The 228,930-nt window shown below is 63.9% G+C and carries 195 protein-coding genes, 5 tRNA genes, 2 other RNA genes and 2 pseudogenes (2 of these 204 cut by a window edge); 100 read left to right on the forward strand and 104 right to left on the reverse strand.

Annotated features, from left to right (window positions below; translation table 11 throughout):
• From K9F62_15205 to K9F62_15215, 3 genes are all read left to right on the forward strand, one after another.
• Positions 1 to 277, forward strand: the 3' portion of a protein-coding gene (locus K9F62_15205; protein UJX40046.1) for a hypothetical protein. 20 nt of this gene lie to the left of the window's left edge; only the last 277 of its 297 coding nucleotides appear in the window; its start codon lies off the left edge, out of view; it ends in the stop codon at positions 275 to 277.
• 52 nt (positions 278 to 329) lie between these two features.
• Positions 330 to 3,179 carry an FAD-binding oxidoreductase gene (locus tag K9F62_15210; GenBank protein UJX40047.1) on the forward strand — a complete coding sequence of 950 codons (2,850 nt, stop codon included), beginning with the start codon at positions 330 to 332 and terminating at the stop codon, positions 3,177 to 3,179.
• Between the two features lie 315 nt (positions 3,180 to 3,494).
• Positions 3,495 to 3,740, forward strand: a complete 246-nt coding sequence (locus K9F62_15215; protein UJX40048.1) for a hypothetical protein — start codon at positions 3,495 to 3,497, stop codon at positions 3,738 to 3,740.
• An 85-nt stretch (positions 3,741 to 3,825) separates the two neighbouring features.
• Here the strand turns inward: K9F62_15215 and K9F62_15220 are convergent, their stop codons facing one another.
• The gene (locus K9F62_15220) at positions 3,826 to 4,611 is read right to left on the reverse strand and encodes a methyltransferase (GenBank protein ID UJX40049.1); all 786 of its coding nucleotides are present in this window, start codon (positions 4,609 to 4,611) and stop codon (positions 3,826 to 3,828) included.
• A 75-nt stretch (positions 4,612 to 4,686) separates the two neighbouring features.
• Between K9F62_15220 and K9F62_15225 the strand changes: the two genes are divergently transcribed.
• A complete protein-coding gene (locus K9F62_15225) occupies positions 4,687 to 4,848 on the forward strand; it encodes a hypothetical protein (protein UJX40050.1) in 162 nt (53 codons plus the stop codon).
• Positions 4,849 to 5,275: 427 nt separating this feature from the next.
• Here K9F62_15225 and K9F62_15230 read toward each other — a convergent pair whose 3' ends face one another.
• The 7 genes from K9F62_15230 to K9F62_15260 form a co-directional block, all read right to left on the reverse strand.
• Positions 5,276 to 5,998 (reverse strand): TerC family protein, encoded by a 723-nt coding sequence (locus K9F62_15230; protein UJX40051.1) that lies wholly within the window; start codon positions 5,996 to 5,998, stop codon positions 5,276 to 5,278.
• A 49-nt stretch (positions 5,999 to 6,047) separates the two neighbouring features.
• A complete protein-coding gene (gene murJ / locus K9F62_15235; protein UJX40052.1) occupies positions 6,048 to 7,589 on the reverse strand; it encodes a murein biosynthesis integral membrane protein MurJ in 1,542 nt (513 codons plus the stop codon).
• Between the two features lie 12 nt (positions 7,590 to 7,601).
• Positions 7,602 to 8,447 carry a bifunctional DNA-formamidopyrimidine glycosylase/DNA-(apurinic or apyrimidinic site) lyase gene (gene mutM / locus K9F62_15240; GenBank protein UJX40053.1) on the reverse strand — a complete coding sequence of 282 codons (846 nt, stop codon included), beginning with the start codon at positions 8,445 to 8,447 and terminating at the stop codon, positions 7,602 to 7,604.
• Positions 8,448 to 8,451: 4 nt separating this feature from the next.
• Positions 8,452 to 9,741 carry a ChaN family lipoprotein gene (locus K9F62_15245; protein ID UJX40054.1) on the reverse strand — a complete coding sequence of 430 codons (1,290 nt, stop codon included), beginning with the start codon at positions 9,739 to 9,741 and terminating at the stop codon, positions 8,452 to 8,454.
• Positions 9,742 to 9,822: 81 nt separating this feature from the next.
• On the reverse strand, positions 9,823 to 11,088 hold the full coding sequence (locus K9F62_15250) for an AMP-binding protein (GenBank protein ID UJX40055.1): 1,266 nt from the start codon (positions 11,086 to 11,088) through the stop codon (positions 9,823 to 9,825).
• A 57-nt stretch (positions 11,089 to 11,145) separates the two neighbouring features.
• Positions 11,146 to 12,795, reverse strand: a complete 1,650-nt coding sequence (locus K9F62_15255; GenBank protein ID UJX40056.1) for a response regulator — start codon at positions 12,793 to 12,795, stop codon at positions 11,146 to 11,148.
• Between the two features lie 32 nt (positions 12,796 to 12,827).
• On the reverse strand, positions 12,828 to 13,721 hold the full coding sequence (locus K9F62_15260; protein ID UJX40057.1) for a tRNA (adenine-N1)-methyltransferase: 894 nt from the start codon (positions 13,719 to 13,721) through the stop codon (positions 12,828 to 12,830).
• 12 nt (positions 13,722 to 13,733) lie between these two features.
• On the opposite strand from K9F62_15260, the gene K9F62_15265 reads away from it, so the two are divergent.
• The 5 genes from K9F62_15265 (at position 13,734) to K9F62_15285 (ending at position 18,596) form a co-directional block, all read left to right on the forward strand.
• Positions 13,734 to 14,789 carry a radical SAM protein gene (locus tag K9F62_15265; protein ID UJX40058.1) on the forward strand — a complete coding sequence of 352 codons (1,056 nt, stop codon included), beginning with the start codon at positions 13,734 to 13,736 and terminating at the stop codon, positions 14,787 to 14,789.
• A 52-nt stretch (positions 14,790 to 14,841) separates the two neighbouring features.
• Positions 14,842 to 16,302, forward strand: a complete 1,461-nt coding sequence (locus K9F62_15270) for an Rne/Rng family ribonuclease (GenBank protein ID UJX40059.1) — start codon at positions 14,842 to 14,844, stop codon at positions 16,300 to 16,302.
• Positions 16,303 to 16,306: 4 nt separating this feature from the next.
• Entirely contained in the window at positions 16,307 to 16,867 is a 561-nt protein-coding gene (locus tag K9F62_15275) for an epoxyqueuosine reductase QueH (protein ID UJX40060.1), read from the forward strand.
• 436 nt (positions 16,868 to 17,303) lie between these two features.
• A complete protein-coding gene (cbiB, locus tag K9F62_15280; GenBank protein ID UJX40061.1) occupies positions 17,304 to 18,221 on the forward strand; it encodes an adenosylcobinamide-phosphate synthase CbiB in 918 nt (305 codons plus the stop codon).
• Between the two features lie 168 nt (positions 18,222 to 18,389).
• Complete coding sequence (locus K9F62_15285) at positions 18,390 to 18,596, forward strand: cold shock domain-containing protein (GenBank protein ID UJX43220.1); 207 nt, start codon at positions 18,390 to 18,392, stop codon at positions 18,594 to 18,596.
• Between the two features lie 81 nt (positions 18,597 to 18,677).
• On the opposite strand, the gene proC is transcribed toward K9F62_15285, so the two are convergent.
• From proC to K9F62_15305, 4 genes are all read right to left on the reverse strand, one after another.
• Complete coding sequence (gene proC / locus K9F62_15290; protein ID UJX40062.1) at positions 18,678 to 19,478, reverse strand: pyrroline-5-carboxylate reductase; 801 nt, start codon at positions 19,476 to 19,478, stop codon at positions 18,678 to 18,680.
• Between the two features lie 4 nt (positions 19,479 to 19,482).
• On the reverse strand, positions 19,483 to 19,899 hold the full coding sequence (gene ndk, locus K9F62_15295; protein ID UJX40063.1) for a nucleoside-diphosphate kinase: 417 nt from the start codon (positions 19,897 to 19,899) through the stop codon (positions 19,483 to 19,485).
• Between the two features lie 257 nt (positions 19,900 to 20,156).
• A complete protein-coding gene (locus K9F62_15300) occupies positions 20,157 to 21,395 on the reverse strand; it encodes a DUF190 domain-containing protein (protein UJX40064.1) in 1,239 nt (412 codons plus the stop codon).
• 62 nt (positions 21,396 to 21,457) lie between these two features.
• Positions 21,458 to 21,835: a CrcB family protein gene (locus K9F62_15305; protein ID UJX40065.1), complete on the reverse strand. Its 378-nt coding sequence runs from the start codon at positions 21,833 to 21,835 to the stop codon at positions 21,458 to 21,460.
• A gap of 273 nt (positions 21,836 to 22,108) precedes the next feature.
• Between K9F62_15305 and nifU the strand changes: the two genes are divergently transcribed.
• Positions 22,109 to 22,960, forward strand: a complete 852-nt coding sequence (gene nifU / locus K9F62_15310; GenBank protein UJX40066.1) for a Fe-S cluster assembly protein NifU — start codon at positions 22,109 to 22,111, stop codon at positions 22,958 to 22,960.
• Entirely contained in the window at positions 22,957 to 24,141 is a 1,185-nt protein-coding gene (gene nifS / locus K9F62_15315) for a cysteine desulfurase NifS (GenBank protein ID UJX40067.1), read from the forward strand. The genes nifU and nifS overlap by 4 nt, the downstream gene beginning before the upstream one ends.
• Positions 24,142 to 24,338: 197 nt before the next feature.
• Here nifS and K9F62_15320 read toward each other — a convergent pair whose 3' ends face one another.
• The gene (locus tag K9F62_15320; GenBank protein ID UJX43221.1) at positions 24,339 to 24,665 is read right to left on the reverse strand and encodes a hypothetical protein; all 327 of its coding nucleotides are present in this window, start codon (positions 24,663 to 24,665) and stop codon (positions 24,339 to 24,341) included.
• 43 nt (positions 24,666 to 24,708) lie between these two features.
• Positions 24,709 to 25,959: a UDP-N-acetylglucosamine 1-carboxyvinyltransferase gene (gene murA / locus K9F62_15325; protein ID UJX40068.1), complete on the reverse strand. Its 1,251-nt coding sequence runs from the start codon at positions 25,957 to 25,959 to the stop codon at positions 24,709 to 24,711.
• Positions 25,960 to 26,114: 155 nt separating this feature from the next.
• Here murA and K9F62_15330 point away from each other — a divergent pair.
• The 4 genes from K9F62_15330 (at position 26,115) to K9F62_15345 (ending at position 28,468) form a co-directional block, all read left to right on the forward strand.
• Positions 26,115 to 26,190 (forward strand) — tRNA-His (locus K9F62_15330).
• A gap of 306 nt (positions 26,191 to 26,496) precedes the next feature.
• Entirely contained in the window at positions 26,497 to 27,483 is a 987-nt protein-coding gene (locus tag K9F62_15335; GenBank protein ID UJX40069.1) for a glycosyltransferase, read from the forward strand.
• Positions 27,484 to 27,894: 411 nt separating this feature from the next.
• Positions 27,895 to 28,218 (forward strand): carboxymuconolactone decarboxylase family protein, encoded by a 324-nt coding sequence (locus K9F62_15340; GenBank protein ID UJX40070.1) that lies wholly within the window; start codon positions 27,895 to 27,897, stop codon positions 28,216 to 28,218.
• Positions 28,219 to 28,237: 19 nt separating this feature from the next.
• Positions 28,238 to 28,468, forward strand: coding sequence for a thioredoxin family protein (locus K9F62_15345; protein UJX40071.1), 231 nt, complete (start codon positions 28,238 to 28,240; stop codon positions 28,466 to 28,468).
• 50 nt (positions 28,469 to 28,518) lie between these two features.
• Here K9F62_15345 and ftsY read toward each other — a convergent pair whose 3' ends face one another.
• Positions 28,519 to 29,931, reverse strand: a complete 1,413-nt coding sequence (gene ftsY, locus K9F62_15350) for a signal recognition particle-docking protein FtsY (GenBank protein ID UJX43222.1) — start codon at positions 29,929 to 29,931, stop codon at positions 28,519 to 28,521.
• 541 nt (positions 29,932 to 30,472) lie between these two features.
• On the opposite strand from ftsY, the gene K9F62_15355 reads away from it, so the two are divergent.
• Positions 30,473 to 30,964 (forward strand): L-2-amino-thiazoline-4-carboxylic acid hydrolase, encoded by a 492-nt coding sequence (locus K9F62_15355; GenBank protein UJX40072.1) that lies wholly within the window; start codon positions 30,473 to 30,475, stop codon positions 30,962 to 30,964.
• A complete protein-coding gene (gene asnS, locus K9F62_15360; GenBank protein UJX40073.1) occupies positions 30,961 to 32,349 on the forward strand; it encodes an asparagine--tRNA ligase in 1,389 nt (462 codons plus the stop codon). Before K9F62_15355 ends, asnS begins: the two co-directional genes overlap by 4 nt.
• A 30-nt stretch (positions 32,350 to 32,379) precedes the next feature.
• Here the strand turns inward: asnS and K9F62_15365 are convergent, their stop codons facing one another.
• The 3 genes from K9F62_15365 to K9F62_15375 form a co-directional block, all read right to left on the reverse strand.
• Positions 32,380 to 34,710 (reverse strand): PocR ligand-binding domain-containing protein, encoded by a 2,331-nt coding sequence (locus K9F62_15365; protein UJX40074.1) that lies wholly within the window; start codon positions 34,708 to 34,710, stop codon positions 32,380 to 32,382.
• Positions 34,711 to 34,937: 227 nt separating this feature from the next.
• Positions 34,938 to 35,295: a transfer-messenger RNA gene (gene ssrA / locus K9F62_15370) on the reverse strand.
• 51 nt (positions 35,296 to 35,346) lie between these two features.
• A complete protein-coding gene (locus K9F62_15375) occupies positions 35,347 to 35,592 on the reverse strand; it encodes a hypothetical protein (protein ID UJX40075.1) in 246 nt (81 codons plus the stop codon).
• A 627-nt stretch (positions 35,593 to 36,219) separates the two neighbouring features.
• Between K9F62_15375 and K9F62_15380 the strand changes: the two genes are divergently transcribed.
• Positions 36,220 to 38,250, forward strand: a complete 2,031-nt coding sequence (locus K9F62_15380) for a methyl-accepting chemotaxis protein (protein ID UJX40076.1) — start codon at positions 36,220 to 36,222, stop codon at positions 38,248 to 38,250.
• A gap of 92 nt (positions 38,251 to 38,342) precedes the next feature.
• Here K9F62_15380 and K9F62_15385 read toward each other — a convergent pair whose 3' ends face one another.
• Positions 38,343 to 38,822: a cyclic nucleotide-binding domain-containing protein gene (locus tag K9F62_15385; GenBank protein UJX40077.1), complete on the reverse strand. Its 480-nt coding sequence runs from the start codon at positions 38,820 to 38,822 to the stop codon at positions 38,343 to 38,345.
• Between the two features lie 360 nt (positions 38,823 to 39,182).
• Here K9F62_15385 and K9F62_15390 point away from each other — a divergent pair, with 360 nt between their 5' ends.
• On the forward strand, positions 39,183 to 40,391 hold the full coding sequence (locus tag K9F62_15390; GenBank protein ID UJX40078.1) for a patatin-like phospholipase family protein: 1,209 nt from the start codon (positions 39,183 to 39,185) through the stop codon (positions 40,389 to 40,391).
• Between the two features lie 222 nt (positions 40,392 to 40,613).
• Here K9F62_15390 and K9F62_15395 read toward each other — a convergent pair whose 3' ends face one another.
• The gene (locus tag K9F62_15395; protein ID UJX40079.1) at positions 40,614 to 41,066 is read right to left on the reverse strand and encodes a hypothetical protein; all 453 of its coding nucleotides are present in this window, start codon (positions 41,064 to 41,066) and stop codon (positions 40,614 to 40,616) included.
• 195 nt (positions 41,067 to 41,261) lie between these two features.
• Positions 41,262 to 41,328 (reverse strand) — tRNA-Leu (locus K9F62_15400).
• A gap of 118 nt (positions 41,329 to 41,446) precedes the next feature.
• On the opposite strand from K9F62_15400, the pseudogene K9F62_15405 reads away from it, so the two are divergent.
• The 5 genes and pseudogenes from K9F62_15405 (at position 41,447) to K9F62_15425 (ending at position 47,203) form a co-directional block, all read left to right on the forward strand.
• Positions 41,447 to 41,755: pseudogene (locus tag K9F62_15405) on the forward strand (transposase).
• 205 nt (positions 41,756 to 41,960) lie between these two features.
• Positions 41,961 to 44,054 carry a copper-translocating P-type ATPase gene (locus tag K9F62_15410; GenBank protein ID UJX43223.1) on the forward strand — a complete coding sequence of 698 codons (2,094 nt, stop codon included), beginning with the start codon at positions 41,961 to 41,963 and terminating at the stop codon, positions 44,052 to 44,054.
• A gap of 218 nt (positions 44,055 to 44,272) precedes the next feature.
• Complete coding sequence (locus K9F62_15415) at positions 44,273 to 44,554, forward strand: SHOCT domain-containing protein (GenBank protein UJX40080.1); 282 nt, start codon at positions 44,273 to 44,275, stop codon at positions 44,552 to 44,554.
• Positions 44,555 to 44,680: 126 nt separating this feature from the next.
• Positions 44,681 to 46,474, forward strand: coding sequence for a protein kinase (locus K9F62_15420; protein ID UJX40081.1), 1,794 nt, complete (start codon positions 44,681 to 44,683; stop codon positions 46,472 to 46,474).
• Positions 46,475 to 46,495: 21 nt separating this feature from the next.
• Positions 46,496 to 47,203, forward strand: a complete 708-nt coding sequence (locus K9F62_15425) for a protein phosphatase 2C domain-containing protein (GenBank protein ID UJX40082.1) — start codon at positions 46,496 to 46,498, stop codon at positions 47,201 to 47,203.
• A gap of 594 nt (positions 47,204 to 47,797) precedes the next feature.
• Here the strand turns inward: K9F62_15425 and K9F62_15430 are convergent.
• The 8 genes from K9F62_15430 to K9F62_15465 all read right to left on the reverse strand — a co-directional run bounded on the left by K9F62_15430 (position 47,798) and on the right by K9F62_15465 (position 59,013).
• The gene (locus K9F62_15430) at positions 47,798 to 48,073 is read right to left on the reverse strand and encodes a calcium-binding protein (GenBank protein ID UJX40083.1); all 276 of its coding nucleotides are present in this window, start codon (positions 48,071 to 48,073) and stop codon (positions 47,798 to 47,800) included.
• A 33-nt stretch (positions 48,074 to 48,106) separates the two neighbouring features.
• Entirely contained in the window at positions 48,107 to 49,132 is a 1,026-nt protein-coding gene (locus K9F62_15435) for a histidine kinase (protein UJX40084.1), read from the reverse strand.
• 4 nt (positions 49,133 to 49,136) lie between these two features.
• Positions 49,137 to 53,063 (reverse strand): efflux RND transporter permease subunit, encoded by a 3,927-nt coding sequence (locus K9F62_15440; protein UJX43224.1) that lies wholly within the window; start codon positions 53,061 to 53,063, stop codon positions 49,137 to 49,139.
• A gap of 18 nt (positions 53,064 to 53,081) precedes the next feature.
• Entirely contained in the window at positions 53,082 to 55,370 is a 2,289-nt protein-coding gene (locus K9F62_15445) for an efflux RND transporter periplasmic adaptor subunit (protein ID UJX40085.1), read from the reverse strand.
• 23 nt (positions 55,371 to 55,393) lie between these two features.
• Positions 55,394 to 56,749 carry a TolC family protein gene (locus K9F62_15450; protein UJX40086.1) on the reverse strand — a complete coding sequence of 452 codons (1,356 nt, stop codon included), beginning with the start codon at positions 56,747 to 56,749 and terminating at the stop codon, positions 55,394 to 55,396.
• A gap of 422 nt (positions 56,750 to 57,171) precedes the next feature.
• Complete coding sequence (locus K9F62_15455) at positions 57,172 to 57,840, reverse strand: type II toxin-antitoxin system RelE/ParE family toxin (protein UJX40087.1); 669 nt, start codon at positions 57,838 to 57,840, stop codon at positions 57,172 to 57,174.
• A 214-nt stretch (positions 57,841 to 58,054) separates the two neighbouring features.
• A tRNA-Met gene (locus K9F62_15460) sits at positions 58,055 to 58,131 on the reverse strand.
• Positions 58,132 to 58,215: 84 nt separating this feature from the next.
• The gene (locus K9F62_15465; protein ID UJX40088.1) at positions 58,216 to 59,013 is read right to left on the reverse strand and encodes an undecaprenyl-diphosphate phosphatase; all 798 of its coding nucleotides are present in this window, start codon (positions 59,011 to 59,013) and stop codon (positions 58,216 to 58,218) included.
• 117 nt (positions 59,014 to 59,130) lie between these two features.
• Here K9F62_15465 and K9F62_15470 point away from each other — a divergent pair, with 117 nt between their 5' ends.
• Positions 59,131 to 59,322, forward strand: coding sequence for a hypothetical protein (locus K9F62_15470; GenBank protein UJX40089.1), 192 nt, complete (start codon positions 59,131 to 59,133; stop codon positions 59,320 to 59,322).
• On the opposite strand, the gene yihA is transcribed toward K9F62_15470, so the two are convergent.
• Positions 59,291 to 59,923: a ribosome biogenesis GTP-binding protein YihA/YsxC gene (gene yihA / locus K9F62_15475; GenBank protein ID UJX40090.1), complete on the reverse strand. Its 633-nt coding sequence runs from the start codon at positions 59,921 to 59,923 to the stop codon at positions 59,291 to 59,293. The two genes, K9F62_15470 and yihA, sit on opposite strands and share 32 nt — an antisense overlap.
• Before the next feature lie 71 nt (positions 59,924 to 59,994).
• On the opposite strand from yihA, the gene K9F62_15480 reads away from it, so the two are divergent.
• The 4 genes from K9F62_15480 (at position 59,995) to K9F62_15495 (ending at position 64,328) form a co-directional block, all read left to right on the forward strand.
• Positions 59,995 to 60,468 (forward strand): 3-dehydroquinate dehydratase, encoded by a 474-nt coding sequence (locus tag K9F62_15480; GenBank protein UJX40091.1) that lies wholly within the window; start codon positions 59,995 to 59,997, stop codon positions 60,466 to 60,468.
• Between the two features lie 9 nt (positions 60,469 to 60,477).
• The gene (efp, locus tag K9F62_15485; GenBank protein ID UJX40092.1) at positions 60,478 to 61,035 is read left to right on the forward strand and encodes an elongation factor P; all 558 of its coding nucleotides are present in this window, start codon (positions 60,478 to 60,480) and stop codon (positions 61,033 to 61,035) included.
• Positions 61,022 to 63,433 (forward strand): DNA translocase FtsK 4TM domain-containing protein, encoded by a 2,412-nt coding sequence (locus K9F62_15490; GenBank protein UJX40093.1) that lies wholly within the window; start codon positions 61,022 to 61,024, stop codon positions 63,431 to 63,433. The genes efp and K9F62_15490 overlap by 14 nt, the downstream gene beginning before the upstream one ends.
• Positions 63,434 to 63,650: 217 nt before the next feature.
• A complete protein-coding gene (locus K9F62_15495) occupies positions 63,651 to 64,328 on the forward strand; it encodes an outer membrane lipoprotein carrier protein LolA (GenBank protein UJX40094.1) in 678 nt (225 codons plus the stop codon).
• Here the strand turns inward: K9F62_15495 and K9F62_15500 are convergent.
• From K9F62_15500 to K9F62_15540, 9 genes are all read right to left on the reverse strand, one after another.
• Positions 64,321 to 65,121: an rRNA pseudouridine synthase gene (locus tag K9F62_15500; GenBank protein UJX40095.1), complete on the reverse strand. Its 801-nt coding sequence runs from the start codon at positions 65,119 to 65,121 to the stop codon at positions 64,321 to 64,323. The two genes, K9F62_15495 and K9F62_15500, sit on opposite strands and share 8 nt — an antisense overlap.
• Positions 65,122 to 65,124: 3 nt before the next feature.
• The gene (locus tag K9F62_15505; GenBank protein UJX40096.1) at positions 65,125 to 66,261 is read right to left on the reverse strand and encodes a HAMP domain-containing histidine kinase; all 1,137 of its coding nucleotides are present in this window, start codon (positions 66,259 to 66,261) and stop codon (positions 65,125 to 65,127) included.
• A gap of 119 nt (positions 66,262 to 66,380) precedes the next feature.
• Complete coding sequence (yedF, locus tag K9F62_15510; GenBank protein UJX40097.1) at positions 66,381 to 66,995, reverse strand: sulfurtransferase-like selenium metabolism protein YedF; 615 nt, start codon at positions 66,993 to 66,995, stop codon at positions 66,381 to 66,383.
• A gap of 271 nt (positions 66,996 to 67,266) precedes the next feature.
• On the reverse strand, positions 67,267 to 70,140 hold the full coding sequence (locus K9F62_15515) for a fused MFS/spermidine synthase (protein ID UJX40098.1): 2,874 nt from the start codon (positions 70,138 to 70,140) through the stop codon (positions 67,267 to 67,269).
• Positions 70,141 to 70,205: 65 nt separating this feature from the next.
• Positions 70,206 to 70,838 carry an endonuclease III gene (gene nth, locus K9F62_15520; protein UJX40099.1) on the reverse strand — a complete coding sequence of 211 codons (633 nt, stop codon included), beginning with the start codon at positions 70,836 to 70,838 and terminating at the stop codon, positions 70,206 to 70,208.
• Positions 70,839 to 70,904: 66 nt separating this feature from the next.
• Positions 70,905 to 71,459, reverse strand: a complete 555-nt coding sequence (locus K9F62_15525; protein ID UJX40100.1) for an arginine decarboxylase, pyruvoyl-dependent — start codon at positions 71,457 to 71,459, stop codon at positions 70,905 to 70,907.
• Between the two features lie 44 nt (positions 71,460 to 71,503).
• Complete coding sequence (locus tag K9F62_15530; GenBank protein UJX43225.1) at positions 71,504 to 72,307, reverse strand: SPOR domain-containing protein; 804 nt, start codon at positions 72,305 to 72,307, stop codon at positions 71,504 to 71,506.
• A 58-nt stretch (positions 72,308 to 72,365) separates the two neighbouring features.
• The gene (gene argS / locus K9F62_15535; protein UJX40101.1) at positions 72,366 to 74,024 is read right to left on the reverse strand and encodes an arginine--tRNA ligase; all 1,659 of its coding nucleotides are present in this window, start codon (positions 74,022 to 74,024) and stop codon (positions 72,366 to 72,368) included.
• A gap of 3 nt (positions 74,025 to 74,027) precedes the next feature.
• Entirely contained in the window at positions 74,028 to 74,978 is a 951-nt protein-coding gene (locus K9F62_15540; protein UJX40102.1) for an ACP S-malonyltransferase, read from the reverse strand.
• 96 nt (positions 74,979 to 75,074) lie between these two features.
• Between K9F62_15540 and K9F62_15545 the strand changes: the two genes are divergently transcribed.
• Positions 75,075 to 75,773 carry a class I SAM-dependent methyltransferase gene (locus K9F62_15545; GenBank protein ID UJX40103.1) on the forward strand — a complete coding sequence of 233 codons (699 nt, stop codon included), beginning with the start codon at positions 75,075 to 75,077 and terminating at the stop codon, positions 75,771 to 75,773.
• On the opposite strand, the gene K9F62_15550 is transcribed toward K9F62_15545, so the two are convergent.
• Both K9F62_15550 and K9F62_15555 read right to left on the reverse strand, forming a co-directional pair.
• Positions 75,734 to 75,964, reverse strand: a complete 231-nt coding sequence (locus K9F62_15550; GenBank protein UJX40104.1) for a hypothetical protein — start codon at positions 75,962 to 75,964, stop codon at positions 75,734 to 75,736. The two genes, K9F62_15545 and K9F62_15550, sit on opposite strands and share 40 nt — an antisense overlap.
• Positions 75,965 to 75,992: 28 nt before the next feature.
• Entirely contained in the window at positions 75,993 to 76,457 is a 465-nt protein-coding gene (locus K9F62_15555) for a 23S rRNA (pseudouridine(1915)-N(3))-methyltransferase RlmH (protein ID UJX40105.1), read from the reverse strand.
• A 128-nt stretch (positions 76,458 to 76,585) separates the two neighbouring features.
• Here K9F62_15555 and K9F62_15560 point away from each other — a divergent pair, with 128 nt between their 5' ends.
• The 3 genes from K9F62_15560 to K9F62_15570 all read left to right on the forward strand — a co-directional run bounded on the left by K9F62_15560 (position 76,586) and on the right by K9F62_15570 (position 79,547).
• Complete coding sequence (locus K9F62_15560; GenBank protein UJX40106.1) at positions 76,586 to 77,170, forward strand: DUF4390 domain-containing protein; 585 nt, start codon at positions 76,586 to 76,588, stop codon at positions 77,168 to 77,170.
• 84 nt (positions 77,171 to 77,254) lie between these two features.
• Entirely contained in the window at positions 77,255 to 78,187 is a 933-nt protein-coding gene (locus K9F62_15565) for a TIGR01777 family oxidoreductase (protein ID UJX40107.1), read from the forward strand.
• Positions 78,188 to 78,197: 10 nt separating this feature from the next.
• Positions 78,198 to 79,547 carry a response regulator gene (locus K9F62_15570; GenBank protein UJX40108.1) on the forward strand — a complete coding sequence of 450 codons (1,350 nt, stop codon included), beginning with the start codon at positions 78,198 to 78,200 and terminating at the stop codon, positions 79,545 to 79,547.
• A 186-nt stretch (positions 79,548 to 79,733) separates the two neighbouring features.
• Here the strand turns inward: K9F62_15570 and K9F62_15575 are convergent, their stop codons facing one another.
• Complete coding sequence (locus tag K9F62_15575; GenBank protein UJX40109.1) at positions 79,734 to 80,450, reverse strand: polyphenol oxidase family protein; 717 nt, start codon at positions 80,448 to 80,450, stop codon at positions 79,734 to 79,736.
• On the reverse strand, positions 80,447 to 81,049 hold the full coding sequence (locus K9F62_15580; protein ID UJX40110.1) for a 5-formyltetrahydrofolate cyclo-ligase: 603 nt from the start codon (positions 81,047 to 81,049) through the stop codon (positions 80,447 to 80,449). Before K9F62_15580 ends, K9F62_15575 begins: the two co-directional genes overlap by 4 nt.
• 81 nt (positions 81,050 to 81,130) lie before the next feature.
• On the opposite strand from K9F62_15580, the gene K9F62_15585 reads away from it, so the two are divergent.
• From K9F62_15585 to K9F62_15610, 6 genes are all read left to right on the forward strand, one after another.
• Positions 81,131 to 81,799: a metallophosphoesterase family protein gene (locus tag K9F62_15585; protein UJX40111.1), complete on the forward strand. Its 669-nt coding sequence runs from the start codon at positions 81,131 to 81,133 to the stop codon at positions 81,797 to 81,799.
• 96 nt (positions 81,800 to 81,895) lie between these two features.
• Positions 81,896 to 83,650: a response regulator gene (locus K9F62_15590; GenBank protein UJX40112.1), complete on the forward strand. Its 1,755-nt coding sequence runs from the start codon at positions 81,896 to 81,898 to the stop codon at positions 83,648 to 83,650.
• Positions 83,647 to 84,411, forward strand: a complete 765-nt coding sequence (xth, locus tag K9F62_15595) for an exodeoxyribonuclease III (GenBank protein ID UJX40113.1) — start codon at positions 83,647 to 83,649, stop codon at positions 84,409 to 84,411. Before K9F62_15590 ends, xth begins: the two co-directional genes overlap by 4 nt.
• A 99-nt stretch (positions 84,412 to 84,510) precedes the next feature.
• A complete protein-coding gene (locus tag K9F62_15600; GenBank protein UJX43226.1) occupies positions 84,511 to 85,224 on the forward strand; it encodes a carbonic anhydrase in 714 nt (237 codons plus the stop codon).
• A 207-nt stretch (positions 85,225 to 85,431) separates the two neighbouring features.
• A complete protein-coding gene (locus K9F62_15605) occupies positions 85,432 to 86,637 on the forward strand; it encodes a DUF1646 family protein (protein UJX40114.1) in 1,206 nt (401 codons plus the stop codon).
• Between the two features lie 26 nt (positions 86,638 to 86,663).
• Positions 86,664 to 87,944: a diaminopimelate decarboxylase gene (locus K9F62_15610; protein ID UJX40115.1), complete on the forward strand. Its 1,281-nt coding sequence runs from the start codon at positions 86,664 to 86,666 to the stop codon at positions 87,942 to 87,944.
• 51 nt (positions 87,945 to 87,995) lie between these two features.
• Here the strand turns inward: K9F62_15610 and K9F62_15615 are convergent, their stop codons facing one another.
• A complete protein-coding gene (locus K9F62_15615; GenBank protein ID UJX40116.1) occupies positions 87,996 to 88,808 on the reverse strand; it encodes a tetratricopeptide repeat protein in 813 nt (270 codons plus the stop codon).
• 34 nt (positions 88,809 to 88,842) lie between these two features.
• Positions 88,843 to 89,445 carry a LysM peptidoglycan-binding domain-containing protein gene (locus K9F62_15620; protein ID UJX40117.1) on the reverse strand — a complete coding sequence of 201 codons (603 nt, stop codon included), beginning with the start codon at positions 89,443 to 89,445 and terminating at the stop codon, positions 88,843 to 88,845.
• A 243-nt stretch (positions 89,446 to 89,688) separates the two neighbouring features.
• Here K9F62_15620 and K9F62_15625 point away from each other — a divergent pair, with 243 nt between their 5' ends.
• The gene (locus tag K9F62_15625; GenBank protein UJX40118.1) at positions 89,689 to 90,720 is read left to right on the forward strand and encodes an alpha-hydroxy-acid oxidizing protein; all 1,032 of its coding nucleotides are present in this window, start codon (positions 89,689 to 89,691) and stop codon (positions 90,718 to 90,720) included.
• 160 nt (positions 90,721 to 90,880) lie between these two features.
• Here the strand turns inward: K9F62_15625 and K9F62_15630 are convergent, their stop codons facing one another.
• From K9F62_15630 to K9F62_15665, 8 genes are all read right to left on the reverse strand, one after another.
• The gene (locus tag K9F62_15630) at positions 90,881 to 91,144 is read right to left on the reverse strand and encodes an amphi-Trp domain-containing protein (protein ID UJX40119.1); all 264 of its coding nucleotides are present in this window, start codon (positions 91,142 to 91,144) and stop codon (positions 90,881 to 90,883) included.
• Positions 91,145 to 91,263: 119 nt separating this feature from the next.
• Complete coding sequence (locus K9F62_15635; protein ID UJX40120.1) at positions 91,264 to 91,587, reverse strand: cupin domain-containing protein; 324 nt, start codon at positions 91,585 to 91,587, stop codon at positions 91,264 to 91,266.
• 78 nt (positions 91,588 to 91,665) lie between these two features.
• Positions 91,666 to 92,202, reverse strand: a complete 537-nt coding sequence (locus tag K9F62_15640) for a lysophospholipase (protein UJX40121.1) — start codon at positions 92,200 to 92,202, stop codon at positions 91,666 to 91,668.
• A gap of 189 nt (positions 92,203 to 92,391) precedes the next feature.
• Entirely contained in the window at positions 92,392 to 93,630 is a 1,239-nt protein-coding gene (lysA, locus tag K9F62_15645; GenBank protein ID UJX40122.1) for a diaminopimelate decarboxylase, read from the reverse strand.
• Between the two features lie 3 nt (positions 93,631 to 93,633).
• Entirely contained in the window at positions 93,634 to 96,273 is a 2,640-nt protein-coding gene (gene mutS / locus K9F62_15650; GenBank protein UJX40123.1) for a DNA mismatch repair protein MutS, read from the reverse strand.
• A gap of 36 nt (positions 96,274 to 96,309) precedes the next feature.
• Positions 96,310 to 96,711: a LapA family protein gene (locus K9F62_15655; protein UJX40124.1), complete on the reverse strand. Its 402-nt coding sequence runs from the start codon at positions 96,709 to 96,711 to the stop codon at positions 96,310 to 96,312.
• A gap of 13 nt (positions 96,712 to 96,724) precedes the next feature.
• Complete coding sequence (locus tag K9F62_15660) at positions 96,725 to 97,225, reverse strand: HIT domain-containing protein (protein ID UJX40125.1); 501 nt, start codon at positions 97,223 to 97,225, stop codon at positions 96,725 to 96,727.
• A gap of 22 nt (positions 97,226 to 97,247) precedes the next feature.
• The gene (locus K9F62_15665; GenBank protein UJX40126.1) at positions 97,248 to 97,718 is read right to left on the reverse strand and encodes a TIGR00725 family protein; all 471 of its coding nucleotides are present in this window, start codon (positions 97,716 to 97,718) and stop codon (positions 97,248 to 97,250) included.
• A gap of 118 nt (positions 97,719 to 97,836) precedes the next feature.
• Between K9F62_15665 and uvrC the strand changes: the two genes are divergently transcribed.
• The 3 genes from uvrC to K9F62_15680 are packed head-to-tail and all read left to right on the forward strand — an operon-like array spanning position 97,837 to position 100,676.
• Positions 97,837 to 99,717 (forward strand): excinuclease ABC subunit UvrC, encoded by a 1,881-nt coding sequence (gene uvrC / locus K9F62_15670; protein ID UJX40127.1) that lies wholly within the window; start codon positions 97,837 to 97,839, stop codon positions 99,715 to 99,717.
• 54 nt (positions 99,718 to 99,771) lie between these two features.
• Positions 99,772 to 100,461, forward strand: a complete 690-nt coding sequence (locus tag K9F62_15675; GenBank protein ID UJX40128.1) for a class I SAM-dependent methyltransferase — start codon at positions 99,772 to 99,774, stop codon at positions 100,459 to 100,461.
• Positions 100,462 to 100,472: 11 nt separating this feature from the next.
• Positions 100,473 to 100,676: a YwbE family protein gene (locus tag K9F62_15680; protein ID UJX40129.1), complete on the forward strand. Its 204-nt coding sequence runs from the start codon at positions 100,473 to 100,475 to the stop codon at positions 100,674 to 100,676.
• A 189-nt stretch (positions 100,677 to 100,865) separates the two neighbouring features.
• Here the strand turns inward: K9F62_15680 and ettA are convergent, their stop codons facing one another.
• A complete protein-coding gene (ettA, locus tag K9F62_15685) occupies positions 100,866 to 102,551 on the reverse strand; it encodes an energy-dependent translational throttle protein EttA (GenBank protein ID UJX40130.1) in 1,686 nt (561 codons plus the stop codon).
• 214 nt (positions 102,552 to 102,765) lie between these two features.
• On the reverse strand, positions 102,766 to 104,280 hold the full coding sequence (locus K9F62_15690) for a 30S ribosomal protein S1 (protein UJX40131.1): 1,515 nt from the start codon (positions 104,278 to 104,280) through the stop codon (positions 102,766 to 102,768).
• A 136-nt stretch (positions 104,281 to 104,416) separates the two neighbouring features.
• Between K9F62_15690 and K9F62_15695 the strand changes: the two genes are divergently transcribed.
• The gene (locus K9F62_15695) at positions 104,417 to 105,421 is read left to right on the forward strand and encodes a metal-dependent hydrolase (protein ID UJX40132.1); all 1,005 of its coding nucleotides are present in this window, start codon (positions 104,417 to 104,419) and stop codon (positions 105,419 to 105,421) included.
• On the opposite strand, the gene K9F62_15700 is transcribed toward K9F62_15695, so the two are convergent.
• Together K9F62_15700 and K9F62_15705 are read right to left on the reverse strand one after the other, a co-directional pair.
• Positions 105,405 to 105,908 carry a GNAT family N-acetyltransferase gene (locus K9F62_15700; GenBank protein ID UJX40133.1) on the reverse strand — a complete coding sequence of 168 codons (504 nt, stop codon included), beginning with the start codon at positions 105,906 to 105,908 and terminating at the stop codon, positions 105,405 to 105,407. The genes K9F62_15695 and K9F62_15700 overlap by 17 nt on opposite strands.
• 79 nt (positions 105,909 to 105,987) lie before the next feature.
• Positions 105,988 to 106,866, reverse strand: a complete 879-nt coding sequence (locus tag K9F62_15705; protein UJX40134.1) for an AraC family transcriptional regulator — start codon at positions 106,864 to 106,866, stop codon at positions 105,988 to 105,990.
• Between the two features lie 218 nt (positions 106,867 to 107,084).
• Between K9F62_15705 and K9F62_15710 the strand changes: the two genes are divergently transcribed.
• From K9F62_15710 to K9F62_15725, 4 genes are read left to right on the forward strand one after another with little or no spacing between them, the layout of a single operon-like run.
• The gene (locus tag K9F62_15710; GenBank protein ID UJX40135.1) at positions 107,085 to 107,630 is read left to right on the forward strand and encodes a DUF2975 domain-containing protein; all 546 of its coding nucleotides are present in this window, start codon (positions 107,085 to 107,087) and stop codon (positions 107,628 to 107,630) included.
• A gap of 8 nt (positions 107,631 to 107,638) precedes the next feature.
• A complete protein-coding gene (locus K9F62_15715) occupies positions 107,639 to 107,860 on the forward strand; it encodes a helix-turn-helix transcriptional regulator (protein ID UJX40136.1) in 222 nt (73 codons plus the stop codon).
• Positions 107,861 to 107,870: 10 nt separating this feature from the next.
• On the forward strand, positions 107,871 to 108,467 hold the full coding sequence (locus tag K9F62_15720; protein ID UJX40137.1) for an NAD(P)H-dependent oxidoreductase: 597 nt from the start codon (positions 107,871 to 107,873) through the stop codon (positions 108,465 to 108,467).
• A 21-nt stretch (positions 108,468 to 108,488) separates the two neighbouring features.
• The gene (locus K9F62_15725) at positions 108,489 to 108,689 is read left to right on the forward strand and encodes a 4-oxalocrotonate tautomerase family protein (GenBank protein ID UJX40138.1); all 201 of its coding nucleotides are present in this window, start codon (positions 108,489 to 108,491) and stop codon (positions 108,687 to 108,689) included.
• 44 nt (positions 108,690 to 108,733) lie between these two features.
• Here the strand turns inward: K9F62_15725 and K9F62_15730 are convergent, their stop codons facing one another.
• Genes K9F62_15730 through K9F62_15740 form a run of 3 tightly spaced genes read right to left on the reverse strand, consistent with a single transcriptional unit; the run spans position 108,734 to position 110,455 of the window.
• Positions 108,734 to 109,174: a DMT family transporter gene (locus K9F62_15730; GenBank protein UJX40139.1), complete on the reverse strand. Its 441-nt coding sequence runs from the start codon at positions 109,172 to 109,174 to the stop codon at positions 108,734 to 108,736.
• Between the two features lie 15 nt (positions 109,175 to 109,189).
• Positions 109,190 to 109,597, reverse strand: a complete 408-nt coding sequence (locus tag K9F62_15735) for a YccF domain-containing protein (GenBank protein UJX40140.1) — start codon at positions 109,595 to 109,597, stop codon at positions 109,190 to 109,192.
• 15 nt (positions 109,598 to 109,612) lie between these two features.
• A complete protein-coding gene (locus K9F62_15740) occupies positions 109,613 to 110,455 on the reverse strand; it encodes a sulfurtransferase (protein UJX40141.1) in 843 nt (280 codons plus the stop codon).
• Positions 110,456 to 110,567: 112 nt separating this feature from the next.
• Here K9F62_15740 and K9F62_15745 point away from each other — a divergent pair, with 112 nt between their 5' ends.
• From K9F62_15745 to K9F62_15800, 12 genes are all read left to right on the forward strand, one after another.
• Positions 110,568 to 111,068, forward strand: a complete 501-nt coding sequence (locus K9F62_15745; protein UJX40142.1) for a rhodanese-like domain-containing protein — start codon at positions 110,568 to 110,570, stop codon at positions 111,066 to 111,068.
• Positions 111,065 to 111,484: a DoxX family membrane protein gene (locus K9F62_15750; protein ID UJX40143.1), complete on the forward strand. Its 420-nt coding sequence runs from the start codon at positions 111,065 to 111,067 to the stop codon at positions 111,482 to 111,484. The genes K9F62_15745 and K9F62_15750 overlap by 4 nt, the downstream gene beginning before the upstream one ends.
• A 10-nt stretch (positions 111,485 to 111,494) precedes the next feature.
• Positions 111,495 to 112,130 (forward strand): TetR/AcrR family transcriptional regulator, encoded by a 636-nt coding sequence (locus K9F62_15755; GenBank protein UJX40144.1) that lies wholly within the window; start codon positions 111,495 to 111,497, stop codon positions 112,128 to 112,130.
• 142 nt (positions 112,131 to 112,272) lie between these two features.
• Positions 112,273 to 113,037, forward strand: coding sequence for an enoyl-ACP reductase (locus K9F62_15760; GenBank protein UJX40145.1), 765 nt, complete (start codon positions 112,273 to 112,275; stop codon positions 113,035 to 113,037).
• An 8-nt stretch (positions 113,038 to 113,045) separates the two neighbouring features.
• A complete protein-coding gene (locus tag K9F62_15765) occupies positions 113,046 to 113,564 on the forward strand; it encodes a DUF2867 domain-containing protein (protein ID UJX40146.1) in 519 nt (172 codons plus the stop codon).
• Between the two features lie 174 nt (positions 113,565 to 113,738).
• Complete coding sequence (locus K9F62_15770) at positions 113,739 to 114,386, forward strand: CerR family C-terminal domain-containing protein (GenBank protein ID UJX40147.1); 648 nt, start codon at positions 113,739 to 113,741, stop codon at positions 114,384 to 114,386.
• A 43-nt stretch (positions 114,387 to 114,429) separates the two neighbouring features.
• On the forward strand, positions 114,430 to 115,599 hold the full coding sequence (locus K9F62_15775; GenBank protein ID UJX40148.1) for an acyltransferase family protein: 1,170 nt from the start codon (positions 114,430 to 114,432) through the stop codon (positions 115,597 to 115,599).
• A gap of 117 nt (positions 115,600 to 115,716) precedes the next feature.
• On the forward strand, positions 115,717 to 116,160 hold the full coding sequence (locus K9F62_15780; protein UJX40149.1) for a DUF3795 domain-containing protein: 444 nt from the start codon (positions 115,717 to 115,719) through the stop codon (positions 116,158 to 116,160).
• 242 nt (positions 116,161 to 116,402) lie between these two features.
• The gene (gene ehuB / locus K9F62_15785) at positions 116,403 to 117,242 is read left to right on the forward strand and encodes an ectoine/hydroxyectoine ABC transporter substrate-binding protein EhuB (protein ID UJX43227.1); all 840 of its coding nucleotides are present in this window, start codon (positions 116,403 to 116,405) and stop codon (positions 117,240 to 117,242) included.
• The gene (locus tag K9F62_15790) at positions 117,239 to 119,845 is read left to right on the forward strand and encodes a response regulator (protein UJX40150.1); all 2,607 of its coding nucleotides are present in this window, start codon (positions 117,239 to 117,241) and stop codon (positions 119,843 to 119,845) included. The genes ehuB and K9F62_15790 overlap by 4 nt, the downstream gene beginning before the upstream one ends.
• Before the next feature lie 86 nt (positions 119,846 to 119,931).
• Positions 119,932 to 121,578, forward strand: coding sequence for an alpha-keto acid decarboxylase family protein (locus K9F62_15795; protein ID UJX40151.1), 1,647 nt, complete (start codon positions 119,932 to 119,934; stop codon positions 121,576 to 121,578).
• A 175-nt stretch (positions 121,579 to 121,753) separates the two neighbouring features.
• On the forward strand, positions 121,754 to 122,170 hold the full coding sequence (locus K9F62_15800; GenBank protein UJX40152.1) for a secondary thiamine-phosphate synthase enzyme YjbQ: 417 nt from the start codon (positions 121,754 to 121,756) through the stop codon (positions 122,168 to 122,170).
• A 125-nt stretch (positions 122,171 to 122,295) separates the two neighbouring features.
• Here K9F62_15800 and K9F62_15805 read toward each other — a convergent pair whose 3' ends face one another.
• The 3 genes from K9F62_15805 to K9F62_15815 form a co-directional block, all read right to left on the reverse strand.
• Positions 122,296 to 123,990, reverse strand: coding sequence for an FAD-dependent oxidoreductase (locus K9F62_15805; protein UJX40153.1), 1,695 nt, complete (start codon positions 123,988 to 123,990; stop codon positions 122,296 to 122,298).
• 252 nt (positions 123,991 to 124,242) lie between these two features.
• A complete protein-coding gene (locus K9F62_15810; protein UJX40154.1) occupies positions 124,243 to 125,349 on the reverse strand; it encodes a glycosyltransferase family 4 protein in 1,107 nt (368 codons plus the stop codon).
• Positions 125,350 to 125,353: 4 nt separating this feature from the next.
• Positions 125,354 to 127,348, reverse strand: coding sequence for a glycosyltransferase (locus K9F62_15815; GenBank protein UJX40155.1), 1,995 nt, complete (start codon positions 127,346 to 127,348; stop codon positions 125,354 to 125,356).
• Between the two features lie 112 nt (positions 127,349 to 127,460).
• Between K9F62_15815 and K9F62_15820 the strand changes: the two genes are divergently transcribed.
• The 15 genes and pseudogenes from K9F62_15820 (at position 127,461) to K9F62_15890 (ending at position 146,459) form a co-directional block, all read left to right on the forward strand.
• On the forward strand, positions 127,461 to 128,327 hold the full coding sequence (locus K9F62_15820) for an ABC transporter permease (GenBank protein UJX43228.1): 867 nt from the start codon (positions 127,461 to 127,463) through the stop codon (positions 128,325 to 128,327).
• Positions 128,317 to 129,690, forward strand: a pseudogene (locus K9F62_15825) (ABC transporter ATP-binding protein). The gene K9F62_15820 and the pseudogene K9F62_15825 overlap by 11 nt, the downstream one beginning before the upstream one ends.
• A gap of 421 nt (positions 129,691 to 130,111) precedes the next feature.
• Entirely contained in the window at positions 130,112 to 132,703 is a 2,592-nt protein-coding gene (locus tag K9F62_15830) for a glycosyltransferase (GenBank protein ID UJX40156.1), read from the forward strand.
• Positions 132,697 to 133,584 carry a glycosyltransferase gene (locus K9F62_15835; protein UJX40157.1) on the forward strand — a complete coding sequence of 296 codons (888 nt, stop codon included), beginning with the start codon at positions 132,697 to 132,699 and terminating at the stop codon, positions 133,582 to 133,584. The genes K9F62_15830 and K9F62_15835 overlap by 7 nt, the downstream gene beginning before the upstream one ends.
• Positions 133,581 to 134,735: a glycosyltransferase family 4 protein gene (locus K9F62_15840; protein ID UJX40158.1), complete on the forward strand. Its 1,155-nt coding sequence runs from the start codon at positions 133,581 to 133,583 to the stop codon at positions 134,733 to 134,735. Before K9F62_15835 ends, K9F62_15840 begins: the two co-directional genes overlap by 4 nt.
• Before the next feature lie 163 nt (positions 134,736 to 134,898).
• Complete coding sequence (locus K9F62_15845; protein ID UJX40159.1) at positions 134,899 to 135,852, forward strand: zinc ABC transporter substrate-binding protein; 954 nt, start codon at positions 134,899 to 134,901, stop codon at positions 135,850 to 135,852.
• Positions 135,849 to 136,640, forward strand: a complete 792-nt coding sequence (locus tag K9F62_15850) for an ABC transporter ATP-binding protein (GenBank protein UJX40160.1) — start codon at positions 135,849 to 135,851, stop codon at positions 136,638 to 136,640. Before K9F62_15845 ends, K9F62_15850 begins: the two co-directional genes overlap by 4 nt.
• The gene (locus K9F62_15855) at positions 136,637 to 137,455 is read left to right on the forward strand and encodes a metal ABC transporter permease (GenBank protein ID UJX40161.1); all 819 of its coding nucleotides are present in this window, start codon (positions 136,637 to 136,639) and stop codon (positions 137,453 to 137,455) included. The genes K9F62_15850 and K9F62_15855 overlap by 4 nt, the downstream gene beginning before the upstream one ends.
• Positions 137,456 to 137,463: 8 nt before the next feature.
• On the forward strand, positions 137,464 to 137,958 hold the full coding sequence (locus K9F62_15860) for a transcriptional repressor (protein UJX40162.1): 495 nt from the start codon (positions 137,464 to 137,466) through the stop codon (positions 137,956 to 137,958).
• A gap of 63 nt (positions 137,959 to 138,021) precedes the next feature.
• Positions 138,022 to 139,002, forward strand: coding sequence for a GDP-mannose 4,6-dehydratase (locus K9F62_15865; GenBank protein ID UJX40163.1), 981 nt, complete (start codon positions 138,022 to 138,024; stop codon positions 139,000 to 139,002).
• Positions 138,999 to 140,090, forward strand: a complete 1,092-nt coding sequence (gene gmd / locus K9F62_15870; GenBank protein ID UJX40164.1) for a GDP-mannose 4,6-dehydratase — start codon at positions 138,999 to 139,001, stop codon at positions 140,088 to 140,090. Before K9F62_15865 ends, gmd begins: the two co-directional genes overlap by 4 nt.
• A 90-nt stretch (positions 140,091 to 140,180) precedes the next feature.
• Positions 140,181 to 140,528, forward strand: coding sequence for a hypothetical protein (locus tag K9F62_15875; protein UJX40165.1), 348 nt, complete (start codon positions 140,181 to 140,183; stop codon positions 140,526 to 140,528).
• 131 nt (positions 140,529 to 140,659) lie between these two features.
• Entirely contained in the window at positions 140,660 to 143,233 is a 2,574-nt protein-coding gene (locus K9F62_15880; GenBank protein ID UJX40166.1) for a TIGR03960 family B12-binding radical SAM protein, read from the forward strand.
• Between the two features lie 92 nt (positions 143,234 to 143,325).
• Positions 143,326 to 145,959: an insulinase family protein gene (locus K9F62_15885; protein UJX40167.1), complete on the forward strand. Its 2,634-nt coding sequence runs from the start codon at positions 143,326 to 143,328 to the stop codon at positions 145,957 to 145,959.
• A gap of 119 nt (positions 145,960 to 146,078) precedes the next feature.
• Entirely contained in the window at positions 146,079 to 146,459 is a 381-nt protein-coding gene (locus tag K9F62_15890; GenBank protein UJX40168.1) for an OsmC family protein, read from the forward strand.
• A gap of 190 nt (positions 146,460 to 146,649) precedes the next feature.
• Here the strand turns inward: K9F62_15890 and K9F62_15895 are convergent, their stop codons facing one another.
• The 11 genes from K9F62_15895 to K9F62_15945 form a co-directional block, all read right to left on the reverse strand.
• Positions 146,650 to 147,129, reverse strand: coding sequence for an Ion channel (locus K9F62_15895; GenBank protein UJX40169.1), 480 nt, complete (start codon positions 147,127 to 147,129; stop codon positions 146,650 to 146,652).
• Between the two features lie 106 nt (positions 147,130 to 147,235).
• Entirely contained in the window at positions 147,236 to 148,969 is a 1,734-nt protein-coding gene (locus tag K9F62_15900; protein UJX40170.1) for a phosphoenolpyruvate carboxykinase (ATP), read from the reverse strand.
• A gap of 76 nt (positions 148,970 to 149,045) precedes the next feature.
• A complete protein-coding gene (locus tag K9F62_15905) occupies positions 149,046 to 150,653 on the reverse strand; it encodes a sigma 54-interacting transcriptional regulator (protein ID UJX40171.1) in 1,608 nt (535 codons plus the stop codon).
• The gene (locus K9F62_15910) at positions 150,650 to 151,252 is read right to left on the reverse strand and encodes an indolepyruvate oxidoreductase subunit beta (GenBank protein ID UJX40172.1); all 603 of its coding nucleotides are present in this window, start codon (positions 151,250 to 151,252) and stop codon (positions 150,650 to 150,652) included. The genes K9F62_15905 and K9F62_15910 overlap by 4 nt, the downstream gene beginning before the upstream one ends.
• Complete coding sequence (gene iorA, locus K9F62_15915) at positions 151,249 to 153,090, reverse strand: indolepyruvate ferredoxin oxidoreductase subunit alpha (protein ID UJX40173.1); 1,842 nt, start codon at positions 153,088 to 153,090, stop codon at positions 151,249 to 151,251. Before iorA ends, K9F62_15910 begins: the two co-directional genes overlap by 4 nt.
• Positions 153,091 to 153,273: 183 nt before the next feature.
• The gene (locus tag K9F62_15920) at positions 153,274 to 153,936 is read right to left on the reverse strand and encodes a tetratricopeptide repeat protein (protein ID UJX40174.1); all 663 of its coding nucleotides are present in this window, start codon (positions 153,934 to 153,936) and stop codon (positions 153,274 to 153,276) included.
• A 134-nt stretch (positions 153,937 to 154,070) separates the two neighbouring features.
• Positions 154,071 to 155,588 (reverse strand): hypothetical protein, encoded by a 1,518-nt coding sequence (locus K9F62_15925; protein ID UJX40175.1) that lies wholly within the window; start codon positions 155,586 to 155,588, stop codon positions 154,071 to 154,073.
• A gap of 223 nt (positions 155,589 to 155,811) precedes the next feature.
• Complete coding sequence (locus tag K9F62_15930) at positions 155,812 to 156,801, reverse strand: chemotaxis protein (GenBank protein ID UJX40176.1); 990 nt, start codon at positions 156,799 to 156,801, stop codon at positions 155,812 to 155,814.
• Between the two features lie 28 nt (positions 156,802 to 156,829).
• Positions 156,830 to 157,699 carry a 4-hydroxy-3-methylbut-2-enyl diphosphate reductase gene (ispH, locus tag K9F62_15935; protein UJX40177.1) on the reverse strand — a complete coding sequence of 290 codons (870 nt, stop codon included), beginning with the start codon at positions 157,697 to 157,699 and terminating at the stop codon, positions 156,830 to 156,832.
• Positions 157,696 to 158,691 carry a tRNA-dihydrouridine synthase family protein gene (locus K9F62_15940; GenBank protein ID UJX40178.1) on the reverse strand — a complete coding sequence of 332 codons (996 nt, stop codon included), beginning with the start codon at positions 158,689 to 158,691 and terminating at the stop codon, positions 157,696 to 157,698. The genes ispH and K9F62_15940 overlap by 4 nt, the downstream gene beginning before the upstream one ends.
• A gap of 57 nt (positions 158,692 to 158,748) precedes the next feature.
• On the reverse strand, positions 158,749 to 158,892 hold the full coding sequence (locus K9F62_15945) for a DUF3096 domain-containing protein (GenBank protein ID UJX40179.1): 144 nt from the start codon (positions 158,890 to 158,892) through the stop codon (positions 158,749 to 158,751).
• Positions 158,893 to 159,090: 198 nt separating this feature from the next.
• Here K9F62_15945 and nhaA point away from each other — a divergent pair, with 198 nt between their 5' ends.
• Positions 159,091 to 160,494, forward strand: coding sequence for a Na+/H+ antiporter NhaA (gene nhaA / locus K9F62_15950; GenBank protein UJX40180.1), 1,404 nt, complete (start codon positions 159,091 to 159,093; stop codon positions 160,492 to 160,494).
• Between the two features lie 105 nt (positions 160,495 to 160,599).
• Here the strand turns inward: nhaA and K9F62_15955 are convergent, their stop codons facing one another.
• From K9F62_15955 to K9F62_15965, 3 genes are all read right to left on the reverse strand, one after another.
• Entirely contained in the window at positions 160,600 to 161,358 is a 759-nt protein-coding gene (locus K9F62_15955) for a hypothetical protein (GenBank protein ID UJX40181.1), read from the reverse strand.
• A gap of 283 nt (positions 161,359 to 161,641) precedes the next feature.
• Positions 161,642 to 162,226: a TIGR00730 family Rossman fold protein gene (locus K9F62_15960; GenBank protein ID UJX40182.1), complete on the reverse strand. Its 585-nt coding sequence runs from the start codon at positions 162,224 to 162,226 to the stop codon at positions 161,642 to 161,644.
• 73 nt (positions 162,227 to 162,299) lie between these two features.
• Positions 162,300 to 162,785: a hypothetical protein gene (locus K9F62_15965; GenBank protein ID UJX40183.1), complete on the reverse strand. Its 486-nt coding sequence runs from the start codon at positions 162,783 to 162,785 to the stop codon at positions 162,300 to 162,302.
• A gap of 118 nt (positions 162,786 to 162,903) precedes the next feature.
• Between K9F62_15965 and uvrB the strand changes: the two genes are divergently transcribed.
• The 5 genes from uvrB to ligA are packed head-to-tail and all read left to right on the forward strand — an operon-like array spanning position 162,904 to position 170,395.
• A complete protein-coding gene (gene uvrB, locus K9F62_15970) occupies positions 162,904 to 164,934 on the forward strand; it encodes an excinuclease ABC subunit UvrB (protein ID UJX40184.1) in 2,031 nt (676 codons plus the stop codon).
• A 22-nt stretch (positions 164,935 to 164,956) separates the two neighbouring features.
• Positions 164,957 to 165,991 (forward strand): potassium channel protein, encoded by a 1,035-nt coding sequence (locus K9F62_15975; GenBank protein ID UJX40185.1) that lies wholly within the window; start codon positions 164,957 to 164,959, stop codon positions 165,989 to 165,991.
• On the forward strand, positions 165,988 to 166,737 hold the full coding sequence (locus K9F62_15980; GenBank protein UJX40186.1) for a hypothetical protein: 750 nt from the start codon (positions 165,988 to 165,990) through the stop codon (positions 166,735 to 166,737). The genes K9F62_15975 and K9F62_15980 overlap by 4 nt, the downstream gene beginning before the upstream one ends.
• An 11-nt stretch (positions 166,738 to 166,748) precedes the next feature.
• On the forward strand, positions 166,749 to 168,317 hold the full coding sequence (locus K9F62_15985; protein UJX40187.1) for a glycosyltransferase: 1,569 nt from the start codon (positions 166,749 to 166,751) through the stop codon (positions 168,315 to 168,317).
• On the forward strand, positions 168,314 to 170,395 hold the full coding sequence (ligA, locus tag K9F62_15990; GenBank protein ID UJX40188.1) for an NAD-dependent DNA ligase LigA: 2,082 nt from the start codon (positions 168,314 to 168,316) through the stop codon (positions 170,393 to 170,395). Before K9F62_15985 ends, ligA begins: the two co-directional genes overlap by 4 nt.
• 122 nt (positions 170,396 to 170,517) lie before the next feature.
• Here the strand turns inward: ligA and K9F62_15995 are convergent, their stop codons facing one another.
• Positions 170,518 to 171,507, reverse strand: a complete 990-nt coding sequence (locus K9F62_15995; protein ID UJX40189.1) for an alcohol dehydrogenase catalytic domain-containing protein — start codon at positions 171,505 to 171,507, stop codon at positions 170,518 to 170,520.
• Between the two features lie 129 nt (positions 171,508 to 171,636).
• On the opposite strand from K9F62_15995, the gene coaE reads away from it, so the two are divergent.
• Together coaE and K9F62_16005 are read left to right on the forward strand one after the other, a co-directional pair.
• Complete coding sequence (coaE, locus tag K9F62_16000; GenBank protein UJX40190.1) at positions 171,637 to 173,289, forward strand: dephospho-CoA kinase; 1,653 nt, start codon at positions 171,637 to 171,639, stop codon at positions 173,287 to 173,289.
• Between the two features lies 1 nt (position 173,290).
• Positions 173,291 to 174,016: a rhomboid family intramembrane serine protease gene (locus K9F62_16005; GenBank protein ID UJX40191.1), complete on the forward strand. Its 726-nt coding sequence runs from the start codon at positions 173,291 to 173,293 to the stop codon at positions 174,014 to 174,016.
• A 28-nt stretch (positions 174,017 to 174,044) separates the two neighbouring features.
• Here the strand turns inward: K9F62_16005 and K9F62_16010 are convergent, their stop codons facing one another.
• The 9 genes from K9F62_16010 to K9F62_16050 form a co-directional block, all read right to left on the reverse strand.
• A complete protein-coding gene (locus K9F62_16010) occupies positions 174,045 to 174,698 on the reverse strand; it encodes a hypothetical protein (GenBank protein ID UJX40192.1) in 654 nt (217 codons plus the stop codon).
• A gap of 194 nt (positions 174,699 to 174,892) precedes the next feature.
• Positions 174,893 to 175,573, reverse strand: coding sequence for a helix-turn-helix domain-containing protein (locus K9F62_16015; GenBank protein UJX40193.1), 681 nt, complete (start codon positions 175,571 to 175,573; stop codon positions 174,893 to 174,895).
• Between the two features lie 245 nt (positions 175,574 to 175,818).
• Positions 175,819 to 176,517 carry a helix-turn-helix domain-containing protein gene (locus K9F62_16020; protein ID UJX40194.1) on the reverse strand — a complete coding sequence of 233 codons (699 nt, stop codon included), beginning with the start codon at positions 176,515 to 176,517 and terminating at the stop codon, positions 175,819 to 175,821.
• Positions 176,518 to 177,368: 851 nt separating this feature from the next.
• Positions 177,369 to 179,711, reverse strand: coding sequence for a carbamoyltransferase HypF (gene hypF, locus K9F62_16025; protein ID UJX40195.1), 2,343 nt, complete (start codon positions 179,709 to 179,711; stop codon positions 177,369 to 177,371).
• Between the two features lie 32 nt (positions 179,712 to 179,743).
• Complete coding sequence (locus tag K9F62_16030) at positions 179,744 to 180,682, reverse strand: DUF362 domain-containing protein (GenBank protein ID UJX40196.1); 939 nt, start codon at positions 180,680 to 180,682, stop codon at positions 179,744 to 179,746.
• Positions 180,683 to 181,105: 423 nt separating this feature from the next.
• The gene (locus K9F62_16035; protein UJX40197.1) at positions 181,106 to 181,624 is read right to left on the reverse strand and encodes a type 1 glutamine amidotransferase; all 519 of its coding nucleotides are present in this window, start codon (positions 181,622 to 181,624) and stop codon (positions 181,106 to 181,108) included.
• A 161-nt stretch (positions 181,625 to 181,785) separates the two neighbouring features.
• Positions 181,786 to 183,231, reverse strand: coding sequence for a transferase (locus K9F62_16040; GenBank protein UJX40198.1), 1,446 nt, complete (start codon positions 183,229 to 183,231; stop codon positions 181,786 to 181,788).
• The gene (locus tag K9F62_16045; protein ID UJX40199.1) at positions 183,228 to 183,662 is read right to left on the reverse strand and encodes a response regulator; all 435 of its coding nucleotides are present in this window, start codon (positions 183,660 to 183,662) and stop codon (positions 183,228 to 183,230) included. Before K9F62_16045 ends, K9F62_16040 begins: the two co-directional genes overlap by 4 nt.
• Before the next feature lie 12 nt (positions 183,663 to 183,674).
• Positions 183,675 to 184,055, reverse strand: a complete 381-nt coding sequence (locus K9F62_16050) for a response regulator (protein UJX40200.1) — start codon at positions 184,053 to 184,055, stop codon at positions 183,675 to 183,677.
• A gap of 154 nt (positions 184,056 to 184,209) precedes the next feature.
• Between K9F62_16050 and K9F62_16055 the strand changes: the two genes are divergently transcribed.
• Complete coding sequence (locus K9F62_16055; protein ID UJX40201.1) at positions 184,210 to 186,321, forward strand: thioredoxin domain-containing protein; 2,112 nt, start codon at positions 184,210 to 184,212, stop codon at positions 186,319 to 186,321.
• Positions 186,322 to 186,351: 30 nt separating this feature from the next.
• Complete coding sequence (locus K9F62_16060; protein UJX40202.1) at positions 186,352 to 186,858, forward strand: hypothetical protein; 507 nt, start codon at positions 186,352 to 186,354, stop codon at positions 186,856 to 186,858.
• A gap of 187 nt (positions 186,859 to 187,045) precedes the next feature.
• Here the strand turns inward: K9F62_16060 and K9F62_16065 are convergent, their stop codons facing one another.
• Positions 187,046 to 188,866, reverse strand: coding sequence for a methyl-accepting chemotaxis protein (locus K9F62_16065; protein UJX40203.1), 1,821 nt, complete (start codon positions 188,864 to 188,866; stop codon positions 187,046 to 187,048).
• A 304-nt stretch (positions 188,867 to 189,170) separates the two neighbouring features.
• Here K9F62_16065 and K9F62_16070 point away from each other — a divergent pair, with 304 nt between their 5' ends.
• Together K9F62_16070 and K9F62_16075 are read left to right on the forward strand one after the other, a co-directional pair.
• On the forward strand, positions 189,171 to 189,713 hold the full coding sequence (locus K9F62_16070) for a hypothetical protein (GenBank protein ID UJX40204.1): 543 nt from the start codon (positions 189,171 to 189,173) through the stop codon (positions 189,711 to 189,713).
• A gap of 156 nt (positions 189,714 to 189,869) precedes the next feature.
• On the forward strand, positions 189,870 to 190,820 hold the full coding sequence (locus K9F62_16075; GenBank protein ID UJX40205.1) for an IS1595 family transposase: 951 nt from the start codon (positions 189,870 to 189,872) through the stop codon (positions 190,818 to 190,820).
• A 106-nt stretch (positions 190,821 to 190,926) separates the two neighbouring features.
• Here the strand turns inward: K9F62_16075 and K9F62_16080 are convergent, their stop codons facing one another.
• The 11 genes from K9F62_16080 to K9F62_16130 all read right to left on the reverse strand — a co-directional run bounded on the left by K9F62_16080 (position 190,927) and on the right by K9F62_16130 (position 211,607).
• Positions 190,927 to 191,838, reverse strand: a complete 912-nt coding sequence (locus K9F62_16080; protein UJX40206.1) for a hypothetical protein — start codon at positions 191,836 to 191,838, stop codon at positions 190,927 to 190,929.
• A 143-nt stretch (positions 191,839 to 191,981) separates the two neighbouring features.
• Complete coding sequence (locus tag K9F62_16085; GenBank protein ID UJX40207.1) at positions 191,982 to 194,141, reverse strand: LUD domain-containing protein; 2,160 nt, start codon at positions 194,139 to 194,141, stop codon at positions 191,982 to 191,984.
• Entirely contained in the window at positions 194,142 to 194,768 is a 627-nt protein-coding gene (locus K9F62_16090; GenBank protein UJX40208.1) for a lactate utilization protein, read from the reverse strand.
• Positions 194,769 to 194,851: 83 nt separating this feature from the next.
• Positions 194,852 to 196,483, reverse strand: a complete 1,632-nt coding sequence (locus tag K9F62_16095; protein UJX40209.1) for a lactate permease LctP family transporter — start codon at positions 196,481 to 196,483, stop codon at positions 194,852 to 194,854.
• 150 nt (positions 196,484 to 196,633) lie between these two features.
• Positions 196,634 to 197,698, reverse strand: coding sequence for an AAA family ATPase (locus tag K9F62_16100; GenBank protein UJX40210.1), 1,065 nt, complete (start codon positions 197,696 to 197,698; stop codon positions 196,634 to 196,636).
• Between the two features lie 24 nt (positions 197,699 to 197,722).
• Complete coding sequence (locus K9F62_16105; protein ID UJX40211.1) at positions 197,723 to 199,834, reverse strand: acetate--CoA ligase family protein; 2,112 nt, start codon at positions 199,832 to 199,834, stop codon at positions 197,723 to 197,725.
• A gap of 37 nt (positions 199,835 to 199,871) precedes the next feature.
• Positions 199,872 to 201,176, reverse strand: coding sequence for a (Fe-S)-binding protein (locus K9F62_16110; GenBank protein UJX40212.1), 1,305 nt, complete (start codon positions 201,174 to 201,176; stop codon positions 199,872 to 199,874).
• 1 nt (position 201,177) lies between these two features.
• Entirely contained in the window at positions 201,178 to 202,557 is a 1,380-nt protein-coding gene (locus K9F62_16115; protein UJX40213.1) for an FAD-binding protein, read from the reverse strand.
• A gap of 21 nt (positions 202,558 to 202,578) precedes the next feature.
• Complete coding sequence (gene nifJ / locus K9F62_16120; protein ID UJX40214.1) at positions 202,579 to 206,220, reverse strand: pyruvate:ferredoxin (flavodoxin) oxidoreductase; 3,642 nt, start codon at positions 206,218 to 206,220, stop codon at positions 202,579 to 202,581.
• A gap of 561 nt (positions 206,221 to 206,781) precedes the next feature.
• Positions 206,782 to 208,197, reverse strand: coding sequence for a sigma-54 dependent transcriptional regulator (locus K9F62_16125; GenBank protein UJX40215.1), 1,416 nt, complete (start codon positions 208,195 to 208,197; stop codon positions 206,782 to 206,784).
• Complete coding sequence (locus K9F62_16130) at positions 208,194 to 211,607, reverse strand: PAS domain S-box protein (GenBank protein ID UJX40216.1); 3,414 nt, start codon at positions 211,605 to 211,607, stop codon at positions 208,194 to 208,196. The genes K9F62_16125 and K9F62_16130 overlap by 4 nt, the downstream gene beginning before the upstream one ends.
• A 40-nt stretch (positions 211,608 to 211,647) precedes the next feature.
• On the opposite strand from K9F62_16130, the gene K9F62_16135 reads away from it, so the two are divergent.
• The 7 genes from K9F62_16135 to K9F62_16165 all read left to right on the forward strand — a co-directional run bounded on the left by K9F62_16135 (position 211,648) and on the right by K9F62_16165 (position 218,020).
• A complete protein-coding gene (locus tag K9F62_16135; protein UJX40217.1) occupies positions 211,648 to 211,938 on the forward strand; it encodes a hypothetical protein in 291 nt (96 codons plus the stop codon).
• Positions 211,916 to 212,323: a bacteriohemerythrin gene (locus tag K9F62_16140; GenBank protein ID UJX40218.1), complete on the forward strand. Its 408-nt coding sequence runs from the start codon at positions 211,916 to 211,918 to the stop codon at positions 212,321 to 212,323. Before K9F62_16135 ends, K9F62_16140 begins: the two co-directional genes overlap by 23 nt.
• A 235-nt stretch (positions 212,324 to 212,558) precedes the next feature.
• Positions 212,559 to 213,863 carry a hypothetical protein gene (locus K9F62_16145; GenBank protein ID UJX40219.1) on the forward strand — a complete coding sequence of 435 codons (1,305 nt, stop codon included), beginning with the start codon at positions 212,559 to 212,561 and terminating at the stop codon, positions 213,861 to 213,863.
• 190 nt (positions 213,864 to 214,053) lie between these two features.
• Positions 214,054 to 214,147 (forward strand) — tRNA-Sec (locus K9F62_16150).
• A gap of 108 nt (positions 214,148 to 214,255) precedes the next feature.
• On the forward strand, positions 214,256 to 215,320 hold the full coding sequence (locus K9F62_16155; protein ID UJX40220.1) for a site-specific integrase: 1,065 nt from the start codon (positions 214,256 to 214,258) through the stop codon (positions 215,318 to 215,320).
• 20 nt (positions 215,321 to 215,340) lie between these two features.
• Positions 215,341 to 216,966, forward strand: coding sequence for a sigma 54-interacting transcriptional regulator (locus tag K9F62_16160; GenBank protein UJX40221.1), 1,626 nt, complete (start codon positions 215,341 to 215,343; stop codon positions 216,964 to 216,966).
• Positions 216,967 to 217,069: 103 nt separating this feature from the next.
• Positions 217,070 to 218,020, forward strand: coding sequence for an HPP family protein (locus tag K9F62_16165; GenBank protein UJX40222.1), 951 nt, complete (start codon positions 217,070 to 217,072; stop codon positions 218,018 to 218,020).
• Between the two features lie 148 nt (positions 218,021 to 218,168).
• On the opposite strand, the gene K9F62_16170 is transcribed toward K9F62_16165, so the two are convergent.
• Positions 218,169 to 218,864, reverse strand: a complete 696-nt coding sequence (locus tag K9F62_16170; protein UJX40223.1) for an LrgB family protein — start codon at positions 218,862 to 218,864, stop codon at positions 218,169 to 218,171.
• Complete coding sequence (locus tag K9F62_16175; protein UJX40224.1) at positions 218,864 to 219,358, reverse strand: CidA/LrgA family protein; 495 nt, start codon at positions 219,356 to 219,358, stop codon at positions 218,864 to 218,866. Before K9F62_16175 ends, K9F62_16170 begins: the two co-directional genes overlap by 1 nt.
• 491 nt (positions 219,359 to 219,849) lie before the next feature.
• Here K9F62_16175 and dsrA point away from each other — a divergent pair, with 491 nt between their 5' ends.
• The 6 genes from dsrA to K9F62_16205 all read left to right on the forward strand — a co-directional run bounded on the left by dsrA (position 219,850) and on the right by K9F62_16205 (position 227,551).
• On the forward strand, positions 219,850 to 221,163 hold the full coding sequence (gene dsrA / locus K9F62_16180) for a dissimilatory-type sulfite reductase subunit alpha (protein UJX40225.1): 1,314 nt from the start codon (positions 219,850 to 219,852) through the stop codon (positions 221,161 to 221,163).
• 16 nt (positions 221,164 to 221,179) lie between these two features.
• The gene (gene dsrB / locus K9F62_16185; protein UJX40226.1) at positions 221,180 to 222,343 is read left to right on the forward strand and encodes a dissimilatory-type sulfite reductase subunit beta; all 1,164 of its coding nucleotides are present in this window, start codon (positions 221,180 to 221,182) and stop codon (positions 222,341 to 222,343) included.
• A gap of 242 nt (positions 222,344 to 222,585) precedes the next feature.
• Positions 222,586 to 223,332, forward strand: coding sequence for a class I SAM-dependent methyltransferase (locus K9F62_16190; GenBank protein ID UJX40227.1), 747 nt, complete (start codon positions 222,586 to 222,588; stop codon positions 223,330 to 223,332).
• 369 nt (positions 223,333 to 223,701) lie between these two features.
• Entirely contained in the window at positions 223,702 to 225,555 is a 1,854-nt protein-coding gene (locus K9F62_16195; protein ID UJX40228.1) for an alkaline phosphatase family protein, read from the forward strand.
• A gap of 57 nt (positions 225,556 to 225,612) precedes the next feature.
• Complete coding sequence (locus tag K9F62_16200) at positions 225,613 to 226,116, forward strand: MarR family transcriptional regulator (GenBank protein ID UJX40229.1); 504 nt, start codon at positions 225,613 to 225,615, stop codon at positions 226,114 to 226,116.
• Positions 226,117 to 226,261: 145 nt separating this feature from the next.
• Positions 226,262 to 227,551, forward strand: a complete 1,290-nt coding sequence (locus K9F62_16205; GenBank protein ID UJX40230.1) for an MFS transporter — start codon at positions 226,262 to 226,264, stop codon at positions 227,549 to 227,551.
• Between the two features lie 245 nt (positions 227,552 to 227,796).
• Here the strand turns inward: K9F62_16205 and ffs are convergent.
• The 3 genes from ffs to K9F62_16220 form a co-directional block, all read right to left on the reverse strand.
• An RNA gene (gene ffs, locus K9F62_16210) (signal recognition particle sRNA small type) lies at positions 227,797 to 227,892 on the reverse strand.
• A 6-nt stretch (positions 227,893 to 227,898) separates the two neighbouring features.
• Positions 227,899 to 227,988, reverse strand: a tRNA-Ser gene (locus K9F62_16215).
• Between the two features lie 56 nt (positions 227,989 to 228,044).
• Positions 228,045 to 228,930, reverse strand: partial view of a phosphoribosylaminoimidazolesuccinocarboxamide synthase gene (locus K9F62_16220; protein UJX40231.1) — the 3' portion only. 8 nt of this gene lie beyond the right edge of the window; the window shows 886 of its 894 coding nt (coding positions 9-894); the start codon falls outside the window, past its right edge — the gene reads right to left on this strand; its stop codon occupies positions 228,045 to 228,047.

Here is a 228,930-nt window from a genome sequence, read left to right on the forward strand (position 1 = left end):
GGTTTCCGTGGAGGGCTGCAACGCGGGTGGCAGTGGATCCGTGACGGGTGTAAGCAGATTGAAAACCAAGCAACTCTCCTTACAAATCAACCCGGCCGCGTTGGTGGCGATAATTCTGCTCTACAGTAGAATTATTTTGCCTGTTTTGTCATCCGTTTTGCTCGGCGGCGTATTCTTCAAAGAAAACCAAAATGATAGGAAATTGTCGCACGTCACGCCGCGACGGGCCGTGGCCTTTGGCCCGCCCATTGCCCAACCCCGGAGAAAGGTGGCATAAGAAACCTTCATTCCCACCCGGCGACGCGCCGGGCCGCCAAGGAGCCTCAACCATGACCTATACCGGCCACGACAGCACGTTGCCTCCGGCGCATAAGACATTTTACGACCGCATTGCCGCGTTCATCCCGGCGGACCGCATTTTCCTCGGGCCCTTTCACACCCTGGCCCTGGGCGACGACGCCAGTTTCTATCGACTGGTGCCTAAAATCGTGGTCAAGGCCACGACCGAGGCGGAGGTGTCGCATATCCTGAGCGCCGCCTCGGACGCCAAGGTGGCCGTCACCTTCCGCACCGCCGGCACCAGCCTGTCCGGACAGGCGCTCACCGACTCGGTGCTGGTCTATCTTGCCGGCAACTTCCGGGGCTTGCGCATCCACCCCGGCGCGTCCCACGTCAGCATCGAGCCCGGCGTCATCGGGGCCGAGGCCAATTTCCGCCTGGCCCCCTACGGCCGTAAGATCGGCCCGGACCCGGCGTCGATTAACGCCTGCATGATCGGCGGCATCGCGGCCAACAACTCCTCTGGCATGTGTTGCGGCACGGCGGAGAACAGTTACAAGACCGTGGAGTCCATGAAGCTCCTTTTTGTCGACGGCGACGCCCTGGACACAGCCGACCCCATATCCCGGGCGCGTTTCGAGAAGACCCACGCCGGGCTCTTGGCCGAGCTGGCCGCCATCCGCGACGAGGTCGCCGCCGATGCGGAACTTTCCGAGCGCATCCGCCGCAAATTCAAGATCAAGAACACCACCGGCTACAGCCTGAATGCCTTTGTGGATTTCACCGATCCCTTCGACATCCTGCTCCACCTCGTCGTCGGCTCCGAAGGCACCCTGGCCTTTATCAGCGAGGTCACCTACCGCACGGTCGTCGAGCACCCCCACAAGGCCTCGTCGCTGATGCTCTACCCGAGCATCGCCGACGCCTGCCGGGCCGCCGCGCTGCTCAAGTCCCTGCCTGTGGCCGCGGCCGAACTCATGGACCGGGCCTCCTTGCGCTCCGTCGAGGACAAGCCCGGCATGCCGTCCTATCTCAAGGGACTGGGCGAGGATGCCGCCGCCGTGCTGGTCGAGGTGCGCGCGGCGGACAAGCCGGGGCTGCTTGACCAGATCGAAGCCGCCCTGGCCCGGGTATCGGAGCTTTCGCCCCTCTTTCCGCTCCTTTTTATGGACAAGAAGGAGGACTACGAGAAGCTCTGGAACATCCGGCGCGGGCTTTTCACTTCCGTCGGCGGCGCGCGCAAGCCCGGTTCCGCCGTCATCATCGAAGACGTGGTCTTCCCCATCGACAAGCTGGCCGAGGGCACGGTGGAGGTCCAGCGCCTCATGCGCCACCACGGCTTCGCCGAGGGCATCATTTTCGGCCATGCCCTGGAAGGCAACATCCACTTCGTCTTCTGCCCCGATTTCGGCGACCCGGCCTCGGTCGCCAACTACAAGAACCTGATCGACGACGTGACGGGCATGGTGGTCGGCCGCTACGACGGGTCGCTCAAGGGCGAACACGGCACCGGCCGCAACATGGCTCCCTTTGTGGAAATGGAGTGGGGGGCCACGGCCTATGCCTTCATGAAGCGCCTGAAGCGCGCCTTCGACCCGGACAACCTGCTGAACCCCGGCGTGATTCTCACCGACGATCCGCAGGTGCACATGAAGAATTTGAAACCCCTGCCCCAGGTGAACCCGCTGATCGATCCCTGCATCGAGTGCGGCTACTGCGAGTCCATCTGCCCCTCGCGAAACGTCACCACCACCCCGCGCCAGCGCATCACCCTCCAGCGCCACATGGCGCTGGCCGCCGCCAAGGGGGACAAGACGGATTTCGACCTCTTTCACGAAGACTACCGATATTTCGGCAACCAGACCTGCGCCGCCGACGGGCTGTGCGCCACGGTCTGCCCGGTGTCCGTGGATACGGGCGTTTTCACCAAGGATTACCGCCGCCGCGAAGCGACCGAACGCGGGCGCAGGATCGGCCGATGGGTGGCCGACCATTACGGCCTGGTCACGGCCCTTTCCGCCAAGGGGCTTTGGCTCTCGAACGTCGTGCACCGCCTGCTCGGCACGTCGGCCATGACCGCCATGACCCACGGGCTGCGCAAACTGAGCCGGGGTCTTGTCCCGTACTGGACGCCGTACACGCCCAAGGCAGCGCCCAAGGCCGTCTTTCGCCCCACCGCCCAGGGTAAGGGGCGCAAAGTGGTCTATTTCCCGAGCTGCACCACCCGGTCCATGGGCCCCTCGGCCCTGGACCCCGACCAGCGCGGGCTCTTCGACGCCACCATGTCGGTTCTGGCCAAGGCCGGCTACGACGTCATTTTTCCGGAAGGGATGCGCGAGCTGTGCTGCGGGCTCACGCTCGAGTCCAAGGGCATGCACGGCGAGGCCGACCGCAAATCCAGGGAGCTCGAGGCAGCCTTGCGCAAGGCCAGCAATGACGGGGCCATCCCGATCCTGTGTGACGCCAGCCCCTGCCTCTACACCATGCGCACCCACATGGAACCGGGACTCAAACTGCACGAGCCCGTGGAATTTGTGACTGACTATTGCCTGCCGTACCTCGACATCACGCCCGTGGCTGAGACCGTCGCCGTTCACGTCTCCTGCACCTCGGTCAAGATGGGGCTTACGGCCAAGTTCACGGCCCTGGCCGAGCGTTGCGCCCGCGAGGTCGTCGTGCCGCGCGGCATCCACTGCTGCGGCTTTGCCGGCGACCGGGGCTTTTTCTATCCCGAACTCAACGCGTCCGCCCTGGCCGACCTGCGCGACAAGCTGCCGGCCACCACGACATCGGGCTACAGCAACAGCCGCACCTGCGAAATCGGCCTGTCCTTCCACGGCGGCGTGCCCTACCAGTCCATCGTCTACCTCGTGGATCGTGTCAGCCGGGCTGCGCAGTAAAGGGAGAAGACCTTCGGCGGTAGGGAAAAAACGCCTTGCGGCCTTGTGGCAAGCCGGACGGTGAACCCCAGGCGCCGGTTGTCTGTTGCGCCCGAAGCGCCAGTCGCCGCATCGACGAGTTGCCGAAATATGGGCAGAGTGACGGCCCGCTGCGTCCAGATAATGGGCTGGAGCGGCCGTCGCTCTGCCCTGCTTTTGTATGGGGCTGTATTTCAATGCTTTTTTTACGATGGATGCCTGGCATGGTTTTGGCTTGAGCAGAGGATGTGTTGAAAAAACGCCGCCTCGGGCGGCCAGGCGCAATGAGGAATCGCCATGAAACGTATGCTGGGCGTTGTCGGCGTGGCGCTTCTCGGGGCGGGGGTGTACGTCTGCGATCCGCCCACGCTTCCGGCCTTGGACATCGCTCCTGCCGCCGCGACCGTGGAAGCGGTCACCAGCCAAGGCATGGTGGCGCGGTTGGCCGAAGCGGACATGGTTTTGCGGTACTCGCCGTCGCAACGGCCTGGGGACACTGCGCCCGATCCGGACCCGGAGAGACTTTTCCAAAAGAAGAAATAGGCGGTTGTCCGGAGGCGGCAGTGGGAAAACGGGAGCGTGTCGCGTCCGGTCGGGAAAGGGGGGGAGGCCCCTTTCCCAACCGCCGTTATTCCGCCGTATCGGCGGATGTTCCGGGGCCGGCGTTACAGGCCAGGAACGGACAGTAACGCAAGGCTTGTTGCGACAGACGCGTTTCCGCTCCCTCGCCTTCATAGAGGGCCAGGGGCGGGTCCAGACGCAGGCCCGGACGACCGTTTTTGCGGGCCAGGACGAGCATCTGTCTGGCCGGGGCGTCCCGGCGCGGGGTGATGGGGAGAATCCGCTTGATTTCCAGATTGCGGGCTGCAAGGCTTGTCACGACATGGGCCAACCGTTCGGCCAGATGCACGCAGGCGAAGCTCCCCCTGTTGACCAGGGCATACGCGGCCGCGGCGGCAAACGCCTCCAGGCCGCCGTCCGTCTCGAACCGGGCGGCATCGCGTCCCGGAGATGGGGGGCGGCGACCCGAGTCGGGATGCCGATACGGCGGATTGGCGACCACCAGGTCCATGGATTCCGGGGCGATGCCGTCCGGATGGCCGCGCAGTTCCCGCACGTCGAGGAGCCGCGCCGCGAACCGGTCGGAAAAGCCCAGCGCGTCGGCATTGGCATTGGCCGCCGCAACCATTTGCGGGTCCTTGTCCAGGCCGAGCACCGTGCGCTGGGTGTCTTCGCCGGAAAGCAGCATGCCAAGGCCCACCGGGCCGCAACCGGTGCCGCAGTCGAGCACGCGGCGGCCGGGCAGAGCGGCGGCGAAGCAGGCCAGCAGCAGGGCGTCCGCGCCGAAGCGGAATCCGTCCGACGGCTGGACCAGACCGCGCGGAAAGTGTTGCCGGGCCGATTCCTGCGTCATGATTCGTGGCCTCTTGACGCGTCTCCGCTCCGATGCAAAATGCGCCAGGAGCTGCTCGGGAGAGGAGGCATGCATGTGGACGTGTTCATCTTGTTAACCAAATTCGGCAAAAGGCAAGCCTGGGCGCTTTTGCTGGCCATCGAGGCAGCGGAGCCGGGAAATGTGGAAAAACGCTTGCCGTTTCCATACAGGGCAAGTACGTTTAAAATTACTACCGGTGACAGGAGGGCTCCATGAGGTCACACATGCGATTGGCCGTGGTGGCGTGCATCCTCATTGGCGCCAGTTTCGTTTTGGGGGACACGAATGCATTCGCGCAATGCCCGCCCGGAACGCACTGGTCCAACCGTTATTGGCAATGCGTGCGCAACAGGCAGCCACCGCCTCCTCCCGCGCCATGTCCGCCCGGTACGCACTGGTCCGATCGTTACGGGCAATGCGTCCGGAACAGGCAGCCGCCGCCACCGCCACCACCAGTGCGTGGTTGCAACAGGAGCTATCAAAATTGCCTGATGGTCTGTGGCGGTGTCCCGGCATGCGTTCAAAACTGCAATATTGGCTATAACGCCTGTCGGCAACAACGCCGGGGCTGGTAGCGTTTTTTCGCTACCTGGCCAAGACGCATCGAAATCCACTTTATAACCGTCCGTAAGGCGAAAGCGCCTTACGGACGGTTTTGTTTGGCTTCCGCCTTGCGCGCCCGCATATTGAGCAACTCCACCAGGAGCGAAAAGGCCATGGCGAAATAGATGTAGCCACGGTCGATGGCTTTGCCCAGTCCCTCGGCGACGAGAAAGACGCCGATAAGGATCAGAAACGACAGGGCCAGCATCTGCACGGTGGGGTGCCGGGACACGAAATGGCTGACCGGGTCGGCAAAGCGCATCATGACCAGGACCGCCGCGATCACCGCCGCCGCCATGACGACGATTTCCCCGGACATGCCCACGGCGGTTATGACCGAATCGAGGGAGAAGACGATGTCGAGCAAGGCGATCTGGGTCACGGCCGGCCAGAATGCCCGGACCTTTTTCACGTGGAGTTCCCCGCCTGGGTCTGGTTCGATTTTTTCGTGAATCTCGAAGGTCGATTTGGCGATGAGAAAAAGGCCCCCAGCCAAGAGCACGATGTCGCGGCCCGTGACGGCATGGCCGAGCACGGCGAAAAGCGGCGCGGTGAGCCCCATGATCCAGGTGATGCCGAAAAGCAGCAACAGGCGCGTGCCCATGGCCAGAAGCAGGCCGATCTTGCGCGCCTTGGACTGGATGGCCTCGGGCAGGGTGTTGGTGATGATGGCGATAAAGACGATGTTGTCGATGCCGAGGATGATCTCGAGGGCGGCCAACGTCAGGAAGGCGATCAGGTTTTCCACGGTGAAAAGCGCCATGTGCGTTCCTCCTTATCGCCTTATGAGAGCCTGAAAACGCGCCTTGGCATCAGGCCCGGGCCTTGCGACGAAGCCTCCGGCGCACGAAATCCGTCAGCATCCGGGCTTCCTCGACCCGCAATAGCGAGGCGAGGCCCATGTAGGCAACGGCCCAGACGAAAATGAGCGCCAGGGCCAGAAGCGGCCGGTCGGCCGTGGCGTACGCGCCAAGTCCCACGCCGCAGCTTAAGAGCGCCCCGATGACGGTCGTGCGTCCGGGCCGAAACCAGGAGCCGCCCAGGCGCTTGCGTAAAATGACGCCCAGGACCGCCACATTGACCCAGGACGAGATGGACGTGGCCAACGCCAACCCGACATGGGCCGTCGGCCCCATGAGGGTCAGGCCCGCGATGACGTAGACCACCAGGCACACGGCGGCGGTGATGGCCGGGGTGCGGGTGTCGGTCAGGGCGAAATAGGCGGAATAGAGCGGTCGCACGCAGGCGAAGGCCGGCAGGCCCACGCCGTAGGCCACCAGTGCCGCCGCCGTGGCGGACACGGCATGGGGGCCGAAGGCGCCCCGGCCGAACAGCACATGCACCATGGGTGCGGCCAGGGCGATGAGCCCGGCCGCCGCCGGCAGGCAGATGAAAAGGGTCAGTCGCAACGAGGCGTTGAGCGTTTCCGTAAACTCCCCGGTGTTGCCGCTCGAGGCCAGCTTGGACAGGCTGGGCAACGCCACCGTGCCCACGGCCACGCCGAAAACGCCGAGGGGAAACTGCACCAGCCGGTCGGCGTAGTAGAGGTAGGAGATGCTGCCGGTGGGGAGATAGGAGGCAAGCAGGGTGCCGAGCACGATGTTGAGCTGGTAGACCGCCGCGCCAAAGGCCGTCGGCACCATGAGCCGGCCCATGCGGATCACGCCCTTGTCCTTGAGCTTCCAGGGGCCGCGCCAGGAAAAGCCGTACTTGCGCATCTGCGGCTGCTGCATGAGCACCTGGCCGAAGCCGCCGACGACCACGGCCCAGGCAAGGGTATGGGGGACATTGAGCCCGAAAAGCCAGGCCACGCCCGCGCCGAGGATGATGATGGTGTTGAGCTCGGACGTGGCGAGGGCGGGGGCCAGGAAGTGGCCGAAGGAGTTGAGCACGCCCATGCACAAGGCCACCACCGAAATTTCGATGATGTAGGGGAAGACGATGCGGGTGAGTTCCACCGTCAGGTCGAAAAGCGCCGGGTCGTTGGCGAAGCCCGGGGTGATAAGGCGTGTGAGCGGCCGGGCGAAGACGATGGCGAGCGTCGTCAGCACGCCCAGAATGATTAGCAGCCAGACCAGGGCCGACCGCGGCATGGCAAAGGCGCGCCGGTCGCCTTCCTCCTCGCGCAGCCGGGTGAAGACCGGCACGAAGGCCATGGTCATGGAGCCTTCGGCGAAAAGCCGTCGCATCATGTTGGGGAGCCGGTAGGCCACGTAAAAGGCGTCGGCGGATATGCCGGCCCCGAGCACATAGGCCAGGATCATGTCGCGGAAAAAACCCAGGATGCGCGAGAGGAGCGTCGCGCCGCCGACGATGGAAGCGTCCTTGGCGATCTGTCTGACATGCTGCGGCATGATTTCCCTTACTTACTTTTGGCAGGTGGGGCAAAACGTGGAGGTGCGGCCGGCGACCTTGACCGCGACGAGTTTCGTGCCGCAGCCCGGACAGGGCTGGCCGGCCTTGCCGTAGACGGCAAACTCGTTTTGGAAGCCGCCTTCCACCCCATCCGGGGTGCGGTAATCGCGGATGGTGCTGCCGCCGGCGGCGATGGCCCGGGTGATGACGGCCTGGATGGCGGCCAGCAGTTTTTCGGCCCGGCTCGGGGAAATGTCCCTGGCCCGGGTTTCGGGGTGGATGCCGGCGGCGTGCAGTGACTCGTCGGCGTAGATGTTGCCGATGCCGGCAATGAGCGTCTGGTCGAGCAGGGCCGCCTTGATGCGGGTCGCACGCCCGGACAGGGCGGTAGCGAACGCCCCGGGCGTCATGTCCCAGGGTTCGGGGCCAAGGGAGGCGTAAAAATCCCAGGCGGCAAGCCCCGCCGGCGAGAGCAGCCGGGCCGTGCCGAAACGGCGCACGTCCGAAAACACCAGGGCGTGGCCGTCGTCGAGACCGACCAGCAGCCGGGCCCGGTCCGGGACGGGGGCATCCGGCAAGGCGATGTGAAACCGGCCGGTCATCTTGAGGTGGAAGGCGAGCACGGCGGCCGCGTCGTCGGCAAGGTCCGGCTTCGGGCCAAGGCGCACCAGCAACAGCTTGGCCCGGCGGTCCACGGCCGTGATCGGCCGTCCGACAAGTCCCTTGGCAAAGGCCGCCTTGGTCCGGGGACCGGCTAGGACCTTGGGGTCGGGCACCGCAAGCCCCGTGACCATGCGCCCCGTCAGCCCCGGGGCCAGGGCGCGGGCAATGGTTTCCACCTCGGGCAGTTCGGGCATGGGCTTACTTCTTGGCGGCCGGGGGCATTTTCAAGGGGATGGCGATGTCTATGGTCTCGCCGGCCCGGGAGACGGTGAGCGTCAGCGCCTTTCCGGCCATGAGCGCCTCCATGGCGGCGGTGTGGAGTACGGAGAGCGCGGTCGCTTCATGGCCTCCGGCGGCGGTGACGGCGTCGCCCGGCAAAAGCCCGGCCTTGGCGGCGGGAGAACCCGGGGCCACGGCGGTCACGAGCAGCGGTGCGGGCTTTTCGCCGGCGGCCGGTTCCTCCCGGGACAGGGTCATGCCAAGGCGGCTTCGGTGCACGGCCGGGCAGGCGTAAAAGGTGCGGGCGAGATCGGCTTCGGGTTTTTCGCCGCCGCGCCAGGGCATGACGGTTGCGACCGTGGCCCCGGGATCGAGCGTGGCCAGGCGGCGGGCGATGCCCCAGCCGCGCTCCACATGGCCGCCGCCGGCGATAATAACCACCGGCCGTTTGCTTGCGGCATGGGCGTACACGGCGCGGGAGGCCATCTGCGTGTCCCAAAGCGACTGGACGGTCATGAAATCGGCGAAGCGGTCGCGGTCGTCGGTCTTTTTCTTGCCGGCCTGGCCCATTTTCTCGAGCCTGGCGGCATGCTCGTCGTAAATCTCGCGCAGTTCCTTCACCTGGGCCGGGTCGGGGGGCTGAATGGTCCCGGGCAGGGAGGCCCGCTCGGTCGGGGTGAGGCTGTCCAAACCATGACGGCCGACTTTGCGGGCCAGCCCCCGGGGGGCATTGAGGGCGTAGACGGGCAGATGGTGCGCGCGCGCCGTTTCGAAGATCGGTTCGTACAGGGCGAAATCGTAGCCCCAGGTCTTTTTCCAATCCAGCGCCCGGGGCAGGTCGGCTACGGCCAGCTTGCCGGTATTGAACGCATCGAGGACGGGCTGGGCCTCGACCGGCAGCATTTCCAGGCCGATGGCCGGACGCATGCCGGCGGCGACGAGGCGACGGATGAGCGCATCCTGGGCCAGGTGGTCGCAGGGATTGGGATGCTCCTCGCCGGCTAAAATATAGTCGGCGGAAAGAAACTCGGCGGCGAACGCCCGGGGGGAAAGGGGCTGGCCCAACGCGCCGACCAGGGTCTCCGGGGCGACATGCTCCGCCGTCATGGGAGGCGTGACACTTTTTCCGGCGCAGCCGGCCAGGAGGAGTGAAGAGAAGAGGAAAAAGACAGGAAGATGCGAGAGGGGAAACCCTTTCAAAAGGGTTCTCCCCTCTCGCGCTCTCCCCTTCCTAAAGTTTATGGCGGTGAGGGTAGTTATGCGTAACATCCCATTACTATTGAAAGTCTTTGGAAAGGGGGTCCGGGGGAAAACTTTTCTTCAGAAAAGTTTTCCCCCGGTTCTTCTTCTCTAATCCCACTTGCGCTTGTCCTCGATGGGACGGATCTGCGGCGGCAGGGTGCCGGGCGCGACCACGGTGAGCCCGGGACGCAGCTTGATCTTCTCCCGGAACTTGTGGAGCAGGTCTTCTTCGCGCTTGAAGTTGGAGGCTTCGACGATGAGGTTCATCTCGTCGATGCCGCCAGGGTTGGTGACCTCGATCTGCCAGCGCTTGATTTCCTCGAACCGGGTGATGACCTGTTCGACCTGGTGCGGGTAAACGAACATGCCCTTGATGCGGGCGGTGGTGTCCACGCGGCCGACGATGGAGCCCAGGCGCGGCGAGGTGCGGCCGCAGGGGCAGGGGGCGCGCTCGATGTAGGACAGGTCGCCGGTGGCCAGCCGGATCAGCGGATAGGTCTTGTTGAAGGCCGTGACCACGATCTCGCCCACTTCGCCGTCCTTGAGCGGAATGCCGGTGTCGGGGTGGCAGATCTCGACAAAGGCGCGGTTGGCGATGTGCAGGCCCGTCTTGTGGAAGCATTCGTAGCCCACGCAACCGACGTCGGCCGTGCCGTAGCCCTGGCGCATGATGATGTCGAACTTCTTTTCCAGGTTGGAGCGCAGCTTCTCGGAGAACTTCTCGCCCGTGACGAAGGCCACTTCCAGGTAGAGGTCCTTGCGCAGGTTCAGCCCCATTTCCTCGCCCTTCTGGGCCAGGTGCATGAGGTAGCTCGGCGTGCCCACGTAGCCTGTGGCGCGCAGCTTCTGCATGATCTCGAGCTGGGTGGTGGAGTTGCCCGGACCGGCCGGCACCACGGCGCAACCGAGGTTTTTAAGCGGCTCTTCGAACATGAGCCCGGCCGGGGTGAGGTGGTAGTTGAAGGTGACCTGGACCAGATCCCCGGAACGGAAGCCGCTGGCGTAAAAGCCCTCGGTCCAGCCCCAGTAGTCGTCCTCACGGTCCTCGGGGTCGAAGATGGGGCCCGGGGACAGGAAGATGCGGCGCAGTTCGCCCATGTCCTTGGTCAAAAGTCCGCCCAGGCGGGGGCCCATGGACTGGAGGAAGATGAGCTCTTTTTTCTTGAGAATGGGGATGTGCTTGAGGTCCGAGAGCGTCTTGAACTTGGACGCCTGGAACTGGGCGCGGTCAAAACGTTTCTTGACGTCCTCGGAATAACGATAGGCGTACGAAAGCAGGTCCTTGATTTGGATCTGGTAGTATTGCCGGCGTTCGGATTCGTCGAGCACTTCCCGGCGGGAATAGATGCCCTCGGTACGGTCCTTTCGGGTCATGACTGATCTCCTTATGAAGGCGAAATCCCGAGGCGGGAAAAAGGAAGGCTTTATAACCTAGGCGGCTGGGAATTTCAAGCAGTCCGTTCCCCGGGGCCCCGGCATGGCGCGTTTAACGGCGGCAAGCAGGCTTTGGCGGGTGACGGGCTTGGTTATGGCGTAGCTCAGGCCGGCGGAAAGGACGCGCGGGCGCTCCTCGCCGGCGGCCTGGGCGCACAGACCGATGATGGGGATGTCGTCCGCAACACCCTCGATTCTCCCGGAACGGATGCGCGCGATGCACTCCAGGCCCTCCGCGCCGGTCATCTGGATATCCAGGAGGATCATGTCCACCGGGCGACCGGGCAGAATATCGCGCAGCTTGTCGATGGTGTCGACCAGAAGGACGCTATAGCCGTGGTCTTCCAGGATGCGGCGCACGAGCAATTGGCTGACGGGCTCGCTTTCGACAAAGGCGATGGCCGCGCCCTGGCAGCGCAGGGGGGATTGGCGGGAGAGCCCGGCATCGTGCGCGTTCGGGAGCGGCTCGGGGTGGCGAAAAACAGTCGTGAAGGAAAAGGCGCTTCCCTGGCCGGGCACGCTGCGCAGCCGCATGGTCCCGCCCATTTTTTCCACGATCTCCTTGGAGATGGACAGGCCAAGCCCGGTGGCGCCGTAGCGTTTGCTCAAAAAATTTTCCGCAATGGCGAAGCGTTCGAAGATCACATGCTGTTTTTCCTGGGGAATGCCGATGCCGGTGTCGACCACGGTGAACTGCAGGGTGGAGCTTTCCCCGTCGGTCGTCGTGGACTGCCGGGAAACATGCACCGCCACCGAGCCCTCGTCCGTGAATTTTACGGCGTTGCCGATGATGTTGAGCAGTACCTGGCGCAGCCGGGCCACGTCGCCGACCAGGACTTCCGGGACGTCCGCGTCCACCACGACCGAGAAGGCCAGACCCCGCCTCGCCGCATCCTCGTCGCAGGCCTCGAAAAGGTCGGCCAGCCCCAGGCGCAGTTCGAAGGCTTCCTCGACCAGCTCCAGGCGGCCCATGGAAATGTTGGTCATTTCCAGCAGATCGTTGACCACGCCGAGCAACTGGTTGGAGGCGTCCATGGCCAGTTCCAGGAACTGGCGCTGCCGTGGCCCCATTTCGCCCTGGAGTAGCAGGCTTAACATGCCCATGATACCGTTTAAGGGCGTGCGCAGTTCGTGGCTCATGTTGGCCAAAAACGTTTGCTTGGCCGCGCCGGCCTTGGCGGCCGAACCGATAAAGGCGGTGAATTCCCTGTAAAAGGCCTTGAGCGTGGCATGACGGTCGGCCGGTACGCAGGGAATCTGGGCCAGGGCGGCGTCGGCGGCGGTGGAGCGCCCGCGCAGGCGTTCCCGGTCTCCGGCATGGAGGAAATACGGCCCGAGGGTGAGTACGCCCGTGTGCTCGTCGTCAAAGGGCACGGCGAATCGCCGTACCGTCATCCCGAGCGGGCAGGCCGCGGTGGGCAGGCCCCCGTCCAGGGGAATCCGCTCCGGAAAAGTCAGCAGGGGGCAGACGCCGCGTTCGGCGAATTCCCGGTGCAAAATGGCATGGGCCTCCTGCCCGGGGTCGGGCCAGACGGGAATATCGGCCGCCGATTGGACGGCCACGGGGATGCCAAGCAACGATGACAGTGGATCGAGCAGGCGTTTGAGGGATTGGGGCGGCTCGGCGCAGAGCACAATCTGGGGCATGGTATGAGTCTTAGCTGTTGGCACTGCCGAGGTCAATCGCCTTCGCCACTTTCCTGCGTTGTTCCGTTTTCCGGGTCGGGCTCCCAGCCTTCGGGCACGGCAGGCAGCGGCTGCGGGCGTTTGTAGGCCTCGCGACCGCCGTGGCGCGCGAAAACCAGAAAGCCCGTGTGGGCCACCATGCGATCCTCCGGCCGCAGCCGATCGGCCACGGGCTTGTAATGGCGCACAAGGATTTCAAGAACCTCGACGTCATCGAAGGGGGACGTTTCCAAGGCGCGCAAAAGATCGCTGATCTGGTTGACCGTGGGCAGCAAAAAGCCCACCGGCGCTCCCGGGCGCACCACCTCGGCGGCGGCGTCAAGATGGTCCCAAGGCGTACGCACGTCGAGAAAAAGCGCGTCCGCGCCCGACGGATCGGTCAGCGGATTGCCGGGAATGTGCGTTTCCGGATAGAATCCGGTACTGATGTCGTGGTGGAACCGGCTGACCCGGTCGCCAAGTCCCACGGCCTCGAGGTTTTCGCCGGAGAGTTCGTAAAATTCCGGACGCCGTTCGAATGTATAGACCCGGCCCGTCTCGCCCACGTGCCAGGCCAGGGCCAGGGTCAGGCCGCCGGAGCCGCTGCCGGCCTCGATGACGCGCACCCCCGGCCCGATGCCCAATTTGAGCAGGACATAGCCGATTTCCTTGGGGTACATGATCTGGGTGGAACGCTTGACGCCTTTGACCAGATCGTAGGTCGACGGGCGCAGGATACGAAACGTGTGGCCGAGGTGGGTCGTGACCGCGCCGCCGCAGCCCGCGGCGTCCACGTCCGTAAACCGGATCATGCCTTCCTGGGTATGCAGGACCATATCCGGCGTAAACCGCTTCAGATATCGCTTGCCCTTGGGAGAGACCAGAAGTATCAAATCGCCTTGTTTCACGGTATGCTCCGTATGCCGTATGATCGATGGCCCTTGTCCACGCCCGGGGCTGCCCTGTCAAGCTGTCTGCGACGCGACAAGGAGGATCGCGCCACGAACGCACATAAATTCATTTTTGGCCCGGTTCGCTCGGGCCGCCTCGGGTTGTCACTGGGGTTGGATCTGCTTGGCGCAAGAATTTGCACCTTCGACTGCCTCTATTGCGAGGTGGGTCCGACCGACACGTTGACCGTTTCCCGCAAGCCCTATATCCCGGCCGCGCGTCTCCTTGAGGAACTGGCGGCCGTGAAGGCGGCGGGCTGCGGCCCTATCGACGCCGTTACCCTCGGCGGGCTCGGCGAGCCGACGCTCAATAGCGAGTGCGCCGCGATTATCGCCGGAGCCAAGGAACTTTTCCCGGATGTCCCCGTGGCCGTGCTCACCAATTCGAGCCTGCTGTCCGATCCGCAGGTGCGCCGCGACATCGCCGGGGCCGATATTGTGCTGCCCTCCATGGATACCCTTGTCGCGGCCGAGTACCGCCGCGTCAACCGCCCCCATCCGTCCATGGATCTGGCCGCCATCCGCCGGGGGCTGCTCGAGTTCCGGTCCGGGTACGCCGGCCGGCTGTACCTGGAAATCCTGCTTCTGGCCGGCCGAAACGATACGGAAGAAAACCTGGAATTGTTGCGGGGATTTTGCCGGGAACTGGCCCCGGACCGGGTGGATGTGGTCACCATGTCCCGCCCGGGAGCGCATCCGGGAGCTGCCGCCGCCGCGTCCGAGGTCCTGGCCCGTTTCCGGCAGGCGCTTGGCGTTACGGCGCCTTCCCACGCCGGGGATGCGTCCGAAGGCCATGGACCGGCCGCCCTGCGCGCCCGGGTCCCTGCCGCCGGTCAGGCGGACGATCTCGCGGCCCGTATCGCCGCATCCGTCACCCGGCGTCCCCAGACGGCCCAGGGCCTGAGCCTCGCCCTGGGGCAAACGCTTGCCGACGTGCAGGCGGCCCTCGATGCCCTGGAGCGGGACGGCGCGGTGCGCCGTGAGCGCGCGGGCGAGGAAATTTTTTACTCCGGCCAAACCGGATAATAGCAAATTTCGCCCCGGCGGACCTCCGCCGGCGGCAAGGAGTTTTTGTGTGATGAGCAGAGGAAAGAAACGCAAGCAGAAGATGTTTATCAGCGTGCTGCCCGGTGAACAGGTCGAAGTGGCCGTGTCCGAGGATGGCCTGCTGTTGGAATATTACGTCGAGATGGTGCACCAGGCCAAGACGCGGGGGCACATTTACAAGGGCCGCATCCACAACATCGATCCGGCCTTGCAGGCGGCGTTCATCAATTACGGCGCGGAGCGCAACGGTTTTCTGCAGATCGACGAGGTGCACCCCGAATATTACCAGATCGTCCACGCCGGGGAGCGCCGCCCCAAGTATCCGCCCATCCAAAAGGCGCTCAAAAAGAACCAGGAGCTGCTCGTCCAGGTGGTCAAGGAGCCGACCGGCCACAAGGGCGCGTTTCTCACCACCTACCTGTCGCTGCCGGGCCGCTATTTCGTGCTGACGCCCGGGCGCGAGCAGCGCGGCGTTTCGCGCAAGATCGAGGACGAGGCCGAACGCAAGCGGCTCAAGGAAGCCATCTCCGGGCTCAAGCTGGAGGAGGGGCTCGGCATCATCGTGCGCACCGCCGCCCTGTCCCAGTCCAAGACCGCCCTGGAGCGCGATCTGTCCTATCTGAAGCGCCTGTGGAAGGACGTGCGCCAGCGCGGCACCACGGCCGAGACGCCAAGCCTCATCTACCAGGAGCTGGACCTGGCTTCCCGGGCCGTGCGGGACTACCTGACAGACGATGTGGGCGAGATCTGGGTGGACGAGCCGGAAACCGCCGACCGGGTGGCGGAGATGGCGTCCCTGATCTACCCGCGCCGCCCGAGCATCGTCAAACAGCACACCGACATGGACGTGCCGCTTTGGGACCGCTTCAACCTGCGCAAGCAGATCGAACAGCTCTACGGCCGCGAGGTGACGTTGCCGAGCGGCGGCGTGCTGGCCTTCGACCATGCCGAGGCGCTGACCGCCGTGGACATCAACTCCGGCAAGATCGGCGGCGAATCCAATTTCCGCGAAATGGCGCTCAAGACCAATGCCGAGGCGGCCGAGGAAGTGGCCCGCCAGCTGCGCCTGCGCGACATCGGCGGCCAGGTGGTCATCGACTTCATCGAGATGAAGGACCGCAAGCACGTGGCCGAGGTGGAAAAGACCCTGCGCGCGGCCTTTAAAAGCGACCGGGCCCGCACCGACGTCGGCCGCATTTCGCGTTTCGGGCTTCTCGAGATCGTGCGCCAGCGCCTGGGCTCCTCGGCCCTGTCCATCACCTCCGAGACCTGTCCGCACTGCAAGGGTTCGGGCCAGCGGCGCAACCACGAATGGCAGGCGCTGACCGTGCTCAAGGATATCTACCGCCAGATGCGCAAGGATTCCGGCCAGGAGTGCGTCACGGCCAAGGTGTCCGAGGAACTGGCCCTGTACCTGCTCAATTACAAGCGGGCCCGGCTCTCGGCCATGGAAGAGGAATTCAAGAAAAAGATCATCATCGCCGCCTTGTAAGACCATGCCCGAACGCCTGTTGCTGCATATCTGCTGCGGGCCTTGCGCCATCGCGCCCTTATTGCGCCTCCACGAGGCCGGACTGCATGTGGCGGGGCTTTTTTACAACCCCAACATCCAGCCGGTGATGGAATATCTGCGCCGCCGCGATGCCTTGGCCGAGGTGGCGGCGCGGCTCGACGTGGACGTGCTCTACGACGATTACGACCCGCTGCCGCATCTGCGCCGGTCGGTCGCCGACCCGGGTGCGCGCTGCCGGCCCTGCTGGGACGAGCGGCTGGCCCGCACGGCCGAAACAGCCCGGCGCATGGGCTGCGATGCCTACTCCTCTTCGCTGCTCTACAGCAAATACCAGGACCATGGCGTGCTCAAGTCCCTGGGCGAGAAGCAGGCCTCCGCCCACGGCGTCCCGTTTTACTACCGCGATTTTCGCGTCGATTGGGACGAGGGGGTGGCCCTTTCCAAGGAATGGGGCATCTACCGACAGCCGTACTGCGGCTGCGTCCTGAGCGAATTCGACCGCTTCTCCAAAAAACTGCGCCGCCCGCCTGTGGTGGCGCGGTAGCTTTCTTTTTTTTGCCTCCGGCGGCCAGGGGGAAACTTTTTGGAAAAAGTTTCCCCCTGGACCCCCTTCAAAAACGTTCAAAGGGGATTGTGCGGCTCTCCCGATGCGGGGGAAATGACGGTTTCTTTTTGTGGGAAATGACGGGACGTTTTCTTTCCAACGGGGCAAGGTGGTATCGTTTAGGGGCGGACGGTTCCCGAATGTTCGGGGGCGCTGTTTCGTGCTGACGGGTTAGGATTGCTGTTGGGTATGAGAAGCGTGTGTGCAGGGCAGGCGGGGGCAGGACGGACGCGAAGGCGTATTCTTCGAATATGCGCCGCACGTGGCCGTCCTGCCCCCGCCTGCCTGCCCGCAAAATGATCGTATAACCGCAAGTGGTGTTCCTGCCCCCTCCGCCGGCCTGTCGGTCGAATAACCACTCTTACGGGAATATGGCATGAGTGATGCGACGTGGATGATTATCCTGGCCGTCGGGCTCGATCTGGCCCTGGCCGATCCGCTCTGGCTGCCGCATCCGGTGCGGGCCATCGGCGCGGCTTATGCGGCCCTGGACGCGCTGGCCGACCGGTCGGGCCTGCGCACGCGCCTTTTCGGGGCCTGCTGCGTGGCCGTGGTTGCGGCGGCGAGCGGTGGCGTCGTCTGGCTGGCCGGCCGGATACCGGGCATCGGTTTTTTGTGCGCGCTCTATTTCGCCTATGCCGGCCTGGCCCTGGGCGGACTTTTGCGCGAAGGCCGCAAGGCAGCGGCGTTGCTCAAAAAAAATCAGGTGGAAGCGGCCCGGACGGTCGTTGCCGGGCTGGTCAGCCGGGACGTGACCGCCCTCGATGCGGCCGGTCTGTGGCGGGCCCTGGCCGAAACCGTGGCTGAAAACGCCAACGATGCGTTCGTTGCGCCGTTTTTTTGGCTGGCCGTGGCCGGACTGCCCGGACTTTGGGCATACAAGGCCATAAGCACCGCCGACTCCATGTGGGGCTACCGCACCCCGCGCTACCGCGACCTGGGCTGGTTTGGGGCCAGGGCCGACGATGTACTGGCCTGGCTGCCGGCGAGGATAACCACCCTTGGCATGTGGGTTGCAGCCAGGATCATGGGGCTGGGCAGGGGCGTGCGCTTCGGTGCTGTCGCCGCCGACGCGGAAAAAAGCGCCAGTCCAAACGCCGGCTGGCCCATGGCCGCCGCGGCCTGGCTCTGTGGCGCGTCCATGGGAGGACCGTCCGTGTACTTTGGCCAACTGATGCGCAAGCCGACCTTTGGACCTGTCGGCAGACCCTGGGATGCAAAGCGGTTTGCAATGCTGCTGCGACTGGTATTGTTTGCAAGCGGAATTGTTGTCGTAGTAACTGTTTTATTGTAACAGCAACGGCATGTGGACAATTTGGAAAAATTTCCCCTGTGCGTATTTCGAGCCCTGCCGGGTGATGGTGTGTTTCGGATTTTTATCGGGCGAGATGGATTTTTTGTTGACGCAAACGAAACTCCGGTGCTAAAAAATAAGGTACGAGTTTTTCAGGAGGGCAGACGTATGGGATTTGAAGGCACCGTCAAGTGGTTCAGTGACAAGAAGGGCTATGGTTTCATCATGCGCGAAGGTGAGGACGACGTGTTTGTTCATTACTCGTCCATTGAGGGAGATGGGTTTCGCACCTTGCGCGAAGGCGAACTTGTGCAATTCGAAATCATCCAGGGTGAGCGGGGGCCCAAAGCCACCAATGTGGTGAAAAACGCCTGACCGCCGTTCTATACTCCCGCGAAAAAAGCCCCCGGCGCCGCATGGCGCCGGGGGCTTTTGATTTGGTTGGAGACGGGTCGGTCAGGCGCCGAGGGCCTTGGAGCGGTCACGCGAGGCGGCCACGGCGTCGATGACTGCCGCCCGCACGGCCTTGCGGTCGAGGTGCATGAGCGCCTCGATGGTGGTGCCGGCCGGCGAGGTGACCATCTCGCGCAGGACGCTCGGATGGAGCCCGGACTCGGCGGCCAGCTTGGCCGTGCCCTCGATGAGCCCGGAAACGATATCCGTGGCCTTGTCCCGGGGAAAGCCCACGAGCACCCCGGATTCGATGAGCGCCTCCATGAAATAGAGGACGTAGGCCGGGCCGGAGCCGGCAAGGCCGGTGAAGGCGTCGAAGAGTTTTTCCTCGAGCACGTAGGTGCGGCCAAGCTTGTTGAAAAGCCCGTGGACGAAGGCCCGGTGCGTCTCGCCCAGCTTCGGGTCCTCCAGGCACAGGGCGAACTGGCCCGCGCCGACCAGGGCCGGGGTGTTGGGCATGATGCGCACCACCGGGCACTTGCCGGATGTCAGCTCCCGCAGCCGGGTCATGGTCACGCCGGCGACGATGGAGCAGACCACCGTCTCGGGCCGCAGATACGGCGCCAGGGCCGACATGGCCGCAGCGAGGTACTGGGGCTTGACGCACAGGATCAGGTAATCGGCCCCCGCCGCCAGCGCCTCGGGGGTCGCGGCGGGCGCGGCCAGATTCTTGTCGGCCAGGGCCTTCACCTTGGCCGGGTCCACGTCGTAGGCCAGGGCCGAGACGTCGGGAACGGCGGCAAGGCCCTTGATGATGGCCCCGCCCATGTTCCCCGCACCGAGAAAACCGATGACGGCGGCCATGGCCCTAACCCACCATTTCCAGGGCGCTGAAGAAGTAGGACGTCTCGAAGGCGGCGGTTTCCGGGGCGTCGGAGCCGTGGACGGAGTTCTTCTCGATGTCCAGGGCATAGGTCTTGCGGATGGTGCCTTCCTCGGCGTTGGCCGGGTTGGTGGCGCCCATGAGCTTGCGGTAGCGGGCGATGGCGTCGTCGCCTTCGAGGATGGAGACGACCACCGGGCCGGAGATCATGAAGTCCACCAGGCTGCCGAAGAACGGGCGTTCCTTGTGCACGGCGTAAAAGCCCTCGGCCTCGGCCTTGGACAACTGGATCATCTTCATGGCCACGACCTTAAGCCCCGTGTCCTGGATCATTTTGAGGATGGCTCCGGCCAGATTGCGGGAGACGGCGTCGGGCTTGATGATGGAAAGGGTACGTTCCATGGGTGTTGCTCCTTGCGTTTTGTGGAATGTCCGGCCTTGGTTGGATGGTGCCATGTCATGGCACGGCCGGGCAGGGCGGATTTATCGTGAATCGCCTGCCATGGCAAAGGGTGAATCCAAGTCGCACCCGCCTGCCTGGCCGCGGGCCGTATGCGGCGACTAATCCTCGTGCGGGGATGTATCGTTTGAAATTTCGAAAGGGGAGCGCGAGAGGGGAGGCCCCTTTGTAACGGGCTTCCCCTCCCGCTTTTTTTCCCTCAATGCGCGCCGGCGATGACCCGCAAAATCGCTTCGCGGTCGACCATGCCGAGCAGCTTGCCCGCGTCGTCCACGACCACCAGCCGCTTGACCTTGGTCGCGAGCATTTTTTGCAACACTTCCATCAGGGGCGCGTCTTCGTGGATGGTCAGGACGTTCGGTTCCATGACCTCGGCCGCCGAACCGGTGGGGCAGGCGCCGGTCTCCTCGGGCTTGCCGAAGGAGAAAAGGGCTTCCACGAGGCCGGGTTTTCGGGCCGGACCGCAACGCCTGAGCAGGTCGCTGTCGAGAACGATGCCGCGCACCGTTCCGTCCGCGTCCACGACGACCGCGCGCCGCAGCGGCGAAGCGACGATGGCGGCCACAACCTGGTGCAGCGGCGTGTCCGGGAAGGCCGTGGGCACGTCGGTGATCATCACGTCCCGGGCCTGCTGGAAAAGTCCGGCCGTGAAGCGCGGCAACGCCTGGGCCGAGGGGGCCAGGTCCGAGGCCGCGCGCAGGATGTCCACCCGGCTGACCAGCCCCACGAGCTCGCCCGCGGCGTCCACCACCGGCAGCCGTTTGAGGCCTTTTCCGGTCATGAGCTGGGCCGCGTCGCGAAGGCTCATCCGGTCATTGATCGTCACAACCGGGCTGGTCATGACCTCGCCGGCGGTGCGTCCCGAAATCTTGTCGCGCTCGTTTTTGCGGATATCCTCGGGCAGGATGTCCTGTAGGGAAAGCCGCGCCGCCATGCCGCCGCGCATGAGGACGTCCCCGCCCGTGACGATGCCGGCTACCGCGCCGTCGGGTTCGATGACCAGCACCGCTTTGTTGTCGTGGGAAACGAGCATGTCCATGACCACCGGCAGTGGGGTGTCCCGACTCGCCGTGGCCACGGTGGTGGCCATGACGTCGCGCACCCGGACCGGACAATGAAAACGCGCGGTGATCCCGCGCTGGCGAGTGATGAGCCCGCCCCTGATCACGGCCTCGATGCGGGGCAGCACGGCATCGAGACGCTCGGGGCGGTCGACGATCTCCACCACCATGGGCAGGTCCTCGGACAGGCGTAACAGCTTGGCCGTGTGGACGAGGCTTCCGGCTCCGAACCCGAGCACCCCGCGCAGCACGGTGGCTCCGGCCGCGCCGTGCCGGCGGGCTTCCTCCACGATCACCTCATAGACAGGCCGCCCGTCGCTGCGGTCGGATTCGCCGCAATACACGCGCAACACTTCCACCTCGGCGTATTCCGTCATGGCTTTCTCCCAAAAGCGGGCGTCGGCATCCCGTCGCGGACGCCGCTCCCCCGCATTCTACGCTACAACATCCGGCCGAGCATCAGCCCGCCGAAAAGGGCGGCAAAGCCGAGCACGGTCTGGAAACCGACATTGGCCAGGGCTACCAGGTAGCGGCCTTCCTCGATCAGGCCGCCGCTTTCGAAAATGAAAGTGGAAAAGGTGGTGAACGCGCCCATGAATCCCGTGAGGATGATGGCCCGGGTTTCGGCGCGAATGAGCATCCGGCCTTCGCCAAGCTGCCAGATAAAGCCGAACAGGAAACAGCCGAGGATGTTGGCGGCCGCCGTGCCCCAGGGGAATTGCCGGCCGGCCAGGCCGTAGACAAGCCCGGAAATCCAATAGCGGGCCAGGGTGCCGGCCGCGCCGGCCAGGGCGATAAGGCCCAGTTTTTCCAGCATCGCGCCTCTCCGGAGGCGACGGTATCGCCCCCATGTGTGGTTGCCTCGTGTCCCGGGCGTCGTCAGCGGCGACGAGGGTGATTCGAGACGATTTTCAATCGGATTGATAGCGCAGGGGACAAAAAGGGTAAAGCGGGCGATTGACTTCATTATTCCTATCGTTAAAGTAGGAAATTGTATGGGCGCTCAAAGCGTCAAAAACCCTTTTCGCGGCACGGCAAGCGGCCTATACTGGTGCGTCGCCTGCAACCGCCAGGGCGATCGGAGGAAACTATGTGGGAATATACCGATAAAGTCAGGGATCATTTTCTCAATCCCCGCAACGTGGGCAGCCTCGATGATGCCAACGCCGTGGGCGAGGTGGGATCGCTGGCGTGCGGGGACGCGCTCAAGCTGTATCTCAAGATAAGCGACGCCGGCGTCATCGAGGACGCCCGCTTCCAGACCTTCGGCTGCGCCTCGGCCATCGCCTCCAGTTCGGTCCTGACCGAACTGCTCAAGGGCAAGACCATCGAGGAGGCGAAAAAACTGACCAACAAGGATATTGCCGATTACCTCGGCGGGCTGCCCAAGGAAAAGATGCACTGCTCGGTCATGGGACAGGAGGCCCTGGAGGCGGCCCTGGCCGGGTATCTGGGCGAAAAGGCCCCGGAGCACGAACCCGAGGGCGAGCTGGTGTGCAAGTGCTTCGGCGTCTACGAAGGCCAGATCCGCCGGGCCATCCGCGAAAACGCCCTGACCAGCGTGGAGGAGATCACCGACTTCACCAAGGCCGGCGGCGGTTGCGGCGATTGCCAGGAACGGCTGCAAGCCATCCTGGACGAGGAGCGCGGTCGGCAAGCCGACGCCACCGCCGGCGCGGCGAAAGCGCCGGCCAAGGGGCTCACCAACCTGGAACGGGTCAAACGCGTGACCGAGGTCATGGACGAGGAGATCCGGCCCAACCTCAAAAAGGACGGCGGCGACATCGAATTGGTGGACATCGAAGGCAAGACGGTGCTCGTCGCCCTTCGCGGGGCGTGCAAGGGCTGTCCGGTCAGCAACGTGACGCTGACCGAATTCGTGCAAAAGCGCCTGCGGGAACTGGTGGAGCCTGATATCACGGTCAAGGAGGCTGGCAAATGAACCCGGTGTATCTCGACAACAACGCCACGACCATGGTCGCGCCGGAAGTGCTTGAGGAAATGCTGCCCTTTTTCGGGGAACTCTACGGCAACCCTTCGAGCATGCACACCTTCGGCGGCGAAGTGGGCCACCGCCTGAAAAAGGCCCGGGCCGACGTGGCCGAAATCCTCGGCTGCGCGCCCGAGGAGATCATCTTCACCTCCTGCGGCTCGGAATCCGACAATACGGCCATCCGCAGCGCCCTGGCCGCCCAGCCGGACAAACGCCACCTCATCACCACCCGGGTGGAGCATCCGGCCGTGTTGAGCCTGGCCAAGCATCTCGAGGAAAAAGGCTACGAGGTCACCTATCTGGGCGTGGACGAGAAGGGCCGGCTCGATATGGGTGAACTGTCCCGCGCCATCCGCAAGGACACGGCGCTGGTCTCGGTCATGTACGCCAACAATGAAACCGGGACCATTTTCCCCGTCCCGGAGATCGCCGCCCTGTGCAAGGAACGCGGCGTGCTGGTCCATACCGACGCCGTCCAGGCCGTGGGCAAGGTGGAGATCGACCTGGCCAAACTCCCCGTGGACATGCTGGCCCTCTCCGGCCACAAGCTCCATGCCCAAAAGGGCGTGGGCCTGCTCTACGTGCGCAAGGGAACGCCCTACCGGCCGTTTCTTATCGGCGGACACCAGGAGCACGGCCGCCGGGCCGGCACCGAAAATACCGCCGGCATCATCGGCCTGGCCAAGGCCATGCGCCTTGCCCACGACAACATGGCCGAGGAAAATACGCGCGTCAAAGCACTGCGCGACCGGCTGGAGCAGGGCATCCTGGCCAGCGTTCCCGACACCATCGTCAACGGCGATCCGGACAACCGGCTGCCCAATACCGCCAGCATCGCCTTCAAATACGTGGAAGGCGAGGCCATCCTGCTCATGCTCGACCAGTACGGCATCTGCGCCAGCTCGGGCTCGGCCTGCACCTCGGGCAGCCTGGAGCCGTCCCACGTGCTGCGGGCCATGGGCGTGCCCTTCACCTTCGCCCACGGTTCCATCCGCTTCAGCCTCTCGCGCTATACTACCGACAAGGACGTGGACCTGGTGCTGGAAGTGATGCCCAAAGTCATCGATACCCTGCGCCGTATGTCGCCCTTCAACGAAAAAACACCCCCCAAACAAGCTTGTACGTGTTGAAAGGGAAAATTTGAGGAAAAGAAAGTGCGAGAGGGGAACCCTTTTTGAAAAAAGGGTTCCCCTCTCGCGCTCTCCCTTCCCAAAAATTTTAACGGTGATGGGATGTTATCGTTAAAAGTCTTGGGAAGGGGGGCCTGGGGGGAGAACCTTTCTTCAAGAAAGGTTTCCCCCCAGGTTCATTCTCCCCCTTCTTTCTTTCAATTACCCACAAGGCCTTCGTTGCGGATTTTTTGGGCGTCCCGGTGCAGATCGGGGCCGGGCTTCATGATGTTGTTTTCCATACCGGGCGCGACCTGCCACCGTTTTTCCCAATGGCCGGTTTTGGGGGGATAGTAGGGTGCGCCGTCGCAACGGCCGGCGCAGGCCGGGCAGGAGGTGTTGCACAGGCGCGACGGGGTGAATTCGGTCATGTTGCCGGTATCCACCACGCAGACCTGCCGTCCGGCTCCGTCCACGCAGACGAAAAGTCCCACCGCGCTGGCGGGGGTGGTGGTGAGGAAGAGTCCCGCCAGGAAAAACGCCATTGCCGCAACGATGCGAGCCCGTGCCATGATCTGCCTCCGTGCGTCAGGCGAGGCGTTCGATATCCGCCCCGACGTTGCGCAGTTTGACTTCCACCGCCTCGTAGCCGCGATCCAGGTGGTAGACGCGTTGGATCAGCGTTTCGCCCTTGGCGGCCAGGCCGGCCAGGACCAGCGAGGCGCTGGCCCGCAGGTCCGAGGCCATGACCGGCGCGCCGGTTAGGCTTTTCACCCCGCGAATAAAGGCGCTTTGGGCCGAGATGCGAATCTGCGCGCCGAGGCGCACCAGCTCCTGGACGTGCATGAAGCGATTCTCGAAAATGGTTTCGCGCACCGAGCCCGCGCCCATGGCCACGCACATAAGCGCCATGATTTGCGCCTGCACGTCGGTGGGAAAGCCGGGATAGGGCTGGGTGGCCACGTCCACGCCCACGAGCTGCTCCCGGCGGCGCACCAGCACCCCGGCGTTGGTGGCCTCGAAGTGCAGGCCCATTTCCCGTAGTTTGGACACCACGGCGTCGAGCTCCATGAACGGGCAGCATTCGAGCTTGAGTTCGCCGTCGGTGATGGCTGCGGCCATCATGTAGGTGGCCGCCTCGATACGGTCGGGCATGACGCTGTACGAGCCGCCCCCAAGCCGGGGGACCCCCTCGATGGTGATGATCGCGGTGCCGTGGCCGGAGATCTTCGCGCCCATGGCATTGAGGAAATCGGCCAGGTCGGCGACTTCCGGCTCGCGGGCGGCATTCTCGAGCACCGTCGTGCCTTCGGCCAGGCTTGCGGCCATAAGCAGGTTTTCCGTGCCACCGACGGTGGGGAAATCGAAGACGATGTGCGCGCCGGTCAGCTTGTCGCAGCGCCCCTCGATGTAGCCGGCCTCCAGGTTGAAGGTCGCGCCCATTTTTTCCAGGGCGGTCAGGTGCAAATTGACGGGCCGCGCGCCGATGGCGCAACCGCCGGGCAGCGCCACCCGGGCCTGTCCGACCCTGGCCAAAAGCGGCCCGAGGACCAGCACCGAGGCGCGCATGGTGCGGACGAGGTCGTAGGGGGCCTCGGGATTGAGCTCTTGGCTCGGTTCCAGGGTGACGGTGTTGCCGTCGAAGGTGGACGGGCAGCCGAGCATGTCGAGGAGCCGCAGCGTGGTGTGGATGTCGCGCAGCCGGGGCACGTTTTCGATGACCGTCGGTTTGGTGAGCAGGGGCGCGGCGAGCAGGATGGGCAGGGCCGCGTTTTTCGAGCCGCTGATGCGCACGGAGCCGTGAAGGGGTTTGCCGCCCCGGATAAGCAGTTTGTCCATGTATGGGATCCTTGGCTGAATTGCGTGATGGTGGCAAGGGCGACGGCGCGCTTGCACTAACCACGATACCCTGGGGGAAGGATATGGGCAAGAGAATGAAAAAGATGTTGACGGGACGGTGGGGTGGGGCTAAAGAAATCGTTCTCCAGTCGATGGTGGCTGTAGCTCAGTTGGTAGAGTCCCAGGTTGTGGCCCTGGTTGCCGTGGGTTCGAGTCCCACCAGTCACCCCATCAAATTTTCGGAAAAAGGCCCGGTTTTGCCGGGCCTTTTATTTTTTGTCGCCTGTTTACGGCGTGCCGGGGGCGCGTGTCGCGGGGAGAGGTTTCGAATCCGGCCGCTTCCCCGGACCGCGAGCGGACGTCCGGAGCGGGGCTTTTGGACTGCCCGGACCAGCCCCGAGGTTTCGACCACCGTTCAGGATGGCGGCGTCGATCCGTTTCGGGCCTGTTTCGTCCCGGCCCGCAACAGGGTAGTATGCCGCAGGCGACGCTTCGGGGCGCGAGGCGGAAGGGACGCGCTGCCTATGGGGACAGGCCATGAAACGCATCTATTACCATGTGAGCCGCTACATCAGCCATAAGCGTGCCGGCGAGGATTTCATCGCCGCGCTCGGGGCTGTGGGAATCGCCTGCGTAGCCGATCCGGCCGCGGCCGACGTGCTCCTTTTGCACGACGAACCCATGGCCCTGGCCGAAATCATCCCGCGCTACAGGGACAAATACCGCATTGCCTATTCGGTCTGGGAAACGCAGACGCTTTCCGATTCCTATGCCAAGGCGCTTTGCGGCGTGGACCGGGTCTGGACCTGTTCGCCCTTTTCCGCGACCGCCTTTGCCGCGGCCGGATTCCCCGTGGATGTCGTGCCGCATGTGGTGCGCGTCGATCCGCCGACGGCAGGCGACCTTGACGCCATCAAGGCGCAGATCGCCTATGACCCGGGCAAGTTCTACTTTTACACCATGGTCGACTCGGTCAATCCCCGCAAAAACCTGGAAGCCTTGCTGCAAACGTTTGTGGCCACGTTCGGCAACGTCGGCGACGTGAAACTCGTGGTCAAGCAGTACAGAAATTCCTGGGACCTTGCCGGGTTGCCCAATGTCGTCAGCCTGGACGCCTTCTTGAGCCCCGGGCAGATCGCGGCCCTGCATGGCCTGCTCGATTGCTATGTCAGCGCGCATCACGCCGAAGCCTGGGGACTGTCACTTTCCGACGCCATGTTTTGCGGCAAACCGGTCATCGCGACCGGTTTTTCCGGCAACATGTCGTACATGAACCCGCAAAACAGCTTTCCGGTCCAGTACACCCTGGTCCCTGTTTCCGGACGCATGTGCGACCTTATCCCCCTGTATACGCGGGACATGGTCTGGGCGGAAATCGACCGCCGCCATCTCGCCTATCTGCTGCGCAAGGTGCGGCGACACAAGTACGCCTTGGATCTCCCGGCCCGGGCGCGGCAGGACATGGAGCGTTTCAGCCCCTTGCAGGTTGGGCGGCGCATGCGGGACCTGCTGGAGCGTATCTGATCCGGCCGTTTGCCCGACCTGCGCTCTTGTATCCGGGGCCTGCCGGGCTTCGCGCATCGTTGCGGCGTCTCCCCACTCACGGCCGCGCCTGATGCTCTTTTGCTTCTGACATTACCCGCTTGGCGATCTTTCCGCCGCATCCCGTTTTCATGGAAACCTGCCGCGTCAGGTGGTATGTGTGTCTATTTGGCGTAATGGCCAAATTTCAACTTGCCAATTCCCGAATGGGTCTCTATTTTCATTCTTGGTCAAATTGCCAATAATGATGTCTGTCCTCGCCTGGTCGCTGCCGGCGATGGTCATTTTGCGCAAGGTGTCGCTGCTGGTGGCCGTTGCCGCCATTGTCGGCCGCGGTATTTTGCTTGTGGGGTAGGTGATTAACGCTCTGTTGTAACGCACAAGGAGGTTGCCATGCGGTTTTTGGCCCAGCTCTTCCCGGAATTCGCGTCCTCGCTCGATGCCATGGACGCGCTCTATGCCGAAAAGCGGCTCATCGACGAAAAGACCTATCAATTCATTTGCTTTGCCGTCTCCATCAAGGCCCGGTCCAAACCCTGCGTGCTCAAGCACTTCAAGGGAGCCCTCGAAGCCGGGGCGAGCCTTAAGGAACTGGCCTACATCCTGGCCTTGGTCATGCGCGAGGCGGCCGGGGCCGACGACTGCTGGACCCACGACGTGCTCGGCGACGTGGCCGATATCGTGGCCGGCAACATTGACTGCGCCTGCAAGAAATAGGCGCGCGGAGGAACATACGATGTTGATTCAGGTGCTCGGCACGGGCTGCGCCAAGTGCAAGGAGCTGGAAAAGCTGGTGCGGGAGACGGTCGCGGAAAAAGGCAGCGACGCACAAGTCGAAAAGGTGACCGACCTCAAGCAGATCGCCATGATGGGCGTTTTCACCACGCCGGCGGTGGTCGTCGACGGGGTCATCAAGTCCGTGGGGGCGATTCCGCCGAAAGCGGATATCGCGGCCTGGATTTCCTGATTGTACCGTATGGCTCCGGGAGAGGCCACGCCCTCCCGGAGCCGTGATATTTATTCCACGCCGAGTAGCGCCTGGGCGAAGTCCTGGCCCACGAAGGGGCGCAAGTCCTCCATCTTTTCCCCCAGCCCCACATAGGTGATGGGCACGCCGAAGGATAGCGCGATGCCGACCACCACCCCGCCCTTGGCCGTGCCGTCGAGCTTGGTCAGGATGATCTCGTCCACGCCCGCCGCCTCGTTGAAAAGCTTGGTCTGGGACAAGGCGTTCTGGCCGGTGGTGGCGTCGAGCACGAGCACCGAGCGGTGGGGCGCTCCGGGGTGTTTCTTGGCCACGACCCGGCGGATTTTGCGCAATTCTTCCATGAGGTTGGTCTTGGTGTGCAACCGGCCGGCGGTGTCGAGGTAGAGCACGTCGAAGCCTTCGGACAGGGCCTTGTCCATGGCCTCGAAGGCCACCGCCGCCGGGTCGGCGTTCTCGCCCTTGGTGTAAAATGCCGCGCCGACCCGGTCGGCCCAGATTTTGAGCTGTTCGATGGCCGCGGCCCGGAAGGTGTCGCCGGCGGCGATGAGCACCTTTTTGCCCTGCATGATGTCGCGGTGGGCCAGCTTGGCGATGGTGGTGGTCTTGCCCACGCCGTTGACGCCGATCATCATGACCACTTCCGGCGGGTTGATGGCCTTGATGGTCTTTTGGACCTGGAAGATTTCCGCCAATTCCTCGCGCAGGATGTCCTTGAACACGGCCGGGTCGGTGGTGCCGCGTTTTCTGACCTTTTCGCGCAGGTTGTCCATGAGCTTGGCCGCCGGCTCGAAGCCGACGTCGGCCATGATGAGGATTTCCTCGAGCTCCTCCCAGAACGCCTCGTCGATGACGGCATGGTTGCCGAGCAGTCCGTCGATGCGCTTGACGATCTGTTCCTTGGTCTTGGCCAGCCCTTCGGAGAGCTTGAGGAAAAGCCGGTTGCGCTCGTCCTCCTCGTCCTCGAGCTCAAGGGCCAAAGCCAGGCGGTATTGCAGTTCCGAACGGAACAGCTCCACCTCGTCGTATTCCATGAGCGCGACCCAGTCCGCGAACTTGGCCACGAACGCGTCGGCCTCGTCGGCCGGGGCCTGCAAGCTCGCGAACAAAAAGCGTAGCCGGTCCCACAGGTCCGGCCCGGCCTCGGTGACGTCGGCCAGGAGAATATCGAGCCAGGCCGAGAGCTTGGGTTCGGCTTGTCGCAACTCGAGAATCAGCGCGTCGCGCCAGGGCGCGTTTTCTCCCGGCACAGCCGAAGCCTGGGGCGCGGCGGTGACCGGTTTGGCCGCCGGGGCCGGGGCTGCGGGAGCGGCCGGCTGCGCCGCAGGGGCAACCGGAGTCGGTTTGGATTCGATCACCGGTTGCGCGGGCTCGGCTTTTGCCTGGGGCGCTTCGGGCTTGGGTGAAACGCCTTCGTCGATGGTCGCGGCCGGCTTTTCGGCCATGGCGGCGGGTTCGGGAGAAGGGGCTGGTTCGGGAGCGACAGACGGTGAAAGAGCTTCCTCATGCTGCGGGAGGCCCGGGGCCACGGGAGGCGCGAGGTCGATGCTGTCTTCGTCCTGCGACGATGGAGCGGCTTCCTGCTCCGGCAGGGCGTCCGTATCCGCCATGTGCGGCTCGGGCTGCCGGGCGGTTGGCGCGACGGCAGGCCGGTCCGTCGGCTCTGGCTCCTCAGGCGTGGGCGCGACGGCGGGAGCGTCGGTTTCCTCCGGGGACGGGGCGGCGGTCTGTGTTTCCTCGTCCGTCTTCCAGAATTTCTTGATCTTCGAAAAAAAACCCATGAACGGCATCCTTGTGTTCGGGTGGAAATCGGTGTGGCGGGAGCGCGCAAGGCAGCGCGCGGCCTCAATGTATAGCCGGGCGCAGGGTTGGGCGCAACCGCCCGGGCACGGAGGGGCGAAGGGCGGTTGTGGTTGGTTGTCGCCTTGTGGCAAAAGACCCGCAGGCGGGAGACGCGCCATGCGTTCCCGAAAGGAGTCTGCCGCAATGAAACCGGAAGAGGGAAGTGCCCCGGTCACGACGATGCTCACGCAACGTTGCATCGAGGCGGCCATGCTGGCCGATGTCTATGCCGTACTGGTGGATAAAATCGGCAAGGACGCCGCCCTGGACGTGGTCGAGGAAACCATCGAGAGGGCGGCGCGCAAGGCGGGGCAGGATTTTGCCGCCAAAGCGCCGGGCGGGCCGAGCCTGACGCATTTCGCGGCCGTCACCGACATGTGGCGGGCCGGCGGGGCGCTTGCCATCGAAAACGTGCGCCGCCAGCCGGACAGCCTTTCCTTCGACGTGACCCGCTGCCGCTACGCCGAAAGCTACCGTGAGATGGGCCTGCCCGAGGAACTGGTCACACGCATCTCCTGCCTGCGCGACGGCGCGTTCGTGGCCGGCTACTGCGACAGATTGCGGCTCACCCGCCCCGGCACCATCGCCTCGGGCGAAAGCCGCTGTCCGTTCACCTTCACCTGGGAAAAACGATGAGCATGCGCCGCACCACCGTCCAGGCGGCCCTGCAAGGCGTCGGCAGCGGGGCCGAGGCCCGCGTCATGGGTTGGGTGCGCACCCGCCGTGACGCCAAGGGGTTTTCGTTCCTGGAAATAAACGACGGTTCCTGTTTGACCAACCTGCAAGTGATCGTGGATGCGGGCGTGCACGGCGCCGACGTCCTCAAGGATCTCGGCACGGGCGCGGCGGTGGCCGTGACCGGCGAGCTGGTTCCCTCGCCCGGCAAGGGGCAGCGCTTCGAGCTGCGGGCAACGGGCCTGGAACTGCTCGGCGCGGCCGATCCCGAAGCCTATCCGCTCCAGAAAAAACGCCACTCCGACGAATTCCTGCGCACCATCGCCCATTTGCGACCGCGCACCAACAAGTACGGGGCCATGCTGCGCCTGCGCTCGGCCCTGGGCCAGGCCGTGCACGCCTTTTTCGCCGCGCGCGGCTTCGCCTGGGTCCAGACGCCCATCATCACCGGTTCGGATTGCGAGGGCGCGGGCGAGATGTTCCGGGTCACGGCGCTTTCCGACGCCGAGGCCTGCCTGCCGTCCGGGGAACGGGCCAGCCGGGATTTTTTCGGCAAGGACGCCTACCTCACCGTTTCGGGTCAGCTTTCGGCCGAACCGCTCGCCCTGGCCCTGGGGCAAGTCTACACCTTTGGCCCCACCTTTCGGGCCGAGCACTCCGACACCTCGCGCCATGCCGCCGAATTCTGGATGCTCGAGCCTGAGATGGCCTTTGCCGACCTGGACGATGACATGGACCTGGGCGAGGCCCTGCTCAAGCATCTGGTCGGGGTGGCTGTAAACGACTGTGCCGAGGATTTCGGGCTGTTCGCCAAATACGTGGACCCGTCCCTGCCCGAAACGCTGGGGGCGATCCTCGAGAAGCCTTTCGTGCGCCTGCCCTACGCCGAGGCCGTGGATATTTTGTCCAGGGCGGAGGCCAAGTTCCAGTTTCCGGTCGGGTTCGGCTGCGATCTGCAAAGCGAGCACGAGCGGTACCTGACCGAGAAGCATTTCAAGCGGCCGGTGGTGGTCTACGACTATCCCAAGGAGATCAAGGCGTTTTACATGCGCCAAAATGACGACGGCCAAACGGTCGCGGCCATGGACGTGCTGGTTCCGGGTATCGGCGAGATTATCGGCGGCAGCGCCCGCGAGGAGCGCCTGGACGTGCTGACCGAGCGCATCCGCGAGTTGTCGCTGCCCATGGAGAGCTACTGGTGGTACCTGGACACGCGTCGTTTCGGTACCGTGCCCCATGCCGGTTTTGGGCTGGGCTTCGAGCGGCTGGTCATGCTCGTCACCGGCATCGGCAACATCCGCGACGTCATGGCCTTTGCCCGCACCTGGCGGCATCTGGAGTTTTAACGGTATGGCCGCGGCCCCGGGATGGCGGGGTCAGGCGGTCGCCATCTTGGCCGGCGCTTCGGGCCGGGCGGCGTCGCAACCGGGCAGGAGCACGTAAAAGACGCTGCCCTGGCCGGGCTGTGACTCCGCCCAGATCCGGCCGCCGTAATGGTGCACGATCTGCCGGCAGATGGCCAGGCCAAGCCCCGTTCCTTTGGTCGTTTCCCGCATGGTGTCGCCGCGGCCGACCTGATGGAACTTGCCGAAAATGGCTTCCAGTTCCTCGGCCGGAATCCCGATCCCGGAATCGGCGATGGCGAGCAAAAGCGACTCGCCTTCGCGCCGGACCGTCATGCACACCGTGCCTTCCCGGGTGAATTTCACCGCGTTTTGCAGCAAGTTGGTTGCGACCTGAATCAGCTGGTCCGGGTCCATGCAGACTTCCGGGACATCCTCATCCGCCTCGAGGACAAAGGAGAGTTCCGGCCGCTGGGCCAGGAGGCCTTTGATATTGCGGGCTGTTGTCCCGAGCACTTCCATGGGGTTGAAGCGCGTGTCGCGCCAGAGCATGTTGCCGGACTCGATGCGGTTGAGGTCCAGGACGTCGTTGATCAGGCGCGTGAGGCGCTCGGCCTCGCCGTAGACCACGCCCAGGTTGGCGGCGATGCGCCGGCCCCTAGCTTGCAAGGCCGGGGTGCCTTCGGCCAGAGGCAGGAACTGCTCGTTGAAATCGCGCCCTATCAACTTGGCGAAGCCCAGGATGGAGGTCAGGGGGGTGCGCAGTTCGTGGGACACCGTGGACAAGAAGGCCGACTTGAGGCGGTCGAGTTCGCTGAGGCGTATGTTGGCCTCGGCCAGTTCCAGTGCTTGCAGGCGCAGGTCGCGGGTGCGTTCCTCCACTTGGGCCTCGAGGCGCTGACGGCTTTCGGCCAACTCCTCCTCGATTTTTTTTCTGGCCGTGATGTCCGTGAACATGCCGAGCGCGCCGATGTAGTTGCCCGAGGCGTCGTAGAGGGGACTTGCCGACACCATGACCCAGAGCGATGCATCCGTAACGGTCCGGAGCTCGTGTTCGAACACCGGGCTTTGTCCCTGGCGCAGTTTTTCCAGATGCTCCCGGACAGTGACCAGGGATTTTCCCGTCAGGTAGGGATCCATCGGGCGGCCGGGCATTTCTTCCGGCGCGCAGCCGAGCATGGCGGCCATGCGACGGTTGACGAAGGCCGTCTTGTGGTCGGCATCGAGCACCCAGACCCCTTCGTTGGCGGTTTCCACGATGCGGCGGAATTTCTCCTCGCTCTCCCGCAAGGCCAGATTGGCCCGCTGCTTGTCCGTAATGTCCCGGATGACTTCGATGCCGCCGGTGATCCTGCCCGTCTCGTCGCGAAGGGCCACGGCCTTGGCCCAGATATGGCGGGGCCCCCGGGGCAGGGCCGCCACGGCGACCTCCGCGATGATGGAATCCACGCCCAAGTCCGCCACGGCGTAGCGTGCGTCCGGCTGGCCCACGGCGCCCCGGGCATAGTCGATCAAAAGGGGCGTCGGGGTTCCGTAAAAAGGCGTCCCGTATTCGAAATGCGATTTGCCGAGCATGTCCACGGCCGAGATGCCGGTGAGCTTTTCCATGGCCTTGTTCCAGAAAATCACGGAACCCTGCGCATCGACGACCATGGTCGGGTCGGGGAGGAACTCGATGATGTCGGCCAGGTTACGGTCGCGGATTTTGAGCCCCGCCTGGGCCTGGCGCAGATCGTCGATGAAAAGCGACTGCTGGTGGTTGGTCAGCGCCAGGGTGGAGAGATGTTCGGCAAAGCGGTGCAGGGCCGTACAGACCTTGGTGAACCGTTCCCGGGACATGTGGGGCACCTTTTGTAGTGCCTGGCGGAAGGCGTCCTCGTCGGCGCCGATTTCCCGGGCGTAGGCCATGGCGGCCGCGGCATCGAAGGATTCGTCGGCCACTTGGCCGATCAGCCAGGTGGCGATATGGCGCTGGCCGAAATAGATGGGGGTTGCCCCGTCGAGCAGCCCGCCGCTTAGGCAATTGGCCACAGCCGGGCCATGGAGGCAGGCCTGACCGAGGGTGACGTCCGAGCGGGTGCAGTTGGCGCGCCCTTTGGGCGTGCTGCGGATGCAATCACGGCAAAAGGTTGTGAAATTGCTTGGCTTGGTCAGGGGACGGCCGTCGGGAGTGGTGATGAGGGAGGCGACATCGGCGGCGGCGGCAAAGGCGTCCTGGATGCGCTGGATATCTTCCAGGGAAAAGATGTCCTCGAAACGAGGGACCCCGGGGGAGTTTTCCCGCCGGCCGAGCTCAGGGGCGTCGCTGCCTGCCTGCCGGCCATGTTGTTCCGGGGGCGTGTCGGTGGGTCTGTCGCGTTGCATATCCCCTCAAGAGCGTTCATGGTTTTTGCCACTATAAGCCAACGCGGTTTTTTTTTACAACAACTATTTCCGCAAGCGAGGGGGGGGGCGGCCTTCCGGGGAGGCCGGGAATAACGGGAGAGTCCAATGCGGTGTCCCGGCGCGTGCGCGCCGCAACACCGCAAAAAACAAGCCCCCGGGCCGTCGGGTCCAGGGGCTTGTTTGCACAGGGTGCGTGGAAAAGTTGGTGGTGGAGGCGGGGGGAATCGAACCCCCGTCCGAGAATGCTCCGCTCCTAGCGTCTACAGGCTTAGACCGAAAAACAATCTCGCCTCGGGCAGGCCTTCCGGCCGGGCCGCCTTCGGCCAGTCCGTCTGTTGTCTCGCGCGCCCCTCAACGGACGAAGGTTTGCGCCAGCCTGATGGGGGTTGGCGTCCCGGTTCAGCGTATCAGGCGTCAGCTGAGGGGACGCTGACTGTCATTAAGCAGCCAGAGCGTAATCGTAATCGTTGGCAGTTAACCAGTTGCCGCGTGTTTTACGAGGCCTCGCGGCACCTCGACCTGCAACCAGGGCTTCACTATCCCCGTCGAAACCAGGGCGCCCCCGTCGAAATTATATTGTAACGCATTGCGGCCGAAAGGCAAGGGGCACTTCGGCTAAAACATCTGGAGATGGCCTTGGTAGCCGCGCTCCTTCATGCAAGCCTCGGTGTCCTGCTTGCGCTGCCCGATGGGGCTGTCCGGAAAGGGCGGCGTGTTGACCTCAAGCGACGCCTTGCTGAAGCAATCGGAATAATCGTTTTCCACCGTGGCCTGCTCCACGCCCGGCTTGGAATAGGGGGCACGGGTGCAGCCGGCGACAAGGCCAAAAATGACAAGGAACGCCAAGATGGTGGGGCGCATAACGAGCCTCCTCGCGTCGACAGGGCAGAGAGCGACGCGGCGCATGAGAGTGACGAAAAGACGCTGTTGCGACGATATCCCGACGAACAGGCCCGAACCGCATGCCTTTTGGCTTACCGTGTGCCGCCGGTTTCGGGAAGCGTTTTTTCAGTCCGAGCCCCCGCAGACGCGCGTCGAACCCATCTGGAATACGGGCTTCGACCATCCTGCCTACCCCCTTTCGCGCGACACGTGGTCCAAGGCTTGGGCAGAAGCGCGCTTCGCGGCGGCTCCTTGGTCATGATGCCCGTCTTTTTCCAGCCGAATGCTCCGCCAGTGTCGCCAGGCCAATATCCTCGCAAGAAGGAAAGCGGAGAATCGCTTGCCGCTGTTGCGCCCGGGCAATGATACGGTTAGTGATTGTTACTTTTATCACAAAATGATGCACTAGCTTATCGTGGATTACACTTTACTTGTGACAATTTTCGCAAAAAAGTGATCTTTATGACGAGAATGACATCTTTTGCTTGCTATTCAGCTATGTGAAAAATAGAATAGTCACGCTTTTGAAAAAAATGTCTCTGTCGGGGCAACCCCGGGGAGACTCTTTAACACGAAAGGCGTTTCACTTTTGCACTGGAGATTATCATGCGGCGAATGAGTATAAAATGGTTGTTAATGACACTGGGTATAGCAAGCGTCATAGGTGCAGCGCTCACCATCTTTCTTCTCTATTTGCAGCAAGGAAGGATGTTCGGTTATTTGGAAAAAATCGGGAATGTTGACAGCCCGTTGCTCTTTCATCTCCAGGATGTTTATGCCCAGGGGCTGCAAACGGAACAGGCCACCCGCAATGTGATTCTCAATCCCAACGATCAAAAGGCCAAAGATAATTTCGCCGCTGCCGACAAAAAGTTCCGCAAAGCCCTCGCGGCGGCCGCTTCACTGGCCCGTGGGGACATGGCCCGACAACTCTCCGGTATTGAACCGCAATGGAACAAGAGTCACGACCTCAAGCTGCAATTGATGGAAATGGCCACCGCCGGCGATGTGAAGAAAGCCGTGACCATGCTCAACACCGAGGAAACGCCCTTGTGGCGGGCCATAAAGAATACGGTGCTTTCCCTCGTCAGCGTGCAGCAACGTGTCGCGGCGGACAACCTCAAGGCCATCGAGGCCGGAGAAACCTCCGTTTTTCATATGTTCCTGGGCATGGCCATTGTTTCGGTGATCCTGCTCATGGCGCTGATCGTCTTTTTGATTCGCGGCCTTGGCCGGGGCGCGGCGGCCATTATCGATTACGCCAAGACCATCGGAGGCGGGGATTTCAGCACCAAGCCGATCTCGGGCCTGCCCCGAGAGTTCGCCCAGATCGCCGCGTCCTTGCAGGAGATGGTCTGTTATCTGGAAACCTCGCTTGGGTATTACCAGGGCATCGTGCGCGGCATCGCAACGCCCTACGTCGTGGTGGACACCGAGGAAAAGCTGCAGCTTACCAACGACAGCCTCATGATGCTGATCGAGCAATCCGGCACTCCGCAGCAGCATTACGGGGAAAACGTGGCCGGCTTTTTTTACGGGGATTCCTCGCGCAAGACCGTACTCGCCACCGCCATGGCCGAGAACAAAAACATCCGCAAGGAAGTCGTGATGACCTCTCGCAAAGGAAATGCGCGCAATGTCCTTATTGACGCGTCCCCGCTTTACAACACCATCAACGGCCAATTGATGGGCTCGCTTTGCGTGTACCTGGACTTCACCGAACTGCGTCGGGGCGAGGCCGCCATGCAGGCCCAGTCCAACCGCATGCGCGAAACGGCCCGGGAAGCCCAGGCCATCGCCGACAGCCTGGCTCGGGAAATCGAGGATCTGACCCAGCGTGTGAACATGGTCGAAAGCGGCGCCATGCAGCAAAAGGACCGCATCGGCGAGACCGCCTCGGCCATGGACGCCATGGCCGAAGCCGTGACGGAAGTGGCGCAAAACGCCGCCGTCGCCGATTCCCTGGCCGAAGCGGCCAAGGAAAAGGCGGAGACCGGGGCCGGGATGGTGGCCGGTGTGGTGGAGGCCATCCGCAACGTCAACCGGCTTGCCGACGAACTGCGGCGGGACATGGACGAGCTTGGCGGGCAGGCCGAGGGCATCGGCAAGATCATGGGCGTCATCGCCGACATCGCCGACCAGACCAATCTGCTGGCGCTCAATGCCGCCATCGAGGCGGCCCGGGCCGGGGACGCCGGCCGGGGGTTCGCCGTGGTGGCCGACGAGGTGCGGAAGCTGGCCGAAAAAACCATGACCGCCACCAAGGATGTGGCCGGGTTTATCACCACCATGCAGCAAAGCACGCGCAAGAACATCGAAAAGACCGAACAGACCAGCCTCGCCATTCAGGACGGTACGAAAAAAGCCAACGATTCAGGTGAAATGTTGCAGGAGATCGTGGGCATCGTGGTCAAAACGTCCGACCAGATCCGCTCCATGGCCACCGCCGCCGAGGAGCAGTCCGCCACATCCGAGGAGATTCGCCGGGCCACGGAGGAGATCAACCGCATCGCCATCGATACCCTGGAGGCCATGGCCGCCTCGGCCAAGGCCGTGGCCGAACTGGGCGGACAGGCGCGGAGCCTGGAGACCGTGGTTTCGGGCCTGGAATCCGGCAAGGAAGCCATCGCGGCCTAGCGGGCGTTCGTTCGGGAAAGGAATCCGGAAGATGCTGCGAGAGGGGAAGCCTTTGAAAAGGGGCGTTGCCCCTCTTGCAGTTTCCCCTTTTCCTAGGCCAGCAAACCCACGAAGCGCCCCGTCACCTGGCGCAGGCGGCGGCTGAGGACCTGGCCCACGGCGAAAAGGACCTTGATGGCCAGTTGCGGCTGTTCGGCGGCCAGGGCGTCGAACTGCTCGCGGGTCAGGACCAGGAGGCGCACGTCGGTCTTGGCCACCACCGTGGCCGAACGCGGCTCGTTGTCGAAAAAGGCGATCTCCCCGATGACGGCGTCACGGCTCAGGTCGATGATGTGCCGTTCGGGCGCGCCGGTATCCTCTTTCTGGATGGTCACCACGCCCTCTTCCATGAAGGCCAGGGAATTGGCCTTGCGGCCTTCCTGAATAACGACCGTGCCGGCCGGAAAGGCGCTTTCCTGAAGGTAGGCGGCAAGGAGCCGGACTTCCTCGGCGGTGAAACCGGCCGCGAGTTTGAGGCTGCCGAGGTGCGTGGCGATGGTGGCGATTTCCGCTTCCCGTTGTCCCTGTTCCACATGGGCCTCCCCGACGGCCGCCATGCCGGCGACGTGTTTCGCGAGTTTTTGCCAGCCGTCCGCTGGGGCATCGTATACTCCTTTGCGGCAAGAAAAAAGGTCGAAAGGGCCGGTTGTGGTTCTTTACGCCGCTGGCATGCGACGATGGGGCTAGAGCGTGCACGGACTGTTACAACGCCGTCACATGGCGCAATCACGACCCGACCGGCTACCGCCGGTGAAAATGGGATAATACGGCATCAGGCGCTTGGCGAGACGGACTCTGTTATCGCGTTGTGACAGGGGGCGTTGTATTGTTGTGCCTTCGGTTGCCTCGGCGAACCTTCTCATGTACGGAGGGGAACCTATAACGGAGGATTCATGGTCAAGCGCATCGTCGGCTGGTTTTTGGTTTTCGTCTGCATGGTTTCCCTGGCCGGTTGCGGTGCGGCGCGGAAACGGCATCCGCTTATCGACCCCAATGCCCAGGAATTGTCCGTCATGGGCATGCGCAACGTGCGGGATTGGGGGGATGCGCTTTCGCCCATGCTCCAGAAAAGCCTCATTACGGGGGCGCGCCAATACGCCGCCTGGCGCAAGGCCAACAACCTTGGCCCGGAAAAGGATTTGTACCTGCTGGCCCTGTCCGGCGGTGGTGCGGACGGCGCTTTTGGCGCGGGTGTGTTGTGCGGCTGGACGGACAAGGGGGACCGGCCCGAATTTCGTGTGGTGACGGGCGTCTCCACGGGAGCTTTGTCCGCGCCGTTCGCCTTTTTGGGCAAAAAATACGACTCGGTTTTGCGCAAGCTGTATACCAATATCCAAACCAAGGATATTTTCTTTCTCAAAAGCATCTGGGACATCATCCGGGGTGATTCGGTGGCGGATACCGGACCGCTCAAGAAATTGGTCGAAACCGCTGTCACGCCGGAAATGATGGCCGAACTGGCCCGGGAACATGCCCGGGGCCGCCGGCTTTTCATCGCCACTACCAACCTGGACGCCCAGCGCAACGTGGTCTGGGATATCGGGGCCATCGCCTCCTCGGGCAATCCCAATGCCCTCGAGTTGATCCACAAGGTCCTGATCGCCTCGGCTTCCATTCCGGTGGCCTTCCCGCCGGTGTATATCCCGGTGGAGAAAAACGGCGAAACCTTCGACGAAATGCACGTGGACGGCGGGGTGATTTCGCAGTTCATCGTCTACGACGCGTATCTGCTGCCCAAGGAGATCGCGGAGGATACCCATGCCATGGCGGCCTACGATGCGCTGCACAAGCATGTCTGCATCATCGTCAACAACAAGCTCGGCCCGGTCAGCGAATCCGTACGGCCGCGCCTTGCCCCCATCGCGTTGCGTTCCATTTCCACGTTGATCAAGTCCCAGGCCAAGGGCTCGCTTGCCTACAGCTATCTGCTGACCAAGCGTGACGGTATGACGCTTGATTACATCGTCATTCCGGAAAATTTCGACAGCCCCAACAAGGAGCCCTTCGACCCTGCGGCCATGCGCAAGACCTTCGACATGGGCTATGCCCTGGGCAAGGAAGGCAAGGGCTGGCAATCCCTGCCCCCGGGCTACGTGGAGTAGCAGGGCGGCGCGCCTGGTCGATGCCTGAGGCGCTCATCGTTACAGACGGAAAAGGCCCGGAGGTTTGCCTCCGGGCCTTTTTTTGTCGGGGAGCAAAAAAGCTATGGCAAGTGTGGCTCAATCCCCGTCTTTCAGGCTGGAAGGGCCACAGCCGTCCCCGGATCATGGCGCAGGCCGGATTGCAACCGGCGTCGCGATGGTCGGCCGCGTTCCGGGCCGTATTCAGGGAGCGGGCTTGACGTCGCGGGTCACCGAGACGCCCGCCAGTTCGCGGTCCTTCGCGTCGAGGGCCGTCACCTTGACCTGCATCTTTTTCGGCATCTCCTTGGGGCAGGGCATCTGGTTCGGGCCGTAGAGCGACCCCTTGGGGACCATGGCCTGGGCTCCGTTGATGTACAGGCCCCTGTCGGTGGTCTGGAACCCGAAATCCTGGTTGAAGATTTCCGTCCCGAAATCGAAGTCCAGCACCTTCACATTGAGCTTCTTGGTCTTGGGCGGAACGCCGTGGATGCGCATCTCGGGCGAAACGTTCTGGCACATGTCCACCGCCTTGAAGCCGACATCCACGCCGAAGCCCTTGGCGAAATCCATGCCGTCGCTCGATTTGGGCGCGCAGCCCGCCATGATCGGCAACATCGTCAAGGCCGCAATGAGCAGCAGTCGCAACGGGTTCATGAAGTCTCCTTGTTGTCGTCGTTTTGGGCCTTCGACCGCGTCGTGGCAACGGATACGGCCAGGCCGGTCGTGGAGACGATAGCACGGGGCGGCGTGTTTTTGAACTCCGGAAACGGGGGCGTCGGGCCAAACCTTTTCGGCCCGCAAAAGAAAAAGCGGCCCAAGGGGGTGCCTTGAGCCGCGTTGTTGTCTGGTAGCGGAGGGAGGGAATTGAACCCCCGACACTGCGGATATGAGCCGCAGTAACCTTGCTTATTTCCCCAACAATGCTAGGTTCTATGCGGGTTGACTATTTTTCAACTACCATGGATTAAAGGATAATAGGGAATTTTGGGGAAGACTGAGAAAGGAACGGGGACCAAAAAATTTGGCCCACCTCACTGGAGGACGGTCGGCTGCGCCCGGACAACAACCTGGCAGAAAACGCTATCCGCCCCTTTGCCGTGGGTCGCAAGAACTGGCTCTTCTCAGGCCACCCACGCAGGGCCGACGCCTCGGCCACCCTGTACTCCCTCATCAAGACCACCAAGGCCAGCGACCTGGAGCCGTACCGTTATCTGCGTCACCTCTTCGAGCTCTTGCCTACGGCAACTTCCGACGCCCAGCGCAAGGCCCTTCTGCCACAGTATATCGATCCCAATAGCCTGATTATCCCTGCCTTAACTTCTGCCGTCTTCCGATTGCCCTGACAAGATGCGCCTTATTGAGCGCTTACGGGTCAAGCTTGACCGCGTCAGGCAAAGGGGGTGTTATATAAAAAACTTTTCGCTTTTCTGGACATCCCCAGGGAAGCGGTAGGCCAAGGAGGCGGACATGCCTGCGACCCCTCATGACGGCTACGGCCATACAGTGCCTCCCAGGAGTGGAGGAACGACTCTCGAATACACGTGCCCCATGCACCCGGAAGTGCGCCAGTCCGGCCCTGGGACCTGCCCCAAATGCGGTATGGCTTTGGAGCCGGTCCAGCCTGTCTCCGCGGAAGAGCCCGACCCGGAATACCACGACATGGCGCGTCGATTCGTGGTGGCGGCCATCCTGGCCGTTCCGGTCCTGGCACTGGCCATGGGCAACATGCTGCCGGGGCGCCCCATTGACAGGCTGCTGTCGCCACGGGTCCAGCAATGGTTGGAACTGGTCCTGGCCACGCCGGCCATCCTCTGGGCCGGCTGGCCCTTCTACCAACGGGCTTGGGATTCTCTCCTCCGTCGCAACCTCAACATGTTTACCCTGATCAGTCTGGGGGTGACGGCGGCGTACGGCTACAGCCTGGTGGCCCTGTTCTTTCCTGAGGTCTTTCCCCCCTCCATGCGCGTGAATGGTCTGGTGGAGGTGTATTTCGAGGCCGGGACGGTCATCGTGGCCCTGGTGCTCATGGGGCAAGTCCTGGAGCTTCGCGCCCGGCGTCGCACGGGTTCGGCAATGCGCGCTCTGCTTGAACTGGCCCCGGCCACGGCCCGGCGCATTGGCTCGGACGGCTCCGAAGAGGAGGTCCTTCTGGAGATGGTGGCTGCGGGCGACCAGCTGCGGGTCCGGCCCGGGGAAAAGGTGCCGGTGGATGGGGTCGTTCTCGAAGGCAAGAGCCAGGTGGACGAGTCCATGATCACCGGCGAACCTGTTCCCGTGGCCAAGGCCCCCGGGGATGCACTGGTGGGGGCCACGGTCAACGGCACCGGCAGCCTGGTCATGGAGGCCCGCAAGGTTGGATCGGAAACGCTGCTGGCTCGGATCGTTGCCATGGTCTCCGAGGCCCAGCGCAGCCGGGCGCCGATCCAGAACCTGGCCGATGCCGTGTCCGGCTATTTCGTGCCCACGGTCATCGGCGTGGCCGTACTGGCGTTTGTCGCCTGGATGCTTTGGGGCCCGGACCCCAGGTTGTCCCATGCCCTGGTGGCGGCGGTGTCCGTGCTCATCATCGCCTGTCCCTGCGCCCTGGGCCTGGCCACGCCGGTGTCCATCATGGTGGCCACGGGCAAGGGGGCCAGCCTGGGGGTGCTTTTCCGAGACGCAACCGCCATCGAAACCCTGCGAAAAGTCGATGTTCTGGTGGTGGATAAAACCGGAACCCTGACCGAGGGCAAACCCAGGCTGACGGAAGTTATCCCGACCGGGAATCGGGAGGAAGCGGATCTGCTTCGTTTTGCCGCCAGCTTGGAGCGCGGCAGCGAACACCCGCTCGCCGAGGCCGTGCTCGCCGGGGCCAAAGAGCGTGGCGTGACCCTGGCCGAGATGCGGGACTGGGAGTATCGGATCGGGATGGGCGTGACCGGGGTGGTCGAGGACAAGCGGGTGGCCCTGGGCAACCAGGCCCTGCTCGCGGAATTAGGTGTGGACGCCTCCAGTCTGGAAGGAAAAGCGGAATACTTGCGTACCCAAGGCCGCACTGTGGTCTATTTGGTGGCGGACAAGGAACTGGTCGGGCTTTTGGGTGTGGCCGATCCCGTCAAGACGACGTCGGCCGAGGCCGTGCGGGACTTAACCATAGCGGGGGTGCGCGTATTCATGCTCACGGGCGACACCCAGGCAACGGCCAAGGCAGTGGCGAATCAGCTCGGGATCAAGGACGTCCTGGCCGGGGTGCTTCCCGGGCAAAAGGCCGACAAAGTCCGGGAGCTCATGGCCCAGGGGCACATGGTGGCCATGGCCGGCGATGGCATAAACGATGCCCCGGCCTTGGCGGCGGCCCATGTGGGCATCGCCATGGGCACGGGCACGGACGTGGCCATGGAGAGCGCTGGGGTAACCCTGGTCAAGGGCGATTTGCGCGGCATCGTCCGGGCCAGACACTTAAGCCAGGCCACCATGCGCAATATCCGTCAAAACCTGTTTTTCGCTTTCGTTTACAACGCGCTGGGAGTTCCTTTGGCTGCGGGTGTCCTCTTCCCGAGCCTGGGAATCCTGCTCAGTCCTATGATCGCGGCTGCGGCTATGAGTGTGAGTTCGGTGTCGGTGTTGGCCAATGCCCTGCGTCTACGAAGCCTGAAATTTTGACCTCAGCCCGAGCAGGTCTTTTCCTGGGATGACGTGGAAGAGACGAGTCCGTTGCCGATGGAAAGCCCATGGCGCCCTGCGCCGCAGGCGACAGCGCTACGGCGTCCGCGTGATCTTGCCCATGAGAAAAGAGGATCGCCGACCAGATGTAAAGGAGGCGTTTTGAATGACGAATGCGGCGCGCCACAGGGACGATCATAAAGTCAAGGAGACTGTTAATGAATGAAATTACAGAGCTTTTATCAGGGCATCTCCCCACTGCCCAGTTCGGAAGCATGCCAGGTGGGGGCGGGTATGGCGGCTGGAACATGATGTCGGGGTCGTTTGGAGGATTGACAATGATTGTTCTTCTCATTGTGGCCATCCTTGTCATTTACCTCTTGGTACGGGGAAAGAATGGCAATACCGAGACCCCTGTGGACATCCTGAAAAAGCGCTATGCCAGGGGAGAACTCAGTAAAGAGGAGTATGAAAGACTTCGTAAAGACATCGAGGACTAAGACCTTTGGCCACGTGCTGTTGTATCGCTTGCGTGAACCGAAGAACTCGTCCATTAACCGATAAACCGAACAACATGCCACCAGTGGAGACCTCCTCACGATTATTGCAATGCGTAAGGTGCGACCATGTCACATGAGTACGAAGTTGAGGAATTGAAGAAGGATCCGCTCCTCGAAGAACATACCGTGATAAACGGTAAATGGGAAATCCTTGGCCACATCGCCACAGGCGGAAAAGGCGAAGTCTACTTGGCGAACCAAGTCAATTTGGATCGCAAGGTTGCACTTAAAATTATGTCCAGAGCGTTTCTAGAAAGTCTGGAGGGCAATGAGGAGGAATTAAAGGCTGAATTGGATCGCTTTCGGCGCGAGGTCAAAGTCATGGCCCGGCTTCGCCATGCCAACGTGCTTCAAGTTTTCGATTTCGATCATGTGATTATCGACGGAAACCCGCTCGATTATATCGCCATGGAATACGTTCCGGGCTCGACGCTCAAGCTGACCATGCCCGAAGAGGGGTTTGGCGACGATGAAAACCGCATCAAGCACTGGATCAGGCAGTATTTCATCTCAGTTTTGGACGGGGTAGAAGCCATTCACGCCGCAGGTATCATTCATCGGGACCTCAAGCCGACCAATGTGCTCCTGGACGATGAAGTTCCCAAAATCGCCGATTTTGGCTTGGCCGGAGGAAATTTCGCGGACGATATCACCCGGACGCATCATATCCTCGGTACCATGCCTTACATGCCCGAGGAACAGTTCATGGATTTGGCCATGACCGATGCACGGGCCGACGTCTACGCCCTCGGGAAGATCCTTTATGAAGCCGTCATCGGTAAACTGAACCGGGATAACAGCCCACCGTTCAAGACAGCGTCCCTGCCTTCTCCACAGACGCCATTCATGAAGCATCTGGATAGACTGATCCAGCAAGCCACGGCGAAAGACAAGAATATACGAACCCCATCGGTCAAAGTTTTGCGTGCAAGTTTGCGGGAGCTTATCGGCGAGCAAGGACAGGAGCTTCCAAGAAGAACAGGCGTACGGATCTGGATTGGGGCGACGGTTCTACTCCTTCTCTGCCTGGGGGCCGGACTTTGGTATCATTTCGCGGCGATGCAGCCGTCGAATGAGGGGCCGTCACCTGCCTTCGTTTCCATGAAGTCGATTCCCGGGACGCAAGGAATGACTGTCCAACAAGAACCTCCGATATTTAAAAAGGGAAAACCGCTTCCGAAAATTCTCCTGGGACTGGACGAGGCGAATCTGCGCCTTATTCCGGGAACGAGTGCTCCAGCTCCGTTCTATATAGGAGAAACCCAGGTCACCAACCATCAATTTGTCGAATTTTTGCGCAAAGTCCAAAATATCAGCGTGCAAGATGGCGCTGTTATGCATGACGGTGAAATATGGCTTCTTCTTGGAGAAGTGTTGGAAGGTTACGAGCCGATCATGTACCATGATGGTAACTTTGTTATGTCTCCAACAGCCGCCTCGAATCCTGTCGTTCGTGTCACCGCCTTTGGCGCGGCAGCGTATGCCCGGTTTTATGGGCGTACATTGCCGAAAAAATCGCAATGGGAATATGCAAAAAAAGAAGGAGACAGGATTGCCGGAGCTTCTTCGGGCGGCACAGCGAATCCTGTCGCAAGGCGGATTGCACCGACCACCGATGCAGCAAAAAGAACGTTGTTCCCGGTGGGGGATTTGCAGCCTGATACATTAGGCGTGCGTGGACTGGGGCAAAATGTACGAGAGTGGGTCACTGTCACCGGGCAAGCGGGTGATCTTGAGTACCATATCGTCGGCTTGGAACAGGAAACAAATGTGCCGGAGACGCATTACAGACGCCAGCCCTGGGAGGCGTTTGCCGATGTTGGTTTTCGTACGGCCGTGACACCGCGTTGGCACGATTGAACGGTCAATCAGGGAGATGGCGTGGAAGTTTTTGCTGCGACCGATATAGGCCTCACGCGGAAGCGGAATGAAGACCGTTATCTCGTGATGCATCTGCAAAGTGGGGGGCTGCTGGCGGCCGTGGCCGACGGCATGGGTGGCGAGGCGAGCGGGGACAAGGCAGCCCAAGTCGCCGTGGATATCCTCAAGCAACAAAGCAGCCTGCCTGAGCCCATAGATGTCAGTCTGGCGTCAGTTCTCAAGGAGGCCGATGCCGCAATCGTTCGGTTGGTTGTCGCGAATCCAGCGTTGGAAGGAATGGGAGCGACGGTTACGAGCGCCGTTGTTGCGGATGGTAAAGTGTATTGGGCGCATGTCGGTGACAGCCGCCTTTATCTGTTGCGCAACAATATGCTCAAGCAGATTACAACCGATCATAGCTTCCTTCAGACATTTCTCGATGAAGGCACCATGACACCGGAGCAGGTCGCAAAACACCCCTTTCGCAATGTTCTCGATCAGTGCGTCGGGTGCTCGGAATGCTCGCCGGACCACGGCATTTTTGAAGCTATTCAAGGAGATTGTATTCTGCTTAGCAGTGACGGTCTTCATAGGTATGTCCCTGAAAAAGAAATCTTATCGATCCTTCGTTTGGGCGATACATCGAAAAAGTGTGTTTCAATGTTGATTGCCGCTGCGCTCAAGCACGGCGGAAATGATAATATCACTGCTCTTGTTGTTAAGATGTAGCATCCGGCTTGCAAAAAATAAAAATGCTGCAAATTTCGTAGAATGAACTATGTAGTACAAATGCAAGAGCCTGCACTTCGGATAGATATATCGAAAAATTATGCTCGCTGCTTGCACAAAGCAGCACAGGGGCCACTGGGTGGACAAGGTCCGGTGGGAAAATAGATTTTTCTCCCATACCCCCCCCCAGTTGGTTTGGCCGGGAAAGACCCCAGTGCCGTGCTATGCGTCTGCGCAGCGGTCCTCTCCTACAGGCCGTACCCGTTTCACGCAGGCGAGCGTTTCTCGTATTTTCGTCACGCGGGAAGTCTTGGCTCGCTGCATACGTTGGCAACCTACACAGGCATGGCTGGCTCATTCATATCAGCCAACATAGCCAACTTCAATTGCTTGTTCTGGCAGGGCATAAGACCACATGATTGTCATAGATACAGTTATGTAAGCCTTCTCCTGTTGTCTACTAGGTGATGTAAACACGCCATGAGGCGTTCATCGAGCTCCATGCGCTCTTCTGTGATCGCTTCCGCCAAACCGCCAAGACACTTCCCGCGTGATCAAATAGTATTAACGTGACTGTTAGCTAGCTTCCTTTTCTCACATCTTCATGCCTGTCTTTCCCTTGGCCTCGTAGGCCTTCCACTCTTCGGGACTGAGTTTGCCGTCATGATTGGTGTCAGCCTCGTCGAACTGTTTGTCGGCGTCGGGCCCCATCATTTTGTATTCGTCCTTGGTCAGGACGCCATCCTTGTTCTTGTCCATGTACTTGAAGTGGGCGTCGGGCTTGGCCGTATTCTGGGCGTGAGCCAGCGGGGCCACGGCCAGAAGGCCCAGGGCCAGGGCCGGCACGAGCGCTTTCATGATTTCCTTCATGGGATGGTCTCCTTTGCGTTGCAACGTGATGCGCTATTTGCGGGCAGCGGCGTCAAAGCCTTCCAGAGGCTCGTCCCCCGCCCGTTCCCTGGGGATATGCAGATGGAAGGCGGCTCCTTGGCCAAGTTTGCTCTCCACCGCGATGTCCCCTCCGATGTCCTTGAGGAACTTCTTTGTCGAGGCCAGGGTCAGGCCGTGGCCGCCCGGCTTCGTGCTAAAAAAAGGCAGGAATATCTTCGTCAAATGTTCCGGCGGGATGCCGCGTCCGTTGTCGCGCACTGTGAGTCGGCACATCTGCCCCTGGTGGGAAACGTCGATGGTCACGCTGCCCCCGGAGGACGAGGCCTCGATGGCGTTTTTCACCAGGGCGTCAAGGATCCCGCCAAAATCCTCGGACACGGCGCGGGTGCGGCATCCCGATGGCCCCGTGGCAGCCGTCAGCCCGACGCCGGCCTTGCGCGCCGTCTCCTGAAGCCGGGCCACGCTTTTTTCCGCCAGTTCGCCCAGGTCGAGGGAGATGGGGGAAAGTTGGGTCGTTGGCACAAAGCGCATCAGGGCATAGAGCAGATGATCCAACCGGTCGATTTCACCCAGGATATCGGCTCGAGGCTCAGGTGTCGCGAAACAGTTCTCCGTGCGGGAGAGCCGGCGCAGGGAAGCGGCCACGTCCTGCACCTCCAGGCCGATGGCCGAGGCGGCCCGCCCGAGCAAGGCCATCTTCTCGGCCGCGAGCTTTCGTTCCTGCTCCCTGGCCCGTCGGTCCTCCACCCAGCCCACCATCAAAGCCACCACGTTGAACATGAGAAGCTGGGCCACCACCGTGTACGGCGTGTCGTGGACCATTTTGCCGGCCAGGATGGGCGGCAGGTACAACAGCGTGATGCACAAAGAGGTGGCCAGGGCCACACGCAGACCGAACCAGAAGCCGGCCAGCAGAATGGGGATGAAATAGAGTTCGCGATGCAGCAGGTGCACGGCGGGATGGCCTCCGGCCGTGCCGTAGTGCAGAGCCGTAATGACGGCCACCAGCAAGGCAAGGGTGATTATTTTTGCGCGCATGGCTTCAATCTTCCTCGTCTGCCCCGTTGGTTTCAGCTCGGGGAGGGCTCCGCTTTTTGAGGTTGCGCTCCTCCACCCAGCAATAAAGGATGGGAACGATGAACACGGACAGGATGGCGATGGTCATGCCGCCAAAAGACGGAATGGCCATGGGCACCATGATGTCCGCGCCCCGTCCCCGGGAGGTGAGAATCGGCAGCAACGCCAGGATGGTGGTGGCTGCGGTCATAAGCGCCGGCCGAATGCGTCGTTTGGCCCCTTCCAGCACGGCCAGGCGCACCTCGGCCACGGATTCGTGCCGGTGTCCGGTCAGGCTCTGGTCCAGGTAGGTGGCCATGAGCACGCCATCGTCGGCGGCGATGCCGAAAAGCGCCAGGAATCCCACCCAGATGGCGACACTGAGGTTGATGGGGCGCACCTGGAAGAGTTCCCGCATGGACGTGCCGAACACATGGAAATTGAGGAACCAGTCCTGACCGTAGAACCAGATCATGAGAAAACCGCCCGACCAGGCCACCAGGATGCCCGAAAAGACGAACAAAGCCGTGCGTGTGGAGCGGAACTGGAAATAGAGGATGAGGAAGATGACGGCGAGCGACAAAGGCAGAACGATGGAGAGGCGTTTCTGGGCCCGAATCTGGTTTTCGTAATTACCGGCGAACACGTAAGACACGCCGGAGGGAAGATTCAACTCGCCGGTCTGGCGCATGTGATCGAGGTAGGCCTTGGCCTGCTCCACCACGTCCACCTCGGCGAAACCGGGTTTCTTGTCGAAGAGCACATAACCGGTCAGGAACGTGTCCTCGCTTTTGATCACCTGGGGGCCGCGCACGTAGCGGATCGAGGCAAGTTGCTCGAGGGGGATCTCCTGGCCGCCCGGAGCGGAGACCAGGATTTTTTTCAGGTCCGGGAAATCGTCGCGAAGCTCCCGCATGTAGCGCACCCGCACCGGATAGCGTTCCCGCCCTTCCACGGTGGAGGTCAGGGGCATGCCGCCGATGGCCGTCTGGATGACGTCTTGTACCTGACCGATCATGATGCCGTAGCGGGAGATGGCATCGCGGTCGATGACGATCTCCAGGTAGGGCTTGCCCACGATGCGGTCGGCGATGACCGCGTCGGCGGCCACGGAGGGCACCTGCTTGAGCAGGCGTTCGATCTGCAGGCCCACGCCCTCGATGGCTTCGAGGTTGGGGCCGTGGATCTTGATGCCCATGGGGGCGCGCATGCCGGACTGGAGCATGACCAGGCGGGCGGCGATGGGCTGGAGCTTGGGAGCCGAGGTCATGCCGGGGACGCGGGCGGCGGCGACGATGGCCTCCCAGATGTCGTTTGGCGTCTTGACGCCCGGCCAAGCCTTGCGGTTGGGATTGAGCTGCGGGTCGAGGGCCGGCCGCCAGAGGCGAAACGGCCTGCCGCCTTCTTCCGGGATGAGTTTCCCGGCCGCGTCGCGCACGAAGGTGCCGTGGACGAGATACGGCAGGCCGTCCGGCCCGGACTGGGGACGGCCCTCCACGCTACGAAAATAATCCACCCGATCGGGGTCGAACTTGAACTGGAGTCGGTTGCCCGAGGCGTCCTCCAGGTATTCGGGCTTATAATTGATGACCGTCTCGATCATGGAGATGGGCGCCGGGTCCAGGGGCGTTTCGGCCCGGCCGAGCTTGCCCACGGCCATTTCCACTTCCGGCAGGGCCAGGATGGATTTATCCTGCATGGCCAGCATGGTCTCGACCTCGGACAGGGCGGCATGGGGCATGGTGGTCGGCATGTACAGGAACGCCCCTTCGTCCAAGGGCGGCATGAATTCCTTGCCGAGCCCCGGGAAAATCCGGGCCAGGGCCGCGCCCGGCCCCGAGAGCCGGAGCGGCTCGGGCAGCCAGCCGAACACCGTGGGGAAGCCCATCCAGGTGACGGCTCCCAGAATGACCACGGCGGCCGGCAGCAGGAGGAAGGTCCGCTTGTGGTGCAAAAAAACGGCCAAAAGCAGCGGATAAACGTGCTGGAAGGCCTGGAAGCACAGCATGATGCCAAGGATCACCCCGGCGGTGAAAAGCACATTGAGGAAGGTTCCCTTTTCAGGTCCCAGCGGCAGCCAGTGTTCGGCCAGGACCGTGGTCACGGCCAGCACGACGATGGCGTTGTCCAGAATGCGCAGGACCTTGCCCAGGCGCGGCAGGCGGTCTTCCAGGACGAGACGTGCGGCCAGGTAGAAAAAGAGCAACCCCACCCACCATTTGACGACGACGAGCGCGGCCAGCCCCACGGCGGCGAAAACGGCCGGCCAGGCCAGACGCCGGGCCAGCGGCCGTTTGCCGGCCGGCCTGGCATGCCGGAACAGAACATGGGCCAGCACCGGCAGCACGGTCACGGCCACCACGATGGAGGCGAGCAGGGCGTAGGTCTTGGTGAAGGCCAGGGGCTTGAAGAGCTTGCCCTCGGCCCCTTGCATGGAAAAGACCGGCAAGAAGCTGATGATGGTCATGGACACGGCCGTCAGCACCGCCCCGCCGACCTCGGCGGCAGCCCGCGCAACCAGGTCCAGCTTGTCGGCCCCGGGCGGGGCTTCGTCGAAATGCTTGAGGATGTTCTCGCAAACGATGATGCCGACGTCGACCATGACGCCGATGGCGATGGCGATGCCGGAAAGGGCCACGATGTTGGCGTCGACCCCGGTCAGCTTCATGGCGATGAAGGTCATGAGGATGGCCAGGGGAAGCAGCGAGGAGATGACCAGGGAACTGGCCAGGTGCATGACCGAGACCACCACCACGATGACCGCCACCAGGGTCTCTTCCACCAGGGCGCTGTTCAAGGTGCCAAGTGTCTCGTGGATAAGCCCGGTGCGGTCGTAAAACGGCACGATGGTCACCTTGCTGACCCGGCCGTCGGGCAGGACCTTGGACGGCAGGCCCGGGGTGATCTCCGCGATCTTCTCCTTGACGTTCTTGATGGTGGTGAGCGGATTGGCCCCGTAACGCACCACCGCCACGCCGCCGACGGCCTCGCTGCCGCCCTTGTCCAGCGCTCCCCGGCGCAGGGCCGGCCCCTCGTGGACATGGGCCACGTCCCGCAGGCGGATGGGCTTGTTGTCGCGAGCGGTGACGACGGAATTTTCCAGGTCTTTTACGCCCTTTAAAAAGCCGATGCCCCGGATCACGTATTCCGCGCCGTTGCGTTCGATGGTGCGCGCCCCGACGTCGAGGTTGGACATGCGCACCGCCCCGAGCACGGCCTCCAGGCTCACCCCGGCGGCGCGCAACGCGTCGGGGTCCACGTCCACCTGGTACTCCTTGACGTAGCCGCCAACCGAGGCCGCCTCGCTCACCCCTTCGGCCGAGGCCAGGGCGTAGCGCACGTACCAGTCCTGGATGGAGCGCAGCTCGGCCGGGTCCCAGCCCCCGGCGGGATTGCCGTCCTTGTCCCGGCCTTCCAGGGTGTACCAGAAGATCTGGCCCAAGGCCGTGGCGTCCGGTCCGAGCATGGGGGTGACGCCCGTGGGCAGGGTGCCGGGCGGCAGGCTGGAGAGTTTTTCCAGCAGCCGCGAGCGCGACCAGTAGAACTCCACGGAATCCTGGAAGATGACGTAGATGCTGGAAAAGCCGAACATGGAGAAGCTGCGCACGGTCTTGACGCCCGGGATGCCGAGCAGGGCCACGGTCAGCGGGTAGGTGATCTGGTCCTCCACGTCCTGGGGGGAACGCCCCGACCATTGGGTGAAGACGATCTGCTGGTTTTCGCCGATGTCCGGAATGGCGTCCACGGGCACCGGATTGCGCGGCACGCCGAGCAGATCCCAGTCAAACGGGGCCACCATAGCGCCCCAGGCCACAACGAGGACGACGAAGAGCAGCACCGGCAGCCGGTTATGCAGACAAAGACGAATGATCCGTTCCATGAGGCCGGGACGGTCGTCCGGACGAGGCGGCATGGGCGTCGTGGTCATGGCCTACTTTCCCGGGGCGATCTGCCCTTTGACCTCGCCGCAATCGCCCATTTCCGGCCCGAGGTAGGGGTTCTTCACGGTCTTGTCCGGGGAAATCCAGGTCGCGCCCTGGCCGTCGAAGGCCATGGGGCAATAGATTTCGAAGTACGGTCCCTTGGCCGCGCCCAAATGAGCCAGGGCCTGGGTCAGCCCCTTGGAGAACGGCTTGAAGCCCTTGCGGACGCCTTCCAGGTCCTTTGCCTTGGCCATCTCGGCCAGGCCCGCGTCGATATCGGTCTTGTCCGCCATCCAGGCCTTATGGGCGTCTCCGGACAGGGCTTCCATGGGCACGGCCGGCACGGCCTTGCCCAACTCCTGGACCGCCGCCCGTGATTTGACCAGATCATTTCGGGCCAGGGCCAGTTGCAGCTTCGTGTAGGCGGCCATGACCGTGTCGAACGCCTTACGGAAGGCCGGTGGGGCCTCGATCACGGCTTTCGGCGCTTGGGGCGCGGCTGCCGGGAGGGGCGGCGGAGGGGTTCCGGTCGACGACACGTTTTCCTGTGTCGTCCCCGACGCCTTGGTAGCGCCATGCGTCATGGGCAAGGGGAACATGTCCATGGTCCGTTTCCAGTCGGCGGCCAGTTCCGCCAGACGGCGCTTGACTTCGTCCAGGGAGACAGACTCTCCCCCGACCACGGCATCGTTGCCGAGCAGCATGGACAGCTCCGACCACATGCCGGCAGCAGGACCGGTGAGAGAACGCGGGTCGACCTCCAACACGGCCTGCTTGAAGTCGCCGAAGGCCTCCTTGGCCTTGGCCAGATCGCCGGAGGCCGTCGCCTTGCCCAGTGCGTCGTAGGCCGCGCCCACGGGCGCAAGTTGCTCCAGGAAGGCCGGCACAACGGTCGCAGCCGCCTTAGCCTCGCCCTGCGCCGGTTGCATGCCGCCGGCCGCGCCGCCTTCGGGATTCATCATGCTCGGCTTGGCCTCAATCTGGGCCGCGCTGTCGATCATGAAACTTCCCCGGGTCACCACCCGCTCGCCTTCCGGCAGGCCGTTTTGCACCACGTAATAGGCTCCGGCCCGGGGGCCGAGCACGACCTCCCGGCCGGTAAAGACGCCCTCCTTGCCGGGGTCGGCCACGTAGACTACCGCCCGCTTGCCCGTGACCAGGGGCGCGGATTCGGGAATGACCAGGGGCTGTTGTCCACGCGCCGCCGGAGTCTGCTGCAGGCCGTGGACCAGCATGCCGGGCTTGAGCGCGCCATCGGGATTGGGGACTTCCAGGCGTACCCGCACGGTGCGGGTCGTGTTGTTGAGGAATGGATCGATGAAGACCACCTTACCGGTGAAGACCCGCCCCGGCAGGGCCTCGGCCTCGAACCGGGCCACATCGCCCACATGCACCCAGGGCAGGTCCTTTTCATAGGCGTCGAGTTCCACCCAGACCGTGCGCAGGTCGGCGATGGAGAAAAGCCGCGCCCCAGTAGCGACGTAAGCCCCTTCCACCACGTCCTTGCGCACGACCACGCCACCCACGGGCGCGGTGAGCAGCACATGGTCCATGGGCGCACCGCGCGAAACAGCGGCCGCGATCTGGGCCGGGGACAGGCCGAGCAGGCGCAACTTCTCCCGGGCGGCCCGTTCGGTGGCGGCCGCCGCCTCGCGAATGGCAGCGTTGTCGCTCGATCCGAACCGGGCCGAGGCCTTGCCGGCCTCTACCAGTTCGCTTTGGGCGGCCAAAAGTTCCGGGCTGTAGATCTCCGCCATCTTCTGGCCCTTGGCCACGGTCACGCCGGTCTGGTCCACATAGAGCTTGTCCAGCCGGCCGGGTACCCAGGCGGTAATGGTGGCCATGGTGGATTCGTCGTAAGCCACCTTGCCGAAAAGCCGTGTGTCCACGTCCACGCCAAGACGCCTGACCGGGACCGTCTCCACCTGGGCCAGGGCCAGGGCGCTCGGACTCAGCGTCACTTGGCGCAGGCTGGCGGCAACGCCCGAACCGGTTTCGGATTTGTGGGCCGGCACAAGGTCCATGCCGCAGATAGGGCACTTGCCGGGCTTGGGCAGGCGTATCCAAGGATGCATGACGCAGGTCCATTCCACGGCCTTTTGCCCCGTGCCTTCGCCATGGTCGTGTCCGGCGGCAGGCGTCGTTGCGGGCACCGCGTCCGTTGGCGTCGGGGGCGTCGTCGGCGACCGGCCGGAACCGCGAAGCAGATAGCCGAGCGCGAAGGCCACAAGGAAGACAACTCCGAGTGCAATGGCCAGGGTACGGAATTTAGGCTTTCTGTCGGCGTCGACGGACATGGATGTTCTCTCCCTGGCCGAGGTTATTTGACGGACCCCGAATAGGCGCTCAGCGATTGCAGGGAACCATAGACCGTGTAGGACACGTCCTCGCCCACGAGCATGTCGATCTCGGCCAGGCGTTGGGCCTGGGTAGCCAGGGCACGGATGTGGTTGAGTTCGAATTCGAGAAGGCTGCGCTGGGTGTTGACGAGGTCGGCGAATCCGGCCCGGCCGGCCTGGTAGGACGCCAACATGGCGGCCAGGGTCTGCTGGGCTTTGGGGATCAGAACCTTTTGGTACAGCTCGATTTTGCGGGCGGCGTCGCGGTAGTTGTACAGGGCGAGCTTGAGATCGGCCGCAAGCTTCTCGGCCAAACCCTCCCGATCGGCCACGGCGGCTGTCTCCCGGGCCTTGGCCTCCCGGATGGCGGCCCTTCGCTTGCCAATCCACAAGGGAATATTCAGCGACACCGAGGCCACCCAGGCGTCCTTGCCCGAGTCGCGCGGCGGCGGGGAGGGCGAGGTCATCTTCTGGCTGCTCGCGTCGTAGCGGGAGACGTAATAACTGTAGGGACCGGTGATGATGGTCTCGATGCCGAAGGTCAGATCCGGGATGAAGTCCATCCGGGCCAGTGAACCGCCGATCTTTTCTTTCTTGGCCAGGTAGTCGTAGACCTTGAGCTGCGGATTGCGGTCATTGAGGGCCGCCAGCAGCTTTGTGTCGTCAAGCGTGACCCGCATGACCGGAATGTCCGGCGCGTCGGGAAGCGGAGCCTCCACGGGCCGGTTCATGACGGCATTCAAGGCTGCGGCCAGGGGATGTCGCAAGTCTTCCTGGGAGCGGTAGCGATCATCGAGTTTGTCGCGTTCCATCTGGATGCCGAGGAGGTCGCCATAGCCGGCAAGGCCCGCCGTGTAACGGGCCTTGACCACGCCTTCCAGGTAATCGAGCAGATCCCTGTTCTCCTTGGTCAGGGCAATGGCCCGTAGCAGGTAGGCGTATTCGAAATAGGTCTTTTTTACCTCATAAAACAGTGAAAGGCGCAGTGCGTCGAACCGGGCTTTTTCGGCATCAGCCAAAGCGGCCGCCGCGTCGCCCTTGGCGATCAGCTTGCCGATCCAGGGCAAAGTCTGGGTCAGGCCCAGGCGGGCATTTTGCGGGCCGACCCTGGTTTCCACGGGCACGATGAAATAGCCGAAGGTGAACCGGGGATCGGGCAGGGACATCTCCTGGGGAACGCGCTCCAGGGCGGCTTGGACACGCTGAAATGCGGCCTTGAGCCGTGTGTTTTTTTCAGCTGTTTCCTTGAGATAGACGCCGATGTCGGCCTCGGCTTTTTCCCCGGCGGCCTGGGCTCCAGCAGGGAGGACCGGCCCGGAGTCCCTCGTCTCACGCACCGGATGCGTCTTCGCGGCGTGGGCGGGCAAGACAAACGCCGCGAGAAGAAGGATTGCAAGCCCTTGCAGCCCTCTCAAGGCCGGTCGAAAAATTGCTTCTGCGAGATGGGGCATTGTCATTTCCCGGCGCGGCAGCGCCCATCCTGTCGGTTCTTGGCAAGACAAGAAAGACTCTTACTATGTTATATCCTTTTTTGTACAAACGTCCATCCTCCTGACCTGCCAGCGAATGACAATCAGGGATCAAAGAGTGCCATTCTCGGCCATCAGGGTGGTTAGCAGGGGACGATGTGTCTGACCTGGGATGAGATTCCCCGGGACCGGAGACTGCTTACTTCAGTCATTGTATGTCCCGAGCTAGGTATGTCTTTCCGAGGTCTAGGTGGTTTCTCTTGCTCCGAGCCTCGAAAAATAAATGAGCATTACACCGTGCAGCTTTCCCCGAAATCAAAACGAACAGGCTTTCCCACGATCTTACCAACTTTCAGTATAGTGGACAGAGTAATAGAAGTATTCTTTTCGTCCAAAATCTTATCTACGAATGAACGACTTATACCCATCATTTTGGCAACAGCAGTCTTGCTGATGTTGCGTGATTCCTTGTAATTTTGAAGCTTCCAAGCGATAACGCGCTTGATTGCGGTAGCTTCGCACTCTTCGTAGATTTCTTCCTCTTTCAAAAAATCGTCAAAAGATGAGCCGATACAGTTATTGTTTTCGGTTGTCATAATAGCTGCCCTCCAGTTTAAGAGATGCCAAGATTTTTTTCTTCTGTCTTTGGCAAGCTCCAAATTCGATTGAGGTGTCTTTTGCGTCTTTTTGACAAACCCATCTAGCAAATACATGCAACCACTTTCGACACAAAAAAGAACCCTGGCAATCGTACCGTTGGGAAAATCGGTGCGGACCTCGAAAATCCCGCTGCCCATGGGCCGGCATGTGGGCATACCGATGGGCCATCCGACCTCGACGGTAAAAATATCGTCGCCGGCAAGCCGCTGATGATCCTTGTTCAAGCCCTTGAGCCAGTCCCAAACGGGTTCATTGCCCGACGGGGTCCGATAGAAGTGGGCTTGAAGTCGCTTGTCCATGAAGAGAGGTGTACTTTTTTTAGTACAACAGCCAAGGGGGCTGGCAGGGGAGCCCAAAAGAAAAACGGGCCACCCCAGCCCGTTTTTTTATCCCAGCGCCCGAGCCGGCCATTTTCGCCAGCCCATTTGGCCCACTTTTGGCCAACTAACTCAGGAATAAATATGGGAAAAAGAAAAAAGGGGCTTACGATTTCTCGTAAGCCCCTGATTTTCTTGGTAGCGAGGGAGGGAATTGAACCCCCGACACTGCGGATATGAGCCGCATGCTCTAACCGTCTGAGCTACCTCGCCAGATGTCTCCGGCAGCGGAGAAAGGAGTCTTTAGCCGATCCGGCATGCCTTGGCAAGCCTTTTTCGTGGAAAATTTCGCAACCCCTATTTCGGCCAGAAGAAAAAGACCGTCGCCGCCAGGGCCAACCGGTACCAGGCAAAGGGCCGAAGCGACATGTGCTTGACCAGCACGATAAAGCCCTTGACCGCGACCAGGGCGGAGAGAAACGACACCACAAAGCCGATGCCTAGAATCCACAGATCGTCGGCGGAAAAAAGGGCCGCGCTCTTGTAGAAGTCGTACAGCGTGGCCGCGAACATCAGCGGCACGGCGGCGATGAAGGAATATTCCGCGGCCAGACCGCGCTTGGCCCCGAGCAGCATGCCGCCCATGATGGTGGCCGCCGAGCGCGAGAATCCCGGCCAGAGCGCCAGACATTGGAAGCAGCCGATGCCAAGCGCCAGTCCCGGCGTCATCTCGTCGAGGGTATAGAAGCGGTCCCGCTTCTTGCGGCTTTCCACCCAGAAGATCATGAGCGCGCCCACGGCCAGGGCCATGGCCACGGTGGTCGGCCCGAAGAGATAGGTCTTGATGGCCTTGCGGCTGGCCAGCCCCAAAAGCCCGGCCGGCAGCGACGTCAGAAAAAGCATCCACAAGCCGCGCGGGCCGGAAAAGGCGTGCAGCGGCTTGGGCGAAAGCAGCCACCAGAAGCGTTTCCAGTAGAGCACCACCACGGCCAGAATGGCCCCGAGCTGGATAATGACGTCGAAACTGTCGGCCTTGGCTCCGGTGAACCCGATGAGATGGCCGACGAGAATGAGATGGCCGGTGGAGGACACGGGCAAAAACTCGGTCGCTCCCTCGACAAGGCCGAGGATGGTGGCGGCAAGGGATTCGGTCATGGGAAAAGCTGCTCCTGGCGGGGAATATCCTGTATCCGGGCGGCTCTACCCGATGGCCGGGCAAGTTGCAAGCCGGCTTGTGCTCGTGTATGTCTTGGGACCGAGCAAGGAGGCTTCATGGCCACGATCATGCCCCAGGGCGAACTCATGCGACGCGCGGTCAAATGGGTCGACGCAAAACGTGCCGAAACCGATGAACCCTTGGCCGCGCTTTGCGAAAAGGCGGCCATACAGTTCAATCTCGGTCCCAAGAACGCGGCGTTCTTGGACGATTTTTTCAAGGAACGCAAGGAGCCGGGTCGGGACTAAGGGCGGCTTCGGCCAGGACGCGGCAAAGCGCCTCCCGGCCAAGCCCGGTCTTGCCGGAAAAAAGAATCGGCGGGAAGGCGGGTCGCGCCAGTTCCCGCCACTCTTTTTTTCGGGCTTCCCGGTCGCGCTGCTTGCATTTGTCGGCCTTTGTCAGCACCAGGAGCACAGGTATGTGCCGGGACCGTAGCCAGTCGACCAGCTCCACATCCAGGCGCTGGGGCGGCAGGCGGCAGTCGACAAGGGCGGTCACGGCCCGTAACTGACTGGTCTTTTTGAGATAGGCATCGATGAGCTTGGCCCATTTTGCCCGCTCGGCCAAGGAGCAGCGGGCGTAGCCGTAACCCGGCAGATCGACCAGGCAATAGCCGGCGGCCTGGGCCATGTAGAAGTTGAGGCTTCGGGTCTTGCCCGGCGTGGCGCTGATTTTGGCCAGCCCCTTGCGGCCGGCCAGACAGTTGACCAACGTCGATTTGCCGACGTTGGACCGGCCGGCCAGGGCGACCTGGGGCGCATCGACCACAGGGATCTGGTCGGTCAGGTAGGCGGTGGCCAGAAGGGCGAGACTGAGTTCCGTACGTGTTTTTTCCGTGGCGTTGTCCATCCGTGCCTTGTGACCGGCCCGGTTGCCCCCGTCAAGGCGGAGGATGCGCCCAACAGAATGAAGGAAGCAGCATGCGCAAGGTCCGATTGCTGGTGTTAAACGGTCCCAATCTTGGGTTTATTGGCGTGCGGCAGCCGGAAATCTACGGCCATCGCACCATCGAGGACCTGCCGGAAATGGTCCGGGAAATGCTTGGCGATAGCGTCCAGCGCCTGGAATTGCAGTTTCATCAGGCCAACAGCGAAGGGCATTGCATCGACCGGCTGGAGCAGGCCTGGAAGGACGGGCTGGACGGCATCGTCTTAAACGCCGGGGCCTACACCCATACGAGCCTTGCCCTGGCCGACTGCCTGGCCTGGATCGGCATTCCCTGCGTCGAGGTGCACATTTCCAATATTTTTGCCCGCACCGACGAGCCGTTGCGCCACAAGAGCCTGATCGGCCGCAACTGCATCGGCTGCATCGCCGGTTTCGGGCTGACCAGTTACGCCCTGGCCGTCATCGCCCTGTGGCGGCACATCACCGAAAATCCCAACTTCATCTAAGGAGATACGATGCTTTCCACTACCGACTTCCGTCGCGGACTCAAAATCGAAATGGACGGCGTGCCCTACGAAATCGTGGACTTCCTGCACGTCAAGCCCGGCAAGGGTGGGGCGTTTATCCGCACCAAGCTCAAGAATATGATCAACGGCCGGGTGGTGGAAAACACCTTCCGGTCCGGCGAAAAGATGATCAAGCCCGACCTCGAGAGCAAGGACATGCAGTACCTCTACCATGACGGCGAGGAATTCGTGTTCATGGACATGGAGAGCTACGAGCAGCTGCACGTGGGCAACGATCACCTGGGCGAGAAGGGCGGCTACCTCAAGGACGGCATGGAACTCAAGATGCTCCTCTACAAGGGCCAGCCCCTGGACATCGACCTGCCGGCCTCGGTGACGCTCGAGGTGACCGACACCGAGCCCGGGGTCAAGGGCGACACCGTCAGCGGCGCCAGCAAGCCGGCCGCTCTCGAAACGGGCATCTCGGTCAACGTGCCGCTGTTCGTCAACACCGGCGACAGGATCAAGGTGGATACCCGCACGGGCGAGTACATTGGCCGGGAATAACAAGGACGCCGGGAAGGATGCTCCCGGCGGTTTTCGCCTCTCCCGCGAGCTTGTCGGGTTGGCCGCGCTTTTCGTGGCCGCCTTTCTGTGCGTCGCGCTCTATACCATGAGCGACGGCGACCCCGGGTTCAACCAGTCCGTCACCCGTCGTGTCGTGGCCAACAAGGCCGGGCTGGTGGGAGCGTACGTGGGGGGGGCTCTGGCCGACTTGTTCGGCCTGTGGGCCTATCTGGTCCCCCTGGCCATCGCCTGGCGGGGACTGCGGTTCTTGGCCCCGGGCCTCAAGGTCCCGTTCTGGCGTGGGCTCGGGGCTTTTTTCCTGAGCCTTGTGCTGCTGGCCTTTCTGGGGTCGCCCTGGGGACTTTTCGGCCTAAGCCTCGGCAATGTGCGGGGCGGCGGCGGCGCCGGGCAGCATCTGTTCGGATTCTTGAATCGTTACTTGAGCTCGTTTGGCGCCTACTTTTTCCTGACGTTCGCCCTGATCGCCGCGATCCAGGTGACCTTCGGCCTCACCTGGACCAATTTCTGGCGGCCGGTGCTGGATGTGGCCAAGGAAAAAGGCTGGCAGCTTTATGATGCCTGGCAGGCTTGGCGCGAGGCGCGAGTCCAGGCTCGGGAGGCCGCGCGGGAGGAACGTCTGGCCCGGGAAGAGGCCTCACCGTCCCCTGGGCGCGAGAAAAAGCCGGCCAGGGAAAAACGTCCGCCCGCCCCGAAGAATGCGCCGGCCGTCGATGCCACGGCCGCACAGGCTCCGACCGAGGCCGTGGACCGCTTTCTCGACGCCATTGTCGGGCAGGTCGCCCGGCATGACGAACCGCCCGCCGCGCCACCGGCCGTCCCCAGGCCGGCTCCTTCGCCGCAGCCTGCGGAGCCGGTCATCCCTGCCGCGCCCAAGCCCGCGCCGGCTCGTGCGGCCAAGGCCCCGGCCAGGAAGTCCACTGCGGACGACAATCCCATGCCGCCGCTGGACCTGCTCTCCGTGCCGCCGCCGGCCGAGGCCGCGCCGGCCGACCCGGAAGTCTGCCGCCGACAGGCCGAAAGCCTTATCACGTGCCTGAGTGACTTCGGCATCCAGTGCGAGGTCACCCGGGTCATCCCCGGGCCGGTCGTCACCATGTTCGAGGTCAAGCCCGCGCCCGGGGTCAAGATCAGCCGTATCGTGGGCCTTTCGGTGGATCTGGCTTTGGCCATGAAGGCCCTGGCCGTTCGCATCGAGCCCCTCTCGGGCAAGGATACCGTCGGCGTCGAGATCCCCAACGCCCGGCGGCAGACCGTCTATTTCCGCGATGTGCTCGACACCGAGGCCTTCCGCGCCTCGCCCTCGAAATTGACCCTGGCCATCGGCAAGGACATCCAGGGGCGGCCGCAGGTGGCCGACCTGGCCCGCATGCCGCATCTGCTCGTGGCCGGCGCGACCGGCTCGGGTAAGAGCGTGTGCATCAACGGCATCCTGCTTTCGATTCTCTACAAGGCCACGCCCGACGAGGTGAAGCTGCTCCTGGTCGACCCCAAGCGCATCGAGCTTTCGGTCTACAACGACCTGCCCCATCTGGTGCATCCGGTGGTGACCGAGACGGCCATGGCCAAATCCGCCCTGGACTGGGCCGTGGCCGATATGGACCGCCGCTACGAGGCCATGGCGCTTCTGGGCGTGCGCAACATCGCCGGTTACAACGAAAAGCTGGCCAAGCTCGGGGACAACCGGCCCGAGGAGTTGGCGGGACTCGAACCGCTGCCCTATCTCGTCATCGTCATCGACGAACTGGCCGACCTCATGATGACCGCGGCCAAGGAAGTGGAAGTGAGCATCGTGCGCCTGGCCCAGCTGGCCCGGGCCGCCGGCATCCATCTTATTTTGGCCACCCAGCGCCCAAGCGTGGACGTGGTCACGGGGCTCATCAAGGCCAACTTCCCCACCCGCATCGCCTTCCAGGTGACGAGCAAGCACGATTCGCGCACCATTCTCGACGCCGTGGGCGCGGAATATTTGCTCGGGCGCGGCGACATGCTCTATAAGCCGAGCGGCGGCAAGACCACACGCATGCACGGCGCGTTCGTCTCGGACGAGGAAGCGGCGGCGGTGATCGAGCATTGGAAGAGCAAGGCCGCGCCCAATTACGCCCTGGATTTCAGCGACTGGCAAAAAAGCGCCGACGGCAATGGCGGCGGCGACTTCGGCGGCGGCGAGGGCGGCGACGACACCGCTTCGGACGCCGTCTATCCCCAGGCCGTGGAATTCGTCATGGAGCAGGGCAAGGCCTCCATTTCGCTCATCCAGCGCCGTTTTCGCATCGGTTTCAACCGGGCGGCACGGTTCATCGAACAGATGGAGCGTGACGGGCTGCTCGGCCCCCAGGAGGGCAGCAAACCCCGGGCCGTTATTCGGAATAAGGAATAGGGGAATGCCTCCGGCGGCCAGGGGGAAACTTTTTGAAAAAAGTTTCCCCCTGGACCCCCTTCAAAAAACTTTTAAAAGTGCGACCGGGTCCTCATGGGAACGGAGAGCACACAGCCCCCTTGAAGAGTTTTGGGGGAGGGTGGGGGTCTGGGGGAGGGAACCCCTTTTTGCAAAAAGGGGTTCCCTCCCCCAGTTCCCCCTCCACCACGGACACACCATGAAAAAACGCGCCTTGTTCCTTGCCGCCTGTTTCGTATTGGCCACCGCCGCCACGGCCCGGGCCGTGGACCCGACGGAGCTGGCCGGTCGCATCCAGAAGAAATACGCCACGATAAACGCCTTTTCCGCCTCGTTCACCCAGGCCATCCGCAACGCGGCCAGCGGCGACACCGAGCACCGGTCGGGCTCGTTTTTCTTCAAGAAGCCTGTGCTGGTGCGCTGGGAGACGGTCAAGCCCGAAAAAGAGCTGCTCATCGTCGGCAAGGATGCCGTCTGGGATTATTTCGAGGAGGACAAGGAGGCCTACCGCTATGCGGTCAAGGAGATCATCAGCTCCAAGACCATGCTGCGGTTTCTGACGGGCAAGGCCAACCTGACCGAGGATTTCTTTGTGGCCGCCGGCAAGGCGTCGGATGCCGGCCCGGGACAGGCCGTGCTGGATCTGGCCCCGCGCGAGCCCGAACCGGGGCTGGTCATGGCCCGGGTCTGGGTCGATCTGTCAACGGACATGATCGCCCGCATTTTCATTCAGGATTTCTACGCCAACACCAACGACCTGACGCTCACCGGCGTGGCGGTCAACCCCAAGCTCGCCGACAGCCTCTTCACCTTCACGCCGCCCAGGGACGCCAAGGTCCACGACAACGCCCCGGCCAAGGAGCGCGACCTCAAGTAGCCTGGCGAGGCGTCCGGGGGGGGGCTTTGGCGGCGTCGAGGGGCAGACCGACGGAGCGGCGCAATGCGGCCAGTTCCTCCCCGGTCAGTTCCCGGCATTTTCCCGGAGCCAGCCTCCCCAGTTCCAGGGGGCCCTGGGCGACGCGCACGAGCGTCAGGACGGTGAGCCCCAGGTCGCGGCACATGCGGCGGATCTGGCGGTTGATTCCCTGGCGCAGTTCCATCTCCAGGATAAAGCGATCGGCGGCCAGCCGCTTGGTGATGCGGGCCCGGATCGGGGCAAGCTCTTCCCCCTCGGCCAGCCGCATGCCGCGTCCCATGGCCTTGATCGCATCGGGGACGATGTGGCCGCGCACGGTGACCATGTAGCGCTTGGGCGCGTGCCAGCGGGGATGGGCCAGCCGGTAGGCCAGTTCCCCGTCGGTGGTCAAAAGCAGCAGTCCTTCGGAAAAAAAATCCAATCGGCCCACGGAAAAGAGGCGCCTTTTACGGTACGCTTCCGGCAGGGCGTCGAAGACGGTGGGACGTCCCTCGGGATCGCGGGCGGTGGTGACGCAGCCCGGCCGCTTGTGGAGCATGATGGTCAGGGGCGCGGCATTGTCCGGCTTGCTGATGTCCTTGCCGTCCACGGTCAGGCGCGTCCGGGAAGGATCGATCTTGCGTCCGAGTTCCGTGACCACGCTGCCGTCGACCGCGACTCGGCCGGCGGCGATCAGCGCGTCGGCCTGCCGCCTGGAGCAGACTCCGGCCTCGGCCAGCGCCTTGTTGAGGCGCACACCCGTGTCGTCAGCCATGGGTCAGCCCGGAAGCCGCAGGAAAACCCGGGTTCCCGCACCCGGAGCGGAGGTGAAATCCACGTCGCCGCCCAGACATTCCTGGGCGAAAAGCCGCATGCCGTAGGTGCCGAAACCACGGCCCACGCCCTTGGTCGTATATCCCCGCTGAAAAAGACGCATGCGGGTCTCTTCGGGCATGACGGCCGGATTGTGGACCCAGAAAACCACGCCGCCATCCTCGCCGGGCGCGCAGCCAAGCGTCACGCATTCGCCCGGAGCCGAGGCCTCCAGGGCATTTTTGATCATGTTGACCATGATGCGCTGGATGATGCGGGAATCCGAGGCAAAGGCAAGCGAGGGCGAATCGGGATCGACGGACAGGACGCGCTTGGGCTCGTGGTTGAACGACTGGCAATAGGCAGCCAGATAATGCAGGATTTCCAGCGTCTCGAGGCCGGTGCGGGCATAGTGGTATTCCTTGGCTTCCACGGCCAGGAAGTCCCGCTGGGTTTCCACGATGTCCTGGATGTCGTTTATGGCCCGGCGCAGCAGATCGAGGTCCTGGGTTTGGTTGTCCGGCAGTTCCAGGGTGATAAGGTCGTGGATGCCCTTGATGCCGGACACGGCGTTCAGGATATCATGGAAAAAGAGGCGCTCGAAATTGCGCAAGGCCTTTTCATGCGCGATGTCGAGGGCGGACGTCAGCACCAGCTGGTGTTGCCCCTGTGCCATGGGGGCCGTCCAGACCTGCAGGTTGAGGGCCTCGAGATGCGACGGCGTCAAACGGTCTATGGAACACTCCTGGGTGGCGTGTTCGCCTTCAAGGCCTTTGACGATGGCCCTGGCCGCGCCGCAATACTGGCAGAAGCGGGTGGTGCCGCAACCGCCGGGAAGCTCGACGGCATGGGCGCAGCCAAGAGCCTCCCCCAGGCGCATGCCGAGGATTTCACCGGTGTCCTGGACGCCGACCAAACGGACGAACCGCATGTTGGCATAAACGATCTGCCGGGTGTCGTTTAGAATAGTCACCGCCAGCGGCACGAGCGCCAGGGAGATGGCGGCCGGAGAATTGGCGATCTCCTGGGCGATGCGCAAAATCGCGTCCTGCCCCAGACGCTCTGGCGGCAAAAAATATGTCGTTGCTGCGTCTTCCTGCATGGACTTTCCGATAGGCGTTATGTCGCTACAAGATGGACGGATGCGCAAACGGCCGGCCTGCGTCCGCACGCGCCGCATGGGGCGGGAAGCTGTGGTGGGCGGTGACACCGCCCAAGCGACTATATCTGGATGACCTTGTCGGCCAGATCGAGGCTTGTGACCACGTCGAGCATGTTCGTTGTCTCACCGACCTCCTTTTGCTCCAGGATGCCGAAAAAGTCCAGGCAGGTGCCGCAGACCAGGATGGAGACCCCAGCCTCGGCCAAGGCCTTGAGCTTGGGCAGGACCGGGCTGCCGGCGACCGCCAGCTTGACCCCGCCGTTGACCAGGATGATGCGCCAAAGGCCCTCGCCCAGTTCCGGCAGGGTGGCGATAAAATTGACCATGAGCTTGGCGCCGAGTTCCGGATCGCCCCGGCCCACGGTGTCGGCCGTGATGAAGACGGCGGTCTTGGGATTGTCGACTTTTTCCCGGGGCGTGCCGGCGGTGGCGGGTTGGGGCGGCGGCACGGCCTCGCCCGTGGACGTGGCCCGCAATACGAAAAGACCGTCCTTTTCGGTCGCCGTGACGGCGTAGCCGCGCATGCCCAGAAAACGGGTGACGTTTTCCCGGGCCGCTTGATTGTCCACGGTGACGGCAAGCGTCTGCGGCCGGTCTTCCGCCTCCACGCATTCCTTGCAGCGCAATACCGGTCCCGGACAGGCCAATCCCCGGCAGTCGAGCGTGATTTCCATGGCAATGCTCCTTTTGGCGAGGAGCATAGCCCCGTCGGCCCCGGGCTGGTCAAATCGAATGATATAATCTTTCTGCGGCGTTGTAATAGATTCTGTCTATGAGTGATGCGGACGGAAGGCGGATCAAGTCTGGTGCGCTCGTTTCTGGCGACAGGGCACTTTTGCAGGGTGCGGTCCGGATGCCGCCGGTAGTGGCCGCGAGGCGTTTCTCGGGCAGAACCCGCAAACGCGATGGCGGCCCGTCAGCGGATCGGCGTGACGGGCCGCCCGGTCAAAACGGGCTTTTGAAGCCGAAGGTCTGGGCCAGCCACTCCATGTACCGGCGCGCCCCGGCCGTGGCTTTCGCGGTCTGGAAGGCCCTGCCGGCCAGGTCCTCGGCTTCGGAGAGTTGCCCGGCCATGCACAGCACGTAGACCCGGGCCGGGGCCAGATTGCTCGGATAGCCCATCTCCTGGGCGCGCTTGAGCTTGGCATCGGCCAGCAGGTAATCGCGGTCGGCCAGGGCCTTGATGCCGAGCTGGAATTCCGTCTCCGCTGTGGGCTCCATGCCGTGTTCCAGCACCCGGGCGACGATGGCCTGCTTCTTGGCGTCGGATTTCATGAGCCACAAGGGCAGCACGCGCAGGTCCGTCCCGGACAGGACGTAGTTGACGGCCGGCAGCGGCGGCGGCGGGGTGAGCATGTTGTTCAAGTAGGTATTCATGACCTGCTGGGTCTCGAACCAGCCGTCGGCCTTCTCCCGTATTGCCTGGGGCAAAAGCAGCGCCGCCTCGGCGGAATGCTCGAAACGTTCCTTGGAGGCCAGGGCGTCGAGGAGCTTGTTGTGGTCGGCCAGGTATTGCTGCTGCATCTGCGGGCTTTCGGGATAGCCGCGCAGCCGCTTGGGATAGTTGTCGGTCAGCGGCTTGGCGCCGCCGAGATAGTCGGCGAGGGCTTTGCCGTCGAGCATAAAAAGCGCGCCGAGCTGGCCCGGCTTTTCCACGGCGATGTGGCGCAGCCCCGGTCCGGTGCCCGGCGCTTCCCAGGGCTTGGCAAAATCCGCGGCCGGCTTGGGGCCTTTGGGCTTTTTGACGCCCACCATCATCCAGTTGAAGTTGTCGCCGGTCCAAAGCGAGGTATGCTCGAAGACGTCGGCAAAGGCCTTGAGAATGGCCTTGGCGTCGGCAGGCGAAATCTCGAACACCGGCAGCCAATAGGTGACCATGCCGCCGTCGTTTAGGCGGTCGCGCATGAGCTGGAAGTATTCCCGGGAATAGAGGTTGACCACGCCGGCCATCATGGGCGGCGGCGGCTCGGCCGTGATGATGTCGTATTTCTTCGGGGTGGCCAGCAGATAAAAGCGGCCGTCCTCCACGTGGCTGGCCACGCGGGGGTCCTCCAGGGGATTTCGCTCCGGCTTGGGGTAGACGATACTCGCCCCGCGCAGCACGTCGCGGGAGATGTCCACCACGTCGATGGAGGTGAGCCGGCGATCCTCGACCAGGGCCGAGGCCGTGGAGCCCGTGCCGAAGCAGATGAGCAGCGCCGTTTTCGGGTTCGGCAAAGTAGCTTCCGGGAAATAACCGAAAAGCTTCATGTAGCGCTTGGCGCTGCGGTCCGTGGAGGACATGGAGTAGCCGTCGGTGACGAGCCTGTAGGCGTAGGGCTCGCCCAGGTAGTCCTGACGGAGGTATTGCAGCGTGCCGGTGACGCCCTCGATGGTGGCCACCACCTTCTCCCCGTCCTTGATGAAGTCGGCGCAGGCGCGGTTCAAATAGCCGCGCATGGCCCCGAAGGGAAAAATGGCCAGGAAAAGCACGAAGGCGAATCCGGACGCCAGCAGGAAGCGGCTGGTGCGCGGCGACGGCCAAGGCTCGACCCGCCCGGCGCAAAGGAGCGCCGGCAGGATGTAAAGGGCGCACAGGATAAAAAGACTCAGTTCCATGCCCACGGCCGGAATGAGGATGAACCCGGCCACCAGCGGCCCGGCCATGGCCCCGAGCGTGTTGGCCATGGCCACCAGCCCGGCCGAGCGGGCCCGGTCGCCGACCTCCCGGTGGAAGGCCTCGCCGAGTGTGGTGAAGACCATGCCCGAGACAAACGCGGCCGGAAACATCAAGGCCAGGGACAGCGCCGTCACATAGCGCCAGTCCAGAGTCTGGTAGACGCTAAACGACAGGTCGGCGGCGGATTCGAACAGGCGAAAGGAGAGCAGGGCGGCCGCTCCGACAAGCAGGACCAACGGCGCGGTGACCCGGCGTCCGTCGGCCTCGCGGCGTAGCCACCAGCCGGCGAACATGCCGCCAAGGCCGATGCCGGCCAGGATCACGGCCAGCATCACGGCAAAAGCCAGACTGGTCGAGCGCACGAAGAGTTGGAGAAACCGCGTCCAGACGACCTCGAGGGCCAAAAAGGCCCCTCCGGCCAGAAACCCGGCGGCGAGAAGTCGTTTGGCCCGGCCGGTCAGCGGTCTGATCGCCGGCCTGTCGTCTGCGGTCTCCCGGGCCGGTTCCTCCCGGAAGTGCCGGGCTACGCCGAGCGCGCCGGCCGCGGCCAGCACGTTGAGCCCGGTCGCGACCATGCCGGTGCCGGAAAGGCCCAGGGGGGCGATGAGCAGCGTTTCACCGGCCAACGCCCCAAGACAGGCCCCGAGCGTGTTGACGCCGTAGAGCCGGCCGAGCACCCGGCCGAACTCCCCGGGACGGCGGGTGAGGGCCTTGACCAAAAGCGGCAGCGTCGCGCCCATGGCCGTGGCCGGCAGCAAAAAGAGCAGGAAGGAAAAGGAAAAGCGCAGGGTATTGAGCAAAAAGGGCTTGCCCAGCGCCGGGCTCAGCATGGCCCCGAGCCAGACCGACAGCATGGGGAAGCACAAAACGAGCAGAAGCCCCCACACCCCGACCAGCAGTTCCATGGCGGCGTAAAAGCGTACCGGGTCGAGCACGTCGCGGCCGAAGCGGGAAATGAGCGCGTTGCCGAGGGCCAGACCGCCCATGAAGCTCGAAAGGACCAGGGCGCTGGCGTAGACGCTGACGCCGAAAACCAGTCCGGCCAGATGCAGCCACAGCGTTTCGAAAAGCAGGGCCGATGCGCCGGAGAGGAGAAACACGACGCCGAGAATCAGGCGATCGCGTCCGGAGGATGGCGGAAGCACGGTTGCGGCTGGCATGTTGCGCCTCGGACGTCCCGTCCCGCCGCACGCAAAAGGAGGCGGCGGCAAGCGGACGCGTTGGGTCAAAGTCCCATTTTGGGGCAGATGGTATCAAGGACGCAGGCGTCGCAAAGCGGTTTGCGGGCCTTGCATACCGCCCGGCCGTGCAGGACGAGCAGGTGGTTGACGTCCCCCCAGTCCTTGCGGTCGAAAAGCGGCATCAGATCTTTTTCAATGATGATCGGGTTGTCCGAGGACGTCAAGCCCAGGCGAAAGGACAGCCGGCGGACGTGGGTGTCCACGGCGATGCCCTCGTGTTTGCCCAGGGCGTTGGAGAGCACGATGTTGGCGGTCTTGCGGGCAACGCCCGGAAGCGAGGTCAGGGTTTCCATGGTGTCGGGAACGCTCCCGCCATAGTGCTCGACCATGCGCTTCGCCGCAGCCACCAGATTCTTGGCTTTCTGGCGGAAAAAGCCGGTGGAGCGCACGACCTCCTCCACCGTGGCCACTTCGGCCCGGGCCAGACTGGCCGGATCGGGCCAGCGGTCGAAAAAGTCCGGGGTGACCAGATTGACGCGGGCGTCCGTGCATTGGGCGGCCAGAACCGTGGCCACCAGCAACTCGTAGGCGCTGACGTAGTGCAGGGCCGGCGTCAGGCCGGGGTAGAGAGGGCGCAGCCGGCGGAGAATTTCCCGAGCCCGGGCGGCCGTGTCCATCACCGGATCTCCAGTGAGGGCGCGACCGCCGGCCCGGAGGGATATATTCCCAGGGAGCGCATGGGGTTAGGGAATGAACACCACCGCCGAGATGGTCGTGGTCCACATGCCGGTGTCACCGGTGGTCACGCAGGGCATGGAGGCCGAATCGATGATCTTGCCGCTCATGAGGTAGATCTGGCGGCGTTCGTCGTAGGCGGTCTCCGGATCGAAGTCGATGCCGAGCGTGGTGGCGAGCATGGTGGAGGCGAGGTCCTCGGCGAAGTCGCCGATTTCCTGCTCCTCAGAACCGAAGGCGGTGTGCTCGGAGATGTAGCCGTAGTTGGATTTGTCGGCCGGAAACGCCATCCCGACGGCCGAGCCGACAAGGCGGTTTTTCTCGTCCGTGGCGTTACGGGCCATGACGCAAAAGGTGATCTGGCCGGGATTGAGCAGTTTGACGCCTTCGTCCAAGGTGATCAACTGGCAATGCGGCGGATAAATACTCGACACATAGACCAGATTGAGTTTTTCGATACCGGCTTCACGCAGGGCAAGCTCGAAAGATTGCAGCTTGTTTTTGTGGCGACCGACACCTTTGGTGAAAAACGCCTTGGTGGGGACGAAAGAGCCTGGGATCATGGGCGGTCCTCTTTAATCTGTTTTGCCGCGAAAGCGGGCAATCCTCATAAGGGTTTTTTGCCGAGAAGTATAGGACCTTTTTCGCCTGTCCGCTTGAGCTCGGCGGCGATCTCCGACTCGGTCCCCTTTAGCCTCACATCCACCCGAAAGAGCTTGCGATTGCCGGCCGATCCCTCACGAATGGAGGCCGACAGGCCCTTGCGGGAAAGCTCCTTGATCATGTTGTCCGCCTGCTCCTTGGTCTTGAAGGAGGCCACCTGGTAGCTGGCGGTGAAGCGGCCGGACTCTTTTTTGTCGGCGGCGCGTTCGGCCTTGGTTTTGGACGGTTCCGCCTTGGCCTTTGCCGGTTCCGCCTTGATCCTGGTCGGTGCGGGCGGCACGACCCTGGCCGCCGGGGGCACCGGCGGCGGCGCGGGAATGGAGGTGGCCGCCGTGGCGGTGCCCATCGGCGCGACCTTGGCGTCGGGCAGGTCATGGCCCTGGGGACCAGCCGTTTTCTTCCCGTCGACCGGGGATTTCTGGGTGGAATCCGTCACCACCGTGCCGTCCTTGCCCTGCAAGCCTTCCATGAACTGGAGTTCTTCGGGCTTGAGCACCTTGGGCGGTTCGGCGGGGGCGGCACCTCCCGGCTGGGCGGTTTCGGTGGTGGGCATCATCTGGGCGATCTGGGGCACGGCCGCCTCGGGCCGGTAGCCCCGGCCGACCAGGATGCCGAGGATGAACACCCAGCACATGCCAAGCACGACCACGATACCGACGGAGATGAGGCCGGACATGCTCATCTCGAAGGAGAACTTGCGTGGGCCACCGCGTTCCTGGGTGACGCTTAATCTGTTGAGCAGCTTCATGACATGGGATTCCTTGGCCAAAGTCGCCGCCGCGCGGGCCGGGGCGTCAAAGCAATGCCTACATTTTGTCCGGGGCCGACACGCCGAGCAGGTCGAGCCCGTTTCGCACCACCGTGGCCACGGCGCCAAGCAGGGCCAGCCGCGCCTCGATGAGTTCTTCATCCCCGGCGGTCAGGACCGGGTTGACCGCGTAGTAGTGGTGGAGCTGGCCGGCCAGGTCGCGCAGGTAAAAACTGACCAGATGCGGGGCGAAGGTCCGGGCCGCCGCCGCCACGGTGTCGGGATACTGCTCCAGGAGCTTTAAAAGTTCCAGGTCCTCGGCGGTATCCAGCCGGGCGAGCTTTTCCGGCGTGGCCGGGCGGCACGCCACGCCGCGTTCGGCCGCCTTGGCGAAAACCGATTTGACCCGGGCATGGGCATATTGGACATAGTAGACCGGATTGTCCATCGACTTTTCTTTCACGGCGTCCAGGTCGAAGTCCAGATGGCTGTCCGATTTGCGCGAAAGGAACATGAACCGGGCCGCGTCGGCCCCGACCTCGGCCACCACGTCGGCAAGCGTTTCGAACTTGCCGGCCCGGGTGGACATGGCGATCTGCTCGCCGCCTTTGAGCAGGTTGACGAGCTGGACCAGGATGACCTTGAGGCTCGTTTCGGGATCCCGCCCCAAGGCGGCCACGCAGGCCTTCATGCGCGGCACGTAGCCGTGATGGTCCGCGCCCCAGATGTCCACCACCACGTCGAAGCCCCGGTGGAACTTGTCGTCGTGGTAGGCGATGTCCGAGGCAAAGTAGGTGAGGTCGCCGCCGGATTTGACCAGCACGCGGTCCTTGTCGTCGCCGAAGTTGGTGGTGGCGAACCACAGGGCCCCATCCTTGTCGTAGGCGAGATTTTTCGCCCGCAGATCGTCGAAGGTGCGGGCCACGGCCCCGGCGGCAAGGAGCTTGGATTCGGGAAACCAGACGTCGTGGCCGACCCGGAAGTCCCGCAAATCCTTCTTGATGCCGTCCAGGATCTCTTTTTCGCCGTACAGGCGGCAGATGTCGGTGGCCTTGTCCTCGGGCATGGCGAGAAGGGCCTCACCCTCACGGTCGAGCAGTTCCCTGGCCAGGTCCTTGACGTAGTCTCCCCGGTAGTAATCCTCGGGCTCGGTCACGTCCTTTCCGGCCAGTTCCCGGCAGCGGTAGAGGATGGATTGGCCGAGGATACGCATCTGGCGACCGGCATCATTAATATAATACTCGGTTTCGACGGTGAACCCGGCCGCGCGCAGCACCCTGGTCAGGCTGTCGCCCACGGCCGCGCCCCGGCCATGGCCGATGTGCAGGGGCCCGGTCGGGTTGGCCGAAACGAACTCGACCTGGATTTTCGTTCCCGCGCCGATGGCGAGCCGGCCGTAGCCTTCGCCGTCGGCAGCCACGTCGAGGACGGTGCGTTGCCAGAAGGCCGGCGTATAGGTCACGTTGATAAAGCCCGGCCCGGCGACGGCCACGTCGGCCAGATCGGGACTTGCCGCCACAAGCGCCTCTCGCAGTTCCCCGGCCAGCTGGCGAGGCGGCAGCTTGGCCTCCTTGGAGGCCATCATGGCCACGTTGGTGGCCAGGTCGCCATGGGATTTGTCCCGGGGCGCTTCGATGGTGGTCTTGACCGGCCAGGCGATGCCGCGCTTGGCCAGGGCTTCTTCCAAAAGCCCGCGCAGATGCTCCGTTGCCCGCATGGCTCAAGCCTCCAGGGCGGCCGCGCCGGCCGGGTCGTTTATGGACACGGCGGCGTATTCGCCCCCGGCGTCCTTGAGATTGGCGGAAGCGAGCTTGGTCAGGACGTTTTTGGGGCCGAGCTCGACAAAGGTGCGCGCCCCGGCCGCGTGCAAGGCGGCCATGGTGTCGATCCAGCGCACCTGCGAGGTCATCTGGCGGCAGATGAGCTCCAGCGCCTTGCCGGGATCGCTCTCGGCCGCGCCGGTCACGTTGAAAAAGACCGGGGCCGTGGTTTGTGCGCGCAGCCCGGCCTTGCGCAGGGCCTTTTCCAGCTCCCTGGCCGGCTCGGCCATAAGCGGGCAATGGAACGCGCCGCTGACGGCCAGGGGAATGGCCCGGCCCTTGCGCGCCTTGGCCAGTTCGGCGGCCGCCGCGACCGCTTCGGCCTCGCCGGAAATGACGAACTGACCCGGGGAATTGTAGTTGGCGATCACCAGCAGCTTGCCCGTATCGTTTTGGGCCGTGGCCACCACGTCCTCGATGGCCTCGAGGGAAAGCTTGAGCACGGCGGCCATCTTGCCGTCGCCGCCGGCGGCCTCGGCCATGAGCCGGCCACGCAGGCTGGTAAGCTCCAGCGCCGCCGGCACCTCGAGCATGCCCGAAGCGGCCAGGGCGGCATATTCGCCAAGGCTGTGCCCGGCAAAGCCGACCACGCCGGAAAGTTTATCGCGAAGCGCCAGCCACAGCCCGAGGGTGGCGGCGGTCATGGCCGGTTGCAGGGCGCGGGTGTCGGCCATGGCCGTTTCGTCGCCCTCCCAATAGATCTCGCGCAGGGGAAGCCCCGAGGCCTTTTCGGCCAGAAGCCACAGTTCGGCCGCGTCGGCGGAAGCTTCGGCCAGGGCCCGGCCCATGCCTTTTTCCTGCGAACCCTGGCCGGGAAAAAGCACGGCCAGGCGGTTTTCGGTTGCGCTCACGTTCGCCTCTCCTTAGAGATTTTTCGCGTCATTTAGGCCGCGATTGGTAGAGCAATGGGCTCAAATGTGCAACGGTCAATTTAATGGGGGATACGCATGCCGCAAAGCGATACGACGCCCGATGCCGCCGCCGTGGCCGTGGCCGCCGCGACACTCGGACGGGAACTTTCGCCGGACCAGGCGACGATGCTTGCCGGCTACCTGCAGCTTCTCACGCGCTTTCGGCGCAGGATCAACCTGGTCGGGCCGCAGGACTGGCCGACCATGCTGGAAACCCTTGTGGCCGACTCCTGGCATCTGGCCGATTTCCTGGCCGGTCCCGAAGCGAAAAACGTACTGCCGCCGGGAGACGCGCCCGTGGTGGGGCTGGATTTCGGAGCCGGGGCGGGGCTGCCCGGCATCGGCCTGCGGCCTTTTTTCAACCGGGGGCCGTATTACCTGCTCGAGTCCCGGCAAAAGCGGTGCGTGTTTCTGGCCGAGGTGACGGCAAGGCTTGGTCTTTCCGGGATGCATGTGGCCGAGGGACGGGTGGAGCGCACCGTGCCGGACATTCTGGCCGGCCATCCGGGCGCGTTCGTCTTGTGCGTCAGCCGCGCCTTCGCTCCCTGGCCCCGGTTTCTGGAAATATGCCGGGAATTGGTGCCGGACCCCCTGGCGGTTGTGACCATGACCGGCGAGGCCACGACCGGGGAAAAGACGCCGCCGGGCTGGGAGCTGGCCGCGGGCGTAAGCTACCCCAGCGCCGGCAGGACGCGTCATCTCTCGCTTTTTTCCTGCTCCACGGCGTCCATGTAGGCGTCCTTGAAAATGAGCCGGGTGGCCGTGGCGTCGGCGAGATCGGACAGGTCCATGAGGGATTCCAGGAAATCGAGGATCTCCCCCTTGTCGGCTTCCGAAGCGTTTTCAAAGTCGAAGACCAGGTCGCCGGATTCGAAATAATGGCGCAATTTGTCCAGATAGTTCTGGTCGAGAAGGGGAAAGGGCATGGGGTCCGCCTTTTGCCTGGGAAAAATGTCAGTGGTGGTAGGGGGCTCCGGCGTTGATGGCCGCTGCCCGGTAAAGCTGTTCGTAAAGCACCACCCGGGCCAGCTCGTGGGGCAGGGTGCCGGGGCCGAGGGCCAGGGTCAGGTCGGCCCGGCCAAGCACGTCGCGCGACAGGCCATACGCGCCGCCAACAACGAAGCAAGGGGCCCGGCCGGGGTCCTCGATGCAGGCCGCCAGACGCGTCGCCAGTTCACGTGAGGGAAGCGACCGTCCGCCCTCGTCCAGCACGATCACGAAGTCGCGCGGGGAAATTTTCGCCAGCAGGGTCTTGCCTTCCTCGACCTTGCGCCGGTCGGGATCGGACGTCTTGGCGTCGCGCGCCACGTATTCCTCGGCCGGCAGGTAGCGCCGCAGCGCCGTCAGGTAATGGGCGGCGGCGTCACGAAAATAGGGGGCCTTGGCGGCTCCGACGACGAAGAGGCGTACGGGTTTCATGGGCGTTTCTCCCGGAAGCGGCCGGGCGTCGGCCGGCTGTTAGCCCAGGGCTGCGGTTATTGTCAAAGTGGTCGGCTTGGATTAGGCCAAATGGCGCACCACTGTTTTACAACCCGAAAGGGAGAGGCATGCCGTTTTGTAACCCCGTTCGCCGCCGCCTTCGGCAAAGCGTCTGCTTGCTGATGGCGCTTTTCATGGCGTCGGCTCTGGCCGCGGGGACGGCTTTTGCCCAGGAACTGCTTTTAAGCAACCTGGTGCTCAATAATTTCGAAGGGAAAATACGGGTGCGCTTCGGCGTGGAGCCCACGGGAATCGAGCACATCAGGCAGGCGCTTTTGGAGGGCGAGCGGCTGGAGCTTATCTGCAAGGCCAAACTCGCCGTCAAGCGCGATTACGTCTGGAACAAGGAAGTCAGCCACGCCCGCTTCGAAAGCGAATTGCGCCGGCTCAAGGGCGGCGACTTCGCCATCAGTCTGCCCGGCCAGGGCTCCATGGCGGACCGGGATCTGCCCGCACTTTTCCGCAAGGCCTGGAACGAAATCCTGATCGACCTCGGTTCCTGGGACCGGCTGGAACGCGGCCAGACGTACGTGCTGACCCTGGAGCTGTCGCTGGCCCGCCTGGATGTTTCGCCCTGGGTCAAAAAAGGACTTTTCTTCTGGCCTTTTGACCCCGCCACGCCTGTCTCCTACCAGCTTGACTTTACGTATTAAAACCCGTCGCATCGGTTGCCTTTGCTACCACTTTTCGTATAATGGGCCAGGATTTCCCGATAAATCGCGGGAAGGAGGACCTCCATGCGGGTAGTGATCACCGGCGGCACGGGCTTTATCGGCCGGGCGCTGACCCGGTCCCTTGTTCGGGACGGGCACGAGGTCGTCGTGCTTTCCCGAAGGGCTTCGGGTCGTGGGTCTTCTCCAGGGGTTACCTACGTTCCCTTCGACGGCCGCTCCGGGGACGGGTGGGCCCATCTGCTGGGCGATGCCCGGGCCCTGATCAACCTGGCAGGGGAAAATATCGCCTCGGGCTATTGGACCGAGGCGCGCAAGGGCCGCATCCTGGGCAGCCGGCTCGATGCCGGGCAGGCTGTCATGGATGCCCTGTCACGGGCGACCGCGCGTCCGGACGTCCTCATCCAGGGTTCGGCCACGGGCTATTACGGCGACCGGGGGGACACGCCGGTTGCCGAGGACGCGCCGGCGGGTACGGGATTTCTGGCCGAGGTGGCGCGCCGCTGGGAGGCGTCCACGGCCGGGGCCGAGACGCTGGGAGTGCGCCGGGCCGTCATCCGCACGGCGGTGGTTCTTGGCGCGGGAGGCGGGGCGCTTCCCCGGATGGTCGCGCCGTTTCGTTTTTTTCTGGGCGGCCCGGTCGGCTCCGGCCGGCAGTATCTGCCCTGGATCCACCTGGCCGACGAAGTCGCGGCCATCCGTTTTCTGATCGACCATGAAACGGCTGCCGGTCCCTTCAACCTGGCCGCGCCCGAGGCCGTCACCCAGGACGGGTTCGCCGCCGCCGTGGGGCGGGCGCTCGCCCGTCCGGCCCGGCTGCGGATACCGGCGGCGGTCATGCGCCTGGCCCTTGGCGAGATGGCCCGGGAGCTTTTCCTGGGCGGTGTGCGGGCCGTGCCCGCACGGCTTGTGGAACTCGGCTTTCGCTTTCGTTTCGAGGCCCTGCCCGATGCCTTGTCGGACATTCTCGGTCCTTCCCGGGAATCCCGCCATGTTTGAGAATCCCGCCATGACATCCGAAACCCCACGGGTCCTCATCGTCGAGGATGAGGCCGTTGTGGCCCTTGACCTGACCAAGCGCCTTTCCCGGCTCGGCTATGTCGTCTACGGCCCGGCCGACAGCGGCGAAGAGGCCTTGCGTCTGGCCCGGGAGCTCTCTCCCGACGTCGTGCTCATGGACATTGTGCTGGACGGCGCCATGGACGGCGTGGATACGGCCGGGCGCATCCGGGAGGAACAGGCCATGCCGGTGGTCTTCCTCACCGCCCACACCGATCCGGAAACGCTGCGGCGGGCCGGCGCGGCCGGCCCCTACGGCTACATCATCAAGCCTTTCGAGGATCGGGAGCTGGCCGCGGCCCTGGACATCGCCCTGTACAAGTCCCGGATGGAGCGGCGGTTGCGCGAAAACGAGCAGTGGACGTCCATGACCTTGCGCCATCTGGGGGAGGGGGTGATCACCGCCGATCCGGAGGGACTGGTGCGCTTCGCCAACCCCATGGCCGAGTCCCTGCTCGGGGTGTCGGCGGCGCGCCTTCTCGGTCGCGACCTGGCAACGCTGTACAAAACGCGCCGGGACACCGGGGAGGGCGACCTCACCGACGGGCCGGAATCCAGGAACGTGGCGCTTTTGTGCCGCAAGGACGGGAGTTGCCTGCCTGTGGAGCAGACTTCCTCGCCCATCGTGGACGACAGGGGGCGGGCGCTCGGGACGGTGCTCGTCTTTCGGGATATCAGCCGTCGCCGGGATGTGGAGCGGGCCCTTCGGGAGTCCGTGGACGGTCTGCGCCGGGCGCTCACGGAAACGGTCAACGCCCTGACCGTGACGTCGGAGACGCGTGATCCCTTTACCGCCGGCCATCAGGAACGCGTGTCCCGGCTGGCCGACGCTTTGGCCGGGGAACTCGGGTTTTCCGATGGGGAACGGGAAGGCGTGCGCATGGCCGGGCTGGTCCACGACATCGGCAAGATCCACGTGCCCTCGGAGATCCTGACCAAGCCCGAGGCCCTTTCCGATATGGAAATGGGCATCGTGCGGGACCACAGCACCGTCGGCTATGAAATCCTGAAGGATGTTCCCTTTCCCTGGCCGCTGGCCCGCATGGTGCTCGAGCACCACGAGCGCTGCGATGGTTCCGGCTACCCGGCCGGGCTCACGCGCGAAACCATGCACCCCGGATCGCGCATCCTGGCCGTGGCCGACGTGGTCGAAGCCATGACCGCCCACCGACCCTACCGCTCCGCCTGGAGCCTGGAGCTCGCGCTGGCCGAACTGGCGAAAGGCCGGGGCAGCCTCTATGACGCCGACGTGGTCGACGCCTGCCTCTCGCTCTTCGAGAATGGTAATTTTCAGTTTTAGGTTGGGAAAGGAACGTGCGAGAGGGGAAACCCTTTAAAAAGGGTTCTCCCCTCTCGCTCTCTCCCCTTCCTAAACTTCTTAATTTCTACAGTGTGATACGAACAACACTTCATCCTGATAAAAGTCTTTGGAAAGGGGGCCGGGGGGAGAACCTTTCTTCAGAAAGGTTTCCCCCCGGGAGGCTTTTTACACGCCTTCTTCTTTGATCCAGATCAGGCTGGCCTGGCGGCCGGTGGTCTTGTCGCGGCGGTAGGAGAAAAAAAGCGGCAGGCTTTTGGTGCACAGATCGAGGCCGTAGATACGGTCCCGGTCGAGGCCGGCCGCGACGAGCTGGTCCCGCGTGAGTCGCCACAGGTCCATGCGCTGCGTGCGGTAATCGTACCAGGGGCGGAATTTTTCCCCGAATTCGTTTTGGAAGGCGGTAAATTCCGCTTCCCCCGGGCCAAGGCTCGGCCCGCGAACCGCCAGAAGTTCGCGCGGGTCGAGCCCGTAGCGCACGCAAAACGAGCGCACGGCCCGGCCGCACATGTCGGCCACGTTGCCGCGCCAGCCAACGTGCAGCGCGGCGATGAATTTGCCCGACTCGTGGGCGAGAAGCACCGGCTGGCAATCGGCGGTCTTGATGGCCAGGGCCCGGCCGGGCCGGCTTTCGGCCATGCCGTCGCCCGTTTCGATGCTCGGCTGGTCCAGGGTGTCGAATTCCGGTTCGAACACCATGTAGACGCCGTGCTCCTGCTTGAGCGAATGCCAGATGGAAAAACCCAGTTCCTCGCGCAAGGCGTGCCGGGTGGCGATGACCTCTTCCGGGTCGGAGGCGCCGGTAAAGGCCATGGTGTCCGGGCCGCAGCCAAAGGCGCAGCCGACGCCGGGCAGTCCCGGAAATGCAAAGGGGATGTAATTCATGTGTCAAACCGGTATGTTTGAAGTTCTGTCACCACGACGTCCACGGACTGGTCCCAGGTGTCGGCCGGCAGGTGCGTCACCAGCTGGAAGGCGAAGGCCAGCCCGATGGTCAGGGCCGCCGCCGCCATGGACAGGGCGAGCAGGCGATCGTAATAGCCGCCGCCGAACCCCAGGCGCGCGCCCTGCATGTCAAAGGCCACGCCCGGCACCAGAATAACGTCCGGGGAATAGGCGTCGGGTGGGAGGCAGGCGTCCTGGGGCGGTTCCAGGATGCCGTAGCGGCCCGGCACGGCCGCGTCCAGGCTGGCCAGACAGCCGAGATCGAGTTCGCCGGGCGCATTGGGGCGGCAGCGGGGCAAAAGCACCCGTCGGCCCGATGCCAAAAGCGAGCGGACCAGGATGCCGGCGTCCACCTCGCCCCGGATGGGCAGATAGGCCAACACTTCCTTGGCAGCGGCATAGCGGGGCAGGGCCTCCACCTGCTTGGCCACGGCCTGACTGGCCCGGGCCGCGACATCCGGCTCCTGGACCTTGCGCCTGGCGAGCATATGGCGGCGCAGGGCGTCCTTGTCGGCGGCTGCGGCGGTCGATGGTTGCATTGTTTGCACAACCGCAGCATAGTAGCAGGGAGGTGGCGTCAGGGGAAGGGCGCGCCAGCGGTCGAAATCGAGGGAGAGGGCATGACCGAGGAAACGTTTTTCATCGGAATCGGGGATATACACGACGATATCGCGTCCCTTGCGCGCATACCCGACCTGGAGCTGGCGGCCGGGGTCGTTGTCAGCGGCGATCTGACCATCAAGGGCACGGCCGCCGCGGCCAAGCCGGTCATCGCGGCCCTGAGGCGGCGCAATCCCGTCATCCTGGCCCAGATCGGCAACATGGACACCGCAAGCGTCGACGCCTACCTCACCGCCGAAGGCATCAACATTCACGCCACGGGTCGGGTCATGCCCCAGGGCGTGGGCTTTTTCGGCTGCGGCTGGTCCACGCCGACGCCCTTTCACACGCCAAGCGAGGCCGGCGAGGAGCGCATCGCCGAGTGGCTTGCCGCCGCCCATGCCGTGGTCGCCCATTGTCCGCATCTGGTCATGGTCTGCCATACGCCGCCTTTCGGCACGGCCACGGACGTGGTCGGCTCGGGCACCCATGTCGGGAGCAAGGCGGTGCGGGAATTTATCGAACGCACCCAGCCGGCCGTGTGCCTGACCGGGCATATCCACGAATCACGGGCGGTCGATGCCCTCGGCAGGACGGTCATCATCAACCCCGGGGCGCTTTCCGGCGGCGGTTATGCGCGTTTGGCCCTCGGTCCGGAGGGGATCGCGGCCAGCCTGTTGGCGTTTTGACTGCGGTGACGCGGCCGTTGCGTCCGGCCGTTTTCCAGGGGCGGTCCGACCGGCCGTTGCGGCGTCGACCGGAATGACGACGCCCGGGAGTCGTTGATGCGCGTCGTAAATATCATCGACATCGTCTTTTATCGGGCGTTTCTGTCCAAGATTTATTTGACGGCCGGCATCGAGTACGCTTTCGCCTCTCCCGAGGACGGCGAGGTTTCCCTTTCCCTGAGCAATCCCACGCCCGACGCTGTCCTGATCCAGGACTCCTATATCAACTGCGACAGCGCCGCGCTGATCGAGCGTATCCGGGAGGCGGCCAACGCGGCGGGCAAGCTTATCCCCATCCTTTGCCTGCGCCCCTTCGACGTCGGAAGCGAAGACGACGTCGCCGCGCCCGTTCCTGCCGGCCGGGACATCTATCCCGTCAACCGCATGAACCTTACCGACGTGTTGCTGGAGATCCAGAAAAGGCCGCAACAAAGCGTCTCGTCGCGCCGGTCGATCCTTTTTGTGGACGCCGGCAAGACGCTGCTCCACGTGGTGCGCGCGGCGCTCACTCCGGCCGGCTTTGGCGTGGTACCCGCACACAACGCCGAGCAGGCCCTGGCCTTTTGCCGCAAGCACGACTTCGAGCTCGTGCTCACAAGCGTGCTGTTGCCGGGGCTGTCCGGCCTCGATTTGTGCCGCCAGATCAAGGAGGACAACCCGGGGCGCTATCTGCCGGTCATCATCCTCTCGAGCAGCGACAGCAGCCTCGACATGGAAACGGCCTTCAATTGCGGCGCCGACGACTATCTGCTCAAGGCCTTCACCCCGGAGATGCTGGCGGCCAAGGTGTCGGAACATTTGGATCTGGTCGAGCGCAAACGCCACAACAAGATTCTGGTCGCCGACGACAACAAGCTTATCCGGGAGCTTTTGCGCCACAGCTTCATCAAGGGCGGGCATTGCGTGTTGACCGCCGACAACGGCTTAAGCGCTCTTCAGCTGGCCAAGGAACACCTACCCGACGTGGTGGTCACCGACATCGAAATGCCGGAGATGGATGGCTACACGCTTTGCGAGAAGCTGCGCGACGAGCCCGACCTGCGCAACACTCTGGTCGTGATGATGAGCGGCCGCGACCGGCAAAGCGACATCCTGCGCGGTGAGCGCCTCGGCATCTCGCGCTATTTCGTCAAGCCCTTCGATGTGGAAAAAATGCAGCTCGTGGTGGAACAATTGCTGACCGAGAGCTATCGGCACATCAAAAAAGAACACGAGCACGTCCTGGCCAGCATGTCGGCCCTCATTACGGCCCTCGAGGCCCGTGACGAATACACCAAGGGCCATACGGCCCGCGTGTCGCGCATGGCCATGCGCCTGGGCCGGGCCATGGCGCTTGGCGACCGGGAGCTGCGGGAACTGGAGATCGCGGCTAACCTCCACGACATCGGCAAGATCGGCGTGCGCGACGCCGTGCTCTTAAAGCCTGGCAGGCTCACCCCCGAGGAATATGCCAAGATCCAGGAGCACGCCATCATCGGCGCGGAAATCCTGCGTCCCATCGTCTCGTTGACACCGGTGTTGCCGCTGATTCTCCTGCACCACGAGCGCTGGGACGGCCATGGTTATCCCACGGCCATCATGGGCGAGGACATCCCGCTGGGCGCGCGGGTTATCGCCATTGCCGACGCCTTCGACGCCATGACCACGGATCGGCCCTACAGAAAAGGAATGCCGCTTGCCAAAGCACTTGGCATCATTAAAAAAGAAGCCGGGCAGCAATTTTGTCCGACGTGTGCCAAGGCGTTTTTGACCATGATGCATGACGGCGACGACAGGCCCCAATCCGCTGAGGAGGTTGAGTTTACCATATGATCTTGATGAGTTGGAATGTAAACGGACTGCGGGCCGTGGTGCAGAAGAATTTCTGGGACTGGCTTTCGGGCTGTGGCGCGGATGTGGTCGGCATCCAGGAATCCAAGATCCAGCCCGGGCATGAAGCGGATTTCGGCGGCACGGACGTCTACCGTACGGTGTGGTCCAGCTCCACCGTCAAAAAAGGCTATTCCGGGGTGGGCTGTTTCTACCGCGTCGAGCCCCACGACATCGGCCGGGAATTGCCGGATACGACCTACGTCGGGGAAGGCCGGCTGATCCAGATGGAATTCGAGGAGTTTTATTTCTTCAACGTCTATTTTCCCAATGGCGGGCGCGGTCCCGACCGTTTGGCCTACAAGCTCGGCTATTACGATGCCTTCCTGGCCCATGCCGAAACCTTGCGCCAAAAAAAGCCCATTGTGGTCTGCGGCGACTTTAATACCGCCCATACCGCCCTGGACCTCAAAAACGCCAAGTCCAACGAGAAGACGTCTGGTTTTTTGCCCGAGGAGCGCGCCTGGCTCGACCGTTTCGTCGCCGCCGGCTACGTGGACACCTTCCGAATGTTCGAGCCGGAAGGCGGGCACTATACCTGGTGGGACTATCGCTTCAAGGCGCGCGATCGCAACGTCGGGTGGCGCATCGATTATTTTTTCGTGTCCGAGGAACTGCGCGGCAAGGTGCGCCGGGCCTGGATCGACTCCGCTGTCATGGGCTCGGACCATTGCCCGGTGGGGCTCGAGCTGGACGCCTCGTGACGCGGGTCCCGGCCAGGGGAACGCTTCGTTTTGTTTTGACCGCAGGCGTTATTGTGCTATCGTAAGGCTCTGCATCTTTATTCCCCGGGAGGATACATGATGAAACGTTCTTTTGCCGCAATCGTTGCGGCGGTGTTGATGGCCGCGACCTGCGCCCTGGCCCTGGCCTCTTCGGCCGGCCCGGGGCTGACTTCGGACGAGGCCCTGGCCAAGCTCAAGGAAGGCAACGACCGCTACGTGGCCAAGGCCAGCGTCGCGCCGCGCCGTGACGCCGCCCGGCGTCACGAGACCGCGACCGGCGGCCAGCACCCCTTTGCCACAGTGCTTTCCTGCTCCGATTCCCGCGTGCCGGTCGAGGTGGTCTTCGACCAGGGCGTGGGCGATCTCTTCGCGGTGCGCGTGGCCGGCAACGTCGCCGCCACCGACGAGATCGGCACCATGGAATACGGGGCCGAGCACCTCGGCATACCGCTCATCGTGGTCATGGGGCACACCAAGTGCGGCGCGGTGTCGGCGGTAGTCAAAAACGAGCCGGTCACGGAAAATATCGGCAAGCTGGTGGCCCCCATCGTGCCGGCGGTCAAGGGCGTCAAGGCTCGTTTCGCCACGGCCGACACCGATGAGCTCATCGCAAAGTCCATCGAGGCCAACGTGTGGCAGGCCATAAGCGACGTCTACGCCAAAAGCCCGCTGATCAAGAAGATGGCCGCCGCCGGCAAGGTGAAGGTCGTGGGCGCTCTTTACGACATCGATTCGGGCAAGGTGCAATGGCTTGGGGAACACCCCAACAACGCCATCCTGCTTGGCAAGTAAGGGGCTTTTAAAAGAGACTGGGGGAAAACTTTTCTGAAGAAAAGTTTTCCCCCAGACCCCCTTTCAAAAGACTTTAATAGTATAATGTAAGGTCTTAGTTAGTACCTGTAGTCCCATTATAAACTTTAGGAAGGGGAGAGCGCGAGAGGGGAGAACCCTTTTTAAAGGGTTTCCCCTCTCGCACTTTCTTTTCACACCACATCATACATGCGGGTCGTTGTTGTTTGTGTTTTTCTGCTGGTCTATGCCGCCATGGCATTGGGCCGACTGCCGGGATTGGCCTTGGACCGTTGCGGCGCGGCCGTGCTCGGGGCCATCGTGCTGGTCGCCAGCGGGCTCATGCCGGTCCAGGCGGCCTGGAACGCGGCCGACGTGCCGACCTTGGCCCTGTTGTTCGGTCTCATGGTCGTCTCCGCCCAGTTGCGCCTCGGCGGCTTCTACACGGCTGTCAGCCGTTCCCTGGTCACCGCCGCCGCTTCCCCGGTCGGGCTGCTCGCCCGGATCATGCTCGCCGTGGCTGTCCTTTCGGCGTTTCTGGCCAACGACATCGTCTGTCTGGCCATGGCCCCCATCGTGGTCGAGGCGACCCGGGGCCGGGGACTCAATCCGCTGCCGTACCTCATCGGGGTGGCCATGGCCGCCAACATCGGTTCGGCGGGCACCTTGATTGGCAACCCGCAAAACATGCTGCTCGGACAGGTCGCTCGCCTGTCCTTTTCCGGCTATGCGGCGGAGGTCTGGCCCTGTGTGGCCGTTTCCCTGGTCGTGGCCTGGGGCTTTACCGTGTGGGCTTGGCGGGGACGATTCGCCGGGCCGGTGATTTCCCTTCGCGTCGACGCTCCCGCCTGGAATCCGTGGCAGTCGGCCAAGGGGCTGGCCGCCCTGGCCGTGTGTCTGGCCGCCTTCGTCTGGGGCGGTGTGCCCCGGGAGAACGTGGCCCTGGCCTGCGCCGGGGCCTTGCTTCTCAGCCGGCGCATGGCCTCCCGGGAAACGCTGGCGCTCGTCGACTGGCAGTTGCTGCTGCTTTTTCTCGGCCTGTTCGTGGTCAATAAAGAGGTGGCGGCGGCGGGATTCCTGGACGACCTGCACCGGGGCCTTCTGACCTGGGGCATCGATTTGGGACGTCCGGCCTGGCTCTATGCCGTCACCGCAGCGCTTTCCAATGTGGTCTCCAACGTGCCGGCGGTGATGCTCCTGCTGCCGGGACACGACAGTCCGGGGCAGGCCACCCTGCTCGCCGTTTCGAGCACCCTGGCCGGCAACCTGCTGCTGCCGGGGAGCATCGCCAACCTGATCGTGGCCGGTCAGGCCGAAGAGCTCGGGGTGCGCCTGGGCTTTTGGGAACATGCCCGGGTGGGCATTCCGGCGGCCCTTGTGGGGCTGGCCGCCTCGGGCTGGTGGCTGTTGCGCTAGCTTTTAAACGTTTTGGGGTTTGCGCGATGGAACTGGTGGAAAAAGCCCTTGCCGCCGGCATGATCCGGGAGGCGGACACGGCTGTGGTGTTTCACGACCTGGATATGCTGGAACGTCGGCTGGGCGAGGTGACGGCGGCCTTTGGCCCGGCCACCCTGGCCGCTGCGGCGGTCAAGGCCAACCCGTTGCCGCCGGTCCTGGCCTTTCTGGCCGGGCTTGGGGCCGGGGCCGAGGCAGCATCCCTGCCGGAGGTCGAACTCGCCCTGGAGGCCGGTTTCCCGGCCGACCGCATCGTGTTCGATTCCCCGGCCAAGACGCTTGAGGAACTGCGGTTCGCCGTCTCCCTGGGCCTTGCCGTCAATGCCGACAACCTGGAGGAAGTGGAGCGGTTGGAGACGCTTGGCGCATCCCTTGGCCGCGCGCCCCGGGCCGGGCTTCGCGTCAACCCCCAGGTGGGCCTTGGCCGCATCAAGGCAACGAGCGTGGCTGGGGTCTATTCGAAATTCGGCGTGCCCCTGGCCGACCGCGAGGCCATTTTGGCCGCCTTCGCGCGTCACCCCTGGCTGGAAGGACTCCATGTGCACATCGGCTCCCAGGGCTGTTCGCTGGAGATGCTGGTGGCCGGGGTGGGCGCGATCTACGACCTGGCCTTGGAAATCAACGCCAGGCTGGGGACGCGCCGGGTGCGCCGCTTCGATCTCGGCGGCGGCCTGCCCGTGGCCTACTGCGATACGGACGATCCGCCGATGCCGGGCGTGTATGCGGCGGCGCTGGCGGAAAGGTGCCCGGGACTTTTTTCGGGGCAGTTCGACCTGGTCACGGAATTCGGCCGTTTTCTCCACGCGCCCTGCGGCCTGGCAGTCAGCCGCGTGGAGTACGTCAAGCGCCAGCCCGGGCACAACACGGCCGTGCTGCACCTTGGCGCGGACATGTTCGTGCGCGAATGCTACAACCCGGATCTCTGGACCCACGGTGTGACGCTTCTTTCCCCGGACGGTCGGGACAAAGGCGGGGAGCGCGGCACGTGGCATCTGGCCGGGCCGCTGTGCTTCTCGGGGGATTTTCCGGTCTGGCAGGCGAAGCTGCCGGACGTCGCGCCCGGCGATCTCGTGGCGATCCACGACGTCGGGGCCTACACCCTGGCCATGTGGTCGCGCTACAACAGCCGCCAGATGCCCCGAATACTGGGCTATCGCCAGGGGCGGTTCAATGTGCTGCGCGAACGCGAGGAGCCCGAGGATCTGGTGCGGTTTTGGCGGGGACGGCCTGTCGTGCCGGGCGGCGACGGGCAGGGCTTCGAAGCGTAGCGTCCGTCCACCCGCCGGAAAGGCGTTTGGCGAACGGACGCTACGGCTTGGCTACTTGCAGTGGCCTTCGGCCTTGTAGCTCTTGTAGAATTCGCAGTCGCCCAGATCGCAGGCCTTTTTGTAGTCCGCGCAGGTCCGACCCTCGTTGCCGAGGCGTTCGTGGGCATAGCCCCGGTTGGTGAAGTAGGCGGGGTCGGTCGCCTTCATGGAGATGGCCCGGTCGTAATCGGGCAGGGCGTCCTTGAGCCGGCCCATGTTGCTTAAGATGTTGGCGCGGTTGTTGAAAAGGTTCGGGTTCGACGGATCGGCTTCCACGGCCTCGTTGATCATGGTGAGGGCCGTCTGCTGGTTGCCGGCGGATGCGGCCTTGGCTGCCATGGCGGCCAGGGAGGCGGCGGACGCCGGATCGCGGGCCGGAGTCTGTCGGTTGGGCTGTGCCTTGGGCTGCTCTGCCGGCAGGGACGGGGCCGGCGGCGGAGGCAGGGTGGCCTGGGGCGATTGGGGGCGCGCCGGGGGATTTGCGGCCTGTTGGGGCGCGCTGGTCGTCGGAGCGGACGCCTTGGCTGGCGCTTGGGCCGGTTTGTTTTGCCACAGTCCGCCGCGCGGATCGGGCGAGGGTCGCCGTACAGGATCGGGGATGGGCAGGGGCGCGTCGTCGGTTCTGGCCGGTTGAACGGCAACCGCGGCCGCATTGCGCTCGTTTTGTTCCTGGCGCTGCTGCTCCTCGGTATGCATGACCGGTTCGGCCTGACGCATCTTCTCCAGACGTCGCTGGAGGATTTCCTCCCTGGTCAGGGCGCTTGCCGCCCCGGCCACGGCCAGCAGCACAAACGTCGTCACAACGATTCGCAGCACTCGCAGCATGATCTTGATCCTGTCGTTCGCCGGCCGTCTGCAGTTACTGGCGGGGCGGAATGGTCAGCGTCTGTCCGTCGCGCAGGGTATCCGGATTCATGCTGCCGTTGGCCCGCACGATGTCCTCCACCGTCACACCGAAGGTATGGGCGATGCGCGTCAAGGTATCCCCGCGCTGCACGGTATACTGGGTCGGTTCGGTCCTGGCGGCGTCCGGCCGGGACTTTTGCTCCTTGGCTTCCTTTTTCCCCTTTTCGGGCTTGGACTTGGCCTTTTGCTCGAGGCCGGGGGCCGGGATTTCGATGACATCCTCGCCCTTGAGCGGCGTGGCCGACGGCTCGGAGACGCCGGGGCGCGCCTGCCCCTTGGGCGCGGCCGGGGTCCCGGCGGCCTTCTTGCCGGCGGCGGTCGCGTCGCCCTTCAGGAAGGCCTTGTATTCCGCTTCGGACAGACCGCCGCTGCCGTCGGCGTCCAGCTTGGAAAAGACATCCGGGGTGACGTCGGGGAAGACGAACAGCAATTCCTCGTAGGAAATCGCGCCGTTTCTATCATGATCGACATTGCGGAAGGAATCCTTGTCCCCTCCGGAGCAGGCGCAAAGCCCAATGCACAATGCAAACGCCGCACAGGCGATAGTCGGCCGCATAGGCTCCTCGTTTCTGGCTTTGAAAAAGCGGCGTAATCGCCGCATTCGCAGGTGGCGCTTACCATGGGGACAAAGGCCAAGTCACGTGAAAAAACCGCCGTCTTCCGTTGGATAGCCGGGGGAGCGCCTGCCCGCAAGCCTTTGCCTGAAAGGGTTGCCGCCGCATGTCCACCGGGGTAGGACGGCTGCTGGCCGGACCGCCGGGGCGCGGTCCGTAATACTTTCTGCCATGGGAGGCGCACGATGGATCTGACGACGCTTCGTACAAAAGCCAGGGAAGCTCTCAAGGGATTTTGCCGGGTGTGCCCGGTCTGCGACGGTCGGGCCTGTGCCGGCGAGGCCCCGGGTATGGGGGGGATGGCCACGGCGTCGTCCTTCAAGGCCAACCTGGCCGCCCTGTCCGGCTATCGCCTCAATATGCGCACCTTGCACGAGGTGAAAACCGCCGACACCACCGTCACGCTTTTCGGGCGCGAACTTTCCATGCCCGTACTGGCCGCCCCCATGACCGGCGTGCTCTACAACATGGGCGGCAAGCTCTCCGAGGAGGCCTTCATCCGCATGATCATCGAAGGGGCCGACGCCGCCGGGACGCTCGGGGCCTGCGGCGACGGGGCCGATCCGGCCTTCTTCGGCAGCGGCCTTGCCGCCATCCGTGACCGGGGCGGCCGGGGCATCCCGTTTATCAAGCCGCGCGGCCAGGATGCGGTCAAGGAGATGCTCGCCCGGGCCGCGGACGCCGGGGCCGTTGCCGCCGGCATGGACGTGGACGGCGCGGGACTGCTGGTCATGGCGCTCAAGGGCCAGCCCGTTTCCCCGAAATCCCCGGCGGAGCTGCGCGAGCTGGTCGGGGCCACCAGGCTCCCCTTTATCGTCAAGGGCATCATGACCCCGGACGAGGCGCTCGTCGCCTTCGACGCCGGCGCGGCCGGCATTGTGGTCTCCAACCACGGCGGCCGGGTGCTCGACCACACCCCGGGCGCGGCCGAGGTGCTGCCGGCCATTGCCCGGGCGGTCAAGGGCCGGGGCGTGATTTTGGCCGACGGCGGCGTGCGCACCGGGGCCGACGTGCTCAAATACCTCGCTCTGGGGGCCGACGCGGTGCTGATCGGCCGGCCGCTGGCGGTCGGCGCATTCGGCGGTGGGGCCGAGGGCGTGAGCTTCTTACTCAACAAAATCAAGGCCGAACTCACCGCCGCCATGCTGCTGACCGGCACGGCCTCGGTCCGCGCGGTCTCGCCACACATCCTGAACCCCCAGCCTGTCTGCGGCTAAGGGGGGAAGAGCCGGGGGGCCGTTGTCCTACGAAAAGTTTTTCCCCGGGCCCCCTTCAACAGGTTGCCACGGCAGAGGGTGGCATAGCGCAAAAAGGGAGGGGAAATCCCTTTCAAAGGATTTCCCCTCTCGCGCAATTTTTGCAACAGGCCTTACGCCCTTAATCCAGAGAGGGCTTTTCTTCCTCTTCCTTCCAGGCCAGCTCGATGGAGAGCTTCCGTTTGGACTTGCCGGGTTTGACCTTCTCCTTGAACGCGATCTCCAGATTGGCCAGAAGCGGCAGGTCGATGCAGACCGGGCCGTTTTCGCCGTTGCCGACGAGTTTGCGCTGGCGCAGGCCGTCCACGATTTTTTCCAGAACGACGGCGGCGTCATAGGTCAGAAGCTTCTCATCGCAATGGAACAGATTGGATTTGTCGCTCATGGTGATCTCCTTTGGGAATCCGTGAAGTATGTCGGAGGGTTTGGAATCCCTATACGCATCCCGACCGGGTTTGTCATGACAAGCGCGAGAAAAAAGAGTCGCGCTTGGAAGACGCCGCGTCAGACCGGCAGGAAATCGTAGGTCCCGGGGCCCTGGATAAGCAGCAGGCGCACCGGGACATCGCCCGCATTGGCCACGCTGTGCGGCCGTCCGGGCGCAACCGTGGCCCGGTCGCCCGGTTCAAGGCGCAGGCGTTCCTGCGGATCGCGCAGCGTCAGGACGGCCGCGCCGGACAGGCAAAAGGTCGTGTCGCTGACGATGGAGTGGAGGTGGGGCGGGATGGACTGGCCGGGGGCGAGGGTGAAAAGCGTTACACGGGCGTCTTCGGTCTCAAGGATGGTTTCCCTCCCGGCGACAGCATACGGCGCGGAACGTTGCGACATGGCGGGCCTCCTTTGCCAACCCCATGGGGAAGTCTCTCGCTGCGCACTGGCGGCCACTGCCGAAACGGCGTGACGCCGTTACATCTGGCTGACGATGAGCTTTTTCCAGAGGGAATAGGCGTTTTTCGTCAGGTGGATGCCGTCCCTGGTGAAATTGGGGCCGAGCTTGCCGTCGTCGGCCACAAAGGAGTCGTAGAGATCGATATAGCGCACGAAATGGTTCTGCCGGTCGCACAGTTCCCTGAGCCGGGCATTGGTGGCGATGATGTCGGCGTTATCGATGTCTTGGCGGCGGGTGGGCAGGATGCTTTGCACGTAGATGCGCGTGTAGGGCGAGATTTCCTGTATCTTGCTGATGATTTTCTCGTAGTTGTCGATGATGCGGTTCTGGGCCTGTATTTCATTGATGCCGATCATTAAAAAAAGCTTGTGCGGCTTCTTGGCGGCAATGGGCTCGATGCGCTTTAAAATATCGCCGCTGGTGCAGGAGTCGACGCCGTTGATGTAGACCTTCTGGGGCTGGTCGAAGAGGTTGTTGATTTCCCAGCCCTTGGTGATGCTGTCGCCGCAAAAGACGATCTGCAAGGCCAAAAGCACGGGCAAGGCGGCATGCACGGCGTATTCCTCCGGACGATGGTCGTTTTCACGGCATTGGAAAAAAGGGGGGCCGTCGACGCGGCTTCCCCACAAAAGCAGAGGATAATGATGCGGTCCTCCCCGGTCAAGGAGGCGCTTACGGACTTCCCGGACGTCTCCGCCCTGGGGGAGACGCCGGGAATGTCGGGAAAAGGGAGGAGCCCGGGCTTAGCGTTCGAGGGCGACCAGGTCTTCGTAGGTCTCGCGGCGACGGGCCAGGGTCACCGTGTCGCCGTCCACCAGCACCTCGGCCGCGCGGGGGCGGGAGTTGTAGTTGGAGGACATGGTGAAGCCATAGGCGCCGGCCGAGTAGACGGCCAGGTATTCGCCCGGGGCCACGGACGGCAATTCCCGATCCCGGGCCAGGAAATCGCCGGATTCGCAGATGGGGCCGACCACGTCGACATTGAGCATCTCGCGCTCGGCCGGGCGCACCTCGCGGATGGCGTGGTAGGAATCGTAGAGCGAGGGCCGGATGAGGTCGTTCATGGCCGCGTCCACGATAACGAAATCCTTGCTCGGCGTTTTTTTGGTGTACACGACTTCGGTGACCAGGATGCCGGCGTTGCCGACGATGACCCGGCCCGGCTCGAGGATGAGCGTCAGCGGCAGATCGCCCAGGGCCTTGGTGAGCGCCTGGCCGAACTCGCGGGGATGGGGCGGCTCCTCCTCGTTGTACTGGATGCCGAGTCCGCCGCCGAGATCGAGATAGCGGAGAGGGACGCCCATGGCGACGAGCTTTTCACGGAAGGTCAGGATCTTGTCCAGGGCTTCGAGGAAGGGGTCGATGGAGGTGAGCTGGGAACCGATGTGGCAGTCGATGCCGACCGGCGTCACGCCCGGCAGTTCCATGGCCCGGCCGTAAGCGGCCAGGGATGTTTCCATGTCCAGGCCGAACTTGTTCTTTTTGAGCCCCGTGGAAATGTAGGGATGGGTCTTGGGGTCCACGTCGGGATTGATGCGCAGGCTGACGCTGGCTTTTTTGCCCAGCCGCGAGGCGATGGCGCTGATGCGCTCGAGTTCGCCCATGGATTCGACGTTGAACATGAGGATGCCGGCGCCAAGCGCCTCCTCGATTTCGCTTCCCCGCTTGCCCACGCCCGAATAGACGATCTTGGCCGGGTCGATGCCGGCGGCAAGCGCCCGGTAGAGCTCCCCGCCCGACACGATGTCCACGCCGGCGCCCATGGCCCCGAGGGTGCGCAGCACGGCCAGGTTGGAATTGGCCTTGACCGAGAAGCAGGTGAGGTGCGCCAAGCCGTCGAAGGCGGAATCGAAGGCTTCGAAATGGCGACGCAGGGTGGCGGCGCTATAGATGTAAAGCGGCGTGCCGTAGGCGGCGACAAGGGTCGAGACAGGCACGTCCTCGGCGTAAAGTTCGCCGCCACGGTACTGGAAATGATGCATGGGTCAGTCTCCTTGGGAAGCATTGCCGCCAAAACGGGTTTTCCAGTCTGTCAGCAGGGTGAGTGCTTCAAGCGGTGTAATCCGGTCTAGTTCGAGCCGGGAGAGTTCGTCAAGAAGTGGGGAAACCGCGGCCTCGGGGGGCGTATCGGGCGTGGGAGCCGGGGCGGTGAAAAGCCCGGGCAGGATGGGTTGGCCCCGTTCACGGTTGCCCCGCGCGGCATGGGCCGGGTCGCGGCTGCGCTCCAGTTCCTCGAGCAGCTGCCGGGCGCGGCGCACCACGTTTCGGGGCACGCCGGCAAGCCTTGCCACCTCGACCCCGTAGCTGCGGTCGGCCGGGCCGGGCAGAAGTCGCCGCAAAAAGACGATGTCGCCCTTCCATTCCTTGACCGCGATGTTGGCGTTTCGAAGGCGCGGCAGCCTGCCTTCCAGGGCGGTCAGCTCATGGTAATGGGTGGCGAAAAGGGTGCGCACGCCCTGGCCGTCGTCACGGCCGCACAGATCCTCGACCACGGCCCAGGCCAGGGCCAGACCGTCGAAGGTGGCCGTGCCCCGGCCGATCTCGTCCAGGATGACGAGGCTTCGCCGGCCGGCCTGACGCAGGATGCGGGCCGTCTCCATCATCTCCACCATGAAGGTGGACTGGCCCTGGGCCAGGTTGTCCGAGGCCCCGACCCGGCAGAACACCCGGTCGACCAGCCCGATTTCGGCCTTGGTGGCCGGCACGAAGGAGCCGATCTGGGCCAGCAGGGCGATGATGGCGGTCTGGCGCAGCACCGTGGATTTGCCGGCCATGTTGGGGCCGGTGATGAGCAGCACCCGCGTGGCGTCGTCGAGGGTCACGTCGTTGGGGATGTAGTTGCCGACGCCCTGGACGGCCTCGATGACCGGATGGCGGCCGGCCCGGATGCGGATGTCCAGGTCCTGGCGCAATTCGGGCCGCGTCCAGTCGTTGACGACCGCCGCCTCGGCCAGTCCCTGCCAGACGTCGAGCCTGGCCACGCGGGCGGCCGTGTCCATGATGCGGTCGCGAAGCGCGGCGATGTGGTCGCGCAGGGCGACGAAAAGATTGTATTCGAGGGTCTTGCGCTTTTCCCCGGCCGCCATGAGCTTTTCCTCGAGCTCTTTGAGCCGTGGGGTGACGTAGCGCTCGCAGTTGGCCAGCGTCTGGCGGCGCTCGAAATGCTCGGGCGGATAGCCGGCGGATTTGGTCAGTTCGAAATAGTAGCCGAAAACCCGGTTGTAGCCGAGCTTGAGCTTCGGGAGCTTGCAGCCTTCCCGTTCCTCGGCCAAAAGCTGGCGGATGCGCTCCTCGCCGTGCTCGGTCAGCTCCATCAGTTCGTCGAGGTCGGGGTTGTAGCCGGGCTTGAAAAGTCCGCCCTCCGTGACCAGCACCGGCGGCGAATCGACCAGGGCGCGCGAAAGCAGTTCGCAGGCGTCGTCCAGGTCGTCCCAGCCGGAAAGGAGGTCGCTCGCCGCCTTGGGCGGTTCGGCGGCAGCGGCCGCCAGGGCGCGCAGGCTCGGCAGGGCGGCAAGGGACTGCCGCAGGGCGGTGAAATCCCGTGGCGCGGCCCGATTGAGAAAGATGCGCGTGGTCAGCCGCTCCAGGTCGTAGACGCCGCCGAGCGCCTCGCGAAGGGCCGTTCTGCGTTCTTCGTCTCCGACCAGCCAGGCCACCGCGTCCTGGGTCTCGAGGATGGGCGCGGGATCGAGCCAGGGCTGGCGTAGCCAGGATTCGAGCAGCCGCCCGCCCATGGGCGTGACGGTACGGTCCAGGACATGCCACAGCGTGCCTTGGCCCTTGCGACCGTCCAGACGGCGGAAAATCTCCAGATTGCGCTCGGTCACTTCGTCGATGAGCATGTGCCGGCCGAGGTTGACCGGCTTGAAGGGGGCCAGATGCCCGATGTCGCGCATCTGGTTGCTGGCAAGGTAGGTCAGGAGCGCCCCCATGGCCCGCACCAGCTGGGGCTTGTCGCCGACGTCCAGGGCGGCCAGATCGGCCACCCCCTGGGCTTTTAAGACCTTGTCGCGGCCGCTGCTCAGATCGAAATGCGGGCGCAGGGGAAAGCGGCTGATCTGCATGCCCTCGCGGGCGAAATCGCGGGGCGGCTCCAGGCCGTCGGGCAGAAGCAGTTCCCGGGGGCCGATTTTTGCCGCCCACTGCCACAGGCGCGCGGCGTCGCGGGCGAAAAGGCCCGACCACTCGCCGGTGGAGAAATCGACCCAGGCGAGTCCGCCGGCCCGTTCGTCGGCGTCGAAGTAGAGGGCGGCCAGGAAGTTGTGTTCCTTGGCCCGCAGGTTGCCTTCCTCGACGGCCGTGCCCGGGGTGAGCACCCTGGTCACGGCCCGCTTGACCAGCCCCTTGGCCTGCTTGGGGTCCTCGATCTGGTCGCAGACCGCGACCTTGAACCCCTTTTCCAGCAGTTGGGTCAGATAGCCCTCGATGGCCTGGTGCGGCACCCCGCACATGGGAATGGGGCTTTCCGCCTCGGGATTGCGCGAGGTCAGGGTCAGCTGCAGTTCTCGGGCCGCCGTTTCGGCGTCCTCGAAAAACATCTCATAGAAATCCCCCATGCGATAAAACAGCAACGCGCCGGGATGATCTCCCTTGAGGCGCAGGTACTGCTCCAGCATGGGGGTCATTTTGATTTCCCCCACGGCGTAACGGGTGGCGACGAACTAGGCGTCGTCTTTTTTTGCAGCGGCCGTGTCCTCGCTTGTGGACAGCGTCGGCGTGCTGGCGGTGGCGGCGGCGTAGTTGGGCGTCACGAGGGGAGAGGCCACGGTGGATTTTTTCTGGGCCAGCTGCTTTTCCATGGCGTTGACCTTGTTTTGCAGGCTGCGCACCGCAGAGGCCAACCGGACTTTCTCGGCCAGGAAATACAGGGTGCAAAAGAAGCCGCCGGCGACAAAGGACAAAAGGAGCACCACGTAGAAGGGAACCGCGGCCGTTTCGGCGTGGAGGCCGAAGACCTCGAGTTTCAGCAGCAAAGGGGTTTCCAATATGGCCGTGTTCTGCACGAAAAACAGCATGCAGAAAAAGAAGAATGCAAGCAGGAAAAGCACCTTGATCACGCGCATGGAGGCCTCCTTGTCACGACGTAACGGTTGCGGGGTAATCCGTAAAATAAGGCAGAAGCCGGTCATAGGTGGAGAGCAGATGCTGCGGTACGACCCGCGTCTCCCCGAAAACGGCCATGAACGAGGAGTCGCCGTTCCAACGGGGTACCATCTGGAAATGCAGGTGGGCGGCAATGCCCGACCCGGCCGCCTCGCCGAGGTTGAGGCCGATGTTGATGCCTTGGGGATGCATGGATTCCTGCATCACCCTGGTGCAATAGGTCAGCCCCCGGGTCAACTCCAGGGTTTCCTCGGGCGTCAGTTCGGTCAGGCAGCTCGCGTGGCGAAACGGCGTGACCATCAAGTGTCCGCAGTTGTAGGGGAACTTGTTCATGATCACGAACGTGTGCCGCCCTCTGGCCAGCACCAGCCGTTCCCTGTCTTCGTCCCGGTTCTCGGGCAGGCAGAACACGCAGGCGTCCGGCTTGGGTCCGAGAATGTAGTCCATGCGCCAAGGCGCCCACAAAACTTCCATACGTACCATTTTCTCCGAAAATTCAAGCAACGCCGAGCAGGGAAGCGGTCAGCGCGACAGCTTCCTCGGGCGTGGCGGCGGGCCGGACGCCGGAAAGGGCCGCGTGGTGCCCGATGGCCACCACCGGGCGGCCGATTTTGAGCGCCACGCCGATTTCCGACAGGGTCCCGGCCCCGCCGGAAACGGCTATCGCCGCTTCGCCGTTTTTGACCACCAACACGTTTCGCGCAATGCCAATGCCGGTGACGATGGGCACGTCGACGTAGGGATTGGCCGCTGCCGGGTCGTCGCCGGGAAGGATGCCGATGGTGCGTCCGCCGGCTTCGCGCGCGCCCTGGCAGACGGCGGTCATGACGCCGCCAAGTCCCCCGCATACGACGGTCCATCCCCGGCCGGCCAGAAGGGCGCCAAGACGCCGGGCCACCTCGGAGGTGGCCGCGTCGCACGTCCCCGCGCCGATGACCGAAATCCGCCTTTGCAAAGCCGTGTCCATGTCCGCCTCGTATTACACGCCTCTATCTCCAAGGGCAAGGGACCCTTAGCCGCAAGGCGACAAGTTGCGGCTAAGGGGGGCTTGAGTCCGGACGGCGACCGGACTAGAATTCTTTTCCATGTTCGATTTTGTACCTCAAAATTACCCAACGTCCCCGGGTGTTTATCTTATGAAAGGCGCCAAGGGGAAAATTCTCTACGTCGGCAAGGCCAAAAACCTGCGCGCCCGGCTCGGTTCCTATTTCCGGGGCGAGGCCGGCCACAGCGTCAAGACCATCGCCCTGGTCGCGCGCATCGCGGCGGTGGAGGTGCTGCTGACCGCCTCGGAAAAAGAGGCGCTGCTCCTGGAGTCGAGCCTGATCAAAAAGCACCGCCCGCGCTACAATGTGGTGCTCAAGGACGACAAAAACTACATCCTGTTCAAGCTCGACAAGCGCTCGCCCTACCCGCGTCTGGCCTTCACCCGGCGCGTGGTGCGCGACGGCGCGGCCTACTTCGGTCCGTTCACCTCGGCCGCCGCGGCCCGGACCACCTGGAAGGAGCTCGGCCGGGTGTTCGCCCTGCGCAAATGCGGCGACAAGACCCTCAACAACCGCATCCGGCCCTGCCTGTACCACTTCATCGGCCAATGCCTGGCCCCGTGCGTCAAGGCCGTGGAGCCCGAAACGTACATGGCGTTGGTGCACCGGGTGGAGGCCTTCTTGACCGGCCGCTCGGCCGAGGTGCTCAAATCCGTGCAAAAGGAGATGGAGCAGGCCTCCGAACGGTTGGATTTCGAGGCGGCGGCCCGGCTTCGCGATCTTCTTTTCGCCATGCGGCGCACGGTGGAGGGGCAGGCGACCGTGCTGACGCGTCTGGTCGACATGGACGTGGCCGATTTTACTGTCACCGACCACGGCGTGGGGCTGTGCGTGCTTTTTGTGCGCCAGGGGCGGCTCCTTGACCGCAAGACGTTTTTCTTTCCGGGCATCGAGGCCGGGGAGGCGGTCGGCGCGGCCGGCAGCGCCCTGGTGCAGTTCTACCGGCCCGAGAGCTTCATTCCGGCCCGGGTGGTGGTGCCGCCAAGCCTGGCCCCGCAAACGGCCGCGGGTTCCATTGCGGACGGCGAATCCGAAGTCGCCGATGCGACCGGAGAGACTTCGGGCGACGGTGCGGCCCTGGCCGAGATTCTGGCCGAGCGCCGGGGCGGGCCGGTGCGTTTGGGCGCGCCGCGCGGGCGCGAGGAGCGAAAGCTGCTGGAGCTGGCCGGGGCCAATGCCCGGCGCGCCGCCGAGGAGGCGGTCAAGGCGGCCGAGCGCGACGTGCTGCCTTCGCTTGCGACCGCCTTTGGTGTGGCGGCGCTTAGCCGCATCGAGGCCGTGGACGTCTCGCACCTCGGCGGCAAGGGCGTGCGGGTGGGGATGGTGGTTTTCGAGGAGGGGGCGCCCAAAAAAAGCGATTACCGGGCCTATGCCTTCCCGGAACTCGAGGGCACGTCCGACGACTACTTGGCCCTGGCCTCCTTTGCCGCCAAACGGGCCGCATCCGGGCCGCCGTGGCCGGACCTGCTCCTTGTCGACGGCGGCAAGGGCCAGCTCGAGGCGGTCCTTCGCGCCCTGACCGAGGCGGGAGCCGGCGGGGCCTTTGCCCTGGCGTCCATCGCCAAGGGCGACACGCGCAGCCAAAACGAGATGGGGGACGTCATTTACGTGCCGGGCCGCAAGAATCCGCTGGCGCTTCGGCCCGGATCGCCGGAACTGCTTTTTCTCCAGCGTGTGCGCGACGCGGTCCATGATTTTTCCATCGGCCGGCAGCGCCTGGCCAGGAATAAGACGGGACTGCAAAGCGCGGTGCTCGATCTTCCGGGAGTGGGGCCCAAGACGGCGCGAAAATTGTGGGAGGCGTTCGGCTCGGTTGCGGCCATGAAAGCGGCCAGCCCGGCCGATATAGCGGCCAAAGCCGGCCTTGGCCCAAAGCAGGCGGCCAAGGTCGCCGACAGCCTGTCCGGGCTTGCGGGTTGATTTGTGCGGACTTTCTGGTCTACCAAAGGTGAATCTTTTGTAATCGGAGCCCGCATGCCCCCCCTTCAGGAATTTTTGGCTCTGGCCGACGCCATCGCGCCGGAGCATCGCTACCGTACGGTGTATGACACGGATTTTCGTGTTCTCGTGCCAGGGAAAGAGCCCATCGACGCCGGGACCCTCGACGCCTTTTCGCGCATCGATTTCGCCGGCCGTACGGTGGTCGACCTCGGCTGCAATTTCGGATTTTTCAGCTTTCAGGCCCGCCGGCTCGGCGCTGCCTCGGTGGTGGGTGTGGACCGGGAGCCCATGGTCCTCGACGGCTGTTCGCTTTTAAGGGAACACTTTCATATCGACGGCGTGGCCTTCGAGTGCCACGACCTCGAGGATCCGGCCTGCACGCTGCTTTCGCGCACATTCGACATCGCCATGCTGGTGGAATTTATCGGCAAGACCTTTGTGATGCAAAACCGGGTGGCGCCGGCCCTGGCGTTCCTGGAGCGGCTTTCGGATCGGGAGTTGATCGTGTCGGTGCAGAAAATCTACTGGATACGCAAGGAACTCGGCTCGACGCCCGGACGCCTGCGGGACATCTATCCGTCCCGATATATCGACGGCGGCGATTTCCGGCTCCTCGACTATGTGCGGGACTATCTTGCCCCGCGCTGGCGCATGGAAGCCCTTTCCCCCCTGGCCGACGGCTACGAGAAACCGCGCAAGTTTTTGCGCTTCGTGCCGGCGTAGGGGGCGTCATCATGCCAGACGGCACCAAACGCGCCGACATCCGCCCGGGGCTCGCCGTGGCCATCGTGCTCAAAAAGGACCAGCGCTCCGGCGCGCTGACCGAAGGCGTGGTCAAGGACATCCTGACCAAGTCCCCGTTTCATTCGCGCGGGATCAAGGTCCGCCTGACCGACGGGCAGATCGGCCGCGTGCAGTTGATTCGGTCGCCGGAGTAGTTTTTTTGGAAGAGTGCCGGGGGAGAACCTTTTTGAAAAAAGGTTCTCCCCCGGACCCCTTCTCCAAAAACTTCTCACGGTAACAGCATCGTATCGCTACGGCCACTACCCATTAAAAAGTTTAGGAAGGGGAGAGCGCGAGAGGGGAAAACCTTTTCAAAGGGTTTCCCCTCTCGCATCTCTTCAGCCTCAGGCCCGGCTGAAATGCCGGTATTTGATGCGGTGGGGGATGTCGGCGTCGGCGCCGAGGCGGGCCTTGCGGTCGGCCTCGTATTCCGTGAAGTTGCCGTCGAAAAAGACCACCTGGCTTTCGCCATCGAAGGCCAGGATGTGGCTGGCCACGCGGTCGAGAAACCAGCGGTCGTGGCTGATGACCAGGGCCGAGCCGGCAAAGGACAAAAGCGCGTCTTCCAGTGCCCGCAGGGTATTGACGTCCAGGTCGTTGGTCGGTTCGTCGAGCAGCAGCACGTTGGCGCCGCTTTTGAGCATCAGCGCCAGGTGCAGCCGATTCTTCTCGCCGCCGGAGAGCACCTTGACCTTCTTTTGCTGGTCCTGGCCGGTGAAGTTGAACCGGGCCACATAGGCGCGGGCGTTGACGTCCCTCGTGCCCAGCCGGATGGTGTCGTAGCCTTCGCCCACGGCCTCGAACACGGTCTTTTCCGGGTCGAGGCTTTCGCGGTTCTGGTCCACGTAGGCCAGCTGCACCGTCTCGCCGAGTTTGAAGGACCCGGCGTCAGGCGTCTCCTGACCGGTTATGAGCTTGAACATGGTGGTCTTGCCCGCGCCGTTGGGGCCGATGATGCCGACAATGGCTCCGCGCGGCACGGTGAAGGTCAGGTTCTCGAAAAGCAGCTTGTCGTCGAAGCCCTTGGCCACGCCTTCGGCCTCGATGACGTTTTTGCCCAGGCGCGGTCCGGGCGGAATGTAGATCTCCAGATCCTTGGCCAACCGGTCGGATTCCTGGGAAGCCAGGGATTCGTAGGCCGTGATGCGGGCCTTGGACTTGGCGTGGCGGCCGTGCGGGGACATGCGCACCCACTCGAGTTCGCGGGCCAGGGTCTTCTGGCGCTCGCTTTCCGACTTTTCCTCCTGGCGCAGCCGTTCCTGTTTCTGCTCCAGCCACGAGGAATAGTTGCCCTTCCAGGGAATGCCCCGGCCCCGATCGAGCTCCAGGATCCAGCCGGCCACGTTGTCCAGGAAGTAGCGGTCGTGGGTGACGGCGATGACCGTGCCCGGGTAGCCGTGCAGGAAATGCTCCATCCAGGCCACGGTTTCGGCGTCCAGGTGGTTGGTGGGCTCGTCGAGGAGCATGATGTCGGGCTTCTGGAGAAACAGCCGGCACAACGCCACGCGGCGACGCTCGCCGCCCGAGAGCACAGACACGGGCGTGTCCGGCGGCGGACAGCGCAGGGCGTCCATGGCCATCTCCAGCCTGCTGTCGAGCTCCCAGGCGTCGCAGGCGTCGAGCTTTTCCTGGACCTCGCCCTGGCGTTCGATCAGCGCGTTCATGGCGTCGTCGTCCATGGGCTCGGCAAAGGCGGCGTTGATGTCCTCGAATTCCTTTAAAAGCGCCACCGTTTCGGCCACGCCTTCCTCGACCACCTCGCGCACCGTCTTTTGCACGTCCACCAGCGGGTCCTGCTCCAGGTAGCCGATGGTGTGGCCCGGGGTCAGGACGGTTTCGCCCTGGAAATCCTTGTCCACCCCGGCCAGAATTCTGAGCAGCGTGGATTTGCCCGCGCCGTTGAGCCCCAGCACCCCGATCTTGGCGCCGTAGAAATACGACAGCGAGATGTCCTTGATGATCGGCTTCTTGTCGTGAAACTTGCTGACGCGGATCATCGAATAAATAATTTTATTAGGCTCAGCCGCCACGGGTCCTCCTTAAAATAAAAGGCAGTGCGAGAGGGGAAACCCTTTAAAAAGGGTTCTCCCCTCTCGCGCTCTCCCCTTCCTAAATCTTTTAAATGTGATGATGGAACGGACAGTTGGCGAAAACATGCCGTTATTACGAAAAGTCTTTGGAAAGGGGGTCCGGGGGAAGAACCTTTCTTCAGAAAGGTTTTCCCCCGGCACGCTTTGAATCCCTTTATCCCTTCTTGCGGGACAGGGCTTCCTGGAGCTTTTCGCCAAGGAGGCCCAGGCCACCGCCGGAAACGCTGGCGGATTTTTCCTTTTTGTACTGCCGCCAGTCATCGTTCTCATGGTCGCCATGGCCACCACGGTGATCCCGCTTGAAATCCCGTTCCTTGGTGCCGCCGACCGGGGAGAGCGTCATCTTGCGCTTTTCCGTGTCGATCTCGGAGATGATGACCGGGACCGTGTCGCCGGACGAAACCTTTTCATAGGTCGCCGGCTCCAGGGCGTCGCGCAGCTTGGACGCCGGCAAAAGGCCGGTCACCCCGGGGGCCAGGTTGATGAACAGCCCGTACTGCTGGCGGTTCTCCACGGTGCCCTCGACGGTCGCGCCCACGGTGAAGGTCTCGGGGACCTTTTCCCAGGGATCGCCGGCCGCTTCCTTGAGGCTTAGGGAAATGCGCCGCTTGGCCAGGTCGATGTCCTTGATGGACACGGTGACGACGTCGCCCGGATTGACCACATCGGACGGCTTGGCGATGCGGCGGGTGTGGCTCATCTCGCTGACGTGGACGAGTCCCTCGATGCCCGGGGCAAGTTCCACAAACGCGCCGAAATCGGCCAGGCGCGTCACTTTGCCGTCGACCTTGTCCCCGACCGCGAACTTTTCGCCCACGCTGTCCCAGGGATCCGGACCGGCCTGTTTGATGGAAAGCGAAATGCGGGGGCGGCCTTTCTTGTCGCGGTCAAACGCCAGCACCTTGACCGTGGTGGCCTGGCCGAGGGACACGGCGTCCTCGGGCTTTTCGGCCCGGGACCAGGAAAGCTCGGACAGGTGCACCAGCCCTTCGAGCCCGGGCGCCACTTCGGCGAAGGCCCCGAAGGTGGCGAAGCGGGTAATCACAGCCGGGATGATGTCGCCGGGATTGACCGATTCCAGGAACCGCAATTCCGATTCGGCCCGTTCCTCTTCGAGCAGCTTGCGCCGGGAGACGACAATGTTACGGCCGTCACGCTCGAAGGTGGTTATGGCGAAATTGTAGGTCTGGCCGACATGGGCTTCGGGGTTTTCGGTGAAGGCGATGTCGATCTGGCTGACCGGACAAAACGCCCTCTGGTGGAGAATTTCCACATCGAAGCCGCCCTTGCGCGAGGCCGTCACCTTGCCCTCGACGGGTACGCCCGCCTCGAACGCCGTCCGCAGCGCCTCGGCCCCGCCTTGTCCAGTCAAAGCCTTGGACAACAGGACTTCGTCGCCGCGCAGGGAAACGACGTACAGGGTCACGGATTCGCCTTCGCTGACGGTCAGCGCGCCTTCTTCGTCGAGAAATTCCGACTTGTCGGCCACTCCGTCGAGCTTGGTGCCGGTATCCACCACCACGGTGGTATCGGTGATGGTGATGATAGGTCCGGTGATACGGTCGCCAACGTTGATTTCGCCGCCGCATTCGGCCAAGGAGGCCTCCATGAGCGCGGCGAATTCGCCATCGGCCGGCATGTCCTTGGTGTCCGGCGTCTTGTCTGCCATGATCGCTCCGAAATAAAAGGGGATGATTTGGGCGCGAACGCGCCGGGGCGCACTGTAGCGCAGCGGCGCTCCTTGTCAAATGCGAAATCGGCCCTATTCTAGGAAAATTGACTGACAGGGCATTTTGGGAGGCTCCATGGACCCAGTTACCCACATCGCGGCCGGCGTGCTCATCGGGCAGGCCGCCAAGGACCGCTTTCCGGCCGGGCGGGCGCTCGTGCCCCTGGCCGCCTTTGCCGCCTGGATGCCCGACATCGACAACGTTGTCACGTTTTTCGGCCCGGAAGCCTATATGCGCTACCACCGGGGGCTGACCCATTCGCTTTTGGGCGGTGCGGCCATGGCCTGGCTTTTAGCCTTTGTCGTGAGCCGGTTCTGGCGCGAGGCCACCCTGGCGCGGCTCTTTGTCCTTTTTTACCTGTGCGTGCTGTCGCACCTTTTTCTCGACTGCATCACCACGTATGGCACGGGGATTTTCCTGCCGTTCTCCGATGTTCGCGTCTCCTTTCCCTCGGTCTTCATCATCGACCCGCTCTACACCCTGACCCTGGTGGCGCTGGGGGTTGTCGGGGCGCTTCGTCCCTTGGCCCGCAAGAAGCTGGCCACGGCCGGATTGGTCGTACTGCTGGCCTGGCCGGCGTTTGGCTTCGGCGTGGGCCGGTTCGTGGCCGCCCGGGCTCAGGCGCTTCTGGCCAGGCAGGGAGATACGGTCGCGTCCATCACCGTGCAGCCCGACGCCTTTGCCCCGCTGTGGTGGAAGGTCGTGGCCGACAAGGGGGATTCGTATCTGCTGACGGGGTTGACCCTGACCGCGCCGGATACGCTCTTGCCCGTACGCCTTTTCCACAAGGCCGGCCGGGCCGAACTCGAAGCCCTGGGCCGGCAGGCCCCGGTTTTTTCCGAGTACGTCTGGTTCACCGATTTTCCGGTCAAATCCGCGGACACCACCCCGCAAGGCTCCACCGTCACCTTCAAGGACCTGCGATTCATGGCCATAAATCCCCTGGTGGCCGAGGTGCGCGGTCCGGCCGTGCCCTTTACGCTCACGGCCTATCTCGATCCGGCCGGCAAGCTGGTGCGGGCGTTTTTCTCCCAGGTGGGCAAGGCGGAGGTAATTTTGCCCGCTATGGCGCTTCGATGACGGATTGCGGCTCCGGGGTCAGGCTCTTTTCCATCCGCACGCAGCGCAGGGCGATCCCCTCTTCCAGGAAGAAAAATTCCTCTCCGGCGGCGCGAAAGCCGTGAGCCGTGTAGAAGCGCACGGCATTGCAGGAAGCGGTCAGGCGCAGGGCGGCCAGTTCTTCCCGCCGCGCGGCCTGCTCGGCCAGAGCCAGCAAAGCGGCTCCCAGCCCCCGCCGTGAATGTTCCGGCAGGACATACATGGCCCAGACGTTACCTGGGTCAAAAAGCACGAATCCCGCCACGTTCCCGACGGCCAGGGCCACGAGGAAGGTCTTGCCGGTATCGGCCAGGGCCTGCCTGACGGTTTCCGGACGCATGCAAGCGGCCCAGGCCGCCAGTTCTTTTCCGGTGTAGCAGTCCCCGGCCAAGCCAAGGACGGCTTTCCGATGGGCTTGGCAGATGCCTGCAATATGCCCGGGCTGGGCGGCGATAAAGCGGTAGGACATGAGGGTTGGTAAACGCCGGTTGGGGATCGGGGTCAAGGGGCGGCGCGCAACATGCCGCCCCTGTGGCATCTCTTCGCGCCTATCGGGCCGCTTCCAAGGGCACGCAGATTTCCGTCAGCCATTCCTCGGGCGGCGTGGTCTTGGGGTCGTTCAAGTAGAACTCCAGGCTCGGCGCGCCGGCGAATTCCCGTCCCGAGTCCGGCCCCCATACGCCGCACAGCCAGGCATAGGCCCCGGCGAGCAGGGTATATGGCCCCTTGACCACGGCCGTGGCGTAGTCGCCGTCGCCAATGACCGCCACCGGCAATTCCGGCGTGCCGGCAAAACCCTCCGGCACGGTCAGGCAGGCGTCGTAACGGATCTTCTCCGGCGGCGTGATCTGGGGATCGTCATGCCCCACGCCGATCATTTGTGTCTCCGGCCCGAAAAGGCCGCGTTTGCCGGCCTCGGCGCACAGCTTCGCCCAGGCCGCCTCGCACTGGTCATACGGTCCCACATGCCGTACGCAGGCCACGCGCAGCGGCGGCAACTTCTTGATCGTTACGGTCAGTTCCATGCTCTTTCGCTCCTCGATAGGGGGTAAAAAGTCCGTTAATTCCCGGGCCTGGCCCGGGTCCCGGCGTTGTCCGCGCCACACGGAGGGAGCCATGCCGTAGGCCGTCCGAAAGGCGCGGCCAAAGGCGTCGGGCGAATCGTATCCGGCCTCCAGCGCCACCTCGGTTACGGAGCGCGCTCCGTAGGCCAGTCGGTGGGCCGCCCGGGCCAACCTCAGGCGTCGCTGAAACGATCCCACCGTCTCGCCGGTCATGCCGGTGAAGATGCGGTGGAAATGAAAGGGCGAAAAATGGGCTGCCCGGGCGATTGCCTCCAAGGGAAGCTCGGCGTCGAGTCCCGCTTCCATGGTCCGCATGGCTGTCAACACCCGCCGCCGCCAATCCCGCCGCGTCGCTTCGCTCATGTTCCCTCCAAGTCTTCCTATGGCCTGTTTCCCAGCCGTTCGCCCGACTTCCCTTGCGCTTTTCGGCGTTTCTGAAAATGGGGTTATATGATTTTTATACGGCTAAAAATTATTGTTGAACGATAATTTATTTTCGATTATCAGACAGGCATTCGGGCATTGGTCCAATCGGGGACCCCTTGCATCCGCAACCACAACAACAGCTTTCGGAGGACACGATGCAACCAGGAGACAACATGGACGGGATCAGACGGCTGGGCGGCCTGCTCGAACGCGTCTGTCTGATCGCCGCGGTGGCCATTATCCCGCTGATTGGCCTGTACTGGGCCATGTTCAACAATCTGCCGTCCGCCATGACCGCCGAGGCCGTCAGGCAGGCCGCCTCTCCGTTGCTCCCGATCTGGGTGCGAGGGCTGTGTTTCCTTACGGCCCTGGTCCCTGGCACGGCGCTTGTGCTCACCCTGTTGCGCCTGCGTCATCTTTTTGCCCTGTATAAGGAAGGCCGCATCTTCACCCTGGCCAACGTGACCTGCTTCCGTTTGGTGGCCAGGGCGCTTTTGTGGTGGGCCATTGCTTCCATCGTCCATACGCCGCTTTACGGGCTGGCCGTGACCGCCGCCAATCCGCCGGGACGCCACTTACTGACGCTCGGCATCGGTTCCTCGGAATTGGCGCTTTTCTTCGTCGCCGCCATGGCTGTCGTCATCTCGCGCGTGATGGACGAGGCCCGACGCCTGGACGAAGAACAAGCCCTGACGGTATAGAGGCCGCCATGTCGATCGTCATCAATTTGGATGTGATGCTGGCCCGGCGCAAGATGGCCTCCAAGGATTTGGCCGAGGTGGTGGGCATCACCGCCCAGAACCTTTCCATTCTCAAGACCGGAAAGGCCAAGGCCATCCGTTTCGCCACTCTGGAAGCCATTTGCCGGGCGCTGGCCTGCCAGCCCGGCGATATTCTGGAATACCGACAAGATTCCGCCGCATCGGAATAAAAGGGGAACCATGCCGTACTCCGTCATCCTCGCCCATCCGCGTCCCGGCAGCTTCAACCATGCCCTGGCCCACGCCGCCTGCGCCGCCCTGGGGCATCTGGGGGCGGAGGTCCGCTTTCACGACCTCTATGCCGAGGGCTTCGATCCCTTGCTCGAAGCGCCCGAGATGGGCCGCGAGGCGTCGTTGTCCCCCTCCCTCGCGTTGCATTGCCGGGAGATCGTCGCCGCCGAGGGCATCGTCATCGTGCACCCCAACTGGTGGGGCATGCCGCCGGCCATTCTCACCGGCTGGGTGGATCGCGTCATGCGCCCCGGCGTCGCCTACGAATTCCTGGAAGGCGACAATGGCGAAGGCGTGCCGCGCGGGCTGCTTTCCGCCCGGGCGGCCGTGGTCATCAACACCTCCAACACGGCCCGGGAACGCGAAGTGCGCGTTTTCGGCGATCCGTTGGACCATATCTGGAAAGATTGCGTCTTCGGTCTGTGCGGCGTGGCCGATGTCCGCCGGCGCATGTTCGAAACCATCGTTACCAGTTCTTCCGAGACCAGGCTGGAATGGCTGCGCCAAACCGAAGCCCTCATCCTGGAAACCTTTGCCGTCTCCTGACGCCAGATCAAGGAGTGCCCCATGCCCTTCGTCAACATCAAGATCACTCGCGACGGAGCCACCCCGGAACAAAAAGCCCGCGTCATTGAGGGCGTCACCAATCTCCTGCGCGACGAACTCGGCAAGAACCCCCAGACCACCGTGGTCATCATCGAAGAAGTCGATACCGACAATTGGGGCATCGGCGGCGAGACCATCACGGTGCGCCGCGCGCGGGGGTAACCGGGCGAGGTGGGGTCCAGGGGAGGCGGAGCCTCCCCTGGCGCTTACATCCGAATCAAATACACGCCCGCCAAAAGCAGCACACTTCCGAGCAGCCGTTTGCCGTCGAAGGGGATGTGGGGGAAGCCGAGGAGGGCGTAGTTATCCAAGGCCATGGAGGCGGCCATCTGGCCGGCCAGGGTCAGGGCGATCATGGCGCCCGCGCCGATACGCGGGGCCAGGATGACGGTGGCGGTGACGAAGAAGGCTCCCAGCGAACCGCCGACCCAGTACCACCAGGGGGTGACTGGCAGGGCGCGGGACAGGGGCACGCTTTGGGCCATGACGGCGAGCACCAGGCCAAGGACCAGGGTGCCGACGAGAAACGACACGAAGGCGGCGGGGATGGCGCCGTTGATGACGTCGGCGAGCTTGGCGTTGATGCCGGCCTGGACGGGCATGAGCATGCCGGCGACGATGGCCAGGATGATAAAAGCCGTTTGCATCGGGGTGCTCCGTGATCAGTATTGCTTGTCGACGACGGTCTTGCCGATGGGGGCCAGGGCGAGCGTTGCCAGCTTGAGGTGTTGCAGGGCGAAGGGGATGCCGATGATGGTCACGAAGTTGGCCACGGCGGCGAGCAGGTGTCCGATGGCCAGCCACACGCCGCACAGTACGAACCAGATGATGTTGCCGAGAAGCCCGAACGGCCCGGTACCGATGTCTTCGCCCGAGACGTGGCGGCGATCGATGACTTCCTTGCCGAAGGGCCAAAACGACAGGTTGCCGAGAACGAAGCAGGCGCGGGTCCAGGGGATGCCGATGATGGTGATGGCCATGAGGATGCCGGCCAGGTACCAGCCGATGCCCATCCAGAATCCGCCGAGGATGAGCCAGAAGATGTTCATGAGGAAATTGACGGGCTGCATGGGCGCTCCTTTGGATTAGGTGGTGGGGATTTTGGCCAGGAGATTGGACACGGCGCGCAGATGGGTTTTTTCCTCCTGGGCGAGGGTCGTGTAGAGGCTGGCCGATTCGGTGTCGTCGGTTTTGGCGGCGAGCCGGGCGTAAAGGTCCAGGGCCTGGGCCTCCACCGATGAGGCCAGTTCCAGGGCTTCCCGGGCCGAGGCGGGCGTGCCGCCGAGCTGTTCCAGGAAAACGGCGCCGGGGAGGCCGCCTTCGAGCTCCGGGGACGCTCCGGCAAGCAGTGCCTCCAGGGCGGTCTCGTCGCCCGTTTCCTTGCGGTAGAGGCCGTGGACGTGGTGCAGGTGGCGCTGCTCGAAGCCAGCCAGGCGTTCGAAGGTGGGCTTGGTCGCGGCGTCCGCGTCTTTGGCCAGATTCGTGTAGAATCCGCCCAGGGCCGTTTCCATGCCGATGGCGGCCAGCAGGATTTCCCTGGGGGATTCGGTGCCGGTAAGAAGGGTCATGCCGGCGTCGGGCTTGCCGGTGGCGGCCGCGCCCTGCCAGGCCATGGCCCCGCCGAGCATGTTGATGATATGGGGGAATCCCGCGCCGGACAGGAGTTTGGCGGCGGCGGCGCTGCGACCTCCGGAGCGGCAGTAGACCACCACCGGTTTGTCGCGGTGGATGTCGCCCAGACGGTCGGGCAGGTCGGGCAGGGGAAGGAGCTTCGCGCCGGGCAGGTGGAATTCCTCGTATTCCTGCTCCATGCGGACATCGAGAAGCGTCAGGTCTTCCGGACGACTCTTGGCGAGCAATTCCCGGACGTCATCGGCCGAAGTATTGACCACGCCGGCGGGGCCGGACTGGTCTGGAGCGTGGGACATGGGCGTCTCCGGGGTTACGGGTTGCGCTTTGGTCGGCGGGTAGGGTACGAAACTGCCAACCTTGCCCATAGCATATGCTCGTGGGCGGGAAATCTTGTCAAGGCGGGCAGGTATGACGCACGGGCGCGGGCTGACCCCTTTGTGGGCCGAATTGCTGCTGATCGGCCTTCTTGGCGGCGGGATGGCGGTGGCCATGAACATGGCCCGGGCCGAACCCGTGCCATGGGTGATCGATTTCGCGGCGCAGGACAGGCGCGAGGCGCTGCAGCGCGGGCTTGAGACCATTGACGCCACGGGCGCCCGGATCATGCTGGGCAAGCCCGGCGTCGTTTTCATCGACGCCCGCACGCCCGGGGAATTCGCCGCAAGCCATGTGCCCGGGGCGAAGAACCTGCCCCAGGAAGCCATGTACGGCGATCTGGACCAGGCGACGAGTGCCTTGGGGCTGACCCACGAGGACAGGCTCATCGTCTATTGCGGGAATATTTTTTGCGACAAGAGCAAGGAGTTGGCCGAGGCGTTGCGCACGGCCGGCTATGCCTACGTCACGGTGGTGTCCGACGGGTTTGACGGCTGGCTGGCCGCCGGCGGCCCCACGGAGGGCGGCATATGAGGATTGTCGGCGCGGTGTTGCGCGTGGCGCTGGGGCTGGTCTTTTTGGCCGCCGCCTGGGACAAGATCGTTGACCCCATGGCCTTTGCCAAGATCATCCGCAACTATCAGATCGTCCCCGGCCAGCTTGTTGCCGGCGTGGCCCTGGTGCTGCCCTGGATCGAGGTGGTCGTCGGCATGTGCCTCATCACCGGTTTTCTTTCCCGTGGGGCCGGCCTGTCGGCATCCCTGATGATGGCCGTTTTCCTGGCGGCCATGGCCTGGACTTGGCACAAGGGCATCAGCACCCAGTGCGGCTGTTTCACCACCAAGGCCGACGACGCCATTTCCGCGAGGACGTTCGTGCGGGACGGGAGCATATTGGCCCTGGCCGTGCTCGTGACCGTGGAGAGTTTCGTGCGGGCCAGGCGCGTTTGAGGCAGGCCCCATGTCCGGGGTGAAGATCATTCCCATCGGCAAGCCGCTCACCGTGCGGCAGCGACTGCTGGAATCGCTCGGCGACGTGCTGGCCAGGCAGGGCTTCGACGGGCTGACGCTTGAGGCCGTCGTCAAAGAGGTCGGGCTCACGCGGACGGTGGTCCTGCGCCATTTCCAGAACCTCGACGACATGGTGACGGCTCTTGGCCAAAGCCCGGGCTTCTGGCCGCCGGTCGCCGAACTGCAGGACGGGGTGCCGGGCAGGTTCGCGGCCATGCCGCCCCAGGCCCAGTTGGCCCATTTTTTCAAGGCCACCATCCGGGGGCTTCTGGCCCGGCCGCGCACCCTCGACATCATGGCCTGGGAACTCCTGTCCCGAAACCGTTACTCCCGGCTGCTGGAATATCCCCGGGTGCGCCGCTCCCTGGAATTTTTCGAAACCGTCACGGGCGAGGTGCCCGAATCCCTGGACCTGACCGCCGTGGTGGCCGTGCTTGGCGGCGCGGCCATGTTCCTGACCGTGCGCTCCCGGCAAAGCGGGGTGTTCGGCGGACTCAACCTGTATGACGACGGAGACCGCGACCGCGTGGACAAGGTGCTGGATCTGCTGGTGGCCGGCATCCTGCGCGAGGGGGGGGACGGCTAGGGCCGCGTCCTGGGTTGCTCCGTTTTTGGGGTAAAAAACTCGCCAGTTTTTGCGGAAAAGCATACGTGGTCGATGAAGCTGTCTTCGTGATCCCTTCGCACGGGCCGCGAGGACGCAACACAAGTCGACCAAGGAGAATGCGATGTTGATGTCGGGAAAAAAGGTGTTGGTTTTCGGCGTGGTCAATGAACGCAGCATCGCCTACGGCATAGCCAAGGCCCTGCGCGACCAGGGCGCGACCCTGGCGCTCGGCTATGCCGCCGAGCCCATCCGCAAGCGCATCGAACCCATTGCCGCCAACCTGGGGGCGGACTTCGTCTTTCAGTGCAACGTGTCGGCGGACGAGGAGATCGCTAAAGCGGCCGAGCTCGTCCGCGAGAAGTGGGGCACGGTGGACTGCATGGTCCATTCCATCGCCTACGCCAACCGTGAGGACCTGACCGGCCGGTTCATCGACACCAGCCGTGAGGGATTCCGCATCGCCCTCGACGTTTCGGCCTATTCGCTGGTGGCCCTGTGCCGCGCCTTCGAGCCGCTCTTTTCCCCTGGCGCGTCGGTCATCACCATGAGCTATTATGGCTCGGGCCGGGTCGTGGCCAATTACAACGCCATGGGCGTGGCCAAATCCGCCCTGGAGGCAAGCGTCCGCTACCTGGCCGTGGACCTCGGCAAATCCGGTGTGCGCATCAACGCCATCAGCGCCGGCCCCGTACGCACCATGGCCGCCTCGGCCATAAGCGGCTTCCGCTCCATCCTCGAGACCATCGAGAAACGTTCGCCGCTTGGGCGCAACATCGGCCTGGAAGACATCGGCCGTTGCGCGCTCTACCTCGCCTCGGACCTGTCCTCGGGCACCACCGGCGAGGTGGTTTTCGTGGATTCCGGCTACAACATCATGGGCGTCTAAGGCACGGCATGGATGCCCGAAGCGAGGCGCTCGCCAGGTTGACCCGCCTTGGGGCGCTGCCAGCCGCGAACGGGCGCAAGCCGGATCACGTCGACATCCATAGGGTGCGCGGCGCGGTCGGGCTGCGCCGGTTCGTGGCCGGACTGCTGGGCCGTCGTCCGGGCTGGCTGCGGCTGCTCTACCGGGCGCGGGCGGTGCTGGCCCGCCTTCTTGGCCTGCAACAGGCCGGGGGGGCGCCGGCCGACGTGGGACCCGACGATGTGCCCATGACGCCGGGCGAACGGTTGTCCGTGTTTACGGTCGTGGCGGCCGATGCGGACAGCCACTGGGTGGCCGAAGGCGCGGATAAGCACTTGCGGGCCGTGCTGGCCGTTTTGGTCACGCCGGAACAGGACGGCCGCAACCGCTTCGATGTCGTGACCGTGGTCGAGTATCTGCATTGGACCGGACCGGTCTATTTCAACCTTATCCGACCCTTCCATCATCTCGTCGTCTGGCGGCTGGCGCGAACCGCGGCCAGGGGCTGACGTCCTTCGCGGCAGTATCCGTCGCCGGCAAGACGCTTGCCGACGTGCCGAAACCTTCTTTCGAGCCGGAGCGATCCGGCTCTTTTTTTATCCCTTCGTGGCGGTTGACAGGCCGGGTGAATTTTGAAACACACGTTCTAAACAAGTGTATAAAACATGTGTATAGGGGTAGGTATGGGCAGTGACACGCCAGTCGGCGTCAAGGAACGGCTGTTCCACGCGGCCGTACGGGTCTTTGCGGCCAAAGGCTACAAGGGCGCGACAGTTCGGGACATCTGCCGCGAGGCAAAGGGGGCCAACCTCAATGCCGTGCAGTACTATTTCGGGGGCAAGGACAAGCTGTACCAGGCCGTGCTCACGGTGCTTTTCACCGAAGGGGACCGACGTGTGCGCGAACGGCTCGCTTCCGACGACGAGGCGCTTCCCGAGGTGCGGCTTAGGCTGCTGCTGGAGGTGTTTTGCCAGGTGCTTTTTTCCCATAGCGAAATCGGGGATGCCTTTTTGCGCTTGTGGGCCATGGAACTGGCCAATCCGACGCCGTTTTTCGGCGACATGATCGAACGCCACAGCCGTCCCCAGACGCTGGCCATGCTGGACATCCTGTCCGCAATCCTCGGCCCGAAGGCGTCGCTGGAAGTGCTTGTGGAATGCATGATGAGCGTGCTTGGTCCGGCCGTGTATCAGGCGCTGCTTTGGCCGACCCTGCAGCGGATGTTCCCGGAGCATCCGCCCATGACGGAGCATTGGCCCCGTCTGGCCGACCACCTGTACCGTTTTTGCATGGCCGGGCTTGCGGCCGTGCGTGAAACCCTTGGAGAATGACGCCATGCGGGAACTGACGCCACAACCTGGGAGAATCCATTTTTTGGACAATATGCGGATGTTCGCGGTCGTAAGCGTCGTGGCGCTGCACGCCGCCATCGTGTATGCGCCGGTCGTACCGTGGTGGTATGTTCTGGACGGAAGCAAGAACGCCGTGTTCGATATTATTCTGGTCGCGACGGACGGCTATGTCATGCCGACGCTCTTTTTCATCGCCGGCTACTTTGCCTTGTCCTCCCTGCGGCGTCAGGGGCCCGGCGCCTTCCTGACCGCCAAGCTCAAGCGATTGGGGCTGCCGCTGGTCGTGCTGACCCTTTGCACCTGCCCGATCATCTCCTACGTGATTTATCGCGGCCAGGGGGGCAGCGAATCCTACTGGCGCTATTGGCTCGGCCTGTTGCCAACGGCCGTGGACTGGCAATACCGTCCCCTCCTTCCCGAGGCCATGGCGCGCGCCATATTGCCCTTTCACTTGTGGTTCCTGGGCCTGCTGCTGCTTTTTTGCGGACTCCTGGCCGTCGCCCGCATTGCTATTCCCGGGCGGGAGCGGGGCCGGCCTGATGCCGCCTCGGGTCCCGGATTGGGCCTGTTCGCCTGGCTGGTGTTGGCTGTTGGCGTGGCCGAGGCCGCAGCCCAGGTATTCGTTTCGGACATCGCCTGGTTCGCTTTTGGCCCGTTTTTCTTGTGGCAGCCGGCGCGGTTGCCGCTTTATCTGGGGATGTTCCTGCTCGGGGCCTACGCCTGGGATCGCGGCTGGTTCAGGGCGCACCGGGTGTGCGGGAAAACCTGGCTGTGGGGCCTGGCGACGCTTTTGGCCTTTCTTTTCATGGCGGGCATTGGCGGGAGCCTGGCGACGCGGCATTTCGTGTGGCTCCTGGCGGCCTACGGCCTGGCCCGGACGTTTTTCGCCGTGGCTGTCCTTTTTTTGCTCGCGGGATTCGGGCAGCGGCGCTGGAACCGGCCGGGTGGTGTGAGCGGGAGCCTTGCCGCCGTCTCCTACGACATCTATCTGGCCCATTTTCCCCTGGTCATCGTGTTGGGATACCTGCTGGCGGGAAGTGATCGGACGGCCCTGCTCAAGTTTCCGATCGTCTTTTTCGGCAGCCTTGGCGTCTGTTGGGGAGCGAGCCGGATCGTCAGGCCGTTGCGTCTGGCCTGGGCGGCGGCGCTTATCGTCGGGGCCGTGGCCTTGTGCCTGATGCCGTGGCGATAACGGGCCGCATCTCTTGCCGGGCGGATGCGGAAAAGCCTATACGCGACGAAACGCCGGCCGCCCGTGCCAGGGCGAACGCCGCCAACCGATCCTGAGGCTCGTCGCCCGAGGAGTCCGATGCAACATTCCGAACTGCTGCGCCGCATCGCCCCTTGCGGCCTGGATTGCGGCCGCTGTCTGGACAATCCCGAAAGCCCCATCGCGCGCCATGCCGGGGCGCTCAAGGAGGAGCTGGGCGGTTTCGCCAAGCGGGCCGCCATGTTTGCCGGGTTCGATCCGGTCTTTGCCGCCTATGCCGATTTCGAACGTGTGCTGGACAGGCTCGCCGCCGGCTCCTGCCGCGGTTGTCGGGAAGGGGATTGCCTGTTCGCCGCCTGCCGGGTCAAGGACTGCGTCGGCGAGCACGGCCTGGACTTTTGCTGTGACTGCCCGGAGTTCGATACCTGCGATCCGGGATTGCCGCCGACCCTGGCCAGGCGTTGGCGGGAAAACAACCGCCGGATGTTTACGCTGGGCCTTGGCGCCTATGCGGACTGGCTTGCCGAGCAACCCCGCTATTGATCCCGCCTTTGCGGGCAACGCCCCGTGGTGCTTCGCGCCGGGAACGAGGCCGCTCCTTCGCCGCCCGGACGAAAAACGGCCCGTGTCTTTTATCGACCGGCGTTTTGCCGTGTGCCCCCAGCAAAAATCGACTTCCGTTGCCATGGCCGTGAAGAGGGTGTAGGCTGAAAGAGCAGGCCTCATGACGGCCAGGCAGCGGCGGTGGCGTGGTGATTTCGGCAAACGGCAACCGGCGGCAGGGCATGGGCAAGCTTTGGGGCTATCTCGCCGTCTCGGCGCTGGTGGCAGGCGGCGTGGTCGGCGCGCTGCTCTACATCCGCGCCGGAAACCAGGCGTCCGAGCCCGTGTGGTCCGGGCCGGGGATACGGATCGGCTATTCCAGCGAAGCGCCGTACGCGTTTCGTGCCGAAAACGGCGACGTTACCGGCCAGTCGCCCGAGATTGCCAAGGCCGTCCTGGAGAAAATCGGCGTCGCCCCCATCCGCTGGGTGCTGCTCGATTTCGGCCAGGCCATCCCGGAGTTGCTTGCCGGCCGCATCGACATGATCGCCAACGGACTTTTCGTCACCCCCGAACGGGCGGCCAGGGTCCTTTTTTCCCTGCCCTACAGCCAGGCCTTGCCCGGGCTTTTGGTGCGCCGGGGCAATCCCCACGCTTTGCATTCCTACGCGGAGGCGGCAAAAAAGGCCGGTGTCACGGCCGCCGTGCTGGACGGGTCGGTGGAGCAGGCCGAGTTGACAGCCCTTGGCATGCCGCCGGGACGTCTTTTCGTCGTGCCCGATCCTATGGCCGGGCTTGCCGCCGTACGCGCCGGTCGGGCCGACTGTCTGGCCCTGACTGCGCCGACGGTGTCCTGGTTCGCGCGTCAGGCCCCGGATGACGTCGCCGTTGCCGAGCCCTTTTACGAAGCGCCCGATGCCGTGCCCGGAGAGAACGCCTTTGCCTTCCGTCCGGTCGATCGCGATCTGGCGGATCGGGTCAACACCGCCCTGCGATCCTACATCGGCACGCCGGAACATGAAAAGCGGGTGGAGGCGTTCGGCTTCGACCCGCAGTCCCTGCCGGCCTGGAGCCGCCGATGAGGCGGGAATCGGAAGCGGGCCGGTTGATCGTTTTCGGCTCCAGGGGGTGGATCGACCTGCATCTGTACGCCATGGCCTCGGTGGCCATCCTCTCCGGCGTGCTGCTGTGGTGGACCAACGCCTCGTGGCGGGAAAACTTCGCCTTCTATCCCCCGATCGTCGAGAGACTGCGCCAGGCCAGGGCCGATATCGTCCGGGGTTATCTGGCCGTGGAGCGCCATCTGGCCGGCGAACCCGACATTCGGTTGGCGGATGCCGACGCCTTTTTCGAGCAGGCCGCCCAGAGTGTGGCCGACATCCAGGTCAAGCTTCGCGCCGTGGCCGCGAGGAGCGAATTTTCCGACGGTCTCGCGCAGTTCGAACTCAGGCTCGGCGATTACCATCAGGAAATTCTGCGCTTCGAGGCCCTGTCCCGGGCCAGTCTCAAGGCCGTCGTCGCCCGGAAGGGGTATTACGGGGTGGAGCGGCAGGCTTCCTACGCGGCCATGGAAAAGCTGGCCGACGCCATCGACGCGGTGCTGGATAAGCGTATCGCGACCGTGGCCCGCCAGCGGGACAGGATCAACCGGGTACTTTTTTTCGTTTGGCTGTCCTTTCTGGCTTTTCTGGCCGTAAGCCTCGCCCTGGCCGGGGCCAGACGCCGCAAGGCCGAAAAGGCCCTGATCGAAAGCGAGGGCAAGTACCGCTTGCTTTTCGACCAGGTCATGGACGTCATTTTGCTCGTGGACGAGCAAACGGGGCGCATCCTCGACTGCAACCAGGCCGTGGCCACGGAATGGGGCTTCGACCGGGAGGAAATAATCGGCAAGAACCCGTCCAGGCTGCGCCTGCCGCCGGATGGCTCCGCGACCGAGGTCCGCTATGCCAACGGCCGTCGGGCGGTCCTGCGCGAAACCCGGCTGGTCACGCGTCTGGGAGAGGTGCGCATGGCCTCGGTCCGGACCGGCTTTTTCAGCTTCGGTGGCCGACAGGTGCGGCTCGACATCTTTCGCGACGTCACGGAACGCAACAAGGATGATACCGCGCTCAAGGAACGCGCGGCCATGCTGCGCGGGCTCGGGGACAACCTGCCCGACGGCGTGATCTACAAGTACGAACTCCTGGCGGACAGGACGCGGCGGTTCCTGTACGTCAGCCAGGGCGTGGAGCGGCTTTTCCACGTGACCGTGCCCGAGGCCCTGGCCGATGCCTCCTCCGTTTTGTCCCGCATCGAGCCCGAGGGACTCGACGCCCTGCGCCATGCCGAGATGCGGGCCATGGACAATCTGGCGGTCATCGACGTGCAGGCGCGTTTCACGGACGGGCAGGGGACGCTGCGTTGGGGCCAGTTTCGGGCCGCTCCCCGGCGTACGGCCGCGGGCGGGGTGATCTTCGACGGGTTGCTCTTCGACGTGACCGGGCAAAAGCGCACCGAGGAAAGTCTGCGTCTGGCCAAATCCGAAGCCGAGGCGGCAAGCCTGGCCAAGAGCGAATTCCTGGCCAACATCAGCCACGAGGTCCGCACGCCGCTCAACGGCGTGCTCGGCATGCTGCAACTGCTCGAGACCTCCCGCCTGTCGGCCGAGGACGCGTCGCATGTGGCCACGGCGCTTGCCTGCGGGCGCGGCCTTGTCCGGGTGCTGGCCGACATTCTCGATTTCAGCCTGATCGAGGCCGGCCGGCTTGTCCTGCGCCGGGACGCCTGCGACATCCGAAGCGTGATCGCGGACGTTTTCGGCGTGCTCTCCCTGGAGTGCGAGAAAAGAGGGTTGTGCGCCACCTTTGACGTGGCGGGGGACGTGCCGGCCTTTGTCGCCACCGACGCCGCGCGGCTGCGGCAGATCCTTTTCAACGTGGTCGGCAATGCCGTCAAGTTCACCCCGTACGGCACGGTGCACCTGCACGTCTCCCTGGCCTCGCGCCGGGGAGAGGAGACGCATCTGCTTTTTGCCGTGCGCGACACCGGCATCGGCATTCCGGAAGACCGGATGGAAGCCATTTTCGAGCCCTTCACCCAGATCGACGGGTCCCTGACCCGCAAATACGGCGGCACGGGCCTGGGCCTTGGCATCGTCAAGCGGCTGGTGGGGCTTTTGGACGGCCATATCACCGTGGAGAGCCAACCGGGCGGCGGCACGGAGTTCGCCTTCACCATCCGTTGTCGCGAGACGGCCCCGCCGGCGCCCAAAGCCGCCCCGCCGCGCGACGAAGCGGGCGCGACGGCTCCAGCCCGCGTGCTCGTGGTCGAGGACGAGGCCATAAACCGCATGGCCACGGTTTCCATGCTGGGCAAGCTCGGGTTTGACGCCAGCGCCGTGACGGATGGCGACGAGGCCCTCGACGCCCTGGCCGCCGGCGACTATGACGTGGTGCTCATGGATATCCAGATGCCGAGACTCAGCGGCGACGAGGCGACACGCCGCATCCGTCGCGGGGACACGCCCGGCGTCGATCCGCTTATTCCCATCATCGCCCTGACCGCCCATGCCATGGATGGCGATAAGGATCGCTACCTGGCCTGCGGTATGAACGATTATCTCTCCAAGCCGGTGGACATCACGGCGCTTGGCCGGGCCGTGGCCAGAGCCGCCACCCTGCGCCGGGCCATCACGGAAATGAATTGACATTCCTTTCCGCCGTCCGGGTGTCTTGACTCCATGGCCTGGACGTGTTTGACCATGAAAGATGCAAACAAGCGGGAGGTTTGTCCATGACCGCGACTGTAGTGGAACATTTGATGACGCGCCTGAAGCAGATCGGCGTGACGGACGTGTTCGGCGTCCCCGGGGACTTTTCCTTCGCCCTAAACGACGCTGTGGACAACGATCCGGACATGCGCTGGATCGGCTGCTGCAACGAACTTAATGCCGCCTATGCCGCCGACGGCTATGCCCGGGTCAAGGGTCGCTCCGCCCTGTGCACCACCTACGGCGTGGGTGAGCTTTCGGCCCTGTGCGGCGTGGCCGGCTCCTACACGGAGCATCTGCCCGTCATCCATCTGGTCGGCATGCCGACCGTATCCACCCAAAAGGCCCGGCGCATCGTGCACCACACGCTCGGCACCGGCAATTTCGAGGCTTACGCCGACATGACCAAGCCGGTGGTGGCCGCAAGCGCCATTCTGACCCCGGAAAACGCGGCCTGCCAGATCGAGCGTTGCCTGGAAGCGGCCGTGGCCCGTAACCGGCCCGTCTACATGGCCCTGCCCCAGGATTACGCCGACAAGGCGTTGGCCGGGGAGCTCGTCTGCGCCCCCGAGGCGCCGCAAAGCGACCCGGGCGCCTTGGCTGCGGCCATCGACGCCATCACCGAGAAGATAGGCGCGGCGCGCTCGGCCGTGGTTCTGGCCGGCTATCTCATCGCCCGGCTCGGCCTGCGCCAGGTGGCCAAGGGGCTTTTGACCCGCACCGGGCTGCCTTTCGCCACCATGTTCATGGACAAGACCGCCCTGGATGAGACCTTGCCTGGCTACATCGGTCTCTACGACGGCCGGATCATGAACCCCGAGGTGCGCGATTTCGTCGAGGGCTGCGACTGCGTGCTCAATATCGGCGCGCTGTGGAGCGATTTCAACACCGGCGCTTTTACCGCCAAGATCGACCCCACGCGCATGATCGCGATCATGCAGCACGAGGTGCGGGTGGGGCACGCCACCTTCCTCGATGTGGAGATGCGCGACGTGCTGGAAGGGCTGGCCAAGGTCCTGCCGGCCAAACCGGCGAAGGTGAAAAATCCGGCCGGCCTCGGCGAGCCCAAGGGCGCGCCGGACGACCCCATCTGTCCGGACTACCTGTACCCGCGCTTCGAGAAGTTTCTGTGCGAAGGCGACATCGTCATGGCCGAGACCGGCACCATCTCCATGGGGCTGGGGTTTGCCAAGATGCCGACCGGGGCGGAATTTTTCAACCAGACCCTGTGGGGCTCCATCGGCTGGGCCACGCCGGCCGCCTTTGGCGCGGCCATGGCCGCGCCGGACCGCCGCACGCTCCTTTTCACCGGCGAGGGCTCGCATCAGATGACGGCCCAGGAAATCGGCCAGTTCGGCCGCTACGATCTCAAACCCATTATCTTCTGCCTCAATAACGACGGGTACCTGATTGAACGGCTGCTCTGCAAGGACCCCAAGAGTTCCTACAACGACCTCGCGCCCTGGAATTACACCCAGCTTCCCGCCGCCTTCGGCATGGCCGACTGGTACTGCGCCAAGGCTTCGACCAATGCCGAGTTGGAAGCGGTCATGGCCAAGGCCGAGACCTGCGGCACCGGAGCCTATATCGAGGTGGTCATGGACCAGATGGCGGCCTCACCCCTGGCCAAAAAGCTCGGGGAATCCATCCAGACGCTGTACAGCAAGTAGAGTAAGAGCGGAGGTAGAGAAGAAAGTGCGAGAGGGGAAACCCTGTAAAAAAGGGCAGTAGCCCCTCTCGCGCTCTCCCTTTCCTCCATTTTTCATCCGGCACCTGTTGCCCGTAACGCACTCCACATTAAAAATTTTGCGAATGTGGGGGCTGGAGCAACTTCGGAGTAGCGACATGAAGAGCTATCGCAAGGAGCTTTGGTTGAACGTCCCCTCCCGGCGGGGATTTATCAACATCACCCACGAGGTCGAGGCCTGCCTCGCCGAATCCGGCGTGCGCGAAGGGCTGTGTCTGGTCAACGCCATGCACATCACCGCCTCGGTCTTCATCAACGACGACGAATCAGGCTTGCACCACGACTACGAGGTCTGGCTGGAAAAGCTCGCTCCCCACGAACCCGTCTCCGGCTATCGCCACAACGTCGGCGAGGACAATGCCGATGCGCATATGAAGCGGCAGATCATGGGGCGCGAGGTTGTGGTGGCCATTACCGAAGGGCAGCTGGACTTCGGCACCTGGGAGCGCATCTTTTACGGGGAATTCGACGGCCGGCGTAGAAAGCGGGTGCTGGTCAAGATCATCGGCGAATAGCGCGCCTGTTTCGCAGCCGCCGCCACACCGTTTGTACCACCCCATCCGTTAAAAAGTTTCGGAAGGGGAGAGTGCGAGAGGGGAACCCCTTTGAAAAGAGGTTCTCCTCTCGCCTTTCTTCGTTCTTATTTCTCCAGCTTGAACGGCCAAGCGACAAGGCCGCCTTCCATGACGGTCACGTTGTCGTAACCGTTGGCCGCAAGCACTCGCTGGGCCTCGTAGCCGCGCATGGACACCTTGCAGTAGGTGACGATGGGCGCGTGCTTGTCCGCCGGCAGCTCGCCAAGGCGTTTGCGCAGCTGGCCGAGCGGCACCAGCTTCTCGCCGAGCCCGAGGCGCATCTGCTCGAACTCGTTTTGGCCGCGCACGTCGAGCAAAAACGGCTTTTCCCCGGCGTCCAGGCGTGCCTTGACCGCCACGCTCGTTTCTCCGACCAAAAGCCCGCGCATCTTGTTTTGCAGCACATGGGCCGTGGCGATGGCATGGTCGATGGCCAGGGAGAACGGCGGGGCGTAGGGCAGGTCGGCCATGGCCACGTCGTCCACGGTCAGGCCGCCGAGGATGGCCATGGCCATTTCCGAGGCCTGCCGGTTGACGTTGCCGAGGCCCACGCAGGCAAACCCGAGGATGCGGCCGGTCTTGGCGTCGGCGATGAGCTTGGACACCACCGGCTTGGCGCCCATGAACCCGGGCTTGTCCGGGCTGGCGTTTATGGCCGTGACCACGTCGAAGCCGGCTTCCCGGGCCTTGCGCTCGGAAAGCCCCGAGGAGGCGGCGGCGAAATCGAACACCTTGCAGATGCCGCTGCCGATGGTTCCGGGGAAGGTGGCCGTATCGCCGAGGACCGCGTTTTCGCCGGCCACGCGGCCTTCGAGGTTGGCCAGGTCGCCGAAGGGGGCCAGCATGGGCGCGTTCGTGATCCGGTTTTTGATCTCCACGCAGTCGCCGGCTGCGTAGATGTCCGGATCGGAGGTGCGCATGTGTTCGTCGGTGACGATGCCGCCCGTGGGGCCGAGCGCCAGGCCGGCGTCCTTGGCCAGGGCGGTGTTCGGGGCCACGCCGATGGCCATGACCACGAGGGTGCAGGGCAGTTCCTTGCCGTCGGCCAGGGTCACGCCGGACACCTTGCCGTCCTGGCCGTTGATGGCCGAGATGCCGACGCCGGTGATGATCTTCGCGCCCTTGGACGTGGCGTGCTTTTGCACGAGAAGCGCCAACTCGGGGTCGAGAAAGCTCAGGATCTGAGGCAGGGCCTCGACCACGGTCACGTCCATGCCGGCCGTGACGAGCGCCTCGCAGGTCTCCATGCCGATGAGCCCGCCGCCGACGATGACGGCCTTGCCGCCTTTGCTGGCCGCAGCCAGGGCGCGCAGCCCGTCGGCGTCCTCGAGGCTCGCCAGCGTGGTCACGCCGTCGAGTTCGCGTCCCGGGATGGGCGGTACCTTGGGCCGGGAGCCGGTGCACACGATCAGCTTGTCGTAGGGCAGATGGCCCGTCTCGCCGGAATCCACGCGTTTCCAGGCCACGGTCTTGGCCTTGCGGTCGATGGCCGTGACCTCGGTCGAAACCTTGGCCGTGATGCCCTTGGCCCCGGCGAAAAAGGCCGGGTCGCGCACCACCCCGGCCGGAGTGGCGAGCAGCATGTCGCGGCCCTTGACCTCGCCGGCCACATAGTATGGATAACCACAGGAGGCCATGGACAGTTCCGGGGCTTTTTGCAGCAGGGTGACTTCCGCTTCCTCGTTGAGCCTTTTGGCCCGGGAAGCGGCCTTGGGACCGGCGGCCGTGCCGCCAATGACGACGATGCGTGCGGTACTCATGAAGAAATGCTCCTTGTTGGTTTGCGTTGTATGGGTCGGCCGCGTCCGCGGCCTGGGGCGCTCGCTCTCAATTTCGATACAGTTCATACCGTAAACTAAAATGGGGCGCAAGTATTCTGGCGGAAAGAAGATGGTGTCGCGGCAAGTGAGGAAAGGCGGGAAGAGCGGCCGATCGGTGGGCCAGGGAAATACGATCGTATTCCCGAAAAAATGATTCGAAGGGGCGGCGTATAAACGGCGCCGGGACGGAAACTAGCGCCGGCCGGTGTGGGCCGCTTCTTCCAAGGCCTCGAGGGTGAGGCGGGCCGTGCGTGCCCAGGTGTAGCCGGCCTCGTTGGCCAGGCCCTTTCGGATGAGCGATTCCCGCAGTGTTTCGTCGGTGGCGACGCGCACGAGCGCCTCGGCCCAGGCCGCAACATCGGTCGGATCGACCAGGAGCGCGCCGTCCCCGGCCACTTCGGGCAGGGACGTGGCCCGGGCGCAGACGACCGGCGTGCGGCTGGCCTGGGCTTCGAGCACCGGCAGGCCGAATCCCTCGAAAAGGGAGGGAAAGGCGAGGGCCCTGGCGCTTTGGTAGAGAAGCGGCATCTCCGCCGGGGCCACATGGCCAAGGCGTTTCACCCGGCCGGCGAGGCCGAGCCGCGCCACGGTGGCCGCGAAATCCTCGCTCCAGGCGTAGCCGCCGGTAACGGCCAGGTCGCAGGGGAGGCGGTCGCCGGCGGCGGCAAAGGCGGCTAAAAGCGTGTCCAGGTTTTTTCGCGGCGAGATGTTGCCGGCATAGAGGATGAAGTTGCGCTTGAGGCCGTGTTTGTGGCGAAAGGCGTCGAGGGCCTCCTGCGACGCCGGACGGCGGAAGGCCGGATCGCAGGCCAGCGGCGTGACGCTGACCCGTTCGGGCCGGGCGTGCGTTAAGCGCAACACATCGGCCCGCGTGTGCTCGGAGATGGCCACGAGCCTCTCGGCCCGTCTGGCGCTGTAGCGGATGGCCCGGCGCATGTAGAGGGTGTCGGCGCGCTTGTACATGCGCAGCGTGGGGTGGAAATAACCGAGGTCGAGCATGGCCGTCACCGCCGGGCAGGGGATGTTCGGCGGCATGTTGGACGACGGGAAAAAGGCCACGTCCGCCCCGCTTCCGCGCAGGGCCAGGGGCAGGGCCAGCCAGTCGAAGGCCAGGCGGTTTCGTACCGGCAGCACCACCTCCGTGGCGTCGGGAAAGGTGCCCAGGTGGCTTTTATGCGGATAATAGAGGATGAGTTCGTGCCCGCCGAGGGTGAGAAGCGCCCGCACGAGGCCGAGCAGGTATTCCTTGGGGCCGCCGGAAGGGTAGTCCAGGCTGCGGGCGCTGATGGCGATGCGCATAACGTTAGCCGGCCAGCCCGTGTTTTTTGCGGGCGTAGGCCCGCATGGGTTCCAGGCGGGCGTTGACCTGGGTCGGGAGTTTGCGGCCGCCAAGGAGCGCGCCGAGCTGGGCCAGGATCGATTCCAGCCGGATTTCCAGGGTCACGAGCTTGATGGCCAGCTCATGGAGCGGCCCACTGCCGTGGCGGTGCTGGCAGGCGTGAAGGTCCCGGCGAAAAACGTCGCGCCAAGTGGCGGTCTTGGCCGAAGGGTGCAACCGGAAGGAAGCGATCACACGCGGAATGCGCACGATTTTCCCCTGCCGGCTGATGCGCTCGAACAGGTCGTAGTCCATGCAGTAGGTGAAGCGGGCGTCCATGCCGCCGGCGGCCAGGTAGGCCTCGCGCCGGAAAAAGGTGGACTGCTGGGGCACGGCCATGGTGTGGCGCATCTGCCGGGCCGAAGGGGCGAGCACCATGTCGATCATGACGGGCTTGCCGTCCGGGTCGGTCAGCACCGTGTCTCCGGTGACCATGACCGCCTCGGGGTGTCGGGCGAAGGCTTCGGCTACGGCGGCGAGCGCGCCGTCGTCCCAGAGGATGTCGTCGGAATTGAGCCAGCCCATGACCTCGCCCGTGGCCATGGCGAAGCCTTCGGCCAGGGCCGCCGTCTGGCCGGCGTCCGGGGCGCTGCGCCAATAGGCGAGTCCTTTGTCCCACTTGCGCAGGATATCCGGTGTGGCGTCGGTGGAGCCGCCATCGAGCACGATATGCTCCACGGTGACGCCCTGTTGCCCGGCCACGCTGGCGAGCGTTTCCGGGAGAAAATCCGCCTGGTTGAACGACGGCGTAACGATGCTGACCTTGGGCAGGCGAAGCGGCTTCTGGCCCGAGGCTTCGTGCAGGGCGGCGTAGACGTGTTCGGCACAAGCCTTCCAGGAAAAATACGCGGCCCGGTCAAGGCCGAGCGCGATTTGCCGGGCGCGCAAGCCGGCGTCACCTCGCAGGCGGGTCAGAATAGCGGCCAGGGCCGCATCGTCGTCGGGAGGGAAGGGCAGGCCGGCCAGCCCGGCGGCTTCGGGCAGCGAGGCCGCGTCGGCATAGGCCACGGGAATGCCACTGGCCATGGCCTCCAGAATGGGCAGGCCGAAGCCCTCGTAGCGCGAGGGGAAGACGAAGGCCGTCGCCGCCCGGTAGGCAAGCCCCACGTCCGCATCGGAAAGGTAGCCCAGACAGGTGAGCCAGTCCGCGCCCGCCGCCTCCGGGGCGAGCCTGGCCAGGGCCGCCGGGTCGCCGTGCCCCACCAGGGCCAGGCGCAGGGGGCTTTCGGACGAGGCGGCATTGAAACGCGCCATGGCCCGCAGCACCACGCCGAGATTTTTGTGGGCCATGAGGTTGCCCACGCAAAGGACATAATCCCCCGTGAGCCCATGCGCCGCCCGAAATGCGCTCACGGCCGGCGCGTCCTCGGGACAAAGCGGCCGGAACCGCTCATGGTCCACGGCGCAAAGATCCGTCGGCCGCACCCGGCAGGCGAGCGGGCCGTAGACCCGCACCAACTCCCGCCGGGTGAAGGCCGAAAGCGTCAGGGGAATGGTCAGGCGCGTAAGGCTCGCCTTCTGGCGGGCGGCGAAAACGGCCCGGATGTGCCAGGGCAGCGTGTGGGGCAGGCACTTGTAGAGCACGTCATTGACCACGCCGACGCTACGCCCCAAAAAAGCCAGGGGCAGCAGCCCATCCGGGGCGTAGTGCACGTCCGCCCGGGCGGTCAGGATCTGCCAGGCCATGCCGGTCTGCTGCCAGGCATAGAGCGAGGGAACGTTGACCGTGTGGGCCCGCGCGCCGCCGGCGGCGACGACATCCAGGGCGGTGCGGTTGACGAGGGGCTTGCCCGAGACCAGAATCAACTCGTCGCGGCTGGCCGCCAAGTGCGCCAGATGCGGCAAAATGGATTCCAGACAGCGGCCGATGCCGGTGCGCTGGGGATGGGAAAGGGAACTGGCGTCTATGGTGATGCGCATGAATCGTGTTCCAGGGAATGAAGGCCGCGAGACGACCGTATCGACGGATGCGTTGACATGCGTCAATTCCATCGAATATGCAACCGGCTCCATGCAGGCGTCTCAAATGGTTATGGTCGTGCGAAGGCCCCGTGCCGGATCGTTTTGGTCCGGCCTTTTGGCCGGTCTTTCGCCGGCGGGCTTTGCGCGGCATTTCTGGCGACGGCGCGAGGTGCTTGCCACCTTTGCCCGCATCGAATTTCTGTCGCGCTACCACGGCGCCCAACTTGGCTTTTTGTGGGGGCTGGTTTCCCCCCTGGCCACCCTGGCCGTTTATACCTTCGTTTTTTCGGTCGTGTTCAAGGCTCGATGGGCCGGCGGCGCGGGCCATGACGGGGGCATCACCGGCTATGCGCTGATCCTTTTTACGGGCTTGGCGATTTTCGAAGTCTTTGCCGGCAGCGTCAACCGCACGCCAAGGCTGCTCACGGAAAACGTCAATTTCATCAAAAAGGTGCTCTTCCCCCTGGAAATCCTGCCGGTCGGCATCCTGTGCGCCGCCATTCTGGAATCCTTTATCAGCCTGGGGTTGGTGGCCCTTGGCGTACTCATTACCACCGGCTCGCTTTCCTGGACCATCGTTTTCGCGCCCCTGGCCTACATTCCGCTGACCATGTTCACCCTCGGCATCTGCTGGTTCCTGGCCCCGGTCGGCGTGTTCCTCAAGGACCTCGGCAACATGGTGGCCGTGGCCGTGCAGCTCTACTTTTTCGCCACGCCCATCCTGTATCCGCTTTCCGCCGTGCCCGAACCCTACCGCCACCTGCTGGCGCTTAATCCCCTGCATCCCGTGGTCGACCACCTGCGCCGCACCATCATCTGGGGACAGATGCCCGATTGGACGGCGCTCGCCCTGGTCACGCTCGCCAGCGCCCTGGTCATGCTGGCCGGATACGCCTTTTTCATGAGCGTCAAGAGGCTTTTTGCCGATGCCGTCTGACGTATCCCCCGTCATCGACGCCCGGGGCGTCTCCAAGATGTACGAACTCTACGACCGGCCCCAGGACCGGTTGCGCCAGCTGCTCTGGCCCGGCGGCAAGCCGCTTTACCGCGAGCATTGGGCGCTTCGCGACATCTCCTTTACGGTCATGCCCGGCGAGGCCTTCGGCATCATCGGCAAAAACGGGGCCGGCAAATCCACCCTGCTGCAAATCCTGGCCGGCGTCCTCGAGCCCACCGCCGGCGAGGTGGTCCTGCCCGAACGCACCACCGCGCTTTTGGAACTCGGCTCCGGGTTCAAGCCGGAATTCACCGGCCGCCAGAACGTCTACGTCAACGCCGCCGTGCTCGGCATCCCGCGTAGCGTGGTCGAGGAGCGCATGGAGGAGGTGGCGGCTTTTGCCGACATCGGCCCCCATTTCGACCAGCCGGTCAAGACCTATTCCAGCGGCATGTTTCTGCGTCTGGCCTTTGCCGTGACCACGAGCCTGGAGCCGGAAGTGCTCATCATCGACGAGGCGCTGGCCGTGGGCGACGTCTTTTTCCGCCAGAAATGCTACCAGCGACTGGAAGGGCTGCTTTCGCGCGGCACGGTGGTGGTGCTCGTGTCCCATGCCATGAACGACGTGGCCCAGTTCTGCCACCGGGCGCTTCTTATCGAACGCGGCCGGGCCGCGTTTCTCGGCGACGCGGCAGCGGCGGTCAAACGCTACATGGTCGGCGACGGCGGCGGATCTGCCTCCCGGTCCTCCGGTGAAAATACACCCCTGTCCCTGGAGCTTCCCGCCGAGGAGGATGACGACGGCTTTTGGCCGGAGCCCGACGCCTTCCTTGACCTTGCAAGCGTAGCCGCCGCCAGCAACGACTGGGCCGCCTGCACCCACGTGGCCGTCTGCGACGCCTCGGGCCATGCCTGCCGCAGCTTCGAGCAGGGCGAGACCGTCTCCATTTTCTGCCGCTACGCCGTCGCCCATGACCTGGAAGTGGCCGTGGCCGGCGTGGAGATCATAAACGACAAGCGCGTCATCGTGTTCGGCAAGAACACCCTGCAATTTAACTGCGAACACCCGACCGCCACCCCGGCCGGGGCAAGCCTGCGCGTGCGCTTCGATATCAGCCTGGACCTGGCTCCCGGCGAATATACCTTCAACCTTGGCTTTTCGGCCCTGAGCCTCGCGGACTTCAACCGCCGCTCGAACCTTTCCCATCAGGAACTGGAGAGCCGCACCACCGTCATCTCCATCCTGACCAAGGCCGGGGATCTCATGGTCACCTTCCGCAGCCGCGACACCACGCCCGTGCAGCTCACCCACCACGGCGTGGCCAACCTGCCCGGACAGGCGGCCATGCGGCTGTATGGTGGCGGCGGGGAAGGCCGCCGGGGCGCTGCCCCGGGCCCCGGCAGGGGAGGCTCTGCCTCCCCTGCACCCCTTCGCCGGGGGACTTGATGTCCCCCGGACCCCCTTTTACCGGGGTGGGGTAGGGTGCCGAGTTTTTGGGGAACGGCGGGGCCTCGACGTTTGTCGCCGCAATCGGCCCGGCGGCACGAGGGGCTGGGGCCCCTCGACGCCGGACGCGATTGCGGCGACAAGGTGCGCCAGCGGCGAAGCGCCGCATGGAAGAATTTAAGGAATAGGGCGAACGGAATGGAAGATAGCGCATTCCTCTATCCCCTTTAAGAGTTTTTGGGGAGGGTGGGGGTCCGGGGGAGGGAACCCCTTTTTGCAAAAAGGGGTTCCCTCCCCCGGTTCCACCTCTTCTTCCTCTCCTCCCCAAGGAGCCACAATGCGGCAGTGTTGGTGCGGAACGGGCGGGCTGGAGCCTTATAGCGACGGGTACATGTTGTGTCCGGCCTGTGGCACGTTGGTGTCTCGGGAGGATCGCGAGGAAGGCTATGGCCGCGACTATTGGTTCGGGCACCAGGAGTCCGATCTGGGCCAGCCGACCATCGAGACCCGGGCGCGGCTGGATTTGCCCGAGCGGTGCGTCTATTGGCTGCGGCGGTTCTTGAAGGCCTGTCTGCCGCCCGGCGACGTGCTGGAACTGGGCTGTGCCCATGGCGGTTTTACGGCGCTGTTGGGCAAGGCCGGATTTCGGGCGCGCGGATTGGAGCTGGACGCCTCCGTTGCCGGGATCGCCGGCGGACTTTTTGGCGTGACGGTGCTGTCCGGTCCGCTGGAGGAGCAGGAGATCGCGCCGGGGAGCCTTTGCGCCGTGGTGCTTATGGACGTGCTGGAGCATCTGCCCGATCCGGTGGAGATGTTGCGCCGCGTGGGCACGCTTCTGGCTCCGGGCGGCATCGTTTTTGTCCAAACGCCCCGGTTTCCGGCCGGCATGGCCCATGAACGGCTTCTGACCGAGGGCAATCCGTTTTCGCGCATGTTGCTGCCGGCGGAGCATCTGTATCTGTACAGCGAAAAGGCCGTGCGCGAACTCTTCAGCTTTGCCGGGCTGGGGCATTTCCGCTTCGAGACGCCGCTTTTCCCCTACGACATGCTGTTCGTGGCCGGACGGCAGGAAATTGCCGACCATGGCCGGGAGGCTGTGGAGAAGGTCCTTTGCGCCACGCCGGACGGTCGCATGATCCAGGCCATGCTGGACCTGACCGGCCGGGCCGAGGCGGCCGAGAAGCAGGCGGCGGAGTTGTGCGGAGCCGAAGCGGCGAGCCTGGGCGGCCTGGAAGGCGTGATCCGCGAGACGGCCTCGGGCTGGACGGCTCAGGGACGGCTGCCGCGCCTTGTCAACAAGGTGCTTTTGCGCTGGGGCCGGGCGGCCTGGGCTTTCAATAAAGCCGTCAAGTACGTGCTGGCCGCGCCCGGGTTGCGTCGGGAGCTTGCGGCGCGGGATACGGCCGGGGACATCCTGGTGGCCGTGGACCTGACGCCGGTGCTCCCTGGCGGGGACAACGGCGGGGCCAAGCTCATGACCATCCTGCTGCTCCATGCCCTGCGCGACATGCGACCGCACTGGCGATTCGTATGCATTGTCTCGGACGCGGCGTATGACGAGTTGTCGCACCTGGACGCGCCCAACATGGAGCGCGTCAAAGTGGGCGCGGTCGGGGCGGGCAAGGCGCTGTCGCACTGGCAGGGCAAAAAGGTGGACCTGCTCTTTTGTCCCTTCACCATGCCCTATTTCCATCATCCCGACGTGCCGGCCGTTTCGGTCATCTACGACCTGCAATACGCCTATTATCCACAGTTTTTCAGCCCCGACGAGGAAGCCGGCCGGGAGCGGACGTTCCTGACCGCCGCCCGGTGTTGCGAGCGGCTGGTATGCATTTCCGAATTCGCCCGGCGCACCGTGCTGGAACAGGGCAACGTGCCGGACGGCCGCACGGCCACGGTGCACATCTCCCTGCCCAGGCGGCTTACGCGCACCGATGCGGCGGCTGTCGCGGCCATACGGGAACGGCTGGGGCTCGAGGGGGACGACTATCTGCTCTATCCGGCCAATTTCTGGCCCCATAAAAACCACCGCATGCTCTTGACCGCCTTTGGCATGCTGGCCGCCGGCCGGCCGGAGCCGTTGCGGCTGGTCCTGACCGGCGCGGATACGGGCCTGCGCCAGGAACTGGGACAGGCCGTGGCCGCCCTTGGCCTGGAGGGGCGGGCGGTCTTTGCCGGCTACGTTTCCGACGCGGACCTCTCGACGCTTCTGACCGGGGCCCGGGCCCTGGTCTTTCCCTCGCTCTTCGAGGGCTTCGGCATGCCGCTGGTCGAGGCCATGGCTGTTGGCACGCCCATCGTCTGCTCCGACGTCACCAGCCTGCCCGAGGTCGGCGGCGACGCGGCGCTGTATTTCGACCCCCGGCGACCCGACGACATCGTGGCGGCGCTGACCCGCCTGTTGGACGAGCCCGGGGTGGCCGAGGAGCTTGTGCGCAAGGGCCGAGAGCGCCTCGGCTTTTTCGGCGGCCCGGACGATATGGCCCGCAAGTACCTTGCCGTCTTCGAGGACGTGCTGGCCCGACCCGTGTCCCAGAGCACGGCCGTGCGCGGGCTCTATGGCGACGGCTGGTGCGGCTCGCGGCTGTTCGTGGCCTGCGGCCCTGCGGCCCATCGCCAATGGCTGCGGGCACGCTTCGATCTGCCGGCCGGCGCGCCGTCGGGACAGGTGCGCATCGTGACCATGGTCAACGGCAAGCCGTACGGTAAGCCGGTGACCCTGACTCCGGGGAAATCGGCCGCTATCGACCCGGACGTGCCGCCTCATGGCGGCTACGTGGAATTTCTTTTCGAGGGCGCGCGGCGCGACGACGCCGTCGGTCCTGGGGCGGACCGGCGCAAACTCTCCGCGCGCTGCCTGGAGCTGCGCCTGACCGACGGGGCCCGGGACGTGGACCTGCGCTATGGCGATGAGGGCAGGGCATGTTAAGCGTCAGCGCCATCACCCCGTCCTACAACCAGGGGCGCTTCATCGGCCGTACCATCGAAAGCGTGCTGTCCCAGCAAGGCGCGTTCGACCTGGAATACGTGGTCATGGACGGCGGCAGCACGGACGAGACCGTCTCGATTTTACAAAGCTACGGCGGCCGGCTGCGCTACCGTTCCGAGCGCGACAAGGGGCAGCCCGACGCCATCAACAAGGGCATTGCCGCGACCACGGGCGAGGTCCTTGCCTGGCTCAATTCCGACGACGTCTACTCCCCCGGAACCCTTCAAGCGGTGCTTGAGGTTTTCGAGGCCCGACCGGACGTGGATGTGGTCTACGGCGACGGCGACCATATCGATGTGGACGACGCCGTCATCGAGCCCTATCCGGCCGAACCGTTCAGCCTGGAGCGGCTCAAGGATCGCTGCATCATCTGCCAGCCGGCCGCTTTTTTCCGGCGGCGGGTGGTGGAGCGGTTCGGGGCCCTCGACCTGCGCTGGCAATACACCCTGGATTACGAGTTCTGGCTGCGGCTGGCCAAGGGCGGGGCGGTTTTCGCCTATCTGCCGCGAAAGCTGGCCGGCTCGCGTTTTTATCCCCAGACCAAGACCTCGGGCGCGAAGCTTAAAGTGCATGCCGAGATCAACGACATGATGGCCGCCACCTTCGGCCGGGTGCCCGACCGCTGGCTGTGCAACTACGCCCATGCCCTGGTCCGGGAGCAGTGGAAGCTTGCCGAAAAGGGCCTGGCCTTCACTCCGGCCGTGGCCCTGGCCTCGCTCGGCGCTTCCGTTCGCTGGAACCGGGGTGTTTCGGCGGCGCTTGCCCGCACCACGCTGTCGTGGCTCACGCGCGGGCTCGTTCGTCCCGGCGGGACGCTATGAAAATCGGCTTCGACGTGTCCCAGACCGGCGCTGGCAAGGCGGGTTGCGGCTATTTCGCCGCCGGCCTGCTTGCCGCCCTGGCTGCCGTCGACCGGGACAACGACTACGTGCTCTATCCGGCCTTTGGGGATTTCTGGTGGGAATCCCGGCCCAAGGCTTGCCTGCGTCCGGCCGGAAGCCGCTTTCGCCTGGGGCCGACCTTTCGTCGGTTCTGGAATCAGAAACGCTTTTTCCGCCAGCCGCCGGCCGATTTCGAAGCCAGGCTCGGCAACCCGGATATTGTCCACGCCAACAATTTCTTTTGTCCCACGGGGCTTGCCCGCGCCCGGCTTGTCTACACGCTCTACGACCTGTCGTTTCTGGACAACCCGGTCTGGACCACTGAGGGCAACCGCACCGGCTGTTTCGACGGCGTGTTCCGGGCCGCGACCACGGCGGATTACGTGGTGTCCATCTCCGAATATTCCCTCGACCACTTCTTGAGGATTTTTCCGCAGTATCCGCGATCCCGGGCGGTTGTCGCGCCCCTGGCCAGCCGCTTTTCGACCGCTTCGCCGCAGGCCCGGCCGCGTAACGCCGACGCTCTCGCGCCCGGGGGCTATTGGCTTTGTGTGGGCACCATCGAGCCGCGCAAGAACCATGAGCGGCTCTTTGCTGCCTACGCCGCCTGGCGCAAGGAAACGGGTGGGGAGATGCCGCTGGTCCTGGCCGGGGGCAAGGGCTGGCTCATGGACGATGTGGCCCGCACGGTGGGGGAACTCGGCATTGCCGACCATCTCGTTTTTACGGGCTATGTGTCCGACGCCGAGCTGGCCTGGCTCTACGCCAACTGCCACGCCTTTCTCTATCCCTCGCTTTTCGAGGGCTTCGGCCTGCCGGTGCTGGAGGCCATGAACCTTGGCGCGGCGGTCATCTGTTCCGACGCCACGTCCCTGCCCGAGGTGGCGGGGGAGGCGGCCATCATGGTCGATCCGCTGGATGTGGCGGGACTGGCCCAGGCCATGGCGAAGCTCGCGGACGTTGCCGCCTTGCGGGAAGCGCTGCGGCAGAAATCACTGGCCCGGGCCGGGCTTTTTTCCTGGGAGCGCACGGCGCAGGTTGTGCGCGACGCTTACGCCGCCTGTGCCGCGCTGCCGCGATTGGGTGCCTGACCGGACACGGCCAGGAAACAGCATTTTCTTCATCCATCAGTCTTTTCAATAGTTTTTAGAAAATGCAACTCTTTTGCATTTTGAGGACCGGTGAGGCTTGACTTTGCCATGCAACTCTGTTGCATCTGCCTTTACCCTGCCCGCGCAGGGAAAAGGAGCTGCCATGAAACGCCTCATGTTGTTGCTGGCGGGACTGCTGTTCGCGGCCGCCGTGCCGGCCCAGGCCAAAATGCTGGTCGCCGTCAGCATCGCGCCCCAGGCCTATTTCCTCAAACAGATCGCCGGCGACCGGGCCGACGCCCTGGTCATGGTCCCGGCCGGAACCGATGCCCACACCTATGAGCCCAAACCCCGGCAACTGGCCGAACTCGGCAAGGCGGCCGTCTATTTCGGCATCGGCATGGATTTCGAGAACGCCTGGCTGCCCCGGTTCAAGGCCGCCAGCCCGAAGATGGCTATCGTGCCTACCGACGCGGGCATCGAAAAAATGCCCATGCTCGCCCATGACCACGAGGCTGAGGAACACGAACACGAGCATGCAGCGGAAGGCCAGGACCACGACAAGGCCGGCCATGCCGAGGCCCACGGCCATCACCACCACGCGGGAGAACCCGATCCCCATATCTGGCTGTCGCCGGAACTGGCCAAGAAAATCGGGGCCAACATGCGCGACGGCCTGATTGCGGCCGATCCCGCCGGCGCGGCCGACTACCGGGCCGGCTACGAGCGCTTCGCTTCCTCGTGCGACGCCCTTGACGCCGCGATAAAAAAAGAGTTTGCCGGTCTGCCCCCCGGGGAACATGTTTTCATGGTCTTCCACCCTTCCTGGGGGTATTTTGCCCGGGATTACGGTCTGACCCAGGAGCCCATCGAGCAGCTCGGCCGCGAACCCGGCCCCCGGGCCCTGGCCACGCTGGTCAAGGAAGCCAAAAAGGATAACGTCAAAGTGATTTTCGTGCAGCCCGAAATGAGCGCCAGGCAGGCCGAGACCATCGCCCAGTCCATCGGCGGGACCGTGGCCACCCTCGATCCCCTGGCCGCCGACTGGGCGGACAACCTCACCAAGGCGGCAAAGGCCATACGCCAGGGCATGGCCGGTCCGTCGGAGGCCAAGTGAGCGAAGCCGTCGTCGACATCCGCGACTTGACGTTCGCCTACAACGGTCAGGCGGCCCTCTCGGGGGTCAGCCTGGCCGTTGCCCCTGGTGACCGGCTGGCCGTGCTCGGCCCGAATGGCGGCGGCAAGACCACGCTGTTAAAGCTCATCCTCGGCATCCTGCAGCCGACGTCCGGCACCATCCGCGTTTTCGGCCGCGAGCCCGGACGCCAAAGCGCCCGTATCGGCTACGTGCCCCAGCGCCTGGAAGGCGTGGCCGAGCGCAAGGACCTGCCCATACGGGTGCGCGAGGTGGCGCTGATGGGCCTGCTTGCCTCGGGCAGATACGGCTTTCGGTTCAGTCGCGACGAAATGCGACGGGCTGATGCCGCGCTTACCCGCGTGGAAATGCTGCCCTTGGCCGACAAGCGCTTTTGCGAGCTTTCCGGCGGCCAGAAACAGCGAACGCTCATTGCCCGGGCCCTGGTTTCCGACCCGGACCTGCTCATCCTCGACGAGCCCACGGCCAATATCGACCCCCAGGGCAAATTCTGTCTTTACGAGGTGCTCTCGCGCATCGGCCAGGGCGTGACTTCCCTGGTCGTCAGCCATGATCTCAGCATCCTGGCCGCCGGGGTCACGGCCGTTGCCTGCGTCAACGCCCGGGTGCTCTACGCCCCGCAGCCGAAGCTCACCCAGGAGATGGTGGACCTGCTCTACGGCGTTCACAGCCACACCTGTCCCCTGGACGCCTATCTGCGCCGCATCACGCCCGAACTGGCCGGCCTTACCCCCCTGGAGACGCGATGATCGCGGATATGCTGACGCTGCCCTTTTTGCAGCACGCGCTTATAGCCGCGCTTTTGGCCGCCGTGTGCTGCGGTGTCATGGGCACGCTCATCGTGGCCAACCGCATGGTCTTTCTGGCCGGCGGCGCGGCCCATGCCGCCTACGGCGGGGTGGGGCTGGCCTACTTTCTGGCGCTCCCCGTACTGCCCGTCACCGTGGCCTTCACCGTGGCCGCGGCCCTGCTCATGGCCGCCGTGACACTCAAGCGTCTCGAGGACACGGACACGGTCATCGGCGTGCTCTGGGCGGCCGGCATGGCCTTCGGCATCATCCTGCTCGACCTGACCCCGGGCTACAAACCCGACCTCATGAGCTATCTTTTCGGCAGCATCATCACCGTGCCGGTCTCCGACCTCTATGCCCTGGCCGCGCTGGCCGTGGTGCTTATCGGGCTGACGCTGCGGCACTACAACGGTTTCGTGGCCATGGCTTTCGACCGGGAGTTCGCGGCCGTACGCGGCGCGCCGGTCAGGTTCCTGCACTATCTGCTCACGGGACTCGCCGCCGTGACGGTGGTGCTTCTCATCCGCGTGGCCGGCCTGATCCTGATCATCGCGCTTTTATCCGTGGCCCCGAGTCTGGCCATGCGCCGCGTCGCTTCCCTGGGCCGGGCCATGGTCGTCGCCTCCGTGCTCAACATCTTTTTCTGCCTGGCCGGGCTCATGCTTGCCTACCACTTCGACCTGACCTCCGGCGCGGCCATCATCGCCGTGGCCGCGGTCACCTTTTGCCTGACCCTGGCCGTGGGGTTCCTGCCCCGCCGGAAAAGCGTATAGGAAGGGCCATGGCGGGGCAGGGACACCAGACGCCGGCGGCGGCCATGCTGGCCCGGGCGGGCATCGAACCCACGTCCTTGCGCCTGTGCGTGGCCGAGGTGCTGTCCGGGGAGGGACAGGCCCTGCCGGCGACCGACATTCTGGCCCGGGTCCGGGAGCGCCACCGGGCCAACAAGGTCACGCTCTACCGCATTCTCGATCTCTTTGTGGAAAAGGGCTTGGCCTTTCGCCACAGCTCCGGCGATAGGGCCTTTCGCTATTGCCTGGGGCCGCGCTTTTCCAGCCGGGCCCACTGCCATGCCTACTGCCTGCGTTGCGGCCGCATGGAGTGCCTGCCCGCCCCGGAGACGCTTGTGGACATGACCGCCCTTGGCGAACGCATGGCCATGGACGTGATGGGGGTGGAGGTGCGCATCGACGGCATTTGCGCCGCCTGCCGCAAAGCCGCCGAAGAGGATGGGGAGACGACCGGGCCGGTTGACGCCGAGCCGGGAAACAACTAGCTTCACTGTTTCCTTACACTGGCCTTATGATTTCCCATAAAGGCCGTTTCGGATGCCATCCACATGAAAAAAGCGCTTATTTTCGGAGTCTCCGGTCAGGACGGAGCCTATCTTGCCCGGTTGCTGCTGGAGAAGGGCTATCAGGTGACCGGGACCTCCCGCGACGCCCAGATGACTTCCTTTCGCAATCTGGCCGCGCTCGGCCTGCGCGACCGGGTGGCGCTTTTTTCCGTGACGCTGACCGATTTCCGCAGCGTGCTGACCGTGCTGACCAAGGTCGTGCCGGACGAGATCTACCACCTGGCCGGGCAGTCCTCGGTCGGGCTCTCCTTCGAGCAGCCGGTGGAAACCTTCCACTCCATCAGCCTCGGCACCCTCAATCTGCTCGAGGCCGTGCGTTTCCTGAATGCGCCGGTCAGGCTCTACAACGCCTCGTCGAGCGACTGCTTCGGTGACACCGGCGGGGAACCCGCGACGGAAACGACTCCCTTTGCCCCGCGAAGTCCCTATGCCGTGGCCAAGGCGGCCGCCCATTTCGAGGTGGCCAATTACCGCGAGGCCTATAATCTTTTCGCCTGCAACGGCATCCTTTTCAACCACGAATCGCCGCTTCGCCCGACGCGCTTCGTCACCCGCAAGATCGTTGCCGCCGCCTGCCGCATTGCCAAAGGCTCCGGCGAACGCCTGCGCCTGGGCAACATCGACGTGGCCCGGGACTGGGGCTACGCCCCCCAGTACGTGGAGGCCATGTGGCGCATGCTCCAGCAGGACGCGCCTGAGGATTACGTCATCGCCACCGGCCAAACCATCACCTTGCGTGATTTTACCGCCCACGCCTTCGACGCTGTCGGCCTTGACTGGCGTGACCACGTCGACGTGGACCCCTCCCTTTTTCGTCCCTCGGACATTGCCGTAAGCCGGGCCAACCCGTCCAAGGCGGCGCAGCGCCTGGGCTGGCGGGCGACGCTCGGTCCCGCCGACGTGGCCCGGGCCATGGTCGCCCACGAAATGGGTCAACCGCAACCGGAGAAAACCGCTCCATGAAGAACAAAGTCGCGCTGATCACCGGTATCACCGGGCAGGACGGTGCCTATCTGGCCGAATTGCTGCTGCAAAAGGGCTACGAGGTGCATGGCATCAAGCGCCGGTCCTCGCTTTTCAACACCCAGCGCATTGACCATCTCTACAGCGACCCACACGACACCGGCCGCAGACTGATGTTGCACTACGGCGACCTGTCCGATTCCACCAACCTCATCCGCATCATGCAGGAGGTCCGGCCGGACGAGGTCTACAACCTGGCCGCCCAGAGCCACGTCAAGGTCTCCTTCGAGTCGCCGGAATATACCGCCGATGTGGACGCCCTGGGAACCTTGCGCCTGCTCGAGGCCATCCGCATCCTGGGGCTCGAGAAACACACCCGTTTTTACCAGGCCTCGACCTCGGAGCTGTTCGGCAAGGTGGTGGAGACGCCCCAGACCGAGAAAACGCCGTTTTATCCGCGAAGCCCCTATGCCGTGGCCAAGCTCTATGCCTACTGGATCACGGTCAACTACCGCGAGGCCTACGGCATGTATGCCTGCAACGGCATCCTTTTCAATCACGAGTCCCCGGTTCGCGGTGAAACGTTTGTGACCCGCAAGATCACCCGGGCCATGGCCCGTATCAAGCTGGGGCTCCAGGATTGCCTGTATCTCGGCAACATGAGCGCGCTTCGCGATTGGGGCCATGCCAAGGATTACGTGGAGATGCAGTGGCTCATGCTCCAGCAGGACGCGCCGGACGATTTCGTCATCGCCACCGGCCGGCAATCCTCGGTGCGCGACTTCGTGTCGATGACCGCGGCTGAGCTCGGCATCCCCCTGCGTTTCGAGGGCGAAGGCGCAAACGAGAAGGGGTATGACGCCGAAACGGGCAAATGCCTCGTGGCCGTCGATCCCCGCTATTTCCGGCCGACAGAGGTGGAAACCCTGCTCGGCGATCCCACCAAGGCCCGGGAGCGTCTGGGCTGGCAGCCGAGGATCACCATCGAGCAGATGGTGTCCGAGATGGTGCGAAATGATCTGCGCGAGGCCGAGCGGGATGCGCTCTGCAAAAGCCAGGGATTTGCCGTTTTCGACTACAACGAATAGATTGTCGGGCCTTGACAGGGCTTCCCCCGTGTCTAGCTCATACAGGCGGCGCGTTTTCGCGCCGCCAATTTTGCCCAAGGAGAATACCACATGGCTTATGACATCCGCCTGGTGAAGCTGATAAACGGCGAGACGGTGCTCGGCAAATGGGACGAGGCCGCCGGCAAGCTGACCGACGTGGCCCTGCTCCAGACCATTCCTTCCCAGCAGGGCGTGCAGATGCTGCTTCTGCCCTTCGGCTATCCCTTCGAGACCGAGGTCGGCGGCGAGATCGAGCTGTCCCACGTGCTCTATCAGTTCAAGAAGTTTCCCGACGAGCTCAAGACCCGCTACCTGGAAGCCACGAGCAACCTCACCCTGTCCACCCCCGGCGACCTCAAGACCCTGTCCAACCTGGGCGGCGGCAAGGGTAATCTCTCCAGCATCCTGAAGAAATAGGGTTTGTTTCCGCAATTCATCCGCGCTTGGCGCGCCCGCAACACGCAAAAAAAAGTTTAGGAAAGGGAGAGCGCGAGAGGGGAGAACCCTTTGCAAAAGGGTTTCCCCTCTCGCATTTTCTTCTCACAACTATGCGCGAATTCGCTCCCTGGCTGCAAAAGCCCACCCAGTATCTTGGTGCCGAATGGGGCCGTACGGCCAAGGACGCCGCTTCGGTGCGCGCCCGGGTCGCCCTGGCCTTTCCGGATATGTATGAAGTCGGCATGTCCTATGTGGGCGGGCGTATCCTTTACGAGACCGTCAACCGTGTTGCGGGCCTTGCCGCCGAGCGCGTCTTCACGCCGACCGACGAGGCCGCGGGGCTTCTGCGCGAGAAGGGCGCGCCGCTTTGCACCCTGGAGTCCGACACGCCGCTGGCCGCCTGCGACGTGGTGGCGTTCCACCTCACCCACGAGCTGTGCTACACCAACGTGCTGTACATGCTGGATTTGGCCGGCATCCCTTTTCGCGCTGCCGACCGGAGCGAGGACGGGCCGCTGGTCATCGCCGGCGGCGGTTGCGCCTTCAATGCCGAGCCCGTGGCCCCGTTTTTCGACCTCATGGTCATCGGCGACGGCGAAGAGGCCCTGCCCGCCATTTTGCAGGCCGTGGCCACGGCCAGGGAGGAGGGCGGCCTTTCGAAGCGCGACGTGCTCCTGCGCCTGACCGCCATCCCCGGCGTCTATGTGCCGTCCTTTTTCGACGTCGGCCCGGATGGCGCGCCGGTCCCCCTGGTGCCGGGCTACGCGCGTGTGACCAAGGCGATTGTGGCCGATCTGGACACGGCTCCCTTTCCCACCTGTCAGGTGGTGCCCTTTGCCCAGGCCGTGCACGACCGCTTGGCCGTGGAGATCGCCCGGGGCTGCACGCGCGGCTGTCGTTTCTGCCATGCCGGCATGATCTACCGGCCGGTCAGGGAGCGCAGCCTGCCCGAGCTGGAAAAACTCGTGGCCGAGGGACTTTCGCGCACCGGCTACGAGGAACTGTCCTTTCTTTCCCTGTCCACCGGCGATTTTTCCGCTCTGGAAAGCCTGTTCGCCCACACCATCGACCGCTGCCGCCGGGATCAGGTGGCCGTGTCGTTGCCGTCACTGCGGGCCGGCACGCTCTCCGACTCCATCCTCGACATGATGGCCGGCATTCGCCGCACCGGCGCGACCGTGGCCCCGGAAGCCGCCACCCAGCGCCTGCGCGACGTCATCAACAAGGGCATCACCGAAGAGGACATCCTGGCCCACGTGGCCAAGCTCTTTGGCCACGGCTGGCAGCAGGTCAAGCTCTACTTCATGATCGGCCTGCCGACCGAGACCGAGGAGGACGTGCGGGGCATTTACGAACTGGCCAAAAAGGTGCTCGCCCAGGCTCCTCCCGGGACCAAAAGGCTCCAGGTCACGGCCGCCATCTCGCCCTACGTGCCCAAGACCCATACGCCGTTTCAGTGGGAAGCGCAGATCAGTCTGGAACAGATCAAGGAACGGGTGGGGTATCTGCGCGATCTTTTCGCCACGGACCGGCGGCTGACGCTGCGCTGGCACGAGCCGGAGATGAGCTTTCTCGAAGGCGTCTTTTCCCGGGCCGGCCGGGAGCTTGCGCCCCTGGTCGAGGCCGCCTACCGCCAGGGCGCGCTTTTTTGCTCCTGGATCGACCGGTTCGACCTGGCTCCCTGGCTGCGGGTGTTCGACGAAGCCGGGCTGGACCCGGCCAAGTGGCTGGCCGCGCGCGACCCGGATGCGCCGCTGCCCTGGGACCATCTTTCCTGCGGCGTCACCCCGGGCTTTTTGCGCCGGGAGCGCCAGAAAGCCCTGGCCGGGCGCATCACGGCCGACTGCCGCTACGGCGAGTGCTCGGGCTGCGGCGTGTGCGACTTCGAGGGGCGCAAGAGCGAACTGCGCGCCGCCGGGGACGCGGAAATCCGCCCGCGCTGCAACCGTCCCGAACGCGAACACGAGGCCGTGGCCGCGCCGCCGCCCCCAGCCAAGGAAGATTTGACCCGCAAGGCCGTGCATGTGCGCCTGTGGTTTACCAAGACCGGCAGCGCCGTGTACCTGAGCCAGCTCGAACTCACGCGTCTTTTCGAGCGCGCTTTGCGCCGGGCCGGGCTTCGGCCGAGCTTTTCCGCAGGCTACCATCCGCTGCCCCAGATGTCCTTCGGACGGGCCCTGTCGGTGGGCGTTGCGAGCGAGGCCGAGTGGATGGGGCTTTTTCTGCGTGAGCCGGTGGCTCCCGGCGACATCCCGGCAAGGCTCAATCCCAACCTGCCCGAGGGGCTGGTCATGGTGGCCGTGGAGGAGTTGCCTCCGGGCCGCAAGGTGCCGCATCCCATCGAGGAAACTTTCGAACTTGTCATACCCGCCGCCTGCGCCAAGGACTGCCTGGAACGCTGGGCCGCGTTTACGGCGGCGGACAGCTTTGCCGTGACCTGGGAATCGAAAAAAGGTCCGCGCTCCATCGACGCCCGGCCCCTTGTCACCAGTATTGCCGCCGGCGAATCCGATCATACGGTGCGCTTCACCTGCCTTTTCGCCGAAGCCTACGTGAGCCCCTTGCGGCTGGTCGAAGCGGTCTGCCCGGGACTGGCGCGCGGTCGCTACGCCCTGACCAAGGTTGCCGTGGCCTTCGAAGCGGGTGGGGCGGCGTTCCCTTCCGGTTTGATGAACCAGAATTAAGTTCCCTTGCCGCGCAAAATACCTATGCTTTATGTGCCGCCCGCACCACCGCGTGCGGCCGGCCCCCTATTTGAAGCAAAGGAGTTCCCCTGATGCGTTGGCGTTTTTCCCTTTTCCTTCTCACGTCGCTGCTCGCCCTGGCCGCTGTCGCGGCCGCAGCCGAGCCGCCGCATGTCGTGCGCCTGCCCAACGGCCTGACCGTCATGGTCATCGAGGACAACCGCTTCCCGCTGGTGTCCGAACGGCTTTTCGTCCATGCCGGCTCGGGCTACGAAACGCCCAAACAGGCGGGTCTGAGCCACCTGCTCGAACACATGGTCTTCAAATCCACGGCCAAACGTCCGGCCGGCCAGGTGGCTTCGGACGTCGAGGGCGCCGGCGGGGAGCTCAATGCCTCCACCAGCTTCGACAGCACCACCTTCCGGGTGGACATGCCGGCGGACCGCTGGAAGCTCGGCCTCGACGTCATCAAGGACATGATTTTCGGGGCCAAGTTCGTGCCTGAGGAGCTTGATTCCGAACGCAAGGTGGTGTTGTCGGAACTGGCCCGGGGGCGGGACAATCCCGACAACCGGCTGTTCCAGATGACCCAGGCCATGGCCTGGCCCGGACAGTCCTACGGCTGGCCCGTCATCGGTTTTCCCGAGACGGTCTCGAAGTTCACCGCCGACGACCTGCGCGCCTACGTCAAGGAACGCTACCAGCCCCAGTCCATGCTGCTGGTGGTCGCCGGCAAGGTGCGGGCCGAGGATGTCGAGCAGGAGGCCGGGGAACTTTTCGGCTCCCTGGTCAACGACCGGCCCCAGACCCCGATCGTCCCCTACGTCCAACCCGGCATGGCGGTGGGTCAGCCCATGGTCAAGGTGGAATACGGGCAGTGGAACAAGGTGCGCCTGCAGCTTTCCTTTCCCACGCCCGGCATCCGCACCGCCGACGAGGCTTCCCTCGACGTGTTGGCCCAGCTTTTGGCCGGGGACGAAACCAGCCGGCTGTACCGCACGTTCAAGTACGACAAGAAGCTGGTCGACGACATTTCCTGCACGTCGATGACGTTGGAGCGGGGCGGGCTTTTTATTATCGACGTTTCCCTGGACGCCAAGAACGTGGCCGCCTTCTGGCAGGGCCTGCTTACGGAACTGGCCCATCTGCGGGGTTCGTCGTTTACCGACCATGAACTGGCCCGGGTCAAGCTCAATATCGAGGACGGCCTGTACCGGGCCAAGGAAACCCTGGCCGGAATGGCCATGAAGGCGGGCTATTTCCGTTTCTACGGCTACGATCCCAACGGCGAGGCCAACTATCTGCGCGCCGTGCGTCTGGTGGACCAGAAGTCCCTGCAAGCCGTCATCGAGGCCACGCTTCGCCCCGAGCGCCGGCTGGTCGCCGCCTTGGTGCCCAAGGCCGACGAAAAGGTGGTCACGGCCGACGCGCTGACCGCCCTGGCCAACAAGGCCTGGCCCGCGCCCAAGGCCGCCTCCGCCACGACAACGCAGGCCGCCGGCGGCGTGGCCGCGCCCGAGGTGGCGGATCTCGGCGGCGGGCACACGCTGGTGCTGTTGCCCGACAAGACGCTGCCCTACGTGTCCGTGTCCCTGGTCTACAACGGCGGGGACGCGCTTTTGGCGCAAAATAGGCAGGGACTGGCGGAACTCGTGGCCAACAGCCTGACCACGGGCACGAAAAAGCTTTCGGCCAACGCCCTGGAGGATTTCCTGGCCGACCGGGCCGCCGACCTTTCCGCGACGGCCGGGCGCGACGCCTTTTCCGTATCGGCCAAGTTTCCCAGCCGGTTCCAGAAAGACATGTTCGGCCTTGTGTCCGATGTGCTGCTGACCCCGGCCCTTTTGCCCGCCGAGGTCTCGCGCGAGGTGTCGGACCAGCTCGCGGCCATCAAATCCCAGGAGGACAAGCCGCTCGGGCTCGCCTTCCGCAAGCTCTTCCCGTTCCTGTATACCGACACCGCCTATGCCTATACGCGCCTGGGCCAGCCGGACACGGTGCGGACCTTCACGGCCGCGGACGTCGCCGGTTTCTGGACGGCCCAGAGGCAGCGGCCCTGGGTAATGGCCGTGTGCGGTGATTTCGATCCCGCCGCCGTGCGCGCCCTGGCCGATAAGCTGGCCAAGGCCGACGGGCCGGCCAAGCCGTTTAGCTTCGCCACGCCCAAGTGGGGCGAGAAGCGCGAGGATACCGTGCATCTCCCCGGTCGCAACCAGACCCATCTGCTCATGGTCTTTCCGGTGCCGGGCCTGCGCTCGCCGGACACCCCGGGTCTCGAGCTCTTAAACAACGTCCTGGCCGGGCAAAGCGGGTTGCTTTTTTCCCGCCTGCGCGACGGCGAGAGCCTTGGGTATTCCGTGACCTCGTTTCTCTGGCAGTCGGATACGACCGGTTTTTTGGCCTTCTACATCGGCACCTCGCCCGACAAGGCCAGTGCGGCCCTGGACGGCTTTGCGCGGGTGGCGGCCCAGTTGCGCCAGACCCCGCTTCCCGACGAAATGATGCTGCGGGCCAAAAACGTCCTGTCCGGGGATTATTACCGGGACCGGCAGGCGCTTTCCTCGCGTAGCGCCGAGGCGGCCCGGTCGCTGTCCCAGGGCCTGCCGCTGGACAACGATCGCCGGGTGGTCGAGGCGGCCCAGTCGCTTACCCCGGAGAACCTCAAGGCGCTGGCCGAGAAATATCTGAAGCCGGAGGCGGCCTACGTCTTCAAGGTGCAGCCCTGACCCGGCGCTAAAACCCGATCGAGCCTTGGCCCCGGTTTTTCGACCGGGGCCTTTTTCTTGAAATCGTAAACGATCTGTGCCAGTTCCAAGAAAACAGACACAACGGGGAGGGACTTGTCATGATACGATGCCGCACCCTCGAGACACCGTTTCAGGTGGAGTTTTCAAGCGGCGGCCATACCGGCGTGTGCGACGCGCCCGCGGACAAGGGCGGGCAAGGCCAGGGCTTTCGGCCCCACGAACTGCTGGAAGCGGCCCTGGGCTCGTGCACGTCCATGATCATCACCATGTACGCCAAAAATCACGGCATCGCCCTTACGGGCGTCAGCGTCGACGTGTCGCTCGATCGCAGCGAACCCGGGACTACGGCCTTTCACTGCGCGATCACGCTCTCCGGCGACCTGACCGACGAGGAGCGCCAACGCCTCTTGCGCGCGGCCAGGGCCTGCCCGGTGCGCAAGACGCTTTCCGCCAAGCTGGTCTTTCGTGAACAGGGGTAATGGAGGATTGGATGCCTCCGGCGGCCAAAGGGCTCACGCCCTTTGGAATCCCTTAAGGATTTCGCAGCATTGCTTTGCCGCGAATTCGAATCGTGAACATCCCCTGTCACCGTGAAAGTTTTTTGCGGAGGGGGTCCGGGGGAGGGGCTTTTTTTCAAAAAAGCCCCTCCCCCGGCGGCTTTCCACCTTCCTAGCGCAGGTTGTTGGCGGTGATGAGCCGCACCAGGATGACGATGAGGCAGGCGGAAAAAACGCCGAGGGTCAGGTAGCCGAAGAAGGCTTCCGAGGCGGCGAGCAGGCGCAGGCTTGGCGTGGGAATGCAGTCGGTGCAGCCGGTATTGGTGAAAAGCGATACGCTCAGGTAGAGGCAATCCCGGAAGGATTCCGTGAGCCGGTTGTTGCAGACGATCTGGAAGGCCATGAACGTCCTGGCGTAGCCGGCCACGATGCAGGCGGCGTAGACCGGCAGGGAAACGGCCAGGACGACGAGGCTGCGAAAGAGCACAAGCGACAGCAGGATCAGTGTCGGGAAGGTGATGGAAAAGGCGAAGGCCAGAAAGATGACCTGGTCGGGCGTCGTGGTCTTGGCCTGGCTCAAATAGACCAGATAGATGAGAAACGGCAATGATACGGCCAGGCCGACCAGTCCGAGAATGGAGCGAAGGCTCATGACGCGGCACGCCTTTTTGCGCTAACTCCCCCGCTTCGGGGCGGCCGGGAGGTTGTGGACAACGAAAAGCCGGCAGCCGTGCGCATACGTGGGTTCTTGCCGGCGATTATGCCCGGGCCATAAGCGCGTTGACAAGCTTCATGAGGAGTTCCGGCCTGTTGTGCAAGTCGGAATTCTGCAAGAACACCCGGCGCTGGTGAAACCGGTCTTTGAGGGTTTCCAGATAACGGTCGCGGTTTTCCACGTTCTCGGGATCGTAGGTCGCGGCATAGCCCGGCAGGAGCCGTTCCACGCTTTCCCTTTCCGGAATCTGGGCGCCGGGGAGCAGGTCCCAGTCGCGCCAGGCAAGCTGGTCGAGGAGCAGGGCGGTTTGCAGGGTCAGCGAGGTGGCCAGCGGAATCTTGCGCAGGTCCCTGTCCGACGACTTCCAAAAGCCCACGGAATTGAAGGCGTAGCCCACGGCGCCGGCCACGAACACGTTCAGGAACGCCTCCACGTCCTTCCACAGCTCATAGACCCGGAAGGGGTTGGCGAAGGGCTCGAAAACGAGCTTTTTGAGTTCGTCCTCGCTGACGTTCTCGGCCAGGTTGCGCCGGGTCATCAGCGATGCGCCCATGGCCACGGCCAGCCCCCGGTCGGCGAAACGCACCACCGGCGGCAGGCAGGTGTCCTTCATGAGCCAGACCATGATGTCGGGAAAGGCGCAACGGTTGACGTAGGCCCCGAGCAGGTCGCGGTCGATGAGCGCCCGGCCGTTGGGGTTGCGCACGTCCTGCCCGAGCGGCAGCACCTTGCCGTCGGATTCGGTGAGGGCCAGGTTCATGGCCGAAATCGTGTAGCGCCAGTCCGGATGCCCCAGCGGCCGGGAGTCGGTCTTGTCGAACAGCGTGGGCTCCCAGACCCGGCAGACCTTGCCGGCGCAGTCGATCTGGAAGGCGTCGTCGTGGAGCACCACCTTGGAAAAGCCCGCCGGCAGCGTGCCGCCGTTGTCGTGGGAATTGGTGTGGGACGACTTGCCCGTGCCGGAAAGGCCGAAAAAGGCGATGGAACGCTTGCCCTTGGCCTTGACGTCCGGGTCCTTGCAGCCGGAAAAGTCCATCTCCTTGATGCCGCCGTGGCAGGCGGCCATGCCGAGCCGCATGCCCGAGGTCCAGGCCAGGGTCAGGGTGCCCTTCTTGCGTTCGCCGAAATAGCGCATGCCGAGGTTGAAGATGACGTTGGCTTCCTCGTCGACCAGGGCCAGTTGGGCGCCGCCCTCGTTGTGATAGTACGGGTCAGTCGTGGTCCACTGGTTGAAGCCCACGACCAGGATGTCGGGGATCGGCAGCGCCGGGCTTTTGGCGTAGACCGCGGCCAGCTCTTCGTACGGGGTGAAGTTGGCCAGCCAGTTGAAGACGTTGACCGCGTCGTCCTCGGTAGTCACGAGGGTGGCCTTGAGCATGAGGTCGGCGTCGAGGCCGAGAATGGCCTCGGCCTTGATCAGCGGATAGCGCTGCATATCGTAGACGGCCTCGCGCAGGTCCGCCTCCACCTTGCGCCGCTCGGTCGGCTCCATGCGGTTGTAAAAGCGCCTGGCCTTGGCCGTGCGGCCGACGATGCGGCCGTGGCAGTTGTCGATGACCGTCGCGCCTTCGGGCAGGCCCAGACGCCGGGCCGCCGGGGGATAGATCGGCAGGTCCGTGTCCATGACGTCATGCTGCTCTCTGGCCAAGGCATAGGCCTCGGCTGCCGTGACCTTGCGCACGCGGCGATCCAGGCAAAGCGTTTGGGCGATGGAGCGCAGCGGCGGCATCCTGGTCATGTCGTCGCGGTAGTAATCATGACTGGCGCGGCTGGCCATGAAACCTCCGATGGGAGATGGATTGGCGTATGATCGTACGCGGTTGGCTGGGTAGGGTAAACCGTTTTCTGGACAATTAGCTGTGGCGACCGGGGGTGAAACGCTTGGGGTCGATACCGTACTTCTTGACCTTGTAGTTGACCACCCGGTAGCTCTCGCGCAGGTTGCGCGCGGCCTGGTACATGTTGCCCTTGGCCTTTTTCAGGGCTTCCACCAGCAGCTCGGTCTCGAAATCGGCCACGGCCTCGCCAAAGGACAGGGACGGTTCCGTGTCCGAGGATTCCCCGGTCTGCAGCGTCGGAGGCAGGTGGTAGGTGCGCAGCACGGCCTCGTCGCACAAGGTGGCGGCCCGCTCCATGCAATGGGCCAGCTCGCGGACGTTTCCCGGCCAATGGTACTGGTTGAGCAGATCGATGGCCGGGGTGGAGATGCGGCGCACGTTGTTGCCCGTGCGGCGGGAGAATTCCTCCAGAAAGCGCTCGGCCAGGGGCAGGATGTCGCCGGTGCGTTCCCGAAGCGGCGGCACGAAGATCGAGAAAACGCCCAGGGCGTAATAGAGGTCCTCCAGGAATTCGTTCCTGGCCAGGGCGTCTTCCAGGGAGGTGCGGGTCGCGGCCACCATGCGGGCATCCACGGGCACCGGCGCGTCGCCGCCGAGCCGTTCCACGAATCCCTCCTGGATGATGCGCAGCACCTGTTTCTGGGCGCTTATGGGCAGTTCATCGATGTCGTCGAGAAAGACGATGCCGCCGGCCGCCAGCTCGAAAATACCCCGGCGGGAGCGGGTGGCCTTGGAGCGCTCGCCCTTTTGCACGCCGAAAAGCGCCTCCAGCACGGCTTCCGACGGCTTGTCGCCGCAGGCCAGACGCACGAAGGGACGATGGCGACGGTCGCCCTGGGCGTGCAGGAAGCGAGCCAGGGTTTCCTTGCCCGTACCTTCCTCGCCGCGCAGGAGCACCGGGTCGCCGGCGTCCGCCGCCTGGGCGATCTGGCGCAACACCAGACGCATGCTTTTGGAGGCGGCCACGGGCGCGATGCTTTCGCTTTCGACCGACGGCGCCACCGGTTCCGGCTTGGCCTCGGACGCCTGGGGGACGGCCGACGTACGCCGACGGGATCGGGCCAGCTCATCGCTCAGGCGCAAGGCGCTGTTGCCGATGACCGCGCCGACCACGCTCAGAAATTCCCGCTGGGCTTCCAGAAAGACCATGGGCGCCTTGGGCAGATCGACGCTGAGCGCCCCGACCACGCCGGTGCGGCTGACCGGCTCGAAGCCCTCGACCTGGCCATCCGGCTCGGGCACGGTCACCGGCACGCAGATGTAGGACAGGCTGGTCAGCTCCTCGGGAGGGCGGCCCAGGAAGTCCGGGTGGTCCTTGATGTCCTGGAGCACCAGGGCTCGCCTGGAACCGATGACCTGGCCGGTGGACAGCGGGGCCGGGCCATAGAGATGGTCCAGCCCCTGGTCTTTGCCGTGGGACAGGATGATGCGCGCACCTTCCTGGGGCAGGTCGTGCAGTTCCAGGCAGGCGCGCCGGTAGCCCAGGGTCTCGACCAGAATGGCCAGGGCGTTTTCGAGTCCCCTGCGCACGGCCCGACCGGGGCCCGTTACGGCCGCGATGCGCGAAAGCGCCCGGTAGAAGGCCGGACCGGCGCTGTCGAAGGAAGTGAGCGGATCGATCACGCGGCTTGACCTGTGGCGGCGGCCGCAGCCCCAAGCTCGAGAGCCTTGAGGTTGAGCGGGACGATCTTGGGTTTCAAATATTTCTCCACGGACCGGATCAGGGCGTCGACGCCAAAAGGCAGCGCGCCGCAGGCCGCCGCCGCCGCGATCAGCACCATGTTGGCGGCCTTGGCCGTGCCGGCCTGCTCGGCCAGGCTGATGCAGGGCACCATGACCACCCGGGCGGCGAAGCCACGGGCGGTCTCGAGCACGGCGTCGAGAGGCGGGTAGCATTCCCGGCCCAGGCACACGCCGACCGGCTGGACGGATTCGCTGTTGCCGACCACGACCCCGCCGCGCTTAAGCATCGGCAGGGCGCGCAGGGTTTCGAGCAGTTCGAAGCCGAGCAGCACGTCGGCCTCGCCCTTGGAAATGACCGGGCTTTTGTAGCCGCCGATCAGGATGGTCGACTCCACCACGCCGCCGCGTTGGGCCATGCCGTGGATTTCGCCGGCCGTGACGGGAAGTCCCGCGGCCAGGGCGGTGCGGGCGAGCAGGGTGGTGGCGGTGAGGGTTCCCTGGCCGCCGACGCCGGTGAGGAAAATGCGCGCGCGGTTCATCGGGCCTCCTTCTTGCCGGGCTTGATATCGGCAGAGAGCTGCACGCAGTACATGCAGCCGTCGCATTGTTCGGCGTTGATGGTGAAAACGCCCTCTACCATGGCAAAGGCCGGGCAGGCCAGAGTGTCGCGCACGGTGAGGCAGGCGGCCGGATCGCCGGTCACCCGGGCGGGCGGGGTCTTTTTGGCCTGGCCCACGCGGCGGGCGTGGATGGGGCAGGGATATTCGGCGATGAGCACGCGGGGGCCGGACTGGCCGGCGAATTCCGTAAGCGCCGCGATGGTCGCCTTGTGGTTGAGCGGGTTGACCTTGACCGGGGTGATGCCGCAGGCCCTGATCAGCGCCGAAAGGTCCACCGGATTGGGGTTTTCCCCGAAGATGGTGGTGTCGACGCCTGGGTTTGGCTGGTGGCCGGTCATGGCCGTGGTGCGGTTGTCCAGGATCACGATCAGGATGTCGTGGTTGTAGGCCACGGCGTCGATAAGGCCCGTGATGCCGGAATGAAAGAAGGTGGAGTCGCCGATAAAGGCCACCACCGGCTTGCCCGAGGCCCGGGCGAAACCCGCGCCGGCGGAGATCGACGAGCCCATGCAGAGCAGAAAGTCGGCGGCCCGGAAAGGCGGCAAAAACCCGAGCGTGTAGCAGCCGATGTCCGAGGAATAGACGGCCTCGTCGCCGAAGACTTCGCGCACGGCGTAGTAGGCGGCCCGGTGGGGGCAGCCGGCGCACAGGTTCGGCGGGCGCTTCGGCAGGTCGACCGGCACGGACAGGGTTTCGACGGCGGCGGTCTCGCGGCCGAGGGTGGCATTGACCGCGGCGCGCACGTTGACCGTGGCGTATTCGCCAAGGCGCGGCAGGTGCGGCCCCTTGCCGATAATTTCCACACTGATGCCGCGTTTCTGGGCCAGGGCGCGGATCTCGTTTTCCAGCACCGGCTCCAGTTCCTCGACGATGACCACCTTGCGGCATTTGCCCAGGAACTCGGCGATGCGGTTTTCCGGCAGCGGATAGCTCATGCCCAGATCGAGCACGCGCACCGTGCCTTCCAGCCCGTCTTCCTCCAGCACGTCGGCGAGGTAATTGCGGGCCGCGCCCGAGGCGATGAAGCCGACCTCGCCCGTGCCGCGCTCGGTGTTGTAGGGCGAGGTTTCGGCCGCCTCGCGCGCCTTTTCCAGGCGTTCGAGCAGGCGCACATGCATGGGCCGGGCCGAGGCGGGCAACGGCACGTACTTGGCCGGATTCTTCGCAAAGAGCTTTGCGGCCGGCGTGTCCGGCAAGGCGCCGAAGGTCACGGGGCCGCGTACGTGGTTGACGCGGGTGGTGGTGCGCAAAAGCACCGGCGCTTCGAGGCTTCGGGAAAGGAGCAGGGCGTCGCGGGCCATGTCCTTGCATTCCTGGGCCGTGGCCGGCTCGAAGCAGGGCAGCCCGCCGAGGCGCGCGTAGATGCGGTTGTCCTGCTCGTTTTGCGAGGAATGGCAGCCCGGGTCGTCGGCCGAAAGCAGGATCAGCCCGCCCGGAGCCGTGACGTAAGCCAGGGTCATGAGCGGGTCGGCCGCCACGTTGACGCCGACGTGCTTCATGGTCACCAGGGCGGGCAGCCCGGCCAGGGTCGCGCCGCCGGCCACTTCGAGGGCCACTTTCTCGTTGACCGAATACTCGAAGTAGTAGGGGCCGTCCTTGGACAAGCGGAAAAACGTGTCCGGCACCTCGGACGAGGGCGTGCCCGGATAGCAGGTCACGAACCGGACCCCCCCCTCGAGGGCGCCGCGCGCGATGGCCTCGTTGCCAAGCAGAAGCAGCGTCTCTCCGGCTGCCGCGGTCAATAATTCCTTACCCACGTACAAACCTCCGACGGAAAATGGACGCCGCGTCGGCGTCCTGCCATTCCCGGCGCGCCGGGAAGCGGGTTGCCGCCAAAAGCGGCTTATGTTGCGTCCTCTGAAAACGACGGTCGTATTGAAAAAACGACACCCCAACGCGTTGTCTTAAAACGCGTTGGGAGTTGTTTCGAGAACGAGGCGTCAGCTCTTTTTCTTGGCCGTGCTTTCGGCCTTGGCCTTGAGTTCGCTGATCTTGGTGTCGATGAAGGCGGCGTTGGTAATGTGACCGCCGGCCTTGAGCCGCTCGAAGGCGGACAGGGCTTTTTGCCACTGCCCGGCGGCTTCGGCCGTGACGGCCAGCTGCTGGTCAACGGTCATGGTGAAGGCCTTGGGCGCGGTGACGCTCAGGTTTTCGAGCACTTCCACGGCCTTGGCATCCTGGCCGGACTTGGACAGGGCCGTGGCGTAGCCCAGGGTGGCGACGGTCTTCATGCCGGCCGGGGCGGACTTGGACACGACCTGCCAGGCGGTGGCCGCCTTGGCGTAGTCGCCCTGATCCTGGGCGGCCTTGGCGATCTCCAGGTTGATGCCGTCGCGGGCGCCGGCCGGGGCGGACTTGGCCAGGGCTTCCAGGGCCTTTAAGCGCTCGGCGCCGCTTTTGGAGGTGACGATGGCGCCCAGTTCGCTCTCGGCTTTTGCGACCTGGCTTTTCTGATACGTACCGTACAGGGCGTAGCCGCCGGCGGCGGCGACGATGACGATCACGGCGGTCAGGCATTGCTTCCAGTAGCGGATGGGCATCTCCAGCAAGGAGTTGATGTCGTTGACGGTTTTACCGTCTTGCGGCGCAGAAGAATCAGTCATGGGAAACGCCTCCGAAGCGCATGGGTTTTCTGAAAAAAGGCGCATCAGATAAGCATAAAGGCGGGCATGTGTCAAAAGGGGATAGCCGGCGGCGGGGCGCGCGGGGCGCACGCCGGACGGGTGCGAAAAGAGGGTCAGGACCGTCCCAGGGCGGCATGGGCCACCCCGACCAGCCCGGCGAAGGAGGAGGCATCCTCGATGAGCGTCAGGGACAGGCCGGACACGGACAGATCATGGCCGGCGGCGAATGCGGCGAATCCCTCGGCCATGGCCGCGAAAACGGGCCGGTCGACCCGGTTGGCCCGCGAGCCCAGAAGGCGCAATGCGGCCAGGGGTGTTTGCCGGGAGACCTCCTCGGCCAGCATGGCCAGATGCGCGCCGAGGACGCCGTACACCCGGGCTGCGTCGAGGCGGGGGCGGGGATCTTCCCCGAGAAGGGCGTCATGGAAAAAGGGAATCGCCGTCCCGACGTCCAGGCCGTATTGCGTCAAGAGCCCCAGATCATGGGCCGCCACGGCCACGCCGTAATGGGAAAGGTAAAACCGTATGGTGGAAAAAAGGCTGCCCTGGGCCGGGTTGGGGGCATAACGCGTGATGCACCAGCCGTATTCGTGAAATCCCGGTGCGGCGCGGCCCGAGGCGTCGAGGACGTGGACGGCCGGGCAGGCGCCCAGACGCACCGACAGCACGCCCCCGGCCCGCCTGTCGTCGGTCCCGGACTCCGGCCGGCCATAATGGAAGACGAAAAGGGCTTGCGCCTCTCCGTCGTTGACCACCGCCACCGGGCGGTCCGGGAGGATGGTCGTGAAGGCCTGGCGCAACGCCGCGTCGGCGTCGCTGATCGCCGCCATGTCGCACCCGGCGAAAAGGCCGAATTCCGGCACCGGGTACACCGTTCCGGAAATGACCGTGGCCGAGAGGCTTACCCCCACGGCGTCGACGGGCCGCCCTGCCTGTTGCGTCAGGGCCAGGGCCCCGGAGCAAAGGGATGGAAGCGCCGCGTTCAGGCACAAGTGCTCGCCGGTTTCCCAGGTGGCGCGGCGGGAAAGTCCCTCCACGGCGTAGCCGCCGGCCCCGTCGCACGTGACCAGGGCCTGGCTCGTCAGGTGTTGGCCGATATTGACGGCCAGGACCGTGCCGGGCCGGATGCCCGGGGGGGCCGGCCGTGGCCCTTCGGAGACGGCGTCGGCGCGGGCCGGATGCCGACACAGGGCCAGGGCATGCTCCCGGTCGGCGTCTATGCGGAATTCGGCGGCAAAGACCTGCCTGACCAGACCGTGCAGGAAAAGCGAGGACATGTCGGAAAAGCAGTCCGCCCCCAGAATGAGCAGGCGTCGCACGGCTTCGGCCAGAGCACTGGCCAGGGCGGCGTCCTCGGCCAGCAGGCTTACGCGGCAGGCTCCCCGCAGGCACAGGACATTGTTGACCAGGGCGGCGCAGAAGAGCTCGACCAGGGGCTTGTCGGCGTCGTCGATGGGGTTGGGCAGACGGATGGTCTCGACTACGGGCGGCAGCTTCCCCCTGTCGAAACAGAAGGAGACGTCGGTCGCCTGGGCGGTGTCGAGGCCGGCGAAGGTCTGGCGCCAGTCGGCCAGATAGGGGGAGATGCCCCGGTCTGGTGGGAAAAGGCGTATGGGCGGCGTGCGGTCCATGCGGGGTCCTTGCCGGCCGCGCGGGACAATCCTTACACGCCGGTCATGACAGGAGTGTCATGTCATGTGGGTCTGCGGTTACCGGACAGGCGAAAAAAATAAAGATAGGCCGGCCGGCGGCGCAGCACGACAGATGCGGCGCTGTCCGCGGCAGGCGGTCCGCTCTCCGGCGCAAAGACCTCGCCGGGAAGACGAAGAGGTCCCCCTCGGGAGGGGAAGGGGGTCAGGCGGCGGTTTGCGCCCCGATTTTCTGCTCGATCAGCGCCTTGGCCCGCATGGCCAGTTGGCTGACGTCCGGCTTGGAAATCTGGTCGTCCGCGCCCACGGCCTCGCCCTTGTGACGCAGCTTGTCCGTAATGAGCGAAGAGAAAAGGATCACGGGCAACTGCTTGAGGGAAGGGTCTTCCTTGATGCGTTTGGTCAGGTTGTGGCCGTCCATGGCCGGCATCTCGATATCGGCCACCATGACGTGGATGTAGTCGCTCAGCGGCCGGCTCTCGGCCTCGGATTTCCCCTTGATCTGCAACAGTAGTTCCCAGGCTTCGCGGCCGTTCTGCACGGCCGTGACGTCGAAGCCCGCCTTTTGCAGCAGGTCCTTTAACATCTCGCGCACCAGCACCGAATCGTCGGCCACCAGCGCCCGGTAGCGGCTGGAGGAGTCCCATTGAATGCTCATGTCCAGGCGCAGGCCGAGGTTCGGGTTGAGGTCGGCCACGATTTTTTCCAGGTCGAGCAGAAAGACGATGCGGTCCTCGAGCTTGACCACGCCGGTGATGCAGTCGCCGCTCATCTTGGACACGTAGCGATTGGGCGGCTCCACGGCCTCCCAGCTCATGCGGTGGATGCGGGTGACGCCGGAAACGAGAAAGGAGGTGGTGACGTTGTTGAACTCCGTGACGATGACCTTGGGCGAGTCCGTCTCCTGGCGCGTCTTGTCGAGCCACACGCTCAGATCGACCAGCGGGATGATGTGGTTGCGCAGGTTGAACGCGCCAAGCACGCTCGGATGGGAAACCTCGGGCATGGCCGTGATCTTGGGCAGCCGGATGATCTCCAGTACCTTGGCCACATTGACCCCGTAATAGCCGCGATACTTGCCGGAAGCATCCGGCGTATCGCCGGTGAACGAGGAGGGAGCTGGTTCGTCGATGAAAAACTCCACGATTTCCAGCTCATTGGTGCCGGCTTCGAGCAGAATATTGGTCTGGGACATGCTTGTCTCCGGGCGTAGGCCGTTTCAATTAAAACGCTTCCAGCACCTGTTGCACGCTGTCAATGATTTTTTTGGGTGTTGAAGCGCCGGCTGTCAAGCCGATTATGCGTTTGCCGGCGACCATGTCCGGGGAAAGCTCCTCGGCCGTCTCGACATGGACGCAGGGGGTGCCGGCGGTCCGGGCCACCTGGGCCAGCCGTCTGGTATTGCCTGACTCCCGGCCGCCGACCACGACCATGAAGTCGACGCTGGCGGCCAGATCCATGGCCTCCTGCTGGCGGTTCATGGTGGCGTTGCAGATCGTGGACAGCACGGTGAGCCCCGGGCCGAACCGGTCCTTCAGGAAATCGCGGATGCGCAGGAACTCCATTTCGTCCTGGGTGGTCTGGGCGGCCAGGAAATAGGTCGGCCCCTCGGCCAGATCCAGGCTTTCGAGTTCCTCCAGGGAGCCGAAGACGCGGGCACCGGCCGTGGCGTAGCTTAAAAGTCCCTTGACCTCGGGATGGTCCGCCTCGCCGAAAAGGAGCAACTCCTTGCCCAGATTCGCCTGGGCGGAGATGAGCGTCTGGGCCTTTTTCACCTTGGGGCAGGTGGCGTCCACGAGCCTGGCTCCCCGGGCCATGATTTTTTGGCGCACCGGTTCGGGAATGCCGTGGGCGCGGATGACGACCGTGGCCCCGGCCGGGATGTCGGCCGGATCGTTGACCACGCGCACGCCCTTGGCCGCGTACTCCGCCAGCACCTGCGGGTTGTGGATGATGGGACCGAAGGTGAGGAGCACGGTGCCCGGGCCGGTTTCTTGCGAATCTCCCGGCGGGACGATGAGGGCGGCCAGCTTTTTAAGCGCCAGGTCCACACCCATGCAGAAGCCGGCGGTTTCGGCGCGCAACAGTTTCATACGGCGTCTCCGGTTGTCGCGGCGGATTCGTGGCTTAGGCGTTCGGCCGCGTCGATGATGGCGTCAAGTTCTTTCCAGGATGTACAGTGACACAGCCTGTCCCGCAAGGCGCGGCAGCCAGGAAGTTCGCGCAGATAGCGGGGCACGGCCGTGCGCATGCGCAGGAGCGCCCGCCGGTCGTCGGCATACGCGCGGCACAGGGCGGCGTGGCGGCGGATGACGTCGCATAGTGGCGGGAGCGCACGTTCGGGCAGGCCCTGACCGGCCCGCAACAGATTGGCGTGACGGGTGAAAACGCGCGGGTCGGCCAAGGCTCCCCGGGCATACATGACTCCCGTCGCGCCGGTGCGCGCCAGGCAATCCGCTGCGTCGTCGGCCGTCATGAGGTCGCCGCTGGCCAGGACCGGCACCGTGGCCTCGGCTGCGAAATCGGCCAGCCGGTCCCAACCGGCCTGGCCCGAAAAACCCTGGCTGGCATGGCGGGGGTGCAGGGTAAGCCAGGCCACGCCCGCCGCAGTCAGCCGGTCGCGCAGGGACAGGGCGGGAAAGTCGGGCGGCTTGGGGCCAAGGCGCAGCTTGACGCCCACCCGGCCATCTCCGGCGGCGTCGACCATGGCCCGGGCGCAGGCCACGAGCCGGTCCGGATCGCCGAGCAGGGCGGCCCCGGCCCCGGTTTTCACCACCTTGCGCACCGAACAGCCGCAGTTGAGGTCGAAAAAGGCGTATCCTTCCCCGGACAGCGCGGTCACGGCCCGGGACAGGTAGTCCGGGTCGGCCCCGAACAGCTGGACCACCAGCGGCGCGTCCGGGGGCGTGGTGGCCAGCAGCCGCTTGGTGTTGCGGGAATCGTAGAAAAGCCCCTTGGCGCTGACCATTTCGGTCACGGCCACGGAAGCGCCCAACTCCCGGCACAACAGCCGGAAGGGCAGATCGGAAAACCCGGCCAGCGGGGCCAGCCACGGGTCGTTTGGGGCAATGGGAAGCGGCGGCATGAAAAAATCCTTGGCCGGCTGTATCCCAAGGCCGGGACGGGGGCAACCGGGGCCGGATCAGAATCGGCCGTGGGTCAGGCCCAAAATGCCTACGATGATGAGGTAGATGGCCACGATATAGTTGAGCAGGCGCGGCATGATCAGGATCAATATGCCGGCGATGAGCGCCATGACGGGCTGCAACGAAACGAACATCTGCATAATGCCTCCGGGGCTGCGGTTGGCCGCGAATGCGGCAACGGGCGGTTGTCCACGTTACGGCCTATAGCGCGATGGACACCCGACAACAAGCGCAAACAGTGTAGCATAACCGCGCGCAATGCGGCGGGCGGTTGCGCGGAACATGCGTTTTCCGTTACCCTGACGGCATCAATGGCAAATCATGCCGCAAGGAGATCCATGAATACATCCGACGCCCCGGAACACGAGGCGATACCGCTGATTGAGCAGGCCCTGGCCCCCTTCGTGCGCTTCAGCCGGGTGGAAGCCTCGGGGGGGCTGGTGCTCATCGCCTGCACGATCCTCGCCCTTGTCTGGGCCAATTCCCGTTTCGCCCCGTCCTATTTCGCCCTGTGGGAGACCCCCGTCACGGTCGGCTTCGGGGATATGGTCCTGTCCAAGACGCTGCTCCATTGGATCAACGACGGGCTCATGGCCGTTTTTTTCTTTACCGTTGGCCTGGAAATCAAGCGCGAGGCCCTGGTTGGCGAACTCAATTCCCCGGCCCAGGCGGCCCTGCCCGTGGCGGCGGCCGTGGGCGGCATGGCCGTGCCCGCGGCGCTGTACGCCTTTTTCAACGCCGGCACGCCATCCGTGGCCGGCTGGGGCATTCCCATGGCCACGGACATCGCCTTCGCCCTGGGCATCCTGTCCCTGCTCGGACGCAGGGTGCCGTCCGGACTCAAGGTGTTTCTGGCCGCCGTGGCCATCGTGGACGACATTGGGGCGGTGCTGGTCATCGCCGTTTTCTACAGCGGCGACATCTCGCTTATTTCCCTGGCCGTGGGCGGGGCCATGTTCGTGTGCATGCTGGCCGCCAACCTGGCCGGCGTGCGCCATCCCGTGGTCTATCTGCTCCTCGGCAGCGTGCTGTGGCTGGCCTTTCTCAAATCCGGCGTGCACGCCACCATCGCCGGGGTGCTGGCGGCCATGGCCATCCCGGCCCGGACCCGCATCCCGGGCGAGGCTTTCGTGGCCAGAGTCCGGCGGTTGCTCGGCTGTTTCGAACACGCCAACGGCTCCGGCCTGCCGCTTCTGGCCGACAAGGCGAGGCTCTCCGCCATCGGGGCTGTGGAGGACGCCTGCCACAAGGCCAGCCCGCCTCTGCCGCGCATCGAGCACGGGCTGCATCCCTTTGTGGCCTATGCCGTTATGCCGCTTTTCGCCCTGGCCAACGCCGGGGTGCCGCTTGCCTCCGGGGCCGGCAGCGGCCTGGCCGAACCCGTTTCGCTCGGCATCCTGGCCGGCTTGGTCATCGGCAAGCAGGCCGGCGTGTTTCTCGCCTGCTGGACCATGTTCAAGCTACGCCTAGCCGCCATTCCGGAAGGGCTGCGCGCCGGACATTACTACGGTGCGGCCTGTCTGGCCGGCATCGGTTTCACCATGTCCATCTTCATCGCCGGGCTGGCCTTTGGCGACCAGAGCGCCCTGGACGCCAAGGCCAAGCTGGCCATTCTGGCCGCGTCGACGATTTCGGGTGTGCTCGGGTACCTGATCCTGCGCGCCGTGGGCCCGGGAGACGCCCCGGCATCGAGCAACGACGGCATCTCCGGCGGCGACGGCACGTGTCCGTCGAAGTACTGAGGAAGGAAAGAGGGAAGATGATGCGAGAGGGGAAACCCTTTAAAAAGGGTTTCCCCTCTCGCATTTCTTTTCAGCCCGCGTTCGCGAGTTGGAAGGGGCGGCCCCTTACGCCCCCGGGCGCGTCCAGGCCGTCTGGCGCACGCCGGACAGGCCCTTGAAGCATTTGCCGGATCGGATGCCGGCGAGCGCCGCCTGGGGATCGGGTACGGCGCAACCGGCCAGCACGTCGATGCCGCAATCGAAGAGCGAGGCGGCGAACGGCGTGGTGGGGCCGAGCATGACCACATAGGCGTCCTTGCGGCAGCTGGCCAGAAGTCCGGCCAGCGTGCCGTTTAACAGCGTGGTCCCGGTGACGGCCACGACATCGGCCTGGGGCAGCACCTCGCCGGACTTGGACGCGGGCACATCCCCGGGCCGGGGCCGTTTTTCCAGCACCCAAAGCTCCTGGCACACGCCGCGCAGGGCGTCGACAAAGGGAAAATGACCGACCACGGCCACTGTCCTGCCCTTGCCCCTGGCCAACATCAGTTCCTGGCCGTGGTGCTCCGTGACGTTTTCCGGGGCCGGCAGCAGGGCGTTGACCGCAGCCATGGCCAGGGAGGCGTTGTCGGAGTTGGAAACCTCGGGATCGGCCAGGGTGAGGGCCAGTTCCTTGGCGCTTTGGGGCAGGTTTTCCCGGGCGGGGTTGACGGCGTCAAGGCCGGCGGCGATGTGGGAGACGAGGGAGGCCAGGCCGCAATGACGGGCGGAGACGGCGGCCAGGCAGTTGCCAATGGTCACGTCGGTGATGGGGGCGTCGTCCACCGTGCGGACGTCCTCCACGATAGCCTGCAAAATGTCGTGCTGGGAGAGGGGCTGGGACATGCCATACTCCTTTGAGAGAGAATATCATTTTCAGTAAAAAAAAGAAAAAAAACAGCCGCAACGGCCAGTTCCCAATAAACGCCGCGCCAGCGAGTGTAAAGCCGCAGGTACGCACAGGGTTAATTGATTGCTAGGATATTTTTTAAAGGAAGTTCTTCCCTAAGGGAATAAGGTCTCTAACCAGTGGTAACGCCAAAAGTTTTGGGGAGGGGAGAGCGCGAGAGGGGAACCCTTTTTTCAAAAAGGGTTCCCCTCTCGCACCTCTTTCCCCTTCGCTCACCAACTACGCCCGGGCGCGGGTGTCCACCCATTTTTCCACCCGGATGGGCTCGAAGGCGCGCATGGCCGCCAGCATTTCCTCAGGGGTTTCAGCGGACAGCACGAGGCCTTTCTGCTTTTCCTTGATGAAGCCTTCCGTGGTCATGCGGTCGACGAAATGCAGCAAGGGTTCGTAGTAGTTCTGCACGTTGAGCAGGCCGCAGGGCTTGGTGTGCAGGCCGAGCTGGGCCCAGGTGATGATCTCGCAGAACTCCTCCAGGGTGCCCATGCCGCCGGGCAGGGCGATAAACCCCTCGGCCAACTCGGCCATGCGGGCCTTGCGCTCATGCATGGAGTTCACCACATGGATTTCCGTCAGACGCGGATGGGCCAGCTCCTTGCGGCGCAGAAAATCCGGCAGCACGCCGATGGCCTTGCCGCCGGCGGCGAGGGTCGCGTCGGCCACCGCCCCCATGAGCCCGACACAGGCCCCGCCGTAGACGAGGGTGATATGCTCCTCGGCCAGCAACCGGCCCAGCCGGTTGGCCGCATCCACATAGGCCGGGTCGAGCCCGGACGAGGAACCGCAAAAAACACAGACGCTCTGCATGGGGCGCTCCGGAGGGGCCGCTTTCGCACGGCCCCGGTCTGGCGGATGGTGGGTAAGAACAGGGATTGTGCCGCTAATCCAATCCTTCGATGATGGGCTTGTGCTGGCTTAAGTCGAAATAGCCGCGCACGGGGAAGGACAGGGTGTAGTTGGGGATCTTGTCGAAGCGGATAAAGCCCACGGACTTGCCTTCGGTCAGTTCGGACAGGGCGGTCAACCCCAGCGGGATGGGCAGGTTCAGGGCGCAGGCGTGGATCTCGGACAGCTTGTCCTTGTACCGGGTCTTGAGGTAGGTGACGAGCGCGTCGCGTTCCTCCTCGGTGAAGGATTCGAGCAGGATGCGCCGGCAGCTTTCGATGCTCACCGGCAGGTCGGGGTCCACCGGGTCCCCGATCAGGGCGTCCCAGTCGTAGATTTTTTCCTCGGCCGGGTCCCACTCCGGGCGAAACAGGTGGACGGTAACGTCCTTGCGGCCCTTGAAGCTTTTGATGACCATGGACACAGTCCAGGCCCGGTGTACGGGAAGGTTGAAATCAGCCGGAACGACGTCGATTTCCATGGGAGCGTCTCCTTGACACGGCAGGCTGACCCCGGCTGCGGCGCGGCGCAAGTGCCGGTCGAAACGCCACGGGGTTTTCGCTTTCGTTACGTTGACCGGGGATGTACAAAAAAACACCATGCTTTTCCAGCTTGAATCCGAATACAGTCCGCAAGGCGACCAGCCCGGGGCCATTGAGGCCCTGTCCTCCAACCTGTCCCAGGGCGTGCCGAGCCAGGTGCTGCTCGGGGCCACGGGCACGGGCAAGACCTTCACCATGGCCCAGGTGGTGGCAAGGCTTAATCGCCCGGCCCTGGTCATGGCCCCCAACAAGACCCTGGCCGCCCAGCTCTACAGCGAATTCAAGGGGCTTTTCCCAAAAAACGCCGTGGAGTATTTCGTCAGCTATTACGATTACTATCAGCCGGAAGCCTACCTGCCGCGTACGGACACCTACATCGAGAAGGATGCGTCCATAAACGACGACATCGACAAGCTGCGCCACGCCGCCACCCATTCGCTTTTGACCCGGCGCGACGTGCTGATCGTGGCCTCGGTGTCCTGCATCTACGGCCTCGGGTCGCGCGATTACTACGAGCGCATGGTGCTTTCCCTGGAGGTCGGCCAGAAGACCGGCATGGAGGCGGTGATTTCCCGACTGGTGGAGATCCAGTACGAGCGCAACGACTACGATTTCCACCGGGGCGTGTTCCGGGTGCGCGGCGACGTCATCGAGCTGATTCCCGCCTACAGCCGGGATCGGGCCCTGCGCCTGGAATTTTTCGACGACGAGCTGGAATCCATCCTGGAGACCGATCCGCTGACCGGCGAGGTCCTGGGGTCCATGCAAAAGGCCATCATCTTTCCGGCCAGCCACTACGTGTCCGACCGCGACAACCTGAACCGCGCCGTTTCGGACATCCGGGAAGAGCTGCGCCTGCGCCTGACCGAGCTGCGGGCGGCAAACGACCTGCTGGCGGCCCAGCGCCTGGAAATGCGCACCATGCAGGACCTGGAGATGATCGAAGAGCTCGGTTACTGCAACGGCATCGAGAACTATTCCCGCCACCTGGACGGCCGCAAGGCCGGGGAGCCGCCGTACACGCTGCTCGATTACTTCCCCGAGGATTTCATTCTTTTCGTGGACGAGTCCCACATCACCGTGCCCCAGATCGGCGGCATGTACGCCGGGGACCGTTCCCGCAAGCAGACCCTGGTCGACTTCGGCTTCCGCCTGCCCTCGGCGCTGGACAACCGGCCGCTCAATTTCGAGGAATTCCTCGGCCGCATCGGCCAGGCCGTCTTCGTTTCGGCCACGCCCGGCGACTGGGAAGTGAATCGGTCCGAGGGCGTGGTGGTGGAGCAGATCATCCGGCCGACGGGCTTGCTCGATCCGGAGATCGAGGTGCGGCCGACCAAGGGGCAGGTGGACGACCTCATGGCCGAATGCCGGGTCAGGGCGGACGCCGGGGAGCGGGTGCTCGTCACCACGCTGACCAAGCGCATGGCCGAAGAACTCAACCAGTACTTTAACTCCATGGGCCTGCGCGCGCGCTATCTCCATTCCGACATCGACACCCTGGAGCGGGTGGCCATCATCAAGGCCCTGCGCCAGGGCGAATTCGACGTGCTGGTCGGCATCAACCTGCTGCGCGAGGGGCTCGACATCCCGGAAGTGTCGCTGGTGGCCATCCTGGACGCGGACAAGGAAGGTTTCTTGCGCTCGGCCCGTTCGCTCATCCAGACCTTCGGCCGGGCGGCCCGCAATGTTGGCGGTCGGGTGATCCTCTACGCCGATACCGAGACCCGCTCCATGCAGGCGGCCATGGACGAGACGGCCCGGCGAAGGGAAAAGCAGGAGGCATCCAACCGCGAGGCCGGCATCACGCCCACCACCATCATCAAGAGCATGGACAGCGTGCTGGACAGCCTGTACGGCCAGGGGGCGCAGACGGCGGCCGGTGGTTCCCCGCCCACGTCGCCGCGCGGGGCTTCTGTGCACGAGGAAGCCGCGGCCTACGGCGGCATGTCCAAGAAGGCTCTGGAGAAAAAGATCAAGATGCTGGAGCGGGAAATGCGCGAAGCGGCCAAGGCCTTGGAATTCGAGAAGGCGGCGGCCTTGCGGGACCAGGTGGCGTCGCTGCGGGAGCGCTTGCTGGAGATGGGCTGAGATGTCGGACGGCCGCAATTTTATGCGCATGCATAGCCGGGCCGTGCGGCTGCACCACAGGCTGGGGGCCTGGGGGCCGCTGCTTGGCGGCTTCCTCGCCCTGGCGCTGGTCTTCTGCCTGGGCGTGACGGGCTACATGTATGTGGAGGGCTGGAGCTTTTTCGACAGCCTCTACCAGGTCGTCATCACCCTTTCCACGGTAGGGTTCCAGGAAGTCTACCCCCTGTCCCATGACGGTCGCATCGTCACCATGCTGCTCATCGTTTCGGGTGTGGGGGCGTTCGCCTATCTCGTGGGGTCCTTTACCCAGGTGCTGGTGGAAGGCCGGCTGCAACAGTATCTCGGGAGGCGGCGCATGCAGAAGATCATCGACGGCCTGAGCGAGCATGTCATCATCTGCGGCTACGGCCGCATCGGGTCCATCGTGGCCCGGGAGATTCTGGCCGAGAACATGCCTGCCGTGGTCGTGGAGAACAGCGAGGAAGTCATACGGCTCCTCGACGAGCAGGGCATTCCCCACGTCTTCGGCGACGCCACGGCCGACGAGACATTGCTGGCGGCCGGTCTGGCCCGGGCGAAGACCCTGGTCGCGGCCCTGACCCAGGAGGCGGCCAACGTCTACGTGACCCTGACCGCGCGCCAGCTCAACCCGGCCATCCGCATCGTGGCCCGGGCCGACGCCCTGGGCCATACCCAGCGCCTGCAACGGGCCGGGGCGGACCAGGTGCTCGTGCCCCATCTCTACGGCGGCGTGCGCATGGCCCAGTCGGTGCTGCGCCCCACAGTCACGACCTTTCTGGAGCTGGCCGGCCGGGGGGGCAGCGAAGTCGACCTGCAAATGGAAGAGTTGCAGGTGACGGAGACGTCCGATTTCGTCAATCAAAACCTCATCGAGGCCCGCATCCGTCCCCGTTTCAACCTCATCATCATCGCCATCAAGAAGGCGTCCGGGGAGATGATTTTCAATCCGTTGCCCCAGGCCATTCTCGAAGCCGGGGACACCATGATCCTGGTCGGCCGCACGGAAGGGCTCGACGGTCTCAAGGAGGTCCTTTGACCCCGGCGGACGCCATCCGGCCGCTGATCGTCATCCTGCACTACGGCAATCCGACCGTGACCAGGCGGCTGGCGGACCAGCTGGCCCAAAGCGATCCCGATCCGCAACTTGCCGCGCAGGTGCTGGATAACGCCGCGCCCGATCCCTTTCCGGACGCCTGGAAACGGCTGCCCGAGAATTGCTATTGGGCCGGCGCGCTGGCCCAGGTCGCCGTCCTGGCCAGGAACATGGGTAAGACCCATTTGTGGTTTTTCAATAACGACATCCTCTTTACGAGCAGGCCGCCGCATCTGGCCCGGGCGCTTATGCGTCTGGCCCGGCTGGAGGCGACCGTGGGCCGCGTGGGGATGTATTCCCCGGCCTTTGCCGCGAGCCCCTACCATCCGCAGATGGTGGCCAAACCGGGCAGCCAGTACCGCTTGGTGCGCGTCATGGACGGCGTGGCCCCGCTGGTTTCCCTGGACTGCCTGGACGCTGTCGGCGGTCTGGATGTGGACGACAATCCCTACGGCTACGGCGTGGACGTCTGGCTGTCGGCGCGGGCGCACGAAGCCGGCTGGAAGCTGGTGGTGGACCAGACCGTGATCGTGCGGCATCGCCACCACACCGCCGCCAAGACGGTGGACGGTTTTCTGGAGACCGCCGCCCGGGCCGAGGAGGCCTATCTGCGCAAGCGGCTGGGGCCGGACTGGCGGGAGCGGGTCAAAAGCTGGCAGGCGGACTGTGAGGACGTGGACAGGCTGTAGGAGGGAGGGGGATGGGGCCGTACGACTTTTTTTTGCCGCCGGTATTCGACGCCCTGCCCGAGGCCGTGGCCGAGGGGCTGCTTGTCGGTTGCCTGGCCCGCAATCAGGCCGCCTCGCTAGGACTGGCCGCGCTACGCGCCGGCGGCGACAATGTCGCCGTGGTCCGGCTGGGCCTCGAGCTGACGCTGCTGGCGTTTGACCTCGATCCGCTCAATCCAGAACTGGCCAAGGCCATCCTGACCATGACCGCCGGACAGAACGGGCTGCTGTCCGCTGCCGCCCGGGCGGCGCTTGGGGTGGCGGCGAACGCGCCGTGGGCCGCGCCATGGCGACAGGCGCTGGACGACGCAGTCCGAACCGGGGATTGGGCAGTATTTCTGCTGTATTACGACGCTTCCTGGCCGGCCGACGGCGCGCCGCTGGCCTCGCGGGTGCTGGGATTGGCCGCCGTGGCCAGTGGGGACCCTGACCGCCTCGCGGCTTGGAGAAAGGGCCTCGCTTCCGCGACCACGCCGGGACTGCATTGGCTTGCGGTCCAGGCCGACATGCGCCTGGGAGGCCGGGAAGCCGGCATGGCGGCGCTTCGCGATTACCTTGACCATTGGCCATGGAGCGCCGGGGCCTTGCTTGTCCTGCACGACCTGGAGCGCGGCCTGGACACGGCGCGTACGCCGCTCCCCGGCGAACTGGCGATCTTTCTCTACACCTTCAACAAGGCCGACGACCTGGGCCGGACCCTCGAGGGCGTGCTGGCGAGCGCACTCGATCGGTACCGCATCTTCGTGCTGGATAACGGCTCCACCGACGCCACGCCCGAGGTGCTGGCCGCCTTTGGCGACCGCATCGGGCCGGAGCGGTTTTACACTGTGTGCGCGCCGGTCAACGTGGGCGCGCCGGCCGGCCGCAACTGGCTCAAGCATTTGCCCGAGGCGCAGGGAGCCGATTTCGTGGCCTATCTCGACGACGACCTGACCCTGCCGCCCGAGTGGGCGCTTCGCCTCGGCGCGGCCGTGGCCGCCTATCCCGACGCCGGGGTCTACGGCTGCCGGATCACCGACGCCGGAAATCCGGCCGTGCTCCAGGCGGCCGCGCTCCATCTCGCGCCCGGTGCCCCGGGCCAGCCCTTCGTCGCCACGGACTTGCATTTGCAAGGCCCGGACCTGGGCCAGTTCACCTTCTGCCGGCCGTGCCTGAGCGTCACCGGTTGCTGCCATCTCTTTTCCCGGCAAGCCCTCGATGCCGGCGGGGATTTTGACATCCGCTTTGCGCCGTCCCAATTCGACGATTTCGACCGCGATCTGCGCGCCGCTCTGGCCGGACGCTTTGCCGTGTGCCAGGGGCATTTGGCCGTGGGCCATGCCCGCAAAAGCGGGGCCGACACCCGCAAAAGCCGCGTCGCCGGGGCCAACGCCCACGGCAATATGCTCAAGCTCCAAGGCAAGTACGACGCCGGCGAGATCAAGCGGTTGCGCCGCGAACAGCGCATCCGGCTCTTGACCGATATCCGCAAAAAAGCCATCTGGCTCTCCCGCCGCGACACCGCGCGCGACAGCGAAACGCCAAAGGATGGGGGCTTATGAGCGAGGGAAAAGACGACGCCGCGCGCCTGCGCGAGCTTCGGGGGCAAATCCACGACCACGACTACCGTTATTACGTCCTGGACGACCCGACCATCGAGGACGCGGCCTACGACGCCCTCTACCGGGAGCTCAAGCGGCTTGAAGCGGCCCATCCCGAGCTCGACGACCCCAATTCGCCGACCAAACGCGTCGGCGGCACGGTGTTGCCGGCCTTTGTCTCCAAGCCGCACCGGCTGGCCATGTACAGCCTGGACAACGCCATGAGCGAGGAGGAGTGGCAGGATTTCGTGACCCGGGCGGCCAACAAGCTGGAAAAGGAAGGGCAGCCCTTCACGCGCACCTTCTGGGTCGACCCCAAGTTCGACGGTCTGGCCTTGGAGATCATTTACGAAAACGGCGTCTATGCCGGGGCGCTCACGCGCGGCGACGGCGAAGTGGGCGAAGACGTGACCGAAAACGTGCGCACGGTCAAAAACGTGCCGCTCGATTTGCGGCCCCATGCGGCCAAGGCGAATATCCCCGTGCCGGCGCTGCTCGAAGTGCGCGGCGAAGTGGTCATGACGCGCCAGGATTTTTACGAGCTCAACGAGCGCCAGCGGGAGCAGGGGGGCAAGATTTTCGCCAACCCGCGAAACGCCGCCGCCGGGTCGGTGCGCCAGCTCGATTCGAAAATTTCCGCCAGCCGCCCCCTGACCTTTTTTGCCTACGCCATCGGCGAAAAGGACTGGGCCGGGGCGGACCCGGGCTGGACCACCCATTCCGGCATCATGGAGGGGCTCGGCAAGCTCGGCCTGCCCGTGGCCAGGGAAGGCAAGGTCGCCCGGGAAGACGAGGTCTATCCGTATTTCAAGACCATGGGCGTGCGTCGGCCGGACCTGCCCTTCGAGATAGACGGCGTGGTGGTCAAGGTAGACAGCCTCGCCGATCAGGAGGCGCTCGGATTCACCGGCCGGGCCCCGCGTTTCGCCATCGCGCTCAAGTTTCCGGCCCACGAGGCCGAGACGGTGCTTAAGCGCATCGAGGTGCAGGTGGGGCGCACGGGCGTCCTGACCCCGGTGGCCATCCTCGAACCCGTGTCCCTGGCGGGGGTGACGGTGGCGCGGGCGACGCTGCACAACGAGGACGAGATCAAGGCCAAGGACCTGCGCGCGGGCGATACGGTGGTGGTGCGCCGGGCCGGGGACGTCATCCCCGAGGTGGTGCGCGTGGTGCCGGAAAAACGCCCGGCCGACGCCGAGCCGTTTCCCTTTCCGCACATCTGCCCGTCGTGCCATTCGCCTGCCGTGCGCGCTCCGGGCGAGGCGGCCTGGCGCTGCGTCAACCTGGCCTGCCCGGCCATGCTGCGCCGGGGCATCGCCTATTTCGTGTCCAAGTCGGGCCTGGACATCGAAGGCATCGGCAATAAGTGGGTGCGGGCGCTTATCGACAAGGGCATGGTGAAAACCCCGGCCGATCTTTTCAACCTGACCGAGATGGACCTCATCCCCATGGAGCGCATGGCCGAAAAATCGGCCGCCAATTTCGTGGCCGCCGTGGAAAAGGCCCAGCAAAACGCCACCCTGGCCAAGCTCATCGCCGCGCTCGGCATCCGGCAGGTCGGCACGCGCACGGCCCGGACCCTGGCCGAACATTTCCGCGACCTCGACGGACTTGCCGCCGCCACGTCCGAGGATCTGACCGCCTTGCCGGACATCGGCCCGGAAGTGGCGGGGTCGATCCGCGAGTTCTTCGACAATGCCGCCAACCGCGAACTCCTCGAACGTTTTCGGCAGATCGGCCTGTGGCCCGTCAGCGAGCCCAAAAACACCGTGTCCCCCGAAGCCACGCCCCTCGGCGGCAAGAAGTTTCTTTTCACCGGCACGCTGCCCGGCCTGTCCCGGGAAAAAGCCCAGGCGCTGGTCGAAGCCGCCGGCGGCCGGGTCGTGTCCGCCGTCTCCAAAAAGCTCGACTACCTCGTTGTTGGCGCGGACCCGGGCTCCAAACTGGCCAAAGCGCAATCCCTCGGCATTACCATTATGGATGCCGATGAATTTCAAAAATTATTGGGAGAAGAGGGTGCGAGAGGGGAAACCCTTTAAAAAGGGTTGTCCCCTCTCGCGCTCTCCCCTTCCTAAAGTTTCTAACGAGCTGGATGATAGTTGGATAACATCCTGTGACCGTTAAAAGTCTTGGGAAGGGGGGCCTGGGGGGAAACCTTTCTTCAGAAAGGTTTCCCCCCAGTTAACACCTTCAACGCGCCGGGGCGGGCGGCGGCGGCCATGGCCTGGGGAAAATCCGCAAAGGGGTAGACGGCTTCGATAAGGGGCGCGACGTCTACCAGCTTGTCGCGCAGATAGGCCGTGGCCAGATGAAAATTACCGCACCGCGAGCCGACGAGGCTGATTTCGTCCACCACCACCCGGGCCATGTTGACCGGGGTCGCGGCAAAGGTGGTGGTCTTGAGCACGATGGTCCCTTCCGGGCGCGTCAGGTCCAGGGCATGGGCCAGGCCCTCGGGGCGGCCCGTGGCCTCGACGACCAGGTCGAAGCGACCGAATTCCTTGAGCAGGGCGGCGACGAGGCCGTCATGGCTGTCATCGCGGCGCGTGGTGACCCCCTGGTCGGCGGCAATGGCCAGCTTGCGGGCGTGGCGGCCGGCCAGGACGATGTCCGGGCATTGGTGGCGCAGGGAGCAGGCGGACAGGATGCCGAGCTTGCCGTCGCCAAGGACCAGCACGGCCATGTCGGCGGTGAGATGGAGCTGTTGCCCGGGTTCCAGGGCGGCGGCCAGGGGTTCGATGAACACCGCTTCGCGGTCCGAGACAGTGTCCGGGATTTCGTGGAGCAGTGGGACCGGCATGGTGACGTAGCCGGCGAACGCGCCGTCCTTGCCGGCGATGCCAAGCGTGGTGCGGTTGGGGCAGTGGCGCGGCCCGGTGGTCAGGCAGGTCGGGCAATGGCCGCAGCCCAGGTTGATTTCCGCCGTCACCCGCCGGCCGACCAGTTCCGGATTCCCCGGCGCCTCGGCCACGACGGCCACGAACTCGTGGCCCGGGATGCCGGCAAACCCCATGTACCCCTTGAGCAACTCCAGGTCGGTGTTGCAGATGCCGGCCATGCGGACCTGAAGCAGCGCTTCGCCGGCAAGCGGCCGGGGATCGGGCCTTTCGACCACATGGACACTCCCGTTGTCAAAGACGACGGCCTGCATGGGCGGCTCCTTTTTTGTCTGGCGCAATCAGGGAAAACAACCTAACCAAATCATAAGCTTTGTTCAATTGATGCCCGGAAACGCCACCGGCGTGCAACGGATATCTTTTCAAGGCGATAAGAAGGCGTGATGCAACAAGACATGGTGTGCGAGGCGGTTTTCGATCCGGCAGACGACGGCGGGCGTGGCACGCGGCTGGATGTCTTCTGGAGTGTCCGGCTGGCCGGGGAGGACGTCACCCGGGCACGGGTGCGCGCGGCCATCGAGGACGGGCAGGCGAGCGTGGACGGCGCGCCCTGCCGCAAGCCCGGAACCAAGCTTCGCGGCGGTGAGGCGCTGACCCTGCGCCTGCCGAAGCTCTCCAGCGAGACCGGGGCCGAGGCCGGGGCGCTGACGCTGCTTCATGCCGACGCGGACGTGATCGTGCTGGACAAACCGGCCGGGCTCACCGTGCATCCGGCTCCGGGGCTGCCCGAGGGGACGCTGGTCAACCGGCTCTTGTACCGTTTCCCGCAGCTTCACGACATGGCCGGTGAGCGGCCGGGCATCGTCCACCGTCTGGACAAGGACACGAGCGGCCTGTTGCTGGTCGCCCTGACCGAAGCCGCCAGGCAGGCCCTGGCCGCCGATTTCGCGGCGAGAAGGGTGCGCAAGACCTATCTGGCCCTGGTGCACGGCCGGCCCGACCGTGACGGCGGGGACATCCGCCTGCCGATCGGCCGCGACCCCAGGAATCGGACCAAAATGGCGGTGGCGGCCAAAGGCGGGCGCGAGGCCGCAACCCGCTGGCGGCTGGTCTGGAGTGCGCCGGACGATGCGGCCAGCCTTTTGGAAGTGGACATTTTCACCGGCCGCACCCACCAGATCCGGGTGCATCTGGCGGCCATCGGCCATCCCATCGTCGGGGATGCGGTCTACGGCGCACTGCAACATACCGCCTGGAAACGCCGGCCAGGTGTCCTGGCCCGGCTGGCCACGCGCCAGATGCTTCACGCCTGGAAGCTGTCCTTTGTCCATCCGGGTACTGGGGAGACGTGCTCCTACCGTTGCCCGCCGCCCCCGGATTTCTGGCGGCTGGTGCTGCTCCTTGGCCGTCGCTGCCAACGGGTGGGGCTGGTCGGCATGCCGGGCTGCGGCAAGTCGGCCTTGCTCAAGGTCTTTGAGGCGGCCGGCTCTCCGGTCTTTTCCGCCGATGCGGCCGTGGGCAGGCTCTATGCCCCGGGAGGCGGCGGGGCGCACATGCTGGCCGGGCGCTTCGGAGAGAAGGCGCTCGGACCGGACGGCTCCGTCGACAAGGCCTGGTTGCTTACGCGGATGCTCGAAAACGAATCCTTCCGGCGGGAGGTCATGGAACTGGTGCATCCGCTGGTTCGGGCGGAACTGGATGCTTTCCTGCAAGCGAACGTCACGGCCCGGGTAGCCTTTGCCGAGGTGCCGCTGCTTTTCGAATCGGGTTGGCCTTGGCAGGACGTTGCGGATATGGTTGTCGGAGTTCGTTGTTCCTTGGAGACGCGCCGGGAGCGCCTCACCGGCGGGCGTGGCTGGGACGGGGATCTGGCCGACCGCATGGACGGCTGGCAGTGGCCCGAGGCGGCCAAGCTGGCCAAATGCCGGTTCGTGGTGGACAATGACGGCGACCTGGACAGTTTGACGCGCCAGGGACGGGACGTCCTGGACGGACTGGCCGCGTTGCGCCGCCGGGAGGCGTTTGACCGCCTGCAATGGTTGCGGGATCGGGGTTATGCGCCGGGGCCGCTGCCCGCCACCGGAGGCGGGCAATGAAATGATACCGCTTCGCGACAATGTGCCAAGTTCCCGCCGGCCACTCGTGACCTGGACGATCATTGCCCTGTGCGCGCTGCTTTTTTTCTTCGAGCAACTGCTGCCGAATCGTGCCCTGTTCGAATTTTTGTATATCTATGGCGTGGTCCCGGCCCGCTACACCGATCCGGCCTATGCCGCCATCATGGGCTATCCCAGGGGCGGCTACGAATCCATGGTCACCTACATGTTTCTGCACGGCGGCTGGCTGCATTTTCTGCTCAACATGTGGGTGCTGTGGATATTCGCCGACAATGTGGAGGAGGCGCTCGGGCCGTTGCGGTTTGCCCTGTTCTACCTGGCCTGCGGCGTGATCGCCGTCTGCACCCACATTCTTTTCAACTGGAACGCCACCATGCCGGTGATCGGGGCCTCCGGGGCCATCGCCGGGGTGATGGGGGCCTATTTCCGCCTGTTTCCCCGGGCCAGGGTGGTGACGCTCATTCCGATTTTCATCTTTCCCTGGATCATCGAACTCCCGGCCGTGGTCTTTCTGGGCATCTGGTTTTTCCTGCAACTGCTTTCCGGCGTCAGTGGCTCGGTCAGCGGCAGCGGGGCCAGCAGCGTCGCCTTCTGGGCCCATGCCGGCGGTTTCGTCGCCGGGCTCGGGCTTGTGCGCCTCATTTTGCCGCACGGCTGCGAGTTCTGCTTCGATCCCCGCAACCGGCGCTACGATCGGGAAGGATAGGACGCGTTCGAGGCCCCGTCCTCTCCTCTCACAAGGCCTGGGCCACCCAGACGACGCGCCCTACGATGCGGGCATGCCCGGTATCTCCGATCACCGCTTCCGCAAGCGCGATCCCTCTGTCCTCGTCCGTCGTTTCCCTGTCGTCGTCTCCTCCGCAGGGCAGCATGCGTACCACCAACCCCTTGCCCAGGATATCCAGGGCGAACGGGGCGGTTTTTTCCCGCGTCTGCCGGGCGGCGGCGTTTGGCCCATCCCTCGCGTCCCGGCAGGTGTCCACCACCAGATAGGCCCCTTTGTGGATGCGCGGTTCCAGGGCCGGACTGTCCATGCGGACCACGAACCGGCTCGGACCGACGATACGGGGAGCCAGGGCGATGCGTTCGATCTCGCGTAACTGCCAGTGGCCCGTACGGGGATGGGTGACGGCCATGGCGAAAACCGGGGTCATGGCCACCGGACAATCGGGCGGGGCGTCCCGGCCCTTGCCCTGGAAGACCCAGTCCGGATCGAGATCGTATTCGCGGCAATGGCGCATGATCCATGAACTGAAGGCGGCCGCATCCATTTCGGTCGTCAAGGCGCTCGTGATAAGGCCCAGGCGGTTGGCACCGTCGTTGGCCCCCCTGGCGCAAAGGGCTGTCTTCAATCGGGCAAGAATGGCGTCACGTGCTTGTTGTCCCATGTGAACCCCCGGTTTCCCACACAATAAGCACGAATGATTTATATGTAAATATATTTAATGCTATACTTTAATAAACATTCCTTTTGGATGCTCTGTAACGGGCCGCCCAGGCGTGCAACACAAAAAAAAGCCGTCTCCACCCAGGATACGGCAATGCGATGATGGGTGCGACAGAAACGGAATGGAAAGAGGGATCAGATTTCCTGGATGACCCAGATCGCCTTGCCGACGGGGGTGATTCCCGGAGTTTCCAGGGGAAGATGCTGCGCCGGATGGGAGGGATTGTCAGCGAGCAGGGAGAGTCGCTTGGCTTCGAGATCGCGCACGACGCGTTTGATGACCAGTCCTTCGCCGGGAAAGTCGAGGGCATAAATTTCGCCGGTGCGCATACGCACGACGTCGCAATCGATGCCTACATAGGCGCCGTGGCGGATGACCGGCTCCATGCCGGCGTTGTCCATTTTGACCACGAGCAAGTTCGGCCGCGACAGCGACTCGATAAGCGGGATGCTTTCCAGGCGTTCCCGCTGCCAAACCCCGGTTTCGGGATCGGTGCGGGCCATGGCATACACGGTCGTGCGTGCGGGTGTGGCCGCGTATTCGTGGGCGGTTTCGCGCACGCCAGACACGCCTTCGGACATGGCAAAGCCCTCTCGCCTCGAAGCGGGTTCCTGCCCGTATAAAATCCAGTCCGGCTCCAGGCCGCAGGCCCGGTACAGCGTGATGAGCCAGCCATCGGGGATGGTATTTTTCTTTTTGGCGTCGGAAATGCTGGATTGCTTGATGCCGAGCAGAGCTGCGATCTCCGTCTGGGTCCGGGTCTTCGTGGCCGCCTGGATCCTGGCATAAGCGTCTTCGAAGGTGTCGGGCTTCACGCAGCCTCCTGCATGGCGGTGTTTTGCATGGCAGGTTTCATAAAGCAACTTACTGCAAAAAATAATTATGAATCTATAATAGTCATAACTAATACACGATTTCATGGAACGCGTCAACGCGTCGGCGAAATAGAGAAAATCGCACTCTGGTAGGAAAAAAACGACCCGGCGGGCGAGCCGGGAACAGGCGTAACGCTGTGCTGTTCCCGGCGCTGCCGCGGGACGGGCGGCGTCTTTCGGCGGGGCTAGAGTTCCTGGAAAACCCAGGTGACACGGCCGACAACACGCTCGGCTGCGCCGTCGGCGGGAATGCACTGATCGGCATAGGTCTGATTTTCCGAGCGCAGAATGAGCCGGCCGTTTTCGGCATCGTGCACAATACGTTTGATGATGAGCCCTTCCATGGGCATATCCAGAGCGTACAGGCCGCCAGAACGAATGGTCTTGCGGTCCTTGTCGATGCCCACATAGGCTCCACGATGGATGACCGGTTCCATGTCGCTTTCGTCCATGCGCACGATGACCAGGGATGCTTTATGGAATTGTTCCGGAACGGCCAATGTTTCCGCGCTGGCGACGGTTGCTTCTTCCTGTTCCGGTTCCGGCGTGGACATGGAGGCCACGGGCATCTGGTAATACTTGGGCTTGCGGCCGTAGCTGTCGCCGGATTCCCGCACATGCAGGGCGCCGCCGCGCTTATCACCCAGAAATTGCGGCTGTTCTCCGTCGATGATCCAGTTGGGATTGAGGTTGTATATCTGGTACAGCTTGATCAGCCAGCTATCCGGAATGGATTGACGGCGCTTGGCGTCGGAAATGCTGGACTGACGGATATCGAGCATCTTGGCGATCTCCACCTGGGTGCGCATGCCCGTCGCCTGCTTGATCCGGTCGAATGCGTCGTCAAAGCGGTTGATGGTTTCCTGAGGGGTCCCTTCGTTCATAATGCCTCCGAGTACATCGGTTATCGTCAAATATTCGTGGCGGGACGCCCGCAGGGGGAGGCGGTTTCTTTTTCGCCACGAATATCGCGTTTTCGTCGGTTATTCCGCATTGCCTCTGCCACACATCCGACGGCCGACGACATTGACCGGCAACGGCTGCTGGAAAATACGATCTTCAATAATCGGTGGGAGATTTTCAGGTCGTTCTGGAAACGGCATATAAGTCTGTACCTGCCAAGCCGATCGCAAGTGCAATATTATGAATGCTGCGAAAGTATAAGTCAAGAATACAAGTGGCAGCAGGGTTAATCCTCCGGTTCTGGGGCGCGTTGCACTGCTACGATCCGGCGAAGCGTTGGCATGTTAACGGCAGGATACGAAAAGCACTACGCCCAGGCCCTCAGCGCCCTTTGGGATACGCCTGAAAACGAGCGCTGTCCTTTGTCGCTACACATGTATGGTCGAATGTCCCTTGGGGGCGCGCAGTTGTTCGTGGCCGCAACGATCGCTTCGAAGGGGCGAGCGGGGTGTGACAGGCAACTCGCCCGGTCGCGCGTCGTCGGTTCGATGCGACGAGGATCACGTCCGCCGGACAGGCGAGGGATGCCGACCGTATGGCAACACGCCTCGTGTGGCCTCGTGTTGCCCCCCTGGAAGGAGTCCGTACGGATTTTGCTGACAAAACAGTTGAACAATTATTTTTTTGAAAAATATGCGCTGCTGCCGTATCGGCAAGCTCGCAGGATATCGAACCGGCGAATGCGTACGTTGCCTCGATGAAACTGTCAATAATTTTCTACTAATCAAATAGATAATATTGAGCTATAGCTTGGTTGAAAATGGGCAAAAAGTCACCGTTTTGTCACGAAAACTCCGTAGAAAGCCTGCCCCAGGCTGATGCCGCCGTCGTTGGACGGGACCCTTCTCTGGCTGAGCGGGGTCAGGCCGCGTTCCCGCAGGGCTGGCGGCAGGAGTGTCGCAATCGTCCGATTTTGCAGCACACCACCTGAAAGCGCCACCCGGGCGATGCCTGTGCGTGTGGCCATTTCTCCGGCCAGGGCGGCCAGACCCGCAACAAGACCAAGATGGAACCGACGGGCGATGCGGCCTGCCGATTCCCCTCGCGCCGCGTCCGTTGCCGCCTGCCGGAACAGCTCCAGCGTTTCCAACCGCGCCGGGCTTTCGGACAGGCCGACGGGACAGGCATACGGCCGCGCTTCCGACATGTCCTGGGCACGCTCCAGGAGGATGGCCGCTTGTCCCTCGTAGTCGATGGCCTGGCACACGCCTATGGCCGCCGCCACCGCGTCGAAGAGCCTGCCGCAGCTTGTGGTCACCGGACAGTTGAGTCCCTTTTCCAGCATGGTCCCGACAAGGCGCGTGGCGCTTTCCCGGCCCGTGATCCAGGGCCACGGCAGGCCGTCACCCGGCTCCTTGTCGCCCAAAAGAAAATGGCAGGCCTGGGCGATGCGCCAGGGTTCACGCACGGCCGCATCCCCGCCGGGCAGGCGCATGGGCGCGAAATGTCCCAACCGCTTATAGGTTCCCGCGCCCGGATCGACGAGCAGGCATTCCCCGCCCCAAAGCGTGCCGTCCTCGCCAAGGCCCGTGCCGTCCAGGGCCAGCCCCAAGACCGGCTCCATGAGGCCATGCTCGGCCAACACGGCGTAGATGTGGGCGACATGGTGCTGCAGGCGCAGCACCGGCACGGCGTTTTGTTCCAGGGCGAAGCGGGTGGAGGGGTAATCCGGGTGCAGATCGGCCACCAGCGCCTCGGGCCGCACCTTGAGCACGCCTTGCAGATGGTCCAGGATCTCCTGGTAGAATCCGAAGGCTTCCAGGGATTCCAGGTCGCCGATGTGCTGGCTGACAAAGGCCTGGTTGCCCTTGGTCAGGCACAGCGTGGCCTTGAGCATGGGCCCCAGCCCGGCGACCGGCGGCCCGGACACGGGCAGGATCACCGGCGTTGGCACGTAGCCCCTGGCCCGACGCAGAAACATGTGCCGTGGCGTATGCCCGCCGTCCGGGGCGACATCGGCTTCCAGGGGGCGGACCACGGAATCGTCGGTGCGGATCAGGATGTCCCGGTTATGTAGGAGAAAAATGTCGGCGATGGCGGCAAGCCGGGCGAGCGCCTCGCGGTTGCCCAGGCTGATGGGCTCGCCGCCGGCATTGCCCGAAGTCGCAACCAGCGCCGCCGGCCGGTCCCCGCCGATGGCCGCGGCATAGTCGCCAAGCAGGATGTGGTGCAGGGGCGTGTAGGGGAGCATGATGCCGATTTCGGTGGTATCCGGCGCGATGGCCGGCGACAGGCCGCTCTCCGGGCGCACGGGTACGAGGGTGATGGGCCGCGCCGTGCCGGTCAGCAGTTCTTCGGCGCGCGGCCCTACCGCGCCGATACGCTTGGCCGCGTCGAGGTGCGGCACCATGACCGCCAGGGCCTTGGACGGCCGGTGTTTGCGACGGCGCAGCTCCCGCACGGCCGCGTCGTTGGTCGCGTCGCATAGCAGATGGAAGCCGCCGAGTCCCTTGACCGCCGCGATGGCCCCGTCCGCCAGGGCCCGGGCAAGACGCCTGATAGCCGCATCGCCCTCGGCCAGGCGCGTTCCCGAGGCGTCCGTCAGCCAGACCTTCGGCCCGCATACCGGGCAGGCGTTGGGCTGGGCATGGAACCGGCGGTCGGCCGGATCGGCGTATTCGGCGGCGCAGTCCGGGCACAGCGGGAAACAGGCCATGGAGGTGGTTTCCCGGTCGTAGGGCACGCTGCGGGTGATGGTGTAGCGTGGCCCGCAGTTGGTGCAGTTGGTGAAGGGATAGCGGAAACGCCTATTGGCCGGATCGGTCATGTCGGCCAGGCAGTCGGGGCAGGTGGCCACGTCCGGGCTGATAAGCACCTCATGGCCGCTGCCGGGAGCGCTTTTGTCGATGCGAAACGCCGTCTCGCCGCTTGGTTCGGCCGGGGTTTGGTCATGATGAAGGATGCGGGCCAGGGGCGGAATCTCAGCCGGCAGGCGGCGGCCGAAAGCGGCGACCGCGTCCGTCGTGCCCTCGACCTCGATAACCACGCCCTCGGGCGTGTTCTGGACGAATCCCCCGAGTTCAAGCTCCCGGGCCAGCCTGTAGACGAATGGGCGAAATCCCACACCCTGGACCTGGCCGGCCACAAGGTGGCGGCAGCGTGCGCGTATTGGCATGGGGGGAGAAGGTAGCCGTCTTTGACCGCGTGTCAACGGGACCTGGGGGTACGGCCAAATGTGAGCATAAGGCTGCGCAGCCGGCCTGTGACGAAACGTTTGGGCTCGAAGCAAAGCGGCGAAAGCGCGGCGGGGAGCTCGAATCCGGCGATATCGAAGGCGTCCGGCCGCTCCATGGGGAAAACGAGGTCCTCGGCCTTTGCTCCCGGAAGTCCCAGGGCGTTGGCCTGTCCCCAGAGCGGAATGTCCCCTGGCGCAAGCCCGAACCGGGTGTAGATCGTCGTATCCAGGGCCACCGGATTGGCCGCCGCCGCCAGCATCCCCAAAGGAAACGCCTCGCCGTAGGCCGGGCCGTGCTTGTGCATGGCCGTGATGCCGTCCAAAAGCGAGGTCGTTGGCGGCAAGGCGGCCAGGACGTCCAGGATCATCCGGGCAAACCGGCCCCTATCCCTGCCCAGGCGCTGGTGGGCCAGCGATTTGCGAAAACCGCAGACGCAGCCGAAGAAATTTTTGACCGCCAGCGTCAACCCCATCTGATCGTGGCATTTGAACCGGGCCACGCTCACGATGTGGTCCGTCTCCAGGGCCAGCCGGGAAATGCCGATGCTTCCCCCATGCCTCAGCCGCACCTGACGCGGTTCGTCCAGGCTGGCCACCGTCACGGGCAGACCGGCAAGCGCCTCGGTCAGCCCCGACAGCCTAGCCATGATGCGCCCGGTGCCGAAGGCCGGGGAATCGGCCACGGTCACGATCGCCCCCAGCTCCAGCAGATGCCGGCAGACCGCCCGCACCACGCGCGGCTCGGAACAGGACAAGGCCATATTGCGGGGAGCCACGAGGTTGGGCTTGACCAGCACCGTGGCGCCGCGTCCGACCGGGCACCCGGTGGACGTCAGCAGTTCGGCCACGACAGCATCCAGCTCTGGCGCGTCGTAGCCGGCGAAGCGGCGTAGGAAAACGGCATGCGGCATCGCGCGGCGTACCTCCATGGTTATGTCAGGCTTGTCGGGGCGCTGCTCTGGGCCCCGGCAGGGGCTCCGCCCCCGCACTCCGGCCAGGGCGCTGCCCTGGACCCGCCGGGAGGCCACGGGCCCCCCGGACCCCCCAATTCGGCTTTGGCTGGGCGGAGGTTTCGCGGGTTGCCGGGAGGGCGGAGAGTGGAAGATGGCGGCGGAATTTGTCGGGACGGTGCATGTCGCTTCGCGACAAGCTCGTCCCAGGCAAATTCCGCCGCCACCACGCCGTCGCCCCTTCGGGGCGAAAAAGATCCAAAGGGTTCGGTTGATTGCCGCCCCCTTTAAAAGTTTTGGGGGAGGGTGGGGGGTACGGGGGGAGGGGACCCCTTTTTTCAAAAAGGGGTCCCCTCCCCCCGATGCCTCTTCCCCTCTCCCCTCCTATCCAACCTTGCGCATGACTTCGCGCATGAAGTCGGGCAGGTCGCCGGGTTCGCGGGAGGTGACGAGGGGGCCGTCGACCACCACGGACTTGTCTTCATAGAGCGCGCCGGCTTCCTTGAGTTCATCGGCGACGGTCTTGTAGCAGGTGGCGTGGCGGCCGCGCAACAGCCGGGCGGTGACCAGGATTTGCGGGCCGTGGCAGATGGCGGCGATGGGGATGCCGGAGGAGGCGAAGTCGGTGGCGATATCGATGACCTTGGGGATCTTGCGCAGGGCGGCCGGGGCTTTGCCGCCGGGCAGCACGAGCAGGCTGTAGCCGCACGAACCGGCCGATTCCACGGCGTCGACGCCGAGGTTGGCTTTGACCGTGTAGCCGTGCTTGCCGGTGATTTCACCGGCCTCAGGCGCGGCCAGATCGACGTGGAAGCCGGCTTCCTGGAGACGGTAGAGCGGGTAGAGCAGTTCGGTGTCTTCGAAATTGTCGGCCGATATGATGAGGGCTTTTTTGGCGTTCATGGCGTCGCTCCCGTTGTTTCGGGGTTGACGGAACTGTCAACTCCAACCTCCAGTATATGCGACAGACGCGGCCGCTTGGCAACAGGGGGGATGGGCCATGAAAAACGCCCCGGGCCGGAGGGAAATCCGGGGCCGGGGCGTCGGGTGCGGGTGATGCGGGGCTACATGCAGAGGTCGTCCGGACACAGGGGGAAGATGCGTATGTTCGGGTAGACACCCTTGAAGCCGCCTTCCACGTAGGGCTGGATGAGGTTGTAGGTAATGTTTTTGGTTTTCTGGGCGTGGCCGAGGTTGTCCGTGCCGTCGTAGTAGGCCCCGTTATCGTGGAGGATGTGGTGGATGCGGTGCTGGAAGGCACGGATGAAGCGTTCGCCGTTGCCGCTGAAGGTCATGGGGCCGATGGCGACCTCGCCGTCGATTTTGGCGAAATCCTCGATGGACACGGCCTGGGTGGCTAGGTCGGATTGTTTGGTCACATAGCCCCAGACAACGTATCCGGGCGGGATGGTGACGGGTTCGACCAAATCGATGATGGTATGGGGCACGATGACCGCGCCTTCGCCCACGGTGAGCGGCGCTTCGGGCGTGCCGCGCAGGAAGGAGTTGAAGCCGACGAAGACGTTGGTGCCAAGCCGGCTGCCGATGATCTTGGCACCGTGGGCCGTGACGTCGTAGCCTTCGAGGACCGAATCGACCACGTAGCTGTTTTCCTGGGCATTGGCCCCTTTGCCGAGATAGGCGTTTTCCAGGTAGGCGCGTTGGGCCACCAGGACGTTTTCGCCTATGCTGGTTTCGCCCTTGACCACGGCATAGCGGGAGACGAAGGAGCCACGGGCGTAGGATTCGGGCCGCGAGGCGTAGAGGAAGCCGAAGACCCGTTCGAAATCGCGCTTGTGGCTGTCCACAAAATCCATGAACAGTCCCTTGGCGCGTTCGTTCGGCGCGACGGATATATAGCGGGACACGATTTCCGGCGCGTAATTGTAGATGAACTCGTCGCCGGATTTGTTGCGAATCCAGATACGCCCGGGTTCGATCACCGAGGGCTGCAAGTCGGCCACCTGGACGTAGGCGTAGGCCCCGATGCAGCTGTTTTGCACGGTGCACAGGTCGATGGTGCAAAAAGGCCCCAGGAAGGAACCCATGACCGGGGAGCCATGGATGTTGGCATAGGACAGGGCCACGGTATTCTTGATGAGGAATTCCTCGGGAAACTCGGGATCGTGGCTGAAGCTGTGGATGAGCGTCTTGTTGAGGAAGCTGTCGACGATCTTGATGACCTCGTCGCTGTGCAGCCGGACGTTGGTGCCGTCCACGCTGAAGCCCTTGGACAGGGATTTGAGTTCGTCGCCGCGGACGTCGCATTTGTACATCACGGAATGCTGCACGTCGCACTTGCCGAAGAAGTAGGAACCGGCCAGGGAGGAGCACTGGAAGTTGAAGAACAGGGGGTGCTCGGTGGAGACGGCGTAAAACGCGTAGAACTGCGCGTACTTCTCCTGGGGAACCGCGCCGCTGACATAGGGGCCGACGTCGATGGAACTGCGCCGCAGGTTGATGTTGGTGCGGTTGATGACGTTATTGAGAATTCGTTGCAGCTGCTTCATCCCCTGGTCTCCGCCGGATCGGCCGCGTTGGAGCCGTCGCTGGCAAAACGCGGGTTGTTGGCCGCCCGGGACAGCGCCTTTTGCACCACCTCGAAGAGGTGGTGGATATCGCAGGGCTTGCTTAAGTACTCCACGGCTCCCAGGCGCATGCCTTCCAGGGCGTATTCCACGGTGGGGTAGCCGGTGACGATGATCGATTCGAGTTCGGGGCGCATGGATTTGAGCGCCGTGAGCGTTTCGATGCCGTTTAAGCCCGGCATGTTGACGTCGAGCACGGCCACGGCCACGGCCGGGTCGCGGCGCACGATGTCGATGGCTTCCTCGCCGGAGGCGGCGGTCAGCACCGAGAGCCCCTGCTTGGTCAGCCAGCTCGAGAGCGCGAATCGGAGGTTTTCCTCGTCATCGACCAGCAAAACGGTTTTCATGGTCATGGCCTTCCCCTTTTACCGGGCGTCGGCGCGCGCCAGCGCCTCCATCACCCGTGCGTACAACTCTTCCATGTCGCAGGGTTTGGACAGAAATTCGTAGGCCCCCAGGCGCATGCCTTCCAGGGCGCTTTCCACTGAAGGATAGCCGGTGAGGATGAGCGCCTCCACTTCGGGGCGCATGGACTTGATGGCCTTGAGGGTTTCCAGGCCGTCGAGGCCCGGCATGTTGATGTCGAGCACGGCCAGGGCGATATCCTTGTCGTCACTAAGGACGGACAGGCCTTCCTCGCCCGATCCGGCCGTTTTCACGGTCAGTCCCCGGGCCGTCAGGCGCTTGGCCAGAACAGCCGTCAATCCCGCCTCGTCGTCGACCAGAAGCACCGTTTTTCCCGCCATGGATCGCTTGCTCCCGATTTCACAATAAGATCGGATTCCATACCGTGGAATAGGAAAAGCTTCAAGGAGAAACGGCGTCCGATACGGGCGGTCGGCTCCGGCGCGACGGTTGCAAAAGACTCTTTCCCTGTTACAAAGCCCCAGGGAGGACGCCATGTCGCGCAAAGCCAACCGCTTGATCAACGAAAAGAGCCCTTATTTGCAGCAGCATGCCTACAACCCCGTGGACTGGTATCCCTGGGGCGAGGAGGCTTTCGCCTTGGCCAAGGCCGAGGACAAGCCCATATTCCTGTCCATCGGCTATTCCACCTGCCACTGGTGCCATGTCATGGAGCGCGAGAGCTTCGAGGACGAGGACATCGCGGCTCTGATGCGGGTCATCGTGGTGGCAATCAAGGTCGACCGGGAGGAGCGCCCGGACCTGGACACGCTTTTCATGACGTTTTGCCAGGCGCTCACCGGCCAGGGCGGCTGGCCGCTGAATGTGTTCCTGACCCCGGACGGCCAGCCTTTTTTCGCCGGCACCTATTTCCCCAAGGAATCGGGGATGGGGCGCACCGGCATGCGCGAACTGCTCCAACGCGTCCACATGGCCTGGCAGAGCAACCGGCAGGCGGTCATCGGCAACGCGGCCCAGCTTCTCGGCGCGGTGCGTGACCAGATCACGAGCCGCGACGCAGCGGCCCCGGCCGAGCCCGGCTTGGCCGAACTGGAGGCCGCGGGCAAGGATCTGGCCGCCGCCTTTGATGCCGAAAACGGCGGCTTCGGCGGGGCGCCCAAGTTTCCCGCGCCGCACAATCTGCTGCTCTTGCTGCGCGAGTACCGCCGCACCGGCAACAAGGACCAACTGGCCATGGTCACGGCAACGCTTTCCGCCATGCGGCGCGGCGGCGTCTACGACCAGATCGGTTTCGGCTTTCACCGCTACAGCACCGATGCGGGTTGGCTGGTGCCCCATTTCGAAAAGATGCTTTACGACCAAGCCCTTTGCGTCATGGCCTGCGTCGAGGCCTGGCAGGCCACGGGCGAAGCCTGGCTCAAGGAAACGGCCCTCGAGGTCCTGGAGTACGTCCGGCGCGATTTGACGGCCAGTCCCGACGGCGTGTTCTACAGCGCCGAGGATGCGGACAGCGAAGGGGTCGAGGGCAAGTTCTACGTCTGGACCGAGGCGGAAATCCGTGCGGCGCTGCCGCCGGAGGATGCCCGGCTTGTCATCGACGTCTACGGCATCGAGGCGGCCGGCAATTTCCATGACGAGGCCACGGGCGTGGCCACCGGAGCCAACATTCTCCATCTGCCCAGGTCGCTGGCGGATGCGGCGGCGGGGATGGGCACGACCGTTGCCGCGCTGGCCGCGCGCCTGGAAACGTGCCGCGCCGCGCTGCTGGCCGTTCGGGAAAAGCGGGTACGCCCCCTTTGCGACGACAAGGTGCTGACGGACAACAACGGGCTGATGCTGGCCGCGTTAGCCAAGGCGGCCCGGGCGTTCAATGACGAGACGCTGGCCGCGCGGGCGGTTACGGCGGCGGATTTCCTCCTGGAAAAGATGGCTCTGCCCGGAGACCGGCTGTTGCACCGGCTGCGCCAGGGCGAGGCGGCCGTGGCGGGCATGCTCGACGACTACGCATTCTTGGCCTGGGGCCTTGTCGAACTCTACCAGACGGTGTTCGCGCCGCGGTACCTCAAGCGAGCCGTGGCCCTCACCAAGGCCATGATCGCCCATTTCGGCGACGCGGACGGCGGATTTTTCCTGTCTCCGGATGACGGCGAGACGCTCCTTTTGCGCCAGAAGACCTTCTACGATGCGGCCGTACCCTCGGGCAACAGCGTGGCTTTTTTCGTCCTGACCACGCTGTTTCGCCTGACCGGCGAGAAGTCGTTTCGGGAAGAGGCGGCAAAACTTGCCAAGGCGGCGGGGGGACGCGTGGCCGAGCACCCCTCGGGCTTTGCCTTTTTCCTTTGCGGCCTGTCCCAGATGCTGGCCCCGGCGGCCGAAGTGACCCTGGCCGGCAATCCCGACGCGGCCGACACCCATGCCCTGGCCCGGGCCATTTTCGACCGCTATCTGCCCGAAGTGGCGGTGGTGCTGCGCCCGGCCGGAGAGGATGACCCGGAAATCGCGGCCATTGCGCCTTATACTCGGTTCCAACTGCCCCTTGGCGAGGCGGCGGCGGCCCATGTCTGCCGGGCCGGCTCGTGCCAGCCGCCCACGGCCAACGCGGCGACTCTGCTTGAACTCCTTGGCGCGGACGGAGGTGGCCGGTGAGGCGGTCAAAGAACGTTGATGGAGGGTGGTATGCGGCTTGAGGCGCGTTACGTGATCGCTTTTCTATTGGTTCTGTCCATGGCGCTTCTGGCGGTCATGGTCCCGGGAGGCCCGGTGGAGACGCGTGGCTTTTCCATGCTGTCCCCTGTGGCGGTGCTCACATTCAACACGTTTCTCACCACCCTTGGCATAGGCAGCCTGGTCGTGGCGTATTGGGCGTTTCGCGGGCGACGGGCGGCTTTCGTGGAGGCGGCGCTTTGCGGCCTTCTTTACGCGCTTGTGTATCTGCTCGATCTGGCCGGGATTTTCCCGGTCTCAGCCGATCCCATGCCGCCCCTCTTGACGGTGCTGGAAATCTGCGGCCTGCTCGTCGCGATCCCGCTGGTCATCCTGTCCCTCAGGCGCGCCAAGGCCATGGTCCAAGACACTTCCGCCTGGCGTTTCGGACTCAGCCGGCAAGTCGTCTTTGTCCTGGCGCTGGTCCTTCTCGGCGCGGGCGGCATCATTTATTTCGCCACAAAGGCCGCCCTGCGCTGACCTTGGCTCGCCCCATCGCAAGCAAAAGCCCCCGGTCGCAATCACGGCCGGGGGCTTTATTGTTCACTCACTGGGGGAAGCAAGGCTTCGAAGCCTTATTAAAAGGTTTAGGAAGGGGAGAGCGCGAGAGGGGACAACCCTTTTTAAAGGGTTTCCCCTCTCGCATTCTCTTCCCTCTTCTCACTCCTTATGTCAGAGCGCGGCGGCGGCCGGCGTGGGGCAGGGACTTGGGGCCTGTGCCCGCGCCGCCCGATCCTTGCATCTCCTGGACCATGGTGTTGAGTTCCTGGGCTTGCTGGGCCAACTCACCCACGGCCTGGGAGGACTGGCGCAGGGCATCCATGGTTTCCGAGGCGATGCGGTTGACCTCCTCGACCGAGCGGTTGATTTCCTCGCTGGCCGAGGACTGTTGTTCCGAGGCCGTGGCGATGGAGCGGACCTGATCGGCGCTGGCGTCGACCAGGCTGACGATCTCGTGCAGCATCTCCCCGGACTTGCCGGCCAGGGTGGTGGCCTCGCCGATGGCATCGACCGACTGGGCCACGTTGTCGTAGTTTTTGCGGGTGCCGGATTGGATGCCGCCGATGGCCTCGCCGACTTCCTTGGTGGCGGTCATGGTCTTTTCGGCGAGCTTTCTCACCTCGTCGGCGACCACGGCGAAGCCGCGTCCGGCCTCGCCGGCCCGAGCCGCCTCAATGGCGGCATTGAGGGCCAGCAGGTTGGTCTGGTCGGCGATGTCGGAAATGACGTTTAAAATCTGGCCGATGTTTTCCGCCTGCTTGCCCAAAATGCCCATGTCTTCCAGGGATTGGCGGGAATTGGTGTTGATCTGTTCCATGAAGGCGACCATTTGGCTTACGGCGTTCGAGCCGTCCTCGGCCTTGCCCCGGGCCTGAGCCGAGGTTTCTGCGGCCTGGGAAGCGTTTTTGGCCACTTCCAGCACCGTGGCATTCATTTCCTCCATGGCCGTGGCCGTCTCGCCCAGCCGTCGCGACTGGTCTTCCGCGCCCTGGCTGGATTGCTCGACCTGGGCCGAAAGCTGCTGCGAGGCCGAGGAGAGAATATCGACCACCGAGGACAGGCGCTGGGCCGCCTGCAACATGCCTTCGGCCTTGGCGTTTTCGGCCTCGAGACGGGCTTTGTCGGCGGCTTCGGTGGCTTGATGGGCCTTTTGGGCTTCCTCGGCCGCTTCGGCCGTCTTTCCGTCCGCTTCCGCGATCTTCAGCTTCAGGTTCTCCACCATCTGCTTGAGCACGGCGAAGACCCCGCCGTCGCCCGTGTGGTCGTTGAAGCGAATATCCATCTCGCCGGCCGCGATGCGGCTGGCCACTTCGTACAGATAGGCCGGGTCCTCGCCGAGCTGGCGCGAAACGCCGCGTATGATCACGGCGCATACGGCCAGGCCGATCAGCGTGGAGGCGATCGCAAGTATGATGAGCATGGTGCGGCCCTGGATGTAAGCCGTGTTGCCGGCGATGGCCGAAGCCTTGGCGCCTTCCTTATTGATCTTGACGAGCTTGCCCATCTCCTCGGTCACTTTGGCAAAAAGCTCTTGAGATTCTCCTTCGGCCAGTGTTTTCGCTTTTTCATTTTCATTTTGGCGCGAGAGGTCCAGGAGACGTGTGGCTACTGTTTTATACTGGGAAAAATCCTTTTCAAATTGGTTGAAGATGCTGCGCTCATTGTCTGAACTGATGAGTTTTTCGTACGTTGCAATGTAACCACTCATTTCTTTATCAATGGAAACTATCATTGCATCGTATTTTTCTATACTGGCCTTGTCGGTGGAAAGAATGTGCATCAATTCCGTCCGGTATAAAGTATCAATTGAATTTTGGATATTTGAGATGGCATCCACACTTGGAAGCCAATTTTCTGAGAGGTCTATGATCTTGGAATTGGTGTTTGATAGGAGATATATGGCCGTGACATTGCTAAAAATGAGCAATATTATCAGTAAACCGAAAGAAAGGACGAGCTTCGTCGAGAGGCGTATTTTTGAGCGCATGGTTCCTCCTGGCATTGTCAAGTGGCATTGCGCGGGTGCGCCAAACAACCTGCGACTTCCGTAGGCTTGGCAGGCCTGTTCACGGTGGAACTCCTGCGGGAACGAAGCCGCCCTGGCAAAACAACATCCAGGCGGAAGAGATAATTCCACGTCACATGTTAGAACAAAATAACTGTGAAAGCAAGAGGGATACCTTGCCGAAGATGGTTGCACTGACGCTACGCGGCTGGCCTTTGCCCGATCAGGTCTTGAGGTTGCGGCCTTACTGGGCTACATCCGGGCGAATTCGATAGGGGAGGAGAGTTTGGGCAAGATCAACATGGAAAAGCTCGATCCCAATCCGGAGTTCGATCTTTTCTTGTTTCTCAAGGTTTCCGGGGCGGCCAAGGTGGAGCAAGCGCAGTGCGACCTGTGCCTTGAGCATTGGGACGCTTTCAAGGAGCACCTGAAAGGCTACCGGTTCTCGGCTCCCGGCGCGCGTCGGGGAGTGGTGCTTTTTTTTCTGGAACCCGTGGCCGAAGGCATGGTCGAGGAAGCCTGGACGCGTTCGCCGTCGGAAGGCTTCGCCCTGCACAATCTGGCCGTGTCCATGGTCATGGGCGCGGCGGCGCAATGCGTGCCGGAAATCGAGGCCGGTTTCTGCGCGCCGTTGCCCACGCCCGACCGCGATCTCAAACGCCGCCTGGAGCGGCTGGGGCTGGTCTGGAACGACGCCGGCAGCGTCAGCGTTCAATACGCCGTCATGACCCACGATCCCTACGCCGGGGGCTGCGCCATGTGCCATCTGCGCGCTTCCTGCCCCAAAAGCGAGGCCGTGGCTAAAGATACCGGGGGAAAACCTTTCTGAAGAAAGGTTTTCCCCCGGCCCCCCTTTCCCAAGACTTTTAATAATTGGATAGTAACTATATTCTATCGTTAAAAGTTTTCCTGCTTACACACAATCATCAGCTAATTGTCAGCGGTCATTGTTTTGTGTATTTTCTGGGGGTTGGAGGCGCTGGATATGGCAAGAAACATTGTGCAATTCCAGAAGGGTATGAGCGAAGATGCGTTTGAGGCGCAATTCGGCACCGAGGAGAAATGCTGGGCACACCTCGTGCAATGGCGTTGGCCCGAAGGATTCGTTTGTCCAATTTGCGGCAGGGATAAGTACTCGCTGCTTATTGTTGGCAGGCGACGGCTCTTTCAGTGCTCACATTGCCGTACGCAGACTTCGGTGACCGCTGGCACAATCTTCGCTTCCACCAAAGTTCCCCTCAAGAAGTGGTTCCGCGCCATTTATCACCTCACTCAAAGCAAGGGCGGCATCTCCAGTGTCGAATTAGCCCGCAGACTTGGTGTCACGCAAACGACGGCCTGGAAAATGTCTCACAAGCTGATGCAGGTCATGCTCGAACGTGAACACCAGCAACGTCTCACCGGCCGCGTAGAGATGGACGATGCTTACCTTGGCGGTAAACGACGTGGTGGGAAACGTGGACGTGGTGCCCCAGGAAAAATTCCGTTTATTGCGGCAGTTGAAACGACAAAAAGTGGACAACCACACAAGATGAAGCTGTGCCGAGTCAAAGGTTTTCGGCGTAATGAGGTGCAGCGGGCATCTCAGAAAATCTTGCGTTCCGGGACATTGGTGGTGACGGACCGGTTGCCATGTTTTTCCGAGGTCCAGGCTGCGGGCTGTCGGCACGAACCCGTTCAAGACAGTGGCCGCAAGGCTGTGCAGGACTCAGTATTTAAGTGGGTCAACACCATGCTTGGCAATGTGAAGTCAGCATTATTGGGAACATATCGTGCCGTGAGAGGCAAACATGTGTCGCGCTATCTGGCCTCGTTCGGATATCGATTCAATCGCCGTTATGACTTGGCGACAATGCTCACGCGGTTGGCCTGGGTCTCCTTGCGGACGCCGCCCATGCCTTACAGACTGCTCAAACTGGCTGAGGATTGTGCGTAACCAGGAAAGTTTTTGGGAGGGGAGAGCGCGAGAGGGGAACCTTTTTTTCAAAAAAGGTTCCCCTCTCGCATTCTTTTTCTCCTTCCCCTTGCTCTTCACCACCGCGCTAACGCGTGGCGGTGAATTCGCCTTGTCCCACCAGGGTTTCCAGGGCGGCCAGATCGGACAGGGCCTTGGCCGTCAGTAGGCGTTTGCGGCCCACGGTCAGCGACTGCGCCTGGATGTTGGTATTGAGCCGCGAGAGCCGGATCACTTCCTGGGTGGCGTGCCAGAAATCGGCATAGGCGGCCTGGGCCTGGGGCAGGGTTTCCTGCTGGGCGTCCGGCGGCAGCAGGCCGGAGAGGTGGTCGAAGCCGGCCCGGGCCTTGGCGTCCTGGCGGTTCATGGCCGCTTCCAGGGTATCCATGCCGGCGGTGGTCGGTTCGTCGATGTGCTGGGCGTGCAGCGACAGGATGGACAGGGCGGCGGTGACGATGCGCAGGGCTTCCCGGCTGGCCGGGCAGAAGGCCGCGTCGATCACCGGGGTCAGGGCATGTTGCAGGCGGCTGACGGCCAGAGCCGCCTCGGTGCGCGAGACCACGGCCGCCCGGAGATTGGTGTTGCGCCCGACAAGGCCGCGCAACGTCTCGTCGATGCGGGCCATTTCCGTAAAATCGGCGTCAATGGCGGCCAGTGCGGTTTTTTCCTTGGCACTGCCGTCCTTGCCGATCAATGCCGTCAAGGCTTCCATTCCCTTGGCCAGGCTTTCCATGGCTTGGCGGGCTGCGGCCAGATTGTCTTTGGCGTCGGCCTGGGTCGGGGAAATCAGGGCGCTTTTTTCGGCGCTGACGGCCAGGAGCAGATCGGTGCGGACCGCTTCGATCCGCTGCTGTTTTTCGTGTAGGATGCGCAGCCTGTCGTGCAGGTCGTCCCCGGAGCAGCCGGAAAGGGCTACGGCCGCAAGCAGCGCGGCAATGAGAGCCAGACAGGATGCGATGGGCAGGCGGCGGCGGCGCGGCAGACAATGGGTGGTCGGCATGAGCCCTCCTTGGCGATGGCTTTTGCGGCGTTGTACCGCCGCCCCGACGGGGCGACAAGCGCAGGCTCCCCGCCGGACATGAAAAAAAGGAAAGGCCGCGACACACGCCGCGGCCTTTCCGTGATGTCTTCGCGGGCGGGACCTTATTTGCGCTTCAGGCGCTCGGCCAGATATTCGGCCACGTGGCGCACCTCGAAGGTCGTGCCGTCGTGCTCGAAGCCGCCGCGAATCTGCATGATGCAGCCCGGGCAGTCGGTGGCCATGGCCGTGGCGCCGGTGGCCTTGAGGTTGTCGATTTTCTTGCGCAGAAGTTCCTTGGACAGCTCCGGGAACTTGACCGAGAAGCTGCCGCCAAACCCACAGCACACATCCTCCTCGGCCGCCGGCAGGTAGTTGAGCCCGGCGTCCCGCAACAGCGCGCGCGGGGCCTCGGTCACGCCCAGTCCCCGGCACAGGTGGCAGGGCGCATGGTAGGTGACGTCCTTGGCCGGGCCGGCGAAGGACTCGTCCGCCATGCCGAGCACATCGTGGACGAAGGAACTGAAGTCGATGACCCGGTCCGTGAACTGGGCGGCCTTGAAGGCCATGGCCGGATCGTCCTTGAACAGCCGCTTGTAGCCGTGCTTGAGGTAGGAGGCGCACGAGGCGCAAAGGGTCACGATGTAGTCGAAGCCCTGGGCGTCGATGGCGTTCATGTTGTGGGCGGCTAGCTCCTTGGCCGCCTTTTTTTCGCCGAGCATCATGAGCGGCAGCCCGCAGCAGGACTGGCCCATGGGATAGTCCATGGCCACGCCGGGACGGCTGGCGATGACGGCCACGGCCGCCTCCATCTGCTCGGGATAGACGAAGTCCTGCACGCAGCCCGAGAAGAGCGCCACCTTGACGTCGGCCTTGTCCACCCGGGGCCGGATTTTTTCCCAGCGTTCCCGAAAGGCCGTGTCGGCGATGGCCGGAAGGGCCCGGAAGTCGTGGTCCTTAAAGAGGAACATGGGCAGATGGCGCAGAAACGGCGTGCCGCCGGTCACTGGCTTCTGGGCCAGACGGGCCGATTTGAGCATGGTGTGGAAGAGCGTGCGGTTTTTAAGCACCTGCCCCACGGCCTTGGAATAGAGCGGATGTCCTTCCTCGTCCTGGATGCGGGCGTGGATCTCCTTGATAAGCGTCGGCAGATCGATGCCCGCCGCGCACACGGCCTTGCACGCGCCGCAGTTGAGGCAGTTTTGCACCAGATTCCTGGCCTTCTCCCGGCCGTGGAAGAAGTAGGTGGCCACGAGCCCGATGGCCCCGATGTAGACGTGGCCGTACTTGTGGCCGCCGACGAGGCGGTAGATGGGGCAGACGTTGGCGCAGGCCCCGCAGCGGATGCAGCGCAGCACCTGCTTGAATTCCGGGTCCCGGGCCATGGCCATGCGGCCGTTGTCCAGGAAGACGACGTGGTGGACCTTCTTACCGTCCTTGGCGCTCGCCGCCGGCACCGCGCCCGTGATCCAGGTGACGTAGGAGGTGATCGCCTGGCCGGTGGCGTTTTTGGGCAGACACTTGATGATGCGAAGCGCCTCGTGGAGCGTCGGCGCCAACTTGTCGATGCCGGCCAGGGCCACGTGGACCCGGGGCAGGGTGGTGGTCAGCCGGGCGTTGCCCTCGTTGGTAATGATGCCGATGGAGCCCGTGGCGGCGATGGCGAAGTTGGCCCCGGAAATGCCCATGTCGGCCTGGCAGTATTTGGGCCGCAGCTCGCGCCGGGCCACCTTGACCAGCTTTTGAATGTCCACGTCCTGCTGTTTGTGGGTGACCTCGGTGAAAAGGTCGGCCACCTGGTAGCGGGAAAGGTGGATGGCGGGCATGACCATGTGGGAGGGGCCTTCGTGGCGCAGCTGGATGATCCATTCGCCAAGGTCCGTTTCGGTGACCTCCAGGCCCTGTCCCTCGAGATGGTCGTTGAGGTGGATTTCCTCGGCCGTCATGGACTTGGACTTGACCACGGTGCGCACGCCGTTTTCCTTGGCGATGGCACCAATGATTTCGTTGGCGTCGTGGGCCGTGGCGGCCCAGTGGACCTTGGTCCCGGCCGCTTCGGCGTGGCGCTTGAATTCCTCGAAGAGTTCGGGGAGATGGTCCACGGCGGCATCCTTGGCCGCGGCGATCTCGGCAATCAACTCCGGAGCGTCGATGCCGGCGAAGGCGTTGGAACGCGAGGTGCGGTAGGCCACGGCGAACTTGTCCAGGGCCTGGCGCTGAAATTCGTTTTCCAGGGCTTCCCGCAACTGCTTGCGGTAGTCCTTGAGGTTGGCGGCGTCTTGCATCTAGTTGCCCTCCAGGATGAGAAGGTGCAGCTCCAGGGGGCCGTGCACGCCAAGGGCCAGTACGCGCTCGATGTCGGCGGTGCGGCTGGGCCCGGTGATAAACGCCGTGTAATCCGGCCCGGCCATCCACTCGGCCATCCGGTCCTCGAGGTCGTAGGAATCGGCGACGACGGCTCCGGCCGGCAGCACGGCGATATGGGTCTCGGCCACCATGGTGGCCAGACGGACTTCTTCGTCGGTGGAACGCACGACAATGGTGCCGGTTTCGGCGATGCCGGCGGCGGCCATGGTCAGGGCGATGTCGATGCCGCCAAGGCGCTTGCGCATGCCCTTGGTGATGACGGCGATGCCGCGCTCCTCGCACAGGGCGGCAAGCTTGGCCACGACGTCTTCCGGCATGTCCGGGGCACAGACGATTTTCTGCTGCTTGGTGCGGCAAAGTTCCTCGGCCGTGTCGGAAAGCGGCTCGGCGCAGCCCGAAGCCAGAATCTGGCAGGCTTCCTTGTTGGCGCACACGTCGGCCACGTAGGCGATGGCCTCGTCCATGGAGGCGACCTTGGAAACGACGGCGGCCGCCAGGACGGCCTTCTCTTGCATACGGTCGACGAGGGAAAGGGAAGTCGGCATGGGAACCTCTCTTGGCTGGCGGAAACGTCCCGGCCGGACATACGGACGATGCCGGCCGGGACGTGGGAAGCTTTGCGCGGTGGTTACGGCAGCATCCATTTCAGGGGATAGGCCTGCAGCAGGGTCAGCACGCACACGAACAGGGTCATGGCCACGGAATGGCCCAGGGTGAAGCGGAAGATGTTGCCCTCCTGGCCGACCATGTCCGTGGCGGCGGTGGCCACGGCAATGGACTGGGGCGAGATCATCTTGCCGGTGACGCCGCCCGAGGAGTTGGCGGCCACGCACAGGTGCGGGTCCACGCCGATCTGCTGGGCAGTGGTCTTTTGCAGGGCGCCGAAAAGTGCGTTGGACGAGGTGTCGGAACCGGTCAGGAAGACGCCCAACCAGCCGAGTATCGGCGAGAAGAACGGGAACAAGGCGCCTGTGGCGGTAAAGGCCAGCCCCATGGACGAGCTCATGCCCGAGTAGTTCATGATGTAGGCCAGGCCCAGGATCAGGGCGATGGTCAGGATGGGGTAGCGCAGCTGCTTGATGGTGCGGAAAAAGCAGGCGATGGCCTTGCCGTAGCCGTAATTGGGCATGAAAAGGACCGCGATCAGGCCGGCGATAAGGATGGCCGTGCCGGCGGCGGAGCCGATGTTGACGTTGAACACCGCGCCATAGGGGGTGTTGGCGGTCACGATGGGTGCGGTCTTGATGACCATGTTGTGCAAATCGGGCCACTGGAAGGTGAAGCCAAAGGGCTTGAGCAACACCTTGACCGGGTCGAGGCCCCACAGGAAGACCATGATGGCCAGGACGATATAGGGCGACCAGGCGCGCAGGATCTCGCTGCCGGAGTATTCCGAGGCGACCTTGCGGTCGGACGCGGGCGGCTCGTCCGGGAAGTGCCAGACGTTTTTCGGCTTCCAGACCTTGAGGAACAGGCCCAGGCCGATGATGGTGATGATGGCCGAGACGATGTCCGGCAGGTAGGGGCCGACAAAGTTGGAGACCAGGAACTGGGAGCCGGCGAAGCACACGCCGGCCACGATGATGGCGGGCAGGACTTCCATGGAGCGCTTGAAGCCGCACATGGTGACCGACAGCCAAAGCGGAATGATCACGGACAGAAACGGCAACTGGCGGCCGATGATCTGGCTGATCTTCATCAAGTCGAGGTCGGTGACCTTGGCCGCGACCACGACGGGAATGCCGATGGCGCCGAAGGCCACCGGAGCGGTGTTGGCGATCAGGCAGATGCCGGCGGCGTAGAGCGGGTTGAAGCCGAGGCCCACCAGCATGGCGGCGGTGATGGCCACGGGCGTGCCGAAACCGGCCGTGCCCTCGATGAAAGAGCCGAAGGCGAAGGCGATGAAAATGGCCTGAAGCCGGCGGTCGTCGGTGATCTGGGCCAGCGAGTTTTTGATGATGTTGAATTCGCCCGATTCAACGGTCATGTTGTAGACCCAGATGGCCGTGACCACGATCCAGACGATGGGAAAAAGACCGAAGGCCGCGCCGTAGAGCGTTGCGTCAATGGCCAGGCCGACCGGCATGCCCCAGGCCACGATGGCCAGGATGACGGCCAGGGCCGTGGCCACCACGGCGGCCTTGTGGCCGGCCATGCGTTTGACGGCCAGCATGTAGAAAAGGATGTAGAGGGGAATGCCTGCCACCAGCGCGGACAGGCCCACACTGCCAAGCGGTTGGTACTGTTGGACCCACGTCATGTTCTTCGCTCCTTTGGTTTGGATATGAGACCAGCCGCTCCCGTTCCCGTCGCCGAGGGCGGGTGCGGGCCGAAACCGCCCAGTACGGTAGGCCATGCGTTTCCAGCCCGAAGCGCGCCGGCGACGGACGCGCTTCGGGCATGGAACACGCTAGATTCCCAGGTTCTTTTTGAGAGCAGGCATGTTGAGCGCCTGCAACACGAGCTTGGAGCCGTGTTCGATGCGGGAGTTGTCGCGCAGTTTTTCGCGCGTCAGAATCAATTCCATTTTCTTGGCCACGGTGAAGGTATCGTCGCGCACCACGATGACCGGCACGCCCTTGTCCTCGGCCTTGGCCAGGATGATGTCGTTGGGGTAGAGGTTGCCGGTCAGGATCAGCGCCGCGCAGCCGCCTTCCAGGGCCACGAGTTGCAGGTCGGCCCGGTCGCCGCCGCAGAGGATGGCCACGTCCTTATGACGCTTGAAGAAGGTGACGAAGTTCTCCACCTGCATGGTGCCGATCAGGAAGTTGACCACCAGATTGTCGGTGCGACCACCCGTGGTGATCATGCGGCCGCCGAGGCCATGGGCCAGGTCGCCCGCGCGCACGGCGAACATGATGGGGTCGTGAGGCACGATGCCGAGCACGTCCACGCCGCGCCGCTTGAGGAAGGGCACGATCAGCGTCTCGGCTTCCTCGCGGAAGTGGTCGGGCACGTCGTTTAGGATGACGCCGACCAGGTCGTCGCCCAGGGCTTCCTTGGCCGCGGCCAGGTAGTCGTAGTTGTACTCCTGGATATAGCGGTCGACGAGCAGGACCTTGGCGCCGATGGCGCTGGCCACGGATACGCCGTCCACGCCGCAGTACTTGCCGGAGTACAGGAAGCTGCCCGAACCGCCGACCAGCATGAGGTCCTTGCCGGCGGAGAGCTTCTTATAGCTGTCGACGATGCCCGGCATCAGGTTGGCGCAATCCTCCAGGAAGGCGCGCATATGGAAATCCCGGGTGATGACCACGGGACTGACCAGCGAAGGGGACTCCGACAGGCCCAGGGCCTGCTGCATGAAATGGGCGTCCTCGTCGCCGATCTGGTTGTTGATCTTGTGGGGCACGGCGCCGACAGGCTTCATGTAGCCGATGGTCTTGCCTTCGCGCTGAAACTGCTGCCCCAGGGCCAGCGTGACGAGGTTCTTGCCCGAATATCCCTGCGTGGACCCGATATAGAGACCGATCATAGGATTGTTCCTCCTGGATTCTGCTTACTTTGCGCTCAGGGTGATCCGCACGTCGGCGACCACGGCCTTTTCCGCGTTGACCAGCACCGGGTTGAACTCGGCTTCCTGGATCTCCGGGAAATCCAGAGCCAGTTCCGACATGGTGAGCAGGATGTCCTCGATGGCCTGGAAGTTGACCGGCGGCTCGCCGCGCACGCCCTTAAGGAGCATGTACGACTTGATCTCGCGGATGATCCCCTTGGCGTCGTCGCGCCCGAGCGGAGCCAGGCGGAAGGCGATGTCCTTTAAGATTTCCACGTAGATGCCGCCGAGGCCGAACATCAGAAGCGGACCGAACTGGTCGTCGCGCTTGAACCCGATGATGATCTCCTTGCAGCCCTTGGGGGCCATTTCCTGGACCAGACAGCCGGCGATATACGCTTCGGGGCGCATACGCTGGGCTCGAGCCGTGATGTCGAAGAAGGCGTTTTTCACGGCCTCGGCGTCGGTGAGGTTCACCTTGACGCCGCCCACGTCCGACTTGTGCGAGATCTGCGGCGAGGCGATCTTTAAAACCACCGGGTAGCCGATCTTTTCCGCGCCGGCCACGGCCTCGTCCGACGAGCGGGCCAACACCGTGTTGGGGGTGGGCAGGTTGTAGGCGCGAAGCACTTCCTGGGCCTGGAACTCGACCACTTCGGTCGCGCCCTTGGACCGGGCCTCGTTGATGACGAGGCGCGCCTTCTGGCGGTTGCGCCGGATCTCCGGGAACTCCTGGGCCGGGGTCTGCCGCCAGAGGTAGTACTTGTACATGGTCTCGATGCTGGCGATCAGCGGCTCGGGGTAGACCGAGCAGGGGATGCTGGCGTCGTTTAGCATGCGCACGCCGGGTTTGGTGCGCATGCCGCCCATGTAGTTGACGAAGATGGGCTTCTTCGTGGTTTTGGCCACGTCGATGATGGCCTGGGCCGTCTCGACGATCTGGGCCGAGGCGGTCGGGGTCAAAAGGATCAGGATCGAGTGCACCTGCGGGTCCTCGACCACCACTTCGAGGGCCTTGCGGTAGCGCTCGGCCGGGGCGTCGCCCACGAGGTCGACCGGGTTGTAGAGCGCCGCGTAGGGCGGCAGGAACTCCTTGAACCGCTCGATGGTGTTCGCCGACAGGCGCGCCATGTTGAGGAGCTGCGACTTTTCGATGGCGTCGGCGGCCAGAATGCCGGGACCGCCGGCGTTGGTGACCACGCACACCCCGGGGCCTTCGGGCAGGGGTTGGGTGGAGAAGGCCATGGCCAGATCAAACAGCGTGCCCATGTCGCCCGCGCGGATGACGCCGGTCTTGCGGAAGGCGGCGGTGTAGGCCGCGTCCGAACCGGCGATGGCGCCGGTGTGGGAGGAGGCCGCCTTGGCGCCGGCGGTGGTGGTGCCGGACTTGATCATGATGACGGGCTTTTCCCGGCAGACCTTGGCCGCCTGCTCGATGAAGTCCGCGCCGTTGGAGACGTTTTCGATATAGCCCAGGATGACCTTGGTGTTCGGGTCGGTGCGCAGGTATTCCAGCATGTTGGCTTCGTTGACCACGGCCATGTTGCCCATGGACACGAACTTGGAAAACCCGACTTCCTCGCCGAGGGCCCAGTCGAGGATGGCGGTGCACAGCGCGCCGGACTGGGAGAAGAAGGCGATGGAGCCTTTCTTCGGATAGCCGGCGGCAAAGGAGGCGTTGTTGTCGTCATGGGTGCTTAAAAGGCCCAGGCAGTTGGGGCCGACCATGGCGATGTCGTTTTTCGTGCAGATTTCGATGAGCTGCTGTTCGAGGGCCGCGCCTTCGCGGCCGACTTCCTTGAATCCCGCCGTGATGATGATGACGGAACGGACTTTACGGGCAGCCAGGGCCTCCATGGAAGGCACGACCGCCTTCACAGGGACGACGATGACGGCCAGGTCGAGGCCCTCGGGAAGGTCCTCGATGCTTTTGGTGACGGGAAGGCCCAGGATTGTATCGGATTTGGGATTGACGGGAATCAATGTTCCCTTGAATTCCGCATCCAGCATATTATGCACCACCGTATGGCCGACTTTTCCCGGCTTATCGGACGCGCCGATGACGGCTACGGTTTTGGGCGCAAAAAGCGCATGGATATTCTCTTTAAAACTCATTCGGCTACCTCGCTCGCCTGTTTGCGACCGGATCTCGTTACCGCCCGGCCAGGGTCTCCGCGTAGATTTCCACCGGATGCCGTATGGCCAAGCTGTCGCCGGCCTGGGACAGCATATCCCCTATTTGCAACATGCAGGCCGGGCAACTGGTGGCGACGACGGATGCACCGGTGGCCACGATGTTGTCCCGCTTGCGCTTGCCGATGCGTTTGGACAGGTCGTAATGCTGCAACGTGAAGCTGCCGCCGGATCCGCAGCAGGAATCCGCCCCCTCCATCTCGATAAGACGATAGTGGGGATTGGCCGCTATAAGGGCCCTGGGTTCGGCGGAGATACCCAGGGATTTTTTCAAATGGCAGGGATCGTGATAGGTGATCGTCACCTCCTTGCCGATGGTTGCGCCGACGGGGGGTGTCACGCCCACGTCCTGGATCAGGAAGGCGCTTATGTCCTTTACCTTGGCCGAAAGCTCCCGAATCCTGATCCTTGTGGATTCGGGCAGGCCGGTGGCCATAAGCGGCCATATCTTCTTTATGGTGGAAGTGCAGGTGGCGCAGGGCGTCACCAGCACGTCGAAGTCATGATCCCCGAACAGGGCCATATTGTCGGCTACAAGGGCCTCGAAGGTCTTGCTGTCGCCCGAGGACAGGGCCGGGATGCCGCAGCAGGCCTGGCCGTGGGGCATGTAGACCCCCACTCCATGGTGATCGCAAACCTGAAGGACCGCCTCGCCGATGCGCGGGAACATCTTGTCCACCACGCAGCCATAGAAGAACGCCACCTTGAGCCCGGAAGGGCCGCGAGGGGCGTCGCGTGCAACCTGGCTCGTATGCAGCGGGGTGCCTGCCAGGGGGGCGAAATGACGTCCCTCGAGCAGTTTGGAAAAGACCCTCGCGCACGAAGAGCCGATGGCGTCGTTGACAGGACGGGTGAAGATGCCCTGGAACTTGGCCGCGATGGCCATGACCGAGTCGAACAGCCGGGGATTTTTTAAAAGGCCCCGGAAGATGACCCGTTTGACCGGCGGCAGGCCGTAATAGCCCGTCAGAAAGGCCCGGGCCTTGAGGAAGATGTCCAGGGCTTTGACGCCGCTTGGACAGTTGGCCTGGCACGAGCCGCACAGCAGGCAGGCGTCCAGGCGCTCCTTGACCCCGGCCGGGTCTTTGATGACCTCATCGGCCAGGCATTCGAGCAGGGCGATCTTGCCCCGGGCCACGTGGGCCTCGAGGCCGGTTTCCGCGTAGAGCGGACACACAGCCTGGCACATGCCGCAGCGCATGCAGGTGACCAGTTGGTCGTCGATTTGCTTGAGCAGCCCGACCAGTTCGCGCATCTCGCTCATATCATTCCCCCGTGATCTTGCCGGGATTGAGAATTCCCTTGGGATCCAGGGCTGCCTTGAGTTTCTTGGCGTAGAGGATGGAGCCCTTGCCGACTTCCTTGACCATGTATTTCGACTTGGCCGTGCCGATGCCGTGCTCGCCCGAAAGCGTGCCGCCAAGGGACAGGGCCACGTCGAAGATCTCGTCGATGGCCGCCTCGACCCGCTTCCACTCCTCGTGATCGCGCTTGTCGGTCAGGATGGTGGGATGCAGGTTGCCGTCGCCGGCATGGCCGAAGGTGCCGATGGTAAGCCGGTACTTGGCCGCGATGGCCTCCAGCGCGCCGACCATGGCCGGGATTTGCGAGCGGGGGACGGTGGCGTCCTCGAGCACGGTGGTCGGGCGCACCCTGGCCAAAGCGGACAGTGCCGCCCGGCGGGCCTCCCAGACCTTGTTGCGCTCGGCCGCGTCCTTGGCCACGTGGATACGGGTGGCCCCGTGGCGTCCGCAGATGGCCTCGACTTCGGCCGCTTCGTCCTCGACCTGGGCCGGATGGCCGTCGACCTCGATCAGCAGCAAGGCCTTGGCGTCGGTCGGCAGGCCGGCGTGGGCGAAGTCCTCCACGGTTTTGATGGTGAAGTCATCCATGTATTCCAAAGTCGCCGGCACGATCTTGGCCGCGATGATGGCGGCCACGGCCTCCGACGCCTTTCCCAGGTCGTCGAAGATGGCCATCATGGCCTTGCTGGCCTTGGGCGGCGGCACGAGCTTCAGGATGATCTCGTTAAAGACCCCCAGCGTGCCTTCGGAGCCGACCATAAGGCCGTGCAGGTTCATGCCGGTGACGCACTTGACGGTGCGCGAACCGGTTTTGACCAGTTCGCCGTCCACGTCATAGAGGCTAAGCCCCATGACGTAGTCCTTGGTGACGCCATATTTCAGGCCGCGAAGCCCGCCGGCGTTTTCGGCCACGTTGCCGCCGATGGTGGACACGGCCTGGCTGCCCGGGTCGGGCGGGTAGAAAAGCCCCCGCTTGGCCACCTCGGCCGCGAACTTGGCCGTGATGACCCCGGTCTGGACCACGGCGTACATGTCGGCTTCGTTGATCTCGATGATCTTGCTGAGCGCCCCGGTTAGGGCCACCACCCCTCCGACGGCGGGAATGGTGCCGCCGGAGAGATTGGTGCCCGAGCCGCGAACGGTCAGCGGCAAACCGAGTTCATTGCAGGTGGCGACCACCCGTCCCAGGGCTTCGGGCGTCTCCGGCCTGACAGCCAGGGCCGGGAGCTTGGGGGGAAGGACCGCGGCATCGTAGGAATACGCATGGCGGTCCACTTCGCTGGCCAGGACGTTTTCCTTGCCGACGATTTCCTCGAACTTCTGGGACAGATGGTTGTCCATGTGATTGCTCTCGCTTGTTACTTATTTTCCGGAGCGGCCTTCGTCGCAAGGTTCGCCGGCCGCCGGACGGGCGTGTTCGGCCACGGGAGCGGCCTCGCAAAACGCGGAGTCGGCGTCGCCCGTTCCCGCGGCGGGAGCGGCGGGGGCGTCGAAGACCGGCATGGAGGCCAGGTATTCCAGTTCCTTATAGCGCTTCTTGTAGGCCGCCTCCATGGTGGTGCGGTAGCGCAGGGACATATCGGGGTGCATCTTTTCCAGGGCCGCATAGCGGACTTCGCCGCCGAGGAAGCCCTGGAAGTCGCCGGCCGGAGCCTTGGAGTCGATGGTCAGCGGATTTTTGCCCTCGGCCGCAAGATCCGGGTTGAAGCGGTACAGCGGCCAGTAGCCGGTCTCGACGGCCAGCTTGGCTTCCTCCATGGACTTGCCCATGCCTTTGCGGATGCCCTGGTTGATGCAGGGGGCGTAGGCGATGACGATGGAGGGACCCTTGTGGGCCTCGGCCTCGAGCAGGGCCTTTAAGGCCTGGTTCTTGTCCGCGCCCATGGCGATGGAGGCCACGTAGACGTAGCCGTAGGTCATGGCCATGCGGCCCAGGTCCTTTTTGCCCGTGACCTTGCCGGCGGAAGCGAACTTGGCGATGGCGCCGAGCGGCGTGGCCTTGGAGGCCTGGCCGCCGGTGTTGGAGTAGACTTCGGTGTCCATGACCAGGATGTTGACGTCCTCGCCCGAGGCGATGACGTGGTCGAGGCCGCCGTAACCGATATCGTAGGCCCAGCCGTCGCCGCCGAAGATCCACACGGACTTCTTGGTGAAGATGTCGGCATCGGCCAGGATGGCGGCCTGGGCCGGGGCGTTTTTATCGAGCAGGGACTTCATCTGGTCGCCGTACAGGCGCGAGGCGGCCGGATCGTCCTTCTTCTCCTGCCAGCCGGCCAGGGCGGCGCGCAACTCGTCGGAAAGCGACCCTTCCAGCGCGGCGGCGACGTTGTCGGCCAGCTTGGCCCGGCGCTGCTTGAGCGCCATGTTGTAGCCGAAGCCGAATTCGGCCGCGTCTTCAAAGAGCGAGTTGTTCCAGGCCGGACCGAAGCCGTCGGCGTTGACGGCATAGGGCGAGGTCGGCGCGGAGCCGCCCCAGATCGAGGAGCAACCCGTGGCGTTGGCGACCATCATGCGTTCGCCGAAGAGCTGGGTGAGCAGTTTGACGTACGGAGTCTCGCCGCAACCGGCGCAAGCGCCCGAGAATTCGAGCAGCGGCTGGTAGAACTGGCTGCCCTTGAGGTTCTCGCGCTTGACCAGTCCGCCCTTGTTTTTAAGCGACATGGCGAAGGCGTGGTTTTCCACCTGGACCGCCATTTCCTCTTCGAGGGGCTTCATGACCAGCGCCTTCTGCTTGGCCGGGCAGGTGTTGGCGCAGGAGCCGCAGCCCATGCAGTCCATGGGGAAGACCTGCATGCGGTAGGAAAGGCCCTTGAGCTCCTTGCCGGTGGCCGGCAGGGTGTCGTAGGAGGCCGGTGCCTTGGCCATTTCGGCCTCGTCGGCCAGGAAGGGCCGGATGGTGGCGTGGGGGCACACGAACGAGCACTGGTTGCACTGGATGCAGTTTTCCTTGATCCAGTGGGGGACGTTTATGGCCACGCCGCGCTTTTCGTACTGTGAGGTGGCGGCGGGGAAGGAGCCGTTTTCGGCAAAGGCGGAAACCGGCACTTCGTCGCCCTTCTGGGCCAGGATGGGCCGGATGACCTTGTTGAAGTACTCGGGCTCGTCGGGGGCGGCGGCCTTGGCGTCCGGGGCGGAGGCCCAGGCGGCCGGGACCTTGATCTCGACCACACCGTCCAGGGCCATGTCCACGGCGGCGATGTTCATGTTGACGATCTTGTCGCCCTTCTTGCCGTAGGTCTTCTTGATGGAGTCCTTGAGCAGGCTGATGGCCTGTTCGATAGGCAGCACGCCGGCCAGCTTGAAAAAGGCCGTCTGCATGATCATGTTGATGCGCGCGCCAAGGCCGGTCTTTTCGCCGATGGCCACGGCGTCGATGTTGTAGACCTTGAGTTTCTTGTCGGCGATCACGCGCAGCATGTGCCCGGGCAGGTTCTGCTCAAGCTCCTCCGGGGTGTTCCAGGGGGAGTTGAGCACGAAGGTGCCGCCTTCCTTCACGCCTTCGAGGATGTCGTAGACGTGCACGTAGCTCGGCTTGTGGCAGGCGATGTAGTCCGCGGAGTCGACCAGGTAGGTGGACTGGATGGGCTTTTTGCCGAAGCGCAGGTGGGAGACGGTAATGCCGCCGGATTTTTTCGAGTCGTAGGCGAAATAGCCCTGGGCGTAGAGGTCGGTGTTGTCGCCGATGATCTTGATGGCCGACTTGTTGGCGCCGACGGTGCCGTCGGAACCGAATCCCCAGAACTTGCACTGCACGGTGCCTTCGGGAACTGTGGGCAGCGGCCCGCCCATGGGCAGGGAATTGCCGGAAACGTCGTCCACGATGCCGACAACGAAGTGGCGCTTGGGCGCGGCGGCGGCCATGTTGTCGAAGATGGCCTTGGCCATGCCGGGGCGGAATTCCTTGGAGCCCAGGCCGTAGCGGCCGCTCATGAGCTTGGGAATGGAGCCGCCGCGCTCGACGAAGGCCGCGCAGACGTCTTCGTAGAGCGGATCGCCGAGGCTGCCCGGCTCCTTGGTGCGGTCAAGGACGGTGACCACCTCGGCCGAGGTGGGCAGGACCTTGAAGAGCGCATCCGGGGAGAAGGGACGGAACAGGCGGACCTTGACCAGGCCCACTTTCTCGCCCTTGGCGTTTAAGTAATTGACCACTTCCTCCACGGTCTCGCACGAGGAGCCCATGGACACCACGACGCGGTCGGCGTCGGGCGCGCCCACGTAGTCGAAGAGCTTGTAGGAACGACCGGTCAGGGCCCCGACCTTGTCCATCATGGCCGAGACGATGCCGGGCAGAAGCTGGTAGTAGGGATTGGAGCGCTCGCGGCCCTGGAAGAAGACGTCCGGGTTCTGGGCGGTGCCGCGCAGGTCCGGGTGCTCGGGGTTCATGGCCCGGGCGCGGAAGGCGGCGACCTTCTCCATGTTGACCAGTCCCTTCATGTCCTCGTAGTCGATGACTTCGATTTTTTGGATCTCGTGGGAGGTCCGGAAGCCGTCGAAGAGGTGGACGAAGGGCACGCTGCCCTCGATGGCGGACAGGTGGGCGACCAGGGCCATGTCCATGCATTCCTGGACCGAGGCCGAGGCGAGCTGGGCGAAGCCGGTGGAGCGGGCGGCCATGACGTCGGAGTGATCGCCGAAGATCGACAGGGCATGGGTGGCCACGGCCCGGGCCGACACGTGGAAGACGGCCGGCAGGAGTTCGCCGGCGATCTTGAACATGTTGGGGATCATGAGCAACAGGCCCTGGGAGGCGGTGAAGGTGGTGGTCAGGGCTCCGGCCGCAAGCGAACCGTGTACCGCTCCGGCCGCTCCGGCCTCGGACTGCATCTCCCGGATGGTTACCGTCTGGCCGAAGATGTTTTTAAGTCCCTTGGCCGCCCATTCATCCGCGATTTCGCCCATGGTGGACGAAGGCGTGATAGGATAAATGGCCGCCGTGTCGCTTAACGCGTACGCGACGTGCGTGGTGGCGGTATTGCCGTCCATGCTTTTCATCTTCTTGGCCATGCTCAAGTCTCCTTGAAAATGTTGTCGTTGGACCGAACAAAAGGAGGTCGGCGTCGACGCTTCCCTCCAGGCAAACCCCGTGCCAATTGTTAAAAGACAGTTAGACTTCGATGAGTTGTCGATCCGGTGAACCCACTCCAGGCTCTGATGCGCGAGGGGTATCCGATTTTTCGGATACCGCTACGCAGCCTAATACCGCGAAATGTATGGTTTCGTAAAGCGAAGCCTATAGATGGGCGTTGTCCGGAATTTCAGACGGGCGGCGTTCGTCTGAAAAATCAGACACCAATTGCCTCCTTGTCCGCAGGGAAAGGGATTCCCGCTGTTTGATGCCACAAACACCATCGGATGGCACGGAAAAAAGCCGAAAAACGGATTTGTTCTAAAAATCGCAATTAACGTCCGAAGCGGACGTGTTTTGCGTCTCTTTTTCAGGCGCAAGACGTTTTTTGCAAAGGATGGGCAGCATGCCGAAGCCAGCCAAGCCGCCTCGGCATTGTTTTTTCGGAAAAAACGCGACGTCGACCCGTCACAACCGGGGGCGCCGTCATGGCGGGGCCGTCAGTCCGGAACGGCTAGGTTGTTTTTTTTGAGCAGGGCGTAGAAGTGGGACCGGGAAAGTCCGGAAATAGCGATCATGGCGGCCACGTCCCGGCCGTTTTCGCGCAGTAACCCTTCCAGATAACGCCGTTCCATGGCCTCCTTGAAGTCCTTGAGCGACTGTCGGGAAGACGGGGCTGCGGCGGCGGACGGCGCGGCCGATTCGGGAAGCGGGCGTTCCAGGGCCTGCCGGCCTTTTTCCAGACTGGATTTCGTCACCTTGATGCGCAGGTCCCGGGGCAGGTGCATGCTGTAGAGCGTTTTTTCCCGGCCCGAGGCCAGAAAGGCCCGCTCCAGGACGTTTCGCAGCTCACGCACGTTGCCCGGCCAGTCGTAGGCTTCGAGCATGGCCAGGAATTCCGCGTCGAAGCCCTTGGGTGGCAGGGTGTATTCGGCGCAAAGTCCGTCCACGAAGGACAGGGTCAGGGCTTTTATGTCCTCCGGGCGTTCGCGCAGCGGCGGCAGGGCGAGCCCGATGGTCTTCAGCCGGAAGTAGAGGTCGCGGCGAAACTGGCCGGTATCGACCATGGCTTCCAGGTCGCGGTTTGTGGCGGCGATGAGGCGGAAATCGCTCTTGCTTTCGGTGACCGCCCCCACCGCGCGAAAGGTCTTTTCGTGGAGCACCCGCAAAAATGTCTTTTGCAGGCTCATCGGCATCTCGCCCACCTCGTCCAGAAACAGCGTGCCGGCGTCGGCCAGCTGCACGAGGCCCACCCGGTCGGCGTCGGCCCCGGTGAAAGCTCCTTTCCTGTGGCCGAAAAGCGTGCTTTCGACGAGGGTTTCGGTCAGTGCCGCGCAGTCCACGGTGACGAAGGACCCGTCCGTCCGGGCGCTGTTGGCGTGGATGAGCCGGGCGAAAAGCTCCTTGCCGGTGCCGGTTTCGCCGGTAATGAGCACGGCCGCGTTCGACCCGGCCGCGTGGGCCACCTGGTCGAGGCACGGCTGCATGCGGGGGCTTGCCGCCACGCATCCCGCCAGGGACAGCGACACGGGCGAGCGGTCGCTGCGCCGTTCCTCGCGGTAGCGCAGCGCGCGCTGCAATGTCAGCATGATCTGCTTTATGGGTGAGGGCTTGACCAGATAGTCCCAGACCCCTTCCTGGATGGCCAGTTCCGCCCCGTCCGGGTCGCCGATGCCGGTGAGGATGATGACCTCGGGGGCGTCGGGCAGGCGTTTGATCGCGGGCAGGGCGGCCAGTCCATTGCCGTCGGGCAGGCGCACGTCCAGGAACAGCACGTCGAAATTGTCGCTGGCGAGCAGGTCCATACCGGCGGCAAGCGTGCCGGCCGATTCGCTGGTCAGGCGCATCTTGCGGGTGAGGCTGGCGATGGTGTCGCGGACTTCGGGGTCGTCGTCGATGATGCAGACGGATTTCATGCGGCTTTGGTTTGCGGCTTGGCGTCGAGCACCTCGCGGATGGCCGCGGAGATGATCGCCTGGTTGTAGGGTTTGAGCACGATCTTTTTGATGTTGCCGGCCACTTCCCGCTGCTCGATGTCGCCCAGGCGGCCGGAAACGAGGATCACGGGCAGGTCGGACCGGATGGCGGCGATTTTTCCGGCCAGCTCCAGGCCGTTTAGGTCCGGCATGTCGTAATCGGTAATGCACACGTCGAAGGCCTGCGGGTCAAGGGCGAGCTTGGCCAGTGCCGACACCCCGCCGCCATGGGCCGAGACCTCGTGGCCGAGCTGGGCCAGGACGCGGGGGATGGTGATGCGCTGGTCCTCGTCGTCTTCGACGAAAAGGATGCGGTCGCGGCCCTTGTTGGGGGGGGCGACGGGGGGCGTCGGGACGGCGTCGGCTTCGGCCGGCAGCGGCAGATAGACGTCAAATCCCGTGCGCGTGCCGGGTTGGCTCACCACCCGCACCGCGCCGCGATGGCTTTTGACGATGCCGCGCACCACGGCCAGCCCGAGTCCCGTGCCTTCGCCCTTTTGTTTGGTGGTGAAAAAGGGGTCGAAAATCTTGTCCAGGATTTCCGGCGGGATGCCTGGGCCGGTATCCACGATGGAGAGCCTTGCATAGCGGCCGGCCCGCACGCCGACCTGTCCGGCCTGGGCCTCGTCGAGATCGTCCTCGGCCAGGGATACGGTCAGCGTGCCGCCGGTCTCGCGCATGGCCTGGAAGGCGTTGGTGCACAGGTTCATGACGATCTGGTGCAGCTGGGTGGGGTCGGCCCGGCAGGTCACGGCCCGCTCCGGCACGTCGAGCACGATCTTGATGTTGCGGGGCACGGAGGCCTTGATGAGTCCCGCCGCCTCGCTCACGACGTCGGCCACGTTGATGGCCGCGAATCCCGCCTGGGAGGGCCGGGTGAAGGACAGGATCTGCTTGACCAGCCGGCTGCCGCGATGGCCGGCCTTGAGCACCCGGCGCATGTCGTCCCCGATGGGCTCGTCTTCGGGCAGGTCGAGCAGGGCCAGTTCGGCCGAGTTGATGATGGAGGTGAGGATGTTGTTGAAGTCGTGGGCGATGCCGCCGGCCAGGGTGCCGATGGCCTCCATTTTCTGGGACTGGAGCAGTTGGCGCTCCAGGCTCACCTTCTGGGTCACGTCCTCGGACGTGGACAGCACGCCCACCACCGCCCCCCGATCGTCGTGGAGCGGCACCTTCTTGATTTCGAGCAGCACGTCGGCCCCGCGCACGTTGCGGGCGGCCAGCTCCCCGGCCACGGTGCGATTGTTGCGCATGACGTCGACGTCCGTGGCCCGCACGGCGTCCATGTCCTCTCGGCTGAGGGGCAGTGCATAGTCGTCGCGGCCCTTGAGATCGTCCAGGTCGGCGAAGCCGAAAAATTCGATAAAGGCGCGGTTGGCTCCGATATAGCGCAGGGCCTTGTCCTTCCAGGAAACGAGCTGCGGGATGTTGTCGAGGACAATGCGCAACATTTCCTGGGATTCCCGCAGCGCCCGCTCGGCCTCGTGGCGCTTGGTCACGTCCTCGACCACGCCTTCGACGTAGGCCAGGTAGCCTTCACGGTTGGCAATCAGGCGCAGGTTGACGTTGGCCGTGATGATGCCGGCGTCTGGCCGGGCGAACCAGGTCTCGAAGGTGGCCGTGGCCTGCTCGTCCACGGCCGAACCGATGCGCTCCTCGAAGCGTTGGCGACCGGAAAAAAGAACCTCGACCAGATTGCCCCGGCGTCTGGCCAGTTCGTCCAGGCTTTTGACGCCGAGCATGGCGAGCAGGGCCGGGTTGACGTCCACGGCCTGGCCATCCGGGGTCATGCGGAAGATACCCAGGGCCGAGTTCTCGAAGATGCCCCGGTATTTTTCCTCGGCCAGCCGCAGTTTTTCCGAGGCTTTCTTCAGCTCCGACACGTCGTAAAGCACGCCGACCAGCCCGGCGATTTCGGTTTTGGCGCTGGCGTAGACGGCCCGATGCAGGATGACCGAATGGGGCAGTCCCTCGGCGTCGAGGATCTCGGCTTCGCCCACGCGCACCCCGGGCTCGCGCAGAAGGGACGCGTCGTCGCGGTCCAGGAAGCGGGAAAGGGGGGCGTCGGGCACCTCGGAGAAGGCGCGCGGCGTCGCCTCGGCCTCCCCGGACAGGCCGCACCAGTGGCGAAAGGCCGGGTTGCAGCCCCGGTAGGCCCCGGCGGCATCCTTGAAATAGAGCGGAATGGGAATGGTGTTGACGAGCGTTTCCATGAAGGAAAGCTGGTCCTTGATCTTTTCCTCCACCGAGCGCCGCCGCAGGATGTTGGTCACGAGCAGGACCATGACGTAGCACAGGATGAGAAAGCTTATGATGATGGTCCAGAAGACGGCGATGTTGATGTGGTAGAAGGGGTAGGGCTCGTTTATGAGCGTATAGCCCGGCGGCAGCCTGTCCGTGGTGATGCCGAGCCGCAGCATCTCCTTGTAGTCGAAGACGTAGCTGTCAGCGGTCTTGGTGACGATGGGCAGGGAGGCGACGGGCGCGCCGTGGAGGAGTTTTTCCGCCATGTCCGCCACCAGCCGGCCTTCCTCGAAGCCGCTGTGCAGCCGGCCGCCGACAATACCGTGGCCGAGCATGAACCGCCAAGCGCTGTAGATGGGCACGTCGGAATTGGCTCGGATCGCGGCCAGGACCTCGGTGACCGAATAGACGTCCTTTTGCGTATCCTTATAAAAAGGGATGAGGAAGATCATGGCGTCGTTGGGCAGGTTGCGCACGGTGTCGAGGATTTGCGGCAGGGTCAGGTTGTCCTGGAACTCGAAGCGCAGCCGGCCGGCGAAATCCGGCTCCACGGCCTTGATCTGGTTGCCGATGGCGACGCCCGTGACGGAAGTGTCGCCGAAAATAAGGAGCCGGCGGCGGTCGGGATGGAAGCGCAGGGCCAATTCCAGGGTTTCGCGGATGTCGGGCTCTTCGAGAATGCCCGTGAAATTGGGATGGCCGGTGAGCCAGTCGGGATGAAAATCGTTGACGCCGCAAAAAACGACCGGCGTGCCGGGGAAAAGCTCGTTTTGGTATTGCCGCAGGAAGTTGAAGGCGAAGTTGTCCGAGGCCAGGATGACCTCGAAATGGGTATTGCGGTATTTGAGCTTGTAAAAGTCGTGGAGCATGTTGCGCAACACGGGATCGGTGTACTTCTTCGAGTCCATGTACTCGATTTGCAGATCCACATTGTATTCGGAATGCGCAAGTCCGGCCCGGATGCCGGAGAGGATTTCGTCGGACCACTGGTAGCCGTTCTGGTAGGAATTGAAATAGAGGACGTTTTTGCGGATTTTTTCGGCCGCGACCGAGCCTGGCCAGAGGGAGGCCGCAAGGAGCAGGCAGAAAATAAGCCGTCGGGCCATGAGTGCTCGCGGGATGGGGGGCGTTGGCGCAGGCTGGACCATGCTTTTTGATACTCTTGCCTTGGCCGCCCGGGAAGTCAAGGGAGCGGGCTTCGCATCGATCTTGGGGCGGGACACGCGCCTCGCGAATTTTGTCACGCTTTTTTATATTTTTAATATTAACTTTTTCGGTGTGTTGACAAAAGCATGGCAATTTCGGGCTGGTATGGGCTTGTACGGGCTTCCGATATGGGATAAATCTGGTTTCATTAATCTTATATCGGTAACCGGTCGATCAATCGATCGGACGCCGCCACAGGAGGTATGTCATGACGTTACTCGCATGGAATGACCGCCTTTCAGTGAATATCGCGGAAATCGACTCACAGCACAAAAAATTGGTGGACATGGTCAATGAACTCCATGACGCCATGAAAGCTGGGAAAGCCGAATCCGTGATGGTGCACATCGTCAAGGAAATGAAGCAATACGCGGCGACGCACTTCGGCGTTGAGGAGCGGTACATGAAATCGAACAATTATCCGGATTACAAGCCGCATAAAACAGAGCATGACAAGTTCGTCGCCAAGGTCGCCCAGGTGGAGCAGGACTGTAAGACTGGAAAGTGCGCCATGTCCATGGACATTCTCAATTTTCTTTCCAACTGGCTGGTGAACCACATCAAGGGGACGGACAAGAAGTATGCGCCGTTTTTAAACAACTGTGGCATACACTGAGGCGCCGATGCATCTGCCATCACCTGCAACCTTCTATGCGCCCCTTGCCCTGGGCCTTGCCGTGGCGGCAGGGGGCGCTTTGTGTTGGGATGCGCGGTGGCGGCCAGGGGCGATTATCCTTCTGGGTTTATGCGCCATGGTCCAATTGGCAGCCCTTTTCGCCGCGCGCCGGGAAAAAAGGAACTTGGTAAACGACCTCAACTCGTTGCTCCCACGGGGGTTGGGAACGGAGGGGATGGACGATCCCGTCCGCCTGATCGAGGCGCTGCGCAGCCATATGCTGTCTGTCGGCGAGGAGCTGGGCAGGATTCTCGACCTGCTCGCCCATCTGCCCTTTCCCTGCATGACGGTCATCTGTTCGGGGGAAGTGAGCTGGCAAAACGAATCCATGGAACACTTCCTTGAGGGGCAGGGGCTGACCGGAACGGCCGATCCGGTGGCGGCCTTTTGCGCCAGGACCAGCGCCGGGAGCTGGGAAAACCTCCGCAGTGGCGAGTGGACCGGTGCGGGCCTGCGTCTGGACGGTCCCCAGGGGGAGCGCCTGTTGCAAGCCGACGTGGTCCCGTTGGAAAAGGACGGCGGCTGTTATCTCTGCGTCTTGCAGGACGTGACGAAGCGTCACCGCGAAGCCGAGCGCTTGAAAGCCCGGCATGCCGCTCTCAGCGACGCCAATGCCCAGGTCGGCGCCCAGGCCGCCGCCTTGGAGGCGCTGGCCCGGGACATCGGGAGCTCCCTGGAGGGATTGGTCGCGACGATGGACCTGTCCAAGGTCCAGTCCGGCCAGGTGGCCCAGACCATCCAGGAAATGACCGACAACGTGCGCGTGATGGCCACCCAGGCGGCGGAGACGGCCCAGGCCGCGACAACGGCCGGCGATCGCGCCCGCGAGGGCCTCGAAACGGCCGATCGGACCGCGGCGGTTTCCCGTACCCTGGTCTCGTCGTATGACCAGCTGCAAACGATCCTGTCCCAGCTCGTGCGACAGGTCGAGAGCATCAGCACCGTGGCCGGCCTCATCTCGGATGTCGCCGACCAGACCAACCTGTTGGCCTTAAACGCCGCCATCGAGGCGGCCCGGGCCGGGGAGGCCGGGCGCGGGTTCGCTGTGGTGGCCGACGAGGTGCGAAAGCTGGCCGAAAAAACCTTGACCGCCACCCGGAAAGTGCATGCGACCATCCAGGCCATCGGCTCTTGCTCCAAGCAGGCGGTCGCATCCATGGCCAGCACCCGCCGGGAACTGGACACGTCGTTCGATCTGGTCCAGTCGGTGGAAAGCAAGTTCAAGGCCATCGCCGGGGCCATGGTGACCGCGTCGCGCGCCATCAAGGACATTGCCCAGCGGGCCGAGAAGCACTGCGCCACGGGTTTCGAGCTCAACATGTGCGCCATCAACGTGACGGACAGCACAGAGGATATGTGCGAACAGGTCCATGACGCCAGCCGGGAGCTGAGCCGGCTCGTCGGCGAAGCCGGCAAGGCGCGCCTGCTCGCGGCGGCGTCCGGGCCGACGGAGCCGGTCGCCCTGGCCGAAGCGAAATGACGGCGTCGACCGGCGGCCTTCAGGGGATTGCCGGCCGGGAAGATCGTGAAAAAGGGCCGTGGCGGCTCGCAGACATCCGCCACGGTCCTTTCTTCGGCCCAGTATGTCGGATGAATGCTTTCGGGCCTCGGCCCCATCAATTTCGATGGCTTGATCGAAATCCTGGAACCGGTTATTCTGGCCGACTCACGGAAGCGTTTCGTCACCGGTGTGGCGCCTGGACTTCAAATCCAGTGTGCGGTCGAGAGGTCGCAGGTAGGTTCGACTCCTATACGCTTCCGCCATCATTGAATAATTTCAGATTTGTCGGTGCTTCCTCGTCCCACCATTTCTCTCCATATTGATTTTTTGCTCCAATTTTGCTCCACTTGCTCCAACAGAGAGGTGGAGCGATGGCTACATTTCGCAAGCGTGGAAACCTCCAGTGGGAGGCCCGGATTCGCAAGTGCGGCTATCCCACGACGTGCAAGACCTTTGGCACCAAGGCCGAGGCCGAGCAGTGGGCAAAAGGCGTTGAAACCGAAATGTCCAAGGGGCAATTCGTCTCGACCAAAGCGGCCGAGGGCTACACCCTGGCCGAATGTCTCGACCGATACAAAGAAGAGTACCTGCCACGGCTCAAAAATCCGCAAAGCGAGATATACCGGGCTGACCGTCTCAAAAGACGTGCCCTGGGCCTTCGGATCATGGCGACGATCCGCTCTACAGATATTGCGGATTATCGGCGCGAACGGGAAACAGAAGGTGTTTCGGCCAACACGATCCGTTTGGAGCTGGCGCTACTTTCGCGTCTTTTCAACTTCGCCAAAAGCGATTGGGGCATGGAAAGCCTGACCAATCCCGTGCAACTTGCTGCCAAGCCAAAATTGCCGTCTTTGCGAGAAAGACGACTTGAACAAGGGGAAGAAGAAAAGCTTTTTGAAGCTATTGGCAATGACTTTGAATTTTCTGCAATAATAAAAATCGCTTTGGAAACGGCCCTTCGCCGAAGTGAAATCGTCAGTCTTACGTGGAAAGATGTTGACTTGCGTAATAAGACCGTATTGTTGCAAGATACAAAGAATGGAACATGTCGCACAGTCCCCTTGTCAAAAAAAGCTCTTGAGGTGTTTCAAGGACTCCATAGGCATATTTCAGGAAAGGTTTTTCCGAGTTGTACTGTCCCGCAGTCGCTTTCAAAAAAGATGGCAAAAGCCTGTCAAAGGGCCGGGCTGGCGGACCTTCGCTTTCATGATTTGCGCCATGAAGCCACCAGTCGTTTTTTTGAGCATACCGACCTGGATGTGATGGAAATCAAGGCCATTACCGGGCATAAGTCCTTGCAAATGCTGGCGCGATATACGCATTTGCGAACAGCAAGCCTCGCGGCGCGCCTGGACGGGGCGAAGCGGGGAGAACTCAGGCCTGTACAGGACCAACGCGAACCCGACAGACATACCGGTATGATGCAATACTGACCTTGGAGGATGCAGCAGCCATGGCCACACTGGGGTTCGGCAACATCAGGAAGCTCCTTTTGGAGATGGCTCAGCACCATTGCGTGGAGGAGGTGCTGCATCTCGCCGTGGAAACGTTGGCGGATATGGCAAATGTCGCCCTGGTCCGGGTCTGGCTCATCGAAGCAGGCGACCGCTGTGTTGCCTGCGCGCACAACGCGCAATGCCGCGACAAAGGCCATTGTCTGCATCTCAAGGCCAGTTCTGGCAGATCTATCCTCTCCGGCGGTAAGGCCTGGGGGGAGATCAAAGGCTCTGCTTTCAGCCGCTTTCCCATCGGCATCCGCAAGGTCGGGCAAATCGCCCAAACGGGAAGACCGCTCGAAATCTCGGAGATCAATGCCAACGAGCAATGGCTGGCCGATCCGGCCTGGGCCCGTCGGGAAACGATCAAGGGGTTTGCCGGACAGCCGCTCATCTGCCGTGACGAAGTGCTCGGGGTGTTATCTGTCTTCACGCGGGTGGTTCTGGAGCAGGACACCCTCGACATGCTGCGCATGGTGGCCGACCATCTGGCCTACGCCATCGCCAACGCCAGGGCGTTCGAACTGGTCGACCAGCTCAAGCAGCAAGTCGAACTGGAAAATGCCTACCTGCGGGAAGAAATCAACGAAGTTCAGGCGTTCAAAGGCATTATCGGACAGACCGAGGGCATCGAGCACATCCGCAAGCTCATCCGCATGGTCGGTCCCACCGACGCCAACGTGCTCATTTACGGCGAGTCCGGCACAGGCAAGGAAATGATCGCCCGCGAGATACACAATTGCAGCGGGCGCCACGACAAGCCGATGATCAAGATCAACTGTTCCGCCATTCCCCGGGAACTGTTCGAAAGCGAATTCTTCGGCCACGCCCGCGGTGCCTTCACCGGGGCCGTCAAAAATCGCATGGGATACTTCCAGGCGGCCGATGGCGGCACCTTGTTCCTCGACGAGGTGGGCGAAATTCCGGTCTATCTGCAAAGCAAGCTGTTGCGCGTGCTCCAGGAGGGCGAGTACCAGCGGGTCGGCGAGGATGCCGTCCGTAAAGTCAATGTCCGGATCATTGCGGCAACCAACCGCGATTTGCAGGCGGAAATCCAAACCGGGCAGTTCCGCGAGGACCTCTATTATCGGTTGCAGGTGTTTCCCGTGACGGTGCCGAGCCTGCGCGAACGCAAAAAAGACATTCCGCTGCTTGCCGCGCACTTCATCGACCTGTGCAGCCAAAAGATGAACCGGCCGTGCCCGCGACTCTCCGAAGGGCAACGCCAGCGCCTCGTTGCGTATGACTGGCCGGGGAACATCCGCGAACTTCAAAACATCGTGGAACGCATCGTCATCACGGCCCAGCCGGATCAGGTTCTGCTCGAACTCGACCGCTCTCCTGCGGCCGTCTGCGAAGAACTGGCGGACCCACCGGCCATGATCCTGCCCAAACGCGTGCTCACGGAACAGGAACTGCGCGATCTGGAAAAAAGCAACATGCAGGAAGCCCTGCGCCAAATGAACTGGCGCATCTACGGACCGCGCGGCGCCGCGAAACTGCTCGGCATCAACCCGACGACCCTCATTTCCCGCTTGAAGAAACTCGGCATCTACGTCTCCCGGGTGCAACCGCAAGAGTAGCCGTTTGCGCGCGCCGGCATGGGGCGACCGAATTCTCCCGGGTATTTTGGGGGCAGCAACAAAACGGCTTATACGGAACAAATATTGCAGAGAGCATTCCACTATGTTGTACAAAAAAATGGAATGCCTTGTCATACTTTTTGTTATGGCAATAGTCTTTGTTGCCGAATACTTCCACATACACGATGTTATTTTTCCTGAAATAGCCGCCTTGGCATTCGGGGCATGGGTCCTGGAAACGCGTCCCTGGCCCGGTCCGGTGTGGACAATATGGTTCTCGCCAACGCTTGGTGCGATTACTGGCGTTGCGATCTTGTATTTTGTACCCTATACATTCACAATAATGGCGTTTATCGCCTTGATCTTCGTCTTAATCGAGCTCAAAATTGCACGATCCTCCATCTCACCTTCCATTTCGGCGGCCATTTTGCCAATGCTTATCAATGCCAAAGGGTTGGTGTATCCTGTCGCTGTTTGTTTGACTACCGGAACTGTCGCATTGATCGCCGCGCATAGAGAAAAACAGCATATCCAGGTCGAAAGGCCATCTTGTGACAACAACGGCGAAACTGTTGCAAACAGTGACAGACTGACAAAGAAGTGCTTCCATTATAGCAAGATATTCCTGGCAGTCTTGGCCATTACCTTGCTTGCCGACAAAACGAACGTTCTTTATATCGTCTCACCACCATTGATCGTGGTCTTTTTCGAGCTGGCGCATCCCCAAAGCGTTTTCCCCAAAGACGCCTCTAAAAAACTCTTCTTCATGCTGACCTGTTGTGCTTTGGAGGGCATGTTTTGGGTAGCGTTGGTTGTCGAGTTTTGTTCGGGGCCACGTTGGATTGCGGCGGGGCTCTCCATGGCAACGGCACTCTCCTTGTCGCGCCTCTTTCGTTTGGCGCCGCCACCAGCCTTTGCCTTGGCACTGTTGCCTCTTATTCTTCCGTCTCAAAAGCTCTACAGCTACCCGGCAAGCGTGGTTGTCGGCGCATTTCTTTTTATCGTGTTCGCAAGGTTTTTGTTCGACAAGAAAAGCATTCCGTTGCTCCCATGAGCAACATCCCAGGTGGTCTTTTGAGGCCGAGAAGGAGGGGATTGCAAAAAGGATTATAACGCTAAAAAATACAAATGAAAAATGCTGTCTTTATCGGCCGCCTCATCTGTGCCGCAACGTTGAAAGGAGAGAGAACGTTTCTGACCGATTACACCACGCCCAAAAGCCAGACGCCCAACGGTGCGAAGGCCGCCGTAAGCATGCCGGCCAGAATCATGGCCAGTCCGGCCATGGCCCCCTGCTGCTCGCCCTCCAGCAGGGCCGTGGCCGTTCCCTGGGCGTGGGATGTTGTCCCCAGGGCCAATCCCCGGGCCACGGGGTGCGTGATGCCCACGCGGGTCAGCAGCCAGCCGCCGAGCAGGGACCCCAAGGTTCCCGTGGCAACGACAAAGGCCGCGCTCAGTGCCGGAATCCCCTTATAAATGCGCGCGATCTCCACGGCGAAGGGGATGGAAACGCCCTTGGGCAAAATGGAGACGACCACCGCCTGCGGCAGCCCGCCGACCTTGGCCGCATATCCGGCCGAAAGCATGGCCAGAAGCGATCCGGCCGCGACACTGGTCAGGATGGCCGGGCCATAGACGTACAAGAGCCGGCGATGCCGGTACAGCGGTACGGCCAAGGCGACCGTCGCCGGCCCCAAGAGCATCGTCATGGCGTCCTTGGCCGGCACATAGGCCGCGTACGGGATGTCGCAGGCGACAAGCAGGCCGATGATCACGCCGGCGCTCAGGGCCACGACGTTGAGCAGCGGATGGTTGAAACGGAGGGAAAGGCGCCGGATACCCAGATACACGAGCACGGTACCGGCACTGTACCCGAGCAGGGAGAGGAGGTCCTGCATCAACGTTTCCTGTGCAGCAAAAGTGTCACGAAGCCGACCGACAGCAGCGGCAAAAGCGAACTGATCAGGATGGCTGCGAAAAGCACCATTCCGTAATGGCTGAAGACTTCTCCCCATTCCATGAGGCCGACGGCAATAGGGATGAAAAAAAACACCAGGTGGCGCAAGAGAAAATCCGCTGTCCGCTCCACCTGCTCAAGCCTGATCACCCCGAGACACAGCAGGCTGAAAAGGACAAGCACGCCGAGGACGTTGCCCGGCAGCGGCCAGTGGGCCCAGCCCACGAACCGGTTGCAGCCCCAGGATATCCCCCACAGGATCGCCAATTGTCCAAGGCAGCGCAGGATATTCGCTCCGTAGCGCCTGGGCCCCGATCCCGGCTGTTTTTCGCTTTCCAAAACATCCCCTTTTCGCGTTTGCCCCAATGACCGTGCAAACGCCTTGTCCGATACGCAACCACGCACCGGTTGACAATGGCTGCGGGCACAGGGCATTGGCGTTGCAATAGCCGAGCCAGGCGCCTTGGTCGTTGCACCGGCGGCCTCGGCGCGGCCGACAGACGGGGGCCTGTGCTGCCCATGCCCCCGTCCCCAGAAGCGGTCCCTGCGGGCAAGCGCTGGAGTGACAATGAAAGTTCGTTTATAATGGTTTTATTCTATTATAAACAATGAATTTTCGTTGTTTTCTTTTTTCCAACGCCCGTTCCTCCCTTCTTTTTGTGTGTATGCACTTGTGGTGTTGTCGTCGTAATATCATAAATTCATTTACTTTTTAGGACATGCTTTGGCCTAAGGCACAGACTGCGGCACTATCCTTGCTTTGCCGCCGGGGAACATCTGGCTGGGCTCTGCCCGTTCGGCTGCCGTTCCCAAGTCTTGCCCGCATCCGGATTGCGGCGGCAACCCTGGCTGCGCGCAACGAACCCCACAGGCCTGTCCCAGTCGCGATATGCGCAACCACTCGCCAATGCGAAAGGAGAACGCCCATGGCAAAACACCAGACTCCGCTGCTCGATCAGCTCGAAAGCGGGCCCTGGCCCAGCTTTGTGTCCGACATCAAGCAGGAAGCGGCCCGACGCGCCGCCAACCCTGACGGCATCGAATTCCAGATTCCCGCGCAATGCGCCGACGACCTGCTCGGCGTCCTGGAACTTTCCTTCAAGGATAAGGAGACCCACTGGAAACATGGCGGCATTGTCGGCGTCTTCGGCTACGGCGGCGGCGTCATCGGTCGCTACTGCGACCAGCCCGAACAATTCCCGGGCGTGGCCCACTTCCACACCGTCCGTGTGAACCAGCCCTCCGGCAAGTACTACACCACGGAATACTTGCGCGGCGTCATGGATATCTGGGACATGCGCGGTTCGGGCCTGACCAACATGCACGGCTCCACTGGTGACATCGTACTGCTCGGCACCACGACGCCGCAGCTCGAAGAAGTCTATCACGACCTGTCGCACAAGATGCGCACCGACCTCGGCGGTTCCGGCGGCAACCTGCGTACCCCGGCCGACTGCCTGGGCCAGTCCCGCTGCGAATTCGCCTGCTACGACACCCAGGACGTGTGCCACACCCTGACCAACGACTACCAGGACGAGTTGCACCGCCCGGCCTTTCCTTACAAGTTCAAGTTCAAGTTCGACGGCTGCCCCAACGGCTGCGTCTGCTCCATCGCCCGTTCCGACTTCTCGGTCATCGGCACCTGGAAAGACGACATCCGCATCGATCAGGACCGCGTGCGCGCCTATGTGGCCGGCGAGTTCAAGCCCGGCGGCGGCTCCCACAGCAGCCGCGACTGGGGCGCCTTCGACGTGGTCAAGGAAGTCGTGGACCGTTGTCCCACCAAGTGCATGCGCTACGACGGCGTCACGCTCGCCATCGACAACAGCAACTGCACCCGTTGCATGCACTGCATCAACACCATGCCGGCAGCGCTTAAGATCGGCAAGGAAACCGGGGCGTCCATCCTGCTTGGCGCCAAGGCCCCGATCCTGGACGGCGCGCAAATGTCCTCCCTGCTCGTGCCCTTCATCGTGGTGGAAAAGCCCTATGATGAGATCAAGGAAGTCATTGAGAACATCTGGGACTGGTGGATGGAAGAAGGCAAGAACCGCGAGCGCGTGGGCGAGACCATGAAACGTCTCTCCTTCCAGCGCCTGCTCGAAGTCACCAAAATCAAGGCCATGCCGCAGCACGTCAAAGAGCCGCGTTCCAACCCGTACATCTTCTTCCGGGAAGAGGAAGTGCCCGGCGGCTTTGCCCACGACGAAGCGGCCTATCGCCAGAGACACATGAGATAAAGGGGGGAGTATACAGATGGCGTTTATTTCTTCCGGGTACAATCCCGCCAAGCCCATGGATGGCCGGATCACGGATATCGGTCCTCGGCATTTCGAAGAATTCTATCCGCCGGTTATCAAAAAGAACAAAGGCCAGTGGGACTACCACGAGATCGTCAAGCCCGGCGTGCTCAAGCACGTAGGACTCTCCGGCGACGTGGTCTACACCGTACGCGCCGGCGGCGCCCGCCTCATGAGCGTCACCCACGTCCGCGAGATCTGCGAGATCGCCGACAAGCACTGCGGCGGCCACCTGCGCTTCACCACGCGTAACAACGTGGAATTCATGGTCGATAACGAAGCCTCTCTGGATGCACTCATCGCCGACCTCGAGTCCCGCAAGTTCGCCGGCGGCAGCTACAAGTTCCCCATCGGCGGCACCGGCGCCTGCGTGTCCAACATCGTCCATACCCAGGGCTATGTGCACTGCCACACCCCGGCCACCGACGCCTCCGGCCCGGTCAAGGCCGTCATGGACGAGATGTTCGAGTACTTCCAGTCCATGACCCTGCCGGCCATGGTCCGCATCTCGCTGGCCTGCTGCCTGAACATGTGCGGCGCCGTGCACTGCTCCGACATCGGCATCGTCGGCATCCACCGCAAGCCGCCCATCGTCGAGCACGACCGTCTGGACAACATCTGCGAAATCCCCCTGGCAGTCTCCGCCTGTCCCACCGGCGCCATCAAGCCGACCAAGGTGGAGATCGACGGCAAGAAGGTCAACTCCGTCGCGGTCAACGCCTCGCGCTGCATGTACTGCGGCAACTGCTACACCATGTGCCCGGCCATGCCGCTCGCTTCCGGCGAGGGCGACGGCATCGTGCTCATGGTCGGCGGCAAGGTGTCCAACCGCATCTCCATGCCCAAGTTCTCCAAGGTCGTTGTGGCCTACATCCCCAACGAGCCGCCGCGCTGGCCGACGCTGACCAAGATGATCAAGCACATCGTCGAGGTCTACGCCGCCAATGCCATGAAATATGAGCGGTTAGGTGAATGGGCCGAGCGCATCGGCTGGGAAAAGTTCTTCGAGATGTGTGATCTTGAGTTCACCCACCACTGCATCGATGACTTCCGTGATCCGGCCTACTACACGTGGCGCCAGAGCACGCAGTTCAAGTTCACCAAGCACGTCGAGGCCTGAGCATCAACCATCCGGGCGGGGAGAAAAGCTCCCCGCCCGGGTCAAAGCCAAGGTACGGGTGTTGTACCTGGCTTTTCTTTGCCAGGGAGACGACCGCGCGTGGATAGGGCCGTGAAGAGGCTGCTCTTCGCGTTTATCCTTGTCCGATGTGTTTGAAAGACATCGGCGATAGGGGTATTGCCTGGGGCGCGATGCAGAGGCCCTGACCGAATCCGTTCACACCCATCAGGAGATTTTCCACAGTGGACATCCCACGGATATTCACCATCACTGAAAGTGCTCACCGCATCCACAACCCGTTCACATCAGAAAAGCTTACCACTCTCGGCGCGGCGCTGCGTCTGGAACCGGGGACCCGGGTGCTCGACCTCGGCAGCGGTTCGGGGGAGATGCTGTGCACCTGGGCCCGCGATTACGGCGTCATCGGCACCGGCATCGACATGAGCCCGTTGTTCACCGAGCAAGCCAAACGCCGTGCCGGAGAACTCGGCGTCGCCGATCACGTCACGTTCATCCACGGCGATGCTGCCGGCTATGTCTCTGAGGAGAAGGTGCGTGTGGCAGCCTGTGTTGGCGCCACGTGGATCGGCGGTGGGGTCGGCGGCACCATCGAGCTTCTGGCGCGAAGCCTTCGCGCCGGAGGGATCATCCTTGTTGGTGAACCCTTTTGGCGTCGGTTGCCGCCGACGGAAGATGTCGCCAAGGGGTGTCTTGCGGGCGCAATCTCCGACTTTCTCATGCTTCCGGAACTTCTCTCGTCTTTCGGCCACCTTGGCTACGACGTCGTGGAAATGGTTCTGGCTGACCAGGACGGCTGGGACAGATACGAGGCGGCCAAATGGCTCACCATGCGCCGATGGCTTGAGGCCAATCCCGGCGACGAATTCGCGAAAGAGGTTCGAGCCCAATTGACCTCGGAACCCGTGCGCTACGCCACGTACACACGTGAGTACCTGGGCTGGGGTGTGTTCGCGCTGATGGCGCGCTGATACCGCAGTGATGCGTTGGCGGAAGTTCGACTCCTCCAGGCTTCCGCCATCCCTGGTTTTTCTCTTTTTCTTCTTTCACGAATTCCCAAGGGCATAGGCTGCTCGTCCCTCCCAGGCCGCACCGATGGGCCAGCCCCCAGCGTTCCCCCCTTCGCGCGACGTTCACTCTGGGCAGATGCCAGCATCTCCGGTCGCAAGCCGCTGTGCTCTCGCGCGCAGCGGCTTGCGACCAGTGCGCCATGCCGATCCGAGGGGGCGGGAACGAGGAATGTGCGTCTTCGCCGATTCTGTTTCTGGGCAAAACCATTTTTACCTGATAAGGGAATAACGCGTCCCTCCGCCTGAACGCTTAACAGCACGGATATAGACATGTCCTTTGCCAAAACCGTCCGCAAGGCCCTTGTCATCGGCATCGACGGCCTTGATCCGAACCTGTGCCGCGCCCTGGCCGGCCAGGGGAAACTGCCCCATTTGTCCCGCCTGGCCGAAGTCGGGACCTTCGCCGACCTGGCGACCGTCAACCCGGCCCAGAGTCCGGTGGCCTGGACCTGCCTGGCCACGGGAACCAATCCCGGCGCCCATGGCGTCTACGATTTCATCGTGCGCGACCCGGCCACCTACCTGCCGCGCCTGTCCCTGACCAGACCGGGACCGGGCGGAACGCCGGCTCCCGCCTACGATACCCCGACCTTTTTCGATGTGGCGTCCGGAGCCGGGTTGCCGGTCACGGCTGTGCGCTGGCCCGTGACCTATCCGCCGGCCTTTGCCGGGGCCAAGGTGCTCTCCGGGCTTGGCGCGCCCGACGTCAAGGGGCGGCTTGGCAACTACGTCCACTACGTGGAGGTCCTTCCCGCCGGCGGCGGGGCCGGACGCGGCCGGGTGGAACAGGTGCGCTTTGCCGACGTCCGGGCGCGCATCGCCATAGAGGGACCGATGGCGATCGTGGCCGGCAAGCGGAGCATGGCCCGCACGGAGATGGCGCTTACCCGGCAGGACGGCAGACTCCATTACGCCGTTGGCGAGCAACACGGAGAACTTGCCCCTGGGGAGTGGTCGCCCTATCTGACGCTTTCTTTTCCCCTGGCCGACGGCCGGCTCGTGACCGGGGTGACGCGGCTTTTCTGCGGTCGCCTTGAGCCCTTGGAGCTCTACTGCGGGCCGGTGCAGGTCGACCCACGCGCGCCGAACCTGCCCGTGGCTTCGCCCGAGGGCTATGCGGCCGAATTGGCGGCGGCCCTCGGCGGCCCGTATTCCACCCTGGGCATGCCCGAGGAGACCAAGGGGCTTACCGACGGCGTGGTGACGGACGAAGCCTTTCTGGCCTTTTGCGACGACGTGACGGCCGAGCGAGAGGCCATGCTGGAGCATGAACTCGGCCGCTTCACCGAGGGCCTGCTTTCCGTCGTCTTTGACACCTCGGACCGCATCCAGCACTGCTTCTGGCGCTACCACGATCCGTCCCACCCGCTTTTCGATCCCGCTGCGGCGGCGCGGCTCGGCCCGGTCATCGAAAACCACCTGGTCCGCATGGACGCCATGGTCGGCCGGGTAGTGGAGGCCGCCGGCGACGACACGGCCCTTTTCGTCTGCTCGGACCACGGCTTTTGCTCCTACGCCCGGTCCTTCGATGCCAATGCCTGGCTGGCCCAGGCCGGCTACCTGAAACTCAAGCCGCATGATCCCGCCGATAATGGTGAGCTTTTCAAGTATGTGGACTGGTCGGGCACCCGGGCCTACGCCCTGGGTTTCGGTTCTATCTATTGCAACCTGGCCGGTCGGGAGCGAAGCGGCATCGTGGCTCCGGGGCAGCCCGCCCGGGATTTGGCCGACGAGATCGCGGCGCGCCTCACGCGGCTTGATGATGGCGGCCGGCCGGCCGTGGCCGCCGTGCACCGCAAGGAGGCGATCTACAGCGGCGAAAAGTTTGCCGCGGCCCCGGATCTGGTGGTCGGACTGCGACCGCCGTACCGCATGGCCTGGACCGCGGCCATCGGCGGCGCCTCGGCGGCAGTTTTCACGGATAACAGGCAGAAGTGGTCCGGGGACCATTGCGTGGACGCCTCGTTCGTTCCGGGCGCGCTTTTTTCCAACCTTCCCCTGCCGGGCGCGGCCGGCGGCGTGGTTTCCCAGACGCGTCTTGCGGCCACGGTCTGCCACGTCCTGGGGCTTGCGCCGGCGGACGGCATGGAGCCCGATCTGGTGGGTGGGGGAGAGCGTCCTTGACGGCCGGGCGTACCGGATTTATTAATTTCTAAAATTAATTATTAGAAAGGCACAACAATGGCTGAAGATCTCAATGCCTGCGCCCGCGAGCTTTTGGAAGTCATGCCACTGGTGATGCAGGAGCTGCGGCAGACCATGCGCAGCCACAGCGCGCCGGATCTGCGCGTGCCGGAACTGCGCAGCCTGGCTTTTTTGCGGCACAGCCCAGGGGCCAATCTGACCGATCTGGCCGAATATATCGGCGTTTCCCTGCCGTCCATGTCCAAACTCGTGGACGCCCTGGCCTACCGCGGCTTTGTCGAGCGCAAGCCCGATCCCTCGGACCGGCGGCGGGTACGCCTGAGCCTGACCGAGGAGGGGACAACCGTGCTGTCCAAGGCCCGCGAGGCGGTCAAGGCCAAGTTCGTCACGCGACTTGCGCGCTTAAACGCCGAGGACCTCGCCCTTGTGACCACGGGCATGGGGCTTTTGCGGGAACTCTTTTCCAATACGACCGCCGCGCCGGAAACGGGCGGGATCAAGCAGCCCGAGCCCGAAATCGCCGGAGCCATCCGGGCCTGACGCGTCAGCCTGGTCGCGACGCCAACCAGCCCACCTGGGTCTCGCCCGGGGGATGGCCGTGTTGCGCCCCTGCCGGGCCGGACCGTTCGTCCGGGTGCGCGCAGGCGGCCGGTGTCGGCCCCTCGAAAAAGAGGAATCGTTCTTCATGGAACATGTCGTCAACGGGAAGAACGGTGGGGGGCTGCGCCTGCGTTCGCGGCAATCCCTGGACCGTTTGGCCCGATCGTTTCGCCATCGTAATTTCCGGCTTTTCTTCGCCGGGCAATTCATCTCCCTCGTCGGCACCTGGATGCAGTCCGTGGCCGTCTCCTGGCTGGTCTACCGGCTCACGGGGTCGAGCCTGGCCCTGGGCCTGGTCGGATTCGTGGGCTATCTGCCCGTGTTCGTGCTCGGGCTCTGGGGCGGTTATCTGGCCGACCGGGGCAACAAGCGTTCCCTGCTGATCGTCACCCAGACGGCGGCCATGTTTCAGGCGCTGGCCCTGGCGGCGATCACCCTGACCGATACGGCCACGGTGTGGCTGGTCGGCGCGCTGGCCATGGTCCTTGGCACCATTAACGCCGTGGATATGCCGACGCGGCAGGCCTTCGTGGTGGATATGGTGGGCAAGGAGGACCTGCACAACGCCATTGCGCTCAATTCCTCCATGTTCAACAGCGCCCGGGTGCTTGGTCCGGCCGTGGCCGGGATACTGGTGGCGACAGTGGGAGAGGGCTGGTGCTTTTTTATCAACGGCATAAGCTACCTCGCCGTCATCGCCGGCCTCTTGATGATGCGTCTGCCGCCGTCCCCGCCGCGCCCGAAAACGGTTTCCATGGCGGATCATATGCGCGCGGGCATCCGCTACGCCGCAAACGACCGGCCCATGCGGGCCATTTTGACCGGGCTTTGCCTGACAAGCCTTTTCGGCGCGTCCTACATGGTGCTCATGCCGATTTTCGTGGACACGATCCTGGCCCATGGCGCTTCGGGGCTCGGGTTTCTCATGGCCGCGACGGGGTTCGGCAGCGTGATCGCGGCGCTGACCCTGGCCGTGCGCAAGGAGAGCGCGGGGCTTGACCGGGTGCGGGTGTTCGCCGGCCTCGGCTTCGGCCTGGCGCTCATCGTCTTTGCTCTGTCCCGGTGGTTTTGGCTGTCCATGGCGCTGGCCTCGGTGCTGGGCTTTTGCCTGATCCTCTTTTTCGCTGCCGCCAACACCCTGCTCCAGTTGCGCAGTCCCGACGCCATGCGGGGGCGGGTCATGGCGCTTTATTCCATCACCCTCGTCGGCATGGCCCCCTTTGGCTCGCTTTTCGCCGGGACCATGGCCAGCCTGATCGGCGCGCCGGCCACGGTGCTCCTTTCCGGCGTCATCTGCGCCGTCGGTGTCGGCTGGCTGGCCCTCCGGCAGCCTGGAGCCGATCCCGCCACGGGCGACACACCCCGGACATCCTAAAGAGGGCGCGACGCGCGGATCTTGTGGAACTGCCGAGGCGAACGAGCCCGGAGCAACGCCCCGGACGCATGCCAAAGGGAGGATGGTGGCCGGAAGCGGGGAAAGGGCAGGCAACAAAAAAGCCCCATGGCATGGGGCTCCAAGCAGAAGATGCGGGCGTCGTTGTCGCGTCGGGGACTGGCCGGCGTCCCGTTATCTTTTGGTTGGCGGCATGCCCCATAAAAAAAGCGCGAGTTGCCTCGCGCTTTCAAGGGAAGCCGGACACCCGGCAACAACCGTTACCGCTGCTTCCTTTCGGACCTGACGGGGTTGGCGGCGCAACCGCCGCCCGGCTTCCCCAAAATTCGTGGCGGAGAGGGAGGGATTTGAACCCTCGGTACCCGTTAAGGTACATACGATTTCCAATCGTACTCCTTCGGCCGCTCGGACACCTCTCCGCAAGAGCAAAGTTGTATAGCTGTCCCTCCTGATTCTGGCAAGCAAAAAAAGCGGGTTAGGCCAATTTTTTCCCGGTCAGCACCGCGTAGGCCGTCAGGTACTTCTCCCGCGTCTTGGCCACCACGTCCTCGGGCAGGCGCGGCGCGGGCGGCTTCTTGTCAAAGCCGACCGAGGTCAGCCAGTCGCGCAGGTACTGCTTGTCGTAGCTCGGCTGGGAGTTGCCCGGTTTGTAGCCTTCCGCCGGCCAGAACCGCGAGGAATCGGGGGTCAGGACCTCGTCGATGAGGATGAGCCCGTCATCGGTCTGCCCGAACTCGAACTTGGTGTCCGCGATGATGATGCCGCGCCCCCGGGCATAATCCCGGGCCTTGGCGTACATGGCGAGGCTCAGTTCCTCCACCTTGGCGCACAACTCGACGCCGATCATGTCCTTGGCCTTGGCGAGCGTGATGTTCTCGTCGTGGGCGCCGAGGTCGGCCTTGGTCGAGGGCGTGAAAAGCGGTTCGGGCAGCATGTCCGATTCGACCAGTCCGGCCGGGAGCGCGTGGCCGCAGACCTTGCCCGTGGCCTTGTAGTCCTTGAGCCCCGAGCCGGTGATGAACCCGCGCACGATGCACTCGATGGGCAGCGGCTTGGCCTTCCTGGCCACCACCGACCGGCCGGCGAGCTGTGCGGCGTAGGGCGCGCAGGCGGCCGGAAAATTCGTTACTTCCGTGGCCAGCAGATGGTTGGGGACCATGTCCTCGAACATGTCCATCCAAAAGAGCGTGATCTGGTTGAGGATGACGCCCTTTTGCGGGATGGGGTCGGGCATGATCACGTCATAGGCCGAGATGCGATCCGTGGTGACGATTAAAAGGCTCTCCGGGGAGAGGTCGTAAATATCGCGGACCTTGCCCCGCGAGCGCAGGGTCAGGGCCGGCATATCGGTCTGGGCGACG

This window comes from Desulfovibrio sp. JY (genome assembly GCA_021730285.1).
GTDB lineage: Bacteria > Desulfobacterota > Desulfovibrionia > Desulfovibrionales > Desulfovibrionaceae > Solidesulfovibrio.

What these genes read in the sequence shown, in the direction of transcription:
- K9F62_15210 (UJX40047.1), top strand. Translation starts at nt 330, where the DNA reads ATGACCTATACCGGCCACGACAGCACGTTGCCTCCGGCGCATAAGACA.
- K9F62_15215 (UJX40048.1), top strand. Translation starts at nt 3,495, where the DNA reads ATGAAACGTATGCTGGGCGTTGTCGGCGTGGCGCTTCTCGGGGCGGGG.
- K9F62_15220 (UJX40049.1), bottom strand. Translation starts at nt 4,611, where the DNA reads ATGACGCAGGAATCGGCCCGGCAACACTTTCCGCGCGGTCTGGTCCAG.
- K9F62_15230 (UJX40051.1), bottom strand. Translation starts at nt 5,998, where the DNA reads ATGGCGCTTTTCACCGTGGAAAACCTGATCGCCTTCCTGACGTTGGCC.
- murJ (UJX40052.1), bottom strand. Translation starts at nt 7,589, where the DNA reads ATGCCGCAGCATGTCAGACAGATCGCCAAGGACGCTTCCATCGTCGGC.
- mutM (UJX40053.1), bottom strand. Translation starts at nt 8,447, where the DNA reads ATGCCCGAACTGCCCGAGGTGGAAACCATTGCCCGCGCCCTGGCCCCG.
- K9F62_15245 (UJX40054.1), bottom strand. Translation starts at nt 9,741, where the DNA reads ATGTTACGCATAACTACCCTCACCGCCATAAACTTTAGGAAGGGGAGA.
- K9F62_15250 (UJX40055.1), bottom strand. Translation starts at nt 11,088, where the DNA reads ATGACCCGAAAGGACCGTACCGAGGGCATCTATTCCCGCCGGGAAGTG.
- K9F62_15255 (UJX40056.1), bottom strand. Translation starts at nt 12,795, where the DNA reads ATGCCCCAGATTGTGCTCTGCGCCGAGCCGCCCCAATCCCTCAAACGC.
- K9F62_15265 (UJX40058.1), top strand. Translation starts at nt 13,734, where the DNA reads ATGCCGTATGATCGATGGCCCTTGTCCACGCCCGGGGCTGCCCTGTCA.
- K9F62_15270 (UJX40059.1), top strand. Translation starts at nt 14,842, where the DNA reads ATGAGCAGAGGAAAGAAACGCAAGCAGAAGATGTTTATCAGCGTGCTG.
- K9F62_15275 (UJX40060.1), top strand. Translation starts at nt 16,307, where the DNA reads ATGCCCGAACGCCTGTTGCTGCATATCTGCTGCGGGCCTTGCGCCATC.
- cbiB (UJX40061.1), top strand. Translation starts at nt 17,304, where the DNA reads ATGAGTGATGCGACGTGGATGATTATCCTGGCCGTCGGGCTCGATCTG.
- K9F62_15285 (UJX43220.1), top strand. Translation starts at nt 18,390, where the DNA reads ATGGGATTTGAAGGCACCGTCAAGTGGTTCAGTGACAAGAAGGGCTAT.
- proC (UJX40062.1), bottom strand. Translation starts at nt 19,478, where the DNA reads ATGGCCGCCGTCATCGGTTTTCTCGGTGCGGGGAACATGGGCGGGGCC.
- ndk (UJX40063.1), bottom strand. Translation starts at nt 19,899, where the DNA reads ATGGAACGTACCCTTTCCATCATCAAGCCCGACGCCGTCTCCCGCAAT.
- K9F62_15300 (UJX40064.1), bottom strand. Translation starts at nt 21,395, where the DNA reads ATGACGGAATACGCCGAGGTGGAAGTGTTGCGCGTGTATTGCGGCGAA.
- K9F62_15305 (UJX40065.1), bottom strand. Translation starts at nt 21,835, where the DNA reads ATGCTGGAAAAACTGGGCCTTATCGCCCTGGCCGGCGCGGCCGGCACC.
- nifU (UJX40066.1), top strand. Translation starts at nt 22,109, where the DNA reads ATGTGGGAATATACCGATAAAGTCAGGGATCATTTTCTCAATCCCCGC.
- nifS (UJX40067.1), top strand. Translation starts at nt 22,957, where the DNA reads ATGAACCCGGTGTATCTCGACAACAACGCCACGACCATGGTCGCGCCG.
- K9F62_15320 (UJX43221.1), bottom strand. Translation starts at nt 24,665, where the DNA reads ATGGCGTTTTTCCTGGCGGGACTCTTCCTCACCACCACCCCCGCCAGC.
- murA (UJX40068.1), bottom strand. Translation starts at nt 25,959, where the DNA reads ATGGACAAACTGCTTATCCGGGGCGGCAAACCCCTTCACGGCTCCGTG.
- K9F62_15335 (UJX40069.1), top strand. Translation starts at nt 26,497, where the DNA reads ATGAAACGCATCTATTACCATGTGAGCCGCTACATCAGCCATAAGCGT.
- K9F62_15340 (UJX40070.1), top strand. Translation starts at nt 27,895, where the DNA reads ATGCGGTTTTTGGCCCAGCTCTTCCCGGAATTCGCGTCCTCGCTCGAT.
- K9F62_15345 (UJX40071.1), top strand. Translation starts at nt 28,238, where the DNA reads ATGTTGATTCAGGTGCTCGGCACGGGCTGCGCCAAGTGCAAGGAGCTG.
- ftsY (UJX43222.1), bottom strand. Translation starts at nt 29,931, where the DNA reads ATGGCCGAAAAGCCGGCCGCGACCATCGACGAAGGCGTTTCACCCAAG.
- K9F62_15355 (UJX40072.1), top strand. Translation starts at nt 30,473, where the DNA reads ATGAAACCGGAAGAGGGAAGTGCCCCGGTCACGACGATGCTCACGCAA.
- asnS (UJX40073.1), top strand. Translation starts at nt 30,961, where the DNA reads ATGAGCATGCGCCGCACCACCGTCCAGGCGGCCCTGCAAGGCGTCGGC.
- K9F62_15365 (UJX40074.1), bottom strand. Translation starts at nt 34,710, where the DNA reads ATGCAACGCGACAGACCCACCGACACGCCCCCGGAACAACATGGCCGG.
- K9F62_15375 (UJX40075.1), bottom strand. Translation starts at nt 35,592, where the DNA reads ATGCGCCCCACCATCTTGGCGTTCCTTGTCATTTTTGGCCTTGTCGCC.
- K9F62_15380 (UJX40076.1), top strand. Translation starts at nt 36,220, where the DNA reads ATGCGGCGAATGAGTATAAAATGGTTGTTAATGACACTGGGTATAGCA.
- K9F62_15390 (UJX40078.1), top strand. Translation starts at nt 39,183, where the DNA reads ATGGTCAAGCGCATCGTCGGCTGGTTTTTGGTTTTCGTCTGCATGGTT.
- K9F62_15395 (UJX40079.1), bottom strand. Translation starts at nt 41,066, where the DNA reads ATGAACCCGTTGCGACTGCTGCTCATTGCGGCCTTGACGATGTTGCCG.
- K9F62_15410 (UJX43223.1), top strand. Translation starts at nt 41,961, where the DNA reads ATGCACCCGGAAGTGCGCCAGTCCGGCCCTGGGACCTGCCCCAAATGC.
- K9F62_15415 (UJX40080.1), top strand. Translation starts at nt 44,273, where the DNA reads ATGAATGAAATTACAGAGCTTTTATCAGGGCATCTCCCCACTGCCCAG.
- K9F62_15420 (UJX40081.1), top strand. Translation starts at nt 44,681, where the DNA reads ATGTCACATGAGTACGAAGTTGAGGAATTGAAGAAGGATCCGCTCCTC.
- K9F62_15430 (UJX40083.1), bottom strand. Translation starts at nt 48,073, where the DNA reads ATGAAGGAAATCATGAAAGCGCTCGTGCCGGCCCTGGCCCTGGGCCTT.
- K9F62_15435 (UJX40084.1), bottom strand. Translation starts at nt 49,132, where the DNA reads ATGCGCGCAAAAATAATCACCCTTGCCTTGCTGGTGGCCGTCATTACG.
- K9F62_15440 (UJX43224.1), bottom strand. Translation starts at nt 53,063, where the DNA reads ATGCCGCCTCGTCCGGACGACCGTCCCGGCCTCATGGAACGGATCATT.
- K9F62_15445 (UJX40085.1), bottom strand. Translation starts at nt 55,370, where the DNA reads ATGTCCGTCGACGCCGACAGAAAGCCTAAATTCCGTACCCTGGCCATT.
- K9F62_15455 (UJX40087.1), bottom strand. Translation starts at nt 57,840, where the DNA reads ATGGACAAGCGACTTCAAGCCCACTTCTATCGGACCCCGTCGGGCAAT.
- K9F62_15465 (UJX40088.1), bottom strand. Translation starts at nt 59,013, where the DNA reads ATGACCGAATCCCTTGCCGCCACCATCCTCGGCCTTGTCGAGGGAGCG.
- K9F62_15470 (UJX40089.1), top strand. Translation starts at nt 59,131, where the DNA reads ATGGCCACGATCATGCCCCAGGGCGAACTCATGCGACGCGCGGTCAAA.
- yihA (UJX40090.1), bottom strand. Translation starts at nt 59,923, where the DNA reads ATGGACAACGCCACGGAAAAAACACGTACGGAACTCAGTCTCGCCCTT.
- K9F62_15480 (UJX40091.1), top strand. Translation starts at nt 59,995, where the DNA reads ATGCGCAAGGTCCGATTGCTGGTGTTAAACGGTCCCAATCTTGGGTTT.
- efp (UJX40092.1), top strand. Translation starts at nt 60,478, where the DNA reads ATGCTTTCCACTACCGACTTCCGTCGCGGACTCAAAATCGAAATGGAC.
- K9F62_15495 (UJX40094.1), top strand. Translation starts at nt 63,651, where the DNA reads ATGAAAAAACGCGCCTTGTTCCTTGCCGCCTGTTTCGTATTGGCCACC.
- K9F62_15500 (UJX40095.1), bottom strand. Translation starts at nt 65,121, where the DNA reads ATGGCTGACGACACGGGTGTGCGCCTCAACAAGGCGCTGGCCGAGGCC.
- K9F62_15505 (UJX40096.1), bottom strand. Translation starts at nt 66,261, where the DNA reads ATGCAGGAAGACGCAGCAACGACATATTTTTTGCCGCCAGAGCGTCTG.
- yedF (UJX40097.1), bottom strand. Translation starts at nt 66,995, where the DNA reads ATGGAAATCACGCTCGACTGCCGGGGATTGGCCTGTCCGGGACCGGTA.
- K9F62_15515 (UJX40098.1), bottom strand. Translation starts at nt 70,140, where the DNA reads ATGCCAGCCGCAACCGTGCTTCCGCCATCCTCCGGACGCGATCGCCTG.
- nth (UJX40099.1), bottom strand. Translation starts at nt 70,838, where the DNA reads ATGGACACGGCCGCCCGGGCTCGGGAAATTCTCCGCCGGCTGCGCCCT.
- K9F62_15525 (UJX40100.1), bottom strand. Translation starts at nt 71,459, where the DNA reads ATGATCCCAGGCTCTTTCGTCCCCACCAAGGCGTTTTTCACCAAAGGT.
- K9F62_15530 (UJX43225.1), bottom strand. Translation starts at nt 72,307, where the DNA reads ATGAAGCTGCTCAACAGATTAAGCGTCACCCAGGAACGCGGTGGCCCA.
- argS (UJX40101.1), bottom strand. Translation starts at nt 74,024, where the DNA reads ATGCGGGCAACGGAGCATCTGCGCGGGCTTTTGGAAGAAGCCCTGGCC.
- K9F62_15545 (UJX40103.1), top strand. Translation starts at nt 75,075, where the DNA reads ATGCCGCAAAGCGATACGACGCCCGATGCCGCCGCCGTGGCCGTGGCC.
- K9F62_15550 (UJX40104.1), bottom strand. Translation starts at nt 75,964, where the DNA reads ATGCCCTTTCCCCTTCTCGACCAGAACTATCTGGACAAATTGCGCCAT.
- K9F62_15555 (UJX40105.1), bottom strand. Translation starts at nt 76,457, where the DNA reads ATGAAACCCGTACGCCTCTTCGTCGTCGGAGCCGCCAAGGCCCCCTAT.
- K9F62_15560 (UJX40106.1), top strand. Translation starts at nt 76,586, where the DNA reads ATGCCGTTTTGTAACCCCGTTCGCCGCCGCCTTCGGCAAAGCGTCTGC.
- K9F62_15565 (UJX40107.1), top strand. Translation starts at nt 77,255, where the DNA reads ATGCGGGTAGTGATCACCGGCGGCACGGGCTTTATCGGCCGGGCGCTG.
- K9F62_15570 (UJX40108.1), top strand. Translation starts at nt 78,198, where the DNA reads ATGACATCCGAAACCCCACGGGTCCTCATCGTCGAGGATGAGGCCGTT.
- K9F62_15575 (UJX40109.1), bottom strand. Translation starts at nt 80,450, where the DNA reads ATGAATTACATCCCCTTTGCATTTCCGGGACTGCCCGGCGTCGGCTGC.
- K9F62_15580 (UJX40110.1), bottom strand. Translation starts at nt 81,049, where the DNA reads ATGCAACCATCGACCGCCGCAGCCGCCGACAAGGACGCCCTGCGCCGC.
- K9F62_15585 (UJX40111.1), top strand. Translation starts at nt 81,131, where the DNA reads ATGACCGAGGAAACGTTTTTCATCGGAATCGGGGATATACACGACGAT.
- K9F62_15590 (UJX40112.1), top strand. Translation starts at nt 81,896, where the DNA reads ATGCGCGTCGTAAATATCATCGACATCGTCTTTTATCGGGCGTTTCTG.
- xth (UJX40113.1), top strand. Translation starts at nt 83,647, where the DNA reads ATGATCTTGATGAGTTGGAATGTAAACGGACTGCGGGCCGTGGTGCAG.
- K9F62_15600 (UJX43226.1), top strand. Translation starts at nt 84,511, where the DNA reads ATGAAACGTTCTTTTGCCGCAATCGTTGCGGCGGTGTTGATGGCCGCG.
- K9F62_15605 (UJX40114.1), top strand. Translation starts at nt 85,432, where the DNA reads ATGCGGGTCGTTGTTGTTTGTGTTTTTCTGCTGGTCTATGCCGCCATG.
- K9F62_15610 (UJX40115.1), top strand. Translation starts at nt 86,664, where the DNA reads ATGGAACTGGTGGAAAAAGCCCTTGCCGCCGGCATGATCCGGGAGGCG.
- K9F62_15615 (UJX40116.1), bottom strand. Translation starts at nt 88,808, where the DNA reads ATGCTGCGAGTGCTGCGAATCGTTGTGACGACGTTTGTGCTGCTGGCC.
- K9F62_15620 (UJX40117.1), bottom strand. Translation starts at nt 89,445, where the DNA reads ATGCGGCCGACTATCGCCTGTGCGGCGTTTGCATTGTGCATTGGGCTT.
- K9F62_15625 (UJX40118.1), top strand. Translation starts at nt 89,689, where the DNA reads ATGGATCTGACGACGCTTCGTACAAAAGCCAGGGAAGCTCTCAAGGGA.
- K9F62_15630 (UJX40119.1), bottom strand. Translation starts at nt 91,144, where the DNA reads ATGAGCGACAAATCCAATCTGTTCCATTGCGATGAGAAGCTTCTGACC.
- K9F62_15635 (UJX40120.1), bottom strand. Translation starts at nt 91,587, where the DNA reads ATGTCGCAACGTTCCGCGCCGTATGCTGTCGCCGGGAGGGAAACCATC.
- lysA (UJX40122.1), bottom strand. Translation starts at nt 93,630, where the DNA reads ATGCATCATTTCCAGTACCGTGGCGGCGAACTTTACGCCGAGGACGTG.
- mutS (UJX40123.1), bottom strand. Translation starts at nt 96,273, where the DNA reads ATGACCCCCATGCTGGAGCAGTACCTGCGCCTCAAGGGAGATCATCCC.
- K9F62_15655 (UJX40124.1), bottom strand. Translation starts at nt 96,711, where the DNA reads ATGCGCGTGATCAAGGTGCTTTTCCTGCTTGCATTCTTCTTTTTCTGC.
- K9F62_15660 (UJX40125.1), bottom strand. Translation starts at nt 97,225, where the DNA reads ATGGAAGTTTTGTGGGCGCCTTGGCGCATGGACTACATTCTCGGACCC.
- K9F62_15665 (UJX40126.1), bottom strand. Translation starts at nt 97,718, where the DNA reads ATGGACACGGCTTTGCAAAGGCGGATTTCGGTCATCGGCGCGGGGACG.
- uvrC (UJX40127.1), top strand. Translation starts at nt 97,837, where the DNA reads ATGTTCGATTTTGTACCTCAAAATTACCCAACGTCCCCGGGTGTTTAT.
- K9F62_15675 (UJX40128.1), top strand. Translation starts at nt 99,772, where the DNA reads ATGCCCCCCCTTCAGGAATTTTTGGCTCTGGCCGACGCCATCGCGCCG.
- K9F62_15680 (UJX40129.1), top strand. Translation starts at nt 100,473, where the DNA reads ATGCCAGACGGCACCAAACGCGCCGACATCCGCCCGGGGCTCGCCGTG.
- K9F62_15690 (UJX40131.1), bottom strand. Translation starts at nt 104,280, where the DNA reads ATGGCAGACAAGACGCCGGACACCAAGGACATGCCGGCCGATGGCGAA.
- K9F62_15695 (UJX40132.1), top strand. Translation starts at nt 104,417, where the DNA reads ATGGACCCAGTTACCCACATCGCGGCCGGCGTGCTCATCGGGCAGGCC.
- K9F62_15700 (UJX40133.1), bottom strand. Translation starts at nt 105,908, where the DNA reads ATGTCCTACCGCTTTATCGCCGCCCAGCCCGGGCATATTGCAGGCATC.
- K9F62_15705 (UJX40134.1), bottom strand. Translation starts at nt 106,866, where the DNA reads ATGAGCGAAGCGACGCGGCGGGATTGGCGGCGGCGGGTGTTGACAGCC.
- K9F62_15710 (UJX40135.1), top strand. Translation starts at nt 107,085, where the DNA reads ATGCAACCAGGAGACAACATGGACGGGATCAGACGGCTGGGCGGCCTG.
- K9F62_15715 (UJX40136.1), top strand. Translation starts at nt 107,639, where the DNA reads ATGTCGATCGTCATCAATTTGGATGTGATGCTGGCCCGGCGCAAGATG.
- K9F62_15720 (UJX40137.1), top strand. Translation starts at nt 107,871, where the DNA reads ATGCCGTACTCCGTCATCCTCGCCCATCCGCGTCCCGGCAGCTTCAAC.
- K9F62_15725 (UJX40138.1), top strand. Translation starts at nt 108,489, where the DNA reads ATGCCCTTCGTCAACATCAAGATCACTCGCGACGGAGCCACCCCGGAA.
- K9F62_15730 (UJX40139.1), bottom strand. Translation starts at nt 109,174, where the DNA reads ATGCAAACGGCTTTTATCATCCTGGCCATCGTCGCCGGCATGCTCATG.
- K9F62_15735 (UJX40140.1), bottom strand. Translation starts at nt 109,597, where the DNA reads ATGCAGCCCGTCAATTTCCTCATGAACATCTTCTGGCTCATCCTCGGC.
- K9F62_15740 (UJX40141.1), bottom strand. Translation starts at nt 110,455, where the DNA reads ATGTCCCACGCTCCAGACCAGTCCGGCCCCGCCGGCGTGGTCAATACT.
- K9F62_15745 (UJX40142.1), top strand. Translation starts at nt 110,568, where the DNA reads ATGACGCACGGGCGCGGGCTGACCCCTTTGTGGGCCGAATTGCTGCTG.
- K9F62_15750 (UJX40143.1), top strand. Translation starts at nt 111,065, where the DNA reads ATGAGGATTGTCGGCGCGGTGTTGCGCGTGGCGCTGGGGCTGGTCTTT.
- K9F62_15755 (UJX40144.1), top strand. Translation starts at nt 111,495, where the DNA reads ATGTCCGGGGTGAAGATCATTCCCATCGGCAAGCCGCTCACCGTGCGG.
- K9F62_15760 (UJX40145.1), top strand. Translation starts at nt 112,273, where the DNA reads ATGTTGATGTCGGGAAAAAAGGTGTTGGTTTTCGGCGTGGTCAATGAA.
- K9F62_15765 (UJX40146.1), top strand. Translation starts at nt 113,046, where the DNA reads ATGGATGCCCGAAGCGAGGCGCTCGCCAGGTTGACCCGCCTTGGGGCG.
- K9F62_15770 (UJX40147.1), top strand. Translation starts at nt 113,739, where the DNA reads ATGGGCAGTGACACGCCAGTCGGCGTCAAGGAACGGCTGTTCCACGCG.
- K9F62_15780 (UJX40149.1), top strand. Translation starts at nt 115,717, where the DNA reads ATGCAACATTCCGAACTGCTGCGCCGCATCGCCCCTTGCGGCCTGGAT.
- ehuB (UJX43227.1), top strand. Translation starts at nt 116,403, where the DNA reads ATGGGCAAGCTTTGGGGCTATCTCGCCGTCTCGGCGCTGGTGGCAGGC.
- K9F62_15790 (UJX40150.1), top strand. Translation starts at nt 117,239, where the DNA reads ATGAGGCGGGAATCGGAAGCGGGCCGGTTGATCGTTTTCGGCTCCAGG.
- K9F62_15795 (UJX40151.1), top strand. Translation starts at nt 119,932, where the DNA reads ATGACCGCGACTGTAGTGGAACATTTGATGACGCGCCTGAAGCAGATC.
- K9F62_15800 (UJX40152.1), top strand. Translation starts at nt 121,754, where the DNA reads ATGAAGAGCTATCGCAAGGAGCTTTGGTTGAACGTCCCCTCCCGGCGG.
- K9F62_15805 (UJX40153.1), bottom strand. Translation starts at nt 123,990, where the DNA reads ATGAGTACCGCACGCATCGTCGTCATTGGCGGCACGGCCGCCGGTCCC.
- K9F62_15810 (UJX40154.1), bottom strand. Translation starts at nt 125,349, where the DNA reads ATGCGCATCGCCATCAGCGCCCGCAGCCTGGACTACCCTTCCGGCGGC.
- K9F62_15815 (UJX40155.1), bottom strand. Translation starts at nt 127,348, where the DNA reads ATGCGCATCACCATAGACGCCAGTTCCCTTTCCCATCCCCAGCGCACC.
- K9F62_15820 (UJX43228.1), top strand. Translation starts at nt 127,461, where the DNA reads ATGGTCGTGCGAAGGCCCCGTGCCGGATCGTTTTGGTCCGGCCTTTTG.
- K9F62_15830 (UJX40156.1), top strand. Translation starts at nt 130,112, where the DNA reads ATGCGGCAGTGTTGGTGCGGAACGGGCGGGCTGGAGCCTTATAGCGAC.
- K9F62_15835 (UJX40157.1), top strand. Translation starts at nt 132,697, where the DNA reads ATGTTAAGCGTCAGCGCCATCACCCCGTCCTACAACCAGGGGCGCTTC.
- K9F62_15840 (UJX40158.1), top strand. Translation starts at nt 133,581, where the DNA reads ATGAAAATCGGCTTCGACGTGTCCCAGACCGGCGCTGGCAAGGCGGGT.
- K9F62_15845 (UJX40159.1), top strand. Translation starts at nt 134,899, where the DNA reads ATGAAACGCCTCATGTTGTTGCTGGCGGGACTGCTGTTCGCGGCCGCC.
- K9F62_15855 (UJX40161.1), top strand. Translation starts at nt 136,637, where the DNA reads ATGATCGCGGATATGCTGACGCTGCCCTTTTTGCAGCACGCGCTTATA.
- K9F62_15860 (UJX40162.1), top strand. Translation starts at nt 137,464, where the DNA reads ATGGCGGGGCAGGGACACCAGACGCCGGCGGCGGCCATGCTGGCCCGG.
- K9F62_15865 (UJX40163.1), top strand. Translation starts at nt 138,022, where the DNA reads ATGAAAAAAGCGCTTATTTTCGGAGTCTCCGGTCAGGACGGAGCCTAT.
- gmd (UJX40164.1), top strand. Translation starts at nt 138,999, where the DNA reads ATGAAGAACAAAGTCGCGCTGATCACCGGTATCACCGGGCAGGACGGT.
- K9F62_15875 (UJX40165.1), top strand. Translation starts at nt 140,181, where the DNA reads ATGGCTTATGACATCCGCCTGGTGAAGCTGATAAACGGCGAGACGGTG.
- K9F62_15880 (UJX40166.1), top strand. Translation starts at nt 140,660, where the DNA reads ATGCGCGAATTCGCTCCCTGGCTGCAAAAGCCCACCCAGTATCTTGGT.
- K9F62_15885 (UJX40167.1), top strand. Translation starts at nt 143,326, where the DNA reads ATGCGTTGGCGTTTTTCCCTTTTCCTTCTCACGTCGCTGCTCGCCCTG.
- K9F62_15890 (UJX40168.1), top strand. Translation starts at nt 146,079, where the DNA reads ATGATACGATGCCGCACCCTCGAGACACCGTTTCAGGTGGAGTTTTCA.
- K9F62_15895 (UJX40169.1), bottom strand. Translation starts at nt 147,129, where the DNA reads ATGAGCCTTCGCTCCATTCTCGGACTGGTCGGCCTGGCCGTATCATTG.
- K9F62_15900 (UJX40170.1), bottom strand. Translation starts at nt 148,969, where the DNA reads ATGGCCAGCCGCGCCAGTCATGATTACTACCGCGACGACATGACCAGG.
- K9F62_15910 (UJX40172.1), bottom strand. Translation starts at nt 151,252, where the DNA reads ATGAACCGCGCGCGCATTTTCCTCACCGGCGTCGGCGGCCAGGGAACC.
- K9F62_15920 (UJX40174.1), bottom strand. Translation starts at nt 153,936, where the DNA reads ATGACTGATTCTTCTGCGCCGCAAGACGGTAAAACCGTCAACGACATC.
- K9F62_15925 (UJX40175.1), bottom strand. Translation starts at nt 155,588, where the DNA reads ATGGACCGCACGCCGCCCATACGCCTTTTCCCACCAGACCGGGGCATC.
- K9F62_15930 (UJX40176.1), bottom strand. Translation starts at nt 156,801, where the DNA reads ATGTCCCAGACCAATATTCTGCTCGAAGCCGGCACCAATGAGCTGGAA.
- ispH (UJX40177.1), bottom strand. Translation starts at nt 157,699, where the DNA reads ATGAAACTGTTGCGCGCCGAAACCGCCGGCTTCTGCATGGGTGTGGAC.
- K9F62_15940 (UJX40178.1), bottom strand. Translation starts at nt 158,691, where the DNA reads ATGCCGCCGCTTCCCATTGCCCCAAACGACCCGTGGCTGGCCCCGCTG.
- K9F62_15945 (UJX40179.1), bottom strand. Translation starts at nt 158,892, where the DNA reads ATGCAGATGTTCGTTTCGTTGCAGCCCGTCATGGCGCTCATCGCCGGC.
- nhaA (UJX40180.1), top strand. Translation starts at nt 159,091, where the DNA reads ATGAATACATCCGACGCCCCGGAACACGAGGCGATACCGCTGATTGAG.
- K9F62_15955 (UJX40181.1), bottom strand. Translation starts at nt 161,358, where the DNA reads ATGTCCCAGCCCCTCTCCCAGCACGACATTTTGCAGGCTATCGTGGAG.
- K9F62_15960 (UJX40182.1), bottom strand. Translation starts at nt 162,226, where the DNA reads ATGCAGAGCGTCTGTGTTTTTTGCGGTTCCTCGTCCGGGCTCGACCCG.
- K9F62_15965 (UJX40183.1), bottom strand. Translation starts at nt 162,785, where the DNA reads ATGGAAATCGACGTCGTTCCGGCTGATTTCAACCTTCCCGTACACCGG.
- uvrB (UJX40184.1), top strand. Translation starts at nt 162,904, where the DNA reads ATGCTTTTCCAGCTTGAATCCGAATACAGTCCGCAAGGCGACCAGCCC.
- K9F62_15975 (UJX40185.1), top strand. Translation starts at nt 164,957, where the DNA reads ATGCGCATGCATAGCCGGGCCGTGCGGCTGCACCACAGGCTGGGGGCC.
- K9F62_15985 (UJX40187.1), top strand. Translation starts at nt 166,749, where the DNA reads ATGGGGCCGTACGACTTTTTTTTGCCGCCGGTATTCGACGCCCTGCCC.
- ligA (UJX40188.1), top strand. Translation starts at nt 168,314, where the DNA reads ATGAGCGAGGGAAAAGACGACGCCGCGCGCCTGCGCGAGCTTCGGGGG.
- K9F62_15995 (UJX40189.1), bottom strand. Translation starts at nt 171,507, where the DNA reads ATGCAGGCCGTCGTCTTTGACAACGGGAGTGTCCATGTGGTCGAAAGG.
- coaE (UJX40190.1), top strand. Translation starts at nt 171,637, where the DNA reads ATGCAACAAGACATGGTGTGCGAGGCGGTTTTCGATCCGGCAGACGAC.
- K9F62_16005 (UJX40191.1), top strand. Translation starts at nt 173,291, where the DNA reads ATGATACCGCTTCGCGACAATGTGCCAAGTTCCCGCCGGCCACTCGTG.
- K9F62_16010 (UJX40192.1), bottom strand. Translation starts at nt 174,698, where the DNA reads ATGGGACAACAAGCACGTGACGCCATTCTTGCCCGATTGAAGACAGCC.
- K9F62_16020 (UJX40194.1), bottom strand. Translation starts at nt 176,517, where the DNA reads ATGAACGAAGGGACCCCTCAGGAAACCATCAACCGCTTTGACGACGCA.
- hypF (UJX40195.1), bottom strand. Translation starts at nt 179,711, where the DNA reads ATGCCAATACGCGCACGCTGCCGCCACCTTGTGGCCGGCCAGGTCCAG.
- K9F62_16030 (UJX40196.1), bottom strand. Translation starts at nt 180,682, where the DNA reads ATGCCGCATGCCGTTTTCCTACGCCGCTTCGCCGGCTACGACGCGCCA.
- K9F62_16035 (UJX40197.1), bottom strand. Translation starts at nt 181,624, where the DNA reads ATGAACGCCAAAAAAGCCCTCATCATATCGGCCGACAATTTCGAAGAC.
- K9F62_16040 (UJX40198.1), bottom strand. Translation starts at nt 183,231, where the DNA reads ATGAAGCAGCTGCAACGAATTCTCAATAACGTCATCAACCGCACCAAC.
- K9F62_16045 (UJX40199.1), bottom strand. Translation starts at nt 183,662, where the DNA reads ATGACCATGAAAACCGTTTTGCTGGTCGATGACGAGGAAAACCTCCGA.
- K9F62_16050 (UJX40200.1), bottom strand. Translation starts at nt 184,055, where the DNA reads ATGGCGGGAAAAACGGTGCTTCTGGTCGACGACGAGGCGGGATTGACG.
- K9F62_16055 (UJX40201.1), top strand. Translation starts at nt 184,210, where the DNA reads ATGTCGCGCAAAGCCAACCGCTTGATCAACGAAAAGAGCCCTTATTTG.
- K9F62_16060 (UJX40202.1), top strand. Translation starts at nt 186,352, where the DNA reads ATGCGGCTTGAGGCGCGTTACGTGATCGCTTTTCTATTGGTTCTGTCC.
- K9F62_16065 (UJX40203.1), bottom strand. Translation starts at nt 188,866, where the DNA reads ATGCGCTCAAAAATACGCCTCTCGACGAAGCTCGTCCTTTCTTTCGGT.
- K9F62_16075 (UJX40205.1), top strand. Translation starts at nt 189,870, where the DNA reads ATGGCAAGAAACATTGTGCAATTCCAGAAGGGTATGAGCGAAGATGCG.
- K9F62_16080 (UJX40206.1), bottom strand. Translation starts at nt 191,838, where the DNA reads ATGCCGACCACCCATTGTCTGCCGCGCCGCCGCCGCCTGCCCATCGCA.
- K9F62_16085 (UJX40207.1), bottom strand. Translation starts at nt 194,141, where the DNA reads ATGCAAGACGCCGCCAACCTCAAGGACTACCGCAAGCAGTTGCGGGAA.
- K9F62_16090 (UJX40208.1), bottom strand. Translation starts at nt 194,768, where the DNA reads ATGCCGACTTCCCTTTCCCTCGTCGACCGTATGCAAGAGAAGGCCGTC.
- K9F62_16095 (UJX40209.1), bottom strand. Translation starts at nt 196,483, where the DNA reads ATGACGTGGGTCCAACAGTACCAACCGCTTGGCAGTGTGGGCCTGTCC.
- K9F62_16100 (UJX40210.1), bottom strand. Translation starts at nt 197,698, where the DNA reads ATGATCGGTCTCTATATCGGGTCCACGCAGGGATATTCGGGCAAGAAC.
- K9F62_16105 (UJX40211.1), bottom strand. Translation starts at nt 199,834, where the DNA reads ATGAGTTTTAAAGAGAATATCCATGCGCTTTTTGCGCCCAAAACCGTA.
- K9F62_16110 (UJX40212.1), bottom strand. Translation starts at nt 201,176, where the DNA reads ATGAGCGAGATGCGCGAACTGGTCGGGCTGCTCAAGCAAATCGACGAC.
- K9F62_16115 (UJX40213.1), bottom strand. Translation starts at nt 202,557, where the DNA reads ATGGACAACCATCTGTCCCAGAAGTTCGAGGAAATCGTCGGCAAGGAA.
- nifJ (UJX40214.1), bottom strand. Translation starts at nt 206,220, where the DNA reads ATGGCCAAGAAGATGAAAAGCATGGACGGCAATACCGCCACCACGCAC.
- K9F62_16125 (UJX40215.1), bottom strand. Translation starts at nt 208,197, where the DNA reads ATGAAATCCGTCTGCATCATCGACGACGACCCCGAAGTCCGCGACACC.
- K9F62_16130 (UJX40216.1), bottom strand. Translation starts at nt 211,607, where the DNA reads ATGGCCCGACGGCTTATTTTCTGCCTGCTCCTTGCGGCCTCCCTCTGG.
- K9F62_16135 (UJX40217.1), top strand. Translation starts at nt 211,648, where the DNA reads ATGCTTTTTGATACTCTTGCCTTGGCCGCCCGGGAAGTCAAGGGAGCG.
- K9F62_16140 (UJX40218.1), top strand. Translation starts at nt 211,916, where the DNA reads ATGACGTTACTCGCATGGAATGACCGCCTTTCAGTGAATATCGCGGAA.
- K9F62_16145 (UJX40219.1), top strand. Translation starts at nt 212,559, where the DNA reads ATGGACGATCCCGTCCGCCTGATCGAGGCGCTGCGCAGCCATATGCTG.
- K9F62_16155 (UJX40220.1), top strand. Translation starts at nt 214,256, where the DNA reads ATGGCTACATTTCGCAAGCGTGGAAACCTCCAGTGGGAGGCCCGGATT.
- K9F62_16160 (UJX40221.1), top strand. Translation starts at nt 215,341, where the DNA reads ATGGCCACACTGGGGTTCGGCAACATCAGGAAGCTCCTTTTGGAGATG.
- K9F62_16165 (UJX40222.1), top strand. Translation starts at nt 217,070, where the DNA reads ATGTTGTACAAAAAAATGGAATGCCTTGTCATACTTTTTGTTATGGCA.
- K9F62_16170 (UJX40223.1), bottom strand. Translation starts at nt 218,864, where the DNA reads ATGCAGGACCTCCTCTCCCTGCTCGGGTACAGTGCCGGTACCGTGCTC.
- K9F62_16175 (UJX40224.1), bottom strand. Translation starts at nt 219,358, where the DNA reads ATGCCCTGTGCCCGCAGCCATTGTCAACCGGTGCGTGGTTGCGTATCG.
- dsrA (UJX40225.1), top strand. Translation starts at nt 219,850, where the DNA reads ATGGCAAAACACCAGACTCCGCTGCTCGATCAGCTCGAAAGCGGGCCC.
- dsrB (UJX40226.1), top strand. Translation starts at nt 221,180, where the DNA reads ATGGCGTTTATTTCTTCCGGGTACAATCCCGCCAAGCCCATGGATGGC.
- K9F62_16195 (UJX40228.1), top strand. Translation starts at nt 223,702, where the DNA reads ATGTCCTTTGCCAAAACCGTCCGCAAGGCCCTTGTCATCGGCATCGAC.
- K9F62_16200 (UJX40229.1), top strand. Translation starts at nt 225,613, where the DNA reads ATGGCTGAAGATCTCAATGCCTGCGCCCGCGAGCTTTTGGAAGTCATG.
- K9F62_16205 (UJX40230.1), top strand. Translation starts at nt 226,262, where the DNA reads ATGGAACATGTCGTCAACGGGAAGAACGGTGGGGGGCTGCGCCTGCGT.